We start from the raw sequence: 230,686 nt of genomic DNA on the forward strand, positions 1-230,686 counted from the left end.
GCCGACGAATGACGCAGGCATTCCCTCACCGCTCTCCGACTCGGCGCGTTTCTTGATCAGGGCAATGACGTCCGTTGCGAATTGATCGGCCATTCTGTTTCCTGTCTTTCTTTCCCGCGTTTCGACCCGGACCCGCGGCTCAGTTCCTGAGGCGCGCCGCGTCGCGAAAGCCATCACGCTTGTGCGACTGACAAAGCCCAATGCTCATAAAGCCGGATCAGGTCCGGCCGGTGTGTGGCGTAGGTGCAGTATGACGATGTGAGCCGCTACACCGTGCGCGTCGTAGCCGATTGCGCGGGCTTCCGGTCTCGCGCCGGCCCAACTGCGGCCGCTTTCGAATGGCTTTGCGTGGAAGGTTCCCAGTCTGTCCATAGGCTCGGAAGAAGTCGGACAGTTGACATGGCCGGTCAGTTGCAACTCCCTTTCCCAGCACTCCACTGCCCGGTAGAGCGCATGAAAGTTCTCCTTTCGGGCAGTTCTTAAGACGCTCGCCACGCCATGAGGCAGTGGGGCATCGGTGTGCGTCAGGTGCTTCTGCCCATGCAGGATTCCACAACATTGATGAAATCGTTTGTTTCGATGAAAGGCATCCACACTTTGGATAGTTGACCACGCGTTTCAAAGATCGTGAACTACATCTCGTCGTTGTGCTCGACGCACTTCCGACAAGTAACCTCACGGGCGCGGCATGCAGGATCCGAGCCCAGCCGGTCATGAGTGCGGCCTTGCCGGGTCGGGCGATAGGCAGTCATGCCCTTCCTGCGGGTCAAGCACTCCGAAAAAACATTTCCCCCATAAATGCTAGATCTTCCGCTGCCTTTTCGCGTCACAGGCCGTCAAACGTCCGGCCGTTCACAACAGTGATCCGGCAAGTGTTTGGCTGCGCGAGACGATGCTGCAGGGAGTCGTCCTGCATGGCACTTCGCTATGATGCTGCGGTGCCGTCTAACGGCGCCTCGTGTTTGAACACACTGAACGGCCACCGCGATCAAAATCGATGGTTCGAGGACCGTTGATCATCACCCCGCCAGCCTCGATCTTGTTTGCCGCCACGAGAGCGACACAGAGACTGCTGGTGAAGATGCCCGCCTGCCCGCTATGTTCGGGATGGTTGACCATCCCGGATGGACCCATCGAGGGTGTCAAGGCGAGCATGAGCACAGGCGCGAACAGTTCACGGGCAGGCGCGACGGTGGCCGCAAAGCAACGTCGCGCCAGCATGCGATCTCAGCAGGATCGGCACCATCCTGTCAGGGAGCAATGCGAGTGGCTGGCTTAGCCGCTGCGACGCTGCCCGGCATCGATGACGAGGACCTGGCGCCGTGCGAGGAGCAAGAGTAGACGGATAGTATGCGCGGGAGTGGCGACCGACCACCTTGTTTCTAAGGCAGACTGAAAGCGGCTCTTACCGGGCGGCTACGCTGTTTCAGAGACTGGGGCGTCGTGCACATCCAGCCGATACTCTTTGTTGCGGATTGCGAACCGATTGCATTGCCGCAGTTACTGGCATCATGTTAACGCGTCGGACGGCGACATTGGCGAGCACGGTTTTGTGGCCGCAGTTGACAAAGCCCATAAGTTCTAGATGCTGCGTGCTAGAATAGATGTTTGAAATCGCAGGGAGTTTCTGATGTCCAACCTTAAGGAAACTGAGGCAACCCAGGCAGCAGGCGAGGTGCCCGTGAAGGAACAGACACCCGATACAAAGGCGCCGAAGACGCGGAAGCGGACCGCGCAGCGCGCAGGTGCTATACGAACCAGAGCCGCCAGCTCGGCTCTTCAGGCGTCTTCATCTAAAGCGATCGCTTCGCCTACAGTCCGGGCAGCGCGGAGAAATTACTCTGAGAACGAGCGTGCCCAGAAGCTCGGCGAGATCGAGAAGCAGATCGGACGGGGAGAGAGTATCAAGGCAGCCGTTCAGAACGCTGGAATATCGGAACAGACGTACTATCACTGGAAAAGGGCTGCTGGGCAGACAACACAGAGCGATGAGCTCAAGGATCTTGTGAAGCTTGAAGAAGAGAACGCCCGTCTGAAGAAGCTCCTCGCTGACCGGCTCCGGAAAGAAAACGCCGAGCTCAGGAAAAAGCTCGGGCTTGCTTGAGCCCTTTGCCGCCATAGGCAAAAAGCCCGAGGGGCGGCTGACCTGAGCTCCAAGGTGACCTTCCTTTCTTCCTGTGACACAGCGAACAGCGTCGCGCCCAGCAGCCGATACTGGCGCAACGAGCTGTTTCGACCTGAGACCGGGCAGCCGGCAACTGAAGACGTTCTTGACGAACGCGCCCAGCCGCTCCCGCCGCCAGTGGTGATCGAGCTGGACGTCGCCGGCAAGGTGCGGCTGCGGATTCCACTGACCACGCCGCCAACACTGGCAGCGGCGATGGTGAAGGCGCGGGGCGTTTCATGATCCCGGTCCCGAGCCAGGTGCGGATCTGGTTGGCGGTGGGCCGGACCGATATGCGTCGCGGAATGCAGCGTCTCGCTCTGCAGGTTCAGGAGACATTGGGCCGGGATCCGCATTTATGCGTCGGGCGAGATTATGTGGCGGAGCCGCCCTGACCCCTTCGGACCGGCCAAACCCAGCTTGCCTCCGCCACATAAACATTCAGATGGAGTTCAGCAGTTGCAGAACGGAGTCATTTGGTCGGAAACGCACGCCGTGATCGCCGGTGACGCCCGCCTTCTCGAGTCCATTGCGCATCATCTCTACATCCGCTGTGGCATAGCGGTGGGTCGTGGCGACCCGTGCATGCCCGAGCCAGGCTTGGATCGTCAAAAGGTCCACGCCGGACTGGAGAAGCTTCATGGCGAGGGAGTGCCGGAAGATGTGCGGCGATATGGGCTTGTCGGCCAAAGCCGGTCTGGTAGGCCCGGCGCTCGTTGCGGGCGCCGAGGAATATCGGTCGCGGCTCGTGATGGGCGATCCCGCGCTCGCTCAACAAGGATGTCAGCGCCCGCAGCCGGGTCCTTAGCAATGGGGACGACGCGGTCTCTACGCCCTTTGCCGCGCAGCAGCACTTGTGGGTGCGGCCGCTCCAACTGAAGGTCGTTTGCGTTGACGCCGGTGGCTTCGGAGGCCGGGCGCCGGTTCGTGCCAAGAAAGAGCAGAAAGGCTCGGTCGCGCCGACCACGGGGCGTCTTTGGATCTGGCGCCGCGATGAGGGTGTCCACTTCGGCCGTGGTGAGGTGGTACGTCACGTCAATGTGCGTCCGTTTAATGGGAATCGTCAGCACGCGTTGGGCGACGCCGAAGGATGCCGGGTCGGCGGCAGCGACGTGGCGGAAGAAAGATCGGATCGCGGCCAAGCGGGCGTTGCGCGTGGTGACGGAATTGTTCCGCTTCTCCTCGAGTTCGTCGAGAAAAGCGAGAACGAGATCTCGATCAGCTCTTCGAGCGCCAACGCCCCCGGCTTCTTCCGCAATCGGGCGGCGGCAAAGAGGATCAGCATGCGCAAGGCATCGCGATAGCTGGCCACGGTCGCGGGAGTCGCATTGCGCTGCTTCGTCAGGCGCCGGCGGAAATAGGACTCCAGGAGCGGCGCTAGGAGTAGGTGTTAACTCATGCTGCTCCTTGAGCGCGCCGCCATCGAGTGCCACCTCGGCTTGATCAATCAGATCAACGAGGCGTTGACGGTGGTCGAGGCGGATATCGCGGTGGTGCCCACTAGGATCCGACAATCCGTCGCCTGATGACGTTGCCTCCGTCACCGTGGGTGCGAACGTTGCCGCGGCAATCGGCAACATTCGGCGCTTCAGCGATCCACAGAGGCTTGTCGCCTACCTTGGCTTCTTCCGAGCGTGCGGCAGTCGGTGAGGGACCGGCCTATCATGGCCGCATCACGAAGCACGTCTCCTGAATCGAAACCTCTATCCGATCGACGAACGCCTCAAGTCTCGCAGGCGAGCAAGGCCGGGCGGGTCCGGGCGGGTCCAGATGTAGTAGGTATCCTAATCATCGCCGAGCGTGTTTAGCTTGGGTCGCGCAGAAAGGTGGATGGCGTGAGCGCGCTGAGATGGATCGCCATTTGGACTAAACGACGGGACGGCTGACTGGTATGCGCGTTCAATTGATCTGGCGCCTTAAATGCAGGAAGGCTTCGCGGCCGGTACGAGGCGCATCCCTCCTCCGAAGCAGCACGCCCAAGTATCATCACAAGCCCCGAGCGCTCGCGTTCGGCGATGTCCAATTTCCGACAATGTCGGAATACAGTCAGATCTGCTGGATTGACTTTAAATGGTTTTCTCATTTGGCACAGCGCATGCTGGTTATCCGCAAACACGTGACCGACCAACAAGAAGTCGCATGATCACCTCACCAAAACATACAGCCGCGGAACAATCACTTGGCCCGAACTTGCTTATCGCCCTCCCCGTCACCACAACCGGAGCCATCCATGTCTGACGGGCTGCCCAGGATACCTACTGCGACCGCGCTTGCCCGGTGACGACCGCTCCGGCTCCGCCCGTTACCGACGAGGCAAAGTGACGGATTTCCTGCTTTTCAACGACATGGAGGTGGTTGTCATTCCCGCTGGGGGACAGACTCGGCCTGTTCAAGGCATTGCGCGAAGGCGGCAAGATGACGGCCACCCGTGCGCGAACTCAAGGAGCGCAGCCTGTATCGTGTATCAGGCAAATAGGCCGTGGGTCAGTGACCTTGACACAGGGGACATGCGCAAGGTCCTGAAGTTTGATGTAGCGATAGAAGGGTGCCAATGACAACAATAGCTTACAGGAACGGAACCATGGCTGGCGACGGCCGAGCCTTGGGTTTTGACTCAGTATCCGTCGGTGAGAAAACGAAGGTGTTTCGCTTATGCGACGGCACACTCATCGGCGTTTCCTCTTCGTCCTTGGGTATTCCAAAGGCCGTTCGAGACTGGGTTGAGAAGGGCATGGATGTTTCTGATATTCCTGTGCCGCGCAACGACGACAATTTTGAATTTGAGGCGCTGATAGTGCGCAAAAATGGGGAAGCCGTATTGTTGGACGGCAATTGGCTGCCAAGTGATCCCGTGAAAGGTGAATATTATGCCATCGGGAGCGGCAAGCAGTATGCTTTGGCCGCGCTGGTTTTGGGCAAGTCAGCTAAGGAAAGCGTCGAAGTTGCCGCGAAACTCGACGTTTGGACTGGTGGCACAGTCACTGCCATAACTCACTAAACCCGCCTTTCGGCGGGAGTGTGACAGTGCGAGCGTGGAAGTAGGGCGCCACCCCGGGGCACGTCGAGCCCTGTCATCTGCTTGCGTTGTTGGACATGTGAGCTGGTCCATAAGCGCGCGAAAGCGTCCAGTTGTGGCCAAAAGCACGATTTGCGACAGAACCGGCCCGCTTCTATGAGTATGGGCCGCTTTTTGCGGCCAGCGTGCTTGCCATCCTGCCGCCAGTGGCCGTCGCCTTCTTCTTCCAAGGTTACCTCGTCATGAAGTAGAGCACCACGATCTTGTCGGAGAAATCGGAAAGGCGGACGGCCCTTCCGTCCGCGTCGGCCAGTTCGAAAGGCGGCGCGGCCTGCTCGTCGATCGCCTGGAAGAACCTCTCCGCGCTGTCCCTCATCTTGTCGAGATCGGCGCCCGGATGGTGGGCCAGCGCGGAGGTCGCGAGGATCAGCGCCAGAAATTGAATCGCAAGCGACGGTTTCGCTTTCATGGACAATGCATTCCGGTTGGGGGCGTTCGAGGGCTCCGCGGCTAGGATTGGTCTCACTGTGTCTGCTCCCGCTCCCGGCGGCTCATCTGCCTGATAGGCGCGTTCCCGCTCGGGCCATGTGCTTTTGATGAAGGCCAGAACGGCCCGGATCTCCTCGTCGGTGAGGACATTCCCGAAGCCCGGCATGTCGCTCTGGTAGCCGCCGCCGACGACCGCGGCCGGTCCCGGCGCCGGCATGCGTCCCGAAGGCAGCGGGCTTTCCAATCGCGCTGACCTTCGCCTGGCTAAAACCGTCTTGCCTAGCGCTATCGCCGCGGCCGGGGCGCCGCCACCGGCCATCCGGTTGGCGAGCCAAGGCAATGTCCAGACCAATCCGAGGCCTGCCGCGGCCACGCATCGATAAGAGGACCGACGCCCTTCTCCTTTGCCGCCGCTGGAGAACAGGTACTTGATCAGCGCGGCCGTCCCGAGGACGAGCACGACGACGACAAGCAGCCACACCAGGCCCATGCCGAACATCATCATGCCGCTCATGCATTCCATCATCGAAGCCTCCTATTCCGTGGCGTAGACGCCGCCGGTCCCGTCAGACTTCCGGATTTCGAGAATCTCGAAGGGCGCTTCCTTCGTGCCACTCATGCCGGGGGAGCCCATCGGCATGCCGGGCAGCGTCATGCCCTTTGATGTCGGGCCGCTCGGTCAAGAGCTTGTTGACCGTGCCGACCGGCACATGGCCGCTCACCACATAGCCGTCGATGAACGAGAGAAGGCAGCCATCGGCTTCCGGCGGAATGCCCTCTTCGCGGCTCATGGCGAAAAGGTCGTGCGTCGGCCTTGACGGTGACAGCGAAGCCGTTTCCTGCAAATAGCCGGCATAACCTTCGCAGCAGCCGCATTGCGGGTTCTTGTAGAGCGTGACGTCCTTTCGCCGGCGAACGCCGGAGCGGCGCCTGACAGGATCGAGGCGAGGACAAGAGCTATCAGGGTATTGGACATTTTTGCTTCTCCTTCGGCTTGTGGACTGGTCAGGCGACCGGCCGCCTGGTGTTCGAGAACGTGGCAGTGGAACATCCAATTGCCGGGATTGTCGGCGACGAAGGCGATCTCGACCTTCTCGCGCGGCGAAACCAGCGCCGTGTCCTGCCATTCGCGACGTGGGGTGGGCTGGCCGTTGCGGGAAATCACCCGGAAGGAATGGCCGTGCAGATGGATCGGATCATGCCACGCGGTTGCGTTGGTCGTGGCGATGACGTGGCTCTTATTCCGCAAGAGCGTCAGCCCCGGCTTCATGTCGTGATTGGCCTCGTCGGCGGCGACGCCGTTGATGAACCAGGCGGTGCCGGAATTCATCGTCCTGCATCATGCGCCCGGACCCATGCTTTCACCCATGTCCTGCGCCACCATCTCGCCCATCATGCCGCCGGTGAAGACGACTTCGTTGCGGGACGCTGTATCGAGGTCCGGCTCCGGCAGCGGAATGGTCGGCAGGGTCAGCGGCCAATCAGGCACACGTGCCCTAAGCGGAGTGTCGGAATAAACAAGATCGACGAGCTCATATTCCAGCCCCTCGTAGAACTGGTCGAAGATCGAAAGCCGGCTGCCCGGCTTGCCCGTCATGTCGAGGATCAGATCGGTGCGCATTGCGGGACCCAGCACCACCCGCCTCCGGCGCGTGTGGCGTCACCGGCTGGCCGTCGAGCGCGATGACGGCCGGCCTGAAAACCCGTGAAGTCGGGACTGAAGATGCGTGCATTGGCGGCGTTGATCAGCCGCAGCCGGATGCGCTCGCCCTTTCTGACCGCAAAGGTATCCGGCACGCGGCCATTGATGGTAACCGTGTTGCCGACGCGGCCATTGTGGTGAATGTCGTGCCGGTTGCCGAAATCCTCGCTGATTGCGCCAGATTTCGTCAGCCCTCAGTCACCGAGCATCCAGGTCACCTCGCGATCGGCCCGCACCGCCTTCGGTTCCTCGATGATCAGCGGACCATAAAGTCCGCGCCCGACCTGTTCGAAGCTCCGCTGGTGCGGGTGATACCAGCAGATGCCGACGTCGACGGCGTCGAACTCGTAGACGAAGCGCTCGCCCGCTCCAATCGGCTTCTGCGTGAGGTGAGGCACGCCATCCATGGCATGTGGCACACGCACGCGATGCCAGTGCACGGTCGTTTTCTCGGCAAGGCCGTTCTCTACCTCGACCCGCACGCGCTCGCCCTGACGGACCCGGATTTCCGGGCCTGGAACGGGCCTTCGGCGCGCAATCGAGCCCGGTTCACCCGGCCCAATGGCGTCCACTTTGGGGGCGCATGCACTGCAGACCCGCTGGACCTGATCCGGGAGAGAATGGGCGCGGCGATTGGAATAGCTATGAAAGCGCATCGGACCGTGGAACTGCGCGCGCAGACTTTCGGAGGAAGGCTCGCTTTTAAGCGTTATCGTGCAACTCTGACCGTTCTTCGCCTTGGCGGGTGCCGCGGAAGAATCCCGGGTTCTGCGAGCGCTCCGAGAACACCTGCGGTCGATCCTGTACCACAATTTCGCGAAGCTCGATGCTCTCTACAAACGATGTCTTGGATTCTCACGCCCTTATTTCAGCACTTCGCTCGCTTGCCCGACTCGGCCGCGGTCAGCCTTCACCGCCAATTTTATTGGCGCAGCGACGTTCCTATCGGGTCAGGCGAGGCTTCTTGAACCTGCCGCTCTCTCGTTGCCCTGGCACGATTAATCGTCCTCTCAGTCTCGTCATTGGCGGAGTCGCTCCTGAGGCGCGCGCCGGCGAGTTCGAGGAGCGCGTGGCTATCTCCTCGGTCCAGCCGGATTCCGCTGCGCGCTCAGCCAATTCCTGGAAGGCCGATTCCAAGGCGAGCTGGCATTGAAGGCCGCGGTCCGGATGGTCGACTGGGCAGCTTGGTTCCACGATCGCAATGCTTGATCGCTTCATTGCAGGCCATGGGCTCTCGCCCTCTCCTTTTGCCACACGAGGCGCCAGCTCACGTGTTGTTGTTGGCGTGCGCCCCGGCAACCGCTTTCACCAGCCGCTCCGGCGATCCCGCGCGCTCCAGCTCCGCAAAGAATGATGCGGCGTGACGCTACCCAGCCGGTGCTTCTCGGCCAATTTGCACACATAGGGATAGTCGACCATGAAATCGGATCGAGGCGAGGCGTTGGACGTTTCAGTCTTGGTCTGAATGCCGCCGCCCACGAGCCGATCGGCCTTCTCGATGATTTGGCGCACCCTCGTTGTCGACAAGCCATGTTCCTGAGCCAGGTCGGCGAAACTCTTGCCCTTCAGAAAGCCGTCGACCAGGGCTATGTTCCTATCGACGGTCGGCTAAATCCCAGCAGGCGCGCAGTTTTCCAGCATCATTCCGTTTGTTCATCCGCTTGTCCGCGCCCCCTGCAAATCCTACCGGGCCAAATCGGTGCTTGGAAGACCCACTCATGTCATGGCCTCGGGAAAGTACCAGGCCGACGGTCATGTGAATACGAAAGATGCTGGCGATCACCATGATCGTTGGTGACCGCTGACCTCCCGAATGTCGGCTTCGACGGCACACCGGGAGCTCTCGGCAATGTTGAATAATTCCGTTTGAAGATGGTTGACTTCGTCGTCGAGGCTCGATCCATCAGGATCGGTATCGACGATTCTATATTTGAGGAACCCAAATTCGTTTGACTCGCGCAATTCGCTGTACGGCGTATCATCGCAAGCGCGGGATTGCGACATCCTGCGAAGTGCCCACGTTGCTGGAATCGATTTTGCGGAAGTAAAAAGGCCCCGGCGCTGGGTCGGCGCGCAGGGCCTTCAGGCATGTACGAGCTACCAGCATGTCCAGTTATGATCGTGCGCTATCATAATGAACAAACGGTGAATGATCGCTATCCGAGGTGCAGGGCGGGCGAGATGGTGGGGCGGTGGGGGACCTGTACCGCTGCAGCGGGGCCACGAGCAGCGACTCGAGCCATGCGCCACGCTGCAGGACCTCGATTTCGGGCCAAGCCTCGAGCCCGCAACTCGCCTTGCTTCTCGGAAATCATAAGGCTTTGTGGGGCGGTTAAGCAGCGCGATATGGCCGCGGCGATACGAAGTTTTCATCTTTACCCTGTTCAGACGGTCAGGCTGCCTTCGCCGCCGGCTTGGCTGCCTTGACACGGGTTATACTGCGGCGACCGTCGACGCCGATCGGAACGTCACCGTCAACCGTAGCGCGACGCACAACCCGGTGCTGGTCGCCATAGTCGTTGACCGCATAATGCTGGGTAGCACGGTTGTCCCAGATAGCGACGTCGCTTACTTGCCAGCGCCACCGCACGGTATTTTCCGGGGCAGTGACGTAGGACTGGAACACCTCGTAGAGTTTGGCGGAATCGCTCTTGGAAAGGCCGACGAGGCGCTGCACGAAATTGCCGAGCAGCAGCGACTTCTCCCCGGTTTCGGGATGGACGCGCACGACCGGATGCTCGGTCTCGTAGATCGTCGATGTGAAGACTTCCTCGAAGTGCCTCTTCTCTTCGGCTGTGGCGCGCGGGCGCACGGCTGCGTAGTCGTAGGCATTGCTATGAATAGCCCACAGATTGTCCGCCAATATTTTGAGCGGCGCCGGCAGATTCTCGTACGCGGCGTGCGTGTTGGACCAGATCGTGTCGCCCCCCGCCGCCGGAATGACGACGCCACGTAGGACCGAGAATTTCGGATAGGCATCGACGAAAGTCACATCGGTATGCCACTGGTCTGCCCTGCCACCGCCACGGCCGGAATCGAGATTGAGGATTGAGGCCGTGCCGGCTGCCGGCCCCTGCGTGGGATGAGGTACAAGGTTACCCAGACGCCGCGCGAACAATTCCTGCTCCGCATCGTCGAGGTGCTCCTGGCCGCGGAAGAAGATCACCTTGTGTTTTAGAAGAAGCTGGTTGATGGCTGCTATCGCTGCGTCCGAAAGGTCTCCGCCAAGGCGAACGCCTCTGATTTCAGCTCCGACACGGCTGGTCAGCGGTACAACGTCGGAGTCAAGAATGGTCCGGTTGACAAGGACTGGATTGCTCATGGGTTCTCCTGTTTGATCTTGAAAGGGATAGCAAGTCACATCCGGCCAGCGGATGTCCGCGCTGCGTTGAAAAGTCTCATCGCTAGTCGACAGAGCTATCGAACAGGATAATTGACGTAAACTATAGAAAGAATGTTCTAATTTAAACTGGCTCGACGAAAGAGCAGTCTCCGTTGCTCCGGTCTCGGTGTTGAGTTCTCTAAGGCTGCGCCACACCTTGGTCCCCACGCCGGCATATGATCTCATTGTGCAGCCCCGTGCTCGCACGCCCCGTACTGGCGAAACTAATTGCAAGCTGCTGCAACACGCCCCCCTGGCGGCCTGCACCGAAACGACGACAGGGGTGCATCTGATTAGCCGTGAACCCAGGTCTCAAAAACCATCCGGCGTGACGAGCGGACGCACCGCACGTGTGACACCCGCCTTGTGGGGCAGGGTTGCCTTTCTCAATCCCGGCGTTGGTCGACGTCCCAATGAGCAGCAAGCTATTATCGGCCGCCGAATCTTAGTGGCTTCGTCGAGAGCCTCAATCAACCAAGCGGCGAAAGCCTCGCTAGAGTCTCGCCCGCCTGTCGCTATGAAGCAGTTGCAGGCAGCGCTGCTTCAGGCGCATGAACTCGCCCGATGCAATGATTTCCGTTGCCCTGGGTCTTTCGAAGGGCACTGTTTCGATTCCCTTCTTCTTCGGCGCGCGGCTTGATGCCGACATACGGTTTCTTGACCTGCCGCCTGAACGGCTGCCGAAGCGGGTGCCCCGCCAGCGACCCCGACAATCCACTGTTCCGCAACTGCTGAAGAGCCGACTGCGCTCGCATCCCGATGCTGCGCAACGGCACTATGCCGACATTCTGGAGACCGCAGCCGCATGAGCCTCGAGATGTTCCGCCGACCGTCGACAAAGGCGTCCTCTCGCCTGCGTCCGCCATTTGCGTCAGTGCTCGATCTGATTGGGGAGACGCCGGTCGTCGAACTGAAGAGCTTCGATACCGGCAGGTGTCGTCTCTTCGTCAAGCTCGAAAGCCAGAATCCCGGCGGATCGATCAAGGATCGCATTGCGTTGTCGATGATCGTTAATGCCGAACAGCGTGGCCAGCTCGCGCGGGGCGGTACAATCATCGAAGCGACCGCTGGCAACACAGGGCTCGGCCTGACCTTCTGGCGGCACGAAGCGCGTGATCGCGTGTCCAAAAGCTGACAGCGTCAGACAAATGTCAGGTTCATTACAACCAACATCTGGGCACTGTCGAGGTTTTTCGAAGCAATGGGCGCTAACTGCGCGCTGAGCGCGTTGGCATGGTTTTTGAGACTGAGTGACTGTGACTGCACTCAATGGGGCAAGACGAGCGATCCGCTCCTCCCTGAACCCGTGTGCCGTCTCTGAGAGGAAACCAGCTCGTGCAGAAACCTTTGGAAATAGCTTTGGACCGCAACGTGGTATTGCAGATGGAGTCCCCGGCTCCTTCGATTAAAGTCGAGAACTGGCTGCGTGGCGAGCCCCTCACCAGCTTTGAGCCCGGCAAAGTGTGCATAGTCGAATTTTGGGCAACTTGGTGCGGCCCATGTGTGGACGGGATGCCCCATCTGATCCAGCTGCAGGAGAAATACAAGGACAACGGCGTTGAGATCGTCGGAGTCGCGGCTTCTGAAGACGCTCCAACGGCCGACGAGGCCCGAAGCACGTTGGACGCTTGGTTGACCGAAAAATTCCCGAATCTGAACTATCGGATCGCATTCGACTCCACAGGCGAAATGGACAAGCTTTGGATGGAGCCCAGCTTTTCTTACGGGGTCCCGACCTCGTTCGTGGTCGACCGAGACGGCCACATCGCCTTTATCGGTCATCCGACGCAACTCGATGAGGTTTTGCCGAAGGTGCTTAACGGCAGCTGGCGCATCAGCGATCAGGCAAAATCCGCCGATACGGAGCGGATTGCGGAAGGCGAAACCATAGCGCGCGAACAAGCGCTGACCAAGCCCATATACGACAAACTTCGGCCGGCAATGGAGGCCGAGGATTGGAAGACGGCGCTCTCGGCGATTGAAGAAGGCCTCGCATTGATACCGGACAAACTCAACTTCCGCGTGAGTCATGTCAATCTGTTGCTTCACAGAATGCGCGACATGCAGGCCGGCTTGCCCGTAATGCGCCAATTCGTTCGCGACGCGATCGACAGAAAGTCCGAGGGATGGATGTATTGGGCGCTATACCAACTCTTCGCGCCGGGCTTTGATTATTCCGGCTTTCCGTCTGCTGAGCGCTTCGCGATGGGCGAAGAGCTGTCCAAACACATCGTGGCACTGCCGCAAGGCGGCGGCTCTAAGTTCCTGTCTTATCCGGTGGTCGCTCAGTACTATCATGAGAGCGGCAACAAAGATCGCGCCATCGAGTTGGTCGAGCAGACACTGAAAGCGCTGGAGGGTCCGGAGCCTATCTCGGACGACCTGAAACAGCACCTTCTACCCGAGTTGCTGCAGGCTCTGGCCAACTACAAGGGTGAGAAGGTTTGTTACGGCGCTCTCTGTGTGGCTCCGCAAGAGGATTCTCCCAAAAGGTGAAAGGGGCGGCCAAGGAGGAAACCAAAGAGGGGCGAATGGCTTACTGGCCAATTCGTCCATTTCCCTGACGTGGATGTACAAATAGGTCGGCCCAGGCGTCCAGCCCAGCCTCGCCGTTACCGCAAACACGTGACCGAGCAAGGAGAAGACGTGCCTGATCAACTCACCAAAACATACTGCCGCTAAGGGTCTCCCGGACCCGTCAAAGATGGCACTGGAGTAAGGCTGGCAACATGAAGAAGGTTACTCAGCCAGCTCGGCGCTGCCCACCGATCCACCTGCGCCCACAGGCGGGGAAGACGGGGGACGCAGCCGACCGCCTGTCTCTGCGCCAGGCAAGAACGGAGGACAGGACGATGACGGAAGTGACGCCATCTGCGACGAACGGCCCGGCCGCGCAGACGAAAGCGCCAGCCGTCAAAAATCCGTCCATCGCCACTGGCCTGACCAGGATCGGGCGGACCCCTACCGGGTTCGCCCACGGCCTCTACGATCCGCGCAACGAGCACGATGCCTGCGGCGTCGGCTTCATCGTCAATATGAAGGGCGTGAAGTCGCATCAAATCGTCACGGACGGCCTGGCGGTGCTCGAAAATCTGACGCATCGCGGCGCCGTCGGCGCCGACCCGCTGATGGGCGACGGCGCGGGCGTGCTGGTGCAGCTTCCCGACCGCTTCTTCCGCGAGGAGATGGCCAGCCAGGGCGTCGAACTGCCCAACCCCGGCCATTACGCCGTCGGCCATGTGTTCATGCCGCGCGATCCTGAGCTTCAGGCGCATATCGAAGGCATCATCGCCGAGGTCGCGCAGCTCGAAGGCCAGCCGCTGCTCGGCTTTCGCGACGTGCCGGTCGACAATTCATCGCTGTCAAAGGCGCCTGATATCGCTGCTTCCGAACCGGTCCAGCGGCAGGTATTTCTGGGTCGCGGCGCCGAGATCGAGAGCGACGACGATTACGAACGGCGGCTCTACATCCTGCGCAAGGTCATTTCCGGTCGTATCCACGAAGAGACCAAGGGCGTCGACAATGGCTTCTACGTCGTGTCGATGTCATCGCGGACCATCGTCTACAAGGGCATGTTCCTGGCCTATCAGGTCGGCGCCTATTACAAGGATCTGACCGATCCGCGTTTCGAGACGGCGCTGATCCTCGTCCACCAGCGTTTCTCGACCAACACCTTCCCGTCGTGGAAGCTGGCGCATCCCTATCGCATGGTCGCCCACAATGGCGAGATCAACACGCTGCGCGGCAACGTCAACTGGATGGCGGCGCGGCAGGCCTCGGTCGATTCCGAACTGTTCGGCAACGACATCTCCAAGCTGTGGCCGATCTCCTATGAGGGGCAGTCGGACACCGCCTGTTTCGACAATGCGCTCGAATTCCTGACGCAGGGCGGCTACTCGCTCGCTCACGCAATGATGATGCTGATCCCTGAGGCCTGGGCCGGCAACAAGCTGATGGATCAAGATCGCAAGGCCTTTTATGAATACCACGCCGCCCTGATGGAGCCGTGGGACGGGCCGGCGGCGGTGGCCTTCACCGACGGCCGCCAGATCGGCGCCACGCTCGACCGCAACGGGCTGCGCCCGGCGCGCTACATCGTCACCGACGACGATCGCGTCATCATGGCCTCGGAAGCCGGCGTGCTGCCGGTGCCGGAGGAAAGGATCGTCAAGAAGTGGCGGCTGCAGCCCGGCCGCATGCTGCTGATCGACCTGGAGAAGGCTCGCATCGTTTCCGACGAGGAGATCAAGTCGGAGATCGCGACCAGGCATCCCTACAAGAGCTGGCTCGCCAACACCCAACTCATCCTCGAAGACCTGAAGCCGGTCGAGCCGCGGGCGCTGCGCAGGGACGTCAGCCTGCTCGATCGCCAGCAGGCGTTCGGCTTTACCCAGGAAGACACCAAGCTGTTGATGTCGCCGATGGCGACCACCGGCCAGGAAGCGGTCGGCTCGATGGGCACCGACACGCCGATTTCGGCGATGTCGGACAGATCGAAGCTGCTCTACACCTATTTCAAGCAGAATTTCGCCCAGGTCACCAACCCGCCGATCGACCCGATCCGCGAGGAACTGGTGATGAGCCTGGTGTCGTTCATCGGGCCGAGGCCTAACATCTTCGACCTCGTCGGCAATTCGCGTCGCAAGCGGCTCGAAGTGCGCCAGCCGATCCTGACCAATGGCGATCTTGAGAAGATCCGCTCCATCGGTCATACCGAGGACCGTTTCGATACCAAGACGATCGACATCACCTATGCTTCGAACGAAGGCGCGGCCGGCATGCAAGGCGCCATCGACCGGCTGTGCGAGCGCGCCGAGGCGGCGGTCGCCGGCGGCTACAACATCATCATCCTGTCCGACCGTCAGCTCGGGCCGGACCGCATCGCCATCCCGGCATTGCTGGCGACGGCGGCAGTCCACCATCATTTGATCCGCAAGGGATTGCGCACGTCGGTGGGGCTGGTCGTCGAGTCCGGCGAACCGCGCGAGGTGCATCATTTCTGCTGCCTTGCGGGCTATGGCGCCGAGGCGATCAATCCCTATCTCGCCTTCGACACGCTGCTCGACATGCACAAGCGCGGCGAGCTGCCGGCCGAAGTCGACGCCAATGAGGTCGTCTCCCGCTACATCAAGTCGATCGGCAAGGGCATTCTCAAGGTGATGTCGAAGATGGGCATCTCGACCTACCAGTCCTATTGCGGCGCGCAGATCTTCGACGCCATCGGGCTGAAGACCGATTTCGTGCAAAAATATTTCACCGGCACCGCGACGCTGATCGAAGGCGTCGGGCTGGAAGAGATCGCGGCCGAGACGGTCAGCCGCCACGCCGACGGCTTCGGCAACGACCCGGTGCTGCGCAACAGCCTCGAGGTCGGCGGCGAATACATGTTCCGCATGCGCGGCGAAGCGCATATCTGGTCGCCCGATGCGGTGGCCACCCTGCAGCACGCCGTGCGCCAGGGATCGTGGCAGACGTTCAAGGACTATTCCGCTCAGATCGACAGCGAGACGGCGCGGGCGCAGAGCATTCGCGGCCTGTTCAAGATCAGGCTGGCCGAAGAAACCGGGCGCAACAAGGTCGCGCTCGACGAGGTCATGTCGGCTGCCGATATCGTCAAGCGGTTCTCGACCGGGGCGATGTCCTTCGGCTCGATCTCCAGGGAAGCGCACACCACGCTGGCCCGCGCCATGAACACGATCGGCGGCAAGTCTAACACCGGCGAGGGCGGCGAAGAGGCCGACCGTTACCTGCCGCTGCCGGACGGCGGCAAGAACCCCGAGCGTTCGGCGATCAAGCAGGTCGCTTCCGGGCGTTTCGGCGTGACGGCGGAGTATCTGGTGAACTCCGATGTGATGCAGATCAAGGTCGCGCAAGGCGCGAAGCCCGGCGAGGGCGGGCAGCTGCCCGGTCACAAGGTCGATGCCACCATTGCCAAGGTCAGGCATTCGACGCCGGGCGTCGGCCTGATCTCGCCGCCGCCGCATCATGACATCTACTCGATCGAGGATCTGGCGCAGCTCATCTACGACCTCAAGAACGTCAATCCGGCGGCTGATGTCTCGGTCAAGCTGGTCTCGGAAGTCGGTGTCGGCACGGTTGCGGCCGGCGTCGCCAAGGCGCGCGCCGATCACATCACCATTTCCGGCTATGACGGCGGCACCGGCGCATCGCCGCTGACCTCGCTCAAGCACGCCGGCAGCCCGTGGGAAATGGGCCTTGCCGAGACGCACCAGACGCTGGTGCTCAACGGCCTCAGGTCGCGCGTCGCGCTGCAGGTCGATGGCGGCCTGCGCACCGGCCGCGACGTCATCATCGGCGCGCTGCTTGGCGCCGACGAATTCGGCTTCTCAACCGCGCCGCTGATCGCGGCCGGCTGCATCATGATGCGCAAGTGCCATCTCAATACCTGCCCGGTCGGCGTCGCGACGCAGGACCCGGTGTTGCGCAAGCGCTTCAAGGGCACGCCGGAACATGTCATCAACTTCTTCTTCTATGTGGCGGAAGAGGTCCGGGCGCTGCTCGCCGAGATGGGCTACACCCACCTCGACCAGATCATCGGCGACACCGAACTCCTGGAGAAGCGGGCGCTGATCCAGCACTGGAAGGCGCGCGGGCTCGATTTCAGCAAGATGTTCTTCAAGCCGGATGCCCCGCATGAGGCGGTGCACTGGACCGAGCGGCAGAAGCATCCGATCGACGACGTGCTCGACCGCAAGCTGATCGAGTTGGCCAAGCCGGCGCTCGAAGCCAGGCAGCCGGTCAGCATCGAGCTGCCGATCCGCAATGTCGACCGTTCGACCGGCGCCATGCTGTCGGGCGAAGTGGCAAAGCGCTTCAGGCACAAGGGCCTGCGCGAGGACACGATCTCGGTCAAGCTCACCGGCACCGCCGGCCAGTCCTTCGGCGCCTTCCTAGCGCGTGGGGTTTCGTTCGAGCTGGTCGGTGCCGCCAACGACTACGTCGGCAAGGGCCTGTCGGGCGGACGCATCGTCATCCGCCCGCCTGAGAACACGAAGATCGTCGCAGCCGAGTCGATCATCGTCGGCAACACGGTGCTCTACGGCGCGACCGAGGGCGAGGCCTATTTCTGCGGCGTCGCCGGCGAGCGTTTTGCGGTTCGCAATTCGGGCGTCGCCGCCGTCGTCGAAGGTGTTGGCGACCATGGCTGCGAGTACATGACTGGCGGCATTGTCGTCGTCATCGGGCAGACCGGCCGCAACTTCGCCGCCGGCATGTCGGGCGGCGTCGCCTATGTGCTCGACGAGGTGGGTGATTTCGCCGAGCGCTGCAACATGGCGATGGTCGAACTGGAACCCGTTCCCGAAGAAGACGATCTGATGGAGAAACTGCTCCATCATGGCGGCGACCTCGACCACAAAGGCCGGGTCGACGTGTCCGGCGACATGACCAGCCATGATGAGGAGCGGCTCTATCAGCTGATCTCGAACCACGTCCATTACACGGGTTCGGTGCGCGGCCGCGAAATCCTCGACAACTGGGCGACTTTCCGGCCGAAATTCCGGAAGATCATGCCGGTCGAATACCGCCGCGCGCTGATCGAAATGGAACGCATGCGCATGGGCGTTGCGGCGGAATAGGCTTTGGGAGTTGCCGGGAAGCAAAGCTTCCCGGTCGATGCCTTCATCAACAATCCTGGCCTCGGACTGAAGGTTGCCATGGCTGCCTTATGAGGTTAACGGGTGCGACGTCGAGCGCGCCATCTGGACAGCAGGGACTGGACTATGGGCAAGGTAACAGGGTTTCTCGAGATCGACCGGCAGGTGCACAAGTACCAGCCGGCTTCCGACCGCATCCGGCATTTTCGCGAGTTCACGCTGCCGATGTCGGACAAGGAGGTCGAGAAACAGGCCGCGCGCTGCATGGATTGCGGCATTCCATACTGTCACGGGCCGACCGGCTGCCCGGTCCACAACCAGATCCCGGACTGGAACGACCTCGTCTACAATGGCGACTGGGACAATGCGATCCGCAACCTGCATTCGACCAATAATTTCCCGGAATTCACCGGCCGCATCTGTCCGGCGCCTTGCGAGGAAGCCTGCACGCTGAACCTCGAGGACATTCCGGTCGCCATCAAGACGATCGAGCAAGCAATCGCCGACAAGGCCTATGAAACCGGTCATATCCGGCCCTATCCGCCGGAAAGGAAAACCGGCAGGCGCGTCGCAATCATTGGCTCGGGGCCGGCCGGCATGGCGGCCGCCCAGCAGCTTGGCCGCGCCGGTCACGACGTTCACGTCTATGAGCGCGAGAGCCGGCCGGGCGGGCTGATGCGCTACGGCATCCCCGACTTCAAGATCGAGAAGCACTATATCGACCGGCGCATCGAGCAGATGCAAGGCGAGGGCGTGAGCTTCCATTGCGGGATCAATGTCGGCGTCGACAAGCCGGTGGCGGAGCTGCTCGCCGAATATGATGCGGTGCTCTATTGCGGCGGTTCGGAAACGCCGCGCCCGGCCAACATTCCCGGCGACGATCTCGATGGCGTGCATGACGCGATGCCTTACCTGGTGCAGCAGAACAAGCGCATCGGCGGCGAGCCGATCCAGTCGGTGGCGTGGCCGTCGCCGCCGATCGTCGCCGGCGGCCAGCATGTCGTCGTCGTCGGCGGCGGCGACACCGCGTCCGACTGCGTCGGCACCGCCTTCCGCCAAGGCGCCGTTCGTGTCACCCAGCTCGACATCCGGCCGCAGCCGCCGGAAAAGGAAGACAAGCTTTCGGTCTGGCCCTACTGGGCGACGAAGATGCGCACCTCGTCCTCGCAGGCGGAAGGCGCCGAACGCGAGTTCCAGGTGGCGACGCTCGAATTCATCGGCGAGGACGGCGCGCTGACCGGCGTCAAATGCTGCGAGGTCGATGAAAAGCGCAAGCCGATCGCCGGCACGGAATTCGTTATCCGCGCGGATCTCGCCTTCATCGCTATCGGCTTTGCTGGGCCGGCCGCGGTCGGGCCAGTGTCGGAACTGGCTGGCCAGATGAAGATCGCCATCGACAGCCGCCGCTCGAACAACGTCGAGGCCAATGATCGCGACTACAAGACCAGCGTCGAAAAGCTCTATGCAGCGGGCGATGTGCGCCGCGGTCAATCGCTGGTCGTCTGGGCGATCCGCGAGGGCCGTCAGGCAGCGCGTTCGATCGACGAGGCGCTGATGGGATCGAGCGTGCTGCCGCGCTGAGACCGTTTGGAAACGCTACTCCCGCGGCCATCTGAGGGCGCTTTGCCCTTCAGGTGTCCCGGGGGCAGGTTTACGGACGATCGCCGTGGTCGTTTCGGTTGTGGCCGCGGCCGCAGGCTGCCGCCTTGGCGGCCAAGAAAAATCGTCGGCGCGGCCGGGCGAAGCAGCGGGCGCCTTGCCCTCGACGACGAATTTTTCACCGGGCCCGGCTTGGCCGGCGCTGCGGCACCGAGGAGTTCCGAACCGCCGTCGAGTGCCGGTGATTTCGAGTCGGCGTCGGTAGCCGGGGCGGCGGCCTCAGTCTTTTCGTTCGAGGGTGGACTACGCTACTGGCCCAGTACCGGCAAGCATCGAAGGACCTTTACAATCATAAAGGTACGTCACCGGTCTCGCGGCTCACCTATGACGATCTAGACGCGCATTCGAGTGAAGTCTTCTTCAACGCGATCCACAATCCGACTGGCATTTTCGTAAAGGCCTCCTCGGTGCCGGCGGCATCAGGGAGGGTTTTCTCATGACGAGGACTTCTTACGGAAATGGGGGGCTACTCAAACACATTCAGTGATCAGCGCGGGGGCGGCGTCAGCTATTTCACCGCCGATCTTGGATATAATTTCTTGAACGCGCCGCGCTACCGCATCGGTGCTTTTGTTGGCAACAATTTCTGGCACGAGAGCTACGACGCTTTCGGTTGCACGCAGCAGGCGACCAACTGGAGGACCTGTGTGCCAACCGTCCCGACCTACGTCAACCTCATCAGCCAGGACAACGATTGGCATTCGCTGCGACTCGGCTTGGCCGGGCAGACGCAACTCACCGCGCGACTCAGCCTTTCTGGTGACGTGGCGTTCCTCTTCACGCGGCTCGACGGCAAAGATCAGCACCACATGCGCCCCAAGATCAAGCTAATTCCCGAAGACGGCGATGGGCATGGCGTCCAGCTCGAGGCGGTGTTGAACTACAAGGTCACGGATTTGTTCAACATCGGCGTCGGCGCCCGCTACTGGGCCGTGGCGAATAACGGCACGGCTCATTTCGAAGAGGCAATGGGCGGTCGTGGTTCCCCGCAGGCCGACGATTGGAAGGCAAAGCGCTACGGCGTGTTCGTGCAGGCCAGCATCAAGTTCAACTGAGAGAGCAAGAACCGGGGAGAGCGGCGATGCCACTCCAGCTCATTACGATCATTGGATCAACAGAAGGAAGTTTTCCGAAGAGTTCTGCAGGCGTGCGCAAAGTCGCCAGACAAAGTTCTCTGGTCCATAGTGTACGTGCCGTCACGCCCGTTCTCGACATGGTTGAATGATACGTCCCGCGCGATAGATCAAAGTCGTTCTTCATTGGTTTTCCGGAAATCGCGGGAGCACAGCGTGCAGTGACCCTCGGCTGCTGGTTTTCTGTCAACGCGCAGATGAGGGAGAATGAGCGTACAGCAAAAATCATCAGTGCTGTCGCTTTCGCCAAAGCCCGCCGCAGCTAAACGGGGCCCCACGTCCGGTAGCGCCCCTGCCGGTCACCTCACGGATGCCGAGTTCGGCACCAGCCCGAGCGCAGCACGCTGGCTAATTTTCAGCTCGGCCGCGACCAGACCTGCCGACACCAGCGGCCGCGCCAGCACCAGCTCGATCAGCGCCGGCAGGCTCGAGTTTTTGCGCCGGTTCCTGAGCCGGCGCTCCATCTGGCTTTTGGCCAGCGCCTGGATGATTGCAAGGCTGAAACAGTCGATGGAACGCCCCTCCAGCGAAGCCGAACCGGACGAGGCGCGCGCGCCAGGTCCTTCGGCTGCCATCGGCACGCTGGGTTTAAGTGCTTGGGGTGACACGGCGTGATCTCCGCCGTTGGCGGGAACAGGCGGTAGAACAGCTGGATGTTCTCAAATGCATGCGGGATTGCCCAGATCTGGCCGCCCTCCCCCGTTGCGATCTGACCGGCTTCCATCTTCCAGGTAAGCGCCGCACGCAGGCTCGGGAAGGAGTCGTTGTAGTCGTATCCAGCATCGGGTAAAAACGGGTAACCGGCACTTAAAGGCGTTGTAGTGTCGCCACCAGAAATACTGCTCCGTGGTGCTGGCCTTTGCGTGGGGGCGCAACACGGCAACTACCCGCTCAAAACGGTTGGTCCTCTACCTCTTATTCACCGTCGCTTTCCTCGCGGCCTAACCCGGCCGGAATATCCGTTGCCAGAAAAAGGCCTCGCGGCCGGTTCGAGGCGCATCCCTCCTCCGAAGCAGCACGCTCAAGTATCGTCACAAGCCCCGAGCGCTTCGCGTTCGGCGATGTCCAAATTCCGACAATGTCGGATACAGTCAGATCTACTGGATTGCGTTTGAATGGTTTTCTCATTTGGCACAGTACATGCGGGTCATCCGCAAAACACGTGACCGACCAACAAGAATTCGCATGATCACCTTACCACAACATACAGCCGCCTCGGAACAATCACTTGGCCCCTGATCGCCCGCCCCGGCACCACAACCGGAGTCATCGATGTTCTGACGGGCTGCCCTAGGATACCTGCTGCGACAGGGCTTGCCCTGGTGACGACCACTCCGGCTCCGCCGGTTACCGACGAGGGCAACGTGACGGATTTCCTGCTTTTCAACGGCATGGAGGTGGCTGTCATTCCCGACCACCGAAGCGAGCGACAAATTCTATCTCAACGCCGAGCAAGAGCTGGTGTTCGCCGATGAAGACAGCCCGGCCTTCATGGCAGGCGCATTCGAGTTCCTGTCCGCGCTGTGGCTCGATGAAGAAAAGGTGAGGCAGGCATTCCGTCCGGCAATGGCGTCGGGTGGCACGATCATAGCGCGTGTCTGTTTCGCGGTACGGAACGGTTCTTCCGTCCAGGCTACAATGCCAATCTGATCGACTCCTGGCTGCCGGCCTTGGAGGGCGTCGTCGAGAAGCTCGAACGCGGCGTGGACGTCGCGGATGTTGGATGCGGTCATGGTGCATCGACCGTGCTCATGGCACAGGCCTTCCCCAATTTCGCGCTTCGTCGGCTTCGACTATCATGCCCCTTCGATTGAGCGCGCCCGCAAGGCGGCCGAGGTAGCCGGCGTCGGCGTCAACACGCGGTTCGACGTCGCCGCCGCCAAGAGCTATCCCGGAACCTACGACCTCGTCACATTCTTCGATTGCCTTCACGACATGGGCGACCCGACGGGCGCCGCCACCCATGTCCACGGATCGCTCAAGCCGGATGGCACGTGGATGATCGTCGAGCCGTTCGCGCATGATCATCTGGCGGCGAACCTCAATCCCGTCGGACGCGTTTACTATGCCGCTTCCACGTTCGTGTGCACGCCCGCGTCCGTGTCGCAGGAAGTCGGGCTCGCGCTTGGAGCCCAGGCCGGTGAGGCGAGGCTGCGCAAGGTGGTGACCGGTGGCGGCTTCAAGCGATTGCGTCGCGCCGCGGAGACACCGTTCAACATGGTGCTGGAGGCCCGCCCTTAGCGTGGCCGTCGCCAGAAATTGCAGCTCATCGCATTTGATGAAGATCACCGCCAAAATCCGGACGCATCGGGCTTTTCAAGGCGTCTGGGTTCACGCAGAGGTCGCTGCCGAGCCGCCTTCTCTAAACCACTGAAGTCGATGTCCGGCGGCAGATTCTTTCCCTCTCTGCGGCCACAAGGCGAGCAGCCTCGCTGTAGGCGTCTTCCCGCCCAGTGCTTTCTCGACCCGCCGCGGTGGGCTGATCGTCTCGGATCGTCATCAAAGCGGTGGACGCCGGTGCGAAGTCTGGGCATGGAGATCGGCACCTCCGAGGTCGAGCGGATCTGCTAAAAGCGCCAGGAGCGGCACGCGACCAGTGGCCTATTTACGACACGATGGGCTTCCACCTTCGCAATACGCTCGGTGAGTGTCATCTGGATAGCCTCATCGTGTTTGCAGCTTCACGACGCCTTACGACGCAACGCCGTTTGGTATCCAAGCCATTGGTGGATTTCAGCGGCTATACGCTCGGCATGCGCGGTGACTTCGGGAATTCCCATCAATTCGCCAACGCTGCCGCGCGCCAGCGGCCCGCTGACGAAAATGCTGTCGGTCGGTCGGCCGGAAGTGCTGACCGCACGGCCTTGGCTGTCGGTCGCCAGGCCAAGGCCAATCGGGTCTAGCCGGACCAGTCCCATTCGCCCGAGATCGGCAATTGCTGTGTTGGTCCGGAAAATATCGGCATGCGCCGGCCCGGTCGTGACGACCACCCTGTCGAACGTCTCGGTTGTCTGAGTGGGTTGGCGCCTTGGCCGCAGCGTGACCCGAATGCGCCCGTCGACCTGCTCGGCGCCGACGATCGATGCGGCGCGATAGGCGAGCATGCCTTCGGCAACGCGGCGATCGAGCACGTCCGCGACCTGTGGCGCGATGCGGAAGCGATGCACATCCCACAGCGTGCGCAAATGGCGCACGAGGCGGCGTTGCTCGTCGAGCGGCAGGGCCTGCCAGATGATTTGTCCCTGACGTCGGACGGCATCGAGGACCGGGTGCCAGTCTTCGCCCCGACGCTTGGCATCTAGGATCGTGGCCCGGATGCGTCTGAGCATCACTGTTGCGCTGCGTGAAGGCAGACTGATGAAATCACCAATCGGGTCGCCCGGGAGCACCGCGTGGCTGCGCGAACGATAACCATGACGTGACAGCGCGACGATGCGGCTACGATGCCCATTGCGGTCCAGCGTGGCAATGATATCCGCCGACGTCAATCCAGTGCCGACTACGAGCACTTGGTCGTCGCGGCCGATCGCTTGCAGCCCTCCGAGATCATAGGGATTGGCCACCAGCCGGGCAGCAGCAGCCACAGACCGCAGGGCCGATGGCAAGGCCGGTGGCGGATGCGTCGCCGCAATCACTAGGGCGTCGGCTGCGAGCGTCCTTCCATCAGCGAGAATCAGGATGTAGCCCTGGCCACTAAGCTCGACTGACGCGACGGCGGACCTGACATGACGGATCACTTTGCCGAACAGAAAGGGTTGGAGATAAGATTCCACGTAGCGCCCGAAAACGCGTCGTTGTGGGTAGAGTGCTCCATTTGCGGCAATAGCCTCGGCATCGTCGAGAATCGCGCCGGTCTGCTCCAGCCAATCGGCAAAGTGGCTGTCCTGGCCGGAGATCAGCGTCATTCTCGACGCCGGCACATTGATGCGGTGTGAAGGATCGGCCGTCGAGTAGGCCAGACCATAGCCGAGCCCCTCTCTGGGCTCGACGACCACGATATCGGCAGCACCGGCGGGCAGCAGCCGCGCAAGATGAAACGCGGTCGCCGCACCGGAAAAGCCGCCACCGATGATGGCTACGACCGGTCCCCTGCCCAAGTCTCTGGCGCTCAAGACTGACTCGCGCGCAGTGCCGAAGGCCGATGGTCGCCGGCCACCGTTTCGCCGAACGGTCCCATGTTCACTGCCGTCGGGCGCGTCGAGATTTCATGATCGAGCGGCAACAACGGCAACACCAGTTCGCCAAACCGATAGGCCTCCTCCAGATGCGGATAGCCGGACAGGATAAAGCTATCGATGCCAATGCGCCGGTATTCGTCGATCCGTTCCGCAACTGTCGCCGCATCGCCGACCAGGGCGGTGCCGGCGCCGCCGCGCACCAGGCCAACGCCAGCCCACAGGTTCGGACTGATTTCGAGCTTGTCGCGGCGGCCGCCATGAAGCCGGCTCATGCGCGACTGGCCGACGGAATCCATGCGCGCGAAAACCTTCTGCGCCTCGGTTATCGTGTTGTCGTCCAGGCGGCTGATCAGGCGGTCGGCATCGGCCCAGGCCTCATAATTGGTCTCGCGGACGATGACATGCAGCCGGATGCCGAAGGTCACCTGGCGCCCGGCTTTCTCGGCAAGACCGCGCACATAGGCAATCTTTGCCGCGACGTCCGCCGGCGGTTCGCCCCAGGTCAAATATTTGTCGATCTGTTCGGCGGCGACCGCGTTAGCGGCATCGGACGAGCCGCCGAAATAGAGCGGCGGATGTGGCGTCTGCACGGGCGGAAACAGTAGGCGACCGTCCTCGATACGGAAGTGCTTGCCTGCGAACGCTACGGTCTCGCCGCGAAGCACCGCCTTGTAGATGTCGAGGAATTCCCGCGTCACCTCATAGCGCTCGTCATGGCTGAGGAAGATGCCGTCGCCCTTGTTCTCGACCGGATCCCCGCCGGTGACGACGTTGATGAGCAGCCGTCCGCTGGAAATGCGGTCGAGCGTCGAGGTCTGCGCGCGGCTAGCGTCGGCGATTGCAGGCCCGGCCGGACGGCGACAAGGAAGCGAAGCCGCTGCGTCAGCGGTGCCAGCGCCGACGCCACGACCCAGCTATCTTCGCAACTGCGTCCTGTCGGCAGCAGCGCGCCATAGTAGCCGATGGCATCGGCGGCTTTCGCGACTTGGGTGAGATAGGGCAAGTCGACCGCCCTGCCCCCCCTCTGAGGTGCCGAGATAGCGGCTGTCGCCATGAGTCGGCAGAAACCACAGGACCTTGATCCTGTCGGGAGTGGCAATGCTCATGAATGGTCCTCTGTGATTTGGAGGCGCTTCGCTCAGCTCCAGGCATGGAGCGGCGGATTTACGTCGTTGAGGTAGTAGTTGCCGAGGATCGCGTATTTCCAGCGCACCGGATCGTGCAGCGTGTGGGTGCGGGCGTTGCGCCAGTGCCGGTCGAGATTGTGCTCGGCCAGCGTCGAGCGTGTGCCGGCGAGCTCGAACAGCTTGTTCGTGGCAATGATGGCGATCTCTGTCGTGAGGATCTTGGATTCGGCAACCGCGATCTGCGCTTCCGCGACGGTCTTCTCGTTCGGGTCGGCCACGGCGCGATCTACCGCAAGCCCGGCCCTTTCCAGAACCGCCTCTGCCGCGTTGGCCCGCAGGCGAAGGTCGCCAATCGCCTGGATCGTATAAGGATCCTGCCAGGCATGATCGACGCCGCTGTCGATCCAGGCGCGCGACTTGGTGCGCACGAAGCCGACAGTCTCGTCGATCGCCGCCTTGGCGATGCCGAGATCGACCGCGGCCTGGATGATCTGGAAGATGGCGCCGTCGGCCGTCGGCCTGTCATAGCCCTTGTAGCCGGGGACAAGATGCGTTTTGGGCACCTTGACATTGTCGAGCAGGACCGTGCCGGACAAAGTCGTCTTCTGTCCGAAGCTCGACCAGTCGTCGATCACCGTCAGTCCGGGCGCGCCGCGATCGGCGATGGCATACCAGGCGCGCCCCTCGTCATCGAGCGCCACGATCGGAACCAGATGGGCAAGCAGAGCACCGCTCGAATAGAATTTCTGGCCGTTGACCACGACATGGTCGCCGGCGTCGACGAACTTTGTCTCGAAGTCGGCCGCGCGCTTGGAGCCGAACTCGGAGAACGCGTTGCCGAAGCGCGTGCCGGACAGCACCTCAGCGAAAAGCAGCTTCTTCTGCGCCTCGTCGGAGACGGTGCGGATAGCGGCGACGACGCCAAGATGGTTCTGCGGAATCTGGCCGAGCGACGGATCGGCCGCCGAGATGATGGTGATCACCTTCGACAGGGTCACATAGGAGAGCTCCGGCCCGCCATAGGCTTTCGGCACGTTGATCGACCACAGGCCGCTCTGCGAAAACGCATCGAGCTCTTCCTTCGGCCAGATGCGTTCACGATCCCGCTTGGAGGCATCCCTGGCGAATTCGGCGGCGAGTTTTTCGGCGACAGCGATTGCCTCGGCATCGGCCTTGATCACATGCGCCTTGGCAGAGGGTCGTTCGACCGGCGGGACGGCACTGCGGCTATCCGACGCCTGCCTGGATTGGATGGTCATGCTGCTGTCTCCTTGGGAAAATGTTGCGGTGGAAGCGGCGCGCCGCCGAGGTAGTAGGTTTTGATATCGGTGCGCTGGCGCAAGTCGGCAGCCGATCCTTCCAGCACGCTGACGCCGTTCTCGAGCACGGTGGCGCGGTCGGCGTATTTCAGCGCGACCGCCGAATTCTGTTCGGCAACGAGGATCGAAAGGCCTTCGTCGCGGTTGAGCCGTTTCAGGGCGCTGAAGATCTCGTCGACGATCAGCGGTGCCAGCCCCATCGACGGCTCGTCCAGAACAAAGAGTTTCGGCCGCGACATCAGACCCCGGCCGATAGCCGTCATCTGCTGCTCGCCCCCGGAAGTGAGGCCGGACCGGGTTCGCCGCTTCTCGGCGAGCCTTGGGAAAAGTGAATAGACACGATCCAGGTCCGCCTTGACGCCCGTGCGAGAGGACGAGCGTCCGAGCGCGCCGGTGAAGAGGTTCTCTTCGACCGTCAGCGAGCGGAAGCAATGCCGGCCCTCGAGGACTTGGACAAGGCCGCTGCGGACTAGGTGCGAGGGGCTTGCCCTTGAAACATCCTCGCCACCGAAGGTGATCCGACCGGCGGTAATGGCGCCGCGCTCGGCCGGGAGGAGATTGGATACGGCGCGCAGCAGTGTCGTCTTGCCGGCACCGTTGGAGCCGAGCAGCGCGACGATCTCGCCCCTGCCAACCAACAAGTCGACGCCGTGTAGGGCGGCGATGGCGCCGTTGTAGACAGCCTCCACGCTGCTAACTGACAGTATCGGGTATTCCGGGATGGACATCGATGACTCCGCTCGGGAAGGTGGATGGCGCGGCCGGCCAGATTTGTCGGCCGCACCATACCAAATTCAGTTGCTGACCACCGCGTCGGCGTCCTCGGCCGTGCGGATCTTGATGCCCTTTTCCTTGGCATACGCCTCGGACGACTTCTCGATGATCGGACGCAGCAGCTTCCAGTCGGGAGCGATCCAGTCGGAGACGACATTCCACTTCTTGCCGTCCCATTGCTGGAAGGTCACGTAGCCGTCACCCTCGTGATTGTCCCAGGAGACGTTGATCGAGTGGAACAGGTCCTTGGCGCCGAGTGCCTCGACGCGCGCCGGATCGAGCTTGAGATGCTCGAAGCCCCAACGCACTTCGTCGCCGGTCAGCGTGCGGTTGCCGAACTTGGCCTGTGCGATGCGGACCGCCTCGACATTGAGGATGCCATTGACGATGCCGAGATTGTGGTAGACCGAGCCGATGCGGCTTTTGTCCTCGAGATTGCCTTTGCCGTCGCCGTAGACCGTTTTGACGATCTCCTGGACCACCGGATACCGCTCACCCGAGGCCTGGGTGGTGATGGCCGTATAGCCCTTGGCGGCATCGCCGGCGGGGATGACATCCTCTTCGGAATTCGACCAGACATTGCCTATGATGTGATCGGCCGGGAAGCCTGTCTTCTGCGCGGTCTTCAAGGCGACGGGGTTCATCACGCCCCAGCCGCGCAGCACGACATAGTCAGGATGCTCGCGCCGGATGGTCAGCCACTGCGCCTGCTGCTCGTTGCCGGGATGCGGCACCTCGATCTGCGACAGCTCGAAGCCGTATTTCTGCGACAGCAGCTCATAGATCGGGATCGTCTCCTTCCCATAGGGCGAGCCGTGATAGAGCACGACGATGTTCTTGCCCTTGAGCTTGTCGAGGCCTCCTTCCTTGGACGCGATGTAGTTCACGATGCCGGAGGTCTCGCTGTAAGGATTGAGCAGCAGCGGGAAGACGTAAGGGAACACCCGCCCGTCGGTCGTGTCTGTGCGGCCGTGGTTGATGGTGATCAGCGGCACCTTGTCGTCGGTGATGCGATCGATCATGGCATAGGCGATGCCGACCGAGAGTGGATTCCAGGCAGCGATGCCGGGATTGCTCTTCAACCGTTCATACACCTCGACGCCCTTCTCGACCTCATATTGCGTCTCGCCTTCGCTCCAGGCCAGCTTGGCGCCATTGACGCCGCCGTCGCGGATGTTGATCAGGTTGAGATAGTCGATGAAGCCACCGAAAAAGCCGGTTCCGCCGGCCGCATACGGACCGACACGGTAGCTCTGCAGGGGAAAGTATTGTTCTTCGGCGTGAACCGCCGTCGCGCCGAGCACGAAGGCCGTGGCGATCGCCGCTTTTCTTAGGTGACTGAAGAAGGTCATTGCTTACGTCTCCTGATGGGTTGGTCCGAGCGGAGGAGGAAGTTGAGCGGCAATCAGCTGGACCTTGAGCCGATCCGTCGTTTGAGGCGGTCGAAGAGGGCCGACAGCCCGCTCGGTTCCGCGATGAGGAAGATGATGATAATGGCGCCGAGCACGATGCGCTGGCTCATGTCGAGAACGCCCGAATCGAACAGGCCGCCGAACAGGAATGCGCCGAGCCGGGACAGAAAGAGCGGGAGGACAACGATGAACGCCGCACCCAAAACGCGCCACGGATCGAGGCCAGCCCGCCGATGATGATGATGAACAGGATCTGGAATGAGCGGTCGAGATTGAAGCCTGCCGGCTCGACGGTGCGCAGATAGGTGAAGGCCCACAGCACGCCGGCGATACCGATGATGAACGACGAGATGGCGAACGCCAGAAGCTTGGTTCGCAGCACCGGCACACCGATGACGCGTGCGGCGGTTTCGTTGTCCCGCACGGCGATGAAGTTGCGACCGGTCGCGCTGTTGACCAAGCGCCAGACGAGGGCCGTCAGCACCATGACCGTGGTGACCGAAAGCAAATAGCGGCCGGTCGCGCTGTCGAGCGAAAGACCGGCGACGGCCAGGTGCGGCGCCGAGATCACCCCGGACGGGTTGTCGTTGGAGAACCAGCCGAACTTGGTCAGCGCCCATTGCACGAAGAACTGGGCGGCGAGCGTCGAGACGGCGAGGTAGAAGCCGCGCAGCCTGAGACTGGGCAGGCCGAACACGACGCCGAAGCCGGCGGCGGAAATTCCGGCCAGGATCATGGTCACCGCCAGCGGCAGGCCTTCGACCCTGAGGTTGAAATTGTAGGCGCCGAACGCGCCCACCGCCATGAAGGCGGAAGAGCCAAGCGAGAGCTGGCCGCAATAGCCGGTCAGCAAATTGAGGCCGACCGCCGCCAGGCTGAGCGCCAGGAATGGCAGCAGGATCGCCTCGACCAGATAGCCCGAAGCATAGGCAGGGACCACGCCGTAGGCGACGACGAACAGGGCGGTCGCCAACGCCAGCTTCTGAACGAGTTTCGCCCAGTCGACTGGAAGCCTTGCGGCGTCGAGAGCTTGCACGGCCATGGTTCAGACCCTTTCGACGGTTTTCTGGCCAAACAGGCCGGAGGGGCGCACCAAAAGCACAACCAGCGCCAGCGCATAGGCGAACCAGCCCTCGATGCCGCCGCCGACGAACGGGCCGAGATAGACCTCGGCCAGCTTCTCGCTGGCGCCGATGATGAGGCCGCCAACGATGGCGCCGAGGATGGAATCGAAGCCGCCAAGCACCAGCACCGGCAGCGCCTTCAGCACGATCAGCGACAGCGAGAACCGGACGCCGAGACGCGCGCCCCACAACAGTCCGGCGACCAGCGCGACGAAGCCGGCCGCCGTCCACACGGTGCCCCAGATGCGAGGCAGCCGCAGCCCGACGGCGAGGGCCGCGAACTGATCGTCGGCGACGGCGCGAAACGCAAGGCCGATCCGCGTCCAATAGAAGAAGGCGCTGAGGCCTGCGACCATGGCGGCGGCGATCGCCGCCGCCAGCAGGTCGAAGGATGAGATCAGTATGCCGCCGACCTCGAAGGGGGTGTCGTCGATGCCGAGGTCGAGCCCGTGCACCTGCGTGCCCCAGATAAGCTGGGCGGCACCTTCGATGATGTAGGAGAGCCCCAGCGTCGCCATGAACAGCGTCATCGGCGAGCGGTTGACCAGTGGCCTGAGCACGGTCCGCTCGATGGTGAAGCCGAGCGCGACCATGACCGCGAAGGTGATGAGCAGCGAAAGCGCGAAGGGGATGCCGCGTTCGACGAGGCTGACAAAGGTGAGCGCTGCGAACAGCACCATCGACCCCTGCGCGAAGTTCAGCACGCCCGACGTCTTGTAGATCAGCACGAAACCTATGGCGACAAGCGAATACATGACGCCAGAGAGCAGGCCGCCGACCAGCACTTCGATGACGAAGAGGAAATCATAGTAGCTCATCAGATGTCCTCGCCATTCTCGCCCTCGGCGGTGCCGATATAGGCCCGGATCACTGCCGGATCGGCCCTGACCTCGGCCGGCGTCCCGTCTGCGATCTTGCGGCCGTAGTCGAGCACGGCGACGCGGTCGGAGAGGCCCATGACGACGCCGATGTCGTGCTCGATCAGGATGATGGTGACGCCGTGCCGGTCGCGCGCGGCGCGCACGAAGCCGGCCATCTCGGCCTTCTCGGTCGCCGTCATGCCGGCCATCGGCTCGTCGAGCAGCAGCAGCTTCGGCTCGGCGACCAGCGCGCGCGCCAGCTCGACCCGCTTCTGCAGGCCGTAAGGCAAGGTGGCGACGAGGCGGTCGGCGACGCTTTCGAGATGCAGGAAGGCGACTATCTGATCGGTCTTTTCGGCGATTCCCGCATCTTCGCTCCGGGCGCGTGGCAGACCTGCAATATGTTCGACGAAACTGGCGCGCCTGGTGTGGACGCGGCCGCACGCGATGTTGTTGCGCACGGACAGACCGCCGAATAGCGCCAGGTTCTGGAAGGTTCGCGCAACGCCGAGCCGTGCTAGACGGCTCGCCGGCACCCGGGAGAAGGACTGCCCGCCGATCGCAATCCTGCCGCGGTCGGCGTGATAGAGGCCGCTGATGATGTTGATCAGTGAGGACTTGCCGGCGCCGTTGGGGCCGATCACCGCGCGGATCTCGCCGACTTCCACTTCGAGATCAACATCGCTCAGCGCCTTGACCCCGCCAAAGGAAATGCCGATCCCGCTCAGCGCGAGAACCACATCCGGCCGTGACGACAGGCGTGCCAGACGCCTGTCGCCGACGGGGTTAGCCACCGCGAGGATGGCGGAAATTTCGGACGCGCGCTCGTATGCGGCCGCTCCCAGCGAAGCACCAATCATGAAACATTCCTGCTTTTGAAGGCGTGTCGGCTGCGGCCCCGTGGGCCGCGCCCGTCCTATTCCGCGGCGACAAGCTCCCTGTCGCGAGCTGCTTCCAGTTCGCGCACCAGAGGAATGACGCGCTTGCCGAAGAACTCGACCTCTTCCTGGAAATGCAGGAAGCCGAGCAGGATCAGGTCGGCACCGGCGTCCTTCAGTTTCAGGATGCGTTCGGCGATCTGTTCCGGCGTGCCGATGAGATTGCTGCGGAAGCCGTCATTGTACTGAACGAGATCCTCGAGGGACGACTTCGCCCAATTGCCTTCGCCTTCCGGCGAGGCCTTGCCGGCATTCTTGACCTGATCGGCAAAGCCCTGCACCGCCTCCGGATTCGCCTTGGCGATGATCTCGTCGAGCACGGCGCGCGCTTCCTGCTCGCTCTCGCGGGCGATGGCGAAAGCGTTGACGCCGATCCTAACCTTGTGGCCGTTGGCTTTCGCCTTGGTGCGGATGTCGTCGACCTGCTTCCGGATCTCCTCCGGGGTATTGCCGTTGGTGAAATACCAATCGGAGACACGAGACGCCATGTCGCGAGCGGCTCGCGACGAGCCGCCCTGGAATATCTCGGGCAAGGGCTCGATCGGCTTCGGCTTCATGGAATAGTTGGTGAAGCGGTAGAAATCGCCCTTCAGCGTGAAGCTGTCTTCCGTCCAGATGCCGCGCAACGCTCGGATAAATTCCTCCGACCGGCGATAGCGCTCGTCATGATCGAGCCAGAGTTCGCCAATCGCGGCGAACTCGCCTCGGAACCAGCCGCTGACGACATTGACGGAGACGCGGCCATTGGTCAGGTGGTTGATGGTAGCGATCTGCTTGGCCGCCAGCGCAGGGTTCCACGGACCGGGCAGGATCGCTGCGATGACCTTCAGCGTTGTGGTCGCGGCAAGCAAGGCATGGCTGAACGAGACTGATTCGTGCTGGTTGTCGGCCCCATAGCCGGCTGTGAAACGGATCTGGCTCAGCGCATAGTCGAACCCGTTGGCCTCGGCAATCTGGGCGAGCTTGCGGTTGTAGTCGATATCCCAACCCGTCCGCTGCTCGATGTTGGAGATGACCAGGCCGCCGGAGACGTTCGGGACCCAGTAGGCGAATTTGATGGCGTCGGAATGCGAACTCATGTCGTCGTTTCCCCTGTTGATTGGCTCAGCCGACGCGGGTGGCGACGGCGGCATTTGCGTGACTTGAGTTGAGCAAGGAGACCGCGTCGGTAGCGGCCCTTGCAATACGCTCGATGATGGCTGCGCCGACGATTTCGCCATCGACGAAATCGTCGGGCGTGCCGTAGACGCCCGTAGGGACGGTGACAGAGCCAAAAAAGCCGAACAATGGCCGGAGCTGATGTTCGAGCACCAGGCCATGGTATGGGCTCCCGCCGGTCGCCGCGAGAAGCACGGTCTTGCCCGTCAACGCGCGATAGTCGACCAGGTCGAACAGGTGCTTGAGAGCGCCAGTGTAGGAAGCCCTATAGACAGGCGTTCCGACCACGAGCAAATCGGCCTTCTCGACACGCTGGATAATCGCTTCTCCAGATGCGCCAAGTGCGCCGCGGGATAGTCCGGCGAAAAGCGACGGTGCTGCCTCCGTGATCTCAATCAGACCGGTGTCGGCAAGCAGGCGCAACGCGACCGCCTTGACCAGCGCATTGACGACCGCCGTGGTGCGGGACGGGTTGCTTACACCGCCGGATATTCCAAGAACCGATAATCGTGCCAAGTCATCTATCTCCCACACATGCGCCATAGGCCACCACCGAAACCAAACGATATTCTACGAAATCTGTAGACATAAGGTACTTTGTTCTGATGTTTTCACGTCAATGGGAAAAACGGCGCTGCTAGGAGCGGCACGCCCACCGCATTCGATCTCAAATGGGATTAACTTGGCAGGGGCCGTAGGCGTCACCCGCGAGTTCGACTTTGGTGAAAACAGGCTCCGCCGGCGCGATATGAGGAATGTCGTCCAGCCGTTTGTGACAGCGCTCTCCACCGATGCCACGCAATCAAATGAGCGCGTGTATTATGACGGCTAGGCGTGCGAGAAACGTCCTCAGGCATTGCCCTACGAAGGAGCCGATATTAGCGCCGAGATTTCAAGGCTGGTCAGGGACGATTGAGAGTTTTGAGCACCGGCAGCACGAAGGCGGCAATCGCAGCGTCATGCCTTCGGAACCATCGGTAGCTGCTCAATACGTTCTGTTGTGCTCCTGCCTGTATATGTGTTGCGTAATTCCCCTGAATGGCAACGGATTACCTGCGTCTGGTTATTCATTCTTCACCACTCACCCGCCCTTGATGATCTTTCGAAGCCGGGCGGGATCGGACAAAATCGCGAGGTCCTTCAACGGATTGCCGTAGACGGCGATGAGATCTGCGTGAGCGCCAGGCGCGATGGTGCCGATGAGGCCTTCCATGTTGAGCACGCGGGCAGCATCCACCGTCGCGGATCGGATCACGTCCCGAGGCTTGAGAACGCGGCCGCGCAGAAGAAATTCCTCTGATTGGTGCCTATGCATCTGGCCAAGCAGATCGGAGCCGTAGCCCATGGTCACGCCAGCGCTTTGAAGCGTTTCGAGCGCCGACAAGCCGGCATCGAGAACGAAGCTCACCTTTTCAAGGGATTCGGCGGACATGCCGTATCTGGCTCCGTCCCGAGCGACGACAGCAAAGGTGATGTTCGTCGGGACGACGAACGCGCCTGCCTCGCGAACCCGGTTGGCGGTTGTCGCTTTGATGAGGTTTCCATGCTCGATTCGGATGGTCGACGTTTCATCCCAGATTTACTTTCGCGCCTCACGCCGGCACTCGCGCACATAGTCCGCCGGGTTATGTCGCCAAGCGCCGAGCGGATTTGCGGCAAGGGGAAGTCCGGGCACTCCTCGCACCCTCGTCCTCGCGCAACACCGCACGTAACAGAAACGATAGCACGCATTCTCACAATTAACGACGGCTGTTCGGCAGTGGGCTTCGTCGCGAGCGAGGACGAGAGTGTCGGGTCTACAACCAAATGTCGGAGGTCGGACCCAAATGTCGGAGGTCGGACACGCAAGGCCCTTACCACGTAGGTGATTGAAAGCTTTATTGACGAGGCGCTCCAATGGCCGGCCCGCAATGCGGGAGATATTGTTAGAGGCGTCTCGAATGACTTCTCCGCGGGACCCGAAGGGCGTCTCAGGCATCCTTTGGCACGATTAGTGCAACGGATGATCCGCAAACGTTGCCGATACAATGTGAGGGGAGCGTCACCCAGATTTTTGTGTTGACCGTCCACTCACTCTTCACCCAGTGGCTGCCGCGCAGGCGCTTGCGGACGCCGGTCAGCCCGATAGCTCATCGATCCAGATCAGCGGAGAACAATACACAGAATGGGAACGAGATCAGCATGAACTCGAATTTTAGTCGTTTGGCCCAAGCCACCGCTATGAACTTGCTCTGGACGTCGGCGAACGAAGGCATGTGGATGCCGGCCCAGATTACGGAACTTGGCGCGGCCATGCGCGCGAATGGACTCCAGCTTGATCCCGCGCAGCTCAGCCGTCTAGACACTGCCCCGCTCAACGCGATCGTATCACTGGGCGGATGTTCAGCTTCCTTCGTCAGTCCGCAAGGACTGGTTGCGACCAACCGTCACTGCGTGCTGGAATCGATCCAGTACAACAGCAAGGAGAGTCAAGACTATCTCACCAAGGGATTTCTAGCGAAAAGCCTTGGTGAAGAATTACCCGCGGTGCCCGGCAGCCGCATCTATGTGATCGAGGATATCCGTGATGTGACCGCCGACATGCTCAAGGGCGTATCGGACAAGCTGAACGGCTTTGCCCGCTATGAGCGGCTCGACAGGAACCGGAAGGCGCTGATCGCCGCATGTGAAGAACAGCCCAATCGCCGCTGCGACGTGGAGTCCTATTATGGCGGCGCCTCCTACTATCTCCAGCAGAAGCTCGAAATTCAGGACGTGCGCCTAGTCTATGCGCCCGCGCTCGGCATCGGTAACTTCGGCGGCGAAACGGACAATTGGACGTGGCCGCGCCACACAGGCGACTTCGGTTTTTACCGCGCTTATGTCGCTCCTGATGGTTCCTCCCGGCCTTATGCGCGCGACAACGTGCCCTACCGGCCGAAGAGCTGGCTGCGCATTGCCTCTAAAGGCGTGCAAGACGGCGATTTCGTCATGGTCGTCGGCTTTCCCGGAGAAACCAATCGGTTCCGCACGGCGGATGAAGTACGGTTCAATTTCGCGCGGTACGAACCGCTGTTGCAGCATTTGCTGTCGGATTATGCGGCCCAGATAAACCAAACCACGGCAGGCAATCGAGAAGCGCAGATCCGCTACGCCTCCATCCTGCAAGGCGTGGAAAACTACAAGAAGAAGTTGGCGGGCGATCTCGCCGGGGCCAATGCGATCGGGCTCGACGTGCGCAAGGCGATCGAGGAGAAAGCTTATCTCGACTGGGTCGCCGACGATCCCGCGCGGCAGGCGCGCTATGGCGCAGCGATCGGCGAACTGGGCGCCATGGTGGACGAGAATAGCCAGGCCTCGCTCGAGGGGCTGCGCCAGGCGCTGCTGAACCGCGCGCAAATGCTCTCATCCGCGCGCACTCTGTATCGCTGGGCCAAGGAGCACGAGAAGCTCGATGAAGACCGCGAACGCGGCTTTCAGGATCGTGACCGTAACCAGACCGTGGATCAACTGACGCAGATCGAACGCGGTTACCTGCCCGACATCGATCGCAAGCTATTTGAGGCCGCGCTCGATGAATATCGCCGGCTAGACGCAAAGGACCGCGATACTGCGTTCGAAACGGCTCTGGACCAAATCGGCCTTGACCGACTTTATGCAGAAACCAAACTCGCCGACACGGCCACGCGGCTCGGCTGGCTCGACAAGCGGGCTGCTGCCTTCGAGGCGTCGGACGATCCTTTCATCAAGCTGGCGGTCGCGCTCTATCCCGGCGACATAGCTGCGGAGCGCGCGGCGAAGGACCGCGCTGGCCGAGCGCAGGCGGCGCGCGCGACTTATATGCAGGGCCTGCGCGCCTACTGGCAGGCGATTGGCCGGCCGGTGTATCCCGACGCGAATGGATCGCTGCGCATCACCTGGGGCAAGGTGTCGGGGCGAACACGCGACGGGCAGATCTGGACGCCATTCACCACGGCTGAGGGACTTCTGGCCAAGCACACTGGCAAGGGCGAGTTTGATGCGCCCGCCGCCGCCGTCGCTGCGATCCGGGCCAAGAATTATGGCCCCTATGTCGCGCCGGAGCTGGGCACTTTGCCGGTCGACTTCATGTCCACGGTCGACATTACCAATGGCAATAGCGGCTCGGCCACGCTGAATGGGCGCGGCGAGTTCGTCGGTCTCGCCTTTGATGGCACGCTCGATGGAGTGATCTCCGATTGGGCATATGCCGCAGACCGCAGTCGAAGCATCCATGTCGACAGTCGCTTCATGCTTTGGACCATGGACAAGATTGACGGCGCTGCCTGGTTGCTCAAGGAGATGGGAGTGCTGCCGGCGTCGCGTTCATGAGCGGGGTAGTCTGGCGGTAGGCGGCCTGTCGGCGTCATACCTCCACAAATCCCCCTTGGAATTTTAGACAAATCCCGTGTGGAAGCGCCGCCTCAGCCGGTCTTGCAGCGCCTGCCCGGTCGGCGACGAGGTCGTCGCAGCGACCCGGCGCCGCTGCCCGGCCATCAATTGTCCAATCGGCGCCCACGTGCCAACACAAACACGCCGCAGTCATAAGCATTCGGCTGTCGGGTCATGGGGGCTGCCTCGAAGGTGCCGTTCAGCACCCTTGCGAGCTGGTTTGCAGGCTCGTCGTTGTGGCCCTGTCCGGGAGGAGTCGTGGTGATAGGCGACCCGCTCCGGGTTGCGGCCATCAACGAGCAGCAGCGAGCAATGGGTGCTGTCGCTGGTACGATTGCCATTGCTCACTGGCACGAATAGGAAGTCGGCTGGGCCGACAGCTCGATTATAGATGACCTGCAATGTCTCTTGCGCGTTCTGCGACCCTGCGTAACGCATTTGATCCACCTCGCGACCCAAGTTCCATGTTCCAGTCTGCCAATTATGCGACTTTAGAAGTACAAACCATGAACGCTGTGGCCGCGTGGTTATTGAGTTCCAATCGCTATTTAGTCTGCTTGCATGTTCCGAAATGACCGCGTTGGGCCCGCAAGCTGACAGGCGGCTTTGCGGACCACTGGGTAGAAAGGAGTCATCCGCCACGACGTTGCGCACAGCCCGGAGGTGCAACTCCAACGCATGATGCGTATCTTATAGCGAGTTTAGGTCTATATGGAACTCAAACGCACCTCCGGTCTGCAGATCACCACGTCGTATTCAGCGCGTGCGCATTTTCGAGAAGTCGGCACCGACGACTAGCAGGTTCTCATGTTCCATCTTGGCCCCTCCGGCATCATCCTTATTGATACTGCTTGGCACCATGACTTCGAACCTGACCGACGTCACAAGGTCATCGCTCACACTCGACACCCACGCTCAACCGGAATCGTCAATATGCAGCAACATTTCTGCATCGACATCAGCTGATACGTCATCAGCAATAGTCATCGATCGAGTCGCCAAGGTCCTCTCCAGCTAGTTCGCAGAAGTGCTTCAGAGCGCCCTTGAGACTGAAGAAGGTGAATTCGCTTCGGTGATGGAAAAGGCCATCATGGATTGAAATGTGGGCCACTGCCCAATTCTTTATGGCGTCGCCGGCAAAATGAGTGAGTACGATCAGGTCATCGTCCTTGAGATTCCGGTCGACGACGAGGCTCGTGGAGAGCTGGTTGCGCGCGAAGATACTTCCGAAAGAGAGGCGCGATTCATAAAGAAGAAGGGCGTCGTCGGTGAATTCGTCCGGGCACGCCGGAAATTCGGTTGGAACCTTCCAGCGGACCTGGACCGCAAGAGGGGTCAGAGATGGGTAGAGTGTTTCTGCCTGGTTAAGCATTCTTCAATCCTCGCGGCGTGAGTGCCTCAATGATCAGCCTTGCCGAGAAACGACACTTGGTAAAGACTTGCGACCGCAAAGATCGGGTGGCCGTGTCACTAAATGCATATAGCCCTAGCGACTGCTATACCTGATTGAGTGTTGCGCGCCCGCCACGCTCGGACTGAGCGATTTGACGGCGATGCTTGCACCGTCAACAACGTGATTCGAGACAGCATGAGACATGGCTGCATGAGTGGCCCAAGGGTCACCGCCTAACCCGTAACATCCTGAAATCCGTTGCGGCCTGCTTGGTGGCGAAGCCGTACGTCCACCACCCTTGCCATCGACGTCCAGACGGATCCCCTGGATCGGCAGCTTTCAGGAAATGGCTTGGGCAATTCGAGCGGCTGGAATGAGGCGCAAAGCCGCCGTTCACCTCTCCTTCGAGTCAGCGCTCCGACCGGCCAAAATCGTCGAGGCCTCCAACAAGGTGAAATGGGTATTTCACACTGACGCGCAACCCGGGGTGATGAAGGTATGCCAAAACCCACCGAGCCTGATTGGCGATCCAGCGTTAGCCGTCTCAACCTGAAATCGCGGCAACGTTTGCCGACGACTGATCCAATGCCAACCGCTCCATTTCCGGGCGACTGTGTTCACGGGCGGCAAGAATCTGGGCTCTTGTCTGCTTGAGTTGCTCAAGACCGAGAACCAAGGCGCCCTGCAGCCGCTTGCGGTCGCCGAGAATATCCTGGTCAATCTGCGCGATATCGCGTGGATCGATCGCGCGTGAGGGATCGAAGACAAAGCGGGCTTCGACGGACCTTCGCCAATTTAACAACTTCTGCGCCGTTTTGGGTTCGAATCCGGACACGCTGTAGAGCTTGTTCCTCTCGACATCGAGCGCTGTTTCGACGCCATACGACTCCAGGACCTGTTTCTTTCCCGGTCCGATGCTCTCGATCTTTGCCGATGAGATTTCAAAGTTGTCCAGGAACCGGTGCAGTTGCGCCTGACGGCGGTTGCGCTCGAGCTCCGAGATCCTGGCTACCGTTTGGAAGGTAAGATGTCCCATTCGCGCCTGAGCCCGGCGAGCACCGTTTTTTGCCTGTCGAAGGCATCCGGCCCGGCTCTCTGCATCCACGTGGTTTGCGCGTTTTTCCACTGGGTGGCGGCCTCGCCGGCGATGCGCCGGTATTCCGCAGCCTCACTGTCCCTGTTCAAGAAACCTCTCAACCCCAGAAAAACCCCCAAGGCAATGCCCAGCACCCAGATCTGCGCCATCATCAAGCCAGCGACGCCGACTACTGCGGCCGCTACTCCTGCCCGGAAGTTGGTGCGGCGCGCGTGCCCCTTGAGCTTCAAGGCGTTGGGATCTGGTGTCACATTCTTCTCGGGGACGGTCGGCACCGGCCCGGGATGCGGGATGGCGTCCACCTGCGCTGGAATCCGGCGATATCGAAAAGCGTCGCCCCGCTGGCGGGAACAACGGTTGAGAACAGCGGGACGCCAGTGGCGCCTTCCATTTTGCACCAAGGGCACGGCGATGAGCCAAGTGACCAGTGGCTGGAATTGGCGGAGCACTGCTTGAGGTTCGCTTCAAGTTCGGCCAAGGCAGCCACCCAGTCCCGGGCCACGGGCCTGCCAGCCGACGTTCCTTTTTGCGAGAAGGCATCCTCAAACATTTTTGCAAGTCGTGGGCCGACGGTGGAACGCGCCCCGAAACCCGAAGCTTCTTGCAGGCCGAGAAGGAACTGGACGGCAAGGGCTGGCTTCCCGCAGCGTTGCGGGCGACGGTCAAAGTAGAAAGCGAAAGTATGGCAATCGCCGCCGACTAAGCACGGTTCGCATTCAAGGTCAGGGCAGCGATGCCCCGACCTTGAATGCGTCCGGAATGTCTTTCGAGCCGGTATCGAACCCGCCAAGGCCAGGCGAGCGTGCCCCTGGCCCGCCCCTCGCGCTCCCCCTCCCGTCTGAGGCAGAGCGCAAAGCATCTACTATCTAGGTGGACGACGTTTACTCCATTTCCGCCCACGGCGCATCTTTCGCGCTCTGCATGTCAGCCGGAACGGCCAGATCCTGGAAGCAGACGGCGGCACTGCACGCCACTCAGCGGTCAGTGGATCTCGCCAACCGCCTTTCCAGGCTGTTCGGCATCGACCCAACCCATCACCGCGTCAAGATCGACGCCCTTGCGAGTCGACCACTCAACCAAATTGGCGGGCCGGTAGCTTGACGAGTGGCGATACCGCTCGAAGACCGAGCCATCAATCGTCTCATTGACATTGATGTACGTCGCATCCGGGTCCCGGCCGGGAGGGGATGCAATGGGCCGAAGATGCCTCTTGCTGAGGATGGCGTAGGAGCCGCGCATGAACTCCCGGTAAGAGTCTGAAATCGGAGCGTCGAGGGCCCCGTCGTCCACCTCGATGTCGCTCCTGAACGCGAGACCGTGGGACCGGGCCTTTTCGATGATCCAGCTGAGAGGAGCCTGTGCAAGCAGATCATTCGGGTATCCGCCGCCCACATTACCGTGGGCGCCAGCAAACCAACGCTGCTCGACACTGCTGTAGGGACGCGGCGGTGCGATCACCGCCTGGGGATCGGTAGGGATTCTCTTCGTCCATAACGTCGGCATGAAGCTGTTGCGATGCTCATCGAGGGCAAGGGCGTGAAACGCATTCTCGATTGGCACCCTCAAGCCCGTGTCCAGAAATCGGAAACTGGTCCGACTGATGCCTTCCCAGCTGAACGCGGGAATGCCGAGCGCGCCGACAGTGTCCCAGACGGCCACCAGCTTGATCGGCACGCGGCGGGAGTATTTCAGCATCCAGCGTTCTTCCAGGGCAGAGGCCTTCAGCGGGCCTGCGACCAAGTCGTCATGAAGCTTCCACACGGTCAGCGCGTCGCGTCGGCGGTACCGGGCGAACAACTGGTTGACGCTTAACGGGGCACCCGGCCTCAACAGGCCACACTTGGTGATAAAGCCTGTCAGAGAACGCGCAGTGAAGGCGCCACGGCTGAAGCCGAACACGAAGATGTCGTCACCATCGTTGTAGTTTTCGACCAGCCACTCATAGGCATCAAGGATATTCCTGAGCAGCCCCTTCCCAAAGGCTCCGCCAATGACTCCGTTCACCCCGATATCATAGTAGGCGAGCTGGGCTGGGTTTCCGGTGTCTTTCGTTGAACACAGGGCGCGCAAGCGCCAGACATTGGTGTTGTCCGACACGGAATTCCAGGTTCCATCAAGGAAAACCGCCAGCCGCTTCTTACCCGGTCCCGCTGCCGATAATGATTCCATTTCGCTTCCTTGAAAAGGAAGACAGACCACGACATATGGCGGCTGTCCAGCGGTCCTAAGTCAGCGCCCTCCGGAGATTCTGTCCGGTTGCTAAGAAGGTGGGGTAACGCGGCCACAGATGGTGACAAAGGCTGAACTGCCCCAAGCGGCACGAGGCGCGAACAAGATCGAGTAGTCGCGGCTGCTGGTCGTGGGCCGGCCGATGGTGATCATGGACACGCCGACGTAGCTCCCGGTCTTGAAGCGGCCGATGAATTCGACAGGCATCGCCTATGTAGCGGAAGCACCCGTCGCGCCGGTCGAGCTTGAACCTCAGTGTCGGGTTCGGTTGCGTTGGTTCTTCCTGGGCCCTTGCCGGAGCAGATATGAGAATGGCGGCGCCGACAGCCCAGAGCAGCGGCCATTTGGAGGCACTATGGCGCATCACTTGGTCTCGGGGTCGGGCTCACCAAAGGTCTTCACGAAGATGGCCTTGCCAGTGCCTGAAATTTGCTTCTGGATGTCCCAGTCGAGCTTGCTGTCCCTGATGTAGAGACTGAGGGTACAAATCTCGCCGCGGCAGGCACTTGGCGTTGAGGACTGCTTGTCCTGGATAGAATATGAGGCGATATATCCAACGATAACGTCCTTGCAGTCCGTGTCGGGTAAGCGGCAAGGCGGCGCGTTTGACACTTTGCTACTTAAGGAGTTCCGGTGCATAGGATTTGACGCGTGCCATCGTGAGGGCCCGACCATGTCGCACCAAAACCTCATGCTCTTCGGCCTCCAATCTCTTTAAATCTGTTGCCACCAGCGAGGCGAAAGCGGCGTCGCCAGGCCGTTCCTCGCCTACCCGGCTGTCGATTGAAAACCAGATGGGTTTCGGGCCCTTTTTCGCGTCGTACGACAATTGCAGACGAGCAAATTGAAGACCTCTTACCTGCTCCATCATGATGTTGATCGCCTCCTTGAGCACGATTGTCCCGGACTCCGTCGGATGAGGGGACACGGCGAACGGCTTGCCGCCATCACTTACAAAACACACATCGACGGGATTGCGCCGCGCTCGCATCAACGGGTTCACGCCCAGATTATCGTAAATGCCTCCATCGCTCAGCGTCGCGTATTCGCTCAGGGAATTGGGATAGATGTCGGCATTGAGCCGTAGCGGGGGAAACACGGGCGGGAAAGCCGAGGATGCTGCCACGGCCAAGCTGATTGGTAGTTACTCGCATTCGCGGTGCCGCTCTCGTGCTCCCCCATCGTTTCTCCAGCGTCTTCTCCGGGCGCCAATGCCTTGCCTGCAACAAAGAAAAACATGTTGCCGGTGGCCAGGTTGGTGGCGTTGAGATAGATTCGTGGACCATCTCTGAGAGCGGATAGCCGTGCACCCGCGAACAGATCCCGATCGTAGCTTGCGCCAAGCTTCTCCAGGCGTGTTTCGAAGGGGTCCAGGATACCTCCGATGATCGAAGAGACGGCGATCGACTTTGTCAGCAGATAGTCCGAAAGGCCCTTCAGCACATCCTGTTTGCCCCAATTCAGCGCCAAGTAGGCGCCTGCCACGCTCCCGCCGCTCACGCAGCTGATGAGATCAAGCTTGTCGAGTAAGTCGAGTTCCTGGAGAGCCGTAAACGTCCCTACATGGAACGCGGCAGCACGAAACCCGCCCCCCGAGAGCGCAATTCCAAGTTTCTTGGTTTCGCCGTTGATTAGAACGACCATCGTATACCCCCCATTGAGAATTCCCCGCCGACCCGAGCAGCTGGCATCATGAAAGGTCGAACGTCATCTCAACAAAAAGATCGCTGTGTTCGATCTTGACCGGCCGCTTTGCTGACGTCGGGTTGTTTCGGAAAGCTCGTTTTTCGACGGTTGGATTACCGTCGCCCTGAACGATGCGTCCCTTGGTCTTTTCCTGCAACGCCTTGTAAAGCTCCTCGAACGGCATCCTCCACCCGCTTCCAGGTTCCGCTCGACCCTTACCTTGAATGGCCGCGACCGCCTCTACGACCGGTATCGCGGCTACTAGTCGTGGGTCGACCATGCGCTCCAGACCGAGCGCTTTGACCGTGGCATTATGACTCCCATGGTGTCCGACCTTGTAAAAGGTTGTCCGGCGCAACAGGTCCTCTGCGGTGACAGGTTTGCCCGAGGACATAGTCTTCGCGGCGGGAGGATAGGTCTGGTCATTCCAAGACAGCCAATTCCCCACCTGGGCGTCTCCGGGAAACAGCAATACCTGGCCATCGGGGAGTTCAAACGCCAGTGCCAGGCTGGTGTTGTTTGTATCCGAATCCATCTTCAGGGCCAAAGCTTCGATGGAGCCTGTCCAGTCGCTGTCAATCCTACGCCACTTTTCGGCCGGAGCGTCATACAGTTTGCGGACCCCCGACTTGGTCGCCTTCTTGCGACGGGTTTTCTCTTTCAGGGGTCTTTGGTAAACGGCCGAGAAAGGCAGGACTGTGTCGGTTCGATTGGCAAGAAGCGAGAGCTGGGCATTTACTGTGCTTTCCGCCGCCGCGGCGGCGTCCAGACGCGTCAGATATACCTCCTTCGCCTGTCCCTTGGATGGGGTGTCTTTTCGCAGCAAAACTTCATCTCGAGGCGGGCCAAGAACAAAGGCCTTGATATTGAACTCGTCGAGGTCAATGACCTGTCCAGGCTCAAGAAAAGATGTTGAATCGGCACCAGCTTTATCCTTCAGCATTTGCATGATTTCGGCCGTCCCGAAGACGCCCGATGCACCTAGCCCGTTTATGGCGACTGGCCCGGCGAAAGCGGCAAGCGCCGCTGCCGTTCGCAAGCCGGGATGCGCATCGCCTTGCGCCAGCGTGGCCGCCGCCGCCAAAGCCTGCTTTCCCTTCGAAAATCGTGCCCTTAGGACCTGAGCCTGCGGATCTTTCAGGTTTTCGGTCCAAGCCATCCAAAGCCGGCCGATGGAAACCGCACCGTCAAGGAATGCGCCTTTTTCGAACGCAAACCCGGACAGATGGTCGTAGTGCTCGTGGGTTATGACCAGCAGGTCGATCCGGTTGCCGACGGTCTTCAGGACGTCTTTCGCGATCGCTGAAATGCGGGCCGGGCCTGCCTCAACTTCGGACAGGCGCTTTTTACCGATCCGGTTCACGACCTTCGGGTCAAGTTTGGCGATCAGATCGGCTCCAGCGGCAACGTTCTGGAGGACCCCACAATCTATAAGTATGGATCGCTCCAACTCCGCGCCGCCGTCGTCCAACGTGGTGCGAATGAGGAAGCAATCGCCCAAGATGCCGCGATACATCCTGATCCTCAAGAGCTTCAATATCCCCACACCTAACCTCCCCGGTGCACCAGAGCGAACGGTTCGTCCAACGCAGTGCCGGTCGATCCCCCTTGCAGTCCATAACCGAACGCAGTCGAGCCGAAGCGGTAACCCGCAAGGAAATCGCGTTGTTGCTCCAGCCGGGCATCGTCACTAATTCGCTTTCGGACTGCGTAACGCAGGTGACCCTCCCGAAGGTCGAAGATGAGTGTGGCACCACCGCGGAACACAAAGTCCGCGCCCGACGGGTTATCGCCGTGCTTGTCTTGAAGCTCCTGTTCGTTCTGATCGTAGAAGCCGCGCCGCTGCTGTACAATTTCAATGATAAGTTGGCGGAGATCCTGGCCGTCGGGTCCTGTTCGCCGGGAGGTTCTTACAGAATGAATTTCCACGGGCGGAGCAAATCCCTTCGGGTCCCCTGGCCGGCTCAGTATCGTCTCGCGGTCGTCATACGAGATCAAACCTCGTCGGAAGACTACTCCGCACACCTCTTGCCATGGCTTATCCTCGGTGGTCCGAAAGCTCTCCGATCCCAGGATCCACCAATGCACGCTCTCCGCGTTCTCCTCAGCGGCCTTGATTGCCGTCGTCCGATCGAATTTTGGCTCCAAATCCAGGTCCAAATCGTCATAATCGGCCGCCAGATGATGGACCGGCGCCTCCCACAACAAACTGTCGACAGCCAAAGAGAGACAGCCCTCCGGGATGATACCGCGCCGCCGAAACCCTTCTATGATGGCGAGCCGATAATTAAGCACGTCATCGGGCACCAAGTCATAGTCCGCCGTTATGATTGCCCGGAGAAAATCGCCAAAGCGGACGTCTACTGGCGGCAGGTAGTCGAGGGCGCGGATGCACATTCGCATCACGTGTTCCGCCGCCTTGCTCGCCTCCCGGGTTAATCGTTTGACCAGGTCTGGATGGAGGTTCTGGTCGGGACCAATGCCGGGTCTGATGCCGGCGATTCTGAGCAGATCAGCGGTGCGGTTCTCATAGATCGACAGAAAAGCATCGAAAACGGCCGCCACCAGGACCGCGCCGCGTTCGTGAGGCTCCGTCATGTCGTCGCGCAAGATCACGGGCGCAGCGCCACTGTGATCGTCAATCGCCTCGCGAAGGGCTCCGTCCCGGCCGGTAGCCTCGCCGAACTGCCGGGCGAGGCCGCTGAGGAGGGAGCGGTTGTCGAGGCTACCGCCGTCTTTCGCAATCTGGGCGCTGACTGCTTCCTCAAGCGAAAAATGTGAGAACAGAGCGACGATATCGGCAAAGGCTTCGTGGAACGCCAAGCTGTCTACGCTGGTCGGTTCAGCAAACCGCCGGTGAAGTCCATCCAGGATAGCATGCGTGACCTCGTGAACGATGATGTCATGCGAAAGCGCGGTAAACACCCATTTGGCGCCGGCGCTGTGCGCGGACGTCTGAAAATAGCCGAACAGGAGGGCCTTCTTTTCCCGGCTGTAATAAGCATTGGGCTCGCGAAGGGCATGGGGATAGATACGCAATTTATAGACCGGCTCGTATTTTCGCCCGTTGGGAACGCGACGCGGAGCCCAGAAGACTCTCCTGCCAAGCGCCCGTTCGAAAGTTCGAATAGTCTTCATTGCAACGGCGAACACCATCTGCTGGTGAAAGCGGGGATCGCCTTCCGAGGGGGCCAAGCCGTCCTGAGCCAGGAGGTAGGGGTGATTGAGGTCCACCGGCTCATAAAATTGGCCGCTGACCGGATCGATATCAATAACTTCAAGGTAGTCATTGATGGGGCCGGGCTGAATTTCTTCCTCCCAGCTCTGCTCCCAAGGTATTTTAATTGTTGCAACATTAACGCCTGCAGTCGCAGCCGACGTAGAAGCCTGCGGGTCGAAGGCATAGACCCGCAACCGGCGAACAGGCGGAGCCGTATATTGCCCCGACATGGCATTTCCCCCATCCCTAGTATTTCAAACACTACCGATTGAAATACTTACCGAGATTACACCCTCACTCTATTAGAAACATGCTCGAAACATCGGGTCAATGGCCGGCGCGCTTACAGGCATAAAAAACGGAAAATGTTCTTGCCGTATCGGAATAACCGGAGCACTCGATCACCAGACCCTGCCGGTTTACTTTCTGAAGAACGGTCGCTTTCGGGTCGTCATCACCGGGCTAGCGCGTCGCCGCCCGTCCGCACACTTCTTCTAAACCGTTCGCACTCCTGGGCTGACCTGTAGCATCCCATCTGAACGCTTGTTCAGGACGTTCAAGCCGCTTTATCAATCCCCGAAACCGCAGGCATCGTCTTCCCTAGCTGCTCCGTCGGCGGGTGACGCAGCAAGGCCGTTGATTGCTGGATCAAGGCAAGCCTGGCCACCGGGAGACGACGTAGGGGGGTCATGGCTGAGTTATCGAGTCCGTCGACATCTCAACTGTCAGAAGATGAGCGCGCCAGGATCTCAGACAATCAGCGGCGCGCCAGGCGTGAAAGGGGAAAATGGGGCGATGGCTCAGATCTTATAGTCGGTTTGATCGCCAGTATCCTGATTTTTGGATGCCTCTTTATGTTCGCCAAGAACTACGATGCGAGTAGGCCTGAACTGTTTTACCCATGTCTCCTCAGCGGCACCCTCGGGGCATCCCTTGGATGGGCAGCCGGAATATTCATATCACCTTACGGGGATGGTGAACGCGAAGCGTTTGCCAGCTTAGGAAAGCTCGTTTACGGATTTCTGAGCGGATACGCGTTCAGCAAAATCGATCCTCTGGTCATCGCCCTCCTGAAGCCGGAAGCGGCCGCGACTTCCAGCCCTGCCCTCATCTATGCGACAGTTGCGCTGGTGGCGTTTCTCACAAGCCTTGCACTCACCTACATAAGCCGCTCGTATTGGCGTTAAATGGCGATCCCTCCCGGCGTCACATTTTCCGAGGTGGGCGACATAGCGTTCGTTCATCAACATGATTGGTTGAGCCGGCTGATTGTTATCGGGCAGAAAGCGCTTGGAAGGCACGGGGCCCGATTCTCCCATGTTATGGTCTGTGTCGGTTCCGGGATTTGGGCCGATGCAACGCCAGAAAGCGGCGTGATGATTGCCGCCGAGTCAGCTATTTTCGACAGCTTAGCTCCCGGAGAGTTCCGCATCCTACGTCGACCCTCCATACTTCCGAGAGCGAGGCCAAAGCCGTCATTCAAGAACGCGTTGGACGCCCTCCAGCACGAAATCAGCAAGCAAAGTGCTTGGTTTTATGACTTCTTCTATTTTTGCTATCAGCGATATGACTACCTGCTGGGTTTTTCGCAATACGCGGCAAGTCGAACGTCATTTTGCTCAGATTTGGTCGAGAAGATCTATGCTCGCCGTGCCCCCGGATTGTTACAGGCCGGACGGCGCAACCGCATCTTCCCACAGGACTTATTTGCGATGGCTACAGACGCGAAATTTGATGACATAACTCAAGCGTTTTCCGAAGGCCGCCGGACATTCCCCTCTACCACGGACAAAGAGCGGGTTAAGCACATGCTGAACGTCATGGAATTTCGCCTGGGTGCGGCTTTGGACAACATCGCGGCGCTCGAACAGGGTGAAAGAATAAGGGTCGTTACCAGCAAAATGCCTGGAGGGGATCGTTTACCCCAGACCCCAATCGGTGAATCATTTGGCCCCGCCGAGCAACTCACCTGGAGTACAAAAGCGGCTGCAGTTGCGGCCCGAAAAAGGGTGCAAAAGCTAAAATTAAGGTGGTGAAGCTAAATCCATGGAGCACAAATGGCCCCATGCAGATTAGCCTACCTTGGCATCACGACACGGGCGACGGCATCGCCGACACGGATTCATTGACGCCGTGACGGAAGAAGACAAACCCAGTGTAACGGTCACCCTCAACGGCGACGGCGTGATCGCGCCGGCGCTTCAGGCCATCCGCTTGGCGACTGAAATGGTGGCCGTATGCACGTCAGCGATCGAGGCTACAGATCTCAACGATCTACCTCGGGACGGGTTTTCCGGGCTGAGCTTCGTGCCTCACGCCGATCAAGCCAAGGCCAAGCTAGCTTATCGCGCGTGGATATTGGGGAAGGCGTTTCAGGAACTGGCCAGGGGGCTGAGGGCTACGCTCGAGCAAGCCTACATCTACACGCTTGGTTTGAGGGAAGGACGCAAGGTCGAGACCTGGGGCGAGTTCGAGGACATTTATCTCGCGGCGGAAAAGAAGGCGTCGAGTCTCAATTTTCCAGATTTGCTGCTGGCCGTGCAGGCGCAATTGGCGACGAAGCTCGATTTCTTTGAGGAGTACCGCTCGCTTCAGAGGGCTCGGAACTGTCTGGAACATCGCAATGGCGTTGTAGGTCATATTGACTGCGACGAAGGCGCGGGGGCCCTTAGCCTGAAGTTGCCCCGTTTGAAATGTTCTACCGTCAGCGACGGGGAAGAGATCGAGGTTCACAAGAACCAGTACTTTGAAAAGGGCGCGACGATCAAAATCAAAAGAGACTTGCGTATTCGTGTCTTCGCCTTGGGGGAAACGGTCTCTTTCACCGCGGAGGAATTCAGCGAGATCGCCATGGCGCTTCGCTTGTTCGTCGCCGACATTGCGCCGAAGCTGCCGATTTAGACCACCGGAATGGCGGTGGGTTGTCGGAGTGCATGCCTGCGAGATGGGCCATTCGAACTGGCACTGTGTTCTCCGGATTCCTATATCTAACCGGCGCTATCCCATGGGGACCATGACTGATGAGTGACGATTCTCCCGACTCTCCCAAGCCCATCAAGCTTGAGGACCTTAAGGTAAGCACCGGCAGTGGTGCCAAGCCATTGAGCGAGATTGCAAAAACACTTGCAGGTATTGGGTCACACGTAAATCCTGCTAAAAACTTGGCCATCCGCCTGCAGGAACAGCAAGACAAGTTCAGTGATTTGCTCCGGCCCTCGAAGGAGGCGGAGGCGCTTCGGAAGCGCTTTGAATCGCTCACACAGCCGTCGCCTGCAATGAGGTCCATACTGGATCAGGTGGAAGGCCAAAGGCGACTGCTCGATTCAATCTCGAAGCCGGATGCCGGGGGGCTATTGACCGAGCGAGCTATTTCGGCCCCTAGAATGCCGGATTTCCAGATGCCCAGAAACCCCATTCTGGACACGAATGCGCAGCTGGCAGAAATCGAACGGAAGTTTGAAAGCATGCTGGATGTCATGACAAACGCCGCGCGGATCGGCAACGATATTCAAGCCCAGGCAACGACCTTTATAGGAAAGTTCGAAGAGGCCTCCAGCCAGACCGACAGTTCAGCCAAAAAAGCAATTCTTGTCGGCGTATTTGCGCTCGTGATCGCCACGCTGAGTCCCTTCGCCCCGATGGTCGTTGATTACTTTTCGCCAAATCGCACCGTTCCGGCGATCGAGGCTCTCACGCGGGAGGTGGTTTCTGCCGATCGGGCGGCTAGCGCTGACAACCAGAAACTAATTGAGGCGCTCAAGGAGCGCGACGATCAGGCGACCGGAAGAATTGTCGAGGAAGTTCGCCGCAGGCAGGACGAAACGAATGCCATTCTGCGGGAGCTCATTGAGACCCTGAAAGATCGCAATGTGCCTGCCAACCCCTGAGAACCGGGCTCTGGCGCAAGAGTAGCTCTATGCGAACAGCTCACGGTCTCGGATCTTGAACGGGTCTGTATAGTCCTCAGCCCACCATGGGTCTTCACCGGCCGTAGGCGCCTTTTGCAAGGACGATGTCTTTTTGGCCTCTGCAGCGTCTTCCTGGGTGACGCGGAAATGGTAGTCGTCGAAGATGCGTATCCCTTCGACCATATACGATGTCGCAATTTTTTGGTCGCGGATGAGGAGCAGGTTCTCTCCGTTCTGAAGGTCAGCGGGCTTGCTGAAGTTGTAAGAACCGGTCCACACGCGGGCGTCAGGTGTGTTGAAATCGATTACCAGAAACTTGTGGTGCAGATTTGGCCCGATGCCGGTGTAAGGTTCGACCTTAAACGGCGTCGGCACGTGTTTGTTGAGGCGAGCGAAATAGACGGGTGCAGTGTTGCCATTGGGCTTATGAACGGTGACACCGGTGTTGTTGTCGGAAATGCCGTAGGTGAAACCGGGCTGTTGGTAGCCGCTTCCACGGCGTCGGTTACAGCACCGCCTGTGATGCTCAGGAAAGCCAGGGAATAGAGGAGGCAGGCCTGGGCCTTTTCGACATCCTGGCCGATTTCCGCAAGGCGGGCACGGGCTGTGTCATGGGGAGAAAAGGTGATGCTGGCATCAATGCCCGCCAAGCCGAGCGGATGCCAGTCGGGTGAGGGACCGTTGGCGAACCCATCCTTTTTCCAATAGGCCTCGAACGCAGCCTTGAGGGGGGCGACGGCTTGAGCGCCCGTTAACAGCAAGGCGTTGTTCGATTGAACATAGAGCCCGCGCCAGCTGAAGTTTGTCGAACCGCAGACGGCGCGCGGGACGGCCGCATCCACGATAATCATCTTATTATGTTGGAGACCTCCCATCCGTTCCCGCTTGACGTTGTCCTCGCCAGCGGAAGCCTTGAGCAGTGTCTCGGACTGGGTCTCACCACTTGTCTTGAGCCCATGCTTATCGCTGTCGTCGATGATCATCCTGAGGCGCGGACCGAGCGCGAACAGGCGGTCCATGATTTCGCTTTCGCTCATGTCGTAGGCGACCATGCTGACCGTTGCGGCAGGATCGGCTACTGCTGCATCCAAAAGCGCAAAGATCTCTTTTCGGGCCTCCAGTCCCATCCATTCGTAGGCATCGTCCGCGTCCGGATGCGTCGGCTTGAACGTGGTGCCCTGAGCGACGCGGGCGGGCAGCAATGTTTTGAGCGGCCCGCGAGCCTGATATTTGTCCACGAAAGCCTGGGAAGCCACATACCCCCTGGTGGCGCTGCCGTCTGACGTTTCCATGCTAGGGCACACATGCGACGGTGAAGCTTGCGCCTCAAACGTGGCCTGTGCGCAGCTGGAGCTTCACCGACCTGGCCCTCGACCGAGCAACGTGAAGCGCGACTTGCGTTCTCGGGTCCCGCTACCATATGTAAAAAGACATACCTGCCATGCATCGCCGCCTGCGGCGTTTTGGTCCGATTGGCCTGTTGACAACTTGCCAAATAATCGTACCCTCAGTGCAACGCGCTGCACGAACGTATTTACTTCATTTTAACGCTGTGCCATAAAAAAGGCAGACGGTGATTCCACCGCCTGCCTTCTGTTTGTGCGTACCTGCGGACGTGGCGCCGTAAGACTGCCCAGACCACAGGTCCGTACCGTTGCAAGTCGGTTCTAGTGCCCCAAGGCTCCATTGACAAGCCACAGGCTAGTTGCCGGCGGCGCGCGCACACGGAAATGATCCGTTGCGTGCCCGTTCCGGCCAACCATAGGAACCGACACAGATGCCTGCAAAACTGACCTTTTCCCCGTGGGCAACGGGGACATGGCGCTGATCAACCTCGACAACAAGCGAAATCGGGCTTGTAGTAGATGATTGCGGCCGCGGCGGCGATGGTCAGCAGATTGAGCACGATGCCATAGGGCTTCAGCGCCAGGAGATTGCGGTAATAGCCGTAGGCGATGTTCTCGTTGAAAAGAATCCGAAATTTCTCGGTGTCGCGGGTGTTCTCGCGCAGCCAGTTGTAGCACTGCACATAGAACGCAGCCGCTTCGTCGGGGTCCTCGACTTCCATGTCGCGCGTCGGCGCCGGCTGCTCGAGCTGCTTGGCGAGGAATTTGCGGTAGCGGTCCTTGGTCCGCTCGTCGAGTGTCTTATCCAGGTGGTTCAGTTCGCGATTTTCCGGTCTCCCGCCGGTCGTCGCGAACAGCTGTCTCTCCTTCCTCTTGCCCAGGCGGCGGGCCACATTCGAGGCAGCGAAGAACAGGACCATGACGGCGAGACCGATGATGGCCTCGGGGAGGCTCGGCTGAACCCAGTTGAAGGCCAGCACAATCAGGACAATGACCGGGGCAATCGCCAGAGCTGCCGGCGCGAGGCGCGCCTTGATGGAGTAGGCGTCGAGGTAATCGTTCATGGCGCGTCCTGATGCATGATGGCATGGTACGTGGCTGGAGTGGCAATGAGAAAGGATGGCCGGCGGCGCTCGCTCCACGGCGACCTGCTTGGCCGTCTTGCGGTCGGTGGGCGAGGGACCTTGTTCGGCGAGGTGGCTGTGCCAGGTACCCACATCAAGCAGCGAGCGGCCGCTTTCCTCGAAACGGGCATCGATCCGATTCTTCATGCCCTTCGTTCCAAGCACGAACAGCGTCGGCGTCCTCACGCTGTCTTCTGGCGCCTCGATCAGGTCGACCACCGTGACAGTCTTCATGAGAGAACTGCAGGAGCCGATCAGAAGGCCTCCCGTCTCGACATTGGGAAACCGCGCGGTCTCTTCGCGGATCATGCCGGCGACGTGCGACGACAGACGCAAAGTCCATTCGCTGCCCTCGACCGGGATTTCCAGGAATTTTGACACGGAGAGGCGGCGCCAACTTGTCGATGGGCTATCGGGCTCTGCCACCCCCACGACCAGTTCTCCGCCATCGGCATTGGCGCCGGCGAGGCGCATGAGTTCCTCGGTGGCCATGGCGGTCATCGCCGAAAGGCGCGCGTCGGTCATCGGCATAGTCATGGAGCCGCAGCCTTCCCCGATCTGAATTTGCGTCAGCCCGAACTCGGGATCGAACAACAATGTCCGTTCATAAGGCGTCACGGTCGCGGACAGCACCGCCTGCAGGTCGGCGAGGCTCGGATTGCGGTTGCTTCCCTTATGAAATACGAAACCGCCACGGCCGCGCCCGAAAAGGGCGATCTCCGCCATGCGTGCCGGCAGCTCGGCAGGGCTCACCATTGACAGGGCATCGCGCACCAGGCTCGATGCGGTCGTGTTGAGCAGCGTGCCGGTCCCGGGCGGCGAAATCAGCAGGCGATTGTCCGCACGCTTCAGGCCCCTAACCACGTCAATCAGATGGGCTTCCGGTTTCTGCCCGAGCAGGGCCAGCTCGTCAGACAGTTCAAACGCCTTCGGCCACGGCAGGGGTGGCCGCACGAGGGCGTGCCGGGCCATGTTGTGGGGCCGCAGCTCGTTGCTGTCGGAGACGGCCAAGATCTGGGCGCCGGCACGGGCCAGATGCAGAGCGGTTTTCGATCCGACGCTGCCGCAGCCAACCAGGCTGAATGGCGGATAAGAGGGAGCTGCCGACACGGCGCGGAGAAGCGCGGGCGTCGTGCGACCCAGTTGCTCCATGGCAACGGCGGCTCTCGCGTTGGGCCCTTCGAACAGCGAGGCCCGCTTCTGCGGAGCCGTGATTTCAATCAAGAAGCAACTCGATCGTCGACGCCCGCCCGATCAGCCGAAAAGGTCGCCGCACGCCAAACAAAACGGCGATCGGGAAGGTCGCGTCATCGGTTTTGCCCGCCCAGCGCCGCTGGAGCCTGTCGAGGAATTTCGCAAACTCAACGCCGCAGCCGAAGGCCTCAGCGCGTTGTGCCAAGTCGTCAAGGTTCGCTACCGTCTCAGGCAGCACCGCACTTGTGATGGCGCCATTTGGCGGCCAGATCAGCACCGTCGCGGTGATGCCGCTGTAGCGTCCTTCGCTTTCGGCCTCAAAGGGGAAAGCAGACATGTTGCCGACGGCAGCGGCAAATTCATTGTGCGCCGAGAGGGTGTAGGACCTTTTGCCAGCGAGATCCTTGCCCTTCATGAATTTGGTAGCAAGCCATACCGAGCCGGACTTGTCGGTGATCTGGCTTCGGGCGAAGTCCGCATCGATAATAAGCCGGTCCGGCAGGCCTTGGCGCATCACGGGTTCCCAGCCATGATCCGGATCCATCAAGGTGCCAATTGCTGCGCGACCGAGCCAAACGCCCATCTGGTTGACGATGGCCCCGATGCCGAGTTCGATCAGGCCGTGCTGATTGAAATATTCGTCCTGGTTGCCATCCACAAGACAGGGGGTTGGACACACGTTTTCCGAGCCGGGCGTCAGATGGTGCAGGTTGCGCGGAAAGCCCTTGCGCAGGGTGAAGGTGGGGCACCGCCACGGGTAGTCAGCGCCAAGCAGGACCTCAACGCGTTCGACCGGCAGGACGCCGTTAGGGGCGGTGCCCTTGGCGTGCCAGTGCGTTGGCATCTCCACGGCCAGATCAAGGAACAGGGTCGCCACGTCGTCACCGACGGCGATCAGGCCACAGCGCTGGCATTGCGGAATCTCTGTTGCGACACGCAGAAAGTGTTCCGCGTGCCGCTTCATGTCTGCCGAGGCCATGGCTCAGCCGTGGGATCTGGGCGTCGTCGTCACTCCGGTCACGCCGGCGATCGAGGCGGCCTTTTTCGGGGTCAGCGCCAGCTGCTTGGATGTGCCGACGCCGGTGATGTTGAACTCGACCGGCCCGTCGTGCTCATCGGCATACTCGGTCGTGCAGATGAAGCGTTCGGCCGAGGTGATCGAGACATATTCCCGCTTGGCCCGCTCATGAGGCGGGTTGTCGTCGTCCTTTTTGATGGGCTTGCAGGAGGCGACGATGATGGCGCCGTCACGGGTCTGGGAGAGTGCGTTCCTGGCGTCCTCGGACACCTTGACCTTCTCGCCCATCTCGGACCAGCGGTCGTGGCTCAGGGTGCGCCAGGAGCAGTGGTGCGGCGTCTCCATGACATCGTAGCTGAGCCAGTCCTTGTTACTGTCCTTGTGGCGCTGCCACAGCCGGTCCCAGATGGAGACGTCCGCGTCGCCACCGGTCAGGAAGCGGCAGCGGTCGGCCACGCCGTCGCCGGCGATGGAGAACCGCACGATCGCCGAGGAGTTGTTCTTCTCGAGGACTTCGATCAGCTCCTTGTCGTCTTCGTCGACGTACATCGGCGCCAGCAGGCGGCCTTCGAACTGGCCCGTGTTCACGCGGTCAGCTGCGGTCAGCAGGCCGTCCTGCTTGACCGGGATGTCCGTGAGATCATCGGTCTTGCCGTCTTTATCCTCACCGAGGATCAGGATGCGGTCGCCTGAACCGGTGCCGGTCAGGCCCTTCTCTTTGAACAGCGCGACCCGGCGCCGCGCTTCGGTGGCCCACGCCTTGGCCTCGTCGCAGAGCTTGTGCTGCTTGCTGGCGCGCCGGAACACGATCGGCGACGACCACATTTCGCGGATCAGGATGAGGTTCTCGTCACCCTCCGGGAAATCCTCGGGCGGGCCGAGGTGGAAATGCGTCGTGAGCCCGGTCACGTGGTCGGAATCCGGGTGCGAGAGCAGGAAGGCGTCGACGTAGAGCCGGCCCTTGTCGTCGCGGGAGAGGCGCCTCTTGAGATCCTGGGCAACGTCGTAGGTGTCGTCCTCGGGATCGTCGGCGGCGGCGCGGATGTTGATGTCGACGAGGATCGTTTGCCGAGCTAACCCATGGAAAGCTTGCGGCCCTCGGCATCCTCGCCGCCGTGCATGCGGGCTACCTGATCTTCGGCGTCACCAAGCGAGCCACGCTTGACGCCTCGAAGGCATATGCCCGCCAACTCACCCTCAGCTGCGAGACGCTGATGGTGCAGATGAAATCGGCCTGAGCTGCAACGTTCCCTGTGGCGCGCACGAGTGTCGCCAAGCTGTACAGGTTCAGGTTTTTGAGCCAAGCTGGTGCGGAAATTGAAAGCCTGCCCGTGACCGACCGCGAAATCCACCTTTACCTCGATGACAGCGGCAGCCGTGAGCCAGACCGAGAGCCCAGAGAGAAGCGCCGGGACGAAATGGATTATTTCGCCCTCGGCGGCATCCTCATCAACGAGGAAGACGTCGATGAGCTCTATGCCCGCCACAAGGCCTTCTGCCAGAAGCACGGCATCACCTACCCGCTCCACTCCTGGGCGATCCGGGGCGGCCGTGGCGACTTCGGCTGGCTGAAGAAGCCGGAGTCCGCTTTTGAATTCCTGGGAGACTTGCAGGGGATGCTGCTTGGGCTGCCCGTGATCGGCATCGCCGCGGTCATCGACCGACCGGGCTATGTTGCCCGCTACCGCGACCGGTACCGGGACCAGCTCTGGTTCATGTGCAAGACCGCCTACTGCATCCTGATCGAGCGCGCCGCCAAATATGCCCGCAGCCAGGACCGCAAGCTGCGCGTGTTCTTCGAGCGCGCCGGCAAAGCCGAGGACCGCGACCTGGTGGCCTACACGCGGATCCTGAAGACGCAGGGGATGCCGTTCGACGGCGCCAACTCCGCCAGCTACGGGTCGTTAACTGCCGAGGAGTTCAGGGACATCGTGCGCGGGGAGCCCCGCGGCAGAACCAAAGCCACGCCGATGTTGCAGATCGCCGATCTCTACCTCTATCCGATGGCCAAGGGCGGCTATGACCCGTCCTACCGGCCCTACAGGGCCCTGATGGACCACAAGCGTCTCATCGACGCGCACCTGCAGCCCGAGGACCTGGCATCCTGCGGCATCAAATACAGCTGCTTTGAACGGATAAAAAACAAAGACCCGGACTAGCCGGGCCTTCGTTTTGAAAAGTTCGGCTGGCGCCTGGCGCCAACCCCGGAGCGATGCTCACGCCCAAAGTATGGGTATTGACGCTCTCTTTGTCAACACCCCGGGTGAACCTCTGGTCGGGGGGTCCCTATCTTATCACTTGCATATAGCACGGTTCGTCTGATCGGCACTTCATATTATCAAGTCCTCTTCTTTGGGTGCAGCGCGGTTCCCCGGCCCCTGAATCCAGGGACATAGGCCGGGGGAACCTTGAAACACCCTCCCCCTGAATGCAGAACCGTCCCCAATGCCCTTGCGTCATCACGGGAAACCACCATATCTAGGCGCAGTTCATCACAGGGAGCCTCAGATGGCCCAGCCAGAAACCGCCAAGGCAGACGTCGGCAAGCTACGCACCAACGAGAAGAAGTGGACCAAGGCACTCATGGCCACGGGCTGGAGCGCTTTCCCCAACATCATCATCGAGAAGCAGCAGGCTCTCGGCCTCGATGCGCTCGACATGAACATCATCATCCACCTGGTCCAGTACTGGTGGCTGCCCGACAACCTTCCCCACCCCTCGGTCGAAACCATCGCCAAGGCGATCGGGGTGACGCCCCGCACCATTCAGAAACGCATTGCCGCCCTCGAGGCCCTTAAACTTCTTGGCCGGGAGGAACGGCGCAACACGCCCAATGGCAGCATGACGAACCGCTATCATTTCGATGGCCTGATCGAGGCCGCCAAGCCGTTTGCGCTGGAAAAGGCCGCCGAGATCAAGAAGGCGGCCGAGGAGAGATCGAACCGGTTGAAGCGTAAGAAGCCGCAGCTGGTCGTGGACAACGATGCATAGGCAGATCGTGGCGTAGCTCAGAGGATAGAGCGCCTCGCTTTCGACCTGGGTGGTGCGTGACACCGCTATCTAGGGGCGAGGAGGTCCCAGGTTCAAGTCCTGCCGTCACGTCCAAGGCCCACCGGGAGTCGTGCCATGCACGGAGAATCTCAATCGAACGGCGTCATATCGGTCGGGGGCACTTCGACTTGAGACTCCAGAACACCAAAATCAACTGGACTGCATGATCCCAGAATCGGAAGGCGCCACCCCGTTCGGTATTTTCCTGCTCGCCGACTCCTTTTTGCAGGCCGCGAAGGCCGTTGATGCCGGTCGCCGCGGTCTGACGTCGGGACCGACCAGGTTGCTTTGCTACCATGCGTGCGAACTCTTCCTGAAATGCTACCTCCGCAGCGCGGGCCGAGACATTGAGGCTTTGCGGGCCTTGGGGCACAATCTGCACGAGATGGCTGTGGCCGCTCAAGGTTCAGGCCTGGTCCTGCCTGCCAGAACTGTCAGCCAAGCCAAAACTCTGGCCGACAAGAACGATTATGTGCGTGTGCGCTATATGGTGGTTGAAAAGCCCGGAGACATCCGACCGGAAGTTCTGCTGGCGATGACTGAAAGCATCCGAGAGAGCGTCAGGCTGGCGCTCGGCATGGATCCGCTCGGCAACCCACACCCTTAAGCGCGCCGCCCCAGCGAACTATTCTTTTCGTCAGGCCCCGCTTTTTTCGGTGTCTCGCCCACGAAGACGCCCGGTCGGTCCATGCGAAGGAGTACGGCGCAAGGGAATACGCCGATTGGCGCCTCCGGACTGACGAATTCCAGGCCGACCTGCACCGCCGTGGCGTGCCGTCAGGCCGATCGCCTGGTAGCCCGGCGTTTGTCCGCTTCCGTAGGCAATCTCTGCTACAGTTCTCCCATGTCCCTGTTCTCCCATCTCGATCCGTATCTGCTCAACCCAGCCAACGATCCACTGGTGTTCGACGCCACGCTGGCAGGCCACGGGAGCTACACGACGGAACATTTCGTCTTGCGCCTCAGTCCCCGCGCCCATGAGCTTGTCGACGCGCTCACCCAGCGCGACACCGAGGGTCATGACGCAGCCGAACTGTACCAAGCCTACTCGACCTATCTGCACGAAACCGTGCATTGGTGGCAGCACATGGGGTCCACTGCGGGACTCATCCTCAGCCTGGCGTACCCGGCGCAAATCTATGGCAGCATGACGTCTCTTCAGACCTTTGCGCGGGGCGCCGGCGTCGCCAAACCTGTAAAGGCTTGGGCGCACAGGGCGATGCTCGACGGTCGGACGCACTCTGATCCGGTGCTCGCCGCCGCCAATATTGCCGTCAACAACGCGCTCGACATCAAGTTCTACAAGCAACTTGCCTGGTCGCCGAAGTCGATCCTCTCGCTGGAGCAAACGCCCTATTTTCAGAGCGTCGGGCACAGCTACCTCAAAACCTATGGTGAGATCGTCCACGCGATCAACGGGTCCTGTGACTTCGCGGAAGGGCAATTTCCCGACCCCGGTCGCTGGGATGCACAATTCCTCAAACTTCAACTCAGCCGGATTGAAGGCTTCCATCGCGGTGCGCGCCCACCTTACGCCGACATCGGCATCCAGCAGATATTCGAAGGCCAGGCCCGCTTTTGCCAAATTCAGTATTTGGCATCGTCAGGCGGTCCCGAGCTGCTTCAGACGTATCGCGAGCAAGGCTACTTTGCGCCCGTCTATGTCGACTCGTTTGAACTGTTCCTGGTGCTTACTGGGACAGAATGGCCCGAACGGTATGACAGCCCGATCGTCGGCCTGTTTCTGCTGATCTGCGATCTGGCAATCAACCCGACGAGGGGGTTTCCGCTCGACATCGAGTTCTTCGAGGACTTTATCCGCGACGTTGATCCTGGCGCGCGCTTCACAAGACTTTGCCTGGCCGCAGCCGAAACCCCCGAGCTCGCCCAGGCGGTGCAAAATTTCTCCGCTCAGGAGTATGAGCACGTCGCGGCGCGACTGAGCGAGCGATGCGGATACGATGATCCGCGGACGGGACTTGCTGCCGTGGTCGGGCTGCTCGGCGACAAGGGCCCTGTCGATGCCCTGATGGAGGAGCATCGTACGTTCAACTATGCCGGTGTGAACATGCCTGTCCGGGTCCTGGTCTCGCACTTCATCGCTTTTTGCCGAGACAAGCAGCGCAGTCCCGAATTTTTCTGTTGGCCGGGCATCTGGATGGCGGGAGACAACTTCAACCCTGAGGCCGGATCGCTGTTCGTCACCCATCTGTCCCTCTTCCAGGACAGAGGTGACACCGAGCAGATCTTTCCTCGCGCCGTGCGCGGCCGGAGCCCCGAAAACATCAAGAAACTGGTCAACACCTTCTTTGGCGGAATGCTCGTGTTCGATCTCGCCCTGCAATGGGTCCTCGAGCCGGGACCTTTCCGCTACGATTTCAAATGGCTTACCGGGAAATCCGAAAATGCTGCACTGATCGCCTTGGCGAGCGACAGTTCGCGCAGTACTACGGCCCGGATCCTGACACCTGCACTCTGATCGACTCGCCTGTTCCCTGAGGGTCCCGACGAGCGCCTAGCCACATGCCGGAGGTGCAGGCACCGGCCGGCATGCCAGCCGTGGGGGGTGTGACGCGCCCCCGTCCTGACCCAAGTAACGACATGCGAGATGGCGATGCTTGCCTTTCACCGTGTCTTACGTACAATGTCCGTACGATATGGATTCGGTACGGACTTGATTGGAGGTAGAAATGGTGAAAACCGAGCGATTCGAGCTCAGGCTCGATGAAAGCACGATTGACCGGATCGATGCTTGGCGGGGAGAGCAGCGTGACCTCCCTTCGCGGGCAGAGGCCATCCGCACCTTGGTGTATACTGGGCTTGAGGCTGGTCGGCGCAAGGCCTTCCGGCCGACCAGCTCTGAAAAACTGATCATGTGGATGCTAGCCGAAGTCCTGCGCCAGCATAAAGGCTACGAGGACATGAAGTCAGTCGAGTTGATTCAGAGCGCCATCTACGGAGGCCATTTCTGGGGCCTGGAATGGGAAATGTCGGGCATCTTTCACGATGAGGTCGACGACCCCGAGGCGCTCGACTTCGTGGTCGACACGATGGCGATGTGGCGAGCCATTGAATGGGGATATGAGAAGCTCAGTCCCGAAGACAGGCAGCGCGTCGAGGACCAGGTGAAGTACTGGGGGAAAAACCCCAAGTTTGACGGCTTCGACGGGAACGAAGAGGGACGCTACATGTCGATGGCCAAATTCATGGTCGAAAAGCTCGGGCGCTTTGAGGAGTTCAGGGACAGATCCCTGAACGCTCACGCCAACACGGTGTCGACTTATCGCGAGATGCTGCAGAAATATGCCGAAATCGAGGCCCGCCGCGGTTCGCCGGCATACAGGCGTGCCGGCCAGTTGCTCAACGCCGACGAGCTCATCGAGCTCCTCAAGCTCCGGTAGCGAATGGTGCAGAGTCGCTGGCCACGATAAGCTCGGGTCGGCGTGGAATCGTCAGTTTGCGGACCGTTCCAAAACTGCCTTTAGATTATTCAAAATGGCGCGCCGCATCTCCTCGGCGCCCAGGCCCACAACGTCGCCAAGCATGCGAACGGCCTCGTCCACGCCGCCCGGCGTGACGGGGGAACCATCTACCTCCACGAAGGGACCATCCGTCTCCGTGAGCAGCCGGTCGAGCGGCAAGGTCCCGAGGAGAGCCACTGACCGCTCGGACCTGAACATGGCCTGGTTGACGGAAAAATAGCACCCGAGAGCCGCAGCCCGCCGCGCGTCTGCGACCGATCCGCTGAACCAGTGCAGCACCACCTTGCCACTGCCCTTGGGAAGCAGCTCCTCGATGTGGTCGAGAACCTTCGACGCCGTGCGGACGCTATGCACGGAGAGGATCTTGTCCCCCGCCCTCTGGCAGGAGGTTAGAATACGCCTGAAGACGTCGACTTGACGATCGATCGAGCGGTAGTGTGCGGGGCTCGCATCGAGACCGACTTCGCCGACATACCTCGTCTCGGGCAACAGCGCCTCGAACAGGGGCAGTTCGGTCCAGCGCTGCTCGGCAAGATGCGGGTGAATGCCGAGCCCAATGCGCACAAACTCGGCGCCCTTTGCAAGGTTCATGTTCTGCCTGAACGCCTTCGGCGTCGTCGTCACCGCGAGCGTCGCCACCTTAGCCTCTTCGCAGGCTCTTATAGCCGCGGCCGGATCTGGATACAGGTCCAGGTGACAGTGGAAATCGACGAGGCGTGGTGCAGACATGCTCAGCTAGGCTTCGCCCTGACGGGTTCGAGGAAATGGGCCACTTCCTGCATCCCTCGCACGAAGACGTCAACATAGTCGTCAATCTCGGACGGCTCGTCGGTCAGCGGACCGGGGATGCGCGCGAGGGCCTTTGCGGCCCGCGGATTCCGCCGTAACCGCTCCGCCATCAGCTGAAACGACCTCACATGTTCGCCCTCGGCCTCGAGCGTATCGAGACGACGCGCCGCCAAATCCTTCACCACATAGGGTGTCGTATCCGACTCGTTCGCGTCCAGGCCGGCTGCCAGGGATGCTCTGCGGATCAGACAGGGGACGCACGTTCCGCAGTGCTGCGGTGGCAGGCCTCTGTAGCGGGCTTTCGCCGGCGAGGAACACGACATCGACGAGGGAATGGCCCGTCGCAACAGCGCCGGATCCTCGCAATCCCTGACCATCTGACCCTTGGTCACGTGGCGATAGGGGTTTTCCAGACGCCGGGCGATGCCAAGCCCCCGCATCAACTCGTTGAAGCGCGCCATGTAGAATGGGTGAGTGGTGCGGGTGCTGAGCGAACCGAGGCGGAGCGGGTCGAGGGGTACGTTGAGGCCGATCAGGCCGTTCTCGGGCACGCGGACCGGGGCGTCAGACGTCAGCCCCGAAGCCGCCAAAATGGCCAACGCGAAAAACAGGAAGGATCTCCCCCTCTGGCTGTTTTCCACCTCGCCGGTGTCGACATGGTTGCGGTCGAAGCCGAGGCGCGCCCGCAGGGACAACGGCTCGTTTGTTTTGTAATTCTTGCGCAGCAAGTCCAGCAGCAACGTCTGCGCCTTGCTCGTCTCCGAATCCCAGTAATGGCTCACCAGAAGCGGCTTCCCGCCCCCGGCCAGGAAATCCAACGCCCCGACGAGACTGTCCAGACCGCCGGAGAACAGACACACTTCGTCCGGCTCGGCGAGGCCCAGCGACGGCCGCGCCGTTGCGATCGTCGCAAAGGGTGCGGGCCGTGCCCTGAACACGATACGCCAATGGTCGCCCGTCAAGAACCTGAGAGTGCGGGCGAGCAACGCTCCCTGCGCCGCCCACAAGTCAGGCTCACGCACCGGCACCACTAGGTCCAGCTCCCGGGTCCAGCCGTCCTGTGCATTCGCGGAGCGCGAGACGCGGGTGTCGGCCGCGTTGACCATGGCGGCGACGATGACGAGGTCGATCGCGGTTTCCGTCCGCCGGAGACCGAGGTCGGCCAACGTCTGCAGCGCGTTGCCGATGCCGTAATCGAGCCGCTTGTTCGCGGCCACGAACTGGACCGTCACCGGCGTCGCGTCCGGCTGGACGACCGGCACGGCCCCGTTATCCGCCGCACCCAGGCGGCCGACAAACACGAAACGTCTCATGCGCTATCCCCCAGGATGCGGATCAGTTCGAAGGACTGCTCGTAGATGGCCTGGACGAAGGCCTCGACGCCCGCGTAGGGAACTGACGCCAGCGTGCCGCCCGCAGCCGCGAAGCGATCGCGGACGGTGCCCTGGATGAAGTCGTGCAGCGTCCTCTGAATGATCTCGACCGCGGCAACGTCGGTCGGGAGCCGTATGGACCTGCCCCCGATCTCGTTGAACAGCTTGGTCTCGATCGAGCGTGCGAGCGCACCGGTGAACACGGCGTCCAGCACGTCGGGCGTGGCGCCATCGAAAGGCAGATCTCCCGCCGCGCCGAGCTCGCCCACGGTCTCGAGCATCGCGTTCCTCGCAATGGCCTCATCAATCGTCCCGCCGTCAGGGCACAGGAGGTCCGTGAGGGCGAGGAAGACGTCGGCTATCGGGGCGCCGACGAGGCTCTGCAGGTTGAAGAACCGCAGAGCCGCAGCCGGGCCGTTCTGCGCCACCTGACCCAACAGCTGTCCCAGGCCAGTCATCACCCTGCGGGACGGCGCCATGGCACGGGCAGCGTTGCGTGCACCGCCCATGGCTCTGACGTACTTGCCGGCGGCGCGCCTCAGGTCCCTGCCGCCACCCCCGCGCGAGCGGGCCGCACGGGAGAAATCCGAGCGAGCGGAGCCGAGTGGCTTGCCCGCCGCCGGTGACGCCAGCGGGGGCAGCGGCTGTGGCACGGGAACCGGGTTCGGCGGTGTGCCCGACGGGGCAGGAACCGGAGTTGCTCCGGGCTGCCCCGGCGGGGCGGGCACGGGAAGCGGTGTCGGAAGGGGCGGGGCCGACGGGGTCGACGCGGCGACGTCGTCCACCCAGGTTGGGAGCAGCGCCCGGGGGGAACTGGGCTTGGTGCCGGAGGTTCCCATGTTACTTTCTCTTCGACTTCGGGTTCAGCTGCAGCGACGCGACGACGCTCAGTGGCTTGTTCGAGGTCTGCGTTGCCCACTCTCCCACGAGCTCGGCGAACTCTTGCGCCTGCGGACCCTCAACCGCCACACCCCAGCCGCTAACCACCCACCCGCCGATCTTGCTCACCGGCAGTCGTCCGAGGAATGCAACCAGCGGTTCGCGCAGTTCCGGCCGGTCTCCGCAAAGGCGCGCCAGACCCTCGGCCGCCGGCGGCCGTTTGCCGAGATCTTCGGTCTGATCAATCTTCGTCACGAGGCCCTGGAACACCCGGTTGGCATCTTCGGGCGTGAGCGCAGCCACCTCGGCCTTCGTCACCTGCGTGACGCCGAGAGTCGACGTCGCCAGCCGCTCGATCATGGCTTCCACGGGGCCGCCGGCGACACCGATGCCGGCGGACGTCCTGCGGTCGCGGCTGACAAACACGTAGGGCCGCAGGTCGATGCCGTTCAGCGGCGGGGTGATCGCCGCCCAGCGCTTGACCCACTCGATGTTGGGCCAGTCGGCCATGGGATCATCATCGGCGTCCTTGCCACCCTTCGAGGTCACCTTCCGCTCGAGGATCGAGATGGTCTTGGAGCCGTCAGCGGACGCGTCGCGGGCGATCGCGTTGAACAGTTCCGGGGCGAATCGCTCCGCCAACATCAGCTTGGCCAAGACGGATTGCTTGATATCGTCCTGGAAGCCGCGCTCGCTGGCGATCTCGACGCGCAGGGCCATGGTGTTGACGAAGCGTTTGATCTGCCGGGGATTGCCGTGGGCGCCCTCGGTTAGGATCGGCGTAATCTCCGCCGCAAGCTGCAGGGCGGCATCCAGATCGGAGGGTATGGACCCCAGCCTCGCCTTGATTTTGTCTCGGTCGAAGCCGGTGCCCAGCCAGGGCCGCTGCAAGGCCTTGCGCGCCACCTCGAGCAGGCTCTTGAACTCCACCGAACTGTCGCTGACGCCGGAGGCCAGATAGAGCAGCAAGGTGAGATAGACCAAGGTCTCCGACGCGCCAAGTGCCGGCATGCGGAACGGAACCTGGATCAGTTTTTCCAAGTAGTTGCGCGCGTAGCTTGTAGGCCCCGCCGCCGCCGGGAGATCGGGAAAGTGGTTGCGCACGGCATATTCAATCATGCCCTCGTCAGCGGCGATGACGAACGCCGCGTTCGGCACGAACAAGAACAGGCGGATAGCCTCCAGCGTGGCGATCGCCGTCTGCGGGAGGCATCGATCGAGGTCGTCGATCAAGACGATCAGCCGGTCGACCTTGGCGCGCTCCAGCAGCTCCTCGAAGTCTTCGCGAAAGGCGTGCATCCGTTGCGGCGTCGTCTCGGAAGGTGCGGCCTCCTTAAAATGCTCCGCCGCACCGTCCATGACCTTGTTGAACACGTCGCCGGTCAGGTAGGCCTTGGGATCGCTAATCACCTTGCCCGCGATCGAACCAATCCCCTGGATCAGGTCCGGACCGGGGATCCCGGTCGCCATGGTGAACGCCAGGCTGCCTGCGGTGCGGGCGGCCTTCATCCAGTTGACGGCCTTCAGGACGTCCCAGGCCTTGTCCGCCACCTTGGCGATCCCGGACCTCTCCTTGAGGAGGGCTGCGACGATCGTCTCGATCAGCACCGCCTTCGCGTCGTCGTATCCCTCAAACAGCCAGCCGTTGAACCGGACACACAGGGTGTCTGTCTGTCCCTTGAATGCCGACTCAATCATCAGCAGCGTGCTGGATTTGCCCGCTCCCCAGTCGCCGTGCAACCCGATCGTCAACGGTTCCTTCGACTTCTGCCTGATCAGCTTGACGACCGTTTTAGCGACCGTCTCGTAATACAGGTAGTCGATGGCGGTTTCATTATCCGCGATAATCACGAAATCCCCTCCCCCAAACCCTGGGTATCCTTGCCGTTATAACAGAGTTCAGAATTGCAATCTGTCTCTCGCAATAACCCCCAAAGCACTGAGAGACATGCGCAACCCGCTATTTCGGTCGGCTCAGCAATTAGAAGCGCCGTCTCATGATTTGTCTAGGATTTTTCTTGGGATGATTTGCTTATCCAGGGTCCGTCCGGCGGCTTAAATAGCACTCTCGATGGATACAACTTCACACCAGGCAGCGCGCCTGCGAGTGACCCATCATTCACCGCCACCGGCGTTTTTGGCTCTCCAGAACGGCTCGCGCCGATCAGCGGAGCAAAACCCCATCGATGTGGATGTTCCGTACAATCTTGACCCAGCCGGGGTTCATGCGAACACCGCTGCCGAGATGCGAACGTAGGAAATCCGCCACCTCATCCAAACTGGAGAGGTGGGCTGGATGCACGTTAGATCCAAAGTGATGGCAGGCAAAGTAGCCATCAGAACCGGGCTCGGCCCACGCGGTTACCAAACCGCCAATGACACGTTCAATACGAGCTACAGGCATATTTCCCCCCACCATTTTCTAGGCAACGCCCCACGCCCGACAGCGTCTCCTCACGTCATCTCGCGAACCCCGGTCGTAGATCCTGTTGAGGACGCCGCGAACTGCGGCCACCGGCCAGGCAGCGTATTATTCATCAGTGCCGACGCTAAGCATGCTCTTCCTCGTCGTTGTATAATCCTGGCATGATATCACCTGCGAGTAGCTTCTCCTTCGAGAGCAGTCCAGCGTCCTCGAGGGCTTCGAAATCCGGCAGGTCGCGCAGCGTGTCGAGCCCGAACTCCAGCAGGAATTCTTTTGTCGTCACATAGGTGTAGGGCGCGCCCGGCGTTGGGCTGCGCGGACCGGAAGCGATCAGGCCGGCACCGCGCAGATGACCAATAAAATCGCGACTGATCTCGTTGCCGAAGAAAGACGACAGTTCGGCGCGGGTGATCGGCTGGAAGTAGCCGATGCACATCAGCACCAAAACCTCCGACTGCGTAAGGTCGGCCGTCTTCCCACTTCCACCTACAGCAGCACGGATGGCGTCTGCATAGGCAGGCCGGGTCAAATGTTTCCAGCCGCCGGCGACCGAAACCAGATCGTAAGGGCGGCCGCGCAGCTCCTCGCGGATGTCGTCGATGAGAAGATCAATGCTGCAGCTTTTCCCGACGATGCGGGCGAGCATTTCGCGGTCGACCGGCTCGCTAGCGGCGAAGATCGTTGCTTCGACCCGGTGCATCCATTCACGCCAACGCGCTTCCGGCGGCAGATGATCCAGTTCCCGGTCAAACAGCTGGTCAGCTGATCGACGGTCATCTGGCCGGCTCCCTCCTCGCCTACGTGCACTCTCCGCCATTGTCTTCACAGCCCGTAGATGCGGAAGGTAGCGCGGCCGGACAATTCACGCACGGCACCGAGCTCGACCAGCCGGTCGAACAGGCGGCGCAGGCCGCGATCGCTCATGCCGGCGATTTGTTCTGAGGCGACGATCGCGTCGTCAGAGAGCAGCTTTTTCCACGACGACGTCCGCCGCCTTGGCCCTGAGTTTCGGCGCAACCGCAAGCAGCCGGTCCGCCCGGCGCTCAAGTTCGGCGAAAAGATCAATGGCGCGCAGCGCAGCGCGCGCCTGCGCGGCCAGCAGGCTTTTGGCCCAATCGGCTTCCGTTTCGGCGCCGGCAGCCAGAGCGGCAGTCACTGGTCGACGCGCCCGGCACGTACCCACAACTAAGGTCGCTTTGGCGCCCAACAAAGGGATTGCATGTGTCCAGCCTAGCCGCTGCGCGAGCAAGACATCGGCAAGCCAGGCTCCGAGAACGCGCCGGAGGCCGTAACGCTCCGCGGCCGCGAAGGCCCCGACCAGCGTTTCGACCGTGCCGGTGTTGGCGGCAAGCTGTCGCAGATCGTCCGTCAGATCGCTGACCGCCTCATCGTTGAGCGTGAGACCTAGATCTTCCAGCACCGCCGCGACATTTTTCTCCGTTAGCAGATCGTCCGCTGGCCGAGATGCCAGCCGCCGCCAAGCAAGAAAGAAAAGGCCGGCGGGACCGACATTGCCGCCCGGTCTTGTGAGCAATACGGCATCGCGCAAGGCCGCTTCGTCCTCGACGCGCCCTGCCTGCCGTGCCGTGACCGCAGCCGCCGAAAGCGCCAGGCGCTGCCGCCAGGCGCCGGCCCACCGCTCCTGCCGGCGGACCACCGCATCGAGCGCGCCGATGGCGGCGCCGGCCGTGACTGCAATGTCCTCGATGCCTTGTCCCGCAACCGTTTGGGTGTCGAGGGCGGCCCCGCGCAACCCAGGTCGGCACCGTTGCCATCGGTGCGATCGAAGAGGCGCCGCCAAGCACGCCACGGCGAGACAGAGAGGGGTTGGGTCGCAGAATCATCGCAAGCACGATGAGTCATGACGGCGCTTTTAGCAATCTATTTGCGCAGAAAGCGCTGTGCTTGTCGGCATCATAAAACGAATGATAATGTTGCCTTATCAGTCGTTTAACTCTTCACGAGTTCGTCCCTGCTAACAAGTAAGTCTCGACAGGGCACCTTTTTGCGCAGCCGGACGAAATTCCGTTCGGTCATGTCACGAAACGCTCGGCCCGCTCCTCTGCCGGCCGATGGTCAACGAAATCCCCTCCCCTAGCTGCGGTTGATCTCGGGGTCGTAGAAGCTGGCGCTGCTGACGCCCGACTTCAGATTGTCGGGAACGATCAGCCGGGGAACGCCTCCGAAGAAACGAAACATCCGGACATGCGAGCCGATCCAGTCCGGGAGCGTTTGCGTCCAAGTTGCCTCCGCAAAGGTGAAGCTGGATGCGCCGAGCACTGCCACGAAGATCTCTGCCTCGCGGATCTCACCGGTCTTGCGATCAACAATCGGGATCTTCTTGCCGGAATAGTCGACGAAGACCTTGTCGCCGGCCGCATGCTCCTGGCGCATCATCGGCGAAAGCCGCTGCTCGAAACTGCGAAAGAGTTCGCAGAAGCGGCTAATATGTTCGGCATAACACTTCACCTGTTATGTTGCGGCCAAATTTATGTTGCGTCTCCGGGGGATGAGCCAAGGATGTCAGTGATTTCCTTGGCCCAAGCCGCCACATAAGAAGAACGGCGATGGTAGTTCGCTACAGGGCTTTCAGGAATGCCATTAATGACGGCAGAGATCGCTGCCGTGGGGGCTCTTTCAAGCCGCTGACTTCAACCTTGGCCAACGCCTTTGCCTTCATTTCCAGATCAACCTCGGCGTAGATGTGCGTGGTGTCCAACGACACATGGCCGAGCCAGGCGCGGATCGTGTCGATATCGACGCCGGCACGCAGGAGGTGGACGGCTGTCGTGTGACGAATCGTATGGGGCTGACGCGCTTCGTGGCCACGGCCTGACGCGCTTCGTGGCCACGGTCGGCACGGTTTTTCTCGCCATGGCGGCATATTGCGTCACGACGCGGTGTATTCCGAACCGTGTCAAAGGTTCCTTCATCCGCCCCAGAAAGACTGCATCGCTCCTATCCCGATCGGTCACGAGGCGAGCCAGCGATATCGCACGACGACGCGACACTTGAGCGGCTGCTGTTTGGCCGTGCCGGTCGTCCGCCGCAAGACCTAAGCGAACCGAACTTTGCGCTGATCGCCAGGGAGTTGAAGCGCAAGGGGGTGACGCTGACGCTGTTGTGGCAGGAGTATCGCGCCGCCAACCCCGACGGCTACGGCTACACCTGGTTCTGCGAGCACTTCGCCGCTTTCGAGCGCCGGACGAGCGCGACATTCCGCAATCGGCATGCGGCGGGCGCGGTGATGCAGACGGACTATGCCGGGCAGACGGTGCCGGTGATCGATCCGGCGACTGGCATCATTTACCCGGCGCAGATTTTTGTCGCGGTGCTGGGCGCCTCCAATCTGACCTTCGCCTTTGCCAGCTCCAGCCAGAAGCTGCCGGACTGGATCGAGGGCCAGGTGCGAGCGCTCGCCTTCTTCGGCGGCGTCACCAGAGCGATCGTGTGCGACAACCTGAAGGCCGGTGTCGTCAAGGCGCTGTGGTTCGAGCCGACGCTGAACGCGACCTTTGCCGCGATGGCCGAGCACTAGCAGACCACCATCCTGCCGACCCGCAGCCGCAAGCCGCGCGACAAGGCCAAGGTCGAAGGCGCGGTGCTGATCGTCGAGCGCTGGATTCTGGCGCGGCTGAGGAACCGATCCTTCTTCTCGATCGCCGAGCTCAACGCGGCGATCGCCGAACTGCTCGAGGAGCTGAACAACCGGCCGATGCGCCATATCGGCCAAAGCCGCCGCGAACCGTTCGAGGAGATCGAGCGGGCTGCCTTGAAGCCGCTGCCGGCGGCACCGTTCGAATACGCCGAGTGGAAGTCGGCGAAGGTGCATCCTGACTACCATGTCGAGGTCGACAAGACCTTCTATTCGGTGCCGCACCGGCTGATCGGGCGCACCGTCGAGGTGCGGCTCACGCATGGAGTGGTCGAGATCTTCCACGATCACCAGCGTGTCGCCAGCCATGTCCGTCGCTCGCAGCGTTCCGGCCATGTCACCGTCAACGAACACATGCCCAAGGCGCACCAGCGCTACGCCAACACCACGCCGGCCAGCCTGATCAGCAGGGCGGCCAGGATCGGCCCCAACGCCGCCATCCTGGTCGAGCGCATGATGCGCGACCGGCCGCATCCGGAACAGGGATATCGCTCGGCCATGGGCATCCTGTCGCTGGCGCCGCGCTATGGGCCGGAGCGTCTCGATGCCGCCTGCGAGCGGGCGCTGCTGATCAACGCGATCGCCTACTCCTCCGTCACCGCCATCCTCAAAGCCGGCCTCGACCGGGCCAGCTCCGCAGAACCGGCAAAGCCGACACCCCAGACGCCAACATCCGCGGCTCCACCTATTACCGTGAAGGAAAAAGAAAGAATGCTGACGAACCCTACCCTCGACCAGATGCAGGCCCTCGGTCTGGCCGGCATGGCTGCCGCCTGGCGCGAACTGGCCGAACGCAACAACGCCAACGAACTCAGCCGTGACGAGTGGCTCGGCCTGATGCTCGACCGCGAGGTCGCCATGCGGGCCGACAAGCGCGTCCGGAACCGGCTCGCCTCAGCCAGGCTGCGCTTTCCCGAAGCCTGCATCGAGGACATCGACTTTGCCGCGCCGCGCGGACTCGACCGGCGCAGCACCATGGCGCTCGCCCAGGGCAAATAACTCATGAGAACCTGATCGTCACCGGCCAGACCGGAACCGGCAAGTCGTGGCTGGCCTGCGCCTTCGGACGGCAAGCGGCACGGCTCGATCATTCCGTGCTCTATGTGCGCGTGCCGCGCCTGTTCGAGGATTTGGCGCTCGCTCGTCTCGATGGCCGCTTCCCACGCCTCATCGACAAACTCACCCGCGCGCAACTGCTCATCCTCGATGACTTCGGAACTCACAGCCTCACCGACCAACAGCGCTTCCATCTGTTCGAAATCGTCGAGGAACGCTATCGCCGCAAATCCACCCTGATCACCGCCCAGCTCCAGGGCGACGCGGGCCTTCCGTAACGAGACGAGCAGCCGCTCCAGTAGGACTTCATCCAATTCGGATGCTAGGCCCGAAACGCCGGTCGTGCTCAACGATCCGGTCCTGTATCGACACTACGGTTTCATAACGAGCTACAAGGCTCGTGAGGACTTCCTGATGATCGGAGGTCATACGCTGCCCGTTCTGGGCAAGGAGCGGGCATCAAGCTTAAGGCGTTCATAAAGAACGGCCTCATCGAACTCGCCGTCCGAGAACAGTGCCATTACGCTCACGCTCAGGCGCTCCGCCTGCATGCTACTAACGGAGATACCTGCCTCGGCGCAGACACGATCAAAGACCTGCTTCAACAAAGCCAGGTCGCTGGGATAGGCAATGCCACTCATTGAGCTGGTGTTACTGACCATAGCTGTTCCTCCCATTAGGGCGGAAGGGTGGCCGTCGCTCAACGGCGATGCCACATGTAAATCGCCGATGGAAGCAGGCTACTCCGATTCATGCGGAGAGTCTGGGAAAGGGCTGCTAGAGTTCTGCTCACCGAAGTCGCGCCTCCCGAGACAGAACCCAAGCAGCGATCCTTGGTCAATTCCAAGATATCAAGAGTTGGAAACGTACCAAACAGAGGATGGGGATGTTTGGTATTCAGTGAGGCGCTTTCTATGGACACGCTCAAGTGGCTTCTCAGCTGCTGAACTGCGGCATGCACTAAATCGCCACCTGTGTTCCGATCTCGACGACGCGTCCGGTCGGGATCTGGAAATATTCCGTTGCGTCGGCCGCCGTGCGCGCCAGCCCGATGAACAGCTTGTCCTGCCAGACCGGCATGCCGGAATTGGGCGAGGCCTTGAGCGAGCGCCGCGACAGGAAGAAAGAGGTCGTCATGATGTCGAACTTCCAGCCCTGCTTGCGGCAGATCGCCAGCGCGCGCGGGATATTGGGCTGCTCCATATAGCCGAAGGTCAGCGTCACCCGCATGAACAGCTCGTTGATCGTTTCCATCTTGACCCGGTCACTGTCGGGCACGACGGGTTGTTGCGCCGTCACCACCGAGAGGATGACATTCTGTTCGTGCAGCACCTTGTAGTGCTTCAGGCTGTGCATCAACGCGGTCGGCGCGCTGGCGGGATCGCTGGTCAGGAACACGGCCGTACCGGACATCAGCTGCGGTTTCCTCTTCAACAGATTGCCTGCAAGGGAATCGAGCGGAATCTCGTTCCTGCGCGTCTTGTCGAATAGATACCTGGTGCCTCTTATCCAAGTCCACATGGTCATCACGATCACTGCGGCAATGGCAAGCGAGGCCCAGCCGCCTTCGAATACCTTGACGATGTTGGCTGCAAAGAAGCCGGTATCGATGAAGACGAACACCGCCATTAAGGCTATCGCGACGCCGAGCGGCCATTTCCAGATGCGCGTCATGACGACATAAAGCAGTATGTTCGTCACCAGCATGTTGCCTGTCACCGAAATGCCGTAGGCCGAGGCAAGCTTGCTGGATTCGCCAAAGCCGACCACCAGCAGCATCACCACGAGCGCCAGTAGCATGTTGACGCGCGGCATATAGATCTGGCCGGATTGTCTTTCCGACGTATGCAGGATTTCCAGGCGCGGCAGCATGTTGAGCTGCACTGCTTGCCTGGTCAGCGAGAAAGCGCCGGAGATCACCGCCTGGCTGGCGATCACGGTCGCCGCCGTCGCCAGCACCACCATCGGGATAAGCATCCGGCCTTCGTTCATCTCGAAGAAGGGATGACCGACGACACCGCCATTCGCCAGCACGAAGGCGCCTTGCCCGACATAGTTGAGCAACAGGCAAGGAAACACGATGGCCAGCCAGGCAAGCACGATCGGCTTGCGCCCGAAATGGCCGAGGTCGGCATAGAGCGCCTCAGCGCCGGTGACGGCGAGAAAAACCGCACCAACCGTGACGAAGGCGACTTCGGGCGAGTTGATCAGGAATGACACGATATAATGCGGGCTGATTGCCAGCAGGATTTCCGGGTCGTCCATGATGTGGTTGAGGCCGGAAAGGCCGATGGCCAGGAACCACAGCGCGGTAACGGGCCCGAACACCAATCCTACGCCGCCGGTGCCAAACCGCTGTACCGCAAACACGACCGCCAGAATGGCCAGTGTCAGCGGCACCACATAGGGCTGGAAGGTCGGCGTGACGACATTCATACCTTCGACCGCCGACAGCACCGAGATCGCCGGCGTAATGACTGCGTCGCCGAAAAAAAGCGCCGCGCCGACAATGCCGATGCCGAGGATCACCGCCGAGCGCGTCGGGAAACTGTTGCGCGCCAGCGCCATCAGCGACAGCACCCCGCCCTCGCCGCGATTGTCGGCACGGAGCACGAACATGATGTATTTGATGGTGACGGTGATCGTCAGCGACCAGATGATCAGCGAGAGTACGCCGAGGATGTCGCCACGGTTGGCGACGTTGCCACCGGCCGATGCGTGCAACGCCTCTCGGAATGCATAGATCGGGCTGGTGCCGATATCGCCGTAAACCACGCCCAACGCGCCCAGCATCAGCACCTTGGTGCTGTGCTGCTCGACCTCAGAATGGCTCGATTGTTCGACAGGTTCTGCCTCGTTACCAGCATTGGTAAGGGCCATGGACGACACTCCCATAAGCGGGCGGTGCTCTACGCTTGCTGCACTGCAATATCAAGTGCCGTCACGTAATGTCTGCGTCTCGGTATTGCCTATCGCTCGTCGGCTTCGCAGACTCGTCAGCCCCGAAGCGGCTTGGGAATTTTTGCGAGACTACGCTGAAGCTCCGGGAGCAACGATGCCCCGAGCCAGTATCGGATTAGGTCGATGCTCGGGCGCGCGAGCTCAGATGCCGAGAGCTTAAATTAACGCTGTAGCCGTGTAACAGACTGTGTAACAAATGCCGCGAAAAGTTCAATATTTTCAAGGACGTAAGCGTCAAGTCGAAAGACGCTCTCGCCGCCATCTTCAAGTGGTAAGGGCGATCAGATCTCGGGGAAATTGGAGGCAGCAGCGGACCTGCGACTTGCTCAACGCTCCGCTTCTGAGATAAGGTTGGGATGCGATGGCATTGAGCGAATAGAGCGATTTCCGGGAACCGAACCAATCCACAGAAATATTTTGTTGGTATTTTTGTTGGCTATCCCTGCTCTTGTGTGGGCGTCAACTATTTGGAAACAAAGCCAGATTTCCTTCGCTTCGAATCCGCCTCTGGGCACCATTTTTCTCCCACGAGTATCAAGAGCCCCAGGCAACAACCGCCTCTCGTATTGTCTTATGTTGCGCCAGGCGCAACCAACCGCTTTTGGGCGGCTTGCGCCGCGCGCCGATTGGCACGATGCTGCCGCAGGCGAACCGGGGGGCAGACCGGCACGCCGGATCGGTATGGCTGCTGGAAGATCGATGTCGCGAGCTTGCTTCGCCCTTGTTGCCATCGTTGCCTTGATGATGCCGGTGGAGGCAGGCGAGCGCGCGTCTCATCTGCTCGACCAAGCCAGTCTGGCGACTGCCTATGCGCATGAATCGGATACCGTCACGGCCTACACGACCGCCATGGCGCGCTTCCGGTTTCAGCTTGCCGGGCGCTCCGGCGATGCCGACCTTGCAGTGCCACTGGAACCACGCCTGTTGCGGACGGAATTCAGCCAACGGACGTGGCGCTCGGCGGACGGCAGTCTCTTGCAGGGCTTCGCCGGCAAGGGCGGTTTCCGGCTGACCGCGGGGAACTGCCTCGCCCAGATCTGCCTGGCCAGCGAATGCAGCGACGACGGCTGGCCGGTCTATGCCTGCAGCGACGGGCGCAAGCGCAAGATGTCCGTCACCGACTTCGTGACAGCAGTGTTCGACGGCGTCTCCTTCCGGCGACTGAGCGCGCCGCCGGCGGAATGACGTCTTAGCGCGTCGATCATCCAGCCCGACAGGCATTCGGCAAAAACCGGCCCACCTCACCGCAAACGCTGCGGCTTGCGATCCCGCCGCCGCCCGTGGCATCTGTCGCCGTCCATCGGGAAAGAACGCCGGATCATGGCACGACCGCCGCCGCACAGCATCAGACGACCTCCGGGCGCGGGTGTCAGCCTCAGCCGCGCGCTGTCGAAGCTTGGGCTGTGCTCGCGCAAGCAGGCCGAGGTACTGATCGCGGAGGGCCGCGTGCGGGTGGCGGGCAAGGTCGCGCGCGATCCATCGCTGCGCGTCGACCTCGACCGCGACCGTATCGCGGTTGACGGCGAGCAGGTCGTTGCCGAGCGCAAGGTCTATCTGATGATCAACAAGCCGCGCGGGCTGGTCACAACCCGCGACGATCCCGAAGGACGCGGCACGGTCTACGATTGCCTCGAGGGGCTCGACCTGCCCTTCGTGTCGCCCGTCGGGCGGCTGGACAAGGCCAGCGAAGGCCTGCTTTTGATGACCAATGACACGCGCTGGGCGAACGGACTGCTCGATCCGGCCTCGCATATCGACAAGACCTATCACGTGCAGATCGGCACCGCGCCCGACGACGCCATGTTGGCACGGTTTCGCGACGGCGCGACGGTCGACGGCGAACTGCTGACGGCGCGCTCGATCGAGCTGCTGCGCAGCGGCGGCCGCACGGCCTGGCTGGAGGTCGTGCTCGACGAAGGCCGCAACCGCCAGATCCGCCGGCTGCTCGGCGCCTTCGACGTCGAGGTGTTGAGGCTGATCAGGGTGGCGATCGGGCGCCTGCAGCTCGGCGATCTCGCCAAGGGCAAGGCGCGTCATTTGACGGCGGAGGAAGTAGCGATGCTAGTTGGCTAGTGGCTGCGCCCCGAACTTCGTCATCCACGGGCGGAGCGGAGCGAAGCGAACGCGCAGACCCGAGGATCCATGCCGTGACCTCACTCGAAAGGTAGAGGCGGTGCAGAACTGAGATCGTTCTGCACCGTTGCAACGCGTTGAAGTAACGGCATGGATTCTAGGGTCTGCGCTGCGTCGCTTCGCTCCTTGTTCCGCCCTAGAATGACGAAACGACGGGTGTTTCGGCCAACGCCAAGGTATCGATCTTGCCAAGCCAAGCTATTTTTGATTCCACCGGCGGATCACCGGCTCGGTCAGGTCATGCTCGTAGCCGAAGATGCTGAGGCTTGCCGTGTCCAGCACGAAATGCTCGCCGCCGTCAGGCGGCAGTCCGATCCATCGCGCCGCTAGCACGCGCAGGAAATGCGCGCTCGAAAATATGAGCACATTGCCGGCGACAGCGCGAAGCGCGGCGATGATGGCGTCGGCCCTGGCGCCGACATCGCTAGCCTGTTCGCCCCCCGGACAGCCGTCGCGAAACACGTTCCAGCCAGGGCGACCGGCGACGATCTCCTTCGTCGTCACGCCTTCATAGGCGCCGTAGTCCCATTCCTGCAGGTCGAGCTTCCTGATCGCGGCCGCGCCGAAGCCGGCCAAGGTGCAGGTATTGAAGGCGCGTTGCGAAGGGCTCGACCATACGGCCTGGAAGGTGAGGCCCTTGAGCCGATCGGCGAGGCCGCGGGCGGCTTCCTCGCCCTTCGCCGTCAGCGGAATGTCGGTGCGGCCGGTGTGCTTGCCCGAGGCGCTCCATTCGGTTTCGCCATGGCGGATCAGGTAGATCTCGGGAAACGTGCTGCTCATGCCGGCCCCTCGCCGCTTGCGACTGGGCCGGACGAACGGCCCGCGCCACCCTATGCGGCGACCGGCAAAAAGAACAGGCCGCGACCGGTTTTACCGGCCGCGGCCTCTCCAGGCTTGGGAGGCGCCTGACTGGATCAGGCGGGCTGGAGACCCCCGGACAGCGCCAGGTCGGCCTCTTCCGGCAACTGGCCAGCCATGGCGGCGGCGAATTGCGTCTGGTCGAGTTCGCCTTCCCAGCGCGCCACGACGATGGTCGCGACCGCATTGCCGACGAAGTTGGTCAGCGCCCGGCATTCCGACATGAAGCGGTCGACGCCGAGGATCAGCGCCATGCCGGCGACCGGCACCGAAGGCACGACCGAGAGCGTGGCGGCGAGCGTAATGAAACCGGCGCCGGTGATGCCGGCGGCACCCTTGGAGCTCAGCATGGCGACGAGCAGGAGCAGGATCTGGTCGCCGAAGGTGAGCGGCGTGTCGGTCGCCTGGGCGATGAACAGCGCGGCCAGCGTCATGTAGATGTTGGTGCCATCGAGGTTGAAGGAATAGCCGGTCGGGATGACCAGGCCGACCACCGAGCGGTTGCAGCCGGCACGTTCCATCTTGGCCATCAAGCCAGGCAGGGCGGCTTCCGAGGACGAGGTGCCGAGCACCAGCAGCAGCTCTTCCTTGATGTAGCGGATCAGCGCCAGGATCGAGAAGCCGTTGTACCATGCTACCGCGCCGAGCACGACCAGCACGAAGAGCAGCGACGTCAGGTAGAAGGTGCCGATCAGGAAGGCGAGGTTGGCGATCGCGCCGATGCCGTACTTGCCGACGGTGAAGGCCATGGCGCCGAAGGCGCCGATGGGGGCGGCCTTCATCAGGATGGCGACGAGGCGGAAGATCGGCGCGGTGAGCGCCTGCAGGAAGTCGACCACCGGACGGCCGCGATCGCCAACCAGCGCGAGGGCGACACCAAACAGCACCGAGAAGAACAGCACCTGCAGGATATCGCCCTGGGCGAAGGCGCCGGTGATGGTGTCGGGAATGATGTTCATCAGGAAGCCGACGATGGTGGTGTCATGCGCCTTCTCGGTGAAGGTCGACACCTTGCTGGCATCGAGCGTCGCCGGATTGATGTGCATCCCGGCGCCGGGCTGGACGACGTTGGAGACGACGAGACCGACGATCAGCGCCAGCGTCGAGAAGAACAGGAAGTAGATCATCGCCTTGCCGGCGACGCGGCCGACCTTTTGCAGGTCGGAGACGCCGGCGATGCCGGTCGCCACGGTCAGGAAGATCACCGGCGCGATCACCATCTTGACCAGCTTGATGAAGGCATCGCCGAGCGGCTTCAGCGACGCGCCGAGTTCGGGATAGAAGTGGCCAAGCAGGATGCCGGCGGCGATGGCCGCCAGGACCTGCACATAGAGATGCCGATAAAAGGGCATTTTGCCGCGCGGCTCGGCGGCAGCGAATGTTGTCTGCATGACGTCCTCCGTTGCGCCCCGATCGAAAGGCTCGACCTCCCGGGGCATTTGACCTCCAACAGCCTCGCGACTGCCGACTCCATCTTTGCAACCCGCGTGCCAGTTTTCGCCGGCGCGGACTTGCTTTGATTTTGTTAGCTTTTTTCGATCCGCTGGCCGCCCGGTCTGGTGGCGGCGTGCGGCCATCCGCATGGGTCGAATTGTGTTTTGTGCGAAATCATGCACAGATGGGTGATGCTGCAGCGCCCCGCCGCCGGCTCTATCGCCGGCCTTTCTCCAACGCCCGAGCAGCTCGGCAGAAGGGCGCGCCGGGCCTGGCTGCTGTTTGCCGGCGTGGCGCTCGCCATCATCGCCGCGGCACTCTACGGCGCCGGCCTCTATGGCCGCGCGGTCGAGGTCGACGCGCTTGCCGCACAGGGGCGCACCGACGCTAATCTGAAGGTGGCGCTGCTGCGCGCTGTGCTGGAAAACCCGCGCGCGCTGCCGCTGCTCCTGTCCGAGGACCAGCAGGTGCATGACGCGCTGGCCGCGCGCAGCGCTGCCGCGATCGACGTGCTCAACCGCAAGCTCGAAGGGCTGGTGTCCGGCACCAAGGCGTCGGTGCTCTACGTCACCGGCACCAACGGCCTGGCGGTCGCGTCGAGCAACTGGCGCGAGCCGACCAGCTTCGTCGGGAACGACTACGGCTTCCGCGCCTATTTCTCCCGCGCCATGCAGACGGGAACGGCCGAGTATTTCGCGCTCGGCAATGTCAGCAAGCGCCCGGGCCTCTACATCTCGCGCCGCGTCGGCAGCGCCTCGGCGCCGCTCGGCGTCGTCGTCGTCAAGATGGAGTTCGACCAGCTCGAGGCTGACTGGCACGAGGCGAACCGCCCGGCCTATGTCAGCGACGAGCATGGCGTCGTGCTGATCACCAGCGTGCCGTCCTGGCGTTTCATGACGACGGCGCCGCTTGCCGGCGCCACCCTTGCCGAAATCCGCGACAGCCAGCAGTTCGGCGACGCGCCGCTGGTGCCGCTGCCGATCGCGCGGCCGGAAACCTTGAGCGCCGACGTGTCCATAGTGCATGCGATCACGCCGGGCGGCAGCGACGGCGAGTATCTCAGGCTGTCGACGCCGGTCGCCTCGACGCCGTGGCGGCTCGACTATCTCGTTCCGGCCGAGGCGCCGATCGCCGCCGCCCAGCGTGAGATGCGGCTCCTGGCGCTTGGCGTCATCGGGCCGCTCATCGGCCTTGCCGCCTATCTCTTATGGCGCCGGCAATCCGCGCAGATGCGGATCGCCGCCGAACAGGCGACGCGCGCCGAGCTCGAACGTCGAGTCGTCGAGCGCACCGAGGATCTGAGCCGCGCCCGCGACCGTCTGCAGGCGGAGATCACCGACCATCGCAGCACCGAGGCCAAGCTGCAGGTGGTGCAGCAGGAGCTGGTGCAGGCCAATCGGCTGGCCATCCTCGGCCAGGTCGCCGCCGGTGTCGCGCATGAGATCAACCAGCCGGTGGCGACCATCCGCGCCTATGCCGACAATGCGCGCGTCTTCCTCGACCGCAAGCAGACTGCCCCGGCCGAAGAAAACCTCGGCGCAATCGCGGCGCTGACCGAGCGCATCGGCACCATCACAGAAGAGTTGAAAACCTTCGCCCGCAAGGGCCGCACCGCAGCCGAGCCGGTCGAGTTGCGCGGCGTCATCGAGGGCGCGGTGGTGCTGCTCAGGAGCCGTTTCGCCGGCCGGCTCGACGCGCTCGAGATAAAGCTGCCGCCGCCCGCGCTCAAGGTGATGGGAAATCGGGTGCGGTTGGAACAGGTGTTGATCAACCTGTTCCAGAACGCGCTGGAGGCACTGGACGGCCGCGACGGCGCCAGGGTCGAGGTTTCGGTCGAGGAAAGAGACGACGGCGTCGTGCTCAGCGTCTCGGACAACGGCCCGGGCATTCCGCCGGCGATCCTGAAATCGCTGTTCACGCCCTTCAACACCTCGAAGGAAAAAGGGCTTGGGCTAGGCCTCGTCATCTCGAAGGACATCGTCGCCGACTATGGCGGGCGCATCGAGGTCGCCAGCGGCGCGGAAGGCACCCGTTTCACCATCCATCTTGCGAAAGCAGCCTAGCATGGCGACCAACCAGCCCGCCCCGGTCATCCTGATCGACGACGACGCCGATCTCCTGAAGGCGACGCGGCAGACGCTGGAGCTCGCCGGTTTCGCGGTATCGGCGTTTTCGGTGGCGAGGGAGGCTCTGGCGGGGCTCGACGCCGGGTTCGCCGGCGTGGTGGTGTCCGACATCCGCATGCCCGAGATCGACGGATTGCAGCTTTTCGACCGCATCGTGGAGGTAGATCCGGACATTCCAGTCATCCTCGTCACCGGACATGGCGACATCGCCATGGCCGTGAAGGCGATCAAGGACGGCGCCTACGACTTCATCACCAAACCCTTCGCCGCCGACCGGCTGGCCCAGAGTGTGTGGCGGGCAGCGGAAAAGCGCCGACTGGTGATGGAAAACCGCGCCTTGCGCGAGGCGGCCGAGCAGGCGCAGGACAGCCTGCCGCTGATCGGCCAGACACCGGCGATGGAGCGGCTGCGCCGGACGCTGAGGCAGATCGCCGACACCGACGTCGACGTGCTGGTGACCGGCGAGACCGGCTCCGGCAAGGAGGTGGTGGCGAGCCTCCTGCACCGCTGGAGCCGCCGCGCCCAGGGCAATTTCGTGGCGCTGAACTGCGGCACGCTGCCGGAGACCGTGATCGAGAGCGAATTGTTCGGCCATGAGGCCGGCGCCTTTACCGGCGCGCAGAAGAAGCGCATTGGCCGCATCGAGCATTCGAGCGGCGGCACGCTGTTCCTCGACGAGATCGAGAGCATGCCGCCCTCGACCCAGGTGCAGATGCTGAGGGTGCTGGAAATGCGCGAGGTAACGCCGCTCGGCACCAACGAAATTCGGCCTGTCGACCTGCGCGTCGTCGCCGCCGCCAAGGTCGATCTCGGTGATCCAGCCCAGCGCGGCGCCTTCCGTGAGGACCTCTATTACCGGCTGAACGTGGTGACGCTGTCGATCCCGCCGCTGCGCGAGCGCCGCGACGACGTGGCCCTTTTGTTCGGCTATTTCGCCGAGCGCGCCGCCGCTCGTTTCCGACGCCCGATGCCGGCCGTGCCTGCGGCCGTGCACCGGCATTTGAGGGAGCATGATTGGCCCGGCAATGTGCGCGAGCTCACCCATTTCGCCGAACGCTTCGTACTGGGGCTTGAAGATGCCGGCCACGCCGAAGCCCCTGCCCCGGCCGAATCGGATGCGGCCATGGCGCTGCCCGAACGTCTCGAGCGCTACGAGGCCGAGATCATCCGCGAGACACTTGGCCGCAATGACGGCGATGTCCGGCGCACGATCGAGGCGCTGGGGATCCCGCGCAAGACCTTCTACGACAAGCTGCAGCGGCACGGCATCGTGCGCAGCGATTTTTCCAGATAATTCAAGCGCGTGGAACGGAAGCCATGCCGCAATCGTTGAATGGCGCCCGCAAACCGTGGCACGTCGGCACCAGAAGATGTTGAAGATCGCGGCGGATGCCCCCGGCAAGGCGCGTTCGGGTTGCGCTCGGCGGATGTTGATGGTTTGTTGCCGGGCAGCGGAGATTGAGTGATGCGAGAACCCGTCGGTCATGACGAATATGGGTCGACCAGCCCCTTCGATCCGGACGAGCTGTCGAACTTGAACGCGATCGGCCCGGCCATGGGGAGCGGCAACGATTTCGAGAAATACGCCGTCGCGGTCATCATCGTGTTCGGCGCGCTGATCATTGGCGGGCTGATGGCCGCCTCGATGACGTTCGGCCACCGCAACGGCTTCCTGTTCGCGCTTGGCGGCGCGACATCCGCCTGGATATCGGGCAACGCGCTGCTGCTCGACCGTCCCCGCCTCTATGCCCTGTTCGTCGGCATCGCCGCCCTTATGCTCTTGGCTTCCACGCTGACGCTGGTCATCTGACCCAGGCCTAGACCAGTCCTAGAGCGTTTCATGGAAACGGCGGAACCGCTTTATCTTTTTGGTTTGACGCAATTCCGGACGGAAGGCTACGGCGAAGTCGCCGAGCCTGACCGTTCACACTTTTCCTGAAATTGCTCTAGTACCCAAGCGCCTCGCCCGCCGCGGCGCGGCTGTCGATGGCGCCGTTGTAGCGGGCGCCGCCGCCCTTCTCGATTTCGCCCAGGCTCTTGCCGCCGACCAGGATGCCGGCTGCCTGGCCCCAGGTCTTGTCGGCGAGTTCGAGATGGTAGCCCATGCCGGCAAGCAGCCTCTCGGTATCCGGCGACAGGCCGAACGGCTCGACATAGACGGTATCCGGCAGCCATTGGTGATGGATGCGCGGGGCGTCGATCGCCTCCTGGATGTTCATGCCATGGTCGATGACGTTGACGATCGCCTCCAGCGTGATGGTGATGATGCGCGAGCCGCCGGGGCTGCCGATGACCATGAACGGCTTGCCGTCCTTGGTGACCACGGTCGGGCTCATCGAGGATAGCGGCGTCTTCTTCGGCTCGATCGCGTTGGCCTCGCCCTGGACCAGCCCGTAGAGATTGGGCACGCCCGGCTTCTGGGTGAAATCGTCCATCTCGTTGTTGAGCAGGATGCCGGTGCCGTCGGCAACGACGCCGGCACCGAAGGAGCCGTTCAGCGTATAGGTCACCGCGACGGCATTGCCATCCTTGTCGATGATCGAATAGTGGGTGGTCTCCTTCGACTCGCCGAAGCCTTTCGGCATCAGGTCCTTCGACACGCCCGCGCGGAACGGATCGATCTTGTCACGAATGTCCTTGGCGTAACCCTTGTCGAGCAGCTTCTCGACCGGATTGTCGACGAAATCCGGGTCGCCGAGCGCCGAATTGCGGTCGACATAGGCGTAGCGCATGGCTTCGACCATGACATGCACCGTTCCGGCCGACCCCGCGCCGAGATAGGACAGCGGATAGAGCTCGAGCACGTTGAGAATTTCGCAGATGATGACGCCGCCCGAGCTCGGCGGCGGCGAAGAGATGATCTCGTAGCCGCGATAGGAGCAGGTCACCGGCTTCAGCTCGCGCACGGCATATTGCTCGAAATCGCCCTTGGCGAGGATGCCGCCCTTGGCCCCGCTTGCCTTGACGATCGCGTCGGCGATGGCGCCCTTGTAGAAAGCGTCCGGCCCCTTCTCGGAAATGGCTGACAGAGAGGCGGCGAGGTCCGGCTGGGCGAGCTTCTCGCCGATGCCGTAGGGCTTGCCGTCCTTTTTCAGGAAGATGGCGGCCGCCGCCGGATCCTTGGCCAGCCGTTCGGCGCCGCCGGCGAAGGAGGCGGCGTCGCCCTGGTTGAGGACGAAACCGTCCCTGGCATAGGCAATCGCCGGCGCCATCAGGTCCTGCCTGGTGAGCGTGCCATATTTCTCGCGCGCCATCTCGAAACCGGCAACGGAGCCCGGCACGCCGACGGCGAGATAGCCGTCGAGGCTGGCGCCCTTCACCGGCTTGCCGTCCTTGTCGAGATACATGGTCTTGGTCGCGGCGAGCGGCGCGCGCTCGCGGAAATCGAGGAAGGTCGAACGGCCGTCCTTGAGGCGAATGGTCATGAAGCCGCCGCCGCCGATGTTGCCGGCGTTGGGATAGACGACGGCCAACGCGTAGCCGACGGCGACCGCGGCATCGACAGCGTTGCCGCCCTTCTTCAGCACATCGACACCGACTTCCGAAGCGAGATGCTGGGCCGTCACCACCATGCCGTGCTCGCCCTTGGCTGGGGCCGGCGAGGCGGCGAAGACGGCGGCGGATGGCGTGAGGGTGAGGGTAAGCGAAAGGCTGACGGCGATCAGCGTCCGACGGGTGAGTTGCATGGCGGGGACTCCGGGGCGTGGGGGACGCCTAGGAAAGACCCTTGGAGCGCGATAGTCCAATAACAATTGAATAATCGAAACGGCCCGCTGGGCCGGCCTCCGCTGCGGTCTTTGTCCGAAGGATAGGAAATGGCCGAGGCCAGCGCTGCCCCTCATCGCCCTGCCGGGCACTTCTCCTCGTATAGTGACGGGGAGAAGGGGCGCTCTCGTCGGTGGCTTCGCCAATCGCCAAGCTGGCAGAGCAGACGCCGAGGTCGCAGCCAGCTCTCTTCTCCCCGTTCACGGAGTGAAGGTGCCGGCAGGCGGATGAGGGGCAGCGCCGACAGTGACGATTATCGAAAAACTGCCTGGAGCAATCGCCGACTTGGCCTCAAACAATCCCACCACCGCCGCCGGCGACAGCCGGCCGTTCGGCCGCGACCTTCGCCCGGTAGCCGGCGGCGCGATAGGCGACGACCGGATCGATGGCGCCGCCGGTCCTCAGCCGCGCCATGGCCAGGATCGGCTCGACGTCGATGCGGTAGGCGCATTTCAGCGTCTGCGTCGCCATCAGTGCGTCGTTCTCTTCCTGGAAACCCTGCAGCGCCCTGCGGTCGACCAGCAGCGCCTGCGCATAGGCGCGCTGCACCTCGACCGCCGACAGCATCAGGCTTTCGATCGGGTCGGTGACGTTATGGCTCTGGTCGAGCATGTGCGCGGGATTGAAGCCCTCGGCTCCGGACAGCTCGGCGTCGACCAGCTCGTTGAAGACCAGGAACAGCCGGTAGGGGTCGATCGAGCCGGCATCGAGGTCGTCGTCGCCATATTTGGAATCGTTGAAGTGAAAGCCGCCGAGCTTCCTGAACTGGATCAGCCGCGACACGATCATCTCGATGTTGACGTTCGGTGCGTGATGGCCGAGGTCGACCAGGCAGTAAGCCTTGTCGCCGAGTTCTTTCGCGATGAGGTAGTTGGTGCCCCAGTCCTGCACGACCGTCGAATAGAAGGCCGGTTCGTACATCTTGTGCTCGGTGAACAGCCGCCAGTCGTCCGGCAGCCCGGCATAGATGTCGCGCATGGCGTCGAGGTAGCGCTCGAAGGCCCTGGCGAAATTGACCTGGCCGGGAAAGTTCGAGCCGTCGCCGATCCACACCGTCAGCGCCTTCGAGCCAAGCGTCTTGCCGATCTCGATGCATTCGAGATTGTGCTCGACCGCCTGCCGGCGCGTGCCGGCATCGGCATGCGACAGCGACCCGAACTTGTAGGAAAGCTCCTGGTCCTTCGCGTCGGAGAAGGTGTTGGAGTTCATGGCATCGAAGCCAAGGCCAAAGCGCGACGCGGCTTGCATCAGCCGGTTCGGATCGGCCTTGTCCCACGGGATGTGCAGCGAGACGGTGGGTGTCGCCTGCGTCAGTTGCCTGATGACGGCGCAGTCCTCGATCTTGTCGAAGATGTCGCGCGGTTCGCCGGCACCGGGAAAGCGGGCGAATCGGGTGCCGCCGGTGCCGACGCCCCAGGACGGGATCGCCACGGCGAATTTTTCGACCTTGTCGCGGATGGCGTCGATGGCGATGCCGCGCCGGTCGAGCCGCTCTCCGAGCGAGGCGTAGTCGCGCTCGAGGTCGGGTTTGCGCGCGGCGTTGTGCCTGGCGACGAAGTCGGCGGAAATTATGGCTTCAGACAATGCGTTTCCTCCCAAGAATGCGTTCGGCCGGCGCTGCCCCTCATCCGCCTGCCGGCACCTTCTCCCCGTATAGTGACGGGGAGAAGGGAAGCGCTCCAGCGCTGGCGAGCCCCCTCTCCCCGTCCTTACGGGGAGAGGGTAGGGGTGAGGGGCAGCGCCGTCATTGACAATTTACCGCGTGAAGCTATGCGCGTTGCCGGCGTCGACGTTGACGATGTTGCCGGTCGACTTGGCCGACATGTCGGAGGCGAAGAAGTAGATCGCCTCAGCAATGTCCTCCGGGAAGACCGAGCGCTTCAGCATCGAGCGCGAGCGGTAGTGTTCTTCCAGGTCGTCGGTCGACATCTTGTAGGCGGCGGCGCGCTGTTCCTTCCACTCGCCGGACCAGATCTTGGAGCCGCGCAGCACGGCGTCGGGATTGACGACGTTGACCCTGATCTGCGCCTCAGCGCCCTCAAGCGCCAGGCAGCGCGCGAGATGGATCTCGGCCGCCTTGGCGGTGCAATAGGCGGCGGCGTTGGGTGAAGCGGCAAGCCCGTTCTTGGAGGCGACGAAGACGACGTTGCCGCCGATCTTCTGCGCGCGGAACAGCCGGAAGGCCTCGCGAGAAACGAGGAAATAGCCGGTGGACAATATGTCCATATTCTTGTTCCACAGCGCCAGTGTCGTCTCCTCGATCGGCGCCGAGGAAGCGAGACCGGCATTCGAGACAAGAATGTCGACACCGCCGAACTCGACCGAAGTTTCGGCGAAGCCCGCGACGACCTGATCCTCCGAGGTGACGTTGATCACCACCGGCCGGACGAAATCCTTGCCATAGGCTTTCGACAGTTCGTCATTGGCGCTGGCGAGCGCAGCCTCGTCGATGTCGGCCAGCACCACGCAGGCGCCTTCGCGCAGCAGCCGGTTGGCGGTGGCGCGGCCGATGCCACCGGCGCCGCCGGTGACAAGCGCGATCTGGCCGGCCAGCGCCTTCGGCTTCGGCAGACGCTGCAGCTTGGCTTCCTCGAGCTGCCAGTATTCGATGTCGAAGGCCTCCTGCGCCGGCAGGCCGACATAGGACGAAACGGTCGAGGCGCCGCGCATGACGTTGATGGCGTTGACGTAGAATTCGCCGGAGATACGCGCCGTCGCCTTGTCGCCGGCGAAGGTGAACATGCCGACGCCCGGCATCAGATAGACAACGGCATTGGGATCGCGGATGGCGGGCGAGTCCGCATGCTTGCAGCTGTCGTAGTAGGCCTGGTAGCCGACGCGATATTCGGCGATGTCGTCGGCGAGACGCGCAATGACGGCGTCGACGTCGGGTTTCGCCGGGTCGAATTCAATCACCAGCGGCCGGATCTTGGTGCGCAGGAAATGGTCGGGGCATGAGGTGCCCAGTGCTGCCAGCGGCCGCAGATCCCTCGAATTGACGAACTCGAGCACGGCGGGCTGGTCGTCGAAATGGCCGAGCTTGTGGCTCTTCTCCGAGATCAGGCCGCGTATCCTCGGCATCAGCTTCGCGGCAATCGCGCGCCGCGCAGGCGCATCGAGCGACTTCACCACTTCGCCGCCGAAGATAGCCACGCCCTCGGACCGACGCTCGAACCACTCGATCGCCTGGTTGATCACCGAGATCGTCGTTTCGTAGCACTCCTTCGGCGTGTCGCCCCAGCTGAACAGGCCGTGGCTTTCGAGGATGACGCCTTTTGCCTCGGGGTTTTCCAGGCAGAATTTCTCCAGCCACAGGCCGAGCTCGAAGCCCGGCCGTTTCCAGGGCAGCCAGCCGATCGCATCGCCAAAGATCTCCTTCGTCAGCGCCTTGGAATCCTTCGCCGCGGCAATGGCGATGATGGCGTCGGGATGCATATGGTCGACGCAAGGCTTCGGCACGAAGGCATGCAGCGGCGTGTCGATCGAGGCCGCGCGCGGATTGAGGTTGAAGGTGCAGTGCGGCAGGTAGCCGACCATCTCGTCCTCATGCGCGAGGCCGCGATAGAGACCTTTCAGCGCGCGCAATTTGTCCATGTAGAGCGTGGCGAAACCGTCGAGCTTGATCGAGGCGCTGTCGCCGCCCGAGCCTTTGACCCACAGCACCTCGACCTCCTCGCCGGTCAGCGGGTCCTTCTGCCAGACCTTGGACGAGGTGTTGCCGCCGCCATAGTTGGTGACGCGCTTGTCGGAGCCGAGCGTGTTGGAGCGATAGACCAGCAGCTCCGGGTCGCTCAATCCCTTGGCCTTCGCATCATCCCACAGATTGGCGAGGCGCGAGCCGGAGCGCTTGTCGAGCATAGGTATCCTCCCTTGGGACGCAAAAAGGTGTGGTCCTTTTCGCGGGGAATGTCTACGCAAGGCGCCGTCTTGTCAATCATAAACGATCAATATCGATCATATTGCACTGCACAATGAAATTATATGATCGGAAATGATTGACACTGCTCGTTTTGAGTGCCTAGATGCTCGGGCAGGGAGGAACCATGCACGAAAAAGAGCGCCACAGGATCATTCTGTCCGCCGTCCAGGAAAAGCCTGTGGTGACGGTGCAGGAGATGGTCGACCTGACGGACTCCTCCGAGGCGACGATCCGGCGCGACATCGCGGCGCTGCATGTGCAGAAGCGCCTGCGCCGGGTGCGCGGCGGCGCCGAGGCGATCTCGCCGCCGCAGTTCATCGGCCTCGCCGGCCGCCCCTTCTCGGTCAACGAGACGCTGAACGCCGCGCAGAAGCGCGCGATCGCCCGGGAAGCGGTGAACCTGTGCAAGGACGGCGAACCGATCATCATCAATGGCGGCACCACCACTTTCCAGATGGTGCATTTCCTGACCGGCCGCCGCATGCCGATCTTCACCAATTCCTTCCCGATCGCCGAGCACCTGCTCAAGCATTCCAAGAACACGGTGATGCTGTCCGGCGGCACCATCTACCGCGAGCAGAACATCATCCTGTCGCCGTTCGACAATGACGTGACGCGCAACTTCTACGCGCGCCGCATGTTCATGGGCGCCCAAGGGCTGGGGCCGCTCGGCCTGATGGAAGGCGACCCGCTCTTGATCCAGGCCGAGCAGAAGCTGATCGACCAGGCCGACGAGTTGGTGGTGTTGGTCGATTCCTCGAAATTCCGCATGCGCTCCAGCCTGATCCTGTGCGGACTGACGCGCATCGCCACCGTGATCACCGACGACGGCATCGAGGACCGCGAGGCCAAGATGCTCGAAACCGCCGGGGTAACGCTGATCGTCGCCCGCAAGGCGGCACAGGAAGAATCTTCACTGCAGGCCTGAGCGGCCCGCAGCGGCGATGGAAATGCAACGCTCAAGGGAGGATATTCGATGAGCTTTTTGAAGAAACTGCTGGTTACGGCGGCCTTTTCCGCCGCCATGTTCGTGAATCCCGCCTATGCAGAGAACGTCAAGATCGCGCTGGTGGTGAAATCGCTCGGCAACGGCTTCTTCGACGCCGCCAACAAGGGCGCCGAGGAAGCGGCCAAGGAACTGGGCGATGTCGAGGTGATCTACACGGGCCCGACCAAGGCGACCGCCGAGGCGCAGATCGAGGTGATCAACTCGCTGATCGCGCAGAAGGTCAATGCGATCGCGGTTTCGGCCAATGACGCCGACGCGCTGGTGCCGGTGCTGAAGAAGGCGATGGAACGCGGCATCACCGTGATCTCGTGGGACTCCGGCGTTGCCAAGGAAGGCCGGCAGTTGCACCTCAACCCGTCGGACACCGGCCTGATCGGCGAGACCATCATCAAGCTCGCCGCCGACTACCTGCCGGAAGGCGGCGACGTCGCCATCCTCTCCGCATCGTCGACCGCGACCAATCAGAATGCCTGGATCGAGGCGGCGAAGAAGGTGCTGCCGGAGAAGTTCCCGAAGATCAAGCTGGTCGCCACCGTCTATGGCGATGACGACTCGGCCAAGAGCACCGACGAAGCCAAGGGCCTGCTGAAGTCCTATCCGAACCTCAAGGCGATCATCGCGCCGACCACCGTCGGCGTCGTCGCCGCCGCACAGGTCGTCACCGACGCGAACCTGATCGGCAAGGTCAACGTCACTGGCCTGGCGCTGCCGTCCGAGTTCAAGAAGTTCATCGACAACGGCGCCAGCCAGGCGGTCGCGCTGTGGAACCCGATCGACCTCGGCTACTCGGCGATCTACCTCGCCCATGACCTGGCAGTGAAGAAGGAAGAGGCCAAGCCCGGCGCCACGCTGTCGATCGGCCGCGTCGGCAAGGTGACGCTCGACGACACCAACTCGGCTGCGATGGCTCCGCCCTTCCAGTTCGACAAGACCAACATCGAGAAGTTCTCCAAGATCTATTGATCCTGGTCGACTTCAAGCTCGTGCGGCGGGACAATTGTCCCGCCGCATCTTCAAACGGACCTTCTCTCAGGGCCTGATACGGATATGGACACGACAGCCCAGCACAAAGTGGAGACGGAACGGCCGCTTTCGGGCCCGGCCCAGCCGGCCACCCCGCGCCTGACGCTCTCCGGCATTTCGAAGAGTTTCCCCGGTGTCCGCGCGCTGCACAATGTCAGCCTGTCGCTCTATCCGGGCCAGGTGACGGCGCTGATCGGCGAGAACGGCGCCGGCAAGTCGACGCTGGTCAAGATCATGACCGGCATCTACCAGCCCGACGCCGGCGAAATCAGCATCGACGGCGAGGCGACGACGCTGCACAGCGCGCATGCCGCCTTCGGCCACGGCATCACCGCCATCCATCAGGAAACGGTGCTGTTCGACGATCTTTCGGTCGCCGAGAACATCTTCCTCGGCCACGCGCCGCGCACCCGTTTCGGCACCATCGACTGGCGCACAATGCGCAAGAATGCACGCGAGGTGCTGGAGACGATGCGCGCCGGCCATATCGACGCCGACGCAAGGCTGAAGGACCTCGGCATCGCCAACAAGCATCTGGTCGCGGTGGCGCGCGCCATGTCGATCGATGCGCGCATCGTCATCATGGACGAGCCGACCGCCGCGCTCTCGATGAAGGAGATCGAGGAGCTTTTCCTGTTGATCGAATTCCTGAAGAGCGAAGGCAAGGCGGTGCTGTTCATCAGCCACAAGTTCGATGAGATCTATCGCATCGCCGACCGCTACACGGTCTTCCGCGACGGCGAGATGGTCGGCGAGGGCCTGCTCAAGGATGCCGGCCAGAACGAGATCGTGCGCATGATGGTCGGCCGCAACGTCGACCACATCTTCCCGCAGCGCGAGCCGAAGATCGGCGCGCCGGTGCTTTCCGTATCCGGCCTGTCGCATCCGACCGAGTTCGACGATATCGGCTTCGAGCTGCGCAAGGGCGAGATCCTCGGCTTCTACGGCTTGGTCGGCGCCGGGCGCAGCGAGGTGATGCAGGCGATATCGGGCATCACCCGCACCAGCCGCGGCACGATCACGCTGGACGGCAAGCCGATCGCGCCGAAATCCGCCGCCGACTCCATCGAGGCTGGCATCGTCTACGTGCCGGAGGAGCGCGGCAAGCAGGGCGTGGTGATCGGGATGCCGATCTTCCAGAACGTTTCGCTACCCTCGCTCATGCACACCTCGAAATCCGGCGTGCTCAGGCTGGCGGAAGAGTTCGCGCTCGCCCGCTCCTACACCGAACGGCTGGATCTCAGAGCCTCATCGCTCAGCCAGGATGTCGGCACGCTTTCGGGCGGCAACCAGCAGAAGGTGGTCATCGCCAAATGGCTGGCGACGGCGCCCAAGGTGATCATCCTCGACGAGCCGACCAAGGGCATCGACATCGGGTCCAAGGCCGCAGTGCACGGCTTCATGGCCGAGCTCGTCGCGCAAGGCCTGTCGGTGATCATGGTGTCCTCCGAACTGCCGGAGATCCTCGGCATGTCGGACCGTGTCGTCGTCATGCGCGAAGGCCGCATCGCGGCCGTCCACGACAACAAGGGGCTCGATGCCGAAACGCTGGTTAGAACCGCAGCGGGGATCGCGGCATGAAGAATTTGCGCAAATACCGCGAGATCTGGCTGCTTGCGGCAATCGCGGTGCTGATCGGCCTGATCTCGACCCGCTTCCCGGGTTTCGCCGACCCGGCCAATCTGCGCCAGGTGTTCAACGATACTTCGATCCTGATGATCCTGGCGCTCGGCCAGATGGTGGTGATCCTGACGCGCTCGATCGACCTGTCGATGGCGTCGAACCTCTGCTTCACCGGCATGGTGGTGGCGATGCTCAACGCCGCGCATCCGGCGATCCCGATCCCGGTGCTGATCGTCATCGCGCTTCTCGTCGGACTGGTGCTCGGCGCCATCAACGGCTTGCTGGTGTGGCGGCTGAACATCCCCTCGATCGTGGTGACATTGGGCACGCTCACCATCTATCGCGGCGCGACGTTCGTGGTGTCCGGCGGCGCCTGGGTCAATGCCGACCAGATGAGTCCGGACTTCATCAACTTCCAGCGCGCCGCCTTCCTCGGCCTGCCGGTGCTTTCGTGGATCGCGCTTTTGGTGATCGCGCTGTTCTTCGTGGTGATGACGCGAGCGCAGATCGGCCGCTCGATCTATGCCATCGGCGTCAACCCGACCGCCTCGGTCTATGCCGGCATCGATGTCGGCCGGACAAAATTCATCGTCTTCTGCATTTCCGGCATGATCGGCGGGCTCGCCGGCTATCTGTGGATCTCGCGCTATGTGATCGCATCGGTCGAGGTCGCCAACGGCTATGAGCTCAACATCATCGCCGCCTGCGTCATCGGCGGCATCTCGATCGCCGGCGGCATCGGCTCGGTCGGCGGGGCGGTGCTCGGCGCGCTGTTTCTCGGCATCATTTCCAACGCGCTGCCGGTCATCAACATCTCGCCCTTCTGGCAGATGGCGATATCGGGCAGCGCCATCATCCTGGCCGTGGTGCTGAATGCGCGCGGTGAGCGCCGGCAGGGCCGCATCATCCTCAGAAAGGCGGAAGCGGCATGACCGACGCCCCTCACCCGCGCCACATCCCCGACCGGCTCGACAAGCCGCTCTCGTCCGCGATCTTTTCCTGGGAGGCGCTGCTCGTCGTCATCGCGGTTCTCATCTTCACGGTCAACAGCTTCGCCTCGCCCTATTTCCTCGACCCGTGGTCGCTGTCGGACCTGACTTTCAACTTCACCGAAAAGGCGCTGATCGCGCTCGCCATGGCGCTGTTGATCATTTCCGGCGAGATCGACCTATCGGTCGCGGCGATCGTGGCGCTCGCCTCGACGATGATGGGGATGGCCGTGCAGGCCGGCGCCGGAACGCCGGTGCTGGTGGCCATCGGCATCGTTGTCGGGCTCGGCTGCGGCGCCTTCAACGGGCTGCTCGTCACGCGGCTCGGCCTGCCTTCCATTGTCGTCACCATCGGCACGATGAGCCTGTTCCGCGGCATCGCCTTCATCATCCTCGGCGACCAGGCCTACAAGGGCTATCCGGAGAGCTTCGCCTTCTTCGGCCAGGGCTATGTCTGGTGGGTTTTCTCGTTCGAACTGTCGCTGTTCCTCGTCGCCGCGCTCATCTACTGGTTCGTGCTGCATCGCACGAGCTTCGGCCGCCGCGTCTTTGCCATCGGCAACAATCCGGTCGCCTGCCAGTTCTCCGGCGTGCGCGTCGACCGCATCAAGTTCATCCTGTTCTGCCTGACGGGGCTGATGTCCGGCATCGCCTCGGTGCTGATTACCTCGCGGCTCGGCTCGACAAGGCCGTCGATCGCGCAAGGCTATGAGCTGGAAGCGATCACCATGGTGGTGCTGGGCGGCGTCTCGATCCTCGGCGGCGCCGGCAGCATCCTGGGCGTCGTGCTCGCCGCCTTCATCATGGGGCTGGTGACTTTTGGGCTCGGGCTGCTCAACGTGCCGGGCATCGTCATGTCGATCTTCATCGGCCTCTTGCTGATCATCGTCATTGCGCTGCCCATCGTCTGGCGGCGCCTGCGCGAGGGAAGCTTCGCCTGATGGAAAAATACGCCTTCAAGATGAAGCTCAATCCCGGCATGAAGGCCGAGTACAAGCGCCGCCACGACGAAATCTGGCCTGAGCTGGTGGCGCTTTTGAAGCAAGCCGGTGTCTCCGACTACTCGATCCATCTCGACGAGGAAACCAACATTTTGTTCGGCGTGCTCTGGCGCAGCGATAGCCACGGCATGGCCGAGCTACCCAGCCATCCGGTGATGCAGCGCTGGTGGGCGCACATGGCCGATGTGATGGAAACCAGGGCCGACAACGAGCCGGTGGCGGTGCCGCTGGAAACCGTGTTCCATATGGCATGATTGGCCCGCATTTCTCACACGCTGCCTGCCGGGTTCTCCAACCGACCCTCGATCGAGTGTGAGAAATGCGGGTAAGCCACGTCGCCGTCATCGATATCGGCAAGACCAACGCCAAGGTGGCGCTTGTCGATCTCGCGACCCTGCGCGAGACGGCACTGCGCCGCAGCGCCAACGCGCCCCTCACTGACGGCCCCTACCCGCAGCACGACATCGAGCGCCTGTGGACGTTCATCCTCGATAGCCTCGCCGAACTGCACCGCGAGCAGCGCATCGACGCCATCTCGATCACCACCCATGGCGCGACGGCGGTGCTGGTCGACGCCGACGGCGGCCTGGCGCTGCCGGTGCTCGACTATGAATTTTCGGGACCAGACGAATTCGCCGAGGACTATGACCTCATCCGTCCGCCCTTTGTCGAGACAGGCACGCCGCGCCTGCCGGCCGGCCTGAACATCGGCGCGCAGCTCTTCTGGCAGCAGAGGCGCTTTCCAGCGGAATTTGCCAAGGCGGCCGCAATTGTGATGTACCCGCAGTATTGGGCGCTTCGGCTAACCGGCGTCGCGGTCAACGAGGTGACATCGCTCGGCTGCCACACCGATCTGTGGAACCCGTGGACGTCCGACTACTCGTCGCTGGTCGACAAGATGGGCTGGCGTCGGCTGATGGCGCCGGTGCGGCCGGCGAAGGACCGGCTCGGCCCGATCCTGCCCGCGCTCGCCCGATTGACCGGTCTCGACCCGCAGACACCGGTGTACTGCGGGCTGCACGATTCCAACGCCTCGCTGCTGCCGCATCTCTTGTCCGACCGGCCACCCTTCTCCGTCGTCTCGACCGGCACCTGGGTGGTTTCGATGGCGGTCGGCGGCGGCAGGGTCGAGCTCGATCCGGCCCGAGACACGCTGGTCAACGTCAACGCGCTCGGCGATCCGGTGCCTTCGGCTCGCTTCATGGGCGGGCGCGAGTTCTCGCTGCTGACCGACGGTCAGCCGCAGGACTGGAACGAGGACGACGTCGCCGCCGTGCTGGCGCGCAGGACGCTGCTTCTGCCCTCGACCCAGCAGGGATCGGGGCCGTTTCCGCACCGCCAGCCGCAATGGCTCAATGCCGACGGAACGAGCGGCGGCGAGCGCTTCGTCGCCATCTCCTTCTATCTGGCGCTGATGACCGCGACCTGTCTTGGGCTCATCGGCGGCGACGGGCCGACAACCGTGGAAGGACCCTTTGCCCGCAACCGCCTCTTTACCGGCATGCTGGCGGCGGCGACGGGGCGCACGGTCATCGCCTCCGAGGCCGCCACCGGCACCAGCATCGGCGCAGCACTTCTGGCATCCAAAGAGACGCCCGCGCACAGCAAGGTCGAGACAATAGAACCGCAAACTGATCCCATCTGGGCGGCCTATTTCAGCGCATGGCGCGGGGCGGTCGAAGCGCGGATCTGATCAGGTCACGAATGATAAGAAGAAGTACGAAGAATACAATATCGCCATATTAATGGCGTAAAAAGCATGCCGGATCGGAAAATACACTTTACTTACTGACGAAAATGTTAAAAATATGATTGAAACCAAACAGAAGTATATAATTAGCGGAGTTAATAAGAAATCCAACTGAAAGCCACTGGATTGCGAAAATAGATCTATGCCATACTTAATGGACAAATACGATTCACATTCCGAACCTCCATCCCCATAGCTAATACCCATTCCAACATAATTTCCACAATTGTTGGCTTTTTCAAAAATGCAAGCAGACGACCCTGATAAAAATGCCATTGCAGCAAACAAGATGGAATTAACCCTGCCAACGTCCCCAATTAATCTCATCCACGCATCCAACTGGATTCAAAATTTCTGGGTTGAGGTTAAGTTCCGCGCCGATCGCAAGTCAATTTAGCTATAGAATCCGCTTGCCGAAGGCCGACATGACGAAGCTGACGGCATCGGTGGCGATCCTGGGTTCGAGATCGGCGGTGAAGCCAGAGACGCTCATCGACAAGAGCCCGCCCGAGAGTGCCACCGCCTCCATCGCCTGATGCGTTTCGCGCACGGTGATGCCGCCGGAGCCTGCCGCCCAGCCGGCGAATTCGGTGACCTCGGGCGCATAGGCGACGTGGAACCCTTGCGTGCCGGAGGAGGCGATGTGGATCGCCTCGCGCATCACTTCCCCCATGCCCATGGCGTCGATGTCGGTCATGGTGAAGGCGGAGACGCGTGAATCCGCCAGCACCCGCGCCTCGGCGGGATCGGCGTGGCGCAAGCCGACGATGACGATGTTTTCCGGCGAAAGCTGCGGCTGCAACGCGCCCGGCTTGTGATCCAGGCCCAACGTGCGGGCGAGCACCGAAGCCTCCGGCAGGTCGATGCCTTCGATCTCCTCCGGCATCAGCGCGGCGATGGAATCGATCCAGATCAGGCCAAATGAGTGTGTCGCCCGCGCGGTCGCGGCAAGTGCCGTGTGGGCAATGCGGCGGTCGGCGCCGGCGGTCAGCCGGATCAGGCCCGAAGGCGGCCGTTCCGCGTCGGCCAATTCGACGACATCGAAGTTCATCGCCTCAAGCCGCGCCCCGGTCGCCTCTCGGGCGAGGATCCCCGCCGCCGACGGCTCGGCCGAGATCGACACCATCTTGCGGCCGGAATAGTCCTCGACGTCGTGCATCGGGGCCTTCTCGACATATTCGGAGGTCATGGCGAGAAGCATGGCGCCGTAGTTCATGCGGAAGGCGAGGCGGCCGCCGACGACGGGAGGTGGATCGGCGTCCTGCACGTCGAGCAAAAGATGATCGCTGGAGGCGCCGAGCACGCGCACGCCCTTGGCGATCGGCATCAGGCCTTCGACCAGCACGTCCTCGCGGCCGATATTGGCGATGGCGCGCAGCCTGTCGCCCTCGTCGGGAAAGACCGGCTGGTTGCCGAACGCGTCGTAGCCGGACTGGCCGATCGGCCGCGATGGCTTCTTCTTGACCTCGATGATGTCGGCGGTGAGCCGGCAGGCATCGAGCTCCAGCGCTTCCCAGGGCGGATCGCGAAAAGTTTCCAGCCCGCCCTGCAGGATCGCTTCGCCGACCCTCAGATTGTTGATGCCGGCGGGCAGCCTGCCTTCGAGCAGCAGCGGCAGCGAGGACGAGGCGCCGCCCGAGATCCAATCGAGGCTTTTGCCCGACAGACGCTCGATCTTGTAGGCATGGGCGACGAGCTGACCGAGATTCTCCTCGGTCGGCAAGATGGCGCCGAAGCAGCCGAGATTGGTGCCGATGCCGGCGATGCGCACGCCCTTCATCTCCAGGATCTGCTCGACGGTCGGCACAAGGTCGTTCGGCCAGATGCCTTCCCGCAGGTCGCCGAGGTCGACCATCAGCATGATGTCGTGGACGCGGCCCATGCGTTCGGCGATGCGGGCGATCTCGCGAATGATCGAAAGTTCCGACTGCAGGCTGATGTCGACGGTCCGCACCACCTCCTCGACGCGGGCGATGGGCGGGCTGCGCAAGAGCATGATCGGCGCATTGATGCCGCTGTCGCGCAACCGGCGAATGTTCTCGAAGCGTGACTCCGCGATGCCGGCAACGCCGCCGCGCAGCATGGCGCGCGCCACCTGCGGCATGCCGCACATGCCCTTGGTAACGCCGAAGACCTTGATGCCGGATTGCGCGCAGCGCTCGACGACGGTGCGCGCATTGCGCTCGATGCGGCCGAGATCGATGGCGACTTGCGGTCCCGACATCTCTAGTTCCTGTAGACCAGCCCCTGCGGATCGATCTCCGGCTTGCGGCCGGCGACGATGTCGGCGAGGAATTTTCCCGAACCGCAGGCCATCGTCCAGCCGACATGGCCGTGGCCGGTGTCGAGATAGAGATTTGTGTAGCGCGCCAGGCCGATGACCGGCACGGAGTTCGGCATCATTGGCCTGAGGCCCGCCCAAAGCTCCGCCTTCTTCTCGTCGAAGGCGCCCGGAAACAGATCCTTGCCGGTCCTGAACATGGCGGCGAAGTCGCGCGGGCGGAAGCTGCGGTCGAAGCCGGTGAACTCGGCGGTCGAGGCAAGCCGCAGCCGGTTGCCGAGCCGCGAGTAGCCGATCAGCTGGTCCTCGTCGGCGCCGCCCATGGTCGGCCCCTTGCTCTCGTCCTCGAGCGGGATGGTCGCGGTGTAGCCCTTCACCGGATAGACCGGCAGGTCGATGCCGTAGCGGCGGCCGAGCAGGCCGCTTTCCGGCCCCATGGCGATGACCACCGCGTCGCCGGCGACCGGGCCGGCAGAAGTCATCACCGCGCGCACGCGGTCGCCCTCGATGTCGAGGCCCTCGACGGTCGTGCCGAAAAGGAATTTGACGCCGAGCTTTTCAGCCAAATAAGCGGCGAGCTTTTCCACGAACTGCCTGGAATCGCCGGTCTGGTCGATCGGCGAATAGACGCCGCCAGCGATCTTGTCCCTCGCGCCGGCGAGGCCGGGTTCCAGCTCGATCAGCCGGTCACGGCCGACGATCTCGATCGGCAGGCCATGTTCGGCCAGGTAGCGGTAGTTGTCGGTGCCGGTGTCGAGACTGTGCTGCGAGCGGAAGAAATAGAGGATGCCCTTCTTGCGCTCATCATAGTGGATGCCAGTCGCTTCGGAGAGCGAATTGATGCAGTCGCGCGAATAGAGCGCCAGGCGCAACTTGACCTGGCTGTTGGCGCGCAAGCGCGCCACCGTGCACTGGCGCAGGAAGCGCAGGCTCCAGGCGAGGAAATAGGGATCGAAGCGCAGCCGGACCTTGATGCCGAGATCGTGGTTCCAGAGCGCGCGCAGGAAGGTCTTCAGCGCGGCCGGCGAGGCCCAGGCGGTGGCGTCGCCCGGCGAGACAAGGCCGGCATTCGACTGGCTGGTGCCGCGCGCCGCCGTCTGGTGGCGCTCGATCACCGTCACCTCATGGCCGTCACTCGCCAGGTAATAGGCGGCCGCCGTGCCAACGACGCCGGCCCCGAGTACCAAAACCTTCATGCCGCCCCCCAGACAAATATGCGGAGCGCCTCCACGCCTCCGATGCCTTCAATAGCGCGTCTCGGGGTGCGGGACGAGCCCTTGTGATTGCAGAGGGCCGCGCCGCCCCTCATCCGCCTGCCGGCACCTTCTCCCCGTATAGTGACGGGGAGAAGGTGGCTTGCCGCGGCGCCGGCGCCTTCCCTGCAGCGTTGGCGATTGGCGAAATCATTAGTGACAGCGCCCCTCTCCCCGTCACTATACGGGGAGAGGATGCCGGCAGGCAGGTGAGGGGCAGCGCTGGCGGACCGAAATGTAATTCGGCCCTGGCAAAAGCACCCCTATCCCCTCGCCGAATTCTTCCCCGTCAAAATCTGTTCCCAGGCCAGCGCGTCGGCAACGATCCGATCGAGATCGTCGCGCTGCGGCGTCCAACCAAGCTCAGCGCGGGCAAGCTCGGAATTGGCGACAATGGCGGCGGCGTCCCCCGGGCGGCGATCGCCCATCTTGACCTCGAAGTCACGGCCGAAGGCGCGGCGCACGCTGTCGATCACTTGCAGCACCGAGTAACCGTGGCTGTAGCCGCAATTGGCGACAAGGCTCTCTCCGCCGGCGCGCAGCCGCTGCAGCGCCAGCCGGTGTGCCGCCGCCAGGTCGCTGACATGGATGTAATCGCGGATACAGGTGCCGTCCGGCGTCGGATAATCGGTGCCGAACACCTGCATGAAGGGGCGCTTGCCGAGCGCGGTCTCGCAGGCGACCTTGATCAGATGCGTGGCGCCGGGCGTCGACTGTCCGGTACGGCCCTTGGGGTCTGCGCCGGCGACGTTGAAATAGCGCAGCGCCGTGTAGCGGATATCATGCGCCTTCGCCGCGTCGCGCAACATCCATTCGCTCATCAGCTTGGACAGGCCATAGGGAGAAACCGGCGCCAGCCGCGCATCCTCGCGCACCGGCTCCAGCCCGGCGCCGCCATAGACGGCGGCGGTGGAGGAGAAGATGAAATGCGGCACGCCCTCGCGCACCGCGGTCTCGATCAGCGTGCGCGTCTTGGAAGTGTTGTTCTCGTAATAGCCGAGGGGGTCGGCGACCGATTGGGGCACCACGATCGAGCCGGCGAAATGGATAATGGCGTCGACCTTGTAGTCCCTGATGATCTGGCCGACCAGTTCACGATCGCCGACATCGCCAACGACGAGCTTGGCCTCCGGCGCCACCGCCCATTCGAAACCGGTCGAAAGGCGGTCGAGAACGACGACGCTCTCGCCCGCGTCCAGGAGCTCCCAGACCATATGGCTGCCGATATAACCGGCACCGCCCGTCACCAAAACCGCCATCCGTATCCTCGCTGATCAAGATTTATTGGAAACTGTCTCAGGGCCGCCTTACTGGAAAGCGCGCCGCAAGGCGAATAAAACTCCAGTGTCAAATGCGTAACAGTCGCCGGAGCCCAAGGCATCGTACTGAAACAAAGTTGATCCACATCAAGGGAATAGGCCACGATCCGTGGTCGTTAGAAACAGGCTCGGGGCGTGGCATTTTGACCGGAAGCGGCCGGTGGACGCCGAATGGGGCAATGACTATGATCCGGCGCAAAATTGGGAAGGCGACATGAACTACCAGCGGTTCTTCGAGGAAGCGATCGACCAGCTCCACGCGGAGCGGCGCTACCGCGTCTTCGCCGACCTCGAACGCATCGTCGGCAAGTTCCCGCGCGCCATTTGGCGTTCCAACGGCCGCGCCCAGGAGATCACCGTCTGGTGCTCCAACGACTATCTCGGCATGGGCCAGCATCCGGACGTCATCGCCGCCTTCCAGAAGGCGGCCGGCAAGATGGGCTCGGGCGCCGGCGGCACCCGCAACATCTCCGGCACCAGCAACCCGCTGGTCGAGCTCGAACTTGAGCTGGCGGACCTGCACGACAAGGAAGCTGCGCTGGTCTTCACCTCCGGCTTCGTTTCCAACGAGGCCTCGATCTCGACCATCGCGCGGCTGCTGCCGAACTGCCTGATCATCTCGGATGAGCTCAACCACGCCTCAATGATCGAGGGCGTGCGCCGTTCGGGCGCCGAAAAGAAGATCTTCCGCCACAATGACATCGCGCATCTCGAAAGCCTGCTGCAGGCGGCAGGGCGCGAGCGCGCCAAGCTGATCGTGTTCGAGAGCGTCTATTCGATGGATGGCGACATCGCCCCGATCAAACAGATCGTCGACCTCGCCGAGCGCTACAACGCCATGACCTATATCGACGAGGTCCATGCCGTCGGCATGTACGGTGCGCGCGGCGGCGGCATCACCGAGCGCGAGGGGCTGGCCGACCGCATCGACATCATCGAGGGCACGCTGGCCAAGGCCTTCGGCACGCTCGGCGGCTATATCACCGGCACCAGCGCGGTGATCGACGCCGTGCGCTCTTACGCGCCGGGCTTCATCTTCACCACGGCGCTGCCGCCGGCTGTCGCCGCCGCCGCCACCACCTCGATCCGGCATCTCAAGCGCTCGCAGGCCGAGCGCGAGGCACAGCAGCGCCAGGCGTCACGGACCAAGGAAGTGCTCGCCGCCGGCGGCCTGCCGGTGATGGAATCGCCCACCCACATCGTGCCGGTGCTGGTCGGCGATCCCGAGCTCTGCAAGATGGCCAGCGACCGCCTGCTCGGCGTGCACGGCATCTATATCCAGCCGATCAACTACCCGACGGTGCCGCGCGGCACCGAGCGGCTGCGCATCACGCCGACGCCGTTCCATTCGGACGCGCTGATCGCCGAATTGCAGGACGCATTGGTCGAGACCTGGGACGCGCTCGGCATCCCCTACGCCTCGACAGGACGGCCGGCCGTCGCCAAGACCGACCGGATCATTCCCCTGCTGGTGCCGAAGTCGGGCGGGTGACCTGCTGGTGGTTTGTGGGCGGTGATGGGTAACAGGTCCTGCCAATCATAGAACGCTGGCGCTGCCCCTCATTGTCCTGCCGGACATTTCTCCCCGTGAAGAACGGGGAGAAATGCGCTGGCGTTGATGGTTTCGCCACTTGGCGCGTCGCAGAAAAGAGCAGCGAGGTTGCGGCCCTCCCTTCTCCCCGTCCTTCACGGGGAGAAGGTGCCGGCAGGCGGATGAGGGGCGGCACCGCCCTTTGAAAGTAAGCCGTTCAGGCAAGAACTTGCCTGACCCACAATCCAGCCTTTGCTCAAATCGTCGTCATCCATTTCGCCAGGCGACGCGCCGCTTCCTCGAGCTGGTCGAGGCGGCGGTGGAAGCATAGCCTGAGGAAGGCTTCGCCGCCCGGCCCGAAGGCGGTGCCAGGCGCCAGGCCGACATTGGCATGGTCGACGATGTCGAAGGCGGCGGTGCGGGAATCGGTGATGCCGTCGACAGTGAAGAACAGGTAGAAGGCGCCCTGCGGCACGGTGAAGCGCGCCTTGCCGGTCGCGCCCAGAATGCCGCAGACCAAGTCGCGCGCCGCGTGCGCACGCTCGACCTGTTCGACGATGAAGGCATCCCCCTCGTCGAGGGCGGCGACGGCGCCGCGCTGCATGAATTGGGCGACACCCGAGGTCGAATACTGGATCAGGTTCTCGAACACCTGCTGCAAGGCGGGATGGGTCTTGATCCAGCCGACGCGCCAGCCTGTCATCGCCCAGTTCTTGGAGAAGCTGTTGACGAACAGGATGCGGTCTTCTGCCGTCGCGATGTCGAGGAAGGACGGGGCGCGGCCGCTTCCATAGTGGAAATGCGAGTAGATCTCGTCGGCGATGATCCAGACGCCACTTTGGCGGGCAAGGTCGAGGATCGCCTGCAGCGTTTCCCTGTCGGCGGTCCAGCCGGTCGGGTTGGACGGCGTGTTGACGAACAGCGCCTTGGTGCGCGGCGTGATCGCCGCGGCGATCTTGTCGACGTCGCAGGACCAGCCATTGCCGGACGGATCGAGCGTGACCGCGACCGGAACGGCGCCCGCCACACCGGCCGCGGCGGCGAAATTCGGCCAGGCCGGCGACAGATAGATCACCTCGTCGCCCTGGCCGGCGAGCGCGTCGATCGCCAGCTGGATGGCGTGCATGCCCGACGCGGTTACGATGAATTCCTCATCGGCGAAGCTCTTGGCGAAATGCCGGCCATAGTAGCGGGCAAGCGCCTGCCTGAGCTCCGGAATGCCCTTCTGCCATGTGTAGAAGGTCTCGCCGGCGGCGAGCCCACGGGCGGCGGCATCGCTGATGAAGGAAGGCGTCGGCAGGTCGCCCTCGCCGGCCCAAAGCCGGATCATGCCGTCGCGCAGCCGGCCATGGTTGATCACGGCGACGATGCCGCTTTCGGGCGCAGCGCGCGCTTCGGCGCGCAAGGTCTGGATCAGGGTCATGCAAAAATCCGCTTGGTTTGCCGACAGCTAGCGTGTTTTACGACGGCCGCAAACAGAAAACCCCGGCCGCGAACGGCCGGGGTTTTGGTCCAGAAATCCGCTGCGCGCTATTTCCTGGCGAGAAGATCGCGAATTTCGGTAAGCAGCGCGATATCGGCGGGCGGCGGCGCCGCAGGTGCCGCGGGCTTCTCGCGCTCGAGCCGCTTGCGCATGCCGTTCACGGCCTTGACCATCAGGAAGATGATGAAGGCAAGGATGAGGAAGTTCAGTACCGCGGTGATGAAGCTGCCATACGCAAAAACGGCGCCCTCCTTCTTGGCGTCGGCCAGCGCGGGCGAATGGACGTTCGAGGACAGTCCGAAGAAGTAGTTGTTGAAGTCCAGCCCGCCGAAGATCGCACCGACGATCGGCATGATGACGTCGTCGACCAGCGAAGTGACGATCTTGCCGAAGGCGGCGCCGATGATGACACCGACGGCCAAGTCCATGACATTGCCCTTGGAAATGAATTCCTGGAATTCTTTCAGCATTCGACCCTCCTTGCCGTGGCCACGCTGCCGTCCCCAGCTTCCACTCGGCGCCGGCCCTCGCTTAGCATAACAAAAACCCCCGGTTGCAAAACGGGAAAAAGAGCCAGGGCACCGCTTTCTGCTGGCCGCCCGCGGCCATTGCCCTCCGCCGCTATGCGCCGAAAGCCGCGATGGACTCGACCTCGAAGCTGTGATTGCGTCTGGCATGGGCCGACGCGAGACCGGCCAGGGAGGAGGTTCGAACCGTGCAGGGCTGGTTCATCGTCATCATCGCGATCGCCTATGTGACGCTGCTCTTTGCCATAGCGAGCATCGGCGACCGGCGCGCTGCGGCGGCCGGTCTCGGCCGGGCGCGACCCTTCATCTATGCGCTCAGCCTTGCCATCTACTGCACCTCCTGGACCTTCTTCGGCTCGGTCGGCCTGTCCTCCGAGCGCGGCCTTGAATTCCTCGGCATCTACACCGGCCCGGTGCTTGTGTTCGTGTTCGGCTTTCCGCTGCTCAACCGCATAGTCAGGTTGGCAAAGACCGAGAAGATCACTTCCGTCGCCGACTTTCTCGGCGCCCGCTACGGCAAGAGTTTTACCGTCGCGGCGATCGCCACGCTGATCGCGACCATCGGCGCCGTGCCCTACATCGCGCTGCAATTGAAGGCGATCTCCGGCTCGGTCAGCCTGATGGTCGAGCATTACACCGGCTCGCCGCCCTCTTTCGATCCTTTTGTGAGCGACATCTCGCTGGTGGTGGCGATGCTGCTGGCGCTGTTCGCGGTGCTGTTCGGCACCCGCCATGCCGACGCCACGGAGCATCAGGACGGGCTGGTGCTGGCGGTTGCGGTGGAAACCGTGGTCAAGCTCGCCGCCTTCCTCGCCATAGGCCTGATGGTGACGTTCCTGATCTTCGGCGGTCCCGGCGACATGTTCGACAAGCTTGCCGACAATGCACAGGCGCGTCAGGCGATGGGCTATGGCACCTCGCTGGCCACCTGGCTGGTGCTGACCTGCCTCAGCGGCTTTGCCATCCTGATGCTGCCGCGCCAGTTCTACGTCACCATCGTCGAGAACCGCAGCGAGGCGGAACTGCGCACCGCGACTTGGGTGTTCCCGCTTTACCTGGTGGCGATCAACCTGTTCGTGCTGCCGATCGCCTTCGCCGGCCTGGCGCTGGTGGGCGACAGGACCAGCAGCGACCTCTACGTCTTGTCGCTGCCCCTGTTCAGCGGCCATGATCTGCTGGCCATGGCCGCCTTCATCGGCGGCCTTTCGGCGGCGACCGCGATGGTCATCGTCGAGAGCGTGGCGCTGTCGATCATGATCTCCAACGACCTCGTCATTCCGCTGTTCGTGCGCCGCCTGCTCAGGACCTCGACCTCGGAAAACGAGGACTGGTCCACGCTGATCCTCAATGTGCGGCGCGGCGCGATCTTCATCATGTTGTTCATCGCCTTCCTCTATTATCGCGAAAGCACCAACAGCGCGCGGCTGTCCTCGATCGGCCTGATGTCGTTCGCGGCCATCGCGCAGTTCGCGCCGGCCCTTATCGGCGGGCTGATCTGGCGCGGCGCCAACGGCAGGGGGGCCGCGCTCGGCATGGTCGCCGGCATTCTGGTGTGGGCTTACACGCTGCTCCTGCCTTCGCTGGTGGGTTCCGACGCCGACATCATCGTCCACGGCCTGTTCGGTTTCGAAGCGCTTCGGCCGCAGGCGCTGTTCGGTACCGTCGCCGAGCCGCTGAACCATGGCGTGCTGTGGAGCCTGTCGATCAACGCGCTGTTCTTCGTGCTCGGCTCGCTCTCCCGCGCGTCGGTGCCGCTGGAGCGCATCCAGGCGGCGATCTTCGTCCCGCGTGAGGCCGTCCCGATGCCGAGCCTGCGCCGCTTCCGCACCGCCGTGACCGTCAACGACCTCAAGGACACGATCTCCCGCTATCTCGGCGTCGAGCGGACCGAGCGTTCCTTCCAGTCGTTCGAGAAGAACAACAGTGTGACGCTGCATGGCAACGAGCAGGCCAGCATGGATGTCATTCGTTTCTCGGAACAGCTTTTGGCGAGCGCCGTCGGCTCGTCCTCGGCGCGGCTGATCCTGTCGCTGCTGTTTCGCCGCAACGACCGCGATTCCAAGGACGCCTTCCGCCTGCTCGACGACGCCACCGAGGCGCTGCAGCACAATCGCGACCTGCTGCAGATCGCGCTCGACCAGATGGAGCAAGGTATCACCGTCTTCGACCGGGATTTCCGCCTCATCTGCTGGAACCGCCAGTACCGGGCGCTGTTCGGCCTGCCCGACGAAATGGGCCAGGTCGGCGTCTCGCTCGACCGGATCCTGCGCCACCTCGCCGAGCGCGGCGATATCGCGGCCGACCAGCGCGTGGCGATGCTCAACCGCCTGACCAGTTTTGCCGGCCCCTGGCAGATGGAGCTGAAGACCAGCGGCCGCATCCTGGAACTGCGCTCCAACCCGATGCCGGACGGCGGCATCGTCGCCACCTATGCCGACATTTCCGGCCGCGTCGAACAGGACCTGGCGCTGAAGCGCGCCAATGAATCGCTTGAGCAGCGGGTGAAGACCCGCACCATCGAACTGACCCGCGTCAACGAGGAGCTGGCGCAGGCGCAGATGCTGGCCGAGGAGGCCAATCTCGGCAAGACGCGCTTCCTCGCCGCCGCCGGCCACGACATCCTGCAGCCGCTCAACGCCGCCCGGCTCTACTGCTCGTCGCTGATCGAGAAGGCCGGCAAGGGTCCCGCCGGCAAGGCCGCGGTCAACATCGAATCCTCGCTGGAGTCGGTCGAGACCATTTTGGGCGCCGTGCTCGACATTTCCCGCCTCGACGCAGGCGCCATGAAGCCCGACGACACCGCCTTCAGCCTCGACGGGCTGCTGCGCCAGATCGGCACCGACTTCCAGCCGATGGCCGCCGAAAAGAAGCTCGAACTCACCATCATGCCGTCGTCGCTCACCGTGGTGACGGACCGCAACCTGTTGCGCCGCCTGATCCAGAACCTGGTGTCGAACGCGATCAAATACACCCGCCATGGCCGCATCCTGGTCGGCGTCAGGCGGCGGGGGTCGCTGGCCGAGATCCAGGTGATCGATACCGGCATCGGCATTGCCGGCGACAAGCTGAACACGGTGTTCCACGAATTCACCCGGCTGGACGAAGGCGCGCGCGAGGCCGAGGGGCTTGGCCTTGGCCTTTCGATCGTCGACCGTATCGCCAGGGTGCTGAGGCTGGAGATCCGCATCTTCTCCAATCCCGGCAAGGGCACGCGCTTTTCGGTCATCCTGCCGGTGGCCGCGGTCGCGGCGCCCCGGCGCGAGATCGAGAAGGCGCCGGCGCGCGCGGCCTCCTCGCTTGCCGGCCTCAAGGTGCTGTGCATCGACAACGATGCCCGCATCCTCGACGGCATGCGGCTCTTGCTCGAGGGTTGGGGATGCAGCGTCGAGACGGCCGCTGGCTCAGAGAATTTGGCGGCATCCGTTGGCCGCAAGCCCGATATCGTGCTGGCCGATTACCACCTCGACGGCGGCACCGGGCTCGACGTGATCGCGACGCTGCGAGCGCTTCACGGCCAGGACTTGCCGGCCGTGCTGGTCACGGCCGACCGATCGGGCGAAGTGCGCGCATCGGCAGGCCGGCTCGACGTGCCGGTGATCAACAAGCCGCTGAAGCCGGCCGTGCTGCGCTCGATGATGGCGCGGATCAGGCCGCTGGCTTCGGCGGCGGAATAGCCGCGCCTGCTTACAACACAGGCCGAGCCTGTCTCAGCGGTATCCAAGGCTTGCGATGTAGGCGCAGAACATGTCGGCCATGGCATCGGCGTAGGCTTCGATCTCCGCGTCGGTGCGCGGGCTTGCCGAAAAATCCTTTCCCGCCGCGCTCAACGTCATCGTGATCAGATCGCCGGCCAGGTCCTGGGTTGCTTGCGGGGTTCCGGGCAGAACTTCGCGCAGGAAGGCCTGGACGGTGCGCTCACCCGAGGCCCTTGCCTCGTGCGCCTCGGGCGCGTCGCGGTAGAGTGGGGCGGCGTCATTGAGTGCCACGCGCACGGCAGCTTCCTCGCACTCCGAGCGGATAAAGGCATGGACCAGAGTGCGCATCCGCTCCAGCGGCGGCCGCTTGTCGTCCTCCAATATGGTGCGCAGCAAACCGCCCGTCTGCCGCCATTCATCGCTCTGCAGCCTGAACAGCAGCGCGGCCTTGTTGGGGAAATATTGGTAAAGCGAGCCGACGCTCACGCCGGCCCTTTCTGCCACGCGCGTGGTGGTGAAGCGCTGGGCGCCCTCACTCGCCAGAACCTGAACAGCAGCCTCCAGGATCGCCGAAACAAGTTCCGTCGCGCGAGCCTGCTTGGGCTGCTTTCGCGAGGAAATAGAATGGCTTGAGCGTTCGGTCATGGCGCGGCCGGGTAATGCGAATTGGAAACCTGAAGGATTATTCGTATTTTCAGCACAACACAAGAACACAGCCATTTTCGATTGGAGACTTCGATGATCACGCTCACAAACGCCCCGCTTGCACCCCTGCTCGCCCGCCTGTTCAAGGAAGCCGAGACCGCAACCAGCCCGGCAATGGCCGGCATCTCGCACGACGAGCGGGAACGCCTGCTGCGCAGCAAGACCGAGTATGTCGATCTCTACGGGCGGCTGAGGGATTTGTGGCTCGCTGTTTCGCCGGAAACCGGCACGCTGCTTTATATGCTGGCACGCAGCAGCGGCGCGCGCGTCATCATCGAGTTCGGCACCTCGTTCGGCATCTCGACGCTCTATCTTGCCGCGGCGCTCAGGGACAATGGCGGCGGCCGCCTGATCACCACCGAGTTCGAGCCGTCCAAGGTGGTCCGCGCCAAGGCCAATCTGACGGAAGGCGGCCTCATCGACCTGGTGGAAATCCGCGAGGGCGATGCGTTGCAGACGCTGAGCGCCGACCTGCCCGACGCGATAGACCTTCTATTGCTGGATGGCGCCAAGGCGCTCTATCCGGAAATCTTGAGCCTGGTCGAGAGTCGGTTGAAACCGGGCGCGCTGGTCATCGCCGACAATGCCGACCTCTCTCCCGAATATCTGGAGCGCGTGCGCTCGCCGGCATCGGGCTACATCTCCACCCCCTTCGGCGACGATGTCGAGCTGTCCGTGCGGCTCAGTTGAACAAGCCTCGCTACAAGCAGCTGATGCTGCTTCGACGGCAGGCGCCCGCCAATCAGCTCGCGGGCTGCAGCGGGTCGCCGCCGATCCGGGAAAGCTGGATCACCGCCTGGGTGCGGCTGTCGACGCCGAGCTTCTGCAGGATGGCCGAGACATGCGCCTTGATCGTCGCCTCGGAGACGCCGAGCTCATAGGCGATCTGCTTGTTGAGCAGGCCTTCGGCCAGCATGCCGAGCACACGCGTCTGCTGCGGCGTCAACGCCTGCAGGCGCTTGATCAGGTCAGAAATCTCGGGATCGCGCTCGACGCCGAGATCGATGCCGACGGGCGCGGCGATATCGCCGGCCAGCACCGCCTGCACGGCACGGCGGATTTCCTCCATGCTGGCCGATTTGGAGATGAAGCCGGAGGCGCCGAGGTCGAGTGCGCGGCGGATCGTCACCGGATCGTCATGCGCCGAGACCACGATCAGCGGCACGGCCGGATGAACGCCGCGCAGCGAGATCAGGCCGGACAGGCCGCTGGCGCCCGGCATCGACAGGTCGAGCAGCACCAGATCGATGTCTTCATTGGCCACGACCAGCGCCTTGGCGCTTTCGAAATCCCCAGCCTCGTGGATAGCGGCGACGTCACCGACGCCGACAAGCGCCGCTTTCAGCGCGCCGCGAAAAAGCGGATGATCGTCGGCGATGACGAAGGTGTAACCCGACGGCAAATAGTCCTCCCCAATCCCATGCTTGTCTGTTTTTACGGGATCTGGCCGATTATGCGGCGATATTGGCCGTTTTCAAGCGGCAAAGGCCGCGCGCGGGTTTTTCCCACGGCGGTTCAGTTTTGACGGAAACTCATTTGCGTTGGCGCAGCCAAGGTCGCGATCCGAGTTTTCCTGGACATTGCTCGGCCGCCCGGCCAGGCCGCGTACGGTCAGCCATCGCTCCTCCGGCAAGCCCGCGAGTCGCATCTGTCCGATCCAGCGGTCGAGGCTTCCGGGGGCGGTCCATATCTTCTCCCACTCCCTGCGCTCCTTACTGATGGATTCGTCGGGAGTGTTCTGGAGGAAAACCGCAAGCGCTTCCTTTGCCTCTCGCTTGTTTCCCAGACAAGCGTGGATGCCCGCAAGCATTCGGTGTGCGCCGCTCGGGATTCTGGACATTTTCCGCATCGCCGCCAGCGCGGCCCCGCAATCGTTCTTTTCCCAGAGCGCCCAGCCCATCTGCCAGTTGAAATCGTCCGGGTAGAAGGGATCGATGCCCATGGCCTGCTTGATCCGATCGATCGCTTCGTCTGTATGGCCAACATAGAGCAGCAGATCCGTGCTGCGGACCAGGATATCCGAATTGCTGGGGTTCAGGGCGATTGCCTGATCGTACCGGGCAAGGGCCTGCTCGACCTCGCCGGCTTCGGTATGGATGCTGGCTCGGATATTATGCGCTTCAGCGTCATCAGGGGCGAGCAGGATGGCCTTGTCGGCGTATTCGGCCGCGCGCTTCAACGCCTCGTCACGGTCCTGTTCGTTCCAGCCGAACATCGCATCGTTGCGATAGGACCAGGCCAGCCCGATATAGCCGAACTGCGAGTTCGGATCCTCTTCGATCGCCTTGAGGTTCAGTTGCCGATACAGTTCGTTCCTCGCGGCCGAGAAATCCTCTCGGATCTTGGCAATCCCCATCAGGTGATAGTGCAGCGCGCTGACCTTGGCGGCACCGCTCTGTGGCAGGGGGCGCTCGATCCTCCGTCCGACCCGATCCGCAAGCGTGCGGATGATCTTCTCCTGGACGACGAAAAGATCGCCAATCTCCCCGTTGTAGGTGTTGGCCCAGACAAGCGATCCGTCATGCGCATCCAACAACTGGGCGGCCACTTTCAGCCGGTCTCCGATCTTCTGCTGGCTCCCTTCCAGCAGGTAGTCGACGCCGAGTTCATCGCCAATCTGCCTGGTGTCGGTGGGCTTCCCTCGGTACCTGAAACTCGAGTTCCGGGCGATGACGGCATAGGTCTTGCTCCGCGCAAGTTCGGTGATGATCCCCTCGGCGACGGCATCGCTGAGATATCCCTTGTCCGCTCCGGCACCGAAGTCGTCGAAGGGAAGGATCGCAATTCTCGGCATGTCGCTCGATCGAACCGGAGCGGCTCGCCATGCTTCCGCGCCGTAGTATGCGCCGATCGCCGCCGCGACGAGAACGATCGCAGCATGGATGACCCCGCGTCGCGAAAGACGTGTCTTGGCTCGCTCCTTGACGGCCGCGGCGTCTAGGTCGGTTGCATCCGACGGATGGGCATTCAGCCGGTAGCCTCTCCTGGGGAGGGTTTCCACGATCGCATGCGCGTCGTCCGCCAATGCGCGGCGGATATCGGCAATGCATTGGATAAGGCTGTCGTCGGTCACGAAGGTATCGGGCCAAATCGCCTGCATCAGCGCATCCTTGGACACGATCTCGCCCGGTCGCGCCGCGAGCACGGAGAGCACCTCGGCGGACTGGCTGCGGAGATCGACCGCTTTGCCTTCGACCGTTCGGAGTTCGCTGTTTCTGGTCAGGAAAACAAACCGCCAAACGTGATCGTTTCGGCAAGTTTCGGGTCAATTTCAGGGGCCTTTCGGGACATTTCACCCACCTGGCGCGCTTCCTAACCCTAGCCCATTCGACCGTCGCTTCCAAGCGATCCCAGCAGCACCGGATGGGACGGAGAGCGACATGGATCGCACCAAGCTCATCATCGCGCTCGCTCTTCTTTTGGCAGCGCAAACGGCTGCAAAAGCGGATTCCCGCATCGCGAAATTCTGCAGCCCTGACCATGTCAGGGAGATTAGGAGATAGCGATGGAACGGTTTCTTTTAATTACCCTTCTGTTAAATTTTGACGGCACTGTAGTAGTCGGCAATCATGAAAATGGTTTCCCGCCCAAGGTGTTAGTTTCAGAGGACGAGTGCAAATACCTGAAACGCCAATATGAATTTTCCACTCCTCCTGTTGGTCTTAAATATCTTTCAACCGCTTACATTTGTGAGAGGAAATATATGGCAATCGCTTCTGTGTACGAAGCTAAGTGACGTCGCAAGCCCGGCGGTTAATACATCGCCAGCCGCAAGGAGTATGTCTATGAAGGCGACCCCGGCGTCATGCGGACTACGAGCGACGAGTTCTATCTCTGCACCCGACCGGCCGCTCCACGGTATGGACACGACCAAGCGCTATTGTTGATGCAGGAACGTATCGTGAAGTAGCTCTTCGTCCCAGTCGTTCGTCGCGACACACGCGAACCATCCTGAGATGCCCAACCCTAGCGCCGGATCCAGATTTCAGGTCGAACCGACCTGCATGCTTCCATTCTCACCCGTGCGCCCTCGGGCTGATGACGCCAGCCTTGAGAGGCGCCACGCGTAGGGGCCATTCAGTCGAAGGTCTGCAAATCATCCTTTTGCGGACACAAGGCGCGTCGCTGAAACGGATTCAGGCGAAGCGCTTTGGAGTTCAGGTCTTTTGCTGGTTGAGCCTGGCGCCGTCGTCGCCGCTCTCCTTGTCCATGTCCTTGACGATGTCCTTGAACGTCCGGAAGAACTGCTCCATGTAGCCCATCGTCTTGTTGAAATCCTCTTCGCTCGGCAGTTGCGATTCGAGCCGGGCGGAAAGCGAGTTCTCAAGCTTGGCGACACGCTCGTCCAACGCCTTGACCGAGGCCTGCAACTTGTCGATCTCGTCCTGGTAGGCGGCGCGTTCGTCGGCGGCCGTCTTGCAGACGAGCTGGCCTGAGCGCTCCTCGCAGATCGACATGGCGCCGGTCTGGGTGTCCATGCGGACATAGCCGTTGGCCGACTTTTCCAGCCGGTAGCGGTCGGTTTCCTCGGAAAAGGCCGACGCGGCGACCAGCGAGAAAAGTGCCGCGGGGATCAGTATATGCTGCGGACGCATGTTGTCCTCCATGAGCCAGTAGGCGCACTCTACCATAGGTTTGCGCCGGAAGTGGGGAAGAGTGGTTCCTTGCCTCGACGCAGGCTCCCGCCGGAAAAGCCGTGCAACATCTTTCCGGACCTTGCCTGCACCCTTTCCCGCGCGGTTCGTTCGGACTATAGCGCAGCCATGTCTCAGTTTATCTACAAGATCGCGCCCGAAGCGCTCTGGCGCGAGGCCGAGAGCAGCGGCCGCTTCACCGGCGCGCCAATCGACATCGCCGACGGCTTCATCCATTTCTCGACCGCCGATCAGGTGCGGGAGACGGCGGCGAAGCATTTTGCCGGCCAGACCGGCCTGCTGCTTGTCGCCATCGACGGCGCGCGCCTCGGCCAAGCGCTGAAATACGAGGTGTCGCGCGGCGGCGCGCTGTTCCCGCATCTCTATGCGCCGCTCGATCTCTCGGCAGTGCTTTGGGTCCGCCCCTTGCCGCTCGGTGCCGACGGCCGGCACGAGTTTCCCGCGCTGGAGGCCGAATGAGCGTGCTCGACCGGATCGGCCAAAAGGTTCTGTTCACGCTCGATCCGGAAACGGCGCATGGCCTGTCGATCGCCGCGTTGAGATGTGGCCTGCCGGTCACCTCGCGCCCGCCGCGCGACGAGCGGCTGAAGCTGCGCGTCGCAGGCCTCGATTTCCCGAACCCGCTCGGCATGGCGGCGGGCTACGACAAGAATGCCGAAGTGCCGGACCCGCTGCTTAACCTCGGCTTCGGCTTCGCCGAGGTCGGCACCGTCACGCCGCTGGCGCAGACGGGCAATCCGAAGCCGCGCATCTTCCGGCTGACGGCCGACGAAGCGGTGATCAACCGGCTGGGCTTCAACAATGAGGGCCACGAGGCGGCCGAGAAGCGCCTTGCAGCCCGCAAGGGTCGCCCTGGCATCGTCGGCGTCAACATCGGCGCCAACAAGGACAGCGCCGACCGCATCGGTGACTATGAGCGCGGCGTCGCCCGCTTCGCGCCCCATGCCACATATCTCACGGTCAACATCTCCTCGCCGAACACGCCGGGCCTGCGCAACATGCAGGCGCGCGAGCAGCTCGGCGAGCTTCTGTCGCGCGTGATGGCGGCGCGGGCGTCGGCTGCGGCAACGCCGCCGGTCTTCCTCAAGATCGCGCCGGATCTGGTCGAAGCGGAACTGGAAGACATCGCCGCCGAGGTCACCGAGAAGCGGATCGACGGCGTCATCGTCTCGAACACCACGCTGGCGCGGGCGGGACTGCGGAGCGCGACCGTCGCCGGCGAGGCCGGCGGGCTGTCCGGCAAGCCGCTGTTCGAGCGCTCGACCGCTGTCCTTGCACGCATGCGCAAGCTCGTCGGTCCCGAGATGGCGATCATCGGCGTCGGGGGCGTCGATTCCACGGAGACAGCGCTGGAAAAGATCCGCGCCGGCGCCGATCTGGTGCAGCTCTATACCGGCATGATCTATGCCGGGCCTTCACTGCCGGGGCGCATCGTTGCCGGCATGGCGCGGTTTGTGGAGCGCGAAGGACTGAGTTCGCTGCGCGAGTTGCGCGACAGCCGCCTGGATCATTGGGCCGTCAAGGCTTATTAGAAGGCCATGGCGCTACCCGTGCGCCCACACCTTTATGTCATCTCTCATCGCGTTGCCCTTCCGCGTTCAGGCTGCCGGATTCATCCATACGATCTCCCAAACATAGCCATCTGGGTCTTCAATGTGGCGGTTATACATGAAGCCAGGATCCTGTGCCGGGTTGGGATCGGCGCGACCGCCCGCCGCAACCGCGCTGGTCAGCGTTGCATCGACGGCGGCGCGGTCGTCGACCGTGAGGGCGATCATTGCCTGACTGTCACGCCGCGCGTCGCCGATAGGGCGCTTGGTGAATTCGCGATAGTGGTCATGGCTCAGCAGCATCACCCCGATCGCGTCCGAGAACATGAGCGAGGTAGATTTCTCGCCCGAAAACTGCGGGTTTACGGTGCCACCTAGAGCCACGTAGAACGCCGTCGACGCCGCCAGGTCACGCACAGGCAGGTTCACGAAAATCATTCTGGACATAGCTTTCTCCATCGCCGCGCCCTGCGCTATTGTCTTGATGTAAAGTTAGTAGATGCAATGTATCTCTATGTCAAGATACATTTTGTTGAGAGAATATTCGAATGGGTCGTGCCGAGGCCGCGGCTAAGCAATGGGCTCGCGAGCGCCCCGACCTTCCAGTGTTGCCTGAAATGGTAGGTCGTCTGCTCGATGCCGCCGCGCGCGATCACCTGAAGCCCGCTGCTTTCGTCAGGCCTGAATGTAGGTGAGTTTGATGTGCTGACGCCGCTCAGGCGCTCCGGCGAACCCTATATGCTTTCGCCAACGCAGCTTTACGAATCGGCGATGATCTCGGCGGGCGGCATGACCAACCGCCTGGATCGACCGGAGTGCGCCGGGCTGGTTGAACGACGCCCCGATCCAAAGGACCGGCGCGGCAAGCAAATTGCCATAACGACCGGTGGCAAGCGTGCGATAGACGATTTGATTGGTCCAATGGTGGCCGCTAGAAGAGCAATTGATCTCCGTGCTGACGCCGTCGGAGCAGGAGACTCTCAACGTCCTGCTCAAGAAATTGCTCACCGGCCTCTAGGTACGTTGTCCTCGCCAGCAGTCAGCTCTCCCGGCGTCAACGGATCCTAATCCCGAGCGGCGGCACTACCTAAAACGCAGTCCGCGCCCGCACCCGCAGAACCATAAGCAGGCTCACGCCGCGCACCAGCAGGAAGACATGCAGCGACGCCCAGAGCCCGCTGTTGCCGAAGGTTGGCGCCAGGGTGAGCAGCGCGGCGCTGAAGGCAAGGAACGACAACAGCATCATATTGCGCATGTCGCGCGACCAGGTGGCGCCGATGAAGACGCCGTCCATCTGGAACGCCAGCACGCCGCTGAGCGCGGTGAACGCCGCCCAGGGCAGATAGGTATCGGCAACCGAGCGGACCTCGGGCGATGTCGTGATCAGGCCGACCAGATCGACACCGGCCAGCAGCAGCACGACGGTGGCGACGCCCGACAGGCCGAAACCCCAGAAAAGGGTGAGCCGCACCGCTTGCCGGAAGGGCGTTTCGGCGCCCGCGCCGATGGCGCGGCCGGCGAGCTGCTCGGCGGCGGTGGCGAAGCCGTCGAGGAAGTAGCCGGCGATAAGGAAGAAGTTCATCAGCACCGCGTTGGCAGCCAGCGTCACCGTGCCGAACTGCGCGCCCTGGCGGGTGAACAGCGCGAAGGCGGCGAGCAGCGAGAAGGAGCGGATCATGATGTCGCGGTTGAGCGACAGCATGCGCCGGTAGGCCGGCAGGTCGAGGATGCGCTGGCGCGAGGGGCGCTCCAACCTCCGGAAACGACGCAGGACGATGGCGAGGCCGAGCAGCATGGCAAGGAACTCGCCGGTGACGGTCGCCCAGGCAACACCGGCCACGCCCCAGCCGAGCTTCAGGCCGAGCAGGAAGCAAAGCGCGATGTTGATGCCGTTCAACACCGCCTGCAGCATCAGGCCAAGCCCGCCCTCGCCGCGCCCGAGCACGTAGCCGAGGGTGGCGTAGTTGATCAGCGAGAAGGGCGCGGCGAGCAGCCTGATATGGACATAAACAGCCATCGCTTCGCTGACGCGCGGTTCGGCGCCCATGAACTTTTGCCCGCCAATGGCGATCACCGGCGCAAGGGCGGCGAGCACGATGCCGGCGACGATGGCGATCAGCACGGCGCGCCAGAGCACCGCCTGCTCTTCCAGTGCGTCGCCGCGCCCGAACGCCTGGGCGACGAGGCCGGTGGTGCCGGAGCGCAGGAAATTGAAGGTGGTGAAGACGACATCGAAGGCAAGCGCGCCCGCCGCCAGGCCGCCGAGCAGGGCGGCGTCGCCGAACTGGCCGACCACCGCCGTATCGACGATGCCGAGCAGCGGCGTCGTCAGATAGGCGAGCGTCATCGGCACGGCGATAGCAAGCACCGAGCGGTTGGTTACGGCGAAAGACCGGCCGCCGGCCGATGTCGATAGCTGATCCAGGACCTGGTCCTCGTGGCGGCTTGATCGGACGACCGATGTGCCCCAGTTTGCCGGTGCCGCGCAATCACGATCCGGCGTCGGCCAACCGAATCCCGGAGCTGGCATGCCGCTGCAGATCGTCCATCACCCCGGCTATGACGCCGGTTTCGCCGTCAACCACCGCTTCCCGATGAGCAAGTATCCGCTGCTGATGCAGGCGCTGGAAGCGCGCGGACTGGCGAGCCGCGACGCGCTCACCATGCCCGAGCCGGCGCCGGCATCGTGGCTGAAGCTGGCGCACACGGCCGACTATGTCGACCAGGTCCTGGCCTGCCAGGTGCCGGAAAGGATCGAGCGCGAGATCGGCTTTCCGGTCGGTCCGCGGGTTTCGCTCAGGGCACAGCTTGCCGCCGGCGGCACGGTGCTGGCGGCGCGGCTGGCGCTGAGGCATGGCATCGCCTGCAACGCCGCCGGCGGCAGCCACCATGCGCGGCGCGCGCAGGGCGCCGGCTTCTGCACCTTCAACGACGTCGCCGTCGCCTCGATGGTGCTGCTCGCCGAGGGTGCCGCGAGAAACATCCTGATCGTCGATCTCGACGTGCATCAGGGCGACGGCACGGCCGATATCCTGAAGGATGAACCTCCCGCGTTCACCTTTTCCATGCATGGCGAGCGCAACTATCCGGTGCGCAAGATCGCTTCCGATCTCGACGTCGCGCTGCCCGACGGCACCGGCGACGCGGCCTATCTCGACAGGCTCGGCGGCATCCTGCCGGACCTGTCGGCGAGAGCGCGCTGGGACATCGTCTTCTACAATGCCGGCGTCGACGTCCACGCCGAGGACAGGCTGGGCCGGCTGTCGCTCAGCGATGACGGCCTGCGAGCCCGCGATACGATGGTGATCCGCCATTTTCGACGGCTTGGCATTCCGGTCTGCGGTGTCATCGGCGGCGGCTATTCGACGGACGTGCCGGCGCTTGCCGCGCGCCACGCCATCCTGTTCGAGGTGGCGTCAGGCTTCGCCTGAAGGCGTCGTTGCTTGAGCATGATCTATTCCGAAAACGGTTTCCACTTTTCGGGATCATGCTTCACTTCCTGTAGCTGGCTATCCTGAGCAGGATGAAGACCGGCACGACGATCGCCGCGCCCAAGAGGATGTAGCCGAGGAAACGGTCGATGGCATGGAAGCCGAGATTCCACAGGTCGAGGAAAAACTGGCGGATGCCGTAGTAGACGTCCATCGGCGACCAGCCGAAGGCGTGCATCACAAGGCCGACGAGGAACGAGACCACAAGCAGCTTGATCAGCACCCGGAGCGGTGAGTCACCGAGAAAGCGCGTCAGTGCGGACAAGTTCCGTCTCCACGTTTCGGCCGCCCCGATTCGGGGAGTCGATCCCAGAAATACGCACTTGCCCGCCCGGCATCAAGCCGGCCGGATGCCGGCAACGGCCACGCTCACCAAAACCGCCAGCGCAAGATGCGGGCCCATGGCGGCCGTCCGCGATAGACTTCCCGGTAGCGCCAGAGCCGGTTGTAGCGGTTGCCGCCGCCGATGCCGAGCTCCGACACCGGCCCGCCACCCCGCTTGCGTTTGATCGCCACCAGTTCCTTGCCGTGCCGAAGGCAATGGCTCGGCTTCTGCCCCGGTTCGCCTGGCGGCAGCGTCAACTTGACCGCTTCTCCGACGACGAGGTCCTCCGGATCGCAGGTCATGGCGATGGCCTTGCCGAACAGCGTCGGGCCGGTCGGGCACAGGGCGGTCGGGCCGTAATATTCGCGTTTGACATTGGCGCAGACCAGCTCGATGGCCTTGGCCATGGCCCTGTGGCGCATGGGGGCGGCGACCACGCCGAGGCTGGTGTCCCATGGCGTCGAGCTCAGGAAGTCGCGAAACACCGACAGGCGGCCCTGGTCGCGCGGAACGCCGCGCAGGAATTCATAGGAAAGGTCGGCGTAGACGCCGCCCCGTTCGTAGAGCAGGCAGTATTTGGCGAGGTCTGCCTTGTAGGTGTAGGGACGCAGGGTGCGGAAAGCCGACAGCACCTCGGCGTCGAAATGCGCCGCGATGAACTCACTCAATTCCGCTTCCCCGAACAGGACATGCTCCTCGCCCGGATGGGCGGCCTTGAACGAGCGGATGTTCTCGCTGACCCGTTCGGGAAGGTCAGCGCTCCGATCGTCGGTTATGAGAATGCTGAATAGCGGCATGAGCTCTCGATCGTCAGCGCGGGATGAACGCCGTCAGTTTCTCCCAGTCGCGCCACTGGTGCGGCCAGCTTTGCAAATAGGGCAGATGCCGATCTGCAAACTCCTGCGCGGCGCCTTGGATCATATCGGCCTTGTCCCGATGGCGGGCGAGATCGATTGGCCGCTCGACGACCACGTGCAGTTGGCCGGTGCTGTCGTCGCGCCCGACAAAGACCGGCAACAGCGGAGCGCCGGCGATCTTGGCCAGCCGGGGCGCACCGCTGGCCACTTCGATGCCCGATTCGCCTATTCGCGCCGTGACCAGCACTTCGCCCTCCCAGGCTCCGGCGGTTATTGAAACGAACTTGTTGGCGCGAAGCAACCGACGGGCCTCGTTCATGCTGGCAGCTGGGTCGGCGCGGTCGATGACGACGCGGCCGGCGGCGTATCTCAGCTCCGCGCCAATCCTGATCGGGTTCAGGAAGCGGATGCCGAAACGCGACTTGGTGAAGCCATGCTCTGGCCGGCTGACGTGAAACACCTCGAACCCGGCCCTGGCGAAGGCGATCTTCGCCGCCAGCGCATTGAAGCTGAAATGCGCGATCCACAGCACCGCGCCATGGCCTGCATTTTGCGCGGCTTCGAGATGCTCGATGCCTTGCAGCGCAATGGCCGGGTTCCACCCACCGAGCCGCTCGCGCATGATCTGTATGTGATGCTCGTGGCGCGTCGCGCGGACGCGGCGCAGATCGTCATCGCCGGCCAGTCCGAACGAACGAAGGGTCTGCAGGACCCCGCTGTCCTGTGCGACGAACGATGCGCTCCCGAGCCGCTCCATGGACCGGCAAACCGCTTGCCATCCCCGCTCAGGAACAAGACAGGAAACAATCGCGAAGGCAGGAAGCTGCAGCAGGAATTGGAAATCTTCCGGCGCAAATATCTTCCTGGTCCCGGAGGCCCGTTTTCTCTTGCGTATGCTGAATTCCAAGCCGGGTCCCCACCCTCGCGCCGTGCTTGCGATGGCAGGTGAACAGCCGCCGATTCGCAAAGCGCACGCGCTTCTAGCACGCGCGGCGCCGGCGTCAAAAGCGCTGTTGTCGTCAGGGCGCGGCTTTGGCGATTGCCCGATGCCCGGCCCTCATGGTAACGAGGGCGCGCGCGGGTATGATGTAATGGTAGCCTGTCAGCTTCCCAAGCTGAACGCGCGGGTTCGATTCCCGCTACCCGCTCCAGCAAAAATCAATCAGCTTGCATGAAACTTGCCATATCCCGCGGCGGGCCGCTGGCTGTTTGCCAGCACCCCGCACAGGGGCAGGTGCTTTGCCACCTCGTCGGCCTCCATCCGCACTATGGTGTGCGACAGGCCGCCGTGTTCCTCGATCCATTGCCGGACCCAGTCGGGATATTGCGAGATCAGATAGTTGGCGGCGGCCGCGTTCTGCCGGCCGCCGACGCCGTATGGCAGATGGAAGCCGAAGGAGGCACGCGGGCTCACGCAAAGCTGCTCGACGGGCAGCGACAGATAGAGCGTGCAGGCGCTGTCGCACGCCCCTTCAAAGCTCACCTGCTCGTCGGCGGCGCGCAATTCGGCGACGTGCAGCGCGAAGCTTATGATCTGGCCACCGGGATTGTCGCCGACTGTCTCGGCCTTCGCGGGCAACGCCGCCAGGATGGCGGCGAAGAGCCCAACCGCCATGGTCTTCAACGTCCATCCAGGCTTTACGGGCGGCAGATCGGTTTTCATCCTGTGTTCTCGTTCTCGCGTTTGTCTCGCGGGCGTCTACGCTAGATCAGGATGGTTAACATTAGGCATCGCTCATCAATCTTCCGATCGGTGTGTTACACTCGCGCGAGCACGGTTCCCCGAGAGGGGCGCTCTACGGCGAGGGAGGCGCCAGGAAGCGCGCGACGAATTGTTCGGCCGGCAGGTCGAAGGCCGCCTTCTCCCGCATCAGCCTTTCGGTCGGCCAGTCCCACCAGCGGATTTTCTGCATGGCGGCGATCGTCGGGTCCGGGAACCGGTATTTGATGATCCTTGCCGGATTGCCGCCGACGATGGCGTAGGGCGGAACGTCCCTGGCCACCACGCTGCGGGCGGCAATCACGGCGCCGTCGCCGATGGTGACGCCGGACAGGACGATGGCGTCGGTGCCGATCCAGACATCATGGCCGAGCTTGATCGGGCCGTTCGTGCGCAGATATTCGAAGGTCGACCTGGTCTTGAAAAGCTGGTGCTGAAGCGCGTAGTTCGCCGCCGTGTCCGTCGGGTGGTTGGCCTGGCAGAAGAAGCGGACGCCGGGAGCGATCGCGCAGAACGAGCCGATTTCGACCGGCGACTGTTCGGTGCAATTGAAGAACGAATGCCCGTCCAGGCTCTTGGAGTGGCGGCCGATCCTGGCATGCGCCGGAATTGCGTTTGGATCGGCCTTCAGGCCGAGCAGGATTCGCAGTTTCTTGAAAGCCATCGCTGGAGAGCCCCCACCCCGACGCAACGTTGGAATCCGGGCCCGCGACTTGTAAAGGGTGGATTTTGGGTTTTGAACATGCGCGAGGGAGGATGGCGCCGTCGGCTGCCGGGGCGGGTCAGCCCAGCGCCGTAGGGACTGCGCCAGCGGCCGTCATCCCACTTCGCGCAGGATGAAATCGTGCAGCATCTTGGCTGCCGGCGACAGCACGCGGTTCTTCGCCGTGATCAGGCTGTAGGGCCGGACCTCGATGTCGAACTCGGTCTGGACGACGTCGATGGCGCCGGCCAGCCCTTCGGGATTCTGGATGAATTTCGCTACCTGGATCGACACCGGCGCGATGGCGTCGGACTGCGCCACCATGACCAGAGTGAGCAGCAGCGAGCTGGTGTTGAGGATGCGGTCCGGGAGCGCGATGTTGCGGTTCAGGAAATTGCTTTCCATCGCCTGGCGCAGCGGCGAACCGCCGGACTGGAAGACCCAGTCGTAGGCGGCGGTCTCCTCGAGCCGCACCGCCTTGCCCTTGCTCAGCGGGTGGCCGCGACGCACGATCAGGCAGGCCTTCTCGACGCCGATGACGCGCGATTCGAACAGGCGCGGATTGAGGTCGTCGGGAATGCGCGCGATGATGAAGTCGTGGCGCGACGCGATCAACTCGCGTGCCAGCACATTCGAGGTCTCGACCTGCATGGTGATCTCGATGCGCGGATAGAGGCGGCGGATTTCGCGAATCGCCGGCACCGCCAGCTCGATCGCCGGCGCCGTCACCGCGCCCAGGAACACCGACCCGCCCTTGCCTGCCTTGAGCTCGGAGATCTCGCGGTCGGCCTCGCGCATCTCGAGCAGGATCGAGCGCGCGCGCCTGGCCAGCGCCTTGCCGTAAGGCGTCAGCGTGATGCCGCGCGGCAGCCGCTCGCAGAGCTTGACGTCGAGCACCGCCTCCATCTCCGAAATCATGCGCGAGGCGGCCGGCTGTGAGATGTTCATCACCTGGGCGGCGGCGCTTACCCGGCCGTGATCGTCAAGCGCTGCGATCATGCGCATGTGGCGCAGGCTGAGCCCGCTGCGCAGAAGCGTTTCGCCGTCGCCCGGAAGTTCGTCGTAAGTGCCTGATACGCCATCAGGATTGCGCAGTGCCGCCATGCTTTGTCTCCGCTCCCGCGACGCCTTCGTCGACTTTCGCTATATACCAGTTTCGGTATAGCAACCATCAAAGATCGCATTTGACAGTTATGTCAAAGGGACACACCCTTCGCACGTCCCGTGGCATGACGGTCGATGACGAGGGAGATCGTGTCGATCGAAATCAGCGTCGCGGGGCCGATTGGGAGGATACCGGAGATCGATAGACGACAGCAGCGCAGCTTGCGCTTCTGCTCGCCTGCGCGGCCCGCGAAGCCCCGAGGTGTCGCGTCCATCAACCAGGGAGAGTTACTGTGAAAATCATCAAGACACTGGCCGCCGTGGCGGCCCTTGGCATCGCGGCCATGACGCTGCCGGCGCATGCCGGCGAAGGCCTTGTCGGCGTGCTGATGCCGACCAAGACCTCGCAGCGCTGGATCAATGACGGCGACGCCGTCAAGTCGCAGCTCGAGGCTCTCGGCTACACCGTCGACCTGCAGTACGCGCAGGACGACATTCCGAACCAGCTCAGCCAGCTGGAAAACGAAATCACCAAGGGCCCGAAGGCGCTGATCATCGCCTCGATCGACGGCACCACCATGGCCGACGCGCTGCAGAAGGCCAACGACGCCGGCGTCGTCGTCGTCGCCTATGACCGCCTGATCAAGAAGACCGCCAACGTCGACTACTACACCACCTTCGACAATTTCGGCGTCGGCGTGATACAGGCTAATTCCCTGGTCAAGGGTCTCAAGGAGCGCTTCCCGAACACCAAGCCGTGGAACGTCGAGCTGTTCGGCGGCTCGCCGGACGACAACAACGCCTTCTTCTTCTACAACGGCGCCATCTCCGTCCTGCAGCCGCTGATCGACGACGGCTCGATCAAGATCAAGTCCGGCCAGACCGGCATGGACAAGGTCGGCACGCTGCGCTGGCTCGCCGCCACCGCCCAGGCGCGCATGGACAACCTGCTCTCGGCCAACTACTCGGACGGCAGCCGCGTCGATGGCGTTCTGTCGCCCTATGACGGCCTGTCGCGCGGCATCACCGCCTCGCTGCGCGCCGTCGGCTACGGCACCGACGCTCAGCCCTGGCCGATCGTGACTGGCCAGGACGCCGAGACCGCCTCGGTCAAGCTGATTATCTCGGGCGAGCAGTACTCGACCGTGTTCAAGGACACCCGCGAACTGGCCAAGGCCACCGTGCAGCTGGTCGACAAGGTGCTCTCCGGCGGCAAGCCGGACGGCCTCGACGAAAAGACCTACAACAACGACGTCAAGGTCGTTCCCTCGATCCTGCTGACGCCGCATGACGTCGACAAGTCGAACTACCAGGCGCAGGTCGTCGATTCCGGCTACATCAAGGCCGACGAACTGAAGTAATTTCGGTTGCAAAGACAGGGGTCCTGCGCAACGCAGGGCCCCTTTTCGTTAACCAGCGGGACCGGTATTGTTTTTGCCGACCTGGTAGGAGTTTATTTCCCGATGACCTCGACGATTTTGGAGATGCGCGACATCACCAAGACGTTCCCCGGCGTGAAGGCGCTGTCGAACGTCAACCTCAGCGTCGAGGAAGGAGAGATCCACGCCATCGTCGGCGAGAACGGCGCCGGCAAATCGACCTTGATGAAGGTGCTGTCGGGGGTCTATCCGTCCGGCACCTATGAGGGCGACATCGTCTTTCGCGGCCAGGAATGCCACTTCAAGGGCATCCATGACAGCGAGCACATCGGCATCGTCATCATCCACCAGGAGCTCGCCCTGGTGCCGATGCTCTCGATCGCGGAGAACATCTTCCTCGGCAACGAGCACGCGACCTATGGCGTCATCGACTGGAACGCCAACGAGAAGCGCACCAAGGCGCTGCTCGACAAGGTCGGCCTCAAGGAAGACCCCAAGACGCTCATCACAAATATCGGCGTCGGCAAGCAGCAGCTGGTCGAGATCGCCAAGGCGCTGAGCAAAGAAGTGAAGTTGCTGATCCTCGACGAACCGACGGCTTCGCTCAGCGAAAAGGACAGCCAGGCGCTGCTCGACCTTCTGCTCGAGTTCAAGCGCCAGGGCATGACCTCGATCCTGATCTCTCACAAGCTGAACGAGGTGAACCGGGTCGCCGACAAGGTCACGGTGATCCGCGACGGACGCACCATCGAGACCTTGCCCAGGAAAGACATCAGCGAAGACCGCATCATCACCTCGATGGTCGGCCGCTCGCTCGACGACCGCTATCCGCCGCGCGAGCCGCAGATCGGCGAGGTCGTCTTCGAGGTCAAGGACTGGTCGGTCTACCATCCGATCCACGCCGAGCGGCAGGTGATCAAGAACGTCAACCTCAATGTGCGCAAGGGCGAAGTGGTCGGCATCGCGGGGCTGATGGGCGCCGGCCGCACCGAATTCGCGATGAGCCTGTTCGGGCGCTCCTATGGCCGGCACATCACCGGCGAGGTTTTGCTCGAAGGCAAGCCGATCGACATTTCGTCGGTGAGCAAGGCGGTGGAGAACCGCATCGCCTATGTCACCGAGGACCGCAAGACCTACGGTCTCAACCTGATCGACCATATCAAGCACAATGTGACTTTGGCCAATCTGGGCGGCGTCTCGAGCCGCGGCGTCATCGACGACATGCGCGAAATGAGCGTCGCCAACGACTATCGCAAGAAGACCAATATCCGCGCGTCCAGCGTCTATCAGCTGACCGGCAATCTTTCGGGCGGCAACCAGCAGAAGGTGGTGCTGTCGAAATGGCTGTTCGCGGACCCGGAACTGCTGATCCTCGACGAGCCGACGCGCGGCATCGACGTCGGCGCCAAGTACGAAATCTATACGATCATCGCCCGTCTCGCCGCCGAGGGTAAGGCGATCATCGTCATCTCGTCGGAAATGCCGGAGCTGCTCGGCATCACCGACCGCATCTATGTCATGAACGAAGGGCGAATGGTCGGCGAAATGGCGGCAAGCGACGCCAGCCAGGAAAAGATCATGCGAGCCATCGTTCGCGGAGAAGGAAAAAAAGCATCATGAGCACAGAAAGCGCTCCCGCGCCGCAGAGCGGCGCAGCCGAAGACGTCAAGCAGGGTCCGCGCATCGCCGTCTCGGCGCTGACGACGAACCTGCGCGAATACGGCCTGATCATCGCGCTGATCGTCATTATGCTGTTCTTCCAGTACACGACGTCGGGAACGCTGTTCAAACCGGTCAATCTCTCGAACCTTGTGCAGCAGAACTCGTTCATCATCGTGATGGCGCTGGGCATGCTCTTGGTCATCGTGTCCGGCCACATCGACCTCAGCGTGGGTTCGGTGGCGGGCTTCATCGGCGCGCTGGCGGCGATGATGATGGTCATCTGGCCGCTCGGCCCGCTCAGCAATCCGCTGGTGGTGTCAATCGTCTGCCTGATCGTCGGCGGCGCCATAGGCGCAGCACAAGGCTACTGGATCGCCTATCACCGGATACCGAGCTTCATCGTGACGCTGGCGGGCATGCTGATCTTCCGCGGCATCTGCCAGGCGCTGCTGGGCGGCGGCTCCTCGGTCGGCCCGCTTCCCGACAGCTTCAAGGCGCTGAGCTCGGGCTTCATTCCCGACGTGATCGGTCCGCTGACGCTAATCCCGCCGACGGTGAATGCCGCCGGCAAGACCATCCTCGGCAGCGGCCTTACGCTGCACATGACGACGATCGTGCTCGGACTGATCGCGGTGCTGGCCTATGCCTATTTCGGGCTGCGAGCCCGCCGCAAGCGTGAGCGTCACGGCTATGAGGCCGAACCCTTCCCGCTCTTCGTCATCAAGACCCTGGTCGGCAGCGCACTGGCGCTGTTCCTGGTCGTCCAGTTCGCGAGCTACAGGGGCCTGCCGGTGGTGCTTCTGGTGATGGGCGTGCTGATCTCGCTGTTCGTCTTCGTCACCAAGCGCATGACCATCGGCCGCCGCATCTATGCGATGGGCGGCAACGCCAAGGCGGCGCAGCTCTCGGGCATCAACACCGAGCGGCTGACGCTGCTGGTGTTCATCAACATGGGCGTGCTGTCGGCGCTCGGCGGCCTGATCATCGCGGCGCGCCTCGGCCAGGCGGTGCCCGCCGCCGGCCTCGGCAGCGAGCTTGACGTCATCGCGGCCGTCTTCATCGGCGGCGCCTCAGCGATGGGTGGCGTCGGGCAGGTCATCGGCGCCGTAGTCGGCGGCTTCATCATGGGCGTCATGAACAACGGCATGTCGATCATGGGCGTCAATGTCGACTGGCAGCAGGTGGTCAAGGGCCTGGTGCTGCTCGGCGCCGTGATCTTCGACGTCTACAACAAGAACAAGGCCTGACAGGAAGAAATTCCGGGAAAAGCGCATAGCGGTTTTCCCTCGGGATTGCGCAGAGACAAAATATTGGGAGCGGGTCGGCAGCTCAAAGCCGAACCGCTCCAGGCGAGGAAGGCAGGAGGCATACGGGTCTAGATCGCGATGCTGCCGGCAACCCGCCGGCGCCAAGAAGTCCCTGAGGACCGGGGCTCGCGAGCGCAATCCGGACGAGCAGTTTCAACCGTGGCGCGGAACCGTTCCGGGCCGCGACGGTCAAGGTCTGCCGATCGGCGGCCGGGCCAAGGCAAAAGAGAGAGGGTTCATCATGCTGATCTCCCAGATCCTCGACGACGCCGAGACGATCCGCGTCGTCGCCCGCAACGGCGGCAAGACCCGGATCATCAACGGCGCCCGCAGCGTCTATTCGCTGGCGATGGAGGCGGCGCGCACCGGCACCGGCCTCGTGGCGCTGATCGAGCGCAAGGGTCTTGGCGAAACCATCGACCTCGACGCCGCCTACAAGAAAGGCCGGGTGGTGTCGCCGATCAATCATCCGGATCCGGCGCATCTGCATCTCACGGGCACCGGCCTGACGCATCTCGGCTCCGCCGCGACCCGCGATTCCATGCACAAGAAGCTGAGCAGCGACGGCGAGGAGCAGCTCACCGATTCCATGAAGATGTTCCGCATGGGACTGGAAGGCGGCAAGCCGGCGAAAGGCCAGGTCGGCGTGCAGCCGGAATGGTTCTACAAGGGCAACGGCACGATGGCGGTGGCGCCGGGCGCCGCGCTGATGTCGCCCGCCTTCGCGCAGGACGCCGGCGAGGAGCCGGAGATCGCCGGCATCTACGTCATCGGCGACGACGGGGCGCCGTTCCGCGTCGGCTTCACTTTGTCGAACGAATTCTCCGACCACGTCACCGAGCGCGTGAACTACCTGTTCCTCGCGCACTCCAAGCTGCGCAACGCCTCGTTCGGACCGGAGATCCTGATCGGCGACCTGCCGGCGGACATCAGGGGCTCATCGCGCATCTGGCGCGACGGCAAGCTGCTCTGGGAAAAGCCGTTCCTGTCGGGCGAGGCGAACATGTCGCACACCATCGCCAATCTCGAGCATCACCACTTCAAATACTCGGCCTTCCGCCAGCCGGGCGACGTGCATGTGCACATGTTCGGCACCGCGACGCTCTCCTTCGCCGACGGCGTCAAGACCGAGGCGGGCGATACTTTCGAGATCGAGGCGAGCGATTTCGGCCTGCCGCTGCGCAACCCGCTGGAAATCGAAAAGCCGGTCAAGGTGGCGGTGAAGGCGCTTTGAGGTGAAAGCGTGATCTCCCCCCCTCGTGGGGGAGATGGCCGGCAGGCCAGTGGTGGCGCTGTCCCGCCAGCGTTCGCAATCCAACCGGCGCTGCCTGCGGACTGTCTTCTTGGCTACAGGAGCGGTTGGCGATCCCTCGCGCCCCCTCTGCCCTGCCGGGCATCTCCCCCACAAGGGGGGAGATTGGCAGTTTCAGCCGCTCAATAGATATCGAAGTCGAAATACTTGGCCTGGATCTTCTTGTAGGTGCCGTCGGCGACGATGGCGTCGATCGCCGCGTTGAGCTTGTCGCGCAGCGCAGTGTCCTCGAGGCGCACGGCGATGCCGGCTTCCGTCTCGGTGCCCTTGACGTCACCGACCAGCTTGCAGCAGCCGTCGCTCGACTTCTTCAGCCAGTCCACCAGCACGAACTTGTCCGAGATGACGGCATCGAGCCTACCGTTCTGGAGATCGGTGATCGCCTCTTCCTGGGTCGGATAGAGCTTGGCTTCGGCGCCGGCCTTGCCGTAGACGTCCTGGGCGAAGTCGGCCTGCGTGGTCGAGGCCTGGGCGCCCACCGTCTTGCCGGCAAGCGCCGCCGGGTCGGTCGAGGTCAGTTCGCTGTCCTTGGGCGCGACCAGCGCAAGCGGCGTCGTATAGTATTTGTGGGTGAAGGCGACCTGCTTCTTGCGTTCCTCGGTGATGCTCATCGAGGCGATGATGGCGTCGAACTTCTTGGCCTGGAGGGCCGGAATGATGCCGTCCCAGTCCTGGGTGACGATCTCGCATTCGACCTTCATCTGCGCGCACAGCGCATTGGCGATGTCGATGTCGAAGCCCTCGACCTTTCCGTCCGGCGTGATGGTGTTGAACGGCGGATATGCGCCCTCGGTGCCGATCTTGATCTTTTCCGCCGCGACGACCGAGCCGGCGCCGAGCGTCAGCATGGCGGCAGCGGCTGCCGATAGGATCCATCTGGATATCTGCATTTTCGTCTCCCTCTGTCAGGTTCTGGACCGGTGGCGCCAGCCAAGCATGGCGCGCGGGACCGGGCAAGCGGAGTCTGACGCGGGCGACGGGTCAGCGCGCGGCGCGGAAATGCTTGGAGAGCTTCAAGCCCTGCGCCTGGTAGTTGGAGCCAAGGTCGGTGCCGTAAAGCGCCTGCGGCCGCTTCAGCATGTGCTCGTAGACCAGCCGCCCGACGATCTGGCCGTGATCGAGGATGAACGGCACCTCGTGGCTGCGCACTTCGAGCACCGCCCGGCTGCCGGTGCCGCCGGCCGCCGAATGGCCGAAGCCCGGATCGAAGAAGCCGGCATAGTGGACGCGGAATTCGCCGACCAGCGGATCGAAGGGCGTCATCTCGGCTGCGTAGAGCGGCGGCACATGCACCGCCTCGCGGCTGACCAGGATGTAGAACTCGTCGGGATCGAGCACCAGCTCGCCGGCGCCGCTCTTGTAGAGCGGCTCCCAGTAGTCGACGACGTCCTGCGCGGCGCGCTTGTCGACATCGACGAGGCCGGTGTGATGCTTGCCGCGATAGCCGACCAGCCCGTCCTTGTCGCCATCGAGATCGATCGACAGCGCGATGCCGCCGCCGGAAATGTTGGGCGGCTCGGTGGCAACCAGCATTTCGGCATGGTGGAGATCGCGCAACTCGCTTTCCGACAGCAGCGCATTGCCGGTGCGGAAGCGAATCTGCGACAGGCGCGAGCCGGCGCGCACGACGATCGGGAAGGTGCGCGGGCTGACTTCGAGATAGAGCGGGCCATGATAGCCGGCGGCGATCTTGTCGAACTCGTGGCCGCGATCGGTCATCACCCGGGTGAAGATGTCCAGCCGCCCGGTCGAGCTCTTCGGATTGGCCGAAGCGGACACGTTCGAGGGCAATGCCAGGCCTTCCAGCAGCGGCACGATGTAGACGCAGCCCGTCTCCAGCACAGCACCGTCGACGAGATTGATCTCGTGCAGCTTCAGCCGGCCGAGCTTGTCGGCCACCAGATGATCGGGGCCGGGCAGGAAGGAGGCGCGCACGCGGAACGCCTTGTCGCCCAGCCTGAGGTCGAGGCTGGCCGGCTGGATCTGGTCGGCATCGAGCACGCGCGGCGACTTCAGCGCGCCGGACTGGAACAGCGCGGAAATGTCCTGATCGGGAAGAATGCCTGTCTGCCGCAAGGCTCCGCTCCAAGGCCGCTGGTACAAACCTCTTAATGAAGCCGGCAATTGACGCAAGCGCGGCGCGGGTCTAAAGGGTCGTTATCCCGTGGTGATTTGGCCGGTCGGCTTGCAGCCACGTTAAACAAGTCGCTAAAGGACCGTCGGGCCGCAAGGCCGTATGGACCGGTTGCGACTTTTCGCGGCCGGTTTTTTTGTATCTGGAAGTAGAGCGATGACCAAGAAGCGTGACTGGAAGCCTCAGACGGCACTCGTGCATGGCGGAACGCTGCGTTCCGGCTTCGGCGAGACATCAGAAGCGATGTATCTCACCCAGGGCTATGTCTACGAGACGGCGCAGGCCGCCGAAGCCCGCTTCAAGGGCGAGGAGCCGGGCTTCATCTACTCGCGCTACGCCAATCCCACGGTCGACATGTTCGAAAAGCGCATGTGCGCCCTGGAAGGCGCCGAGGACGCGCGCGCCACAGCCTCCGGCATGGCGGCGGTGAGCGCCGCGCTGCTGTGCAGCGCCAGGGCGGGTGACCATATCGTGGCGGCGCGCGCGCTGTTCGGCTCCTGTCGCTGGGTGGTCGAAACGCTGGCGCCGAAATACGGCATCGAGGCGACGCTGGTCGACGGCACCGATATCGCCAACTGGGAAAAGGCGGTGCGGCCGAACACCAAGCTGTTCTTCCTGGAAAGCCCGACCAACCCGACGCTGGAAGTGGTCGACATCGCCGCTGTCGCCGCGCTCGCCAATTCGATCGGCGCCAGACTGATCGTCGACAACGTCTTCGCCACGCCGCTGCAGCAGAAGCCGTTGCAGCTCGGCGCCCACATCGTCGTCTATTCGGCGACCAAGCACATAGACGGACAGGGGCGCTGCCTCGGCGGCATCATCCTGTCGGACAAGAAGTGGATCGACGAGAACCTGCACGACTATTTCCGCCACACCGGGCCGAGCCTGTCGCCGTTCAATGCCTGGACGCTGCTCAAGGGCCTGGAGACGCTGCCGTTGCGCGTGCGCCAGCAGACGGAGAGCGCCGGCAAGATCGCCGACTTCCTCGCCGAACGGCCGGAGATCGCCCGCGTCATCTATCCGGGCCGCGCCGACCATCCGCAGGCCGAGATCGTCAGGAAGCAGATGTCGGGCGGCTCGACGCTGATCTGCCTCGACGTCAAGGGCGGCAAGCAGGCGGCCTTCGCCTTCCAGAACGCCCTCGACATCGTGCTGATCTCCAACAATCTCGGCGACGCCAAGAGCCTGATCACCCATCCGGCGACGACCACGCACAAGAACCTCAGCGACGAGGCGCGCGCCGAGCTCGGCATCGGCCCGGGCACGCTCAGGCTCTCCGTCGGCCTGGAGGATACGGACGACCTGCTCGCCGATGTCGAGCAGGCGCTGAAGGCGGCGAAATAGGGGACCTGGGCGAAGGCCCGGTCAGGCGCTCGAGGGCGTCTCTTCCAGTTCGGCCACCTTGGTGCCGATGGTCATGGCGTTGCCGCGCCAGTCGACGGCGCCGCCCAGCCAGCCGCGCGCCCATATCGCCGGCAGCATCGCGTCGCGCACGATCATCGCCGCGACCGTGCGTGGCGACAGGTGCCAGCCGTTGGCCCATGCGAGCGCGCATTCCGGCAGGTAGGCGAGTGCCAGCACGCAAAGCGTTGTGGCCGGCAGGCTGATGCCCAATTGGGCCGCCGCTACCAGTGCCAGGACAAGCGGCACCGCCGCACCGGTCAGGATCTCGGGCGCGAAGAACAGCGGGAAGGTGACGCGGCGCAGCCGCGCCCAGCGCGCCTGGCGCGACCAGATCTCGCCAAGCCTGCGCTCGCCGAGCGGCTGCTCGAAGGGCGAGGCGACGAGATGGACGCGAAGGCCAATGCCGTTGACCAGCTTGGTCGCCGCAGCGTCCTCGGCGATCTCGGCGGCAAGGGCGCGGATGCCGCCATTGGCGTCGAGCATTGGCTTGTTCCACAGCATGCTCTTGCCCTGGGCGAAGCCGAGGCCAAGCGCCTCGCCGGCATATTGCCAGCGCGCCTGCAGCGTGTTGAGGAAGGCGCATTCGACCTCGGCCCAGAAGCCGTCCGGCCGTGAGCCGACCGGCGTCGAGCAGACCAAGCCGGTATCGGACCTCCACGCGGCCATCAGCTTATGGATATAGTCGCGCGGCATCAGCACGTTGGAATCGGCAAGGATCACCCAGTGGTGGCGCGTCGCCTCCCAGCCCTTGACGCAATTGTTCAGCTTCGGATTGGCGCTGACGCGGTCGTCGCCGACCAGCAGCCGGGCCGGCACCTTGGGAAACCGGGCAATTGCCCTGTTTATCAGCTTGACCACCGGATCGTCGGCATGGGCGACGCAGAAGATCAGCTCGTAGCGCGGCCAGTCGAGCGTGAAGGCGCGCTGCAGCGTTTCCGCGGTAAACGGCTCGATGCCGCGCGAGGGGATGACGATCGACACCGGCGGCGTCCTGCCCACGGGCGCGGCCATGCCGCGCGGCGGCTTCAGCCGGCGCGCAGCAAGCAGGATGCTGGCGAGATTTGAGAGAAGCAGAGCTATGGAAAGCAGGGCGGCGGCCATGGCGATCAGTTCCATCGAGATCTGGTCACTCCGGAAAAGCCGGCCAGGAGATGGCCATCTTGAACAGGTCGACAGAGCGCTTGAGTCGCCCAGCACGGTCCGTGCACACCATCATTGTCGTGTGTCACTTAAATGACATTGTTTGCCGGCACGTGCGCATAAGGCGGAAGGGACAGGCGTCACGCATCGTTGACCCGACAGCGGAGTGCGCCGAAAGTTCCCGAATTGTTGGGGTAGCTCATGTATCGCGCCGTCACGCGCAACATCGAAGTTCAGGTGAGGCCGTTCTATCTGGAGGATCGCTCCGATCCTTCAGAGAACCGCTATGTCTGGGGCTACCAGGTGACAATCGACAACCGCTCGGACGAATTCGTGCAGCTGCTCTCGCGCTACTGGCACATCACCGACGGCAGCGGCCGGGTGGAGGAGGTGCGCGGTGCAGGCGTCGTCGGCGACCAGCCCGAACTCAATCCCGGCGACAGCTACCAGTACACCTCGGGCTGCCCGCTTTCGACGCCTTCGGGCATCATGGTCGGCCACTATACGATGCGCAACAAGCGCGGCGAGACGTTCAATGTCGCCATCCCCGCCTTCTCGCTCGACCTGCCGGGCACGCGGCGGACGGTGAACTAGTGGCCGCGTACGCTTGGCCGCCACTGCCCCAACCGCACGCCAGGCAGCGGCTTGATGCACAGAATTGAAACAGGGTTGTTTCTGGGCCGGCTGCCGTTCGCAAGAGTTGGACAAGGACCGGAAAGCCTTCTCATCATCAACGGCGGTCAGGGGTTCATGATGAAACCCCGGCCATCAAGACTGGAGAAGGATGCCAGACGGCTCATCCGTATCCTTCCACCCAACACGAGCTTCGTGCTGATTGGCTACGATCCCGCTCCAAAAGCCGATCCTTCGCTCGAGGGCATGGCCAGAGACATCGCGGAGATCATCGACGCCGACTTCAAGAAGCCAGCGAGCCTGATGGGTATTTCCTATGGCGGCGTTGTCGCAACGCAGGTGGCCGCGCGGTACCCGGACCTTGTAGGCAAGCTGATCCTGCTGGCGAGCGCGCATGGCTTTTCGGCCGATGGAAAGAGGCGGCTCAGGAAACAGATGCAATTCGCACAGGCCGGACAATTTCGCGCTTTGCTGAAGGAATTCGCAACGGTGTTCCGGCGGCCCTGGCTGAACCTTCTTTTGCGTCTTCGACTGAGGTTCGAAGCACGCAGCCTGGTTGCGCGGATGGGGGCGCCGAGCACGATCGTCCGCTATCTCGAAGCAATGCTCGACGACGATGTGACGGAAGAAGACCTCCGCAACATCTCGGCGAGGACTTTGATCCTCGGCGGTGAAAGGGACCAGTTCTTCGGCGGGATGATGGAAGCTACCGCGAGCGCGATCAGCGGCGCGAAGCTCATGGTGCTCGGGGACGAAACCCACATGGCTCCCGTCGAACGAGCCTCGGATGTCCGCAGGCACCTCGAGGAATTCATTTGACGCCGAGATAGGCGCGGCGCCTAGAGCGCGTCGCGCTGAAATAGATCAGGCGACGCGCTTGGTCTGGAAAGTGACCCTATTGAGCCGCGGCGAACTCTGCCGGGTCGAAGTCGTACTGCGTCGAGCAGAACTCGCAGGCGACATGGATGCCGCCCTCCTCGGTGCTGTCCTTGATCTCCTGGGCGGAGAAGCCGGCGAGGATGCCGCGGATCTTCTCGCGCGAGCACGAGCACTGGTCGGCAACCGGCACGCCGCCGAAGACGCGCACGCCGTGTTCGTGGAACAGCCGGTAGAGAAGGCGTTCGGCACCGACAGTCGGATCGATCAGCTCGGTCGGCTCGATGGTGCCGAGCAGCGCGAGCAATTCCTGCCAGGAATTGTCGGCCGGCTCATGGACCGCTTCGCGCGGATCGCCGTCGCCGCCGGAAATGTCCGGCACGCGCATGCGTTCCGGCGCCTTCGGCAGGAACTGCGCCAGAAGGCCGCCGGCGCGCCATTGCTCGCGGGCGCCACCGGGACCGGGCGTCACCAGCTTGGCCACCGACAGCCTGATGTCGGTCGGGATCTGCTCCGACTGGCGGAAATAGGTGCGCGCGGCCTCCTCCAGTGAGGAGCCGTCGAGCTGGACGATGCCCTGATAGCGCTGCGTGTGAACGCCCTGATCGATGGTCAGCGCCAGCACGCCGTTGCCGAGCAGCGTCTGCTGCGAGACCTCGCCGGCGGCGGCCAGCGCCTGCAACCGGTCGGCATCGAAGCGCGCATAGCCGCGCAGCGCATGCGGGGTTGAGAAATCTGCCACCAGCATGTCGACCGGCCCGTCGGTGCGGGTCTGCAGGATGAACTTGCCCTCGAACTTGAGCGAGGTGCCGAGCAAAACCGTCAGCACGCAGGCTTCCGCCAGCAGGCGCGCGACCGGCTCGGGATAGTCGTGGCGGGCAAGAATGGCGTCGAGCATCGGCCCGAGCTGCACGGTGCGGCCGCGCACGTCGAGCGGCGCGACCTCGAAGGGCACGACGTGATCGTCGCCGGCGTAGCCGAATTCGCCGAGTTGCGGGTGATGTTCAGTCACTTGACGGGTTTCCAACATGACAAAGCTCCGGGGCGCGGCCATGCCACCCTTTGGGGTGCATGCGTCCAAACGCGCTCGATTTGCGTGATGCGCCGCAGATAGGCATCACACCTCCGGAGATCAAGCTCCCAGACACCAGGCCAAAACCGCCTTCTGGGCGTGCAGGCGGTTCTCGGCCTCGTCGAACACCACCGAATGCGGCCCGTCGATGACCTCGTCGGTCACCTCCTCGCCGCGATGCGCCGGCAGGCAGTGCATGAACAGCGCGTCCGGCTTTGCCTTCGCCATCAGCGCCGCATTGACCTGATAGGGCAGGAAGACGTTGTGGCCGCGCGCGCGATGTTCCTGGCCCATCGACACCCAGCAATCGGTGACGACGCAATCGGCCTGATGGACGGCCTCCTCGGCCGAGCGGGTGAAGTTGAGCTTGCCGCCATTGGCCTTCGACCAGCCGATGTGCTTCTCGTCCGGCTCGCTGCCTTCCGGCACCGCGACGTTGAGGTTGAAGCGGAAACGCGCCGAGGCCTCGAGCAGCGAATGCAGCACATTGTTGCCGTCGCCTGTCCAGGCGAAGGTCTTGCCGGCCACCGGACCGCGATGCTCCTCGAAGGTCATGATGTCGGCCATCAGCTGGCAGGGATGGGTGTCGTCGGTCAGCCCGTTGATGACCGGAACGGTGGCGTTCTCGGTCAGCTCCAGCAGCCGCTCATGCGAGGTGGTGCGGATCATGATGGCGTCGACATAGCGCGACAGCACCTTGGCGGTGTCGGCGATGGTCTCGGAGCGGCCGAGCTGCATCTCGGTGCCGGTCAGCATGATGGTCTCGCCGCCGAGCTGGCGCATGCCGACGTCGAAGGACACGCGCGTGCGGGTCGAGGGCTTGTCGAAGATCATCGCCAGCACCTTGCCCTCGAGCGGCTTGGTGCGCTCGCCGGCCTTGAGCCTGGCCTTTCGCAGCACCGCGTCGTCCAGCATGACGCGCAGATCGCCTTCGGAAACGGCGGACAGGTCGGTAAAATGGCGAACGGACATCGGCAATGGTTCCGGAACTACTTCGCGGCGGCCGAGGCGATGGCATCCGCCAGGCCCTGGGCGCCGGCGCGGATGCGGTCGAGCGCTTCGCCGATCTCGGCATCGGTGACGGTGAGGGGCGGCAGCAGGCGAATGACGTTGTCGCCGGCCGGAACTGCGAGCAGATGCTGGTCTCGCAGCGCCATGTTGACCTTGGTATTGGGCATCACGCATTTGAGGCCGAGCATCAGGCCGGTTCCCCTGATGCCTTCGAGGACCTCGGGGAACTCGTCGGCGACGCCGGCCAATCCCTGCTTCAGGAGCAGTGCCTTGCGCTGGACATCCTCGAGGAAGCCTTCCTCCAGCACCACGTCGAGCACCGCGTTGCCGACCGCCATCGCCAGCGGATTGCCGCCGAAGGTGGTGCCGTGCACGCCGGCGGTCATGCCGACCGCAGCCTCGTCGGTGGCGAGGCACGCGCCCAACGGGAAGCCGGCGCCGATGCCCTTGGCGATCGCCATCAGGTCCGGGGTGACGCCGGACCATTCATGCGCAAACAGCTTGCCGGTGCGGCCGATGCCGCACTGGACCTCGTCGAAGATCAGAAGCAGGCCATGCTGGTCGCAAAGCTGCCGCAGCCGCTTCAGCGACTGCGTCGGCACCGGGCGGATACCGCCCTCGCCCTGCACCGGCTCGATCAGGATGGCGGCCGTCTCCGGCGTGATCGCCTTCTCGGCCGCGTCGATGTCGTCGAAGCCGACCTGGTCGAAGCCTTCGACCTTGGGGCCGAAGCCTTCCAGATATTTATACTGGCCGCCGGCGGCGATCGTCGCCAGCGTGCGGCCGTGGAAGGCGCCTTCGAAGGTGACGATTCGGTAACGCTCGGGATGGCCCTTGACGAAATGGTAGCGCCGCGCCGTCTTGATGGCGCATTCCAGCGCCTCGGCGCCCGAATTGGTGAAGAACACCTTGTCGGCAAAGGTCGCCTCGACGAGCCGCTCGCCGAGCCGGCGCTGCTCCGGAATCTCGTAGAGGTTGGAGACATGCCAGAGCTTCGCCGCCTGCTCGGTCAGCGCGGCAACCAGATGCGGATGGCTGTGGCCAAGTGAATTGACGGCGATGCCGCCGGCGAAATCGAGATATCGCTCGCCCTTGTCGGTGACCAGCCAGGTCCCCTCCCCGCGGTCGAAGGCCAGGGGTGCGCGAGCAAAGGTCTCGTAAAGCGCCGAACCGCTCATTATATGCGTCTCCGGAACCGGAAAATCAAAAAAGCCGCCAAAGCGGCGGCCTTTGCGGCTTATCGTGTTTTTCGGCCATGAAGTCAACGAAAACGTCGCGCATAGGCGCGTGGCACGCCCCCGACGGGATGCCGGTTCATAAGCAGCCGGCAAGTTGGGGAAAACCGGAAAAACCGATTCGTGTTGCCCTGGGGACTCTTGTCACCGAGTCAGCGCATGAGGTATTTGTAGTCGAGAAATAACTAGATTTCGTGCGGCGGACCTAATCACCCGATATATGTGGTGTTGTCTGCCCGGCGGGAGCCGGGACGGGAAGGGATTCCGATCGCCGCACGCCTCAGCAGGAGCGCGGTCTCATGAACTGGACTGACGAGCGGGTAGAACTTCTCAGGAAACTGTGGTCGGAAGGGCTGAGCGCCAGCCAGATTGCCGCACAGCTTGGGGGCGTCAGCCGCAACGCGGTCATCGGCAAGGTGCATCGCCTGAAGCTTTCGGGCCGCGGTCGCGCCACGGCAAGCCCGGCACGCCAGAAGAAGACCGTGCAGGGATCGTCCATCCAGAAATCGGTATCGCGGGCGGCGACCGCCACGCGCCACGTCACCACCTCGATCGGCGCGACCGCGCTGCAGGCGCAGTTCGACGCCGAGCCGGTGGCGCGGCACTATATCCGCCCGGTGGAAAACGTGGTCGTGCCGATCTCCCGGCACCTGCAGCTGGTCGAGCTGACCGAGCGCACCTGCAAATGGCCGAATGGCGACCCGCTGTCGGAAGACTTCAACTTCTGCGGCAACGACGCCGCCGAGACCGGCCCGTACTGCAAATACCACTCCCGCGTCGCGTTCCAGCCGGCGGCGGAGCGGCGCAGAAGCCGCTGAGCGAATAGCGAATAGCGAATAGCGAATAGCGAATAGCGAATAGCGAATAGGAACGGCTTGGCTTCCGTGACAGGGAGCAAGCCGTTTTCGGTGTTCTCTATTCGCTACTTCCTTTTCGCTGTTCGCTCTCCCTTCACAGCCATCCATTCTTCCTGAACCGCCAGTACAGGAACGAGCAGATCAGCGCGATCGCAACCAGCACGGTCGGGTAGCCATACTCCATATGCAGTTCCGGCATGTCGTTGAAATTCATGCCGTAGATGCCGGCGAAGGCCGTCGGCACCGCCAGGATGGCGGCCCAGGAGGCGAGTTTTTTCGAGATCGCCGTTTCCTGGCTCTGGCCGACCAGAAGACTGGCTTCGAACGCGAAAGCCAGCACCTCGCGCAGGCTGTCGATCTTTTCCTGGACCGTGCGGATGTGGTCGGTCACATCGCGGAACAGCGGGTGCATCGAAGCATTGATCTGCGGCAGGTCGGCGCTGGTCAGCCGGCGGCAGACCTCGACCAGCGGCAGAGCCGCATTGCGCAGCCGCAGGAGATCGCGGCGCAGCATATAGAGCCGCTCGATGTCGGAGCCGGTCATCGGCCTCAGCAGGACCTTGTCCTCGATCGCCTCGACCTCGTCCTCGATCTGCTCCAGCACCGGCATGTAGTTGTCGACGATGAAGTCAAGAATGGCATAGAGGACGAAGTCCTCGCCTTTGGCGAGCGAATGCGGGCAGGTTTCCCAGTGCTGACGGACCGCGGCATAGGATGTCGAGGGTCCATGCCTGACGCTGACGATGTAGCCGGCGCCGACGAACAGATGCGTCTCGCCGAAGGTGACGCGGCCGTCGATGAGCTGGGCGGTGCGCGCGACGATGAACAGGGCATCGCCATATTGCTCGATCTTCGGCCGCTGATGCGGATGCTCGGCATCCTCGATCGCCAGATCATGCAGATGGAACTGCGCCTGGACGCGCAGCAGAAGATTGCGGTCCGGCTCCAGAAGTCCGATCCAGACGACATGGTCCGGCTTCTTGGCCCAGTCGCCGGCCTCCTCGATCGGTATGTCCGCGACGCGGCGGCCGGCCGTATAGACGCTTGAGGCGATAATGCCGGACGTCGGCGCAGGGGCCGGCGTGAGGTTCCGAACGTTTTCCATGGCAACCTCCTGAGGCACGGCCACTGATCAGGATTCAGGAACGTTCGCGGGAGCTTAGCCTAAAATAGCGCGGTGTTCGAGAGGCGGCCGTTCACTTCACCGGCGGCGTGCCGGGAAGCACGATCTTGTCCGTCTTGTCGCCCTTCGGCCGCTCAGCCGGCATCTGGTCGCCGGTGACGATGTAGTAGATGGTCTCGGCGATGTTGGTGGCGTGGTCGCCGATGCGTTCGATGTTCTTGGCGCAGAACAAAAGATGCGTGCAGGGCGTGATGTTGCGCGGATCTTCCATCATGTAGGTCAAAAGCTCGCGAAACAGCGAGGTGTACATGGCGTCGATCTGGTCGTCGCGGTCACGCACGAAGCCGATCTTCTCCACCGAGCGCGAGGCATAGACGTCGAGCACTTCCTTGAGCTGCGTCAAGGCGAGGTCGGCGAGCGCTTCGAGGCCGCGGAACAGGCTGGTCGGCTGGCGCCCGTCGATGACGGCGGCGACGCGCTTGGCGACGTTCTTGCCGAGGTCGCCGACGCGCTCGAGGTCGGCCGAAATGCGGATCGCGCCGACGATCTCGCGCAGGTCCGTTGCCATCGGCTGGCGCTTGGCGATGATGACGATCGCCTTGTCGTCGATCTCGCGCTGCCCCTCATCGAGGACCACATCGTCCCGGATGACCTTCTGGGCGAGGCCGGGATCGGCATTGACCAAGGCGGTGATCGCCTGCTCGACCATGCGCTCGGCATGTCCACCCATCGCAGCGATCCGCTTCGACAGGTATTTCAGCTCTTCGTCATAGGCGCTGACGATGTGCACGGACTGCATGGACGAAATGCCTTCCCCATGGTCTTGCGACCGAGTCGTTTCCTCGAATCCTGCGCTGATACGCTAGCCGGATGACAGAAAAAAGAAATGGCCGGTTAGTAGATAGTACGACCTCAGGCGGACGGCAAATGGACCGAGAACGCCGCGCCCTTGCCGACTTCCGACTTGATCGACAGCCTGGCGTTGTGGCGCGTCAATATGTGCTTGACGATCGACAGGCCGAGACCGGTGCCCTTCTGGGTGCGGCTGCTCTCGACATCGACCCGGTAGAACCGCTCGGTGATGCGCGGGATGTGCTCTTCGGGAATGCCTGGGCCGTAATCCCTGATGGTGACGTCGATCCCCGGTTCGGGGCCCGTCCCGTCGCGCTCGATCGACACCGTGACGCGCCCGCCCGACTGGCCATACTTGCAGGCGTTCTCCAGGAGGTTCTCGAAGACCTGGAAAAGCTCGTCGCGGTCGCCCGGCACGTCGAGCGGGCCATCGACGAAATCGCGCTCGATGGCGACGCCGTTCTCGCGCGCGAGCGGCGCCAGCGAGTCGATGACGCTGTCGATGGTCTGGCGCAGATCGACCTCGGTTCCCGGCTTCAGATAGGGCTTCATCTCCAGCCGCGACAGCGACAGGAGATCGTCGATCAGGCGTGCCATGCGGCCGGTTTGGTTCTGCATGATCTGCAGGAACTGGTCGCGCGCGGCGGGATCACCGCGGGCGGGACCGCGCAGCGTCTCGATGAAGCCCGAGATCGAGGCAAGCGGCGTGCGCAGCTCATGGCTGGCGTTGGCGATGAAATCGGCCCGCATCCTGTCGATCCGGCGCGCCTCGCTCTGGTCCTTGAACACCAGCACATAGAGGTCGGTGGCATGACCGACAGAGGAGGCGCTGACGCGGTAGGCGCGCTCGACCGGCAGCTTTTCGGTGTAGTCGACAATTTCGGACGCGACCGTGCCCGACAGGACGCTGTCCAGCAAGGCCTGCATTTCCGGGGCGCGGAACTTCAGCGACAGCGACATGCCCGGCGCGAGGCCGCCGAAGGCGGCGAAAGCGGCGGCGTTGGCATGGACGATGGTGGCGGTGCGGTCGAAGATGATCAGGGGATCGGCGACGGCGGCGGCGAGATACTCGCCGGAAAGGCGCTGCAGCCCGGCCGCTTCCATGGCCGCGGCGTCCTCGATCGATTGACGGGCGCCGCCCGACGGCAGCAGCGCCGCCGCCAGCAGCAGGACAATCGCCGCCAGCACCACATAGGCCGAAGCGCCGGCAAGACCATGAACGGCGAGGACGGCGACGATGCCGGCGGCGAGCAGCCAGCGGTTCGCCCACAGCCGCGCGGCCGCCGGTTGAACCGTGCCTTTGTGCTCCGCGTTCAGCTCAGCCATTCGCGCGCTCGCGCCCCATGCCTTCACCCCCTGTCGCCGGTCGCGAAACTTCCGCTCGACCGGCCTGGAGTGCTACAGCGTCATTTGCGCATCCAAACGGGGGCGCGGCGCCGTTGAGGCTCCCAATAGCATGAGTCCGCAAGCTGGAAAGGTTCGTCTCGATGAAAAAAGCCAAGGAAAGCCCCGCCCCGGCACCGGCACCGGCACCGGCACCGACACAGGGCCCGCTGAAAATCAGGATTGGCGGCAAGGAGCGGGAGTTCGACATCGAGAACCCGGTGCTTCCCGACTGGATCGAGGACAACAAGCTGACCGCCGGCGGCTATCCTTACGACAAGAAGATGAAGAGCGAGGAGTATGACGAGACGCTCGAGCAGTTGCAGATCGAGCTGGTCAAGGCGCAGGCCTGGCTGCAGGCGAGCGGCAAGCGGGTGATGGCGCTGTTCGAGGGCCGCGACGCGGCCGGCAAGGGCGGCACGATCTTCGTGCTGCGCCAGTACATGAACCCGCGCACCGCGCGCAATGTGGCGCTGACCAAGCCGACGCCGACCGAGATCGGACAGTGGTATTACCAGCGCTATGTCGCCCACTTCCCGACGTCGGGCGAATTCGTGACCTTCGACCGCTCCTGGTACAATCGCGGCGGCGTCGAGCCGGTGATGGGCTTCTGCACGCCCGAGCAGCACGCGAAATTCCTCGACGAGACACCGCATTTCGAGCGGATGATCTGCAACGAAGGCATCCATTTTTTCAAATTCTGGCTGAACATCGGCCGGGAAACCCAGCTCGAACGCTTCCACGACCGCCGCTGGAGCCCGCTGAAGAACTGGAAGTTCTCGCCGATCGACGTCGCCGGCATCAACAAATGGGACGACTACACGAAGGCGCGCGACCTCATGGTCGAACGCACGCACAAGGAGTTCGCGCCCTGGATCGTCGTGCGGGCCAACGACAAGCGACGGGCGCGGCTGGCTGTGATCAGGCGCATCCTGTCGTCGCTGCCCTATGACGGGCGCGACCTCGAAATCGTCGGCAAGGAAGACAAGAAGATCATCGGCGAAGGGCCATCATTCCTGGAGAAGTAGGCCCCGTTTCGCCGACGATACAGGGGCTGGCGGGCCCTATGCCGCCAGCCTGGCAATGCGCTGCAGCCGCTTCAGGGTCGTATCGTCCTGCAGCGCCTGCTGGAACAGCGATATCTCCTGGTCGATGCGGTCGCAGAGCGCGCCGGTGTCGCCCTTGAGCAGGCCGCGCGTCTGCAGGAGTGCCGCGACCGGCTTCTTGGCAAGCTGCCTCGCCCTGAGAAGGGCCGCTTCCTCGGCGCTGCCGTCGGCCACGATCTCGCCGACCAGGCCGAGCGCCTTGGCATCCTCGGCATGCAGCGTGTCGCCCAGGCAGAAGAAGCGGAAGGCGCCGGCATAGCCGAGCTTCTGCGGCGCCAGGATGCTGGTTGCCGCGTCAGGCACCAGGCCGAAATCGACGAACGGCACCCGGAACGTGCTTGCGCGCGAGGCGATCACCATGTCGCAGTGGAACAGGATGGTGCAGCCGACACCGACGGCATCGCCGTCAACACAGGCAAGGACGGGTTTTGGAAAGGTCGCCAGCGTGCGGAACATGTCGGTGACGGCGGCGATCAGCTCTCGATGCTTGGTGGCGTCGAGGAACTCGGAAAAGTCGCCGCCAAGGCAGAAACAGCCTGCCAGGCCGCGCAGCACGACGACACGCACATCATCGTTCACGGCGGCTTCGTGGAAGGTCCTGGCCAGGCTGGCATAGGCGCGTCTGTCCAGCACCGGCCGGCCGTCGTGCGAGGAGACAGTGACGACCAGCGTGTGGCCGCGTAATTCTGGTTGCGGGTGGATACTCATAACAAAACTCCAATTACGATGCCTGCCGCAGGCCGAGCCTGTCGGGATATCCTCTGGCCAGCACAGGGGCGAAATGGTTGCGGCGCGCGCGGACCACGTCCAACGTGTGTTCGGTGAAGGTGAGCAGCGTGGCGACGACCTGCTGGTTGCCGTAGGTGCGCTGGTAACCGAGGGGTGTCGCCAGGAAGTGCAGCTGCAGCGCGCGCAGCACCCACATCGGCTCGAACTCGATGATGACCTGGTTGATGTTGCGCTTGAGGCCCCATTCGACGAAGCCGGCGATCAGCTCCGTGCCGACCGTCGACACGCCGCGCTTGCCGTCCCGGAAGCCTGGCGCCACCGCGTAGCGGGTCAGTTCCCAGACACCCGGTCCCGAGGGCGGCGTGCCTTCATAGAGGTCCTGCAGCACGTCGGTCAGCAGATGTGCCCGTGTCGTCGGCAGCATCCGCTGATAGCCGGCAAGCTCGCCATTGCGGATGACGAGTTGATGCACCGCTTCGTCGTGGTCGAACTGGTCGATCTCGAGGCCGTCGGGACGCTTGAGGTCGGTCCAGCCCATCTCCTCGACGAAGATCCTGTAGCGCAACCGATGGACGGCTTCCCAAAGGTCGGGACGCTCCATCAATTCCTGGGTTGTTAGGGAAAAAAGCATTAGCCGTCTCCTGGTTTGAATAGGAAGATACGGCCGGGCTTTCCCGAAAAAATTACGCGATCGCGTAGGCAAGAATTTCTAGGCCAGCTCGGCCGACCTAGCTAATATAGCCGCGCCTAATCGCTTCGGCGACGGCTTGCACCCTGTTGACGGCACCGAGTTTGCTTTTGGCGTTAAGAAGGTGTTTCTCGGAAGTGTGTTCCGAAATGCCTAGAATTTGAGATATTTCCCATTCGGACTTGCCGACGGCAGCCCATTGCAGGCATTCGCGCTCGCGCGGCGTCAATTCGATGTGATCGATGGTCTTGGCGGCCATCGTATGGAGCTGCATGGCGCGGCCGATCGCATAGGTCGACGCCAGCGACACCATCCCGAACTCCGCTTCCGACAGCTCGACCGCCTCGCCGCCGAGCGACACCATGACGATCTGGCCGTCGAGCGTGATCAGCGGGAATGCCAGGCCGTCGCGCAGCTTGAACTCCCTGGCGTCGCCCATCACCTCGCCGCTGCTCTTGTCGATGCGGATGCTTTCCGAGGCCTCACGCCACTGGAACGGCGCCTGAAGCTGCTTCATGTGGCTGACGACGGGATCGTGGTGACGTAGTTGCGCGCCACATAGCGCTCCAGCCATTCGCCCGGCCAGTCGCAGAGCAGCACGTGGTCCTTCTGCTGGCCGCGCGGCGTGCCCGGATGCGGCACGGTTCCGGCCATCAGCGCCGTCAGGCCGAAATTCGACGTGACGCCAAGCAGCCTTTCGCAGACCGCGGCCGCCGTGTTGGCGTGCTGCAGCTGATCGATGTATTCCAGTGTGCGATCAAAATGACCCATCGCAACATCTACCCCATGTTGCCTTCCGCATCAGAGATCGATGGTAGATGCCTGACCCGCGCTTCGCCATCAACCCCGGATTGCAAAGCTGCACCGCTTTAGCGACCGGGTGATTGACCCCCTTTCAGCCGGCGCCGCGGAGCGTATTTGCAAACTACCTAAACCATACGCTTAAATTCGCAGGTTGAAATCAAAAACCATTGTGCCGGCGCTATTTTCGTACGAAAAGCCCAAGGACATGACTGGGCGGAGCCTTCTTGTGACATTGCGACGGATGGTCATCGCCCTGTCGATGCTGGCGGCGGCGCAGTTTTTTGCCGGCGTTACATTTGCCGCCGAGCCGCAGGTGCCGGTGCTGTGGGACGCCAAGGAGCGGTTGCCGAAGCCCGACCTCTCGGCGTTGCCGCGCCTCAGGTTCCTTACCACCACCGACTTTCCGCCGTTCAACTTCCTCGACAGCGCGGGCAAGCTGTCCGGTTTCCATGTCGACCTGGCGCGCGCGATCTGCGCCGAGCTCGGCATCGCCGAGAAGTGCCAAATCCAGGCGCTGCCCTGGGGCGAGCTCGACGAGGCGCTGCAGAAGGGCGAAGGCGAGGCGATCATCGCCGGCATCGCCGCGACGCCGGAGACGCGGACGAAATACGCCTTCTCGCGCTCCTATCTGCAGTTCCCGGCGCGCTTCATCATGCCGAAGGCGAAAGCCTTCGCGGAGCCGATCCTCGACAAGTTGCGCAGCAAGCGGGTCGGCGTCATCGCCGGCTCGGCGCATGAGAAAATGCTGCGCGAGTATTTCGGCACCGTTCAGGTCGTGCCCTTCGACGCGCCGGAAGCGCTCTATGGCGACCTCAAGTCCGGCAAGATCGACGCCGCCTTCGGCGACGGCATGCGCTTTGCCTTCTGGCTGGGCGGCACCGATGCGGCCGGCTGCTGCCGCTTCGCCGGCGGACCCTATCTGGCCCCGGAATATCTGGGCTCGGGCATGGCGATCGCCACCCGTGCCGGTGATCCGGCGCTGGCGGCGGCCATGGACTACGCGCTGCAGGAGATCTCGGTGAAGGGCACCTTCGCCGAATTCTACCTCCGCTATTTCCCGGTCAGCTTCTTCTGAGGACCGCAGCACGGCCAGGGCTTGTTGAGGTTGAGCTCAGGCCGCGCCGAAAGTGGTGGCTTCCGAGAACCGGAGCGGAGCGTACTTGAGTACCTGAGCACCGGAAGCGCTGGAGACCGCCATTCGCAGGCCGGCCTCACCTGAATATCGACCAAACCTAAGTCAGCGTGCGCAGACGCGCCTTCGCCGCGCGGGCGATCGCGGCGACGGTCAGCGTGTCGAGATCGAGCTTGAGACGGATCAACTGCAGCACCCGCACTTCTTCCATGCGCATTTCGAGATCGACGGCGGCGACCTCGAAAGCGGCGGCATAAGCGGTGTCGCGCAGCCGTTCGGGCAGCGCCCCTTCGACAAGTTCGAGCACGCCTTCCAGTCCGTCCTCGGCGTTCAACGCCTTCTGGCAGGCCTGAGCGACGGCAACCAGCCTGTCCTGGTTGAAATCCACGAACACCGGCCATGAGCGGACGACGTCGCCGATGCGCGCAAGCTCGACATCGGTCATGTCGCGGTCGGAAGCCGAAGTGATGACCATCAGGTAGATCAGGGCTTCGTGTGGCGTCAAAGGCATTCAAAACTCCTTGATAATGCGCCCCGAAGGTAGGGTCGCCAGGTGGACGCCGCAAGGAAAACCGCCGCAAATCGTTGACGCTCCGGCCTGTCGCGCCTAGAGGACCGGGTGAAAATCTTACCTCCGCCGGCAAGCCGGCCGATAGCTGGAACTTTTGACATGACGGGATCAAACACCATCGATCTCAATCCCGAGATGCTTGCGGCCGCCGCCGAGAGCAAGGCCTGGCCGTTCGAGGAAGCCAAGAAGATCATCGCGCGCTACAAGAACGCCGCGTTTCCGGACACCGTCCTGTTCGAGACCGGTTACGGCCCGTCGGGCCTGCCGCATATCGGCACGTTCGGCGAGGTGGCACGCACCTCCATGGTGCGTCACGCCTTCCGCGTGCTGACGGAAGACAAGGTCAAGACCAAGCTGCTCTGCTTCTCCGACGACATGGACGGCATGCGCAGGATCCCCGACAACGTGCCGGACCGCGCGGCGTTGGAGCCGTATCTGCACATGCCGCTGTCGTCGGTTCCGAATCCGTTCGGCGGCGACTATGCGAGCTTTGCCGACCACAACAACGCGATGCTGTGCCGCTTCCTCGACACGTTCGGCTTCGACTACGAGTTCGCCAGCGCGACGCAGTACTACAAGGCGGGCCGCTTTGACGAGGTGCTGCTGCGCGCCGCCGAGCGCTACGACGAGATCATGGCCGTCATGCTGCCGACGCTCGGCGAAGAGCGCCAGGCGACCTACAGCCCGTTCCTGCCGATCTCGCCGAAGAGCGGCCGCGTGCTCTACGTGCCGATGAAGCATGTCGACGCCAAGGCCGGCACCATCACCTTCGACGATGACGGCACCGAGACCACGCTCTCGATCAAGGGCGGCAAGGTGAAGCTTCAGTGGAAGCCGGATTTCGGCATGCGCTGGGCGGCGCTCGGCGTCGATTTCGAGATGTTCGGCAAGGACCATCAGACCAACGCGGTGATCTACGACCGCATCTGCAACATCCTTGGCGGACGCGCGCCGGAGCATTTCGTCTACGAGCTGTTCCTCGACGAGAACGGCCAGAAGATCTCGAAGTCGAAGGGCAACGGGCTGACCATCGACGAGTGGCTGACCTATGCGCCGACCGAGAGCCTCGGGCTCTACATGTACCAGCGGCCACGGCAGGCCAAGAAGCTCTATTTCGACGTCATTCCGAGGGCCGTGGACGAGTACTACACCTTCCTCGGCGCCTATCCGCGGCAGGACTGGAAGGAACGGCTCGGCAATCCGGTCTGGCACATGCATGACGGCAACCCGCCGGCCATCGACCTGCCGGTGCCGTTCGCGCTGCTGCTCAATCTGGTCAGCGCCTCCAATGCGCATGACAAGGCGGTGCTGTGGGGCTTCATTTCGCGCCACGCACCTGGCGTGACGCCGGCGACGCATCCCGAGCTCGACCGGCTGACAGGCTACGCGATCCGCTATTTCGACGATTTCGTGAAGCCGACCAAGGTTTTCCGCGCCGCCGACGACGTGGAGCGCGACGCGCTGGCGAAGCTTTCGGACGCGCTCGGCGCGCTGCCGCAGGGCGCCGACGGCGAAGCGATCCAGAACGCGGCGCTCAACGTGGCGCGGCGGATCGAGCGTTATCAGGACCATTCCAAGCAGAGCCCAGAAGGCGGGCCCGGCGTTTCGGTCGCCTTCTTCCAGATGATCTACCAGGTGCTGATCGGACAGGAGCGCGGTCCGCGCTTCGGCTCCTTCGCCGCCCTCTACGGCATCGCCGAGACGCGGGCGCTCATTGAGCGGGCGCTGGCTGGTCAGCTAGCGGCGTAAGGATCCCATCCTCTTCCTGCAGGATCGAACTCGGCGCGGAGGGCGCCGGGGGCAGGGCGGCAGGGAGTGAGGGCACGCCCGAAAGATCCGGAGCCGCGCCGAAGATGCCTTTCCTGGCGGTGCGCGCTTTCTCGCCCGCCTCGACATATGGCCCGCCTGCGGCGGCACGCGCCCAGCCGTTTTGCACCAGCCATTGGCCGACATCCTGATTGCCGACGCGGCATTCGGCGGAAATGGTGTCGCGGCCGCCCTCGGGCGGCACCGTGCAGACCACCGTGCGGCCGCGCAGGAAAGCGCGGAACGCCGTCCTGGCGCGGATGCCGCAGGCCCAGGATTTGCCCTCGTCGCCACAGGTCTCGTCCTGGCTGACGACCTCGACGCCCGAGACGGCGACGGCGTAGCCTTTCGCCTCGATCAGGCCGGCGGCGGCGGCAACGGGCTGGAACAGCTTGGTCCCGTTCCAGTCGTCCGGCATCTTCAACTTGGGCGGCTTAAGCGGGCCGGCGAGCGCGAGATCGCTGAGCGGCGCGCGGGGCTCGACCCGCTCGAGCTCTTCGGCGGAAAGCTGCGGCGGCGCCACGACATCGGGATCGATCGCCCTGGAATGGGCGGGAGTCCTCACCGGCTGCGGTGCCGGAATGGCTGCCGTGGCCGGTGCTTCGGGCTGCATGTCGGCGCCCTGCCCGGCGATCGCGCCGGCGGCCGGATCGATGCGGTCAATCGTGACGACGCTTTCGTTGCCCTGCAGCGTGCGGCCTCCGGCGGCGACGAGCGCCGCCATCGCCGGCACCGCCAGAACCGCCACGGCAAGGTGAGGCAGCCGCACCTACTGGCTGGCCCAGACGATGCGCGCCACCCATTCGACGTCGCGCATCGGAATATCGCGGTCGGGATGATCGGGATTGAGGGAGACCAGCAGGATCGACTTCGCGGTCTGGCGGTCGAGCACCTTGGCCATCACCTCGCCCGCGGCGGTCTTCACGACGACGCGGTCGCCCTTGCGAGTGGCCGCTCCCGGCTCGACGATCAGCACGTCGCCGTTGCGGTAGAGCGGCAGCATGGAATCGCCCTGCACTTTCAGCGCATAGGAGGTCGCGGTCGCTCGCGCCGGCAATTCCACCAGATCCCAGCCCTGCCCCGCCGGATAGCCGGCATCGTCGAAGAAGCCGCCGGCGCCGGCCTGGGCAAAGCCGAGCAGCGGCACCGAAGACCTGCGTGGCTGCGAAGCGGTCCCACCGAGGCCTTCGACCAGCCCGGTGAACTCCTCCAGCGAGGCGCCGGTGGCCTCGATGATCTTGGCCAGCGATTCGGTCGAGGGCCAGCGTGGCCGCCCGTCCGAGGACAGGCGCTTCGACTTGTTGAAGGCGGTGGAGTCGAGACCGGCGCGCCTTGCCAGACCTGACGCCGACAGCGAATAACGCTCGGCGAGTGCGTCGATGGCAGCCCAGACACGGTCGTGCGAGAGCAATCGAGCTCTCCTTCAAAACAGGAAAAAATGCCTCTTCCTGTCTACCGCGCAACCGCCCCAATGTCCACCGAGGAAGCGCGGGATCGCCAACGATCAGGCCTTTTTGGCAAGTTCCCGCAAATTCCGGTGCGACGCCATGAATGCCTGCTCGGCCTCGGTCGGTGGGCGCGGCTGAGCAGAACGGCCAAGCGCGGCGACAACCTCGGCGATGTCGAGAAAGCGGCGATTGCGGCGGTCGTAGACGCCGCCGGTGGTCATGATCAGCGCGGCCGTATCGCCGCTGTCGAGGACGAAGCGGTGCCTGCCGATCACCGAGGTTCCCTCCCAGGTCTCGATCGAGGATATGACCTCGAAGCGCCGCCACAGCCGGATCTCGCGCACATAGGCCACCTGCAGCCCGCCGATCATCGGCGCCCAGCCGTTTTTGCGCGCCAGCGCGATCAGGCCGGCGCGCAGGAAGATGTCGATGCGGCCGAGGTCGGCGAGCATCATGTAGCGGGCATTGTTGAGATGCAGGTTGAAATCGATGTCGGTCGGCAGGCAGCGGAAGGCAAGCCGGCTGTCGCCGCCGATAAGGTAAGGGCCACGGCTTCGCGCCGTGGCCATCATGCGCGCCATGCGCGCCCAGACATACATCCGCGTCGGCCGTCAGGCTGCCTGCTTGACCTCGCCCTTCTGATAAGGGTCGAAGCGCTGGTAGAAGGTCTCGCCCTTTTCGGCCATGTCGAGGAGCAGCTTGGGCGCCTTGAACTCGGCGCCGTACTTCTTCTGCAGGCCCTTGGCGATCTTGACGAACTGCTGCGCACCGATGCCGTCGATGTAGGACAGTGCGCCGCCGGTGAAGGGGGCGAAGCCGAAGGCGAGGATGGAGCCGACATCGGCCTCGCGCGGATCGGTGACGATACCCTCTTCCATCACCCGCGCCGCTTCCAGTGCGATGGTGACCAGCAGGCGCTGCTTCAGCTCCTCATAGTCGATCTTCTCCGGCTTGAGCTGCGGGTAGAGATCCTTGAGGCCCGGCCACAGCTTCTTCTTCGCCGGCTTGGCCGGATAGTCGTAGAAGCCCTTGCCGTTCTTGCGGCCGAAGCGGCCATGCGTGTCGACCATGGTGTTGATAAGCGCCATCTGCTTCGGATCGACCGCCTTCTCGCCGATATCCCTGATCGTCTGCTTCATGATCTTCTGGGCAAGGTCGATTGCCGTCTCGTCGGTCAGCGCCAGCGGACCGACCGGCATGCCGGCCGCCTTGGCGGCGTTCTCGATCATCGGTGCCGGGACACCCTCGATCAGCATCTTGTAGGCTTCCGACATGTAGCGCAGGACGCAGCGGTTGACGTAGAAGCCGCGCGTGTCGTTGACGACGATCGGCGTCTTCTTGATGGCCCGCACGAAATCGATGGCGGTCGCCAGCGCCTTGTCGCCGGTCTTCTTGCCGAGGATGATCTCGACCAACATCATCTTGTCGACCGGCGAGAAGAAGTGGATGCCGACAAAATTCTTCGGTCGCGCCGAATTCTTCGCCAGCGAGGTGATCGGGATGGTCGAGGTGTTGGAGGCGAAGATCGCCGACGACTTCAGCACCGCTTCCGCCTTTTCGGTGGCGCCCTTCTTGACGGCGGAATCCTCGAACACGGCCTCGACCACCAGATCGCAGCCGGCGAGGTCGGCATAGTCGGCCGTCGGCGTGATCAGCGACAGCAACTTGTCCTTCTCTTCGGGCTTGCCGCGGCCCTTCTTGACCTGATCAGAAATCAGGCTGTCGGAATGCGCCTTGCCCTTTTCTGCCGACTCCATGTCGCGGTCGAGCAGCACGACGGGAATGCCGGCCTTGGCCGTGACATAGGCGATGCCGGCGCCCATGAAGCCGGCGCCGAGGATGCCGATCTTCTTGAACTTGGTGTCCGGCACGCCGGTCGGGCGACGCGCGCCCTTGTTCAGTTCCTGCAGCGACACGAACAGCGAGCGGATCATCGCCGCCGCTTCCCTGGTCTGCATGATCTCGGTGAAATAGCGCTGCTCGATCCTGAGCGCGGTGTCGAACGGCACCAGCAGGCCCTCATAGACGCATTTCAGGATCGCCGCGGCGGCCGGATAGTTGCCGAAGGTCTCGCGGCGCAGGATGGCGATGGCCGGCGGCCAGAGATTGGCGCCCGCCGCCGAATAGACCGGGCCGCCGGGCAGCTTGAAGCCCTTCTCGTCCCAGGGCGCCACCGGCTTCAGGCCGTTCTTGATCATCGCCTTGGCGGTCTCGACCAGCTTCGAAGGCTCGGCGATCTCGTGGACCAGGCCCATTGCCTTGGCCTTCTGCGGCGTGAGAGTCTGGCCGGTGGTCAGCATCTGCAGCGCCTGCTGCGGATCGGTCAGCCGCGGCACGCGCTGGGTGCCGCCGGCACCCGGGAAGATGCCGATCTTCACTTCCGGAAGCGCCATCTTCACCTTGTCGGAATCGGCAGCGACGCGGCCGTGGCAGGCGAGCGACATCTCGAAGGCGCCGCCCATGCAGGTGCCGTTGATCGCCGACACCCACGGCTTGCCGGAAGTCTCGATCTTGCGGAACAGGCCGGTCATGACGCCGGCATTGTCGAACAGGGCTTTGGTCGCCTTGCCCAAATCTTTCGCCTTGTCGGCGGCGAAGGCGCCCAGCATCTTCTGCAGCAAGGTGATGTCGGCACCGCCGGAGAATGTATCCTTGCCGGAGGTGATGACCGCGCCCTTGATGGCCGCGTCGCCGGCGACATGGTCGACGATGGCGTTAAGCTCCCGCATCACCTCTTCGGTGAAGACGTTCATCGATCGATCCGGCATGTTCCAGGTGACCAGCGCAATGCCGTCGGCGTCGATGTCGAGGGTGAAATTGGTGTAGCTCATCTTCTCTCTCCCCGTCAGACGCGTTCGATGATGGTGGCGGTGCCCATGCCGGCGCCGATGCAGAGCGTGACCAAGGCGGTGTTCAGGTCACGCCGCTCGAGCTCGTCGAGCACGGTGCCGAAGATCATGGCGCCGGTGGCACCGAGCGGATGGCCCATGGCGATCGCGCCGCCGTTGACATTGATCTTGTCGTGCGGGATCTCGAAGGCCTGCATGTAGCGCAGCACCACCGAGGCGAAGGCCTCGTTGAGCTCGAACAGGTCGATGTCCGACAGCTTCATCTTGGCGCGCTGCAAGAGCTTTTCGGTGACGTCGACCGGGCCGGTCAGCATCAGCACCGGCTCGGAGCCGATGTTGGCGAAGGCGCGGATGCGGGCGCGCGGCTTGATGCCCATCGCCTTGCCGGCCTTCTTGGAGCCGAGCAGGACGGCAGCGGCGCCATCGACGATGCCGGACGAGTTGCCGGCATGGTGGACGTGGTTGACCTCCTCGACTTCCGGGTGCTTTTGCACGGCAACCGCATCGAAGCCGCCCATTTCGCCAGGCATGACGAAGGACGGGTTGAGCGAGGCCAGCGATTGCATGTCGGTCGCCGGTCGCATGTGCTCGTCATGGTCGAGGATGGTCAGCCCATTCTGGTCCTTGATCGGGATCACCGAATTCTGGAAGCGGCCCTCGGACCAGGACTTGGCGGCGCGCTTCTGGCTCTCGACGGCATAGGCATCGACATCGTCGCGGCTGAAGCCATACTTGGTGGCGATCAGGTCGGCCGAAATGCCCTGGGGCACGAACCAGCCGGGCAGGCCGACGGACGGATCCATGAACCAGGCGCCGCCTGACATGCCCATGCCGACGCGCGACATCGATTCGACGCCGCCGGCGATGACGATGTCGTCGGCACCCTGCGCGATCTTGGCGGCGCCGAAATTGATGGCGTCGAGACCGGAAGCGCAAAAGCGCGAGATCTGCATGCCGGGCGCCTTGGTGTCGTAGCCGGCCTCGAAGGCGGCGGCGCGCGGAATTACCGAGCCCGCCTCGCCGACCGGGTCGACGCAGCCGAAGATGATGTCGTCCACAGTGCCGGTGTCGAGGCCGTTGCGGTCGCGCAGCGCCTCGAGCGTTTTGGCGGCGAGCCGCACCGCCGGCACCTCGTGCAGCGAGCCATCCTTCTTGCCCCTGCCGCGCGGCGTGCGCACGGCGTCATAGACGTAAGCTTCGGCCATTTTCCTGCTCCTTGGGTTTGCCGCTCGGCGCGCTCAGAGCGAGCGCCCGATCAGCAATTTCATGATCTCGTTGGTGCCGCCGTAGATGCGCTGGACGCGCGCGTCGCGGTACATGCGGGCGATCGGGTATTCATTCATGTAGCCATAGCCGCCGTGCAATTGAAGGCACTCGTCGACCACCTTGCCCTGCAGGTCGCTAAGCCAGTATTTGGCCATCGAGGCGGTGACCGGATCGAGGCCGCCATCGATGTGGCGGGCGACGCAGTCATTGTAGAAGACGCGGCCGATCGTGGCCTCGGTCTTCAGCTCGGCCAGCTTGAACTGGGTGTTCTGGAAATCGATGACCGCCTTGCCGAAGGCCTTGCGCTCCTTGACGTAGTCGATGGTCAAGGCGAGCGCGCGTTCGATCATGGCGATCGCGCCGGTACCGATCTGCAGCCGCTCCTGCGGCAATTGCTGCATCAGCTGGACAAAACCCTTGCCTTCCTCGTGGCCGAGCAGGTTCGAGGTCGGCACGCGCACGTCGTTGAAAAACAGTTCGGAGGTATCGTTGGCCTTCAGGCCGATCTTATCGAGGTTGCGGCCGCGCTGAAAACCTTCGACCTGGTCGGTCTCGACGACGATGAGCGAGGTGCCCTTGGCGCCCTTTTCCGGATCGGTCTTGGTGACGACGATGATCAGGTTGGCGAGCTGGCCGTTGGTGATGAAGGTCTTGGAGCCGCTGATCTTGTAGTGGTTGCCGTCCTTCTCGGCGCGCGTCTTGACGCCCTGCAGGTCGGAGCCGGCGCCGGGCTCGGTCATGGCGATGGCGCCGATCAGTTCGCCGGTCGCGAGCTTGGGCAGCCATTTCTTCTTCTGCTCCTCGGAGCCGTAATGGAGGATGTAGGGGGCGACGATCGAATTGTGCAGGCCGATGCCGAAACCGTCGACGCCGACATGGCCGATCGCCTCGATGATGGCGCTCTCATGCGCGAAGGTACCGCCGGAGCCGCCATACTCCTCCGGCATCGAGGCGCAGAGCAGGCCGGCCGCGCCTGCCTTCAGCCAGCTCTCGCGGTCGACCATCTCGTTCTTCTCGAACTCGTCGTAGCGCGGCGCGATCTCTTCCGACATGAAGCGCGACGCCATGTCGTAGAGCATGCCGACCTCGTCCGCCGCCCAGGCGGGTTTTGGCAAGCCAAGAATTTCGGCTGGATTTGTCGCCACGATTTCCTCCGCGTTCCGACAGTTGTGGGCCGGCCTTGCCGGCCCGCCGAACCTAGAACGCTTCCGCCGGCAGCGCCATTAGCGTGTCCGCGCCACTGGAAATGCGGGCAAGCCGCGTCGCCGTCTCCGGCATGATCCGCTCCATGAAGAAGCGCGCGGTCACCAGCTTGTTGTCGTAGAAGGACGCGGCGCCATTGGCGCGTTCCGCCAGCTTGACGCCCGCGGCCCTGGCCATCTGCGCCCACATATAGCCCAGCGCCACCAGGCCGAAGAGATGCATATAGTCGGTCGAGGCGGCGCCCGCATTGTCAGGCTTGGCCATGGCGTTCTGCACCAGCCACATGGTCGCCGCCTGCAGGTCGTTGAGACCCTTCTTCAGCGCCTTGGTGAAGGGCGCCAGCTTCTCGTCGGCGCGGTTCTCCTCGCAGAACTCGGCGACCTCCTTGAAGAAGGCCTGCACCGCGCGGCCGCCATTCTGCGCCAGCTTGCGGCCGACGAGGTCGAGCGCCTGGATGCCGTTGGCGCCCTCGTAGATCATGGCGATGCGGGCATCGCGCACGAACTGGCTCATGCCATGCTCTTCGATGTAGCCATGGCCGCCGAAGACCTGCTGCGCCATCACGGCGTGGTCGAAGCCCTTGTCGGTGAGCACGCCCTTGACCACCGGCGTCAGCAGGCCGGTGTAGTCGTCAGCCGCCTGGCGGTCCTTGTCGTCGCCGGCGCGGTGCGCGACGTCCGACTTGATCGCCGTCCACAGCGCCAGCGCGCGGCCGGCCTCGTTGAAAGCCTTCATGGTCATCAGCGAGCGGCGGATGTCGGGATGGACGATGATCGGGTCGGCCTTCTTGTCCGGCGCCTTGGCTCCGGACAGCGAACGGCCCTGCAGCCGGTCCTTGGCGTAGGAGACGGCGTTCTGGTAGGCGATCTCCGACAGGGAAAGCCCCTGCAGGCCGACGCCGAGCCGGGCCTCGTTCATCATCGTGAACATGGCCTTCAGCCCGCCATTGGCCTCGCCGAGCAGCGTGCCTTCGGCCTCGTCATAGTTCATGACACAGGTCGAATTGCCGTGGATGCCCATCTTTTCCTCGATCGAGCCGCAGGAGACGGTATTCCTCTGACCGGGATTGCCCGAGGCATCGAGCTTCAGCTTCGGCACGATGAACAGCGAAATGCCCTTCACGCCTTCCGGCGCCCCTTCGATGCGGGCCAGCACCAGGTGGACGATATTGTCCGACATGTCGTGCTCGCCGGCGGAGATGAAGATCTTCTGGCCGGAGATCCTGTAGGTGCCGTCGGCGTTCGGCACCGCCTTGGAGCGCAGCAGGCCGAGATCGGTGCCGCAATGCGGCTCGGTGAGATTCATGGTGCCGGTCCAGGCGCCCTCGACCAGCTTCGGCAGCCAGGTCGCCCTCTGCTCGTCGGTGCCGTGGGTGATGATGGCGGCGATGGCCCCTTGCGTCAGGCCCGGATACATCATCAGCGCCATGTTGGCAGAGACCATATATTCGGAGACCGCCGTGTGGACCGTGTAGGGCAGGCCCTGGCCGCCGAACTCGGCCGGCGCGGCGAGCCCCATCCAGCCACCCTCGCGATACTGGTCAAAAGCCTCCCTGAAGCCCTTGGGCGTCGTCACCGAGCCGTCGCCATGGCGCACGCAGCCTTCCATGTCGCCGACACGGTTCAGCGGATGCATGACGTTCTCGGCAAGCTTGGCGCCTTCGGCAAGGATCGCCTCGAGTACATCGGGCGTCGCGTCGGAGAAGCCGGGAAGGTTGGAATAGCGCTGATAGCCCAGCACGTCGTTGAGCACGAACAGCGTGTCCTGGATCGGCGCCCTGTAGATCGTCATGCCTTCCTCCACCCTTGCGGTCTGGCCCTGCCAGCAAGTTCTCGATCAAAGCGCAGATCGGAGGCTGAGCCAATGTCGACGCCCCGATAGCAAATATTGACGTTTGCGTAAACGTCAATCTTGTCGCAGCCGGAAAATTTTCGATGCGTGGCCGCAAAAGATAAAGAGCCGCGCAACCCAGGTCGCGCGGCTCTCATTCGTCATCTGCTTGGCCGGAAAGCGGCGAAGCGATTAACCGGCGGCGCTCGCCTGCGGCGCGCGATCCATCAGCATCTGGCGCACCGCCGTCATCGACGTGCTCAATTCGTTGATGGCGTCGTCGATCAGCGCCCGCTGCTTCTGCAAGCGGGCGAGCTGCTTCTCGGACTTGTCGAGCGCCAGCCGCAACTGCTTGGTGTTGGAGCCGGTCGGATCGTAGAGATCCATCATCTGCTTGACGTCGCGCAACGAGAACCCGACCTTGCGGCCGAGCAGGATCAGCTTCAGCCGTGCCCTGTCGCGGCGCGTGTAGAGACGGGTCGAACCGTCGCGCTTCGGGTTGAGCAGGCCCTTGTCCTCGTAGAAACGCAGCGTGCGCAACGTCACGCCGTATTTCTTGGCCATCTCGCCGATGCGGACAAGATCCTCGCCGGTTTCAGTCGATATGTCATTGGTGTTGGCCGCGGCTTCGCCGGCCGAAACAAGTTTCATGGTCACTGGCTTTCCCCGTCTGGTGGCGCCGCGGTCCCGGACCTTGCGTCGCCTGAGTGGAAGCGGGGGCGTGCTTCCAGTCGTGGTTTCAACAAAAAAATCGCAAAAGGCGGGATCTGCGCACCTCTTACGTTTACGTCAATTCTATACCGATTGCCGGCTCATGACGCAAGGGCGTTCTAGGCTAAGAACGTTATGCCGCACCCATTGGCGGGCGATCCTGAAATCCGGTACGGTTTTTGAGGAGGCGCTCCGGGAACGGAAAGGCATATGCAAGTTCTTAAGCTTGGTTAACGCGTTGTTTACCACGTTGGGTGAAATGTGCGCATGTCGGTCACCCGTGGTTATCCTGTAGCGAATTTTTCACGGTTTTCGAAGCGCGGGCGAAAGCCCGGGAGGCTTGGCCTCCGCCGCAGCAGAACCGCGCGGTCGCCTTCGTCCCGGCGGGACTTTGGGGAATCCGGCCAGCAGCCGGCCATTCTGAACACGGGCGCATCGATGAACAGCAAGCGGTCCTATCTCGATACTCTCAATGCCGGCAGGCAGCGCAGGCCGCACACCACGCTCGAGCAGCTGAACCGCTCGCTGGAAACGCTGGAGCAGCGGCTGGAGCGGACGCGCGAAGACACGGCCGAGCGCCTCGACCCTCGCCGCCAGCCAGAACCGCACTACGCCAGCGCCCAGCCCTTTGGCCAACAGCCGCGCTGGTATGACGACCCGCAGCCGGCACCGCGGCCAAAAGCGCCGGCGCCGGCGGCGCCCGCCTTCGAACAGAACTACCAGGCGATCGCCCGCGACATCGACCGCGTGCGCGGCCAGGAGGACAGCGTCGCCGTGGTCGGCAAGATCGCCGGCGAGCTACGCGGCCTGCGCGAGGAATTGCGTCACCAGATGACCGCCGGGCTGAAGCGCGAATTCGACGCGCTGCGCCAGGACATCGAGCGCGCCTTCCAGGCAAATGGCCAGGCAGGCAAGGGCAGCGCCGAGCTCGGCCTCGAATTCGAGCGGCTGTCCGGCGCCATCCAGACGCTGGCCGAGAAGAGCGACGACCGGAGCGTCAACCTGCTCAGGCTCGAGCTGGAGCAGGTCAAGGGCGCGCTGGACACGCTGGCGCGCGAGGAAAGCGTGCGCGCGGTCGACCGCCGCTGGGACGATTTCGACCGCCGCTGGAGCGCCTTCGAGGATCGCGTCGACGCCGACCAGCGCCAGCGCTCGGACAATCCGGGCCTGTCGGCGCTGACCGACCGGCTCGAGCAGATCAGCACTGCCGTCAACAACCTGCCGGAATCGCTGTCGCTGCGCTCGCTGGAAGAAAAGGTGCGCACGCTTGCCGGCGCCGTCGACCAGTTCGCCAGCCAGCAGGGCAATCGCGCCAGCGACACGTTCGGCATGATCGACGAGCGGCTGGACGAGATCTCGCGCGCCATCGTCGCCTCGACCGTCGCCGCGCAGGCCAATGCCTTCGACCCCGAACCCTTCGAGCGCATCGAGAAGCGGATCGCCTCGCTGGCGCAGCAGATCGAGGAAGTCACCCAAGCTCAGCCGGGCCGGGAGGTGATGGATCGGCTCAATCTCCTGTCGAGCCGCGTCGATGAGCTGGCCGCCCGCGCCAACCTGCCCGAGCAGGCGATGGACCGGCTCGGCAAGCAGATCGCGATGATCGCCGACAAGATCGACCACGCGCCGGCCATGCCCGACGCCGACTATATCTTCCAGGGACTGGAGCAACGCTTCGACGCGCTTTCGGGGATGATGGAACGCCGGCAGGGCGACGCGATCGAGCAGGGCAACATGCTGTTTCGCGATCTCGAACGGCGGCTGGACGAAGTTGCCGACAGGCTCGACCAGCGCATGCCGCAGGCCGACAGCGCCGGCATCATGGACGCCATCGATGCCCGCTTCACCGCGCTCGCCAAGCGCCTGGAGACGCGCACGCCAGACCCCGCCAGCGAATTGGCGATCCGGGGCCTGGAAAGCCGGCTCGAAGACATCTCCAGCCGGCTGGAAACATCCGCCGCGCAGGTCGCCGGTATCGACCCGGCGCTGATCCGCAGCCTGGAGGCGCAAGTTTCCGGGCTTTCGGCGCATCTCACCAAGCCGGGCACGCCGCTGCCGGAATTCGAGGACATCAGCCCGCGCCTCAACGAGATCGAGAAGTCGCTGGCCGGAACGCGCGATTCGATCCTCAGCGCGGCCCGCGAGGCGGCCGAGAGTGCTGTGCGTTCGATGGCCGACACCAGCGCCAACACGGCGGCGGTCAGTGGCCTCGCGCAGGACCTGAAGACGCTCGAAGCTTTGACGCGCCGTTCCGACGAACGCAATTCGCGCACTTTCGAGGCCATCCACGACACGCTGCTCAAGATCGTCGACCGGCTGGGCTCGCTGGAGACCAGCGAGCCGGTGGAAGCCGTCAGCGAGCTCATCGATCCGCAGCCGATGGGCAAGCGCGCAGGACGCGGTTCCAAGATCGCGGTGCAGGATGCGCCGTCGATGGATATCGACCAGCCGCTGCCACTGGCCGGAGATATCGCGGATCTCGACACCCGCGCCGCCGCGATCCTGCGCAACGAACCGGTTGCGCGCGAAGAGCCGGCGACACGTTCGCCGGCTGAAGCGGCCGCCGCCGCCGCCATGGCGGCGCTCGGTTCGGACACGATCGCCGAGAAGGGCGAGAAGGCCGGCAAGAAGTCGATGTTCGGCGGACTGGCGCGCGCCTTCAGGGGCAAGAAGCAGGCGGAGACGCCGCCGCTTGCCGGTTCGGCGCCCGACGTCGACGCCCCGAGCGTCGACCTCGACGAACCGCTCGATCCGAAATTCGCCAACCGCCCGCTGGAACCCGGTTCCGGCGCACCCGATCTCACCGCCATCATGAAGCGCGTGCGCGATGAGCGGGGTCCGCCGGTCAAGCGCAACGAGAGCGATGCGGCAAAGTCGGACTTCATTGCCGCGGCAAGGCGCGCAGCGCAAGCCGCCGCCGCCGAGGCCGACGCGCTGAAGCGCCAGTCGACGATGGGCGGCCCGGTCAAGGCGCTCAGGATCGGCGACCTGCTCAAGGCGCGGCGCAAGCCGATCCTGATGGCAGCGGCCGCGATCATGCTGGCGCTTGCCGGGCTGCAGCTTGGCAAGGCCTTCTTCTCCGATCCCGCGCCGGTCGCCAGCAACGACGCCGCGCCGATCGTTGCCGCACAGCCGGTGGAGACCGCTTCGCTCAATGCCGCGGCCGAACCGAAGACCAACGCCGCGCCGAAGATGGAGACCGCCGCCGAGGACGCGCCGGCGCGCGCCGTGCGGCAAGCGGAACCGGTGAAGGATGCGGCGCCGGCGCAGACCGCCGCCGCGTTGCCGATGGACGCAAATACGGTGATGGATGCCGCGCCCGCCGCCGCTGAACCGGCGCCGGCGCCGATGGTTTCGGCTGCGCCTGCCGCGACCACGGCACCAGCACCGGATGTCACCGCCTCGGCGCCTGCGATGCCGGCTACGGATGCCGACGCCGACACCGCGCCGATGACCACGGCGCCGGCCGCCACGCCGACGACCCCCGACACCACGGGCGCTGTTCCGCCCGCCAGCAGCGCGCCCCAGGCGGCCGCGAAGATCGACATTCCGGCCGACGCCGGTCCGCCGGCCCTGCGCGACGCTGCCGCCGGCGGCGATGCCAAGGCGCTGTTCGAGGTTGGCTCGCGCTATGCCGAATCGCGCGGCGTCAAGGAGGACATGAAGGCCGCGGCCAAGTGGTACGAGAAGTCCGCCGAGCTCGGCTTCGCGCCGGCCGAATACCGCATCGGCAATTTCTACGAGAAGGGGATCGGCGTCACCCGCGACATCAAGAAGGCCAAGACCTTCTACCAGCTTGCCGCCGAACAGGGCAACGCCAGCGCCATGCACAATCTCGCCGTGCTGTTCGCCATGGCGGCAGATGGCGTGACCGACAATGAATCGGCGGCGCACTGGTTCCAGGCGGCGGCCGACCTCGGCGTCAAGGACAGCCAGTTCAACCTCGGCATCCTGGCGGCCAAGGGCGTCGGCATGAAGCAGAACCTGGAGGAATCCTACAAATGGTTCGCGCTCGTCGCCAGGACCGGCGACAAGGATGCTGCGTCCAAGCGCGACGAGATCGCCAATGCGCTGCGTCCGGAGCAGTTGGAGCGGGCGCGCGCCGCCACGGAATTGTGGAAGCCGAAGCCGATCGACCAGGCGGCCAACTCGGCCGACATCCCCGAATCCTGGCAGGACGGCACGCCGCAGACGACCGCCAGCATAGACATGAAGAAGGCGGTCAAGAATATCCAGCTGATCCTCAACAAGAACGGCTATGAGGCCGGCGGCGCCGACGGCGTGATGGGCGACAAGACCAAGACCGCGATCATGGCCTTCCAGACCGACAACAAGTTGAAACCGACCGGCGAGGTCGACGAACAACTGGTCAAGGCGCTGCTGGCGCGCAAATAACGGCAGATGCGTCGCTTCCGCGATGCCTTGCCACACATTTGCCTGTTAACTGATTGAGATGCTTTTTTGTTTCGACGCGGCGGCGGGGTTTGCTCCCGCCGCCGCGTCGGCGCAAGAAAAAATTGGCTTTTCGGTGCGAGACTGCACGCTGCGGCTGCATCGCCGACAGGCAAACTGATCGAGACTGACGGGTGGGCATCTATCTCCCGATCGCGGAAATTTCCGTCAACGTCTTCGTGCTGCTGGCCATGGGGGCGGCGGTGGGTTTCCTGTCGGGCATGTTCGGGGTGGGCGGTGGCTTCCTCATCACGCCGCTGCTGATCTTCTACAACATCCCGCCGGCGATCGCCGTCGCCACCGGCGCCAACCAGGTCATCGCCTCCTCCTTCTCCGGCGCGCTGTCGCACATGAAGCGCGGCACGCTCGACTTCAAGCTCGGCGGTGTGCTGCTCGCGGGCGGCATCGTCGGCTCGACCGGGGGCGTCTATGTCTTTGCCGTGCTGCGCCGGCTCGGCCAGCTCGATCTCTTCATCTCGCTGCTCTACGTCGCGCTGCTCGGCACCGTCGGCGGGCTGATGCTGGTCGAGAGCGTCAATGCGCTGCGCGCCACCCGCAGCGGCGCCGCGCCCGTGCTGAAGAAATCCGGCCAGCACAACTGGATTCACCGGCTGCCGCTGAAGATGCGCTTCCGCGCCTCGAAGCTGTTCGTCAGCGTCATCCCGGTGCTCGGGCTCGGCGCCGGCATCGGCTTCCTGTCGTCGATCATGGGCGTCGGCGGCGGCTTCATCATGGTGCCGGCGCTGATCTATCTCTTGAAAGTGCCGACCAACGTCGTCATCGGCACCTCGCTGTTCCAGATCATCTTCACCTCGGCCTACACCACCCTGGTGCACGCCACCACCAACCAGACGGTCGACGTGATGCTCGCCTTCCTGCTGATGGCGGGCGGTGTCGCCGGCGCGCAATATGGCGCCAAGGCCGGCCAGAAGCTGCGCGGCGAGCAGCTCAGGGCATTGCTGGCAATGCTGGTTCTCGCCGTTGCCATCCGCCTGGCGATCGATCTCTTCGTCACCCCGCCCAATCTCTATTCGCTCTCCGCAGCAGGCCTGAACTGATGGCGGGGTGGAAGGGGTTCACGGCCGTTGCCTTGCTTCTGCTCGTCGCGGCCGCGTCGCCGACGGCGGCGCAGACCCCGCCGGTCGAAGGCATCCAGATCGGCCTGTCGACCGACGCCGTCTCGATCACCGCCGGGTTTTCCGGCGCCGACCTCACCATCTTCGGGTCGCTGGAAAACCCCGATCCGCTGGTTGCGCGCCAGGGGCGCTACGACGTCATCGTCGTGCTCGAGGGCCCGCCGCGACCGGTGGTGGTGCGGCGCAAGGACCGGGTGCTCGGCGTCTGGATCAATCTGGAGTCGGAGACGTTCGAGAACGTGCCGGTGTCCTATTCGGTGGCCACGACGCGGCCGCTGCAGGACATAACCGAACCGAATAGCTACAAGCAGCTGTCGCTCGGCTCGGCCAACCTCTACATGAAGCCCGCCGACGAGACCGACAGCCCGGCGACGATCGAGGAGTTCACCGCCGCGCTGCGCGATCGCAAGAAGGCGACCGGGCTCTACAGCGAAAATGTCGGCGGCGTGCAGTTCCTGTCGCAGAACCTGTTCCGCGCCACGGTCAGGCTGGCGCCCGACGTTCCGGTCGGCACCCACAAGGCGCGCGCCTTCCTGTTCAAGAGCGGCATGTTCATCAAGGAAAGCTCGGCCCAGCTCGAAATCCGCAAATCCGGTTTCGAGCAGTCGATTTTCCGCGTCGCGCATGATTATTCCTTCCTCTACGGCGTGTTCGCCGTGTCGCTCGCCATGCTCACCGGCTGGCTCGGGCGGCTCGTCTTCCGCAAGGATTGAGCTCGCCGAGGGAAAGAGGCTTTCCCTTTTTTCGATGATGCGATAAACCGCCGCCTCCCAAGGCAAACACGCACATTCAATTCGGCAGAACGGTCCGGCCATCCGGACGTCCGCGCCTTTGCCGGCGCCGGCGATCCGCTGCGGCGAAACCAATGACAGGAGGCTGCTATGCAATCAGCATTCGGCGGCATCGATTTCGGCACGTCCAATTCCACCGTGGGCGTGATCCGGAACGGGCAGGCGCGACTGGTGGCGCTGGAAGGTGAACAGCCTACATTGCCAAGCGCCGTCTTCTTCAACTTCGAGGACGGCCATACCTATTTCGGCCGCCGCGCCATCAGCGACTACACCGACAGCATCGAGGGACGGCTGATGCGCTCCCTGAAGAGCGTGCTCGGCAGTTCGCTCGCTCACGAGAAGACCCGCATCAAGGCACGCCTGATCGGCTTCACCGACATCATCGGTTTCTTCATCGCCCATCTGAAGCAGCGGCTGGAAGAGGATGCAGGCTCTTCGGTCGAGACGATCGTGCTCGGCCGCCCCGTGCAGTTCTTCGACGATGACGCCGAGGCCGATGCGAGAGCGCAGGGCGAGCTTGAAAAGGCGGCGCGGGCGCAAGGGTTCAGGCACATCGCCTTCCAGTTCGAGCCGATCGCGGCGGCGCTCGACTACGAACAGAAGGTTGCCCGAGAGGAACTGGCGCTGATCGTCGACATGGGCGGCGGCACGTCCGACTTCTCGGTGGTCCGGGTCTCGCCCGAACGCGCGCGCTCGACCGATCGCAAGGGCGACATCCTGGCCAACCGCGGCATCCATATCGGCGGTACCGATTTCGACCGGCTGCTCAGCATCGCCCATGTCATGCCCGAGCTCGGCTATCTGACGCCGACCAAGGACGGCAAGCGCAACCTGCCGGCGAGCTATTTCATCGATCTGGCGACCTGGCAGCGCATCAATCTCGTCTATACCGCGAAGGCGATGACAGACCTGAGGCAGATCCGCTTCGAGGCCGAGCGCGCCGATCTCGTCGGCCGATTCATCCATATCGTCGAGCACCGCTACGGACACGCGATCGCAGGCCTGGTCGAAAGGGCCAAGATCGCGCTGACGGATCAGTCCTCAGCCGAGGTGAGGGTCTCGCTGCCCGGCGCACGCTTCGCGCCCGAGATCACGCGCGGCGGACTGGAGGCGACGATCGGGGACGACATCGAGCGGGTGACCGCGACGGTCCGGCAGACGATCGCCGACGCCGGTGTCGACGCCTCCGCCATAACCGCCGTGTTCCTGACCGGCGGCTCGACCGCGATCCCGCTCGCCAAACGCCAGATCCTTTCGCTGGTGCCGCAGGCCTCCGTCATCGAGGGCGACATGTTCGGCTCGGTCGGGCTCGGGCTGGCGCTGGATGCGCAGCGGAAATTCGCCTGAGACGCTTCTTCCCGATCAGCCCCTGCTCAGCGGCGGCAAGTCCGCCTTTCCACCCAGATGCGCCCGCAGCGCCATCTGGGCGAGGCTCGGCTGGCGGTCGCGGTGGGTAATGATGGCGAAGTCGCGCTTCGGCAGGTCGATCGGCACCGACCGCAAGCTGCCTTCGGCCACGGCGCGGCCGACGACGAGTTCCGAGATGATGGTGGCGCCGGCGCCCGCCTCGACCGCCTGGCGGATCGCCTCGTTGCTCGGCAGGACGAGGAATATCCTGAGATCGGCGAACGGCACCGCCTCGCGGCGCGCGAGGTCTTCCAGCGCCTCGCGCGTGCCGGAGCCGCCTTCCCTGATGATCCAGCGCAGCTCCCTGATATCGGGGTGGCCGCGCCCATGTTCGGCGATTTTCGGGTGCGTGGAGGCGACGACCAGCAGCAGCCGATCCACATCGACCTTGGCGCGCCGCAGGATGTCGGATTCGGTGCGCCCCTCGACCAGGCCGAAATCCGCCGTGCCGTCGAGCACATGGGTCTCGACCTGGCTGGTGTTGCCGATGCTGACATTCAGCCTGACGGCAGGATAGGCCTCGTGGAAGGCAGCCAGCCGTCGTGGCAGCCAGTAGCTGGCGATGGTCTGGCTGGCAGCGATCGACAGGCTGCCGGTGACCGTCTGAGAGACATGCTCCAGCACATTGCTGGCGGCGGCAGCGCGCTCCAGCACCGCCTTGGCCTCGGGCAGGAACCTGCGCCCGGTCTGCGCCAGCTCGATGTTGCGGCCGACGCGGTCGAACAGCCGCACCCCATGCTGCTGCTCGAGCGCGCGAATGGCAGCCGAGGCGGCCGACTGCGAGATACCCAGAAGCTCGGCCGCCTTGGTCATGTGGCCGCGCTCGGCGACGGCGACGAAGATGCGCAACTGTTCAAGGGTCATGTGCAATTAAGAAGCAAAATCGATCGGAATTACAAGAGCAACTTGTTAGACAGATCGATTGCTTTGTTCTAAGTTTTCACTGGATGTTGGAAAAAATTGGCGGCCGCGCCGCAAGAGTTGGAAATGATGGGGCGCTTCAAATCGCTGTTCGCGCACTGGACCCGTGGCCTGAAGCGGCGGCTCGCCAGCGATCGCTACCACCCTGAACAGCACTATATGCGCGGTCCCGGGCCGAAGACGAAAGCCAAGATCGCGAGCCGCCAGAGCATCCGGGAACAATGAGCCACGGCGCGCCGCGCGGCGCAAATTCCGCCCCGTCGCAGCGGCCGCTGGCCGACACGCGCGCGCCCGACGAGGGCGACGGCGTCGACACTTCGCCAGGCGTCTCCGACCGGATCGCCAAGACCACCTGCTATATGTGCGCCTGCCGCTGCGGCATCGACGTCCATATCAAGGACGGCAAGGTCCGCTATATCAACGGCAACAAGGACCATCCGGTCAATCGCGGCGTGATCTGCGGCAAAGGCAGCGCCGGCATCATGCAGCACTACAGTCCGGCGCGGCTGAAGAAGCCGCTGTTGCGCAGCGGCCCGCGCGGCTCGGGCGAATTCCGTCAGATCGAATGGGAGGAAGCCTTCTCGATCGCGACCGAGCGGCTCTCGGCGATACGCCGGAGCGATCCCAAGAAGCTCGCCTTCTTCACCGGACGCGACCAGTCGCAATCCCTGACCGGCTGGTGGGCAAGCCAGTTCGGCACGCCGAACTTCGCCGCCCATGGCGGCTTCTGCTCGGTCAACATGGCGGCCGGCGGCCTCTACACGATCGGCGGCTCGTTCTGGGAGTTCGGCGAGCCCGACTGGGACAACACGAAATACTTCATGCTCTTCGGCGTCGCCGAAGACCACGATTCCAACCCGATCAAGATCGGCCTCGGCAAGCTCAAGGCGCGCGGCGCCAAGGTCGTCTCGATCAATCCGTGCCGCACCGGCTACAATGCGATCGCCGACGACTGGATCGGCATCAGGCCGGGCACCGACGGCCTGTTCGTGCTGGCGCTGGTCCACGAGTTGCTCAAGGCCGGCCGCGTCGATCTCGACTATCTGCTGCGCTACACCAACGCCCATGTGCTCGTCATCCAGGAGCCGGGAACCTCCGATGACGGGCTCTTCGTTCGCGACGCCGCCGGCCATCCGCTCGCCTGGGACAGGGTTGCGAAGACACCGGTCCGGGCTGCCGACCCCAACGCGAAACCGGCGCTGACCGGCAGCCATACGGTCAACGGCCGCCGCTGCGTTCCGGTGTTCCAGCTCCTTGCCGACCGCTATCTCAACGACAGCTATTCGCCCGACGCGGTCGCCGGCCGCTGCGGCGTCAGCGCCGACACGATCCGCCGGATCGCGGCGGAGCTGGCGCATGTCGCCTTCGAGCAGGCGATCGAACTACCGGTGGCCTGGACCGACTGGGCCGGGCGCAGGCACGAGACGATCAAGGGGCGGCCGATCTCCATGCACGCCATGCGCGGCATCTCGGCCCATTCCAACGGTTTTCACACCTGCCGCGCCATCCATCTGCTGCAGGTGCTGCTCGGCACCGTGGACGTGCCGGGCGGCTTCCGCTTCAAGCCGCCCTATCCGCGCCCGGCGCCGCCGGGGCCGAAGCCGGCGGGCAAGGACGTCCGCCCGATGACCCCGCTGGAAGGCATGCCGCTCGGCTTCGTCTGCGGGCCGGACGACCTGCTGGTCGACGGGGCCGGCACGCCGACACGCATCGACAAGGCCTATTCCTGGGAGGCGCCTTTAGCCGCGCACGGCCTGATGCACTCGGTCATCCGCAATGCCTGGGCGGGTGATCCCTACCCGATCGACACGCTATTGATGTACATGTCGAACATGGCTTGGAATTCCTCGATGAACACGGTCGAGACGATTCGCATGCTCACCGACAAGGATGCGTCGGGCGACTACAAGATCCCCTTCATCATCTATTCCGACGCCTACTACTCGGAGACCGTGCCGTTCGCCGACCTGGTGCTGCCGGACACCACCTATCTCGAGCGGCATGACTGCATCAGCCTGCTCGACCGGCCGATCAGCCATGCCGACGGGCCAGGCGATGCGATCCGCCATCCCGTCGTCGAGCCGGATCGCGACGTCAGGCCGTTCCAGTCGGTGATGATCGAGCTCGGCGCGCGGCTCGGCCTGCCCGGTTTCGTCAACGCCGACGGCTCGCCCAAGTACCGCGACTATGCCGACTACATCGTCAACCACGAGCGCACGCCCGGCATCGGTCCGCTCGCCGGCTGGCGCGGAAAGGACGGAAGCTCGATCGGCAGAGGCGAAGCCAATCCCGATCAATTGCAGCGCTACATCGACAATGGCGGCTTCTGGCACCACGATTTTTCCGCCGACCAGCGTTATTACAAGATGGGCAACCGCGCCTATCTCGACTTCGCGGCTGAGATGGGCTTCATCGCCAAGGCCGAGCCAATCGTCTTCCAACTCTATTCCGAGCCGATGCAGCGCTTCCGGCTGGCCGCGCGCGGCCATGGGAACGTGCAGCCGCCGGAGGCGGAACGCGGCCGCATCGAAGCCTACATGGACCCGCTGCCGTTCTGGTACGCGCCATTCGAGGAAGACGCCGTCGACCTCGAACAATATCCGCTGCATGCGCTGACGCAGAGGCCGATGCACATGTACCATTCCTGGGGCTCGCAGAATGCGTGGCTGAGGCAGATCACCAGCCAGAACCGGCTGTTCGTGCATGCAAAGACCGCTGCCGATCTGGGCCTTGTCGACGACGACTGGGTATGGATCGAGAGCGTCAACGGCCGGGTGAAGGGACAGATCAAGCTGGTCGACGGCGTCAACCCCGACACGGTGTGGACCTGGAACGCCATCGGCAAGCGGCGCGGCAGCTGGGGACTGAAGGACGATGCGGCGGAGAGCAATCGCGGCTTCCTGCTCAACCACATCATCGGCGACCAGACCGCGGCCGATGCCAACGGCAAGCGCTATTCGAACTCCGATCCTGTGACCGGACAGGCGGCATGGTTCGACGTCCGGGTGCGGATCGTCAAATGCGCGGCGGAGGAAGCGGGCTTCACCGAGCCGCAGTTCGAGCGCTTCCGGGAGCCGCCGCGCTTCCAGCCCTCGCCTGACATGCTTCAGTTCGGCGCCGAATTCCGCATGAAGAGGGAAGCCGCCGAATGACCTGCCTTCCCGCGCAAACCGACAAGAAGCTCGGCCTGGTGATCGACCTCGACACCTGCGTCGGCTGTCAGGCCTGCGTCACCGCCTGCAAGGAATGGAACACCGGCGGCCATATGGCGCCGCTGACCGATATCGATCCCTATGGCGGACATGTCGACGGCGTCTGGTTCAACCGCGTGCACGCTTATGAGCACACGACCGAGATGGGCGGGCGCACGGTCAACTTCCCGCGTTCCTGCCTGCATTGCGAGCAGCCCGCCTGCGTCACCGTCTGCCCGACGGGCGCCTCCTACAAGCGGACGTCGGACGGCATCGTGCTGGTCGACGAGGACAAATGCATCGGCTGCAAACTGTGCAGCTGGGCCTGCCCCTACGGCGCGCGCGAGTTCGACACGCAGGTCGGCGTGATGAAGAAATGCACGCTCTGCGTCGACCGCATCTACAACGACAATCTGGCCGAGGAAGACCGCGTGCCGGCCTGCGTGGCGGCCTGCCCGACCAGCGCCCGCCATTTCGGCGATCTCGGCGATCCGGCGTCAGCCGTATCGCAGCTGGTGACGGCGCGCGGCGGCGTAGACCTGATGCAAGAACTCGGCTACCGCCCGACCAACAAGTATCTGCCGCCGCGCGCCCATACGGAACGCGCCGCCAAGGTGCCAGCGCCGGCGCTGGAGCCGGTGCGGGCCGAAGGCGGCTTCCTCGGCTGGATCGACCGCATGCTTTCGAACTAGCATCCCGGCCATGCATCCCGCTTTCTCCGTCGTCTTCTTCACCACTGCCACAGGCGCCGGCTACGGCCTGCTGGCGCTGCTTGGCGTGCTTGGCGGGCTGGGCTTTGTCGAACCCGACTTCTGGCTCGGGCTCGTCGGCATCGGACTGGCGCTCGGCCTGATCGCGGCCGGCCTTCTGTCGTCGACCGGCCATCTCGGGCGGCCTGAACGAGCCTGGCGCGCCTTCTCGCAATGGCGCAGTTCCTGGCTGTCGCGCGAGGGCGTTGCGTCGGTGGCAACCTTCATCCCGGCCGGACTGTTCGGCATCGGCTGGGTGTTCTCGGGCCGCAGCGGCGGCTGGGTGGCAATCGCCGGGGTGCTGGCGGCCCTCGGTGCGGTCGCCACGGTCTGCACCACCGGCATGATCTATGCCTCGCTGAAGCCGATCGCGCAGTGGCATAGCCGCTTCACCCTGCCCGGCTATCTGATCTTCTCGGCGATGACCGGCGGCGTGCTTTTCAACGCGCTGCTGCAGGGTTTCGGTGGCGGATCGAGAGCCGTGCTGGCGTTCGCGCTGGTCCTAACCTTGCTCGGCTGGGGCTGGAAGCTGGCGACGTGGCGGCACAACGACGAACTGGAAATCCCGACCACGGCCAACACCGCGACCGGCCTTGCCGGCGGCACGGTGCGCTCGCTCGAGTGGCCGCATACCGAGGAAAACTACCTGCTCAAGGAGATGGGATTCCGCATCGCGCGCAAGCACAGCGCGAAGCTGCGGCGGATCACGCAGGTGCTGGCCTTCGCCGCGCCGGTTTTCTTGCTTGCTGTCGCCTTCGCACTACCGCGGCCCTTCGCGGCTATTGCGTCGGCGCTCGCGGCTATCTCCCAGCTCGCCGGCATGCTGGTCGAGCGCTGGCTGTTCTTCGCCGAGGCGAAGCACACGGTCACCCTCTATTACGGCCGGTAGGCGTCCTCTCCGTCATGCGGCCCGTGCCCGTGACGCCGCCGGCAAGTCCTTCAGCAAGATCTCGATCGCGGCATCGACGACGGCTGTCCGTCGGTCGTGTGCGTAAAGACCGTATTGGACTGTGAGCGTCTCGGGAACGCCAGCCGATGTCTTCAGCACCCGCATCGAAGCAGTGCGCACCGATTCGGGCGGAAGCAGCCCGACGCCCAGCCCATTCTCGATCGCTGCCTGCAAGCCGGTGACGCTCTGGCACGACAAGCCGATCCTGTGCTCCCTGCCGGCGGCAAGCAGCGCCTCGATCATGCGCCTGCGCCAAGGGCAGGTCGCGCCAAAGGCGACGAGATCGAGCGGCCGCTCCGCATCCAGCTCGTAGTCCTGTGCGCAGACCCACTGCAGTTCGACGTTCCACGTCGTCAGGGCATCGGCCGCGACGACGGACGTCGGGGCGATCATGACGTCCAGCGCATCCTCACTCCAAAGCCGTCCCAGCGCGACGCTGTGCTCGACCGTCGCGTCAATGCTGATTTCGGGATAGGTGCGATGAAGCCGCCCGAGCGCTGCCGACAGCGCCGCCGTCGTGACCTCCTCGGCGAGGCCGATACGCACCCCGCCGCCTATGCCGGCCTGCTGCAGGCGCGCCACCGCCTCGTCGCCCAGAGCCAGGATGCGGGTCGCGTATCCCAGAAAAAGTTCCCCCTCCGCGGTTGGCACGACGCCGCGGCCGGTGCGTTGAAACAGGTGCCGTTGCAGCAATCCTTCGAGCCGCCGCATCTGCATGCTCAGCGACGATTGGGTTCTGCCGGTCTGCGCCGCGACCCTGCTCAGGCTGCCCTGCCGGCAGACCGCCACATAGGTGCGAAGAAGGTCGATGCCAATCTGGTCAGATATCATGATCCTTGAACTCTGATGTCATGGATATCAGCCTACAATGATATCGCGCCACGCGCTATCTCCCTGCCACGAGACAGCGCAAGGAAGAAATCCATGAAAGCGATCCGCGTCCACCGCCATGGCGGCCCAGATGTGCTTGCCTATGAAGATGTCGACATCGGCCAGCCCGGAACCGGCGAGGTCCGCGTGCGCAATCGGGCGGTCGGCCTCAACTTCGTCGACATCTATTTCCGCACCGGCGAATATGCGCCGCCCGCTTTGCCATTCACGCCGGGCAATGAAGGCGCCGGCGAGATCGTCGCCGTCGGCGAAGGGGTGAGCGGCTTTGCGCCCGGCGATCGTGTCGCCTATGTCGAGACGCTGGGCGCCTATGCCGAGGAACGCATCGTGCCGGCGCATTTTGTCGTGCACCTGCCCGACGCCATCGACTTCGAGACCAGCGCGGCGATGATGCTGAAGGGGCTGACGGCGCAATATCTGCTGCGCCGCACGTTTCGCGTCGAGGCGGGCCACACCGTCCTCGTGCAGGCCGCGGCGGGCGGCGTCGGCCTCATCCTGACGCAATGGGCGAAGCATCTCGGCGCCACCGTCATCGGCACGGTCGGTTCGCCAGAGAAGGCCGAGCTCGCGCGCGCCAATGGCTGCGACCATGTCATCGACTATGGCAGGGAAGACCTTGCCGCGCGGGTGAGGGAGATCACTGGTGGCCAAGGCTGTCACGTCGTCTACGACGGCGTCGGCAAGGCGACCTTTCCGGCCTCGCTCGATTGCCTGCGGCCCCTTGGCACCTTTGTCAGCTTCGGCACGGCGTCAGGATCGATCCCGCCATTCGACATCATGCTGCTGATGCAGAAGGGCTCGCTGTTCGCCACCTGGCCGCTGTTGTTCCATCACCTCGCCAGGCGCGAGGACGTCGTCGCCATGAGCGAAGAACTCTTCAGCGTCGTGCTGAGCGGTGCCGTGAAAATCCCCGTGCACGCCCGGATGCCGCTCGCCGAAGTGGCCGAAGCGCATCGCCGGCTCGAAGCGCGGCAGACGACCGGCGCAACCGTGATGCTTCCTTAATGCAATCTTCAGCTCAGCCCGGCCGCAGCATCGAGCCGGCAATAGCGAAGATGCGCTCGGCGCCGAGCATATAGGCCATCAGTGTCTCGCGACGGAACAGGCCGGCATAGGCGCGGTCGAGCACGTTGAGCGAGCCGGTATAGGCGCCAAAGGCCGGCATGATCATGCGGCCGCCGTCGGCGGCGAAGCAGCGCCGCCGCACGGAGCGCCCTTGCTGGACGATCCGGGCGCAAGGATGGAGGTGGCCTGATATCTCGCCCTCCACGCGCAGCTTGGACGGCTCGTGCCTGAAGAGCAGAGACCCGATGGCAAGCTCGCGCACGGTCTCGCCGGGCAGGTCGGCCGGCGCGTCCGGATCGTGGTTGCCGGCGATCCAGAACCAGTCGCGGCCGGCGATCAGGCTTTCCAGTCGCTCGCGAAAGCTTTCATGCATACGCGCCGCGCCGCCGCCGTCGTGGAAAGAATCGCCAAGGCTGATGACGATCGCCGGCTGGTAATCGGCGATCACCGCCTGCAGCCTGAGCAGCGTCGCACCGGTATCGTAGGGCGGGATCAGCGCGCCGCGCCTGGCGAAGGAGGAGCCCTTCTCCAGGTGCAGATCCGACACCGCGAGCAGCCGCAGATCGGGGAAATAGAGCACGCCGCGCGGATCGCAGACCGCGCGTTCGCCGGCGATGCCGACAAGATCGGCCTCGGCGATCAGCGATGCGCGTGTCAGCGAATAATTCATGCCTCGCTCATTCCCGGCCCCATGGCCTCCTCGACCAGCGTCGCCGCATCCATCAGCAGTGTTTCGTCCGCTTCGCCATGCACCGGCATCTTGCCGATCTCAAGCATGATCGGCACGGCAAGCGGCGATATCTGCTCGAGATTCTTATGCACGATTCGACCCTTGATGCGCGAGAGCATCTCGGCAAGCCGGCTGACATCGAGCAAACCGGTCGCCGCATCGGCACGCGTCGCCTGCAGCAGGATATGGTCGGGCTCGTGGCTGCGCAGCACGTCATAGACGAGATCGGTCGATACGGTGACCTGACGGCCGCTCTTCTCCTTGCCCGGGTGGCGTTTCTCGATCAGTCCCGAGATCAGCGCACAATTGCGGAAGGTGCGTTTCAGCAGCCAACTGTCGGCGAACCACGCCTCGAGATCGTCACCCAGCATGTCCTGGTCGAAGAGGGTGGGCAAGGAAGGTGTTTTCGCCCTGAACATCATGCCCATGTCGGCCAGCGACCATATGGCAAGCGCATAGTCGGTGGCGACGAAGCCGAGCGGCCTGGCGCCCGCCCTGTCGAGCCGGCGGGTGAGCAACATGCCGAGCGTCTGGTGCGCCAGCCTGCCCTCGAACGGATAGGCGACCAGATAGTGGCGGTTGCCGCGCGGAAAAGTTTCTATCAGGAGATCATCGCGTTTGGGCAGCACCGACTTGTCGGCCTGGAAACGCAGCCAGTCGGCGACCTGCTCCGGCAGCTTCTTCCAACGCCGCGGATCGTCCAGCATGGCGCGCACCTGCTCGGCGAGATAGGTCGAAAGCGGAAACTTGCCGCCGCCATAGTAGGGCACCTTGGCATCGCTGCCGGGCGCGTTCGACACGAAGCATTCATTCTCGCGAATGCCTTCGAAGCGCAGCACCTTCCCGGCAAACATGAAGGTATCGCCATGAGTCAGCGTCTCCAGGAACGCCTCCTCGATCTTGCCGAGGACCCGGCCGCCGCGCGAAGCCGACCCTTTGCTGCCGGCCTGCACGTAGCGCACGTTGAGGGCCGGCACCTCGATGATGGTGCCGACGTTCAGCCGGTACTGCTGGGCGACGCGAGGATTGGATACGCGCCACATCCCGTCCTTGTTCAGGCGGATGCGGGCGTAGCGCTCGTAGTTCTTCAAGGCGTAGCCACCGGTGGCGACGAAATCTATCACCCGGTCGAATGTCGGCCGGTCGAGGCTGGCATAAGGCGCCGCCGATCTGACCTCCTCGAACAGCGCGTCGGCGTGGAATGGCGCGCCACAGGCGCAACCCAGGACATGCTGGGCCAGCACGTCGAGCCCGCCATCGACCAGCGGCGGCGTGTCCTGCGCGCCAAGATAGTTGGCGTCGAGGGCGGCCCGGCACTCCAGCACCTCGAAGCGGTTGGCGGGGATCAGGATCGCCTTCGACGGTTCGTCCATGCGATGGTTGGCGCGGCCGATCCGCTGCGCCAGCCGGCTTGCCCCCTTCGGCGCGCCGACATGAACGACCAGATCGACATCGCCCCAGTCGATGCCGAGATCGAGCGTCGAGGTGGCGACGATGGCGCGCAGCGCATTCTCGCCCATCGCCTTCTCGACGCGGCGGCGCTGCGCGACATCCAGCGAACCGTGATGCAGCGCGATCGGCAGCGTGTCCTCATTGACCCGCCATAGTTCCTGGAACAGCAGTTCGGCCTGGCTACGGGTGTTGACGAACAGCAAGGTCGTCTTGTGGCGCTTGATCTCGCGATAGATCTCCGGCGTGGCGTAACGGGCGGAATGTCCCGCCCACGGCACGTGCTCTTCCGAATCGAGGATGGAGATTTCCGGCTTGGCGCCGCCGGTGACGACGATCAGTTCGGCCATGTCATCAGGTGGATTCTGGCTGACCAGCCAGCGCCGCAACTCGTCCGGTTCGGCCACCGTTGCCGACAATCCGATCGTCTGCAGTCCGGGCACAAAGTTGCGCAGCCTTGCCAGGCCGAGCGCCAGGAGATGGCCGCGCTTCGAAGTCACCAGCGAATGCAGCTCGTCGAGCACGACATAGCGCAGATCCTCGAAGAAGCGCCTGGCGTCGCCGGCCGCGATCAGCAGCGCCAATTGCTCGGGCGTCGTGAGCAGGATGTCGGGCGGCGCCAGCTTCTGCCGCTGGCGTTTGTGTGAGGGCGTGTCGCCGGTGCGGGTCTCGATGGTGACCGGCAGGCCGATCTCCTCCACCGGCTTGCCGAGATTGCGCTCGATGTCGACGGCGAGCGCCTTGAGCGGCGAGATGTAGAGCGTGTGGATGCCGCGATGCGCCTGGCCGGGTTTCCGCCTGGGACGGTTGGCGAGCTCGGTGAGCGAGGGCATGAAGCCGGCCAGCGTCTTGCCGGCGCCGGTCGGCGCGATCAGCAGCACCGACTGGCCGGCCTGAGCCCGCGCCAAAAGCTCGAGCTGATGGGCACGCGGCGCCCAGCCCTTTTCAGCGAACCATCTGACGAATGGTTCGGGCAGGACCACTGCGGCATTCTGTTCGGCGAGGCGCGGCTGCTCTGTCACCCGCCAGAGGTAGCGCGACGGCGCGCGAACGCCAAGGAAAATCGGAACAAAAGGGGATCATCCTTCCTCGCCCGGTTTACGGGGGGAGGATGCCGGCAGGCAGGTGAGGGGCCGCGCCGGCGATCAGAGGTTGGCCGTCAGCGCGAACAATCAGGGGTTCGCGCCGCCCCTCACCCGCCCTTCGGGCACCTTCTCCCCGTGAACGGGGAGAAGGAAAGATCACGGTCGCCGGAACCCCGTCGGCCCGCCATAGAGATAGCCGATGCGGGCGACGGCGTCCTTCAGTCCCTCGCGCGAGACCAGCATGGTGTGGCCGTTGGCATGGATCATTGTGTCGGCATCGGTCATGATCGCGACATGGCCTTTCCAGAAGACTAGGTCGCCGCGCCGCATGCCGGTGAAGTCCGGGCCCGGATCGAGCGGCTTGCCGATCGAGGCCGCCTGCATATCGGAATCGCGCAGCACGTCCCTGCCGGCCATGCGCATCGCCAACTGCACGAGGCCGGAACAATCGATGCCGAAGCCCGAGACCCCGCCCCAGAGATAGGGCGTGCCGAGAAAACTTTCCGCCACCGAAACATAGTCGGCCGCAGTCTCGCCGGCAGGCTGCAGATGGGCCGCGATGAGCGCCTGGCCCGACGACAAGAGAGCATAGTGCGTGCCGCGCGTTTCGGCGGCGCCGGTCACCGTCACCGCCGATCCCATCGACAATTGGCCGCTCACTGGAAAGCGCAGGTCCGGCCCCGGATAGAGGAAGGTGCGCGGTACCGAAACGATATGGGTCGGCGCCTGCTCGCGTGAACCGAGCACCGTGTCGGCGACATAGCCGACATAGCCGTCACGCTCGGCCTGGATCCAGGCCCAGCCTGCGCTGTCCTCGAAAACGAGCACGTCGTCGCCGAACAGGGCCTGCGTGTTGACGCCGGCATCCGGGAGCGGCGCCTTGCGCAGGTCGGCGACGGACACCGAAATCCGCGCCGGCCGGCCGGCGACGAAACGATCGGCTGAGACCTCTCCCTTCAGCCTGGCATCGGCGAGATCGGAACGGAAGGCGTGAAGGCGGGCATCCCTGGCGGTCAAATCGAGCACTCGGTCAGATGGACAATCGGTCAGATGGGCAGTTCATGGGCCCTGGCGATGATACCATCGCCGAAACGCTCGACAAAGAGCGCGCCCTCGACCGTGCGCCGGATCAGGACGTTGCGCTTGTCGAGCTCGTCGCGGTGGCGCGACACCAGCTTCAGCGCCCCCATCGTGTCGAGCGCTCGGGTGATGACCGGCTTGGTGACGTTGAGCCGGGCGGCCAGCCCACGCACCGTATGCGGCGGCGGGTCGAGATAGATGGTGAACAGGATCGCCGTCTGGCGCATGGTGAGATCGGGCGAGCCGTCGCGCACCTGCGACAGCATCACCTGCTGCCACAGTCTGAGGGCCTGGCTCGGGCGCATCGAGATCGACATCGCGCCAGCATGCCGGCAAATTGTTTCGGTTCCGTTTCAGTGGCGGCATCTTGCCGGCCGTCCCGGATGCGTCACGCAAATCGCTTGGAGATGATCCGCTCCAGCGCCCGGATGCCTTGCGCCTCGCCGCCGGTGATGCCGTATGGGCGATCGGACGGGTTCCAGGCGAAGATGTCGAAATGCGCCCAGCGCGGCGTCTTCTCGACGAAGCGCTTGAGGAACAGCGCCGCCGTGATCGAACCGGCGAAGCCGTCGGTGGTGACGTTGTTGATGTCGGCGATCTTCGACGACAGCTTTGCATCGTAAGGCCGCCACAGCGGCATGCGCCACAGAGGATCCTCCACGGCGACGGCGGCCGCCGACAGCTCGGACGCCAGCGTATCGTCGCCGGTGTAGAAAGGCGGCAGGTCCGGGCCGAGCGCGACGCGAGCGGCACCCGTCAACGTCGCCATGTCGATCAGCAGCTCGGGCTGCTCGTCGTCGGCGAGCGCCAGCGCGTCGGCCAGCACCAGCCGCCCTTCGGCATCGGTGTTACCGATCTCGACGGTGATGCCCTTGCGGCTCGTCAGCACGTCGCCCGGCCGGAAGGCGTTGCCGGCAATCGAATTCTCGACCGCCGGGATCAAGACGCGCAGCCGCACGTTGAGCCTGGCAGCCATGATCATCGACGCCAGCCCAAGCACGTTGGCCGCGCCGCCCATGTCCTTCTTCATCAACAGCATGCCCGACGAGGGCTTGATGTCGAGGCCGCCGGTGTCGAAGCACACGCCCTTGCCGACCAGCGTCACCTTCGGCGCATCCGGCGAGCCCCAGAGCAGGTCGATCAGCCGCGGCGCGCCGGATGAGGCGCGGCCGACGGCATGGATCATCGGGAAATTCTGCTTCAAGAGATCGTCACCCTTGATCACCGACACCTCGGCGTCCTGCGCCGAGGCCAGCGTCCGCGCCGCCCTTTCCAGCTCGTCCGGCCCCATGTCGCTGGTCGGCGTGTTGACCAGATCACGGGTCAGGAAAACGCCATCGGCGATGCGGCGGACATGCGCGGCATCGGCACCCGCCGGCAGCACGAAGCGCAGCGCCTTGCCAGGCTTCTTGCCGTAGCGGGTGAAGGCATAGCCGCCAAGCACCAGCCCGGTCGCGGCCAGATCCGGCCAGGCCGGCTCGGTGGCGAAATGCCAGTCGCCTTCGGGCAACGCCCTCGCCAGGGCGCCAACGGCAAGCGTGCCCTCGCCGTCGCCAAGGCCGAACAAGGCGCCGGCGAGCGCGCCGTCTTCGCCGGGCAGGGTCAGCGTCCTGCCGGCCTCGCCGGCAAAGCCGTTGGCCCTGGCCCAGGCAATCGCGGCCGGCGCGAGGCCGGCGGCCTCGAGGCCGCCGCCGGTGACCAGATGAACCGGCAGCGCGGCCGTGGATTTCGTCTCGACGAGTTCGACTGGCATTCGATGGTCTCCGGCTAAGGACGCTTGGTCATTGTTCACTGGCAGAAGCGTCAGAAAAATCCAACGAGAATTCGGGCGACGGCGCCGGCCAGCGTATCGTCCGTTCGACACGCGCAAGGGTGGGCCTGCCCTAACAGCAGGGACAATGGGAGCTTCAGGGGCCTTTCTTAACTGTCCGTTAGGGTTAACAGAATATTTCTTCGGGAGGGAAGACGGCCACGCAAGGCCGCAGATGGATGGAGGCCGCAGGCCGATGCTGATCAACGGTTTGATGAACACCACGGGCAAGCGGCTGATCACCACGGTCTTCATGGCAGCACTCGCGGCAAGTGTCGCTGGCTGCGGGACCAGCAAGTTCACCACCGGCTCGATCACGCGCTCCAACAGCAAGCCGCTGGAGACCATGTCGGCGACCGAGTTGCACAGCGCAACGACCAGGCTTGGCGAATCCTATGCCAAGAACCCCACCGACAAACGGATCGCCACCAATTACGCGGCGGCGCTGCAGATGGACGGCGATGCCGACCAGTCCCTTGCCGTCATGCGCAAGCTGGCGATCGCGCTGCCCAAGGACCGCGACGTGCTCGCCGCCTACGGCAAGGCGCTCGCCGCCAACGGGCAGTTCGAGCCGGCGCTGGACGCCGTGCGCCGCGCGCAGACGCCGGAATATCCGGACTGGCGGCTGGTGTCGGCGGAGGCCGCGATCCTAGACCAGCTCGGCCAGCGGGACGAGGCGCGCCAGGACTATCGCAAGGCGCTCGACCTCAAGCCGAACGAACCCTCGATCCTGTCCAATCTCGGCATGTCCTATGTGCTGGAAGGCGATTTGCGCACGGCCGAGACCTACATGCGCTCAGCGGCCCAGCAGCCCAACGCCGACAGCCGCGTGCGCCAGAACCTGGCGCTGGTCGTCGGCCTGCAAGGCCGCTTCGACGAGGCCGAGAAGATCGCCTCACAGGAACTCTCACCCGACCAGGCGCAAGCCAATGTCGCCTATCTGCGCCAGATGCTCGCCCAGCAGAACGCCTGGAGCCAGTTGAAGGACCAGGACAAGGACAAGGCCGCGACCAACTGACGGCATCGCCGGCGCGTCAGCCGATTCTTCAAGGTCATCGGCAGTGACTCAGTTCCAGATTTGAGCTTTGGCTTTCAGCGAGATCGGATCGGTTTCGATGAGACGGAGAGACTTCACCATACCGGCGGTCTCGGCCTTGTATTTGAGAAAATGCGGCGTGGTCAGGTGCATTTCATAAGCCGCCTGATCGGCATAGCCCTCAATGACGCGGACGAGATGCGGGCTTTCCCTGACCGAAACCGCGAACAGAAAAAGCACCCCGGGCTCCAGCCTCACGGAGGCTTCAGTCTCTTCAGCGATAAGGGCGGCGTAGGCGTCGAGGCAGTCGGCGTCGATCTCCAGCTCCGCTATCCTCACAATCATTGGCTGTCCCGTTTGCTTCGGCGCGCGCAGCCGGCGTCTCGGCTGCCTTCTTCTCGATCAGCGCGACAATATCACTGATCTCCCAAAGCCTGTCAGTCACGCCAGCGGCCATTGCCGGCGTCAAGCGCAGCTTTTTCGTCAGCGTCCGGGCTGCCTTACTGGCTGCTGGTGTTGTGCTGATCGCCGAAGATGCCGCGCTGGCTGACCTGGATGCCGGCCGGTCCCAGGATGATGGCGAACAGCACCGGCAGGAAGAAAAGGATCATCGGCACGGTGAGCTTGGGCGGCAGGGCGGCTGCCTTCTTCTCGGCCGCATTCATGCGCATGTCACGGCTTTCCGAGGCCAGCACGCGTAGCGCATGCGCGACCGGCGTGCCGTAACGTTCGGCCTGGACCAGCGCCTGCGTCACCGACTTGACCGATTCCAGGCCGGTGCGGCTGGCGAGATTCTCGTAAGCCACCTTGCGCTCCTGCAGGTAGGAGAGCTCGGCGTTGGTAAGCACGAATTCTTCCGCGAGCGCCACCGACTGCCCGCCGATCTCGTCGGCGACCTTGCGCAGCGCCGCCTCGACCGACATGCCCGACTCGACGCAGATCAGCATCAGGTCGAGCGCGTCGGGCCAGGCCAGCTGGATCGACTGCTTGCGCTTGGTGGCGCGGTTGTTGACGTAAAGGATCGGCGCGTAGAAGCCGCCATAGGCAACCACGACACAGACGAACAGCTTGATGAAGGGCGGCTGCAGGGGCAGGCCGCCGAGCACGAAAAGGTAGACGGCCGCCAGGGCGAAACCGACAAAGGGCAGAACCAGGCGGAAGAAGAGAAAGCGCGTCAGCGGATTCTGGCCGCGAAAACCCGCCACCTTGAGCTTCTGCAGCGTTCCCTCATCGGCCAGCGCGCGCCTGAGATCCAGCCGCTCGACGATGTTGCGCATGCCGATCGACTGTTCCTCGCGCAGGCCCTTGCGGCGGCGATCGGCTTCGTTGGCCAGCCGAACGCGTTGCTTGGCGCGCAACTCCTCGCGCTCGAGCGCCACCGATTTCATGCGCGACTTGAGCTGGTTGCCGCCGAGCGCGGGCAACAGCGTGAAGACCGTCGCGAACACCGCGATGCCGACCAGCAAGGCGATCAGGAAGGCGGGATCGGTAAGCGATTTGACGACCTGGTCCGTCATGGACGCCCCCTAGACTTCGAAGTTCATCATCTTGCGCATCACCAGGATGCCAATCGACATCCAGACCAGGGAACAGCCGATGATCAGGTTGCCTGTGCTGGTGGTGAACAGCGGCATGATGTAGTTCGGGCTCGACAGATAGACGAGGAAGGCAACGACGAAAGGCAGGGCGCCGATGATGACGGCCGAAGCTTTCGCCTCCATCGACAGCGCCTGCACCTTGGCCTTCATCTTCTTGCGGTCGCGCAGCACGCGAGAGAGATTGCCCAGCGCCTCGGAGAGGTTGCCGCCGGCCTGCGACTGTATCTGGATGACGATGCCGAAGAAGCCAGCCTCCGCGCACGGCATGGTTTCGGACATGCGCATGGTGGCATCGGGGATCGACATGCCCATCTGCTGCGAATCGATGATGCGGCGGAACTCGGTCCTGACCGGCTCCGGAGATTCGTTGGCGATCAGACGGATGGCGTCGTTGAGGGGCAGGCCCGACTTGACGGCGCGCACGATGATGTCGAGGGCGTTGGGAAACTCGTTGAGGAATGCCTTGACCCGGCGGGTCCGGCGGAACGAGACGAACCAGCGCGGCAGGCCGAGGCCGCCAGCCAGCAATGCGCCAGGCAGCACCAGCAAGGGCGCGGTGGCCAGATAGGCGAGCACAGTGAGCACGATGCCGCAGATCGCCGAGTAGATGTAGAAGCGTTCGATGGAAACCTGCATGCCGGCCTGGCGGATCTGCACCTTCAGCGGTGGCTTCTTGACGATGCGATCGTTGGATCGCTGCTTCTCGTCGAGCTGCTTCAGCGAATCCTGGAGGGATTTTCGCCGCTTCACCGCCTCGGCGGCGCGGTCGCGCGAGGCCTTGACGACGGACCGGTCGGTTTCGGCGGTCTTGATGGTCTCAAGCCGCTTGCCGACCTGCTTCTCGTTGCTGATGCGGTTGAACAGGAAAGCATAGGCCACCGCCCCGGCGCTGAAGCCGGCCAGCACGACAAACGCCAATACGGTGCTGTCAATTCCGAACATCGACCAGAGCCCCTACGCCTCCAGATACCTCAGCCAGCGTTTTTCTCCATGGCCTCGAGCGCGGTCGCGAGGCGCTGCTCCTCGCCATAATAGCGGGCACGATCCCAGAAATGCGGGCGGCCGATGCCGGTCGATACGTGCTCGCCGATCAGCCTGCCGCTCGCGTCCTCACCCTTGATGTTGTAGAGGATGAGGTCCTGGGTGATGATGACGTCACCCTCCATGCCGATCACCTCGGTGATGTGGGTGATACGCCGCGATCCGTCGCGCAGGCGGGCCGCCTGGATGATCACGTCGACGGAGCCGACGACGATTTCGCGCACGGTCTTTTGCGGCAGCGAGTAGCCGCCCATCGCGATCATCGATTCGATACGGTTCAGGCACTCGCGCGGGCTGTTGGAGTGGATCGTTCCCATCGAGCCGTCGTGGCCGGTGTTCATCGCCTGCAGCAAGTCGAACACTTCCGGTCCGCGCACTTCGCCGACGATGATCCGCTCGGGCCGCATGCGCAGGCAGTTCTTGACCAGGTCGCGCATGGTGACCTCGCCCTCGCCTTCAAGATTCGGCGGACGGGTTTCGAGGCGAACCACGTGCGGCTGCTGCAGCTGCAGTTCCGCCGAGTCCTCGCAGGTGATGACCCGCTCCTCGCGATCGATGTAGTTGGTCAGGCAGTTGAGCAGCGTCGTCTTGCCCGAGCCGGTGCCGCCCGAGATGACGACATTGCAGCGGACGCGGCCGATGATCTTGAGGACCTCGGCGCCCTGCGGCGAGATCGCGCCGAACTTGACCAGCTGGTCGAGCGTCAGCTTGTCCTTCTTGAACTTGCGGATGGTGAGCGCGGTGCCGTCGATGGAGAGCGGCGGCGCGATGACGTTGACACGCGAACCGTCGGGAAGGCGGGCGTCGCAGATCGGGCTCGATTCGTCGACACGGCGACCAACCTGGCTGACGATGCGCTGGCAGATGTTGAGGAGCTGCTGATTGTCGCGGAAGCGGATGCTGGTCTGTTCGACCTTGCCGTTGACTTCGATGTAGACGTTCTTGGAGCCGTTGACCATGATGTCGGCGATGTCGTCGCGGGCAAGCAGAGGCTCCAGCGGACCGTAGCCGAGCACGTCGTTGCAGATGTCCTCGAGCAGTTGTTCCTGCTCGGCGATCGACATCGCGAAATTCTTGATCGCGATGATGTCGTTGACGATGTCGCGGATTTCCTCGCGCGCGCTTTCGGGATCGAGCTTGGCGAGCTGCGACAGGTCGATCGTGTCGATGAGAGCGGAAAAGACCTGGCTCTTGGTGTCGTAGTAGGTCTCGCTGCGCTCGCGCTGGACCTTCTTCGGCTCCGGCGCCAGCGGCGGCGGCTCGACCGGGCGACGGGCGGGCTGGGCGGCCAACTCTCCCGACTGCGCCGGCGCGGCGGGGCGCGCTAGAACAGCCGTGTCCGCGGATCCAGGCGCAACGGGGCCCGGTGCCGGCTGGCGGAATTCCGGCTTGGACCGGTTGCCGTCGTCAGAGCCTCTCTTACCAAACATGATCGACTACCAATTCCGCCCAGAGCAGGATGCCGAAACGTGTGAAGCGGCTTTCGGACGACATCATGCTCTACTTTCTTCGATTTAGAGGCGGATTCAGATTTCAGGTCCATTCGACCTGAAATCATCCGCCTCTGGGTGCGTCACTTCTTGTTGCGCGAGAGCTTGCCGAGAAGCGAGCCGAGGCCCGCCTTCTTCTTGATCTTGATTTCGCTTCGTCCGGTCAGCACATGCGCGATCTCGTCGATGATGCCGACGATCGGGCTCTTGGCGTCCATCTCGCCCAGCATGCGGCCGTTGTTGGCGGCGTTGCCGAACAGCAGCGGTTCGAATTGGATGACCGCCATCGGCGTGATGCCGAGCGGTTCGGAAAAGTCCGTCGGTCCGATCTCGGGACGCTTCGGAACGCCTGCCTGATTGATGACAAGCCTTGGCGGCGGATCGTTCGGGCGCAGCCGTTTCAGCATGTCCACCATGTTCTTGGTGTTGCGCAGATTGGCCAGTTCCGGCGTCGCGGTGATGACCACCTCATCCGCCTTGACGAGGATGCTCTTGCTCCAGCCTGACCAGATATGCGGCACGTCGAGGACCAGCAGCGGCGCGCTGCGCTGGGCGGTGTCGATGAGCTGCGAGAAGGCATCGGGATCGAAGTCGTAGACCCGTTCGAGCGTTGACGGAGCGGCGAGCAGCGACAAATGCTCGGCGCATTGCGCAAGCAGCCGGTCGAGATAGACCTCGTCGACACGCTCAGGCGAAAACACCGCCTCGGCGATGCCTTGCGCCGGATCCTGATCGAAATTGATGTTGGCGGTTCCGAAAGCAAGATCGAGATCGGCGACGACCACCTCGGACTTGAACAGCGACGACATCGCCCAGGCGACATTGTGCGCGATGGTCGAGGAACCGACGCCGCCCTTGGCGCCGATGAAGGCGATCGAGCGGCCGATCGGTTCGGCCTCCGGATCGACGAAGATCGACGAGACCACGCTGACGATGTCGGTCATCGACACCGGCGCGATGACATATTCGGAAATGCCGGAGCGGATGAGCTCGCGATAGAGGCCGACATCGTTGTAGTGGCCGATCACCACGACCTTCGAGGACGGATCGCAATATTCGGAAAGCTGGGCGAGCTGCTCCAGCAGCTGCTTCGGCTCGCTGCGCGATTCCAGCAGGATCAGGTTCGGCGTCGGCGCCGACTGGTAGAACTCGATCGCCGTGGCGATGCCGCCCATATGGACCTTCAGGTGGGCCTTCGCCATGCGCCGGTCGTCGCCGGCGAGGCGGACCGGACTGGCGACGCCCTCGGTCTCGCAAAATGCCTGGATCGAGATGCGCGGCACCGGCCGCAATGCCTGCATCGCGGCGATGTCCTGTTGCGATGTATCGCCGCCATCCACAGGCGCGTCATAGGCAAGATTGCTCATTGTCATGCTCTCTTCCTGACTTGCGCCACTCAGTAGGTCACTTCCGAGTTGCCGAGGAATTCGTTCGAAATGCCTCTCGAGCGGTAAAGGTCGATCACCGCGCCGCGATTTTCGGCGTCGATGTCGGACTGCTTGCGCGGCCCGAGCAGATCGTTGGGATTGGCCATCTGGGCGGCAAGGTTGTTCTGGTACGAGCAGCCGAAATCGGCGTAGTGCTTGTTTTCCGAATTCTGCAGCAGGTCTTCCGGCCAGCGGCCGCATCTGTCCGTCTGCGCCCTCACCGCCACGAAGGCGACGCGCACCGGCGCCGAAGCTTCCGGAACCGCCGACTGATACGACGTCATGACGATGCGGTCGCGCTTGACGCCAGAGGCGGCGGCGACCCGCGCGAAATCGCGACCGGCCACCAAGGCCGCCACCTCGTTGGCCGAGCCTCTCGGGATCGCGATGGTCAGCGACGGGGCCGCACTCTTGTCATAGCCGTCGAGGAAGCCGAGCAGCGTGTCGCGCTGGGCGCCGGTCATGCCGCGATCGCCGGCGCCGACGGGAAGATCGATCTTCTGGTTCTTTTCCGCGATGACGATCGGATGGGTGGTGCGATAGTCGTCGGGGATGGCGCCGACCGTGACGCTGTCGCGTTTCCAACCGGCGCAGCCGGCGAGCGATGCGGCGAGCAGGACGGCCAGGACCGGGGCTACGGAGCGGCGGATCCGCTCGCGACCGGACCTTGCCGGCGCCGCGGTGGTGTTCGATGTCGACTGAAACATGTCCGCTTCCCCGCTCACTTGTAGATGAACCCGACAACGCCGTGATAGCGGCCGGCGGGTCTGTCGGTCTGCATGGTGCCGTAGACGCGATTGACGCGGCCAAGGAACATGCCTGCGCCGTCGCTCGGGGCGTTGAAATTGTCGTCCGGCTTGGCAAGTTCGTTGCGTGCGACCGGCTTGGCCAGATAGGGCGTGATGATGATGACGAGCTCGCTCTCGTTGCGGACGAAGTCGCGGCTGCGGAAGAGCGTGCCGAGCACCGGGATCTTGGTCAGGCCGGGCAAGCCGTTGACGGCCTGCCTGACGTCGTCGCGGACGAGGCCGGCGATCATCATCGACCCGCCGGACGGCAGTTCCACCGTCGTATCCGCCAGGCGCTTGCGCAGCGACAGCGCATTCATGCCCTGGCTCCTTCCGCCGGCCGACAGCGACACCGATCCCTCCGTGGTCGGCTCCGATACGGAGGTCCTGACCTTCAGGCTGATGCGGCCGGGCGACAGCACCACCGGCTGGAATTCCAGGCCGATGCCGTATTCGATCTTCTCGATCGAATAGGTTCTGTTGCCCGTCTGGTTGTCGGTCGAAACGTTGGCGCTGACGCTGTTGACCATGTTGTACTCGCCGCCGACCTTGAAGGTCGCCTTCTCGCCGGACACGGCGGTCAGCGTCGGCTCGGCCAGGGTCTTCATGACGCCGGCCTGTTCCATGGCGTTGATGTAGGCCTGGATCGCCGAGGTGCCGACGTTGAAGCCCGAGTTCGAGATCGGCTTGCCGAGGCCGCTGAACGTATCGCCCAGCGCGCCCCAGGAAATGCCGTTGCTGCCGCCGCTGCCGACCATGTTGACGCCGAGCTGCTTCATCACCGAGCGGCTGACCTCGGCCACGGTCACCTTCAGCGTCACCTGGTCGTCGCCGATGATCTGCAGCAGGTTGACGATCTTCGAGACGCGGCGTTCCTGGTCGGGGTTGTTGATGTCGACGCCGCCATTGGCCGATCCGCCGGCGGCGGTCTGCGAATACTGGCCGGTCGTGGCTTCACCGCCGGACACGAAGATGGTCGCCAGGTCGACGGCGCGCTTGGCGTCGAGAGGCGTGTCCACGGTTCCGGTCAGAACGACGTTGTCGTTCAGCAGTTCGACCTTGATCTCGGACGTCGGCAGGAAGCGCTTGAGGTAGTCCTCCAGCCCGGCGACGTCGCGTTCGACCGCCAGATCGAGGCTGACGATCTGCTCGCCATTGGGGCCGAAGACAAAAATGTTGGTCTCGCCCACGGCCTTGCCGAACAGATAGATGCGCCGCGCGGTGCGGGTGACCGCATCGGCGACCGCGGGATTGGCGACCAGGATGTCATAGGCATCGCTCGGCAGGTCGATGACCACCGACTTGTTGAGACCGAGCTTGACGCGTTGTGTGGCGGTGGACGCCGACACCTGGGCGTTCCGGTTCGCGGCCTTCGCCTCGACCATGCCGGGCGCGTTGGTGCCGAGCAGGAACAGGCCGATCGCCGCTGCCGCCATGAAGGGCAGTTTACCCTTTAGCCTCATTTCCTTGCTCCCACTTCGGAAACTTCGCCCGACTTGATCATCCGCACCGTGCCGCGCCGGCCGTTGCCGGAAACGAGATAGTCGGCCTCGCCCAGATTCTTTTCGTGAGCGTCCGTGATCGGACGCAGCGCCAGGGTCAGGCGATCGGCCATCTGCTGCGCGACCGTGATGATTTCGGCCTGCTGCGGCGACAGCTCAAGCGTGGCGGTCTGACCGACCCTGGTCTTCTTGCCTTCCTCATCCTCCTGGATGGTCTGGTCGATCGCCAGGACGCGGATGTTCTTCAGGATGGTCTCGGTGGTGAACCCGCTGCCGCCTGCTCCGGTGTCGGAACGGCGGGTCATGATCACGTCGACGAAATCATTGGGGAGGATGAAGCCGCCGGCCGATGTGTCGGCCGATATCGCGGTGGCGACGGCGCGCATGCCGCTGGGCAGGATCGACGACATGAAGCTCTGGCCCTCGCCGATCAGCTTGGAGCGCCTGAGCGGCTCGCCCGTGTACATCGCCACGCGGGCAACGGAGCCCTTCAGCTTGTCCACGGCATCGGGCTCCGCGGCGCGGGTGATGAAATTCGCGTTGATGCCGTCGGCCGGCCACGACTCCCAGCTGATGTTGTTCTCCAGCGGGCTGCCCATGGCGACATCGCCGGACAGGACGAGCACGTCCTGCAGCGCGATGGCCGGCGCCTGGGGGCTATCGACGACGACCCGGGGCGGCGGAACCGCCACCATGTTCTTCGCGACATAACCCGCGCCGCCCGCCGCGGCCACCGCCACGCTCAGTATTATAAGTCGGGATGCTGGCATCTGTCCGAACCCTCGCCTATGGCAAACCACCTAGCCAGGGCGGACTTTGCAGCCGCAATCGTCAAAACAAGGTTAATGCAATGCTTACGATCGTGATTAATTTAAGGTTTACATAAATTAGAACGAACCGCCCTCCGGGATGCGAAAAGGGCGGCCAAGCCGCCCAGTCCAAAACCGGATAACTCGTACGCGCGATGGCAAGAGGGCTAGGCGGCCAGCCTTTCCAGCGCCCATACCATCAGCGGAGAATCCGGAAAGACGATCAGACCGCCGATGCCCAGCGCGATGCCGTAGGGAACGCCGGTCGTCTGGTCGGCGAAATGGCGCAGGAAGGGATTGTGCCCGGTAAAGTCCGCCAGTGCCGATTTCCGGTAAGCAAGGATGGCGACCGTCAGCAGCCCGCCGATGAAGGTCGAAATCACCAGGTATTCGACAAGATGGATGTTGAAGCCCATCCACAGCGCGGTGGCGGCCAGCAACTTGGCATCGCCGCCGCCCATGCCGCCGAGCGCGAACAGGCCAAAGGTCACGGCCAGCACCAGGAAGCCCGCCGCGAAATGCCAGCCATAGGCGGCCCAATCCATCCCCGTCAGCGGCGCCACCAAGGCAAAGACCACCACCAGCAGCACCGACACGCGATTGGCGATCGTCATCGACAGCATGTCGGAGATCGCGGCAAACAGCATGCAGAACGGAAAGACGACGAAGATGAGGGCTTCAAGCATGGGCGCGGTGCCTGCGGTCGAGTTCTAGCCAGTGCAGCCTAGGCATGTTCGATTAACGATTGATGAGGCGGGCCAGTCAAAATCGCCCGGCTTGATGAAAACGTGAATGACGAAAAAAGGGCCGCCAGAAGAGGCGGCCCTTTCGCTTGAAGAAGCTAATTCGCTTCAGGTATCAGGAACCTTCAACCTTGTTGGCGATGGCGTCGAACTTGTTGTTCAGCGCATTGCCGAGGGCGCCGGCGCCGACCATGATGGCGAGCGCGATGAGAGCGGCGATCAAGCCATATTCGATGGCGGTCGCACCGGACTCGTTCTTCACAAAACGTGCAATGAGGTTAGACATTCGAGAGCTCCTACTCCACGTGTTACAGCACTTCCGTCAACTTCTCTTGCCGGTTGATCGGATGCTGCCAATCTAGGGAGAAGGCCTTTCGATCGGCTTAATAAACAGCCTTACCGATTCCTTTCCGGTCTCGAACCCGTTGCTTGGTTAACCGTCAGCTAAAGTACCGGCGGGCCGCCTTGCCGCCCGCAAAGCAGCGGCAGAGGCGGATTCCCGGCGACTGTCGCAGGGAGGGCCATCGCCCGCCGTGACAGGCAATCCAACCCCGACCTTAATCGCCCTGACCAGGGGCTTAACCGTTGGTTCACCAATCTCGTTCATGTTCCGTTGAACAGTTTGCCGCCTTGGAGCGTCCAGATGACCGGGTTGAGATCGTCGTTTCCAGTTGCCGTGCTTGTCGCCGCCGCTGCCTTCGTCCTGCCGGCCAAGGCTGGGCCCGGCATCGAAGTCACCATGAACCAGGCCAAGATCGTCAAGCTGTCCCGTTCGGCCGACACCATCGTCATCGGCAATCCGGCGATTGCAGACGCCTCCGTGCAGGATGCCTCGACCATCGTGCTGACCGGCAAGGGATTCGGCGTCACCAATCTGGTCGTCCTCGACCAGGACGGCAGCCCGATCATCGACGAACAGGTCACCGTCGTGCGGCAGGATGCATCCTCGGTCAGAATCTACAGGCGCTCCGAAATCCAGACCATGTCCTGCACCCCGTATTGCGAAAGCTCCTACAAGAGCGACAGCGAGAAGGCCTCGGAAGCCGAGATGAGCGCCGGCCACTGAGCTGCCGGCCTTTTCGGCGACTACGGTTAGCGGCCGGCTAACGGCGCTTCGACGAATTTAACGGTCATCCAAACCGGGCTTCAATGGGTTTTCGTTAATGTCCCGGCCGACATCACAAGGATCGGCAGGGAGAGGGCATGAACAGGAAGCGAGCGCCCGAAGACGACAATCGCGGCAACGGGTGGACACGGCTCCGCGCCCGCTTTCTTGGTGATCGGCGCGGCAGCACGGCGATGGAATTCGCGATGCTTGCCTTGCCTTTCGCCCTCCTCGTCTTCGCCATCCTCGAAAGCTGCATTTCATTTGCCGGCCAGGAAGTGATGGCCAACATCACCGACGACATCGCCCGCAAGTTGCGCACCGGCCAGCTGAGGCCGGCCGACGTGAGCGGCACCAAGTTGCAGGACATGATCTGCGCCAAGCTGGAAATCATCGTCGCCAACAAGTGCCCGGGACTATCCGTGGACTTGCGCGAATATGCGACCTTCGCGGACGCCGCTACGGCGAGCTACAAGATCGTGAACAACCAGATCGTGCTGACTCAAGGCGCGAACTCGACGGCTTTCGGCGTGTCGCCCGGGCTGGCGGAAACGAAGAACATGTTGCGCGTCTTCTACAAATGGCCGGTCATGACCGACTTCATGTCCAAGTCGATGACCAATATGACCGACGGCACCGCGCTGCACTTCGCGTCCGTGACGTGGCAGAACGAGCCGTTCGACAACTGAGATTGCGGGCATGCTTCGGCAAAACGGGGGTAAGGGCATGTATCGTGCGGGGGCACATCGGGGAATTTTGGCGGCCTGGACGAGAGCGAAAGGCTTTCTCGCCGATCGCCGCGGCATCGCGGCGATCGAGTTTGCCTTCATCGTGCCGCTGCTGCTCGTCATGTATTTCGTGACCATGGAGGCCTCGCAGGCCATCGAGACCAGCAAGAAAGTCAGCCGCATCGGCAGCATGGTGGCGGACCTCGTCACCCAGCAGAACACCATCACCAAGGCCGATCTCGATGCGATCATGAAGATCGGCAACTCGACCCTGAAGCCCTACAACCGGTCGGATCCCAAGATCGTCATCACGGCGATAGAGGTCACCACCGATACAACGCCTAAGGTGCAGGTCGTCTGGTCGCGCAAGCTGCTCAACGGGGCCACCAGCCCCGATGCCGCGAAGACCAGCACCACCACGATTCCCACCGCGCTCAACGTCAAGGGCACCTTCCTCATCCGCGTCGAGAGCGACCTCGCCTATGAGCCGATCATCACCTGGGCGGCGGACAGCAAGGAGCGGCTTGGACTGACCTCGGCTTTCAGCCACATTTCGATGAGCGAGACCTACTATCTGCGGCCGCGCCGGAGCACGACGATCCCCTGCGGCGACTGCTGAGAAATTCCCTGCAGCTTGGGGCGTGACCGCTTTGCCTGGAGTTATTGCCCGCCCTCTTTGCCCGACACCATGCGCACGATCGCAGCCGCCATCGCATAGTCCTTTTGCGAGGCGACGGTGAAGCCGCCCGAATGCGTCGTCTCCAGAAGATCGTAGACTTCCGGCGTCATCGATTTCAGGTTGGTGAGAAACACGGTGAGCCGGCGCTTGGCCTCGGGATCGAGATCGCTGCGCACGGCATGCGGGCCGTATCTGAGCAGGCCTGACGTCCACACGATCCGCAGCGCCGCCTTCGAAACACCCGCCGCCTCAAGCCGCGCCATCGTGCCGTTCGGATCGGCCGGCTGGTCGCCCGTGTCGGCCGGCTGGCCTGCCGGAAGGGCCGGCGGACTGTCGGCCGCGGCCGGATTGCCATCCGCCAGCGCCGTTTCCCAGCCGAACAAAGCATCGGCCTCCCCGTCGACCAGCATTGCCTCGGCGGCTGCGGCCGTGCCGGCATGCAGCAGATAGGGTGAATCCTCGCTGATCCCGACGCCTGTCGCCGTCAGGCCGGCGAGCGGCAAAAGCGAGCCGCCGACGCTGTCGGCAGGCGCCATGGCGATGCGATGGCCCGGCATGGCCGCGAGATCCGACACCTTGCCGTCGCGCGTCACAAGGAGCGAGCGGATGCCGGCGGCGCCATCGGTATCGACCGGCGCCACCAGCGGCTCGACGCAGCCGCAACGCTCGGACGCCGTCGCATAGGCGACGGCCGAATAGACGGCATACTGGATGCGTCCCTCCACCTGCGCCTCGATCAGCGCCCGGTAGTCGCGGGCGACGACAAACTCGACCTTCATGCCGAGTGCCTTGGTGTAGGCGTCGGTGAGCAGCGCCAGGCCGGGAACGGTGTTGCCGGCTCCAGGTTCGGCGACGATGCCGACGCGGAATGTGCCGATGTCGTCGCGCCAATCGGCGCTGGCCGTATCCGGCCAGGACGCGGCCAGCAATGCCAAAGCAGCCATGCAGGCAGGCCTTGCCGAAAATCCGCCGCGCCTTCCCATCCCTGCCCCGCCCGTACCGGCATCCCGTCTCGCCCGACTATCGCGCCGAGCGGTTGCCGTTTGGTTTCCGAATTGCCAATGGCGATGCGGAACCCTATGTCTGGAGCCGCAGACAGGCAACAATGACCCCTTTGATGGCGCGCGCTTTCCTCTTTGTCCTCGACTCGTTCGGCATCGGCGGCGCCGCCGACGCCGAACGCTATGGCGATGCCGGCGCCGACACGTTCGGTCACATCGCGCTCGCCTGCGCCGAGGGGCGCGCGGATCGCGAGGGCCTGCGCAAGGGACCGCTCGCCCTGCCCAACATGGTCTCGCTTGGGCTGGCGGGCGCGGCGGAAACCGCGACGGGGTTCCGCTTCGGCAATGGCGGCACGGCGCCGATCGCGGCGGCTTTCCATGGCGCGGCGCAAGAAGTGTCGAGCGGCAAGGACACGCCGTCCGGCCACTGGGAGATAGCCGGCCTGCCGGTGCGTTTCGACTGGGGCTATTTCCCGCAGACGGTGCCCGCCTTTCCGGCCGAACTGACCGAGGCGATGATCAGCGAGGGAAAGGTGCCCGGCATTCTGGGCGATTGCCACGCGGGAGGAATCGAGATCATCGAGCGGTTCGGCGAGGAGCATATCCGGACCGGCAAGCCGATCTGCTACACCTCGGTCGATTCCGTGCTGCAGATCGCCGCCCACGAAACGCATTTCGGCCTCGAACGGCTCTACGAATTCTGCAAGACGGTGCGCAGGCTGGCCGATCCGCTGAACATCGGCCGGGTAATCGCGCGGCCTTTTGTCGGGGAAACCGTCGCCACCTTCGAGCGGACATATAACCGCCGCGACTATGCCGTGCCGCCACCCGAACCGACGCTGCTCGACCGGCTGACGGGGCGCGGCAGCAAGGTCATCGCGGTCGGCAAGATCGGCGACATCTTCGCGCATCGCGGCATCTCGGAGGTGCGCAAGGCAGCCGGCAACATGGCGATGTTCGACAAGGCGCTCGGCGCGATGGACGATGCCGGCGACGGCGACCTGGTGTTTGCCAATTTCGTCGATTTCGACACCGAGTTCGGCCACCGGCGCGATGTCGCCGGCTATGCCGCGGCGCTGGAGGCGTTCGATCGGCGCCTGCCCGAAGCGCTGGCGAAACTGCGGCAAGGCGACCTGCTCATCCTCACCGCCGACCATGGCAACGATCCGACCTGGCGCGGCACCGACCATACGCGCGAACGCATCCCGGTGATCGGCACCGGACCGGGGCTGGCAGGCGGCGACATCGGCCTCAGGCCAACCTTCGCCGATATCGGCGAGACCGTCGCCGAGCATCTCGGGCTGGCGCCCGGCCGTCACGGCACCTCCTTTCTTGGAGCAATCGGCGGTCATGCCCGAACTGCCTGAGGTCGAAACCGTCCGGCGCGGGCTGCAGCCGGTCCTGGAAGGCGCTCGCCTGGTCAGGGTCGAGGCGCGCCGGCCCGATCTCAGGTTTCCATTTCCCGCGCGTTTCTCCGAACGGCTGACCGGCAAGACCATCACCGCGCTCGGCCGTCGCGCCAAATACCTGACCATGCAGTTGGATGGCGGCCCGGTGCTGATCTGCCATCTCGGCATGTCGGGCTCGTTCCGCATCGAAGCCGCCGATGGCAACGAGACGCCAGGCACCTTTCATCACGAGCGGTCGAAGAGCTCCACGCACGACCATGTCGTTTTCGATGTCGAGACGGCCGCGGGCGCCCGCTCGCGCGTGATCTTCAATGATCCGCGCCGTTTCGGCTTCATGCTGTTTGCCGAAGGTGTGCCCGATACCCATCCGATGCTGACCGGCCTGGGCGTCGAGCCGACAGGCAATGCGCTGGACGGCGCCCTGCTCGCCTCGCTGCTCAAGGGCCGCAGATCGCCGTTGAAGGCAGCGCTTCTCGACCAGCGGCTGATCGCCGGGCTCGGCAATATCTATGTGTCCGAAGCGTTGTGGCGCGCCGGCCTGTCGCCGCTGCGCGAAGCAGGCACCATCGCCAAGGCCGGCAAGAAGGCCAGCGAGCAGGCCGAACGGCTGGCCGAGGCGATCCGGTCGGTCATCGCCGATGCGATCGCCGCCGGCGGATCGTCGCTGCGCGACTATGTGCAGACCGATGGGTCGCTCGGCTATTTCCAGCATTCCTTCGCCGTCTACGACCGCGAAGGCGAGCCATGCCCGAAGCCTGGCTGCGGCGGCCACATCGAGCGTATCGTGCAGAGCGGCCGCTCGACCTTCTATTGCCGGACCTGTCAGCGGTGAGCTAGACCGATCTCCTCAATCGGAACGAGGAGGCGATGCCATGACCTATGAAACCATCATCGTGGAGACGCGCGGCAAGGTCGGGCTGATCACGCTGAACCGGCCGAAGGCGCTCAATGCGCTGAACACCGAGGTCATGAGAGAAGCGGTCGAGGCGGTGAACGGGTTCGGCGCCGACCCCGGCATCGGCGCGATCGTCATCACCGGTTCCGAGAAGGCCTTCGCCGCGGGCGCCGACATCAAGCAGATGCAGTCGATCGCCTTCGTCGATGCCTACACGCAGGACTTCTTCGTCGGCTGGGAGGAGCTTACGCGCGTGCGAAAGCCGATCATCGCGGCGGTCGCGGGTTACGCCCTTGGCGGCGGCTGCGAACTGGCAATGATGTGCGATTTCATCATCGCCGCGGACACCGCAAGGTTCGGCCAGCCCGAGATCACGCTCGGCGTGATGCCCGGCATGGGCGGATCGCAGCGGCTGACCCGGTTCGTCGGCAAGTCGAAGGCCATGGATATGTGCCTGACGGGGCGGATGATGGATGCGGCGGAGGCAGAGCGCTGCGGGCTGGTCTCGCGAGTCGTGCCCGCCGGCGACCTCGTCGAGGAGGCGCTGAAGGCCGCGGCAAAGATAGCGGAATTCTCGCTGCCCTCGGTGATGATGACGAAAGAGGCCGTCAACCGGGCCTATGAGACGACGCTTGCGGAGGGTTTGCGGTTCGAGCGGCGGCTGTTCCATTCGCTGTTTGCGCTGGACGACCAGAAGGAAGGCATGGCGGCCTTCGCCGAGAAGCGGAAGCCCAATTTCACCAATCGATAAGATGGCCGGGCGCCAGCCTCAAAAAGAAGGCAAAGCGGCGTTGACGCGCCGGAAAAGCTGAACTATAAGCCGCACCAACCGAGGCGGCCTGTGGCTGCCCGTTTGTTTTTTGCGCCCTGCGATACTGCTGGCGCCCACCAGATCAGAAGAGAGGCATCATGGCCAATACCTCCTCGGCCAAAAAGGCAACGCGCAAGATCGCCCGCCGCGCCGCGATCAACAAGAACCGCCGCTCGCGCGTCCGCACCTATGTGCGCCAGGTCGAAGAGGCGCTGGCCTCGGGCGACAAGGCCGCGGCACTCGCCGCCTTCAAGGCCGCCGAGCCGGAATTGATGCGCGCCGCGACCAAGGGCGTGATCCACAAGAACACGGCATCGCGCAAGGTTTCGCGGCTGGCGCACCGGGTCAAGGTACTGACCGCCTGATACGCCTACCCTAGACTAGCGTTCTTCGAACCCGGCGGATGACGCCGGGTTTTTTCGTTTGCCGGCAAGTACTTAAAAAGAACGCCCGGAGATCGCATCCGGGCTGGATTTCAAAATCCAGATTGTTTTGCCGGCATATACATGCGCACTGATATTCCGTTATGTCGAAAGCGGGTGCGCACCCAGATTCAGCTGTCAGAAATTATCCATACATTTCAGTCACTTGCAGACGGTGATCCACAGCTTGTTCACATCGAGTTCGAGCTGCGGGGGACAAGTAGCTGTCAAGCGAATTATTTCAGAAAATTTCCTGCCGGGTGGCCTTTTTCATATTCGCCGGAAAAGGGTTTGAATCACAATGGCTTTGTCAAAATATGCCGTTGCGGCACCTGTTGCAGACCCGCCTCCGCTAACCAGATTCGTTAAAAATCCGTTAGTCGTGGCCTTGCCCTATCCACAGCGATTTCGGTAATGTCCATCCATCGAAGGGACGGGCTCTTGGCCCCCAAACCCAGCCTGAATTGGCCACCACAAAATGGCAGAATTCATGACGTGGAGCAATTCCGCGAACGGGTTTGATTTGTCTTTTCGATGCGGGTAGGGGACTGGCGTAATTTTTACATGGCAGGTCGATGGCGCGCCGGCGTTTTCGCCGGGCGGTAGAGCTTTGCCTTGTTCAGAAAAACGACCCGGCTTGCAAGGGCCGGGACCGGTCCCTTGTGTAGAACGAGGCGGCATTCACCACCAGCGGCGGTGGCAGTGTCGCAGCGAAGATACGGTCGCCGGAAACATGGATGCAGGAGGCGCATCCCCGGCGGAAAACAGGTACAAACAGGCAAGGAACGCGGTCATGCAGAGCGGCATCGAAAGGGAGCTAACGAGCGAACTCCCATTTCAAGCAACTTTTGTCGGAGGGGGCGACATGGTGGCATCCAGCGACGCGGAACAGAAGTTCGAGCGGGTCAAGACCCAGCTGAAGGCGCGCTTGGGAGCCGAGGTCTATTCTAGCTGGTTCGGCCGGATGAAGGTCGCCGAGGCGTCCCGGGGCATTGTCCGCATCTCGGTGCCCACGGCCTTCCTGCGGTCGTGGATCAACGGCCACTATCTCGATCTGATCGCCGAACTGTGGAAGCACGAGGATCCCGAGGTCCTGAAGATCGAGATCGTGGTGCGCACCGCCACGCGCCAGACGCGCAATGGCGTCGAGCCGGAAGTGGCGCCGGCACGCAAGATGACCAGGCAGACGCAAACGGCGCTCGCGGCAGGCACCGCCGGATCAGGCAGGGTGGAGCGGGCACCGGCGCCGCGCCAGGGCGCGCCCGCCGAAACGGAGTTCCGGCACAATGTGCTGGGGTCGCCGCTCGATCCGCGCTACACGTTCAATTCCTTCATCGAAGGCCCGTCGAACCGGGTGGCTTTCGCCGCGGCAAAGGCGGTGGCGGAATCGCAGTCGAGTGCGGTGCGCTTCAACCCGCTGTTCCTTCATGCCACGGTCGGTCTCGGCAAGACGCATCTTCTGCAGGCGATCGCGGCGGAATCGCTGATGCACAACCCGAAATCGCGCGTCGTCTATCTGACGGCCGAGTATTTCATGTGGCGCTTCGCTACCGCGATCCGCGACAACAACGCGCTGACGCTCAAGGAGCAGCTACGCGACATCGACCTGCTGATCATCGACGATATGCAGTTCCTGCAGGGCAAGTCGATCCAGCATGAATTCTGCCATCTCATCAACATGCTGCTCGACAGCGCCAAGCAGGTGGTGGTCGCCGCCGACCGGCCGCCGTCGGAGCTGGAATCGCTGGAGCCGCGCGTCCGCTCGCGCCTCAATGGCGGCGTGGCGCTGGAAATGTCGGCGCCGGACTTCGCCATGCGGCTCGGCATGCTGAAGCTGCGTCTTGCGACGGCCAAGGTCGACGACACCTCGCTCGATATTTCGGAGGAGATCCTCAACCATGTCGCGCGCACGGTGACGGGCAGCGGGCGCGAGCTGGAGGGCGCCTTCAACCAGCTCCTGTTCAGGCAGTCCTTCGAGCCGCAGATCAGCATCGACCGCATCGATGAGATCCTCGGCCACATCTATCGCTCGGGCGAGCCGAAGCGGGTGCGCATCGAGGACATCCAGCGCATCGTGGCGCGTCACTACAATGTGTCGAAGACCGAGCTTCTGTCCAACCGGCGCACGCGCACCATCGTCAAACCGCGGCAGGTCGCCATGTACCTGTCGAAGGTGATGACGCCGCGTTCGCTGCCGGAGATCGGACGGCGGTTCGGCGGCCGCGATCATACGACGGTGCTGCACGCGGTGCGCAAGATCGAGGACCTTTCGGGCGCGGACAACACGCTGGCGCAGGAACTGGAACTCTTGCGAAGGCTGATCAACGACCAGGCTTGAGCGCCCGGGAAAAGCCGGATCGGGGACTTCGCCGGCTTTATCCCCAGAAAGCCCGCGCAACCGGTCCTAACCGGTGGCGCGGGCTTGCGTTTGCAGGCTTTTTCCTGTCAGCTTAAGCAGATTCTGAGCCTGTTCAGACCTTTCGCGGGGCGCCGCTCGCCGGAGACCCGCTCATCCATTCAAGCGAGCCTGTTTCGTCATGCGTGTTATCCTGGAACGGTCAAATCTCCTGAAGTCGCTCAACCATGTCCACCGCGTGGTCGAGCGGCGCAACACCATACCGATCCTGTCCAACGTGCTGCTCAGCGCCGAGGGCGCCAGCCTCGAGATGAAGGCGACCGACCTCGATCTGGAAGTGACCGAAGCGACGCCCGCCAAGGTCGAGCGCGGCGGAGCGACGACCGTTCCGGCGCATCTGCTCTACGACATCGTGCGCAAGCTCGCCGACGGGGCGGAGGTGATGCTGAAGACCGACGAGGACGGCAATGCGATGACCGTCACCTCGGGCCGTTCGAGCTTCCGTCTGCAGTGCCTGCCGCAGTCCGATTTCCCGGAGCTTTCGGCCGGTTCCTTCTCGCACATCTTCCGGCTCGATTCGCTTGACCTGAAAGGCCTGATCGAAAAGACGCAATTTGCCATCTCCACCGAGGAGACGCGCTACTACCTCAACGGCATCTACCTGCACACGCATGAAGCCGGCGGCAAGCTGAAGCTGCGCTCGGTGGCGACCGACGGCCACCGCCTGGCGCGCGCCGAGATCGACGCGCCGGCAGGGTCCGAAGGCATGCCGGGCATCATCATCCCGCGCAAGACGGTGAGCGAGCTGCAGAAGCTGGTCGACGACCCGGATGTGGCCGTGACCACCGAACTTTCCGACACCAAGATCCGCTTCACCATCGGCAGCGTGGTTCTGACCTCGAAGCTGATCGACGGCACCTTCCCGGACTATCAACGCGTCATTCCGACCGGCAACGACAAGAAGCTGATCATCGACCGGCAGAGCTTCGCCGCGGCCGTCGACCGCGTCTCGACCATTTCGTCGGAGCGCGGCCGGGCGGTGAAACTGTCGATCGCCGAGGGCCAGCTGACGCTGGCCGTCAACAATCCGGATTCCGGCAGCGCCACCGAGGAACTGGCCGCCGACTATTCGGCCGATCCGATCGAGATCGGCTTCAACGCCAAGTACCTGCTCGACGTCGCCGCGCAGCTCACCGGCACGGAGGCTAAATTCATGCTCGCCGACGCCGGCTCGCCGACGCTGATCCACGACATGGCCGACGAGACCGCGCTCTACGTGCTGATGCCGATGCGGGTCTAGAGCATGATGCCAAAGAGTGTGATGCGGTTTTCGGATGACATCATGCTCTATCTCTTTGATTTGGAGCCGGATGCAGATTTCAGGTCGATTCGACCTGAAATCATCCGGCTCTAGGCCGCCAACGAGGCGATTTTGCTGCCGTGACCGCAGGTGCAACACAGCTCCAGCAGCAAACGCATATAAGTAAGCTTACACTTACGAATTTCCGCAACTATGCGGCGCTATCCATCGGCCTGTCGCCCGGGGCGGTGGTGCTGTCCGGCGACAATGGCGCCGGCAAGACCAATCTGCTGGAAGCGATCTCGCTGCTGACGCCCGGGCGCGGACTGCGCCGCGCGCCCTATGCCGACCTGGCGCGTGAAGGCGGCGATGGCGGTTTTGCGCTGCACGCCCGCATCGAAGGGCCGGAAGGCCAGGCCGAGATCGGCACCGGCATTGCGGGCGGCGACAGCGGCGAGAGCGGCAGACGGGTGCGGATCAATGGCGCCGCGGCGCGGTCGTCCGAGGATATGCTGGAGTGGCTGCGTGTCGTCTGGCTGACGCCGGCGATGGACGGCCTGTTCCCCGGGCCGGCGGCCGACCGCCGGCGCTTCCTCGACCGGCTGGTGCTGGCGATCGATCCCGGCCACGGCCAGCGCGCGCTCGACTACGAGAAGGCGATGCGCGGACGTAATCGCCTGCTTACGGAAGGATCTCGCGACGGCAGCTGGTTCAATGCCATCGAGACGCAGATGGCCGAGACCGGCGTGGCGATCGCGGCGGCCCGCGCCGAGCTGGCGCGCCTGCTTGCCGCGATGATCGAGAGGCTGCCGTCCAGCGGACCGTTTCCGCAAGCCGACATCAGCCTCGACGGCGATTTGGAAAACGCGCTCGGCAGCGCGCCGGCGGTCGATGTCGAGGAGCGGTTTCGCCGCGCGCTGGCCGATGGCCGCGACCGCGACCGCGCCGCCGGCCGCACGCTGGACGGCCCGCATCGCTCCGATCTCGTAGTGCGGCACAGGCCCAAGGCAATGCCGGCCGAGCTTTGCTCGACCGGCGAGCAGAAGGCGCTCCTGGTCGGCATCGTGGTCTCGCATGCAAGGCTGACCGGCGAGATGTCGGGGATGACGCCGATCCTGCTGCTCGACGAAATCGCGGCGCATCTCGACGCCGGCCGGCGCGCCGCCCTGTTCTCGATCCTGGAGGAGCTGAACTGCCAGGCGTTCATGACCGGAACCGACGCGGCGCTGTTTTCCAGCCTCGAAGGCCGCGCGCAGTTCCTGACGGTCGACCACGGCAACGTTGGGCCAACGGAAGACCCCTGACAAGGTTTTTGCGCCACGATAAGGTCTGGCCATGACCACGCTTACCGACGAAGAACTCGAGCGCTACGCGCGCCACATCGTGCTGCCGGAGATCGGCGGCGCCGGCCAACAGAAACTGAAGCGGGCGCGGGTGCTGGTGATCGGCGCCGGCGGGCTCGGCGCCCCGGTGCTCGAATATCTCGCCGCCGCCGGCGTCGGCACGCTCGGCATCGCCGACGACGACACGGTCTCGCTGTCCAACCTGCAGAGGCAGGTGATCCACGGCACGGACGCGATCGGCATTGCCAAAACCGACAGCGCGTCCGCGGCGATCATGCGCATCAACCCCAATGTGGCGGTCGAGCCGCATCAGCTCAGGCTGACGGCGGAGAATGCCCCTGCCCTCGTCGCACGATACGACATCGTGGTCGACGGCTCCGACAATTTCGAGACGCGTTATGCGGTGGCCGATGCCTGCGCCGCGGAAGCCAAGCCCCTGGTGCACGCCGCCGTCGGCCGCTTCGACGGCTCGCTGACGGTTCTGAAACCGTTCGAGACCGGCGCCGACGGCAAGCCTAACCCCGGCTACCGCGACCTTTTCCCGGAAGCACCGCCGGAGGGACTGGTGCCGTCCTGCGCCGTCGCCGGCGTGGTCGGCGCGCTGACCGGTGTGATCGGAACGCTGCAGGCGATGGAGGCGATCAAGCTGATCACCGGCATCGGCGAGCCGCTGGTCGGCCGGCTTTTGCTTTACGACGCGCTCAGCGCGCGCTTCGACACGATCCGCTACAAGAGAGCCTGATCGCATGGACCGGCCGACAGGCGTCTTCGTCATGCAAATTCCACCCGATTTCGGGCAATGGGACGAGTTGCATTCGCTGATCATGCGCGCCTTTGCCTATATGGACGGCGTCATCGATCCGCCGTCCTCGGCGCATCTGCTGACCGCCGCAAAGCTCAAGGAAAAGGCAAAGCAGGAGACGGGTTTCCTGGCTCTGCAGGGTGCGAGGATCGTCGGCTGCATTTTCATGCTGGAAAGGCAGGACGATTTCTACATCGGCAAGCTCGCGGTCGAGCCGGACTTTCAGGGGCAAGGCATCGGCAGGCTGCTGATGCGGGCCGCCGAGGATATTGCTGTGAGCCGTGGCAAGGGCGCCATCGAACTGCAGACCCGCATCGAGCTCTCCGCAAATCACAGCGCCTTCGCCCGGCTGGGCTTTGGCGAGACCGAACGCACGGCGCATGAAGGCTACGATCGGCCGACGTCGATCACCATGCGCAAGGTGCTGCCATGAGCCTCGCCCTCAGCGCGGAAGAACAGGCGATCGCCGCCGGCAAGGACGGCGCCGCGATGGCGATGCGCATCGTCGCCGAAAGCGCCCGGCTGCTCGGCGCGCCGCGACTGATCCCGATTGCCTCGACGCATATCGACGGGGCGCTCTATCACGGCGATTCCGGCACGCTGTTCGCCGAGAGGCTGGTCGAGGGCGGCGCGCGCGTCGCCGTGCGCTCGACGCTCAATGTCGGCGCGCTCGACCTGATGGGCTGCGCGCGCATCCGCCTCGAGGAGCCGGCGCGCGGCATGGCGCGGCGGATGATGGAGGCCTATCGCAAGCTTGGCTGCGAGCAGAGCTGGACCTGCGCGCCTTACCAGGCCGGGCACAGGCCAGCGCTGGGCAGCGACGTCGCCTGGGGCGAATCGAACGCGGTGGTGTTCTGCAATTCGGTGCTGGGCGCGCGCACCAACCGCTATGGCGATTTCCTCGACATCGCCTGCGCCATTACCGGCCGAGCCCCGGACTACGGCCTGCATCGCCTCGAGAACAGGCGGGCGCGGCTGGTGTTCGATGTCTCCGGCCTCTCGCCTTCCTTCCTCGCATCGGAAATCGCCTGGCCGGTGCTTGGCAGCCTCTATGGTCGCGAGGTCGGCAACGCCGTCGGCGTCGTCACCGGCGTAGCCAAGCACCCCGGCGAGGATGCGCTCAAGGCATTCGGCGCCGCCGCGGCCTCGTCCGGCGCGGTCGGCCTGTTCCACATTGCCGGCGTGACGCCGGAAGCGCCCGATGCGAACACCATTCTCGCCGGCGCGACGCCGGAGACGGTGATCCGCGTCACGTCTGAAATGGCCGCGAAGGCCCGTGCCGGGCTGTCGACGGCGGCGGCATCGAAAACGATCGATGCGGTTGCAATCGGCAGCCCGCATCTGTCGCTCCCGGAATTCGACGCGCTGGAGCGGCTGATCGCCGGCCGCCGGCTCAGCGTGCCGATCTATGCCTGCACCGGCCGCCATGCGCTGTCCGGACTCGAGCAAAGCGGCCGGCGCAAGGCGCTCGAGGCAAGCGGGGTGATCATCGTTGCCGACACCTGCGTGGTGGTGACGCCGATCATGCCGGAGCTCAGCAACGGGGTGCTGATGACGAATTCGGGCAAGTTCGCGCACTACGCGCCGGGCAACACCGGCTACTCCGTGCTCTACGCCTCGCTGGCCGACTGCGTCGAAAGCGCCGTTCTTGGTAAGCCACGCTTTACGGATATCGCAGCATGAACGCCCGAGCCGAGATCCTGGTGCCCGGCAAGGGCGGCGAAGGCGAGGCGCTGGTGCTGACGGCGCCGATCAGCTTCTGGGGCGGCGTCGACCCGAAGAGCGGCCGCATCGCCGATGTCCGTCACCCACAGCATGGCGAGACGATTTCCGGCCGCGTGCTGTTCCTGCCGGGCACGATCGGCTCATCCTCGGCTTCGGCCGTGCTGATGGAGCTTGTCCACAACGGCCGGGCGCCGGCCGCACTGGTGCTGCACGAGCCGGACGCAATCCTCCTGCTTGGGCTGATCGTCGCCAGGGAAATGGGCTGGCAGACGCCGATGGCGGTCCAGCTCGCTCGAAACGTGTTCGAGACCTATTGCGGGCGCATTGTGAAAGTCGCTGCCGACGGCACCCTCGCCGTCTGAGCGCTCCGCAACCAGCTACGTCCTGAGCGGCAGCACGCGGTCCGGCGGGCGGTGGCCGTCGAAGAAGGCGCGGATGTTGATGATCACCTTCTCGCCCATGTCGATGCGGCCTTCGAGCGTCGCCGAGCCCATATGCGGCAGGAGCACCACCTTGCCCTTGGCGGCGAGCTTCAGCAGCTTGCTGTTCAGCGCCGGCTCGTGTTCGTAGACGTCGAGGCCGGCGCCGGCGATCTTGCCGTCATGGATCAGCTTGATCAGCGATTCCTCGTCGATGATGTCGCCGCGCGCGGTGTTGACGATGTAGGCCGACGGCTGCATCAGCGCCAGCCGCCGCGCCGAAAGCAGATGGAACGTCGCCGGCGTCGACGGGCAGTTGACCGAGATGATGTCCATGCGGGCCAGCATCTGGTCGAGGCTTTCCCAGTAGGTCGCTTCCAGCTCGTCCTCGACCGCCGGCAGCACGCGGTGGCGGTTGTGGTAGTGGATCGACAGGCCGAAGGCCTTGGCGCGCCTGGCAACCGCGGTGCCGATGCGGCCCATGCCGACGATGCCGAGCCGCTTGCCCCAGATACGGCGACCGAGCATCCAGGTCGGCGACCAGCCGGCCCATTTCTTGTCGCCGGTGAGCACGTTGGCGCCTTCCGCCAGCCTGCGCGGCACGGCCAGCATCAGCGCCATGGTCATGTCGGCCGTGTCCTCGGTCAGCACGTTCGGCGTGTTGGTGACGGTGATGCCCTTCTTCGCCGCCGCCGCGACGTCGATCTTGTCGACGCCGTTGCCGAAATTGGCGATCAGCTTGAGATTGTCGCCGGCCTGGGCGATCAGTGCCGCATCGATATGATCGGTGATCGTCGGCACCAGCACATCGGCTTCCTTGACCGCGGCGACCAGCTCCGGCTGCGTCATCGGCCGGTCCTCGACATTCAGCCGCGCGTCGAACAGCTCGCGCATGCGGGTTTCGACCGGGTCGGGCAGCTTGCGCGTGATGACGACGAGGGGCCGTTTTTTGCCTGCCATTTTATCCCCGAAGCTTCCTCGAAACCGATCTCGTTGAGACCTCTTTAACCAAGACAGGCGAAACTTGTAGCCAATCGCGGTATCCGCCCACTCCTGTAACAAGCGGTGCTGCCGAAGACAAAGAAAAAGGGGCGCCGGGGCCGACGGGCAGGCGCCGAAAGGAAACAAAGTGTCTGGTTTCGCGACGCTCCGCCTGGCTTTCAGCGCAGCAGTCCTCGGCGCTCTTCTTTACTCTCCGCAGCAAGTGTCGGCACAGGGCGCCGCCGCTCCCGGGCAGACGATCACGCTCGGACCGAGCGGCCTGCCGCTGCCGCGCTTCGTCAGCCTGAAATCGGGTCGCGTCAATTCGCGCGTCGGCCCCGGCGCCAACTATTCGGTCGACTGGATGTACATGAAGGCCGGCCTGCCGATGGAAATCATCCAGGAGTTCGACACCTGGCGGCGCGTGCGCGACGCCGACGGCTCGGAGGGCTGGATCAACCAGTCGCTGCTGTCGGGACGCCGCACGGCGATCGTCGCGCCCTGGCAGCGCGGCAAGGGCGGCCGAATCAACCTGCTCGACGACAAGGACAAGGACGCCGGCGTGGTGGCCATCGTCGAACCCGGCGTCATGGGCGCGATCAAGGCCTGCGACGGGCAATGGTGCGAGATGACCTTCGAGGGCCATACCGGCTGGCTGCCGCAGTCGGTCGTCTGGGGCGCCTATCCGGGCGAACGGGTCAAGAACTGATCCGGCCTGACACTAATCCGGCGTGACAGGCGCTTGGAGTTCGCGGCGTCCGATACGGCCGAGGTGGGTATCCTGAAAACCGCTGGGCAGCTTCAGGCCGTAGCCGAGCGCGCGGTCGATGGCGATGTGGGCGATCCAGATCAGCGCGACCGCTGTGGTCATCGAGCTGCCGAGGACGTGGCCGGCCAGCGCCAGGACGAGCGGGACAATCAGCATGTGCAGGGCGTTATAGGCGACGGCGCCGACACGCGGTCCCGCCAGGTACCCCAGCATCGACAGATCCGGCGCGAGGATGAGCAGCGCGAACAGCCACCAGGAAGCGCCAGTCATCGCATAGAGGACGACGGAAGCCGCCGCGGCGACCCACCATTCCAGCTTTACCGCGAGATCGAGAGGCCGCATCGCAAACGGATCAGTCGCGGCGCTTCGGGCGCAGCCTGACCACGATATCGACATTGGCGATTTCCATGCCCTGCGGAGGCTCCGGCAGGTTGGAGACAGTCACCGGGCCGCTGGCGATATCGAAGATCCTGTTCTCGCCTTCGATGTAGAAATGATGGTGGTCGGAGGTGTTGGTGTCGAAATAGGTCTTCGATCCCTCGACGGCGAGAATGCGCAGCAGACCCGCCTGGGTGAACTGGTGAAGGGCGTTGTAGACGGTGGCCAGCGACACCGGCACGCCGGCGGCGATCGCCTCCTCGTGCAGTTCCTCGGCCGAAAGATGGCGGTCGCCCTTGGCAAAAAGCAGATCGGCCAGCGCAACGCGCTGACGTGTCGGCCTCAGGCCGGCCTCGCGAACCCGCTTGTCCACAGCGACATTGTCCTTCCGGCTGCCCTGATCCATCTATCCCGTCGAAGCTCGCCCTTTCGGCCCAAAAACACGTCCAGAGTGGCGAAAAAACGTCCTCGGCCGAAACTGGACACGTTCCGACATATATTCTGTCGGCCGAATGCGATCAATAGAGCAAGACGCTTGTGCGCAGGCGCGCATTGACCCGGGCAGACGGGCAGGTTAAGCGCAAACGCCGGTTTCCGGCCTTGGAAAGATTGTGTTAGGAAGCCAACGACAAGGGCGCCCCACCGCCCGGGACGATCACGGGGACGAAATTCATGGCGGGTTCGAAGTCCAGCTACGAGTATGAAGAACTGCTTGCCTGCGCCCGCGGCGAGCTGTTCGGACCGGGCAACGCGCAGTTGCCCTACCCGCCGATGCTGATGTTCGACCGCATCACCGAGATCAGCGAGACCGGCGGCGCCTTCGACAAGGGCTTCATCCGCGCCGAGTTCGACATCAAGCCGGACCTTTGGTTCTTCGCCTGCCATTTCATCGGCAACCCGATCATGCCGGGCTGCCTCGGTCTCGACGCCATGTGGCAGCTGACCGGGTTCTATCTCGGCTGGCTCGGCGAGCCGGGCAAGGGCATGGCGCTGTCGACCGGCGAGGTGAAGTTCAAGGGCATGGTGACGCCGTCGGTCAAGAAGGTGGAATACGGCATCGACTTCAAGCGCGTGATGCGCGGGCGTCTGGTGCTCGGTATCGCCGATGGCTGGCTGAAGGCGGATGGCGAACCCATATACGCGGCGACGGATCTGAAAGTGGGTCTGTCCAAGCAATCGGCGGCGGCTTGACCGGCGCCACCACCGCGCCATGCACCCTTTGCATGCGGGACCGCATGGCGCTTTGATTTTGCGTATGATCGTTTGCGAATTCCGATCACGGTTTTCGACATCATGCGCCGGAAGGAGTTGCGAATGAGACGGGTCGTAGTGACGGGCCTCGGCATCGTGTCGTCGATCGGCAACAACGCCAACGAGGTGCAGGCCTCGCTGCACGATGCCAAATCAGGCATCAGCTTTTCCAATTCCTTCGCCGAACACGGTTTCCGCTGCCAGGTCTGGGGCGCGCCGACGCTCGATCCGTCGGCCATGATCGACCGGCGCGCCATGCGCTTCCTGTCGCAGGGCGCGGCGTGGAACCACGTCGCCATGGACCAGGCGATTGCGGACGCCGGGCTTGGCGAGAGCGACATCACCAACGAACGCACCGGCATCGTCATGGGCTCGGGCGGCCCCTCCACCCGGACCATCGTCGAGGCGGCCGAAACCACGCTCAAGAACGGCAGCCCCAAGCGCATCGGCCCGTTCGCGGTGCCGAAGGCGATGTCGTCGACCGCATCGGCGACGCTTGCCACCTGGTTCAAGATCCACGGCGTCAACTACTCGATCTCGTCGGCCTGCTCGACCTCCGCGCATTGCATCGGCAACGCCTATGAGCTCATCCAGTGGGGCAAGCAGGACGTGATGTTCGCCGGCGGCCACGAGGATCTCGACTGGACGATGTCGGACCTGTTCGACGCCATGGGCGCGATGTCGTCGAAGTACAACGACAAGGCATCCACCGCTTCGCGCGCCTATGACGTCAACCGCGACGGCTTCGTCATCGCCGGCGGCGCCGGCGTGCTCATCCTGGAGGAGTTGGAGCACGCCAAGGCGCGCGGCGCCAAGATCTATGCCGAGATCGTCGGCTACGGCGCGACCTCGGACGGCTACGACATGGTGGCGCCCTCGGGCGAAGGAGCGGTGCGCTGCATGCGGCAGGCGCTCGCCACGGTGTCTACGCCGGTCGACTACATCAACACGCACGGCACCTCGACGCCGGTCGGCGATTCCAAGGAGATGGGCGCCATCCGCGAGGTGTTCGGCGACAAGATGCCGTTCATCACCTCGACCAAGTCGCTGACCGGCCATTCGCTGGGCGCGGCCGGCGTCCAGGAATCGATCTACTCGATCCTGATGATGCAAGGTGGCTTCATCGGCGAGAGCGCGCATATCGAGGAGCTCGACCCGGAATTCGCAGGCATGCCGATCGTGCGCAAGCGCATCGACAACGCCAGGATCGACACCGTTTTGTCGAATTCCTTCGGTTTCGGTGGCACCAACGCAACGCTGATTTTCCAGCGCTATTCCGCATAAGGATCGCCAGTCATGGACGGACTGATGAAGGGCAAGCGCGGGCTTGTCATGGGTGTCGCCAACGATCATTCGATCGCCTGGGGCATCGCCAGGAAATTGTCCGAACACGGCGCCGAACTCGCCTTCACCTATCAGGGCGACGCTTTCGGGCGCAGGGTCAAGCCGCTTGCCGACAAGCTCGGCGCATCGCTGGTGGTGCCTTGCGACGTCGAGGACAGCGCCTCGGTCAGCGCCACGTTCGAGACCCTCGGCAAGGCCTGGGGTGGGCTGGATTTCGTCGTCCATGCCATCGGCTTTTCCGACAAGAACGAGCTCAAGGGCCTCTACGCCGACACCAGCCGGGACAATTTCGTCCGCACCATGGTGATCTCCTGCTATTCCTTCACCGAGGTGGCCCGTAACGCCGCGCCGCTGATGACGGATGGCGGCTCGATGATCACGCTGACCTATGCCGGCTCGGTGCGGGTCATGCCGAACTACAACGTCATGGGTGTCGCCAAGGCCGGACTGGAAGCCAGCGTGCGCTATCTCGCCAATGACTACGGCCCGCGCGGCATCCGGGTGAACGGGATTTCGGCGGGGCCGGTGCGCACGCTCGCCGGCGCCGGGATTTCCGACGCCCGCCACATGTTCTCCTACCAGCAGCGCAACTCGCCGCTGCGCCGCACGGTGACCATCGACGAGGTCGGCGGCTCGGCGCTCTATCTGCTGTCCGATCTCTCCTCCGGCGTCACCGGCGAGATCCACTATGTCGATTCCGGCTATCACATCGTTTCCATGCCGACGCTCGACGAATTGAAGCAGACCGACGGCGCCCGGGAATAATCCCGCGGGAAATACTCGGCTTCCGGTAAAATTGGATGCATTGGCGGAAACTCATTTTAAGGAGATTTCCGCTAGAACGTCCCGCAACTTAGGGACTCTGCATGTCTGCTGCTGCCAGCAACCCGAAGCGAACGCCGTTGTTCCGGCTGCTCACCATAGCAAGCTCGGGCATGGGCAGCTTTATCCTCGGCATCTGGGGGCTGAAATTCGGTTTCGGCGACGGTCTTGCCGGCATGCCGGCGGAAACGATGGCCGGCATCATCGATGCGCTTTGCGCGCTGGCGGCGGCGGGTGCCGCCCTTTCCTTCTTCGCCGGTGTCGATGAATCGGAGCAGTATGTCTTCAACGAGACCAATTTCGACAAGCTGACGGGCCTGCTGGCGCGTCCGGCGATGGTCGGCAAGATCGCCGAGGCGGCATCGGCGACGATCCGCACCGGCGAGCCGGTGTTCCTGATCGACATCGACATCGACCGCTTCAAGCACATCAACGACGCCATCGGCTACAGCTATGGCGACGAGCTGATCCGCGCCTTCGCCGAGCGGCTCAGGGACCGCATGCCGGAGGGCGCGGTGCTCGGGCGCATCGGCGCCGGCGAGTTCGCGGTGCTGCTGGCGGACCGCGAGCTGAAGGGCTCGGTCGAGCAGACGATCGAGAAGCTCATCGACGAGATGATGGAGCCCTATCAGCTCAATTCACATCAGCAGTCGGTCAGCCTGTCGGTCGGCATCGTGGCGATGCCCAAGGACGGCGTCGACCCGGTCCTGGTGCTGCGCCGTTCCAATCTGGCGCTGCAGAATGCGCGCGCCGGCGGCGTCGGCAACTGGTCGGTCTTCCATAGCGACATGGGCCGGGTCGCCGACTATCGGCAATGGATCGAATCCGAACTGCATACCGCGTTCGAGCGCGGCGATTTCGACCTCCACTACCAGCCGCAGCTCGACCTTCCGAGCGGCCGCATCATCGGCTACGAGGCGCTTATCCGCTGGAAGCACCCGGAACGCGGCATGATCCCGCCGATCGAGTTCATACCGATCGCCGAAGAGACGGGCATGATCAACCCGATCGGCGAATGGGTGCTGCGCAAGGCCTGCAGCGACGCCCAGTACCTGCCCGAGGACTGCTTCGTCGCCGTCAACATCTCGCCGGTGCAGTTCATGACCAAGGATTTCGTCGGCCTGGTGCGCGAAACGATGGTCGCCACCGGCATCAAGCCGTCACGGCTCGAGCTGGAAGTCACCGAAACCGCAATGATGCAGGACCGCGACCGCGCCGCCGTCATCCTGCAGCAGCTTGCCGAGATGGGCATCTCGGTGGCCGTCGACGATTTCGGCACCGGCTATTCCAATCTCAGCTACCTTATCGATTTCTCGTTCGGCAAGCTCAAGATCGACCGTTCCTTCGTCAGCCGCATCGACACCGATTCCAACTCGGGCGCGGTGGTCTCGACCATCGTCGGGCTGTCGCGCGCGCTCGGCGTCGGCATCATCGCCGAAGGCGTCGAGACCGAAAACCAGGCGACGCTGCTCAGGGCCGCCGGGTGCGAGGTGGTGCAAGGCTACCTGTTCGGCCGGCCGGCGCCGCTCAAAGTCGGGATGGGCGAAGCGCGCTTCGAAAAGCGCGAGGCGCGTATCGTCAGCATGCATTAAGGCGCCCGTTATCGGCGCGCCGACAGCACCTTGAACGTGCCGTCGCGGGCGATCTCGGCATGGCTTGAGAAGGCCGCCGCCAGCACCGCTTCGTAAGGCAACTGGCGGTTCGCCACCATGAGCAAGCGTCCGCCGGGTTTCATCGCCTTCGCTGCCGCCCGGATCATGCCGGCGCCGATCTCCGGCTCCGCCGCCCGGCCGCGGTGGAAAGGCGGGTTCATGAGGATGGCGTCGTAGCGCCGCTCGACCGGCTCGCCGAGCAGATCGGTCCAGAAGAAACGCGGCTCGACCGACGTGCTGGCCACATTGGCCTTCGCCGCCTCCAGCGCCTCGAAATCCGCCTCGAAAAGATCGAGCCCGGTGAGCCCCGGGAAGCGCGACGCCGCCTCGGCCGCCACATAGCCCCAACCGGCGCAGAAATCGGCAACGGCGCCCTTGATGTCGCCCGGCAGGCTACCCACCAGCAGTTTCGAGCCGGCATCGAGCCGATCGAAGGAGAACATGCCTGGCGTGGTGTGGAAACGGCCTTCGACCACAACCGCCGGATTAGCCGAGCGCAGCACGGCCGCCGCGCCGACGTCCGCGGGCCGGCGGAACCAGAAGGCGACGCCGTGATGCTTCGGCAAATGGCCGTCGAGCGGCACAAGCTCGTCGACACGCTTGCGCAGGCTAGCGATACCATCCTCCTTGCCGCCCGCAACCAGGATCAGCCCACCCGACGCCACGCGTTCGATCGCTTCGGCGACCCGCAGCTCGTTCTGGCCGCGGTGACGGCCGGCGAGCACGAGCGCGGCATCGAAGCCGGCGCCGTCCGCTCGCGGCGTGACGTGAAAACCCGCCGCCTGCAGCGCGCGAAAATGCGGGCGAAAACCCTGCACGAGATGGAGCTCGGCTGCGAAGCCCCCGGGCAAGCGGAAACCGGGCTCGGCGCCGAGGAAAAGCACGCGCTCGCCCTCTTTCGGCAAGTCGAGGGCCTCAGCCTCATACGGATGGAACAGCGTCTTCAGCGGCTCTGCCGACATTTCCTTACCCCGCGGGAAACACGCCCCCTAAACGAAAACGGGCGCGACATAAGCCGCGCCCGCCTCAACTATCTGGTCGGCCCGATCAGGCAGCGTCTTCCTCGCCGCCTTCGGCCTTCTTCTCGCGCACGATTTCCTTGCCGGTGGCCTGGTCGACGACCTTCATCGACAGGCGGACCTTGCCGCGCTCGTCGAAGCCCATCAGCTTGACCCAGACCTTGTCGCCTTCCTTGACGACGTCTGAGGTCTTGGCGACGCGCTCGTTGGCCAACTGCGAAATGTGGACGAGGCCGTCGCGCGGACCGAAGAAGTTGACGAAGGCGCCGAAGTCGGCGGTCTTGACGACCGTGCCTTCATAGATCTCGCCGACTTCCGGCTCGGCAACGATGGTGTGGATCCACTTCTTCGCCGCCTCGATCTCCTTGGCGTTGGCCGAAGCGATCTTGATCGTGCCGTCGTCCTCGATGTTGATCTTGGCGCCGGTCTTCTCGACGATCTCGCGGATGACCTTGCCGCCGGAACCGATGACGTCGCGGATCTTGTCGGTCGGGATGTGCATGACTTCGATGCGCGGTGCGAACTCACCGAGTTCGGGGCGAGCGCCGGTCAGAGCATGCGCCATCTCGCCGAGGATATGCTGGCGGCCATCCTTGGCCTGGTCCAGCGCGATCTGCATGATCTCCTCGGTGATGCCCTCGATCTTGATGTCCATCTGCAGCGAGGTGATGCCGTTGGCTGTGCCGGCGACCTTGAAGTCCATGTCGCCGAGATGATCTTCGTCGCCCAGGATGTCGGAGAGCACCGCGAAGCGCTCGCCTTCCTTGATCAGGCCCATGGCGATGCCGGCAACCGGCTTGGCCAGCGGCACGCCGGCATCCATCAGCGCCAGCGAGGTGCCGCAGACGGTCGCCATCGAGGACGAACCGTTGGACTCGGTGATCTCCGAGACGACGCGCAGCGTGTAGGGGAACTGGTCGGCGGAGGGCAGCATCGGCCGGATGGCGCGCCAGGCAAGCTTGCCGTGGCCGATCTCGCGGCGGCCCGGCGAGCCCATGCGGCCGGTCTCGCCGACCGAGTAGGGCGGGAAGTTGTAGTGGAGGAGGAACTTCTCCTTGTACATGCCGGTCAGCGAGTCGACATACTGCTCATCCTCGCCGGTGCCGAGCGTGGCGACGACCAGCGCCTGGGTCTCGCCGCGGGTGAACAGCGCCGAACCGTGGGTGCGCGGCAGGACGCCGACTTCGGAGACGATCTTGCGGACCGTCTTCAGGTCGCGGCCATCGATACGCGAGCCGGTGTCGAGGATGTTCCAGCGCACAACCTTGGCCTGGAGTTCCTTGAACACGGAGCCGATCTGCTCGGACGTGTACCTGGCTTCCTCGCCTTCGGCCGGCGCGAACGCCGCCTTCACCTTCGCCTTGACGGCGTCGACGGCGGCATAGCGGGCCTGCTTGTCGGTGATCTTGTAGGCATCGCGAAGCTCGTCGCCGACGATCTTCAGCATTTCGCGTTCGAGCGCGGAATAGTCCGGGGCGGTGAAGTCGCGCGGATCCTTGGCGGCGACCTCGGCCAGCTTGATGATCGCCTCGATCACCGGCTGGAAGCCCTTGTGGCCGAACATGACGGCGCCGAGCATCAGCTCTTCGGAGAGTTCCTTGGCCTCGGATTCGACCATCAGCACGGCATCGGTGGTGCCGGCGACGACGAGGTCGAGCTTGGATTCCTGCATCTCGTCGATATGCGGGTTAAGCACGTACTCGCCGTTGATGTAGCCGACGCGGGCGCCACCGATCGGGCCCATGAAGGGGACCCCGGACAACGTCAGCGCGGCCGAGGTGGCAACGATCGACAGGATGTCCGGATCGTTCTCGAGGTCGTGCTGGACGACGGTGACGACGATCTGGGTGTCGTTCTTGTAGCCATCGGCGAAGAGCGGGCGGATCGGGCGGTCGATCAGGCGGGAAACCAGCGTTTCCTTCTCGCTCGGACGGCCTTCGCGCTTGAAATAGCCGCCCGGGATCTTGCCGGCGGCGTAGGTCTTTTCCTGGTAATTGACGGTCAGCGGGAAGAAATCGAGGCCGGGCTTCGGCTCCTTCATCGAAACGACGGTGGCGAGGACCTTGGTCTCGCCGTAGGTGGCGAGCACCGCGCCGTCAGCCTGGCGCGCGATCTTGCCGGTTTCCAGAACGAGCGGACGGCCGCCCCACTCGATTTCCACTTTGTGGTGATTGAACATGTCTTGTCCTTCATATGCGGAAAGGGTCGCGCGGCTTGTCGTGCGCGGATGCCCTTTCCCCTGGCTTCTTTTCTCGGGCAGCCACGGGCAAGACAACGGGACGCTCGCATCAATCCCGGCACGCTGGCCGCACGAGCATCCTGCAATCCTGCCCCATGACCGTCCATGGGCGGTTCCAAGCAGCCCTTTGCTGGCTCGAAACCGGGTCTGGCCGATCGATCCGACCGGCCTTGCGCATGACCTGAAAGCCGCGGCTCTCAGAACGGCCCTGCGCAAATGCCAACTTCGCGAAGCGTCCGTTTGCGTATCCGATCGATGCGCGGCGCTTCATCCTGTCACTGGTGCACTGGAGCGATCCGATGCACCAAATGCGCGACCGGCGGGCTCTCCCGAGGAAAGCCCGCCGGTCAATTCGTCAACGGCGCAGACCGAGCTTCTCGATCAGCGTCTGATAGCGCGCGTCGTCCTTGCGCTTGAGATAATCAAGCAGGCTGCGGCGCTGTGAGACGAGAGCGAGCAGACCACGGCGGGAATGGTTATCCTTCTTGTGGTCCTTGAAGTGGTCGGTCAGGTTCTTGATGCGCTCGGAAAGGATGGCCACCTGAACTTCCGGAGACCCGGTATCGCCCTTGGCGGTTGCGAATTCACCCATCAATTCTTTTTTGCGCTCGGCAGTAATCGACATCGTGTTTTTCCTTATCTGTTTGAGGAAACGGGTCGCCCTCAGCCGGGATGTCGTCCAGCAGGGGCCGGTGCAAGCAACGCGACACGGCGCGAAGCTGCGGCGCATATAGGGCAATTCCCCGGAAAACGCCAGCCCAAATCACAAGCCGGCTTGTCGCAGGCCTTTTCCCTGAAAACTGAAGATTTGCGTTCGACTACAACCACTTCTTCCACTTGAAGAAAGCAATCAGCCCGGCGGCAACGAGGGCCATGAACAGCAGCGCCGTGGGGTAGCCGTAATAGGCCTTCAGCTCCGGCATGTTCCATGGCGAGGTATCGGGGTCGAAGTTCATGCCCCAGACGCCGACCAGGAAGGTCAGCGGCATGAAGATCACCGAGACGATGGTCAGATAGGAGATGACGTCGTTGGTGCGCGCCTGGCTCAGCGACAGGTGCATCTCGATCAGCCCGGTCAGCATGTCGCGCTGGGTTTCGACCAATTCGATCAGGCGCAGCGAATGATCGAGCGTGTCGTTGAAAAAGACCTTGGTCTCGGCCTTCACGTAGGGCACGTCGTTGCGGATCAGCGTCGCCAGCGCATCGCGCATCGGCCAAAGCACACCCTTCAGCACATTGGCGTCGCGCCGCAACTCGTGCAGTTGCCGCATCTGCTGCTTGTGCGGCGCGCGCAGCATCTCGTCCTCGATGCCGTCGACCAGTTCGCTGGCGGCCTCGATCGGCGGGAAATAGCTGTCGACGATGGCGTCGATCAACGCATAGGCGAGATAGTCGGCGCCGCGCGCGCGCAGCCGGTTCGGCACCGAGCTGGCGATGCGCTTGCGAACCGGATTGAACGGATCGCCCTCGCGCTCCTGGAAGGTGACGACGAAGTTGCTGCCGAAGAAGACCGCGATCTGCTCGTAGCGATGGGCCGTGACATCGTCGATCATGCGCATAACGACAAAGGCATGGTCCTCGAAGAAGTCCACCTTCGGCCGCTGGCCAGTGTTGACGACATCTTCGAGCGCCAGCGGATGCAGGCTGAAGATGCGGCCGATCTCCTCGATCAGCGGGATGTTGGCGAGGCCGGTGCAATCCAGCCAGACGACGGGCCACTGGTCGCAATGGGCATTGAGATCATCGATGCTGGCGTTCTCGATGGTCTCGAATTTGTCGGGCGAGATCAGCGTCAGCCGGAGCTCGCTGCGCCGTGCCGCCGGATCGGCGATCAGTGTGCCCGGCGAGGCGCCGACCGGTGGCCGGCGCGTCTTCATTGGCCCGCGCTTCGTTGCCGTCTCAGTCTTCGCCATATCCCCCTGCCCCCAATGCCGAACCGAAACTAGCCGAGCGCCGTCATCCGGCAAAGACCCGCTTGGGCTTGAACATGCCCTGCTCGATGGCGCCGATGGCGACCAGCCTGCCGCGCACCGTGGCGCAGGCTTCCTCGGCCTCGACCGGAGCGTCGCGGCCGCGGATGATGACCGGATTGCCGAGCCGGATCCTGGTCGCCGCGTCGTCGCTGACGGTGACCTGCGGCAGGCATTCGAGCGCTGCCGCGGTGTCGACCAGCAGCGCGTCGATGGCATCGAAGTCGACCGGCGCGTCGGATGCGTCGTCATCCCCCGCCACCTCGCCGCGTTCGCCGAAACGGGCGGCTTCGAGTTCGGCGACGGTGACGAAGTCCTCCGGCGTGAACGGCTCGACCTCGACACGGCGCAGCTCCGCGATATGGCCGAAGCAGCCGAGGTCGCGGCCCATGTCGCGGGCGAGCGAACGCACATAGGTGCCCTTGCCGCATTCGACCTCGAAAACGGTGCGGCCGGCGTCGTGCTCGACAATATCGAGGCGGCCGATCTCGATCTCGCGCGCGGGGATGTCGACCGTCTCGCCCTCGCGGGCGAGGTCATAGGCGCGCTCGCCGGCGATCTTGATGGCCGAGAACTGCGGCGGCGTCTGCATGATGACGCCGGTGTATTTCGGCAGCAGCGCCTTCACCTCGGCCTCGGCCGGACGCCGCTCCGAGCTGTTGGTCACCGGGCCCTCGAGATCATCAGTCGAGCGCTCCTCGCCCCAGGCGACGGTAAAGCGATAGACCTTGGCGCCGTCCTGCACGTAGGGCACGGTCTTGGTCGCTTCGCCGAGCGCGATCGGCAGCATTCCCGACGCCAGCGGGTCGAGCGTGCCGGCATGGCCGGCCTTCTCGGCCTGGAACAGCCATTTGATCTTGGAGACGGCCTCGGTCGAACCCATGCCGACCGGCTTGTCCAGAACCACCCAGCCGGAAACCGGCCTGCCCTTCTTCTTGCCGCGACGGCCCACTATTCGCTGTCCTTCTTGTCGTCTTTGTCTTTGTCGTCGTCGTGGCTGAGATCCCGCGCCACTTCCGGCGACTTCAGCAAATCGTTGATGCGGGCGAAATTGTCGAAGGACGTGTCCAGCCGGAAGCGAAACTCCGGCATGTACTTCATCTGCCTCAGCGCGCCCGAGACACGGCCGCGGATGAATTTCGCATGCTTGTTAAGCGCTTCGACCACTGCATTGTCGTCGCTGGCGCCGAGCGGCGAGACGAAAGCGGTGGCGATCTTCAGATCGGGCGACATGCGGACCTCGGAAACCGAGATCACGCTGTTCTCGACCAGCGGATCGATAATCTCGCCGCGCTGCAAGGTTTCGGACAGCGCGTGGCGCACCTGCTCACCGACACGCAGCATGCGCTGGGACGGGCCTGACGTGGTTGAACGGGACATTTTCCTCGGTCCTGAAATCGTGATGCGCGGGATGGGACCGCGCCGCATGTCTCATGTGGTGTGGGCGGCGGCCTTGCGACCACCGCCCGGACTTCTCGATGCGATGCTCGAACTCAGAGCGTGCGGGTTACCATCTCGATGCGGAAGCACTCGATGACGTCGCCGACGCGCATGTCCTCGTAGTTCTGGAAGGCCATGCCGCACTCCTGGCCGCCCGGCACTTCCGAAACCTCGTCCTTGAAGCGCTTCAGTGTCTTCAGCGTGCCTTCGTGGATGACGACGTTGTCGCGGATCAGGCGCACGCCGGCGCCGCGTTCGACCTTGCCTTCGGTGACACGGCAGCCGGCGATCTTGCCGACCTTGGTGATGTCGAAGATCTCGAGGATCTCGGCATTGCCGATGAAGGTCTCGCGACGCTCCGGCGAGAGCATGCCGGAGAGAGCCGCCTTCACGTCATCGACGAGATTGTAGATGATCGAGTAGTAGCGGATCTCGATGCCGGCGGCCGCGGCGGCGGCACGTGCCTGCGTATTGGCGCGGACATTGAAGCCGATGATCGCGGCACCGGAGGTCTCCGCCAGCGACACGTCGCTTTCGGTGATGCCGCCGGCTCCGGCATGGACGATGCGCGCGCGCACTTCGTCGTTGCCGAGCTTCTCGAGTGCGGCGCTGATCGCCTCGATCGAGCCCTGCACGTCGCCCTTGATGACCAGCGGGAACTCCTTCAGCCCGCTCGTCTGCAACTGCGACATCATCTGCTCCAGCGAGCCGCGCTGGCCGGCATGCTTGGCCACCGCCTTCTCGCGCGCCAGGCGCTGACGGTATTCGGTGATTTCGCGGGCGCGGGCCTCGTTGTTGACGACGGCGAAGCGATCGCCGGCCTGCGGGGTGCCCTGCAGGCCCAGCACCTCCACCGGCATCGCCGGCGGCGCTTCCTTGACGTGCTCGCCACGATCGTTGACCAGCGCGCGCACCCGGCCCCACTCGTTGCCGGCGACGAGGATGTCGCCCGGCATCAGCGTGCCGGTCTGCACCAGCACGGTGGCGACGGGGCCGCGGCCCTTGTCGAGCTGCGCCTCGATGACGACGCCCTCGGCGGTGCGGTCCGGATTGGCTTTCAGGTCGAGGATTTCGGCCTGCAGCAGGATCGCTTCGAGCAGCTTGTCGAGATTGGTGCCCTTGGTCGCCGACACTTCGACGTCCAGCACCTCGCCGCCCATGGACTCGACGAAAACCTCATGGCGCAGCAGTTCGGAACGCACCTTTTGCGGGTCGGCGTCACGCTTGTCGATCTTGTTGATGGCCACGATGATCGGCACGCCGGCCGCCTTGGCATGGCTGATCGATTCGATCGTCTGCGGCATCACGCTGTCGTCGGCCGCAACCACCAGCACGGCGATGTCGGTCGCCTGGGCGCCACGGGCGCGCATCGCCGTGAAGGCGGCGTGGCCGGGCGTGTCGATGAAGGTGATCTTCTGACCGTTCTTCTCGACCTGGTAGGCGCCGATGTGCTGGGTGATGCCGCCGGCTTCGCCGGAGACGACATTGGCGTTGCGGATGGCGTCGAGCAGCGAGGTCTTGCCGTGGTCGACATGGCCCATGATCGTGACCACGGGCGGACGCGCCACCAGGTCTTCGGCACGGTCGGCGATGTTGAACAGGCCTTCCTCGATGTCGGACTCGGCGACGCGGCGCACCGTGTGGCCGAATTCGGTGGCCACCAGTTCGGCGGTGTCGGCGTCGATGACGTCGCCCGGCTTCATGATCTGGCCCTGCTTCATGAAGAACTTGACCACGTCGACGGCGCGCTCGGACATGCGCTGCGCCAGTTCCTGGATGGTGATGGTTTCGGGCAGGATCACTTCGCGCATGACCTTCTCGCGCGGCTCGTTATGCATCGCGCGCTTGAACTTCTCTTGACGGCGGCGCATCGACGACAGCGAGCGAGCGCGCGCATCCTCGTCGGACAGCGCCGAATTCAGCGTCAGCTTGCCGCGGCGGCGATCTTCCTCGCCCTTGGTCGGCTTGGCTGGACGCGCCACTTCGGGCGTAACCAGGCGGCGCACGGGGGCGCCTGCGCCACTGGTGCGCTTCGGCTTGACCTCTTCCTCATCGTCCGGCGTCGCCAGCTCGGCGGCCTGCGGGGCACGGCGGCGCGCCTCTTCCTCGGCGCGGCGCCGGGATTCGGCCTCGGTCTGCAGTCGCGCTTCTTCCTCGGCCTGGCGGCGCGCGGATTCCTCACGCTCGCGACGGCGGCGCTCCTCGTCATCGGCGCGGCGCTTGGCATCTTCCTGGGCACGCTGGCGATCTTCGATCTCGCGCGCCTTGGAGCCTTCGAGCGCCCTGCGGCGGGCTTCCATCTCGCCGCGCGACAATTCGTTGAGCACCATGCCGCCACGCTCGGCTGGAGGCGGCGGCGGTGGCGCCTTCGGCGCTTCCTGGACAGCGGGCGCTGCCGCGGCGGCGGGCTTCGGCGCGAAGACGGACACGGGAGCGGCCGCCGGCTCCGGCTTGTCGCCGTGCAGCGAGAACTTGCGCTTCTTGGTCTCGACGACGACCGCCTTGGTGCGGCCGTGCGAGAAGTTCTGGCGCACAGTGCCCTGTTCCATGCCGGGGCGCTTCAGCGTCAAGGTCTTCTTCGGCGTAACGCTCAACGTCTTGTCGTCGCCCGATTTCGTATCGCTCATTCCATATCCTCTGCGGCATCATCTTCGTCAGCAACGTCCGCAAGCATTGCCAGATCGTCCGGGGTACCGCCCCGATACCGGTCGAGCGCAACCATGCGCTTCTCAACCGCCCTTCCCGCGTCTTGCGCGAGGACGGCAGCATGTATCACATTTGTACCCCCCAATGCCAAGCTCAACTCGGCCTCGGGGAAAAGTTTGTAGGCAGGGATGGCGGGGCCGCCGAGATGAACGGTCGCCCGCCGCGCCTGGCTGATCTTGCGAACGCCGTCATCCGATGCTTCGGTCGCATGAAGCACCAGCAAAGCCTGACCGTCGCGCACCGCGTTCTCGACCTTGGCAGCGCCGAGAACGACCGCGCCGGCCTTGCGGGCGAGGCCCAGCATACCCAACGCGGATCGGGAAAGCAGCCCGTCGACCATGCCGCCGAGATCGGCGGGAACGTTCACCTGCGCCTTGAAGGCGCGGGCAAACAGGTTTTTCGCCGCTGCCTTGTCGACATGTAGGCGTTCGGCGCTGACCCAGCAACCGCGGCCGGGCAGATTTCTCTTGAGGTCCGGGACGACGGCCGAATCCGGGCCGACGACGAAACGGATCAATTCATCCGGTTCGGCCTGCTTGCGGGTGACGATGCAGGTGCGATCGTTCATCTCGTCCGGGGGCGGGTTCTGTGCGATGCGGTTTCACCTCACGCACCGACGGCTTCGTCAGCCGGCGCTTCCTGCGCGGCAAGCTCGTCCTCGGTGATCCAGCCGGCCTTGAGGCGGGCTGCCAGCACCATCTGCTCGGCATCGGCGCGCGACACGCCGTGGCTGGCGAGCACGCCCGGATAGACCTTGGTCTCGCCGTCCTTGCGTTCCTTCCAGCCGGTCAGGTCGTCCGCGGCATAGCCGGCGAAATCCTCAATGGTCTTCACGCCGTCCTCGCCGAGCGTCACCATCATGGCGGTGGTGATGCCGGGAATCTCGCGCAGTTCGTCCTCGACGCCGAGCGCCTTGCGCTTGTCGTCATGCTCGGCCTCGATCTTCTCCAGATATTCACGGGCGCGCGTCTGGATCTCCGAAGCGGTATCCTCGTCGAAGCCATCGATGGAGGCGATTTCGCCGGCATCGACATAGGCGACTTCCTCGACGCTGGTGAAACCTTCGGAGGCCAGCACCTGGCCGACCATCTCGTCGACGTCGAGGGCTTCCATGAACAACGCCGAACGCTCGACGAATTCCTTCTGGCGGCGCTCGCTCTCTTCCTGCTCGGTCAGGATATCGATGTCCCAGCCAGTGAGCTGCGAGGCAAGGCGGACGTTCTGGCCGCGACGGCCGATGGCCAGCGACAGCTGGTCGTCCGGCACCACGACCTCGATGCGCTCGGCATCCTCGTCGAGCACCACCTTGGCGACCTCGGCCGGCTGCAGCGCGTTGACGATGAAGGACGCGGCCGACGGCGACCACGGAATGATGTCGATCTTCTCGCCCTGCAATTCGCCGACCACCGCCTGGACGCGGCTGCCGCGCATGCCGACGCAGGCGCCGACCGGATCGATCGAGCTATCGCGCGAGATGACGGCGATCTTGGCGCGCGAGCCCGGATCGCGGGCCACCGACTTGATCTCGATGATGCCGTCGTAGATTTCCGGCACTTCCATGGTGAAGAGCTTCGCCATGAACTGCGGATGGGTGCGCGACAGGAAGATCTGCGGGCCGCGCTGCTCGCGGCGCACGTCGTAGACATAGGCGCGGACGCGGTCGCCATATTTGTAGTTTTCGCGCGGAATCAGCTCGTCGCGACGGATGATCGCTTCGCCGCGGCCGAGATCGACGATGACGTTGCCGTATTCGACGCGCTTGACGGTGCCGTTGACGATCTCGCCGATACGGTCCTTGTATTCGTCATACTGGCGGTCACGCTCGGCCTCGCGCACCTTCTGGACGATGACCTGCTTGGCCGACTGGGCGGCGATGCGGCCGAAATCCATCGGCGGCAGTTGTTCGGCGATGAAGTCGCCGAGCTGGGCGTCGGGGTTGCGCTCGCGGGCCGAGGAAATGGCGATCTGCGTGGCGTAGTCCTCGACCTTCTCGACCACTTCCATCAGCCGCTGCAGCTTCATCTCGCCGGTGTTGGCGTTGATGTCGGCGCGGATGTTGGTCTCCTGGCCATAGCGCGAGCGCGCAGCCTTCTGGATCGCATCGGCCATGGCGGCGATGACGATCGACTTGTCGATCGACTTTTCACGCGCGACCGCGTCGGCGATCTGCAGCAGTTCCAGTCTGTTGGCGCTTACAACCATTGTCTTTCTCCCGAGCCTGTTGCCGGACCTGTCGCCGGGCGGCTCAAATCAATTGTCCTGTTCGGTTTCGTTTTCCGTATCCGCGGCAGCGTCTTCCGCTTCGCCGCGACGCTTCTTGGCTTCCTTGCGCGCCCTGTTGTCCTTCGACAGGGCGTCGCGGATGAGATCGTCGGTCAGCACCAGCCGGGCATCGGCGATCACATCGTAAGGCACGCGCACCGTCGGCTCCTCGCCATAGGCAGCCTTGTCGCGGGCGATCAGCACGCCATCATCGTCGCTCTCGGCGATCTTGCCCTTGAAGCGCTTGCGGTCGCCGACCAGAACCGAGGTCTCCATCTTGACCAGATGGCCGGTCCAGGTGGTGAAATCCGACTTGCGCACCAGCGGCCGGTCGATGCCGGGCGAAGACACTTCGAGATGATACGCCTTTTCGATCGGATCTTCGACATCGAGTGCGGGCGAGACGGCGCGGCTGACTTCCTCGCAATCCTCGACGGTCATGGTGCCGTCCTCGCGTTCGGCCATGATCTGCAGCGTCAGCCCGTTCTGGCCCGACAGATGCACCCGCACCAGGCGGAAGCCGATGCCGCGCAGCACCGGCTGCACGATCAGCGCTATGCGCGCATCGATCCCGCTTTCGCGGATGATACGGTCGTCGGCGTCGATTGCCGCTGCGCTCATCAGGTCCCTGTCGCTCTTTTCGTGGCTGGCCGGCAGGTAATAAAAAAGAGCGGGACCGGGTGGACCCACTCTTCGTCATACCGACCAAGAATTTGAGGCTGATATAAACGATCCCGCTCGGCGTTTCAAGCCTGCCGTGAGGGGCGTGGCAAACGCGGCGCTCTTGCTGCGTACCACCGGCAGATGGGGACCGGCACAGGCAGCCTTGCGCCCGGCGCATGGCGTCCATGCGGCAACGCCTCTGTGATCCCGGGCGCGCCGTGCCTATCTATGTTGCATCGCACAACAAGAGAAATTGCGCGCGGTGGCGCGCGAAAGGTTGAAAATCATGGGTAGCCGCAAGCTGTTTTCCGCCATCGGCGACATCTTCACCACCTTCGGCAGCGCCGTTGCCGCGTCGCGGTCCGTCGAAGCCGGCCGCAGGCCGCGCGCCAACGATCTGCGCAAGCTCGGCATCGACCCGGCCGCCTTCGACAGGATGGGCCGCTTCTGAAGGATCGGGTGCTTCTGATGCTGCCCGCCTGGCGCGGTCAACCGTATCGCGCCGGGCCTATGTCCTGACGAAAGTCAGATAGGCGGGCCGCCGGCCCTCACGCAGCGCCTTGGCCTCATAGCGCGTGCCCGGCCAGCCATCATAGGGCCGATGCCAGTCTGCCGCTTCCTGCGCCTGCCATGCAAAGGCGCCGTGCGCCCGGCAATGCAAAAGCGTCCAGTTCACATAAGTGTCGATGTCGGAGGCGAAGCGGAATTTTCCGCCCGGCTTCAGCACATGGGCGAAACGGTCGAGATTGACCGGACCGACGAAGCGTCGCTTCCAGTGCTTCTTCTTCGGCCAGGGATCGGGATAGAGCAGGTCGATGCCGTCGAGCGAAGCCGACGGCAGCCAGTCGACCAGCCGCGTGGCGTCGTCGTCATGAACCCTGAGATTGGCCAGCGGCTTTTCCCGTACCGCCATCATCAGCTTGGCCATGCCGTTGACGAAGGGCTCGACGCCGATGAAGCCGGTCTGCGGAGCCGCCGTCGCGCGATGCAGCAGGTGCTCGCCGCCGCCGAAACCGATCTCGAGCTGGACGGCGGAAACGTCGGCGGCAAACAGCGTCCGCAATTCGGCCGGCGGCGCGGCCGCCAGATCAAGCCTGTAGGTCTGAAACCCGCTTTCCAGCGCCGCGGCCTGCTGCGGACGGATGGTCTTGCCGCGCCGGCGACCGAAAAAAGCTTCGGTCGCGCGGCTCGGTCTGTCTTTTGGATCCATGGACAGGTCTGCAGTCGCCGTCAGGCGGCGACCGCATCCTTCAGCGCCTTGGCGAGATCGGTCTTCTCCCAGGAGAAGGAACCGTCGCGGCCGGCCTTGCGGCCGAAATGGCCGTAGGACGAGGTTTTTGCGTAGATCGGCCGGTTGAGGTCGAGGTGACGGCGGATGCCGGATGGCGACAGGTCCATGACCGAGCGCAGCGCATCCTCCAGCCTCGCCTCGTCGACCTTGCCGGTGCCGTGCAGGTCGACATAGACCGACAGCGGCTGCGCGACGCCGATGGCGTAGGACAACTGGATGGTGCAGCGGTCGGCGAGCTTGGCTGCGACGACGTTCTTGGCGAGGTAGCGCGCCGCATAGGCTGCCGAGCGGTCGACCTTGGTGGTGTCCTTGCCGGAGAAGGCGCCGCCGCCATGCGGCGCGGCCCCACCATAGGTGTCGACGATGATCTTGCGCCCGGTGAGGCCGGCGTCACCATCCGGACCGCCGATGACGAACTTGCCGGTCGGATTGATATACCAGTTGCAGTCCTCGGCGATCTTGAGATCGCCCAGCGCCTCGCGGATATAGGGCTCGACGACCTTGCGGACCTTCTTGGAATCCCAGGTCGCATCGAGATGCTGGGTCGACAGCACGATCTGCGTCGCTTCCGCGGCCTTGCCGTCGACATAGCGCACGGTGACCTGGCTTTTGGCGTCCGGCCCGAGCTTGCCGGCATCGCCGTCGCCTTCGTGGCGCGCGGCGGCCAGGAGTTCGAGTATCTTGTGGCTGTAGTAGATCGGCGCCGGCATCAGGTCCGGCGTCTCGCGGCAGGCGTAGCCGAACATGATGCCCTGGTCGCCGGCACCTTCCTCGCCCTGGCGGTCGGCGGCGCTGTCGACGCCCTGGCCGATGTCGGGCGACTGGCCGTGCAGCAGAACATCGATCTTCGCCGTCTTCCAGTGGAAGCCGGCCTGCTCGTAGCCGATCTCGCGGATCGCCTTGCGGGCAACCGACTTGAACTTTGCCGGATTGACGACCGGATGACCGGCGGCGTCCTTGAGGATGTTGCCGGCCTTGTCTTTCTTCAGCAGCGTCTCTGGAACCCGGACCTCGCCGGCGATGACGACGCGATTGGTCGTCGCCAGGGTCTCGCAGGCGACACGGACTTTCCACGGGTCCATGCCGGTCTTCTTGGCCTCGCGATAGACCAGATCGACGATTTCGTCGGAGATACGGTCGCAAACCTTATCGGGATGGCCCTCGGCAACGGATTCCGAGGTGAAGAAGTAGTTCAGCCGCGTCACGGGTGTCCCCTCTTGAAGAAAGATCGGCAGGTTGCCGATTTTTGGCGCGCCACGTGTTAGCGGTGCCGGGCGCCGCTCGTCAAGCGCTGCCGCGGTTCCGGCATGAATGTGAGCACAGTTTGTCTTGTGCCACCACCAGCGGGGCGCCGCCGGTGGCACAAGTCCCCTGGATCAGTCGGCGTCGTCGGTAGAAAGCGATTTCACCAGATCGATGATCCTGCGACGCACCTTGACGTCGGCAATCTTGACGAAGGCGCGGTTGAGCTGAAGCCCTTCCGGACTGCCGCAGAACTCGACGGCGAATGCCATCGACGGGTCTTCGGCGAATCCTCGGTTGCCCACGGCCTCCTGACCCGGGGCATCCTCGAAAAAGAAGGCTACGGGCACGCTGAGGATGGACGCTATGGCCTGCAAACGGCTGGCGCCGACCCGGTTCGTGCCTTTCTCGTACTTCTGGATCTGTTGAAACGTGATGCCGAGATTCTCACCCAGCTTCTCCTGGCTCATTCCAAGCATATTGCGCCGAAGCCTGATGCGACTTCCGACATGGATGTCGATCGGATTCGGTTTTTTCTTATTTTCTTCTGTCATTTTCTCCTCGCCGAATTTTTCCGGCTTTTTCTATTTTTTCTTGCCCAAACGAAGCCGGAGCCAACTGCCCACCTAACAGAACCTCCAACCGACTTCGAGAAATTTCAGGCGCTTACAGTATGAGTTTCTAATGTGTCGGCTGTCAATTCACCCGTAGCCGTAGCCTTACATTCGATAGGAGTGCTCCCAGCGCGAACAGGAACATGATCATCAATCCGTTAATTCGCCGCTGGCCGGCGGAAATGAGGGCGCGCCCAGAAATCGGCACATGCGCATCGATTGCGCCGCGCGCAT

Annotated in this window: 209 protein-coding genes, 2 tRNA genes, 9 pseudogenes and 1 riboswitch (1 of these 221 cut by a window edge); of the genes and pseudogenes, 93 read left to right on the forward strand and 127 right to left on the reverse strand. The window is 63.5% G+C overall.

Annotated elements, in window-relative coordinates:
• Positions 1-204: 204 nt before the first annotated feature.
• Both EN857_RS00005 and EN857_RS00010 read right to left on the reverse strand, forming a co-directional pair.
• Positions 205-372 carry a hypothetical protein gene (locus tag EN857_RS00005; protein WP_236372582.1) on the reverse strand — a complete coding sequence of 56 codons (168 nt, stop codon included), beginning with the start codon at positions 370-372 and terminating at the stop codon, positions 205-207.
• A 573-nt stretch (positions 373-945) separates the two neighbouring features.
• The gene (locus EN857_RS00010) at positions 946-1,221 is read right to left on the reverse strand and encodes a hypothetical protein (RefSeq protein ID WP_091600633.1); all 276 of its coding nucleotides are present in this window, start codon (positions 1,219-1,221) and stop codon (positions 946-948) included.
• Positions 1,222-1,630: 409 nt separating this feature from the next.
• Here EN857_RS00010 and EN857_RS00015 point away from each other — a divergent pair, with 409 nt between their 5' ends.
• Genes EN857_RS00015 through tnpB form a run of 3 tightly spaced genes read left to right on the forward strand, consistent with a single transcriptional unit; the run spans position 1,631 to position 2,559 of the window.
• The gene (locus EN857_RS00015) at positions 1,631-2,104 is read left to right on the forward strand and encodes a transposase (RefSeq protein WP_091600632.1); all 474 of its coding nucleotides are present in this window, start codon (positions 1,631-1,633) and stop codon (positions 2,102-2,104) included.
• Between the two features lie 54 nt (positions 2,105-2,158).
• Entirely contained in the window at positions 2,159-2,407 is a 249-nt protein-coding gene (locus tag EN857_RS35370; protein ID WP_236473611.1) for a transposase, read from the forward strand.
• Positions 2,404-2,559, forward strand: a complete 156-nt coding sequence (tnpB, locus tag EN857_RS36095; RefSeq protein ID WP_084831567.1) for an IS66 family insertion sequence element accessory protein TnpB — start codon at positions 2,404-2,406, stop codon at positions 2,557-2,559. Before EN857_RS35370 ends, tnpB begins: the two co-directional genes overlap by 4 nt.
• A gap of 46 nt (positions 2,560-2,605) precedes the next feature.
• Here the strand turns inward: tnpB and EN857_RS35380 are convergent, their stop codons facing one another.
• Positions 2,606-2,854: a tyrosine-type recombinase/integrase gene (locus tag EN857_RS35380; RefSeq protein ID WP_236372574.1), complete on the reverse strand. Its 249-nt coding sequence runs from the start codon at positions 2,852-2,854 to the stop codon at positions 2,606-2,608.
• Between the two features lie 164 nt (positions 2,855-3,018).
• Between EN857_RS35380 and EN857_RS35385 the strand changes: the two genes are divergently transcribed.
• The 3 genes from EN857_RS35385 (at position 3,019) to EN857_RS00035 (ending at position 5,162) form a co-directional block, all read left to right on the forward strand.
• Complete coding sequence (locus EN857_RS35385; RefSeq protein WP_236473612.1) at positions 3,019-3,468, forward strand: hypothetical protein; 450 nt, start codon at positions 3,019-3,021, stop codon at positions 3,466-3,468.
• A gap of 93 nt (positions 3,469-3,561) precedes the next feature.
• Positions 3,562-3,690, forward strand: coding sequence for a hypothetical protein (locus EN857_RS36100; RefSeq protein ID WP_259980032.1), 129 nt, complete (start codon positions 3,562-3,564; stop codon positions 3,688-3,690).
• A 1,055-nt stretch (positions 3,691-4,745) separates the two neighbouring features.
• Positions 4,746-5,162: a hypothetical protein gene (locus EN857_RS00035; protein WP_063169404.1), complete on the forward strand. Its 417-nt coding sequence runs from the start codon at positions 4,746-4,748 to the stop codon at positions 5,160-5,162.
• A gap of 250 nt (positions 5,163-5,412) precedes the next feature.
• Here the strand turns inward: EN857_RS00035 and EN857_RS36265 are convergent, their stop codons facing one another.
• The 5 genes from EN857_RS36265 to EN857_RS35410 form a co-directional block, all read right to left on the reverse strand.
• Positions 5,413-6,195 carry a redoxin domain-containing protein gene (locus tag EN857_RS36265; RefSeq protein ID WP_244529185.1) on the reverse strand — a complete coding sequence of 261 codons (783 nt, stop codon included), beginning with the start codon at positions 6,193-6,195 and terminating at the stop codon, positions 5,413-5,415.
• A gap of 40 nt (positions 6,196-6,235) precedes the next feature.
• Entirely contained in the window at positions 6,236-6,460 is a 225-nt protein-coding gene (locus tag EN857_RS35395; protein WP_236372580.1) for a DUF411 domain-containing protein, read from the reverse strand.
• Complete coding sequence (locus tag EN857_RS35400) at positions 6,457-6,939, reverse strand: multicopper oxidase domain-containing protein (RefSeq protein WP_245494809.1); 483 nt, start codon at positions 6,937-6,939, stop codon at positions 6,457-6,459. Before EN857_RS35400 ends, EN857_RS35395 begins: the two co-directional genes overlap by 4 nt.
• A gap of 69 nt (positions 6,940-7,008) precedes the next feature.
• Positions 7,009-7,305 (reverse strand): hypothetical protein, encoded by a 297-nt coding sequence (locus EN857_RS35405; protein WP_236473614.1) that lies wholly within the window; start codon positions 7,303-7,305, stop codon positions 7,009-7,011.
• Positions 7,306-7,565: 260 nt separating this feature from the next.
• Positions 7,566-7,853, reverse strand: a complete 288-nt coding sequence (locus tag EN857_RS35410) for a multicopper oxidase domain-containing protein (RefSeq protein WP_236473615.1) — start codon at positions 7,851-7,853, stop codon at positions 7,566-7,568.
• Positions 7,854-8,335: 482 nt separating this feature from the next.
• On the opposite strand from EN857_RS35410, the gene EN857_RS34555 reads away from it, so the two are divergent.
• Entirely contained in the window at positions 8,336-8,524 is a 189-nt protein-coding gene (locus EN857_RS34555) for a hypothetical protein (protein ID WP_158302651.1), read from the forward strand.
• Positions 8,525-8,676: 152 nt separating this feature from the next.
• Here EN857_RS34555 and EN857_RS00070 read toward each other — a convergent pair whose 3' ends face one another.
• Complete coding sequence (locus EN857_RS00070) at positions 8,677-8,883, reverse strand: hypothetical protein (RefSeq protein ID WP_091600627.1); 207 nt, start codon at positions 8,881-8,883, stop codon at positions 8,677-8,679.
• Positions 8,884-9,763: 880 nt separating this feature from the next.
• Positions 9,764-10,693: a TauD/TfdA family dioxygenase gene (locus tag EN857_RS00075; protein ID WP_091600626.1), complete on the reverse strand. Its 930-nt coding sequence runs from the start codon at positions 10,691-10,693 to the stop codon at positions 9,764-9,766.
• A gap of 611 nt (positions 10,694-11,304) precedes the next feature.
• On the opposite strand from EN857_RS00075, the gene EN857_RS00080 reads away from it, so the two are divergent.
• The 5 genes and pseudogenes from EN857_RS00080 to EN857_RS00100 all read left to right on the forward strand — a co-directional run bounded on the left by EN857_RS00080 (position 11,305) and on the right by EN857_RS00100 (position 19,950).
• The gene (locus EN857_RS00080; protein ID WP_091600625.1) at positions 11,305-11,562 is read left to right on the forward strand and encodes a hypothetical protein; all 258 of its coding nucleotides are present in this window, start codon (positions 11,305-11,307) and stop codon (positions 11,560-11,562) included.
• 8 nt (positions 11,563-11,570) lie between these two features.
• Positions 11,571-11,843, forward strand: a pseudogene (locus EN857_RS00085) (pyridoxal-phosphate dependent enzyme); the annotation flags it as partial.
• Positions 11,844-12,136: 293 nt separating this feature from the next.
• Complete coding sequence (locus tag EN857_RS00090; RefSeq protein ID WP_126095612.1) at positions 12,137-13,249, forward strand: TlpA disulfide reductase family protein; 1,113 nt, start codon at positions 12,137-12,139, stop codon at positions 13,247-13,249.
• Between the two features lie 356 nt (positions 13,250-13,605).
• The gene (gltB, locus tag EN857_RS00095) at positions 13,606-18,351 is read left to right on the forward strand and encodes a glutamate synthase large subunit (RefSeq protein ID WP_135857459.1); all 4,746 of its coding nucleotides are present in this window, start codon (positions 13,606-13,608) and stop codon (positions 18,349-18,351) included.
• 144 nt (positions 18,352-18,495) lie between these two features.
• Positions 18,496-19,950 carry a glutamate synthase subunit beta gene (locus tag EN857_RS00100; RefSeq protein WP_023798073.1) on the forward strand — a complete coding sequence of 485 codons (1,455 nt, stop codon included), beginning with the start codon at positions 18,496-18,498 and terminating at the stop codon, positions 19,948-19,950.
• Positions 19,951-19,965: 15 nt separating this feature from the next.
• On the opposite strand, the pseudogene EN857_RS35415 reads toward EN857_RS00100, so the two are convergent.
• Positions 19,966-20,210 (reverse strand): annotated as a pseudogene (locus tag EN857_RS35415) (hypothetical protein); the annotation flags it as partial.
• 276 nt (positions 20,211-20,486) lie between these two features.
• Between EN857_RS35415 and EN857_RS00110 the strand changes: the two are divergent.
• Positions 20,487-21,083 carry an omptin family outer membrane protease gene (locus EN857_RS00110; RefSeq protein ID WP_091600473.1) on the forward strand — a complete coding sequence of 199 codons (597 nt, stop codon included), beginning with the start codon at positions 20,487-20,489 and terminating at the stop codon, positions 21,081-21,083.
• 377 nt (positions 21,084-21,460) lie between these two features.
• On the opposite strand, the gene EN857_RS00115 is transcribed toward EN857_RS00110, so the two are convergent.
• Entirely contained in the window at positions 21,461-21,769 is a 309-nt protein-coding gene (locus tag EN857_RS00115) for a helix-turn-helix domain-containing protein (protein ID WP_236473435.1), read from the reverse strand.
• 811 nt (positions 21,770-22,580) lie between these two features.
• On the opposite strand from EN857_RS00115, the pseudogene EN857_RS00125 reads away from it, so the two are divergent.
• Positions 22,581-23,402: pseudogene (locus tag EN857_RS00125) on the forward strand (class I SAM-dependent methyltransferase); the annotation flags it as partial.
• 440 nt (positions 23,403-23,842) lie between these two features.
• Here the strand turns inward: EN857_RS00125 and EN857_RS00130 are convergent.
• The 11 genes and pseudogenes from EN857_RS00130 to EN857_RS00180 all read right to left on the reverse strand — a co-directional run bounded on the left by EN857_RS00130 (position 23,843) and on the right by EN857_RS00180 (position 35,630).
• Positions 23,843-25,273, reverse strand: coding sequence for an FAD/NAD(P)-binding protein (locus tag EN857_RS00130; RefSeq protein WP_091600474.1), 1,431 nt, complete (start codon positions 25,271-25,273; stop codon positions 23,843-23,845).
• Positions 25,270-26,445, reverse strand: a pseudogene (gene ssuD, locus EN857_RS00135) (FMNH2-dependent alkanesulfonate monooxygenase). Before ssuD ends, EN857_RS00130 begins: the two are co-directional and overlap by 4 nt.
• 32 nt (positions 26,446-26,477) lie before the next feature.
• Entirely contained in the window at positions 26,478-27,725 is a 1,248-nt protein-coding gene (locus EN857_RS00140) for an SfnB family sulfur acquisition oxidoreductase (protein ID WP_095517101.1), read from the reverse strand.
• On the reverse strand, positions 27,722-28,513 hold the full coding sequence (locus EN857_RS00145) for an ABC transporter ATP-binding protein (RefSeq protein WP_091600476.1): 792 nt from the start codon (positions 28,511-28,513) through the stop codon (positions 27,722-27,724). Before EN857_RS00145 ends, EN857_RS00140 begins: the two co-directional genes overlap by 4 nt.
• Positions 28,514-28,579: 66 nt before the next feature.
• Positions 28,580-29,911 carry an ABC transporter substrate-binding protein gene (locus tag EN857_RS00150; protein ID WP_091600477.1) on the reverse strand — a complete coding sequence of 444 codons (1,332 nt, stop codon included), beginning with the start codon at positions 29,909-29,911 and terminating at the stop codon, positions 28,580-28,582.
• 53 nt (positions 29,912-29,964) lie between these two features.
• Positions 29,965-31,013, reverse strand: a pseudogene (locus EN857_RS00155) (branched-chain amino acid ABC transporter permease).
• A gap of 3 nt (positions 31,014-31,016) precedes the next feature.
• Complete coding sequence (locus tag EN857_RS00160) at positions 31,017-31,913, reverse strand: branched-chain amino acid ABC transporter permease (RefSeq protein ID WP_127318264.1); 897 nt, start codon at positions 31,911-31,913, stop codon at positions 31,017-31,019.
• The gene (locus EN857_RS00165; RefSeq protein WP_091600479.1) at positions 31,913-32,815 is read right to left on the reverse strand and encodes an ABC transporter ATP-binding protein; all 903 of its coding nucleotides are present in this window, start codon (positions 32,813-32,815) and stop codon (positions 31,913-31,915) included. Before EN857_RS00165 ends, EN857_RS00160 begins: the two co-directional genes overlap by 1 nt.
• A 56-nt stretch (positions 32,816-32,871) precedes the next feature.
• Entirely contained in the window at positions 32,872-33,972 is a 1,101-nt protein-coding gene (gene sfnG, locus EN857_RS00170) for a dimethylsulfone monooxygenase SfnG (protein WP_091600500.1), read from the reverse strand.
• Positions 33,973-33,997: 25 nt separating this feature from the next.
• Positions 33,998-34,594 carry an FMN reductase gene (msuE, locus tag EN857_RS00175; RefSeq protein WP_091600480.1) on the reverse strand — a complete coding sequence of 199 codons (597 nt, stop codon included), beginning with the start codon at positions 34,592-34,594 and terminating at the stop codon, positions 33,998-34,000.
• A gap of 538 nt (positions 34,595-35,132) precedes the next feature.
• On the reverse strand, positions 35,133-35,630 hold the full coding sequence (locus tag EN857_RS00180) for an amidohydrolase family protein (RefSeq protein ID WP_342028483.1): 498 nt from the start codon (positions 35,628-35,630) through the stop codon (positions 35,133-35,135).
• A 602-nt stretch (positions 35,631-36,232) separates the two neighbouring features.
• Between EN857_RS00180 and EN857_RS00185 the strand changes: the two genes are divergently transcribed.
• Entirely contained in the window at positions 36,233-38,380 is a 2,148-nt protein-coding gene (locus EN857_RS00185) for a S46 family peptidase (protein ID WP_091600481.1), read from the forward strand.
• Between the two features lie 1,033 nt (positions 38,381-39,413).
• On the opposite strand, the gene EN857_RS00190 is transcribed toward EN857_RS00185, so the two are convergent.
• The 3 genes from EN857_RS00190 to EN857_RS00200 all read right to left on the reverse strand — a co-directional run bounded on the left by EN857_RS00190 (position 39,414) and on the right by EN857_RS00200 (position 41,231).
• Positions 39,414-39,812 carry a hypothetical protein gene (locus tag EN857_RS00190; RefSeq protein ID WP_091600482.1) on the reverse strand — a complete coding sequence of 133 codons (399 nt, stop codon included), beginning with the start codon at positions 39,810-39,812 and terminating at the stop codon, positions 39,414-39,416.
• Between the two features lie 565 nt (positions 39,813-40,377).
• Positions 40,378-40,869, reverse strand: coding sequence for a hypothetical protein (locus EN857_RS00195; RefSeq protein ID WP_091600483.1), 492 nt, complete (start codon positions 40,867-40,869; stop codon positions 40,378-40,380).
• Positions 40,842-41,231: a hypothetical protein gene (locus EN857_RS00200; protein WP_091600484.1), complete on the reverse strand. Its 390-nt coding sequence runs from the start codon at positions 41,229-41,231 to the stop codon at positions 40,842-40,844. The genes EN857_RS00195 and EN857_RS00200 overlap by 28 nt, the downstream gene beginning before the upstream one ends.
• A gap of 125 nt (positions 41,232-41,356) precedes the next feature.
• On the opposite strand from EN857_RS00200, the gene EN857_RS00205 reads away from it, so the two are divergent.
• Positions 41,357-41,632, forward strand: coding sequence for a hypothetical protein (locus tag EN857_RS00205; protein WP_091600485.1), 276 nt, complete (start codon positions 41,357-41,359; stop codon positions 41,630-41,632).
• Positions 41,633-41,910: 278 nt separating this feature from the next.
• Here the strand turns inward: EN857_RS00205 and EN857_RS00210 are convergent, their stop codons facing one another.
• The 5 genes from EN857_RS00210 to EN857_RS00230 all read right to left on the reverse strand — a co-directional run bounded on the left by EN857_RS00210 (position 41,911) and on the right by EN857_RS00230 (position 48,294).
• Complete coding sequence (locus tag EN857_RS00210; RefSeq protein WP_091600486.1) at positions 41,911-43,098, reverse strand: DUF2235 domain-containing protein; 1,188 nt, start codon at positions 43,096-43,098, stop codon at positions 41,911-41,913.
• Positions 43,099-43,774: 676 nt separating this feature from the next.
• On the reverse strand, positions 43,775-44,257 hold the full coding sequence (locus EN857_RS35420; protein WP_245521657.1) for a hypothetical protein: 483 nt from the start codon (positions 44,255-44,257) through the stop codon (positions 43,775-43,777).
• On the reverse strand, positions 44,209-44,802 hold the full coding sequence (locus tag EN857_RS35425; RefSeq protein ID WP_245511239.1) for a patatin-like phospholipase family protein: 594 nt from the start codon (positions 44,800-44,802) through the stop codon (positions 44,209-44,211). The genes EN857_RS35420 and EN857_RS35425 overlap by 49 nt, the downstream gene beginning before the upstream one ends.
• Before the next feature lie 46 nt (positions 44,803-44,848).
• The gene (locus EN857_RS00225; RefSeq protein ID WP_135857464.1) at positions 44,849-46,360 is read right to left on the reverse strand and encodes a hypothetical protein; all 1,512 of its coding nucleotides are present in this window, start codon (positions 46,358-46,360) and stop codon (positions 44,849-44,851) included.
• A gap of 32 nt (positions 46,361-46,392) precedes the next feature.
• Positions 46,393-48,294: a hypothetical protein gene (locus EN857_RS00230; RefSeq protein ID WP_091600490.1), complete on the reverse strand. Its 1,902-nt coding sequence runs from the start codon at positions 48,292-48,294 to the stop codon at positions 46,393-46,395.
• A 624-nt stretch (positions 48,295-48,918) separates the two neighbouring features.
• Between EN857_RS00230 and EN857_RS00235 the strand changes: the two genes are divergently transcribed.
• The 4 genes from EN857_RS00235 (at position 48,919) to EN857_RS00250 (ending at position 51,951) form a co-directional block, all read left to right on the forward strand.
• On the forward strand, positions 48,919-49,251 hold the full coding sequence (locus tag EN857_RS00235) for a hypothetical protein (protein WP_091600491.1): 333 nt from the start codon (positions 48,919-48,921) through the stop codon (positions 49,249-49,251).
• Positions 49,252-50,100, forward strand: coding sequence for a hypothetical protein (locus tag EN857_RS00240; protein WP_091600492.1), 849 nt, complete (start codon positions 49,252-49,254; stop codon positions 50,098-50,100).
• A 97-nt stretch (positions 50,101-50,197) separates the two neighbouring features.
• Positions 50,198-50,965 (forward strand): hypothetical protein, encoded by a 768-nt coding sequence (locus EN857_RS00245; protein WP_091600493.1) that lies wholly within the window; start codon positions 50,198-50,200, stop codon positions 50,963-50,965.
• Positions 50,966-51,084: 119 nt separating this feature from the next.
• The gene (locus EN857_RS00250) at positions 51,085-51,951 is read left to right on the forward strand and encodes a hypothetical protein (protein WP_091600494.1); all 867 of its coding nucleotides are present in this window, start codon (positions 51,085-51,087) and stop codon (positions 51,949-51,951) included.
• Between the two features lie 27 nt (positions 51,952-51,978).
• On the opposite strand, the gene EN857_RS00255 is transcribed toward EN857_RS00250, so the two are convergent.
• The 5 genes from EN857_RS00255 to EN857_RS00275 all read right to left on the reverse strand — a co-directional run bounded on the left by EN857_RS00255 (position 51,979) and on the right by EN857_RS00275 (position 57,563).
• The gene (locus EN857_RS00255) at positions 51,979-52,347 is read right to left on the reverse strand and encodes a phospholipase D-like domain-containing protein (RefSeq protein WP_164748213.1); all 369 of its coding nucleotides are present in this window, start codon (positions 52,345-52,347) and stop codon (positions 51,979-51,981) included.
• Positions 52,278-53,264, reverse strand: coding sequence for a phospholipase D-like domain-containing protein (locus tag EN857_RS00260; RefSeq protein WP_091600496.1), 987 nt, complete (start codon positions 53,262-53,264; stop codon positions 52,278-52,280). The genes EN857_RS00255 and EN857_RS00260 overlap by 70 nt, the downstream gene beginning before the upstream one ends.
• Positions 53,265-53,800: 536 nt before the next feature.
• The gene (locus EN857_RS00265; RefSeq protein ID WP_091600497.1) at positions 53,801-55,666 is read right to left on the reverse strand and encodes a Mov34/MPN/PAD-1 family protein; all 1,866 of its coding nucleotides are present in this window, start codon (positions 55,664-55,666) and stop codon (positions 53,801-53,803) included.
• Positions 55,659-56,615, reverse strand: coding sequence for a hypothetical protein (locus EN857_RS00270; RefSeq protein ID WP_091600498.1), 957 nt, complete (start codon positions 56,613-56,615; stop codon positions 55,659-55,661). Before EN857_RS00270 ends, EN857_RS00265 begins: the two co-directional genes overlap by 8 nt.
• Positions 56,616-56,618: 3 nt before the next feature.
• Positions 56,619-57,563 (reverse strand): hypothetical protein, encoded by a 945-nt coding sequence (locus EN857_RS00275; RefSeq protein WP_189347894.1) that lies wholly within the window; start codon positions 57,561-57,563, stop codon positions 56,619-56,621.
• Here EN857_RS00275 and EN857_RS34565 point away from each other — a divergent pair.
• The 8 genes from EN857_RS34565 to EN857_RS00305 all read left to right on the forward strand — a co-directional run bounded on the left by EN857_RS34565 (position 57,543) and on the right by EN857_RS00305 (position 63,106).
• The gene (locus EN857_RS34565; protein ID WP_189521625.1) at positions 57,543-57,731 is read left to right on the forward strand and encodes a hypothetical protein; all 189 of its coding nucleotides are present in this window, start codon (positions 57,543-57,545) and stop codon (positions 57,729-57,731) included. The two genes, EN857_RS00275 and EN857_RS34565, sit on opposite strands and share 21 nt — an antisense overlap.
• A 38-nt stretch (positions 57,732-57,769) precedes the next feature.
• Positions 57,770-57,892, forward strand: a complete 123-nt coding sequence (locus EN857_RS36115) for a hypothetical protein (RefSeq protein ID WP_268931439.1) — start codon at positions 57,770-57,772, stop codon at positions 57,890-57,892.
• Positions 57,893-57,985: 93 nt separating this feature from the next.
• Positions 57,986-58,813, forward strand: a complete 828-nt coding sequence (locus tag EN857_RS00280) for a DUF3800 domain-containing protein (protein ID WP_091600501.1) — start codon at positions 57,986-57,988, stop codon at positions 58,811-58,813.
• A 349-nt stretch (positions 58,814-59,162) separates the two neighbouring features.
• Positions 59,163-59,645, forward strand: coding sequence for a helix-turn-helix domain-containing protein (locus EN857_RS00285; protein WP_091600499.1), 483 nt, complete (start codon positions 59,163-59,165; stop codon positions 59,643-59,645).
• A 6-nt stretch (positions 59,646-59,651) separates the two neighbouring features.
• Positions 59,652-59,759: transfer RNA gene (locus EN857_RS00290), tRNA-OTHER, on the forward strand.
• 109 nt (positions 59,760-59,868) lie between these two features.
• Positions 59,869-60,312: a hypothetical protein gene (locus tag EN857_RS00295; RefSeq protein WP_091600259.1), complete on the forward strand. Its 444-nt coding sequence runs from the start codon at positions 59,869-59,871 to the stop codon at positions 60,310-60,312.
• A gap of 237 nt (positions 60,313-60,549) precedes the next feature.
• Positions 60,550-62,184 (forward strand): hypothetical protein, encoded by a 1,635-nt coding sequence (locus EN857_RS00300; RefSeq protein WP_091600258.1) that lies wholly within the window; start codon positions 60,550-60,552, stop codon positions 62,182-62,184.
• 211 nt (positions 62,185-62,395) lie between these two features.
• Entirely contained in the window at positions 62,396-63,106 is a 711-nt protein-coding gene (locus EN857_RS00305) for a YfbU family protein (RefSeq protein ID WP_091600257.1), read from the forward strand.
• Between the two features lie 51 nt (positions 63,107-63,157).
• Here EN857_RS00305 and qatD read toward each other — a convergent pair whose 3' ends face one another.
• The 10 genes and pseudogenes from qatD to EN857_RS35435 form a co-directional block, all read right to left on the reverse strand.
• Positions 63,158-63,916, reverse strand: coding sequence for a Qat anti-phage system TatD family nuclease QatD (gene qatD, locus EN857_RS00310; RefSeq protein WP_091600256.1), 759 nt, complete (start codon positions 63,914-63,916; stop codon positions 63,158-63,160).
• A 2-nt stretch (positions 63,917-63,918) separates the two neighbouring features.
• Positions 63,919-65,289 (reverse strand): Qat anti-phage system QueC-like protein QatC, encoded by a 1,371-nt coding sequence (gene qatC, locus EN857_RS00315; protein WP_091600255.1) that lies wholly within the window; start codon positions 65,287-65,289, stop codon positions 63,919-63,921.
• Positions 65,286-65,858, reverse strand: a complete 573-nt coding sequence (gene qatB, locus EN857_RS00320) for a Qat anti-phage system associated protein QatB (RefSeq protein ID WP_126089958.1) — start codon at positions 65,856-65,858, stop codon at positions 65,286-65,288. Before qatB ends, qatC begins: the two co-directional genes overlap by 4 nt.
• A gap of 331 nt (positions 65,859-66,189) precedes the next feature.
• Complete coding sequence (qatA, locus tag EN857_RS00325; RefSeq protein ID WP_091600253.1) at positions 66,190-68,079, reverse strand: Qat anti-phage system ATPase QatA; 1,890 nt, start codon at positions 68,077-68,079, stop codon at positions 66,190-66,192.
• Positions 68,080-68,777: 698 nt separating this feature from the next.
• A complete protein-coding gene (locus EN857_RS00330; protein WP_091600266.1) occupies positions 68,778-69,470 on the reverse strand; it encodes an SMC-Scp complex subunit ScpB in 693 nt (230 codons plus the stop codon).
• Positions 69,471-69,475: 5 nt separating this feature from the next.
• Positions 69,476-69,577, reverse strand: a complete 102-nt coding sequence (locus EN857_RS36270) for a DUF1403 family protein (protein ID WP_329608780.1) — start codon at positions 69,575-69,577, stop codon at positions 69,476-69,478.
• A 34-nt stretch (positions 69,578-69,611) separates the two neighbouring features.
• Complete coding sequence (locus tag EN857_RS00335) at positions 69,612-70,406, reverse strand: DUF1403 family protein (protein WP_329608779.1); 795 nt, start codon at positions 70,404-70,406, stop codon at positions 69,612-69,614.
• Between the two features lie 344 nt (positions 70,407-70,750).
• A pseudogene (locus EN857_RS00340) lies at positions 70,751-71,098 on the reverse strand (IS21 family transposase); the annotation flags it as partial.
• A 133-nt stretch (positions 71,099-71,231) separates the two neighbouring features.
• Positions 71,232-71,372, reverse strand: coding sequence for a hypothetical protein (locus EN857_RS35430; protein WP_236473399.1), 141 nt, complete (start codon positions 71,370-71,372; stop codon positions 71,232-71,234).
• 27 nt (positions 71,373-71,399) lie between these two features.
• Positions 71,400-71,537: pseudogene (locus tag EN857_RS35435) on the reverse strand (hypothetical protein); the annotation flags it as partial.
• A gap of 114 nt (positions 71,538-71,651) precedes the next feature.
• Here EN857_RS35435 and istA point away from each other — a divergent pair.
• A pseudogene (gene istA, locus EN857_RS00350) lies at positions 71,652-73,003 on the forward strand (IS21 family transposase); the annotation flags it as partial.
• Positions 73,004-73,019: 16 nt separating this feature from the next.
• Positions 73,020-73,615 (forward strand): annotated as a pseudogene (locus EN857_RS00355) (ATP-binding protein); the annotation flags it as partial.
• A gap of 174 nt (positions 73,616-73,789) precedes the next feature.
• On the opposite strand, the gene EN857_RS00360 reads toward EN857_RS00355, so the two are convergent.
• Positions 73,790-74,026, reverse strand: coding sequence for a hypothetical protein (locus EN857_RS00360; protein WP_091600251.1), 237 nt, complete (start codon positions 74,024-74,026; stop codon positions 73,790-73,792).
• 298 nt (positions 74,027-74,324) lie between these two features.
• Complete coding sequence (locus tag EN857_RS00365) at positions 74,325-76,244, reverse strand: potassium transporter Kup (protein WP_091600265.1); 1,920 nt, start codon at positions 76,242-76,244, stop codon at positions 74,325-74,327.
• Between the two features lie 780 nt (positions 76,245-77,024).
• Between EN857_RS00365 and EN857_RS00370 the strand changes: the two genes are divergently transcribed.
• On the forward strand, positions 77,025-77,510 hold the full coding sequence (locus EN857_RS00370) for a hypothetical protein (protein WP_135860504.1): 486 nt from the start codon (positions 77,025-77,027) through the stop codon (positions 77,508-77,510).
• Between the two features lie 135 nt (positions 77,511-77,645).
• Positions 77,646-78,398 (forward strand): pseudouridine synthase, encoded by a 753-nt coding sequence (locus tag EN857_RS00375; RefSeq protein ID WP_127311537.1) that lies wholly within the window; start codon positions 77,646-77,648, stop codon positions 78,396-78,398.
• 258 nt (positions 78,399-78,656) lie between these two features.
• Here EN857_RS00375 and EN857_RS00380 read toward each other — a convergent pair whose 3' ends face one another.
• The gene (locus EN857_RS00380; RefSeq protein WP_127311538.1) at positions 78,657-79,238 is read right to left on the reverse strand and encodes a histidine phosphatase family protein; all 582 of its coding nucleotides are present in this window, start codon (positions 79,236-79,238) and stop codon (positions 78,657-78,659) included.
• Positions 79,239-79,372: 134 nt separating this feature from the next.
• A complete protein-coding gene (locus tag EN857_RS00385; protein ID WP_135857467.1) occupies positions 79,373-80,707 on the reverse strand; it encodes a dicarboxylate/amino acid:cation symporter in 1,335 nt (444 codons plus the stop codon).
• A 234-nt stretch (positions 80,708-80,941) separates the two neighbouring features.
• Here EN857_RS00385 and EN857_RS00390 point away from each other — a divergent pair, with 234 nt between their 5' ends.
• From EN857_RS00390 to EN857_RS00400, 3 genes are all read left to right on the forward strand, one after another.
• A complete protein-coding gene (locus tag EN857_RS00390; protein ID WP_135857945.1) occupies positions 80,942-82,813 on the forward strand; it encodes a sensor histidine kinase in 1,872 nt (623 codons plus the stop codon).
• A gap of 1 nt (position 82,814) precedes the next feature.
• The gene (locus EN857_RS00395; protein WP_135857469.1) at positions 82,815-84,170 is read left to right on the forward strand and encodes a sigma-54 dependent transcriptional regulator; all 1,356 of its coding nucleotides are present in this window, start codon (positions 82,815-82,817) and stop codon (positions 84,168-84,170) included.
• A 171-nt stretch (positions 84,171-84,341) separates the two neighbouring features.
• Positions 84,342-84,686, forward strand: coding sequence for a hypothetical protein (locus tag EN857_RS00400; protein ID WP_127310107.1), 345 nt, complete (start codon positions 84,342-84,344; stop codon positions 84,684-84,686).
• 136 nt (positions 84,687-84,822) lie between these two features.
• On the opposite strand, the gene ggt is transcribed toward EN857_RS00400, so the two are convergent.
• The 3 genes from ggt to EN857_RS00415 form a co-directional block, all read right to left on the reverse strand.
• On the reverse strand, positions 84,823-86,562 hold the full coding sequence (gene ggt / locus EN857_RS00405; RefSeq protein ID WP_135857472.1) for a gamma-glutamyltransferase: 1,740 nt from the start codon (positions 86,560-86,562) through the stop codon (positions 84,823-84,825).
• 370 nt (positions 86,563-86,932) lie between these two features.
• On the reverse strand, positions 86,933-88,225 hold the full coding sequence (rhaI, locus tag EN857_RS00410; RefSeq protein WP_135857475.1) for an L-rhamnose catabolism isomerase: 1,293 nt from the start codon (positions 88,223-88,225) through the stop codon (positions 86,933-86,935).
• A gap of 171 nt (positions 88,226-88,396) precedes the next feature.
• Positions 88,397-90,499 carry a bifunctional rhamnulose-1-phosphate aldolase/short-chain dehydrogenase gene (locus EN857_RS00415; protein WP_135857477.1) on the reverse strand — a complete coding sequence of 701 codons (2,103 nt, stop codon included), beginning with the start codon at positions 90,497-90,499 and terminating at the stop codon, positions 88,397-88,399.
• A gap of 185 nt (positions 90,500-90,684) precedes the next feature.
• Here EN857_RS00415 and EN857_RS00420 point away from each other — a divergent pair, with 185 nt between their 5' ends.
• The 7 genes from EN857_RS00420 to EN857_RS00450 all read left to right on the forward strand — a co-directional run bounded on the left by EN857_RS00420 (position 90,685) and on the right by EN857_RS00450 (position 97,898).
• Positions 90,685-91,488 (forward strand): DeoR/GlpR family DNA-binding transcription regulator, encoded by an 804-nt coding sequence (locus tag EN857_RS00420; protein ID WP_127282435.1) that lies wholly within the window; start codon positions 90,685-90,687, stop codon positions 91,486-91,488.
• A 48-nt stretch (positions 91,489-91,536) separates the two neighbouring features.
• A complete protein-coding gene (gene rhaS, locus EN857_RS00425) occupies positions 91,537-92,532 on the forward strand; it encodes a rhamnose ABC transporter substrate-binding protein (RefSeq protein ID WP_135857479.1) in 996 nt (331 codons plus the stop codon).
• Positions 92,533-92,616: 84 nt separating this feature from the next.
• Entirely contained in the window at positions 92,617-94,173 is a 1,557-nt protein-coding gene (locus EN857_RS00430) for a sugar ABC transporter ATP-binding protein (RefSeq protein WP_127282433.1), read from the forward strand.
• On the forward strand, positions 94,170-95,147 hold the full coding sequence (locus tag EN857_RS00435) for an ABC transporter permease (RefSeq protein ID WP_135857481.1): 978 nt from the start codon (positions 94,170-94,172) through the stop codon (positions 95,145-95,147). The genes EN857_RS00430 and EN857_RS00435 overlap by 4 nt, the downstream gene beginning before the upstream one ends.
• A complete protein-coding gene (locus EN857_RS00440) occupies positions 95,144-96,145 on the forward strand; it encodes an ABC transporter permease (RefSeq protein WP_135857483.1) in 1,002 nt (333 codons plus the stop codon). Before EN857_RS00435 ends, EN857_RS00440 begins: the two co-directional genes overlap by 4 nt.
• Positions 96,145-96,459, forward strand: a complete 315-nt coding sequence (gene rhaM / locus EN857_RS00445) for an L-rhamnose mutarotase (protein ID WP_187331374.1) — start codon at positions 96,145-96,147, stop codon at positions 96,457-96,459. Before EN857_RS00440 ends, rhaM begins: the two co-directional genes overlap by 1 nt.
• A 65-nt stretch (positions 96,460-96,524) precedes the next feature.
• Positions 96,525-97,898 (forward strand): FGGY-family carbohydrate kinase, encoded by a 1,374-nt coding sequence (locus tag EN857_RS00450; RefSeq protein WP_135857485.1) that lies wholly within the window; start codon positions 96,525-96,527, stop codon positions 97,896-97,898.
• A 454-nt stretch (positions 97,899-98,352) separates the two neighbouring features.
• Here the strand turns inward: EN857_RS00450 and EN857_RS00455 are convergent, their stop codons facing one another.
• The 3 genes from EN857_RS00455 to galE form a co-directional block, all read right to left on the reverse strand.
• Positions 98,353-100,179, reverse strand: a complete 1,827-nt coding sequence (locus tag EN857_RS00455; protein ID WP_135857487.1) for an alanine racemase — start codon at positions 100,177-100,179, stop codon at positions 98,353-98,355.
• 2 nt (positions 100,180-100,181) lie between these two features.
• Entirely contained in the window at positions 100,182-101,432 is a 1,251-nt protein-coding gene (locus tag EN857_RS00460) for a D-amino acid dehydrogenase (protein ID WP_135857489.1), read from the reverse strand.
• A gap of 320 nt (positions 101,433-101,752) precedes the next feature.
• Positions 101,753-102,748: a UDP-glucose 4-epimerase GalE gene (galE, locus tag EN857_RS00470; RefSeq protein ID WP_135857490.1), complete on the reverse strand. Its 996-nt coding sequence runs from the start codon at positions 102,746-102,748 to the stop codon at positions 101,753-101,755.
• 274 nt (positions 102,749-103,022) lie between these two features.
• On the opposite strand from galE, the gene hemA reads away from it, so the two are divergent.
• Positions 103,023-104,300, forward strand: coding sequence for a 5-aminolevulinate synthase (gene hemA, locus EN857_RS00475; protein WP_135857947.1), 1,278 nt, complete (start codon positions 103,023-103,025; stop codon positions 104,298-104,300).
• Between the two features lie 295 nt (positions 104,301-104,595).
• Here the strand turns inward: hemA and EN857_RS00480 are convergent, their stop codons facing one another.
• On the reverse strand, positions 104,596-105,762 hold the full coding sequence (locus EN857_RS00480) for a pyridoxal phosphate-dependent aminotransferase (RefSeq protein WP_135857492.1): 1,167 nt from the start codon (positions 105,760-105,762) through the stop codon (positions 104,596-104,598).
• Between the two features lie 107 nt (positions 105,763-105,869).
• Complete coding sequence (mscL, locus tag EN857_RS00485; protein WP_127282424.1) at positions 105,870-106,292, reverse strand: large conductance mechanosensitive channel protein MscL; 423 nt, start codon at positions 106,290-106,292, stop codon at positions 105,870-105,872.
• A 245-nt stretch (positions 106,293-106,537) separates the two neighbouring features.
• On the opposite strand from mscL, the gene EN857_RS00490 reads away from it, so the two are divergent.
• The gene (locus tag EN857_RS00490; protein ID WP_135857495.1) at positions 106,538-110,023 is read left to right on the forward strand and encodes a PAS domain-containing hybrid sensor histidine kinase/response regulator; all 3,486 of its coding nucleotides are present in this window, start codon (positions 106,538-106,540) and stop codon (positions 110,021-110,023) included.
• A 33-nt stretch (positions 110,024-110,056) separates the two neighbouring features.
• Here the strand turns inward: EN857_RS00490 and EN857_RS00495 are convergent, their stop codons facing one another.
• A complete protein-coding gene (locus EN857_RS00495; protein WP_127282443.1) occupies positions 110,057-110,689 on the reverse strand; it encodes a TetR family transcriptional regulator in 633 nt (210 codons plus the stop codon).
• Between the two features lie 93 nt (positions 110,690-110,782).
• On the opposite strand from EN857_RS00495, the gene EN857_RS00500 reads away from it, so the two are divergent.
• The gene (locus EN857_RS00500; protein WP_127282422.1) at positions 110,783-111,439 is read left to right on the forward strand and encodes an O-methyltransferase; all 657 of its coding nucleotides are present in this window, start codon (positions 110,783-110,785) and stop codon (positions 111,437-111,439) included.
• Between the two features lie 52 nt (positions 111,440-111,491).
• Here the strand turns inward: EN857_RS00500 and EN857_RS00505 are convergent, their stop codons facing one another.
• Together EN857_RS00505 and EN857_RS00510 are read right to left on the reverse strand one after the other, a co-directional pair.
• Positions 111,492-112,151, reverse strand: a complete 660-nt coding sequence (locus EN857_RS00505) for a response regulator transcription factor (protein WP_127393032.1) — start codon at positions 112,149-112,151, stop codon at positions 111,492-111,494.
• Between the two features lie 72 nt (positions 112,152-112,223).
• Positions 112,224-113,972: a winged helix-turn-helix domain-containing protein gene (locus EN857_RS00510; protein WP_135857497.1), complete on the reverse strand. Its 1,749-nt coding sequence runs from the start codon at positions 113,970-113,972 to the stop codon at positions 112,224-112,226.
• A gap of 157 nt (positions 113,973-114,129) precedes the next feature.
• Here EN857_RS00510 and EN857_RS36120 point away from each other — a divergent pair, with 157 nt between their 5' ends.
• Both EN857_RS36120 and EN857_RS00515 read left to right on the forward strand, forming a co-directional pair.
• The gene (locus EN857_RS36120; protein WP_281035916.1) at positions 114,130-114,252 is read left to right on the forward strand and encodes a hypothetical protein; all 123 of its coding nucleotides are present in this window, start codon (positions 114,130-114,132) and stop codon (positions 114,250-114,252) included.
• A 2-nt stretch (positions 114,253-114,254) separates the two neighbouring features.
• On the forward strand, positions 114,255-114,485 hold the full coding sequence (locus EN857_RS00515) for a hypothetical protein (RefSeq protein ID WP_135857499.1): 231 nt from the start codon (positions 114,255-114,257) through the stop codon (positions 114,483-114,485).
• Between the two features lie 421 nt (positions 114,486-114,906).
• Here the strand turns inward: EN857_RS00515 and EN857_RS00520 are convergent, their stop codons facing one another.
• On the reverse strand, positions 114,907-115,344 hold the full coding sequence (locus EN857_RS00520; RefSeq protein WP_127282418.1) for a hypothetical protein: 438 nt from the start codon (positions 115,342-115,344) through the stop codon (positions 114,907-114,909).
• 168 nt (positions 115,345-115,512) lie between these two features.
• On the opposite strand from EN857_RS00520, the gene EN857_RS00525 reads away from it, so the two are divergent.
• Positions 115,513-115,863, forward strand: coding sequence for a DUF952 domain-containing protein (locus tag EN857_RS00525; protein ID WP_127311761.1), 351 nt, complete (start codon positions 115,513-115,515; stop codon positions 115,861-115,863).
• Positions 115,860-116,936 carry a quinone-dependent dihydroorotate dehydrogenase gene (locus EN857_RS00530; protein ID WP_135857501.1) on the forward strand — a complete coding sequence of 359 codons (1,077 nt, stop codon included), beginning with the start codon at positions 115,860-115,862 and terminating at the stop codon, positions 116,934-116,936. The genes EN857_RS00525 and EN857_RS00530 overlap by 4 nt, the downstream gene beginning before the upstream one ends.
• Before the next feature lie 66 nt (positions 116,937-117,002).
• Here the strand turns inward: EN857_RS00530 and EN857_RS00535 are convergent, their stop codons facing one another.
• Positions 117,003-117,401, reverse strand: a complete 399-nt coding sequence (locus EN857_RS00535; protein ID WP_135857504.1) for a VOC family protein — start codon at positions 117,399-117,401, stop codon at positions 117,003-117,005.
• Positions 117,402-117,656: 255 nt separating this feature from the next.
• Between EN857_RS00535 and EN857_RS00540 the strand changes: the two genes are divergently transcribed.
• Positions 117,657-118,022, forward strand: coding sequence for a MarR family transcriptional regulator (locus EN857_RS00540; RefSeq protein ID WP_348630756.1), 366 nt, complete (start codon positions 117,657-117,659; stop codon positions 118,020-118,022).
• Positions 118,023-118,041: 19 nt separating this feature from the next.
• Here EN857_RS00540 and EN857_RS00545 read toward each other — a convergent pair whose 3' ends face one another.
• Positions 118,042-119,379 (reverse strand): MATE family efflux transporter, encoded by a 1,338-nt coding sequence (locus tag EN857_RS00545; RefSeq protein WP_245511259.1) that lies wholly within the window; start codon positions 119,377-119,379, stop codon positions 118,042-118,044.
• A 103-nt stretch (positions 119,380-119,482) separates the two neighbouring features.
• Between EN857_RS00545 and EN857_RS00550 the strand changes: the two genes are divergently transcribed.
• Positions 119,483-120,385 carry a histone deacetylase gene (locus tag EN857_RS00550; RefSeq protein ID WP_135857509.1) on the forward strand — a complete coding sequence of 301 codons (903 nt, stop codon included), beginning with the start codon at positions 119,483-119,485 and terminating at the stop codon, positions 120,383-120,385.
• Positions 120,386-120,446: 61 nt separating this feature from the next.
• On the opposite strand, the gene EN857_RS00555 is transcribed toward EN857_RS00550, so the two are convergent.
• The 3 genes from EN857_RS00555 to EN857_RS00565 form a co-directional block, all read right to left on the reverse strand.
• On the reverse strand, positions 120,447-120,710 hold the full coding sequence (locus EN857_RS00555; RefSeq protein ID WP_127286066.1) for a DUF6460 domain-containing protein: 264 nt from the start codon (positions 120,708-120,710) through the stop codon (positions 120,447-120,449).
• A 104-nt stretch (positions 120,711-120,814) separates the two neighbouring features.
• The gene (locus EN857_RS00560) at positions 120,815-121,567 is read right to left on the reverse strand and encodes a glycosyltransferase (RefSeq protein ID WP_135857511.1); all 753 of its coding nucleotides are present in this window, start codon (positions 121,565-121,567) and stop codon (positions 120,815-120,817) included.
• Between the two features lie 13 nt (positions 121,568-121,580).
• Positions 121,581-122,594: a hypothetical protein gene (locus EN857_RS00565; protein ID WP_135857513.1), complete on the reverse strand. Its 1,014-nt coding sequence runs from the start codon at positions 122,592-122,594 to the stop codon at positions 121,581-121,583.
• 110 nt (positions 122,595-122,704) lie between these two features.
• Between EN857_RS00565 and EN857_RS00570 the strand changes: the two genes are divergently transcribed.
• Positions 122,705-122,778 (forward strand) — tRNA-Gly (locus tag EN857_RS00570).
• Positions 122,779-122,789: 11 nt separating this feature from the next.
• Here EN857_RS00570 and EN857_RS00575 read toward each other — a convergent pair.
• From EN857_RS00575 to EN857_RS00585, 3 genes are all read right to left on the reverse strand, one after another.
• Positions 122,790-123,290, reverse strand: a complete 501-nt coding sequence (locus EN857_RS00575; protein ID WP_127286063.1) for a hypothetical protein — start codon at positions 123,288-123,290, stop codon at positions 122,790-122,792.
• A gap of 133 nt (positions 123,291-123,423) precedes the next feature.
• Positions 123,424-124,011, reverse strand: a complete 588-nt coding sequence (locus tag EN857_RS00580; RefSeq protein WP_135857517.1) for a CatB-related O-acetyltransferase — start codon at positions 124,009-124,011, stop codon at positions 123,424-123,426.
• A 153-nt stretch (positions 124,012-124,164) separates the two neighbouring features.
• Positions 124,165-125,154, reverse strand: coding sequence for a LysR family transcriptional regulator (locus EN857_RS00585; protein ID WP_128272426.1), 990 nt, complete (start codon positions 125,152-125,154; stop codon positions 124,165-124,167).
• Positions 125,155-125,447: 293 nt separating this feature from the next.
• On the opposite strand from EN857_RS00585, the gene chvE reads away from it, so the two are divergent.
• The 4 genes from chvE (at position 125,448) to araD1 (ending at position 130,736) form a co-directional block, all read left to right on the forward strand.
• Positions 125,448-126,515 carry a multiple monosaccharide ABC transporter substrate-binding protein gene (chvE, locus tag EN857_RS00590; RefSeq protein ID WP_127286060.1) on the forward strand — a complete coding sequence of 356 codons (1,068 nt, stop codon included), beginning with the start codon at positions 125,448-125,450 and terminating at the stop codon, positions 126,513-126,515.
• Positions 126,516-126,617: 102 nt separating this feature from the next.
• Positions 126,618-128,153 carry a multiple monosaccharide ABC transporter ATP-binding protein gene (mmsA, locus tag EN857_RS00595; protein ID WP_127286059.1) on the forward strand — a complete coding sequence of 512 codons (1,536 nt, stop codon included), beginning with the start codon at positions 126,618-126,620 and terminating at the stop codon, positions 128,151-128,153.
• Positions 128,150-129,442 carry a multiple monosaccharide ABC transporter permease gene (gene mmsB / locus EN857_RS00600; protein WP_127309987.1) on the forward strand — a complete coding sequence of 431 codons (1,293 nt, stop codon included), beginning with the start codon at positions 128,150-128,152 and terminating at the stop codon, positions 129,440-129,442. Before mmsA ends, mmsB begins: the two co-directional genes overlap by 4 nt.
• Before the next feature lie 301 nt (positions 129,443-129,743).
• Positions 129,744-130,736 (forward strand): AraD1 family protein, encoded by a 993-nt coding sequence (gene araD1 / locus EN857_RS00605; RefSeq protein WP_135857519.1) that lies wholly within the window; start codon positions 129,744-129,746, stop codon positions 130,734-130,736.
• Positions 130,737-130,936: 200 nt separating this feature from the next.
• On the opposite strand, the gene EN857_RS00610 is transcribed toward araD1, so the two are convergent.
• Entirely contained in the window at positions 130,937-131,704 is a 768-nt protein-coding gene (locus EN857_RS00610) for an ABC transporter substrate-binding protein (RefSeq protein ID WP_135857520.1), read from the reverse strand.
• Between the two features lie 91 nt (positions 131,705-131,795).
• The gene (locus tag EN857_RS00615) at positions 131,796-132,890 is read right to left on the reverse strand and encodes a 2'-deoxycytidine 5'-triphosphate deaminase (protein WP_135857521.1); all 1,095 of its coding nucleotides are present in this window, start codon (positions 132,888-132,890) and stop codon (positions 131,796-131,798) included.
• Positions 132,891-132,968: 78 nt separating this feature from the next.
• Positions 132,969-133,046: riboswitch (SAM riboswitch) on the forward strand.
• 58 nt (positions 133,047-133,104) lie between these two features.
• On the opposite strand from EN857_RS00615, the gene EN857_RS00620 reads away from it, so the two are divergent.
• A complete protein-coding gene (locus EN857_RS00620) occupies positions 133,105-134,292 on the forward strand; it encodes an O-succinylhomoserine sulfhydrylase (RefSeq protein WP_135857522.1) in 1,188 nt (395 codons plus the stop codon).
• A gap of 21 nt (positions 134,293-134,313) precedes the next feature.
• Here EN857_RS00620 and EN857_RS00625 read toward each other — a convergent pair whose 3' ends face one another.
• Positions 134,314-135,468, reverse strand: a complete 1,155-nt coding sequence (locus EN857_RS00625; RefSeq protein WP_135857524.1) for a ceramide glucosyltransferase — start codon at positions 135,466-135,468, stop codon at positions 134,314-134,316.
• Between the two features lie 225 nt (positions 135,469-135,693).
• Between EN857_RS00625 and apaG the strand changes: the two genes are divergently transcribed.
• Positions 135,694-136,086 carry a Co2+/Mg2+ efflux protein ApaG gene (gene apaG / locus EN857_RS00630; protein ID WP_127285232.1) on the forward strand — a complete coding sequence of 131 codons (393 nt, stop codon included), beginning with the start codon at positions 135,694-135,696 and terminating at the stop codon, positions 136,084-136,086.
• Between the two features lie 54 nt (positions 136,087-136,140).
• Positions 136,141-136,944 carry an alpha/beta hydrolase gene (locus tag EN857_RS00635; RefSeq protein WP_135857526.1) on the forward strand — a complete coding sequence of 268 codons (804 nt, stop codon included), beginning with the start codon at positions 136,141-136,143 and terminating at the stop codon, positions 136,942-136,944.
• A 76-nt stretch (positions 136,945-137,020) separates the two neighbouring features.
• Here the strand turns inward: EN857_RS00635 and EN857_RS00640 are convergent, their stop codons facing one another.
• The 3 genes from EN857_RS00640 to EN857_RS00650 form a co-directional block, all read right to left on the reverse strand.
• A complete protein-coding gene (locus EN857_RS00640; protein ID WP_127285234.1) occupies positions 137,021-138,055 on the reverse strand; it encodes an Hsp33 family molecular chaperone in 1,035 nt (344 codons plus the stop codon).
• Between the two features lie 78 nt (positions 138,056-138,133).
• The gene (argF, locus tag EN857_RS00645) at positions 138,134-139,045 is read right to left on the reverse strand and encodes an ornithine carbamoyltransferase (RefSeq protein WP_135857527.1); all 912 of its coding nucleotides are present in this window, start codon (positions 139,043-139,045) and stop codon (positions 138,134-138,136) included.
• Between the two features lie 17 nt (positions 139,046-139,062).
• Positions 139,063-140,262, reverse strand: a complete 1,200-nt coding sequence (locus tag EN857_RS00650; protein WP_135857528.1) for an aspartate aminotransferase family protein — start codon at positions 140,260-140,262, stop codon at positions 139,063-139,065.
• A 356-nt stretch (positions 140,263-140,618) separates the two neighbouring features.
• Here EN857_RS00650 and EN857_RS00655 point away from each other — a divergent pair, with 356 nt between their 5' ends.
• Positions 140,619-141,137, forward strand: coding sequence for a GcrA family cell cycle regulator (locus tag EN857_RS00655; protein ID WP_126056595.1), 519 nt, complete (start codon positions 140,619-140,621; stop codon positions 141,135-141,137).
• A gap of 133 nt (positions 141,138-141,270) precedes the next feature.
• On the opposite strand, the gene EN857_RS00660 is transcribed toward EN857_RS00655, so the two are convergent.
• From EN857_RS00660 to EN857_RS00670, 3 genes are all read right to left on the reverse strand, one after another.
• Complete coding sequence (locus EN857_RS00660; RefSeq protein WP_127285237.1) at positions 141,271-142,281, reverse strand: magnesium and cobalt transport protein CorA; 1,011 nt, start codon at positions 142,279-142,281, stop codon at positions 141,271-141,273.
• Between the two features lie 91 nt (positions 142,282-142,372).
• Complete coding sequence (gene phoU / locus EN857_RS00665) at positions 142,373-143,098, reverse strand: phosphate signaling complex protein PhoU (protein WP_135857530.1); 726 nt, start codon at positions 143,096-143,098, stop codon at positions 142,373-142,375.
• 113 nt (positions 143,099-143,211) lie between these two features.
• Entirely contained in the window at positions 143,212-144,477 is a 1,266-nt protein-coding gene (locus tag EN857_RS00670) for an ATP-binding protein (protein ID WP_135857532.1), read from the reverse strand.
• Positions 144,478-144,638: 161 nt separating this feature from the next.
• On the opposite strand from EN857_RS00670, the gene ppk2 reads away from it, so the two are divergent.
• Positions 144,639-145,562: a polyphosphate kinase 2 gene (gene ppk2 / locus EN857_RS00675; protein ID WP_127311952.1), complete on the forward strand. Its 924-nt coding sequence runs from the start codon at positions 144,639-144,641 to the stop codon at positions 145,560-145,562.
• A 36-nt stretch (positions 145,563-145,598) separates the two neighbouring features.
• On the opposite strand, the gene EN857_RS00680 is transcribed toward ppk2, so the two are convergent.
• From EN857_RS00680 to EN857_RS35440, 4 genes are all read right to left on the reverse strand, one after another.
• Entirely contained in the window at positions 145,599-146,348 is a 750-nt protein-coding gene (locus EN857_RS00680) for an enoyl-CoA hydratase-related protein (RefSeq protein ID WP_127286298.1), read from the reverse strand.
• A gap of 13 nt (positions 146,349-146,361) precedes the next feature.
• Positions 146,362-147,000 (reverse strand): acyl-homoserine-lactone synthase, encoded by a 639-nt coding sequence (locus EN857_RS00685; protein WP_135857534.1) that lies wholly within the window; start codon positions 146,998-147,000, stop codon positions 146,362-146,364.
• A gap of 97 nt (positions 147,001-147,097) precedes the next feature.
• Positions 147,098-147,574, reverse strand: coding sequence for a LuxR C-terminal-related transcriptional regulator (locus EN857_RS00690; protein WP_245511243.1), 477 nt, complete (start codon positions 147,572-147,574; stop codon positions 147,098-147,100).
• A complete protein-coding gene (locus tag EN857_RS35440; protein WP_245511244.1) occupies positions 147,571-147,828 on the reverse strand; it encodes an autoinducer binding domain-containing protein in 258 nt (85 codons plus the stop codon). The genes EN857_RS00690 and EN857_RS35440 overlap by 4 nt, the downstream gene beginning before the upstream one ends.
• A 274-nt stretch (positions 147,829-148,102) precedes the next feature.
• On the opposite strand from EN857_RS35440, the gene EN857_RS00695 reads away from it, so the two are divergent.
• Positions 148,103-148,936, forward strand: a complete 834-nt coding sequence (locus EN857_RS00695) for a transporter substrate-binding domain-containing protein (protein ID WP_245511260.1) — start codon at positions 148,103-148,105, stop codon at positions 148,934-148,936.
• 157 nt (positions 148,937-149,093) lie between these two features.
• Here EN857_RS00695 and EN857_RS00700 read toward each other — a convergent pair whose 3' ends face one another.
• A complete protein-coding gene (locus tag EN857_RS00700; protein WP_127222598.1) occupies positions 149,094-149,504 on the reverse strand; it encodes a tellurite resistance TerB family protein in 411 nt (136 codons plus the stop codon).
• A gap of 159 nt (positions 149,505-149,663) precedes the next feature.
• Between EN857_RS00700 and EN857_RS00705 the strand changes: the two genes are divergently transcribed.
• Positions 149,664-151,313, forward strand: a complete 1,650-nt coding sequence (locus tag EN857_RS00705) for a lysine--tRNA ligase (RefSeq protein WP_135857536.1) — start codon at positions 149,664-149,666, stop codon at positions 151,311-151,313.
• On the opposite strand, the gene EN857_RS00710 is transcribed toward EN857_RS00705, so the two are convergent.
• The 8 genes from EN857_RS00710 to EN857_RS00745 form a co-directional block, all read right to left on the reverse strand.
• Positions 151,276-152,139, reverse strand: coding sequence for a thermonuclease family protein (locus tag EN857_RS00710; protein WP_245511245.1), 864 nt, complete (start codon positions 152,137-152,139; stop codon positions 151,276-151,278). The two genes, EN857_RS00705 and EN857_RS00710, sit on opposite strands and share 38 nt — an antisense overlap.
• Complete coding sequence (locus EN857_RS00715) at positions 152,140-152,781, reverse strand: helix-turn-helix transcriptional regulator (RefSeq protein ID WP_127285343.1); 642 nt, start codon at positions 152,779-152,781, stop codon at positions 152,140-152,142.
• A 93-nt stretch (positions 152,782-152,874) separates the two neighbouring features.
• Positions 152,875-153,417, reverse strand: a complete 543-nt coding sequence (locus EN857_RS00720; RefSeq protein ID WP_135857538.1) for a thioesterase family protein — start codon at positions 153,415-153,417, stop codon at positions 152,875-152,877.
• Between the two features lie 12 nt (positions 153,418-153,429).
• A complete protein-coding gene (locus EN857_RS00725) occupies positions 153,430-155,649 on the reverse strand; it encodes a 3-hydroxyacyl-CoA dehydrogenase NAD-binding domain-containing protein (protein ID WP_135857540.1) in 2,220 nt (739 codons plus the stop codon).
• Between the two features lie 14 nt (positions 155,650-155,663).
• Positions 155,664-156,872: an acetyl-CoA C-acetyltransferase gene (locus EN857_RS00730; protein WP_127393389.1), complete on the reverse strand. Its 1,209-nt coding sequence runs from the start codon at positions 156,870-156,872 to the stop codon at positions 155,664-155,666.
• A gap of 33 nt (positions 156,873-156,905) precedes the next feature.
• Positions 156,906-158,078 carry an acyl-CoA dehydrogenase family protein gene (locus EN857_RS00735; RefSeq protein ID WP_128275837.1) on the reverse strand — a complete coding sequence of 391 codons (1,173 nt, stop codon included), beginning with the start codon at positions 158,076-158,078 and terminating at the stop codon, positions 156,906-156,908.
• A gap of 52 nt (positions 158,079-158,130) precedes the next feature.
• Positions 158,131-159,927 carry an acyl-CoA dehydrogenase gene (locus EN857_RS00740; RefSeq protein WP_128275836.1) on the reverse strand — a complete coding sequence of 599 codons (1,797 nt, stop codon included), beginning with the start codon at positions 159,925-159,927 and terminating at the stop codon, positions 158,131-158,133.
• Positions 159,928-160,158: 231 nt separating this feature from the next.
• Entirely contained in the window at positions 160,159-160,617 is a 459-nt protein-coding gene (locus EN857_RS00745; RefSeq protein WP_127285335.1) for a MerR family DNA-binding transcriptional regulator, read from the reverse strand.
• Positions 160,618-161,115: 498 nt separating this feature from the next.
• On the opposite strand from EN857_RS00745, the gene EN857_RS00750 reads away from it, so the two are divergent.
• The 4 genes from EN857_RS00750 (at position 161,116) to EN857_RS00765 (ending at position 168,400) form a co-directional block, all read left to right on the forward strand.
• Complete coding sequence (locus EN857_RS00750) at positions 161,116-165,069, forward strand: peptidoglycan-binding protein (protein ID WP_135857542.1); 3,954 nt, start codon at positions 161,116-161,118, stop codon at positions 165,067-165,069.
• A 191-nt stretch (positions 165,070-165,260) separates the two neighbouring features.
• Positions 165,261-166,184 (forward strand): sulfite exporter TauE/SafE family protein, encoded by a 924-nt coding sequence (locus EN857_RS00755; RefSeq protein ID WP_135857545.1) that lies wholly within the window; start codon positions 165,261-165,263, stop codon positions 166,182-166,184.
• Positions 166,184-166,975: a TIGR02186 family protein gene (locus EN857_RS00760; RefSeq protein ID WP_135857547.1), complete on the forward strand. Its 792-nt coding sequence runs from the start codon at positions 166,184-166,186 to the stop codon at positions 166,973-166,975. The genes EN857_RS00755 and EN857_RS00760 overlap by 1 nt, the downstream gene beginning before the upstream one ends.
• Before the next feature lie 168 nt (positions 166,976-167,143).
• Positions 167,144-168,400 (forward strand): Hsp70 family protein, encoded by a 1,257-nt coding sequence (locus EN857_RS00765; protein WP_135857549.1) that lies wholly within the window; start codon positions 167,144-167,146, stop codon positions 168,398-168,400.
• 15 nt (positions 168,401-168,415) lie between these two features.
• Here EN857_RS00765 and EN857_RS00770 read toward each other — a convergent pair whose 3' ends face one another.
• Positions 168,416-169,324 carry a LysR substrate-binding domain-containing protein gene (locus EN857_RS00770; protein ID WP_127309931.1) on the reverse strand — a complete coding sequence of 303 codons (909 nt, stop codon included), beginning with the start codon at positions 169,322-169,324 and terminating at the stop codon, positions 168,416-168,418.
• Between the two features lie 96 nt (positions 169,325-169,420).
• Here EN857_RS00770 and EN857_RS00775 point away from each other — a divergent pair, with 96 nt between their 5' ends.
• The 4 genes from EN857_RS00775 to EN857_RS00790 are packed head-to-tail and all read left to right on the forward strand — an operon-like array spanning position 169,421 to position 174,210.
• Positions 169,421-169,606, forward strand: a complete 186-nt coding sequence (locus EN857_RS00775; RefSeq protein WP_127285692.1) for a hypothetical protein — start codon at positions 169,421-169,423, stop codon at positions 169,604-169,606.
• Positions 169,603-172,533: a molybdopterin oxidoreductase family protein gene (locus EN857_RS00780; RefSeq protein WP_135857551.1), complete on the forward strand. Its 2,931-nt coding sequence runs from the start codon at positions 169,603-169,605 to the stop codon at positions 172,531-172,533. The genes EN857_RS00775 and EN857_RS00780 overlap by 4 nt, the downstream gene beginning before the upstream one ends.
• On the forward strand, positions 172,530-173,264 hold the full coding sequence (locus EN857_RS00785; protein ID WP_135857553.1) for a 4Fe-4S dicluster domain-containing protein: 735 nt from the start codon (positions 172,530-172,532) through the stop codon (positions 173,262-173,264). The genes EN857_RS00780 and EN857_RS00785 overlap by 4 nt, the downstream gene beginning before the upstream one ends.
• A 10-nt stretch (positions 173,265-173,274) precedes the next feature.
• Entirely contained in the window at positions 173,275-174,210 is a 936-nt protein-coding gene (locus EN857_RS00790) for a DmsC/YnfH family molybdoenzyme membrane anchor subunit (RefSeq protein WP_135857555.1), read from the forward strand.
• 12 nt (positions 174,211-174,222) lie between these two features.
• Here the strand turns inward: EN857_RS00790 and EN857_RS00795 are convergent, their stop codons facing one another.
• Entirely contained in the window at positions 174,223-175,101 is an 879-nt protein-coding gene (locus EN857_RS00795; RefSeq protein WP_135857557.1) for a LysR substrate-binding domain-containing protein, read from the reverse strand.
• Positions 175,102-175,194: 93 nt separating this feature from the next.
• Between EN857_RS00795 and EN857_RS00800 the strand changes: the two genes are divergently transcribed.
• Positions 175,195-176,166 carry a quinone oxidoreductase gene (locus EN857_RS00800; protein WP_135857559.1) on the forward strand — a complete coding sequence of 324 codons (972 nt, stop codon included), beginning with the start codon at positions 175,195-175,197 and terminating at the stop codon, positions 176,164-176,166.
• Positions 176,167-176,179: 13 nt separating this feature from the next.
• Here EN857_RS00800 and pdeM read toward each other — a convergent pair whose 3' ends face one another.
• The 5 genes from pdeM to EN857_RS00825 form a co-directional block, all read right to left on the reverse strand.
• On the reverse strand, positions 176,180-176,896 hold the full coding sequence (gene pdeM / locus EN857_RS00805; protein WP_135857561.1) for a ligase-associated DNA damage response endonuclease PdeM: 717 nt from the start codon (positions 176,894-176,896) through the stop codon (positions 176,180-176,182).
• Entirely contained in the window at positions 176,893-179,427 is a 2,535-nt protein-coding gene (locus tag EN857_RS00810; RefSeq protein ID WP_135857563.1) for a ligase-associated DNA damage response DEXH box helicase, read from the reverse strand. The genes pdeM and EN857_RS00810 overlap by 4 nt, the downstream gene beginning before the upstream one ends.
• 219 nt (positions 179,428-179,646) lie before the next feature.
• Positions 179,647-180,507, reverse strand: a complete 861-nt coding sequence (locus EN857_RS00815; RefSeq protein ID WP_189521627.1) for an NlpC/P60 family protein — start codon at positions 180,505-180,507, stop codon at positions 179,647-179,649.
• Positions 180,508-180,536: 29 nt separating this feature from the next.
• The gene (locus tag EN857_RS00820; RefSeq protein ID WP_127285600.1) at positions 180,537-180,887 is read right to left on the reverse strand and encodes a MarR family winged helix-turn-helix transcriptional regulator; all 351 of its coding nucleotides are present in this window, start codon (positions 180,885-180,887) and stop codon (positions 180,537-180,539) included.
• 71 nt (positions 180,888-180,958) lie between these two features.
• On the reverse strand, positions 180,959-182,323 hold the full coding sequence (locus EN857_RS00825) for a leucyl aminopeptidase family protein (protein WP_135857567.1): 1,365 nt from the start codon (positions 182,321-182,323) through the stop codon (positions 180,959-180,961).
• A 253-nt stretch (positions 182,324-182,576) separates the two neighbouring features.
• Between EN857_RS00825 and EN857_RS00830 the strand changes: the two genes are divergently transcribed.
• Positions 182,577-183,398: a tetratricopeptide repeat protein gene (locus EN857_RS00830; protein WP_127285598.1), complete on the forward strand. Its 822-nt coding sequence runs from the start codon at positions 182,577-182,579 to the stop codon at positions 183,396-183,398.
• A gap of 48 nt (positions 183,399-183,446) precedes the next feature.
• On the opposite strand, the gene EN857_RS00835 is transcribed toward EN857_RS00830, so the two are convergent.
• The 10 genes from EN857_RS00835 to EN857_RS00880 all read right to left on the reverse strand — a co-directional run bounded on the left by EN857_RS00835 (position 183,447) and on the right by EN857_RS00880 (position 193,100).
• Complete coding sequence (locus EN857_RS00835) at positions 183,447-183,761, reverse strand: putative quinol monooxygenase (RefSeq protein ID WP_128272648.1); 315 nt, start codon at positions 183,759-183,761, stop codon at positions 183,447-183,449.
• A 155-nt stretch (positions 183,762-183,916) separates the two neighbouring features.
• A complete protein-coding gene (locus EN857_RS00840) occupies positions 183,917-184,933 on the reverse strand; it encodes a type II secretion system F family protein (RefSeq protein WP_127285596.1) in 1,017 nt (338 codons plus the stop codon).
• Positions 184,934-184,942: 9 nt separating this feature from the next.
• Entirely contained in the window at positions 184,943-185,956 is a 1,014-nt protein-coding gene (locus EN857_RS00845) for a type II secretion system F family protein (protein ID WP_127285595.1), read from the reverse strand.
• Positions 185,957-185,985: 29 nt separating this feature from the next.
• The gene (locus tag EN857_RS00850; protein ID WP_128272645.1) at positions 185,986-187,485 is read right to left on the reverse strand and encodes a CpaF family protein; all 1,500 of its coding nucleotides are present in this window, start codon (positions 187,483-187,485) and stop codon (positions 185,986-185,988) included.
• Positions 187,486-187,628: 143 nt separating this feature from the next.
• Positions 187,629-188,912 carry a CpaE family protein gene (locus EN857_RS00855; protein WP_189379817.1) on the reverse strand — a complete coding sequence of 428 codons (1,284 nt, stop codon included), beginning with the start codon at positions 188,910-188,912 and terminating at the stop codon, positions 187,629-187,631.
• 29 nt (positions 188,913-188,941) lie between these two features.
• Positions 188,942-189,679, reverse strand: coding sequence for a CpaD family pilus assembly protein (locus EN857_RS00860; protein ID WP_135857569.1), 738 nt, complete (start codon positions 189,677-189,679; stop codon positions 188,942-188,944).
• Between the two features lie 14 nt (positions 189,680-189,693).
• Entirely contained in the window at positions 189,694-191,223 is a 1,530-nt protein-coding gene (locus tag EN857_RS00865) for a type II and III secretion system protein family protein (RefSeq protein WP_135857571.1), read from the reverse strand.
• A complete protein-coding gene (cpaB, locus tag EN857_RS00870) occupies positions 191,220-192,032 on the reverse strand; it encodes a Flp pilus assembly protein CpaB (RefSeq protein ID WP_135857573.1) in 813 nt (270 codons plus the stop codon). Before cpaB ends, EN857_RS00865 begins: the two co-directional genes overlap by 4 nt.
• 206 nt (positions 192,033-192,238) lie before the next feature.
• Positions 192,239-192,757 carry a prepilin peptidase gene (locus EN857_RS00875; RefSeq protein WP_127285905.1) on the reverse strand — a complete coding sequence of 173 codons (519 nt, stop codon included), beginning with the start codon at positions 192,755-192,757 and terminating at the stop codon, positions 192,239-192,241.
• Between the two features lie 172 nt (positions 192,758-192,929).
• On the reverse strand, positions 192,930-193,100 hold the full coding sequence (locus EN857_RS00880) for a Flp family type IVb pilin (RefSeq protein WP_127285906.1): 171 nt from the start codon (positions 193,098-193,100) through the stop codon (positions 192,930-192,932).
• 357 nt (positions 193,101-193,457) lie between these two features.
• Here EN857_RS00880 and EN857_RS00885 point away from each other — a divergent pair, with 357 nt between their 5' ends.
• The 3 genes from EN857_RS00885 (at position 193,458) to EN857_RS00895 (ending at position 195,266) form a co-directional block, all read left to right on the forward strand.
• The gene (locus EN857_RS00885; protein ID WP_127285907.1) at positions 193,458-193,880 is read left to right on the forward strand and encodes a pilus assembly protein N-terminal domain-containing protein; all 423 of its coding nucleotides are present in this window, start codon (positions 193,458-193,460) and stop codon (positions 193,878-193,880) included.
• Positions 193,881-194,017: 137 nt separating this feature from the next.
• Positions 194,018-194,608, forward strand: a complete 591-nt coding sequence (locus EN857_RS00890; protein WP_127285908.1) for a TadE/TadG family type IV pilus assembly protein — start codon at positions 194,018-194,020, stop codon at positions 194,606-194,608.
• A 37-nt stretch (positions 194,609-194,645) separates the two neighbouring features.
• Complete coding sequence (locus EN857_RS00895; RefSeq protein ID WP_135857575.1) at positions 194,646-195,266, forward strand: TadE/TadG family type IV pilus assembly protein; 621 nt, start codon at positions 194,646-194,648, stop codon at positions 195,264-195,266.
• Between the two features lie 41 nt (positions 195,267-195,307).
• Here EN857_RS00895 and EN857_RS00900 read toward each other — a convergent pair whose 3' ends face one another.
• Entirely contained in the window at positions 195,308-196,270 is a 963-nt protein-coding gene (locus EN857_RS00900; RefSeq protein ID WP_135857577.1) for a PhnD/SsuA/transferrin family substrate-binding protein, read from the reverse strand.
• A gap of 173 nt (positions 196,271-196,443) precedes the next feature.
• On the opposite strand from EN857_RS00900, the gene EN857_RS00905 reads away from it, so the two are divergent.
• The 11 genes from EN857_RS00905 (at position 196,444) to EN857_RS00955 (ending at position 207,752) form a co-directional block, all read left to right on the forward strand.
• Positions 196,444-197,694 (forward strand): phosphopentomutase, encoded by a 1,251-nt coding sequence (locus tag EN857_RS00905; RefSeq protein WP_135857954.1) that lies wholly within the window; start codon positions 196,444-196,446, stop codon positions 197,692-197,694.
• Positions 197,678-198,568, forward strand: a complete 891-nt coding sequence (gene mutM, locus EN857_RS00910; protein WP_135857580.1) for a bifunctional DNA-formamidopyrimidine glycosylase/DNA-(apurinic or apyrimidinic site) lyase — start codon at positions 197,678-197,680, stop codon at positions 198,566-198,568. The genes EN857_RS00905 and mutM overlap by 17 nt, the downstream gene beginning before the upstream one ends.
• 40 nt (positions 198,569-198,608) lie before the next feature.
• Positions 198,609-199,382 carry an enoyl-CoA hydratase gene (locus tag EN857_RS00915; protein ID WP_127285913.1) on the forward strand — a complete coding sequence of 258 codons (774 nt, stop codon included), beginning with the start codon at positions 198,609-198,611 and terminating at the stop codon, positions 199,380-199,382.
• Positions 199,383-199,540: 158 nt separating this feature from the next.
• Complete coding sequence (gene rpsT / locus EN857_RS00920) at positions 199,541-199,807, forward strand: 30S ribosomal protein S20 (RefSeq protein WP_127285914.1); 267 nt, start codon at positions 199,541-199,543, stop codon at positions 199,805-199,807.
• Between the two features lie 922 nt (positions 199,808-200,729).
• Positions 200,730-202,202, forward strand: a complete 1,473-nt coding sequence (dnaA, locus tag EN857_RS00925; RefSeq protein WP_245493350.1) for a chromosomal replication initiator protein DnaA — start codon at positions 200,730-200,732, stop codon at positions 202,200-202,202.
• Between the two features lie 199 nt (positions 202,203-202,401).
• Complete coding sequence (gene dnaN, locus EN857_RS00930) at positions 202,402-203,520, forward strand: DNA polymerase III subunit beta (RefSeq protein WP_127287223.1); 1,119 nt, start codon at positions 202,402-202,404, stop codon at positions 203,518-203,520.
• Between the two features lie 140 nt (positions 203,521-203,660).
• Entirely contained in the window at positions 203,661-204,824 is a 1,164-nt protein-coding gene (recF, locus tag EN857_RS00935; protein WP_135857583.1) for a DNA replication/repair protein RecF, read from the forward strand.
• A 31-nt stretch (positions 204,825-204,855) separates the two neighbouring features.
• On the forward strand, positions 204,856-205,605 hold the full coding sequence (locus EN857_RS00940; RefSeq protein ID WP_135857585.1) for a molybdopterin-synthase adenylyltransferase MoeB: 750 nt from the start codon (positions 204,856-204,858) through the stop codon (positions 205,603-205,605).
• Between the two features lie 4 nt (positions 205,606-205,609).
• Complete coding sequence (locus EN857_RS00945; protein WP_135857587.1) at positions 205,610-206,098, forward strand: GNAT family N-acetyltransferase; 489 nt, start codon at positions 205,610-205,612, stop codon at positions 206,096-206,098.
• Positions 206,095-207,348: an aconitase X catalytic domain-containing protein gene (locus EN857_RS00950; protein WP_135857589.1), complete on the forward strand. Its 1,254-nt coding sequence runs from the start codon at positions 206,095-206,097 to the stop codon at positions 207,346-207,348. The genes EN857_RS00945 and EN857_RS00950 overlap by 4 nt, the downstream gene beginning before the upstream one ends.
• Positions 207,345-207,752, forward strand: a complete 408-nt coding sequence (locus EN857_RS00955) for a DUF126 domain-containing protein (protein ID WP_135857592.1) — start codon at positions 207,345-207,347, stop codon at positions 207,750-207,752. The genes EN857_RS00950 and EN857_RS00955 overlap by 4 nt, the downstream gene beginning before the upstream one ends.
• Before the next feature lie 15 nt (positions 207,753-207,767).
• On the opposite strand, the gene EN857_RS00960 is transcribed toward EN857_RS00955, so the two are convergent.
• On the reverse strand, positions 207,768-208,769 hold the full coding sequence (locus EN857_RS00960) for a D-glycerate dehydrogenase (protein ID WP_127286510.1): 1,002 nt from the start codon (positions 208,767-208,769) through the stop codon (positions 207,768-207,770).
• A 169-nt stretch (positions 208,770-208,938) separates the two neighbouring features.
• Between EN857_RS00960 and EN857_RS00965 the strand changes: the two genes are divergently transcribed.
• Positions 208,939-209,499, forward strand: coding sequence for an SH3 domain-containing protein (locus EN857_RS00965; RefSeq protein ID WP_127286511.1), 561 nt, complete (start codon positions 208,939-208,941; stop codon positions 209,497-209,499).
• Between the two features lie 12 nt (positions 209,500-209,511).
• Here EN857_RS00965 and EN857_RS00970 read toward each other — a convergent pair whose 3' ends face one another.
• Both EN857_RS00970 and irrA read right to left on the reverse strand, forming a co-directional pair.
• Complete coding sequence (locus EN857_RS00970) at positions 209,512-209,901, reverse strand: DUF4260 domain-containing protein (RefSeq protein WP_135857593.1); 390 nt, start codon at positions 209,899-209,901, stop codon at positions 209,512-209,514.
• 10 nt (positions 209,902-209,911) lie between these two features.
• Positions 209,912-210,343, reverse strand: a complete 432-nt coding sequence (gene irrA, locus EN857_RS00975; RefSeq protein WP_127390836.1) for an iron response transcriptional regulator IrrA — start codon at positions 210,341-210,343, stop codon at positions 209,912-209,914.
• A gap of 266 nt (positions 210,344-210,609) precedes the next feature.
• Between irrA and fabA the strand changes: the two genes are divergently transcribed.
• The 4 genes from fabA (at position 210,610) to EN857_RS00995 (ending at position 214,946) form a co-directional block, all read left to right on the forward strand.
• Positions 210,610-211,128 (forward strand): 3-hydroxyacyl-[acyl-carrier-protein] dehydratase FabA, encoded by a 519-nt coding sequence (gene fabA, locus EN857_RS00980; RefSeq protein WP_127390837.1) that lies wholly within the window; start codon positions 210,610-210,612, stop codon positions 211,126-211,128.
• A gap of 123 nt (positions 211,129-211,251) precedes the next feature.
• Positions 211,252-212,472: a beta-ketoacyl-ACP synthase I gene (gene fabB, locus EN857_RS00985; protein WP_127312204.1), complete on the forward strand. Its 1,221-nt coding sequence runs from the start codon at positions 211,252-211,254 to the stop codon at positions 212,470-212,472.
• 12 nt (positions 212,473-212,484) lie between these two features.
• On the forward strand, positions 212,485-213,297 hold the full coding sequence (gene fabI, locus EN857_RS00990) for an enoyl-ACP reductase FabI (RefSeq protein WP_135857598.1): 813 nt from the start codon (positions 212,485-212,487) through the stop codon (positions 213,295-213,297).
• A 101-nt stretch (positions 213,298-213,398) separates the two neighbouring features.
• Entirely contained in the window at positions 213,399-214,946 is a 1,548-nt protein-coding gene (locus EN857_RS00995) for a bifunctional diguanylate cyclase/phosphodiesterase (RefSeq protein ID WP_135857600.1), read from the forward strand.
• An 8-nt stretch (positions 214,947-214,954) separates the two neighbouring features.
• Here EN857_RS00995 and EN857_RS01000 read toward each other — a convergent pair whose 3' ends face one another.
• The 10 genes from EN857_RS01000 to rimP form a co-directional block, all read right to left on the reverse strand.
• Positions 214,955-215,968, reverse strand: a complete 1,014-nt coding sequence (locus EN857_RS01000; protein ID WP_135857602.1) for a class I SAM-dependent methyltransferase — start codon at positions 215,966-215,968, stop codon at positions 214,955-214,957.
• Positions 215,969-216,053: 85 nt separating this feature from the next.
• A complete protein-coding gene (gene pnp, locus EN857_RS01005; protein WP_135857604.1) occupies positions 216,054-218,204 on the reverse strand; it encodes a polyribonucleotide nucleotidyltransferase in 2,151 nt (716 codons plus the stop codon).
• A gap of 415 nt (positions 218,205-218,619) precedes the next feature.
• Complete coding sequence (gene rpsO, locus EN857_RS01010) at positions 218,620-218,994, reverse strand: 30S ribosomal protein S15 (RefSeq protein WP_281035917.1); 375 nt, start codon at positions 218,992-218,994, stop codon at positions 218,620-218,622.
• A gap of 88 nt (positions 218,995-219,082) precedes the next feature.
• Positions 219,083-220,177, reverse strand: a complete 1,095-nt coding sequence (gene corA, locus EN857_RS01015) for a magnesium/cobalt transporter CorA (RefSeq protein ID WP_135857607.1) — start codon at positions 220,175-220,177, stop codon at positions 219,083-219,085.
• 43 nt (positions 220,178-220,220) lie between these two features.
• Positions 220,221-221,186, reverse strand: a complete 966-nt coding sequence (gene truB, locus EN857_RS01020) for a tRNA pseudouridine(55) synthase TruB (protein ID WP_127282765.1) — start codon at positions 221,184-221,186, stop codon at positions 220,221-220,223.
• A complete protein-coding gene (gene rbfA / locus EN857_RS01025; RefSeq protein WP_127390841.1) occupies positions 221,186-221,614 on the reverse strand; it encodes a 30S ribosome-binding factor RbfA in 429 nt (142 codons plus the stop codon). Before rbfA ends, truB begins: the two co-directional genes overlap by 1 nt.
• A 113-nt stretch (positions 221,615-221,727) precedes the next feature.
• Complete coding sequence (gene infB, locus EN857_RS01030; protein ID WP_127282763.1) at positions 221,728-224,301, reverse strand: translation initiation factor IF-2; 2,574 nt, start codon at positions 224,299-224,301, stop codon at positions 221,728-221,730.
• Positions 224,298-224,948, reverse strand: coding sequence for an RNA-binding protein (locus EN857_RS01035; RefSeq protein WP_127390842.1), 651 nt, complete (start codon positions 224,946-224,948; stop codon positions 224,298-224,300). Before EN857_RS01035 ends, infB begins: the two co-directional genes overlap by 4 nt.
• 38 nt (positions 224,949-224,986) lie before the next feature.
• Positions 224,987-226,582 carry a transcription termination factor NusA gene (nusA, locus tag EN857_RS01040; RefSeq protein WP_127282761.1) on the reverse strand — a complete coding sequence of 532 codons (1,596 nt, stop codon included), beginning with the start codon at positions 226,580-226,582 and terminating at the stop codon, positions 224,987-224,989.
• Positions 226,583-226,630: 48 nt separating this feature from the next.
• Positions 226,631-227,263, reverse strand: coding sequence for a ribosome maturation factor RimP (gene rimP, locus EN857_RS01045; RefSeq protein ID WP_135857610.1), 633 nt, complete (start codon positions 227,261-227,263; stop codon positions 226,631-226,633).
• 328 nt (positions 227,264-227,591) lie between these two features.
• On the opposite strand from rimP, the gene EN857_RS01050 reads away from it, so the two are divergent.
• Positions 227,592-227,756, forward strand: a complete 165-nt coding sequence (locus EN857_RS01050; protein ID WP_135857612.1) for a hypothetical protein — start codon at positions 227,592-227,594, stop codon at positions 227,754-227,756.
• 57 nt (positions 227,757-227,813) lie between these two features.
• Here EN857_RS01050 and EN857_RS01055 read toward each other — a convergent pair whose 3' ends face one another.
• The 4 genes from EN857_RS01055 to lnt all read right to left on the reverse strand — a co-directional run.
• Complete coding sequence (locus EN857_RS01055; RefSeq protein ID WP_135857614.1) at positions 227,814-228,515, reverse strand: tRNA (guanosine(46)-N(7))-methyltransferase TrmB; 702 nt, start codon at positions 228,513-228,515, stop codon at positions 227,814-227,816.
• Between the two features lie 20 nt (positions 228,516-228,535).
• The gene (gene metK, locus EN857_RS01060) at positions 228,536-229,801 is read right to left on the reverse strand and encodes a methionine adenosyltransferase (RefSeq protein ID WP_127390845.1); all 1,266 of its coding nucleotides are present in this window, start codon (positions 229,799-229,801) and stop codon (positions 228,536-228,538) included.
• A gap of 171 nt (positions 229,802-229,972) precedes the next feature.
• Complete coding sequence (locus EN857_RS01065; RefSeq protein ID WP_127282756.1) at positions 229,973-230,392, reverse strand: helix-turn-helix domain-containing protein; 420 nt, start codon at positions 230,390-230,392, stop codon at positions 229,973-229,975.
• A gap of 142 nt (positions 230,393-230,534) precedes the next feature.
• Positions 230,535-230,686, reverse strand: partial view of an apolipoprotein N-acyltransferase gene (lnt, locus tag EN857_RS01070; RefSeq protein ID WP_135857616.1) — the 3' portion only. Its footprint extends 1,441 nt past the window's final position; only the last 152 of its 1,593 coding nucleotides appear in the window; its start codon lies beyond the right edge, outside the window; the stop codon is at positions 230,535-230,537.

Source organism: Mesorhizobium sp. M4B.F.Ca.ET.214.01.1.1 (assembly GCF_004791545.1).
In the GTDB taxonomy this organism is placed as follows: Bacteria; Pseudomonadota; Alphaproteobacteria; order Rhizobiales; family Rhizobiaceae; genus Mesorhizobium; species Mesorhizobium abyssinicae.

Coding starts and splice junctions, on each gene's coding strand:
- EN857_RS00005 (WP_236372582.1), bottom strand. CDS start 372: ATGGACAGACTGGGAACCTTCCACGCAAAGCCATTCGAAAGCGGCCGC.
- EN857_RS00010 (WP_091600633.1), bottom strand. CDS start 1,221: ATGCTGGCGCGACGTTGCTTTGCGGCCACCGTCGCGCCTGCCCGTGAA.
- EN857_RS00015 (WP_091600632.1), top strand. CDS start 1,631: ATGTCCAACCTTAAGGAAACTGAGGCAACCCAGGCAGCAGGCGAGGTG.
- tnpB (WP_084831567.1), top strand. CDS start 2,404: ATGATCCCGGTCCCGAGCCAGGTGCGGATCTGGTTGGCGGTGGGCCGG.
- EN857_RS36100 (WP_259980032.1), top strand. CDS start 3,562: ATGCTGCTCCTTGAGCGCGCCGCCATCGAGTGCCACCTCGGCTTGATC.
- EN857_RS00035 (WP_063169404.1), top strand. CDS start 4,746: ATGGCTGGCGACGGCCGAGCCTTGGGTTTTGACTCAGTATCCGTCGGT.
- EN857_RS36265 (WP_244529185.1), bottom strand. CDS start 6,195: ATGATGGAATGCATGAGCGGCATGATGATGTTCGGCATGGGCCTGGTG.
- EN857_RS35395 (WP_236372580.1), bottom strand. CDS start 6,460: ATGAGCCGCGAAGAGGGCATTCCGCCGGAAGCCGATGGCTGCCTTCTC.
- EN857_RS35400 (WP_245494809.1), bottom strand. CDS start 6,939: ATGAAGCCGGGGCTGACGCTCTTGCGGAATAAGAGCCACGTCATCGCC.
- EN857_RS00075 (WP_091600626.1), bottom strand. CDS start 10,693: ATGAGCAATCCAGTCCTTGTCAACCGGACCATTCTTGACTCCGACGTT.
- EN857_RS00080 (WP_091600625.1), top strand. CDS start 11,305: ATGAACTCGCCCGATGCAATGATTTCCGTTGCCCTGGGTCTTTCGAAG.
- EN857_RS00090 (WP_126095612.1), top strand. CDS start 12,137: ATGGAGTCCCCGGCTCCTTCGATTAAAGTCGAGAACTGGCTGCGTGGC.
- gltB (WP_135857459.1), top strand. CDS start 13,606: ATGACGGAAGTGACGCCATCTGCGACGAACGGCCCGGCCGCGCAGACG.
- EN857_RS00100 (WP_023798073.1), top strand. CDS start 18,496: ATGGGCAAGGTAACAGGGTTTCTCGAGATCGACCGGCAGGTGCACAAG.
- EN857_RS00110 (WP_091600473.1), top strand. CDS start 20,487: ATGGGGGGCTACTCAAACACATTCAGTGATCAGCGCGGGGGCGGCGTC.
- EN857_RS00140 (WP_095517101.1), bottom strand. CDS start 27,725: ATGACCATCCAATCCAGGCAGGCGTCGGATAGCCGCAGTGCCGTCCCG.
- EN857_RS00145 (WP_091600476.1), bottom strand. CDS start 28,513: ATGTCCATCCCGGAATACCCGATACTGTCAGTTAGCAGCGTGGAGGCT.
- EN857_RS00150 (WP_091600477.1), bottom strand. CDS start 29,911: ATGACCTTCTTCAGTCACCTAAGAAAAGCGGCGATCGCCACGGCCTTC.
- EN857_RS00160 (WP_127318264.1), bottom strand. CDS start 31,913: ATGAGCTACTATGATTTCCTCTTCGTCATCGAAGTGCTGGTCGGCGGC.
- EN857_RS00165 (WP_091600479.1), bottom strand. CDS start 32,815: ATGATTGGTGCTTCGCTGGGAGCGGCCGCATACGAGCGCGCGTCCGAA.
- sfnG (WP_091600500.1), bottom strand. CDS start 33,972: ATGAGTTCGCATTCCGACGCCATCAAATTCGCCTACTGGGTCCCGAAC.
- msuE (WP_091600480.1), bottom strand. CDS start 34,594: ATGGCGCATGTGTGGGAGATAGATGACTTGGCACGATTATCGGTTCTT.
- EN857_RS00185 (WP_091600481.1), top strand. CDS start 36,233: ATGAACTCGAATTTTAGTCGTTTGGCCCAAGCCACCGCTATGAACTTG.
- EN857_RS00190 (WP_091600482.1), bottom strand. CDS start 39,812: ATGCTTAACCAGGCAGAAACACTCTACCCATCTCTGACCCCTCTTGCG.
- EN857_RS00195 (WP_091600483.1), bottom strand. CDS start 40,869: ATGGGACATCTTACCTTCCAAACGGTAGCCAGGATCTCGGAGCTCGAG.
- EN857_RS00210 (WP_091600486.1), bottom strand. CDS start 43,098: ATGGAATCATTATCGGCAGCGGGACCGGGTAAGAAGCGGCTGGCGGTT.
- EN857_RS35425 (WP_245511239.1), bottom strand. CDS start 44,802: ATGGTCGTTCTAATCAACGGCGAAACCAAGAAACTTGGAATTGCGCTC.
- EN857_RS00225 (WP_135857464.1), bottom strand. CDS start 46,360: ATGTATCGCGGCATCTTGGGCGATTGCTTCCTCATTCGCACCACGTTG.
- EN857_RS00230 (WP_091600490.1), bottom strand. CDS start 48,294: ATGTCGGGGCAATATACGGCTCCGCCTGTTCGCCGGTTGCGGGTCTAT.
- EN857_RS00235 (WP_091600491.1), top strand. CDS start 48,919: ATGTTCGCCAAGAACTACGATGCGAGTAGGCCTGAACTGTTTTACCCA.
- EN857_RS00240 (WP_091600492.1), top strand. CDS start 49,252: ATGGCGATCCCTCCCGGCGTCACATTTTCCGAGGTGGGCGACATAGCG.
- EN857_RS00250 (WP_091600494.1), top strand. CDS start 51,085: ATGAGTGACGATTCTCCCGACTCTCCCAAGCCCATCAAGCTTGAGGAC.
- EN857_RS00260 (WP_091600496.1), bottom strand. CDS start 53,264: ATGGAAACGTCAGACGGCAGCGCCACCAGGGGGTATGTGGCTTCCCAG.
- EN857_RS00270 (WP_091600498.1), bottom strand. CDS start 56,615: ATGGCCTCGGCAGACATGAAGCGGCACGCGGAACACTTTCTGCGTGTC.
- EN857_RS34565 (WP_189521625.1), top strand. CDS start 57,543: ATGCGTCGTGAGCCCGGTCACGTGGTCGGAATCCGGGTGCGAGAGCAG.
- EN857_RS00285 (WP_091600499.1), top strand. CDS start 59,163: ATGGCCCAGCCAGAAACCGCCAAGGCAGACGTCGGCAAGCTACGCACC.
- EN857_RS00295 (WP_091600259.1), top strand. CDS start 59,869: ATGATCCCAGAATCGGAAGGCGCCACCCCGTTCGGTATTTTCCTGCTC.
- EN857_RS00300 (WP_091600258.1), top strand. CDS start 60,550: ATGTCCCTGTTCTCCCATCTCGATCCGTATCTGCTCAACCCAGCCAAC.
- EN857_RS00305 (WP_091600257.1), top strand. CDS start 62,396: ATGGTGAAAACCGAGCGATTCGAGCTCAGGCTCGATGAAAGCACGATT.
- qatD (WP_091600256.1), bottom strand. CDS start 63,916: ATGTCTGCACCACGCCTCGTCGATTTCCACTGTCACCTGGACCTGTAT.
- qatC (WP_091600255.1), bottom strand. CDS start 65,289: ATGAGACGTTTCGTGTTTGTCGGCCGCCTGGGTGCGGCGGATAACGGG.
- qatB (WP_126089958.1), bottom strand. CDS start 65,858: ATGGGCGGTGCACGCAACGCTGCCCGTGCCATGGCGCCGTCCCGCAGG.
- EN857_RS00330 (WP_091600266.1), bottom strand. CDS start 69,470: ATGGCGGAGAGTGCACGTAGGCGAGGAGGGAGCCGGCCAGATGACCGT.
- EN857_RS36270 (WP_329608780.1), bottom strand. CDS start 69,577: ATGAGCGATCGCGGCCTGCGCCGCCTGTTCGACCGGCTGGTCGAGCTC.
- EN857_RS00360 (WP_091600251.1), bottom strand. CDS start 74,026: ATGGTCAGTAACACCAGCTCAATGAGTGGCATTGCCTATCCCAGCGAC.
- EN857_RS00365 (WP_091600265.1), bottom strand. CDS start 76,244: ATGGCCCTTACCAATGCTGGTAACGAGGCAGAACCTGTCGAACAATCG.
- EN857_RS00370 (WP_135860504.1), top strand. CDS start 77,025: ATGTCGCGAGCTTGCTTCGCCCTTGTTGCCATCGTTGCCTTGATGATG.
- EN857_RS00375 (WP_127311537.1), top strand. CDS start 77,646: ATGGCACGACCGCCGCCGCACAGCATCAGACGACCTCCGGGCGCGGGT.
- EN857_RS00380 (WP_127311538.1), bottom strand. CDS start 79,238: ATGAGCAGCACGTTTCCCGAGATCTACCTGATCCGCCATGGCGAAACC.
- EN857_RS00385 (WP_135857467.1), bottom strand. CDS start 80,707: ATGCAGACAACATTCGCTGCCGCCGAGCCGCGCGGCAAAATGCCCTTT.
- EN857_RS00390 (WP_135857945.1), top strand. CDS start 80,942: ATGCTGCAGCGCCCCGCCGCCGGCTCTATCGCCGGCCTTTCTCCAACG.
- EN857_RS00395 (WP_135857469.1), top strand. CDS start 82,815: ATGGCGACCAACCAGCCCGCCCCGGTCATCCTGATCGACGACGACGCC.
- EN857_RS00400 (WP_127310107.1), top strand. CDS start 84,342: ATGCGAGAACCCGTCGGTCATGACGAATATGGGTCGACCAGCCCCTTC.
- ggt (WP_135857472.1), bottom strand. CDS start 86,562: ATGCAACTCACCCGTCGGACGCTGATCGCCGTCAGCCTTTCGCTTACC.
- EN857_RS00415 (WP_135857477.1), bottom strand. CDS start 90,499: ATGCTCGACAAGCGCTCCGGCTCGCGCCTCGCCAATCTGTGGGATGAT.
- EN857_RS00420 (WP_127282435.1), top strand. CDS start 90,685: ATGCACGAAAAAGAGCGCCACAGGATCATTCTGTCCGCCGTCCAGGAA.
- rhaS (WP_135857479.1), top strand. CDS start 91,537: ATGAGCTTTTTGAAGAAACTGCTGGTTACGGCGGCCTTTTCCGCCGCC.
- EN857_RS00430 (WP_127282433.1), top strand. CDS start 92,617: ATGGACACGACAGCCCAGCACAAAGTGGAGACGGAACGGCCGCTTTCG.
- EN857_RS00435 (WP_135857481.1), top strand. CDS start 94,170: ATGAAGAATTTGCGCAAATACCGCGAGATCTGGCTGCTTGCGGCAATC.
- EN857_RS00440 (WP_135857483.1), top strand. CDS start 95,144: ATGACCGACGCCCCTCACCCGCGCCACATCCCCGACCGGCTCGACAAG.
- rhaM (WP_187331374.1), top strand. CDS start 96,145: ATGGAAAAATACGCCTTCAAGATGAAGCTCAATCCCGGCATGAAGGCC.
- EN857_RS00450 (WP_135857485.1), top strand. CDS start 96,525: ATGCGGGTAAGCCACGTCGCCGTCATCGATATCGGCAAGACCAACGCC.
- EN857_RS00455 (WP_135857487.1), bottom strand. CDS start 100,179: ATGTCGGGACCGCAAGTCGCCATCGATCTCGGCCGCATCGAGCGCAAT.
- EN857_RS00460 (WP_135857489.1), bottom strand. CDS start 101,432: ATGAAGGTTTTGGTACTCGGGGCCGGCGTCGTTGGCACGGCGGCCGCC.
- galE (WP_135857490.1), bottom strand. CDS start 102,748: ATGGCGGTTTTGGTGACGGGCGGTGCCGGTTATATCGGCAGCCATATG.
- hemA (WP_135857947.1), top strand. CDS start 103,023: ATGAACTACCAGCGGTTCTTCGAGGAAGCGATCGACCAGCTCCACGCG.
- EN857_RS00480 (WP_135857492.1), bottom strand. CDS start 105,762: ATGACCCTGATCCAGACCTTGCGCGCCGAAGCGCGCGCTGCGCCCGAA.
- mscL (WP_127282424.1), bottom strand. CDS start 106,292: ATGCTGAAAGAATTCCAGGAATTCATTTCCAAGGGCAATGTCATGGAC.
- EN857_RS00495 (WP_127282443.1), bottom strand. CDS start 110,689: ATGACCGAACGCTCAAGCCATTCTATTTCCTCGCGAAAGCAGCCCAAG.
- EN857_RS00500 (WP_127282422.1), top strand. CDS start 110,783: ATGATCACGCTCACAAACGCCCCGCTTGCACCCCTGCTCGCCCGCCTG.
- EN857_RS36120 (WP_281035916.1), top strand. CDS start 114,130: ATGGATCGCACCAAGCTCATCATCGCGCTCGCTCTTCTTTTGGCAGCG.
- EN857_RS00515 (WP_135857499.1), top strand. CDS start 114,255: ATGGAACGGTTTCTTTTAATTACCCTTCTGTTAAATTTTGACGGCACT.
- EN857_RS00520 (WP_127282418.1), bottom strand. CDS start 115,344: ATGCGTCCGCAGCATATACTGATCCCCGCGGCACTTTTCTCGCTGGTC.
- EN857_RS00525 (WP_127311761.1), top strand. CDS start 115,513: ATGTCTCAGTTTATCTACAAGATCGCGCCCGAAGCGCTCTGGCGCGAG.
- EN857_RS00530 (WP_135857501.1), top strand. CDS start 115,860: ATGAGCGTGCTCGACCGGATCGGCCAAAAGGTTCTGTTCACGCTCGAT.
- EN857_RS00535 (WP_135857504.1), bottom strand. CDS start 117,401: ATGTCCAGAATGATTTTCGTGAACCTGCCTGTGCGTGACCTGGCGGCG.
- EN857_RS00550 (WP_135857509.1), top strand. CDS start 119,483: ATGCCGCTGCAGATCGTCCATCACCCCGGCTATGACGCCGGTTTCGCC.
- EN857_RS00560 (WP_135857511.1), bottom strand. CDS start 121,567: ATGCCGCTATTCAGCATTCTCATAACCGACGATCGGAGCGCTGACCTT.
- EN857_RS00575 (WP_127286063.1), bottom strand. CDS start 123,290: ATGAAAACCGATCTGCCGCCCGTAAAGCCTGGATGGACGTTGAAGACC.
- EN857_RS00580 (WP_135857517.1), bottom strand. CDS start 124,011: ATGGCTTTCAAGAAACTGCGAATCCTGCTCGGCCTGAAGGCCGATCCA.
- EN857_RS00585 (WP_128272426.1), bottom strand. CDS start 125,154: ATGGCGGCACTGCGCAATCCTGATGGCGTATCAGGCACTTACGACGAA.
- mmsA (WP_127286059.1), top strand. CDS start 126,618: ATGACCTCGACGATTTTGGAGATGCGCGACATCACCAAGACGTTCCCC.
- mmsB (WP_127309987.1), top strand. CDS start 128,150: ATGAGCACAGAAAGCGCTCCCGCGCCGCAGAGCGGCGCAGCCGAAGAC.
- araD1 (WP_135857519.1), top strand. CDS start 129,744: ATGCTGATCTCCCAGATCCTCGACGACGCCGAGACGATCCGCGTCGTC.
- EN857_RS00610 (WP_135857520.1), bottom strand. CDS start 131,704: ATGCAGATATCCAGATGGATCCTATCGGCAGCCGCTGCCGCCATGCTG.
- EN857_RS00620 (WP_135857522.1), top strand. CDS start 133,105: ATGACCAAGAAGCGTGACTGGAAGCCTCAGACGGCACTCGTGCATGGC.
- EN857_RS00625 (WP_135857524.1), bottom strand. CDS start 135,468: ATGGAACTGATCGCCATGGCCGCCGCCCTGCTTTCCATAGCTCTGCTT.
- apaG (WP_127285232.1), top strand. CDS start 135,694: ATGTATCGCGCCGTCACGCGCAACATCGAAGTTCAGGTGAGGCCGTTC.
- EN857_RS00635 (WP_135857526.1), top strand. CDS start 136,141: ATGCACAGAATTGAAACAGGGTTGTTTCTGGGCCGGCTGCCGTTCGCA.
- EN857_RS00640 (WP_127285234.1), bottom strand. CDS start 138,055: ATGGCCGCGCCCCGGAGCTTTGTCATGTTGGAAACCCGTCAAGTGACT.
- argF (WP_135857527.1), bottom strand. CDS start 139,045: ATGTCCGTTCGCCATTTTACCGACCTGTCCGCCGTTTCCGAAGGCGAT.
- EN857_RS00650 (WP_135857528.1), bottom strand. CDS start 140,262: ATGAGCGGTTCGGCGCTTTACGAGACCTTTGCTCGCGCACCCCTGGCC.
- EN857_RS00655 (WP_126056595.1), top strand. CDS start 140,619: ATGAACTGGACTGACGAGCGGGTAGAACTTCTCAGGAAACTGTGGTCG.
- EN857_RS00660 (WP_127285237.1), bottom strand. CDS start 142,281: ATGGAAAACGTTCGGAACCTCACGCCGGCCCCTGCGCCGACGTCCGGC.
- phoU (WP_135857530.1), bottom strand. CDS start 143,098: ATGCAGTCCGTGCACATCGTCAGCGCCTATGACGAAGAGCTGAAATAC.
- EN857_RS00670 (WP_135857532.1), bottom strand. CDS start 144,477: ATGGCTGAGCTGAACGCGGAGCACAAAGGCACGGTTCAACCGGCGGCC.
- ppk2 (WP_127311952.1), top strand. CDS start 144,639: ATGAAAAAAGCCAAGGAAAGCCCCGCCCCGGCACCGGCACCGGCACCG.
- EN857_RS00680 (WP_127286298.1), bottom strand. CDS start 146,348: ATGAGTATCCACCCGCAACCAGAATTACGCGGCCACACGCTGGTCGTC.
- EN857_RS00685 (WP_135857534.1), bottom strand. CDS start 147,000: ATGCTTTTTTCCCTAACAACCCAGGAATTGATGGAGCGTCCCGACCTT.
- EN857_RS00690 (WP_245511243.1), bottom strand. CDS start 147,574: ATGAAGCAGCTTCAGGCGCCGTTCCAGTGGCGTGAGGCCTCGGAAAGC.
- EN857_RS35440 (WP_245511244.1), bottom strand. CDS start 147,828: ATGGGTCATTTTGATCGCACACTGGAATACATCGATCAGCTGCAGCAC.
- EN857_RS00695 (WP_245511260.1), top strand. CDS start 148,103: ATGGTCATCGCCCTGTCGATGCTGGCGGCGGCGCAGTTTTTTGCCGGC.
- EN857_RS00700 (WP_127222598.1), bottom strand. CDS start 149,504: ATGCCTTTGACGCCACACGAAGCCCTGATCTACCTGATGGTCATCACT.
- EN857_RS00705 (WP_135857536.1), top strand. CDS start 149,664: ATGACGGGATCAAACACCATCGATCTCAATCCCGAGATGCTTGCGGCC.
- EN857_RS00720 (WP_135857538.1), bottom strand. CDS start 153,417: ATGTATGTCTGGGCGCGCATGGCGCGCATGATGGCCACGGCGCGAAGC.
- EN857_RS00725 (WP_135857540.1), bottom strand. CDS start 155,649: ATGAGCTACACCAATTTCACCCTCGACATCGACGCCGACGGCATTGCG.
- EN857_RS00730 (WP_127393389.1), bottom strand. CDS start 156,872: ATGGCCGAAGCTTACGTCTATGACGCCGTGCGCACGCCGCGCGGCAGG.
- EN857_RS00740 (WP_128275836.1), bottom strand. CDS start 159,927: ATGACGATCTACAGGGCGCCGATCCAGGACACGCTGTTCGTGCTCAAC.
- EN857_RS00745 (WP_127285335.1), bottom strand. CDS start 160,617: ATGAAACTTGTTTCGGCCGGCGAAGCCGCGGCCAACACCAATGACATA.
- EN857_RS00750 (WP_135857542.1), top strand. CDS start 161,116: ATGAACAGCAAGCGGTCCTATCTCGATACTCTCAATGCCGGCAGGCAG.
- EN857_RS00760 (WP_135857547.1), top strand. CDS start 166,184: ATGGCGGGGTGGAAGGGGTTCACGGCCGTTGCCTTGCTTCTGCTCGTC.
- EN857_RS00765 (WP_135857549.1), top strand. CDS start 167,144: ATGCAATCAGCATTCGGCGGCATCGATTTCGGCACGTCCAATTCCACC.
- EN857_RS00770 (WP_127309931.1), bottom strand. CDS start 169,324: ATGACCCTTGAACAGTTGCGCATCTTCGTCGCCGTCGCCGAGCGCGGC.
- EN857_RS00780 (WP_135857551.1), top strand. CDS start 169,603: ATGAGCCACGGCGCGCCGCGCGGCGCAAATTCCGCCCCGTCGCAGCGG.
- EN857_RS00785 (WP_135857553.1), top strand. CDS start 172,530: ATGACCTGCCTTCCCGCGCAAACCGACAAGAAGCTCGGCCTGGTGATC.
- EN857_RS00790 (WP_135857555.1), top strand. CDS start 173,275: ATGCATCCCGCTTTCTCCGTCGTCTTCTTCACCACTGCCACAGGCGCC.
- EN857_RS00795 (WP_135857557.1), bottom strand. CDS start 175,101: ATGATATCTGACCAGATTGGCATCGACCTTCTTCGCACCTATGTGGCG.
- EN857_RS00800 (WP_135857559.1), top strand. CDS start 175,195: ATGAAAGCGATCCGCGTCCACCGCCATGGCGGCCCAGATGTGCTTGCC.
- pdeM (WP_135857561.1), bottom strand. CDS start 176,896: ATGAATTATTCGCTGACACGCGCATCGCTGATCGCCGAGGCCGATCTT.
- EN857_RS00820 (WP_127285600.1), bottom strand. CDS start 180,887: ATGTCGATCTCGATGCGCCCGAGCCAGGCCCTCAGACTGTGGCAGCAG.
- EN857_RS00825 (WP_135857567.1), bottom strand. CDS start 182,323: ATGCCAGTCGAACTCGTCGAGACGAAATCCACGGCCGCGCTGCCGGTT.
- EN857_RS00830 (WP_127285598.1), top strand. CDS start 182,577: ATGCTGATCAACGGTTTGATGAACACCACGGGCAAGCGGCTGATCACC.
- EN857_RS00835 (WP_128272648.1), bottom strand. CDS start 183,761: ATGATTGTGAGGATAGCGGAGCTGGAGATCGACGCCGACTGCCTCGAC.
- EN857_RS00840 (WP_127285596.1), bottom strand. CDS start 184,933: ATGACGGACCAGGTCGTCAAATCGCTTACCGATCCCGCCTTCCTGATC.
- EN857_RS00845 (WP_127285595.1), bottom strand. CDS start 185,956: ATGTTCGGAATTGACAGCACCGTATTGGCGTTTGTCGTGCTGGCCGGC.
- EN857_RS00850 (WP_128272645.1), bottom strand. CDS start 187,485: ATGTTTGGTAAGAGAGGCTCTGACGACGGCAACCGGTCCAAGCCGGAA.
- EN857_RS00855 (WP_189379817.1), bottom strand. CDS start 188,912: ATGAGCAATCTTGCCTATGACGCGCCTGTGGATGGCGGCGATACATCG.
- EN857_RS00860 (WP_135857569.1), bottom strand. CDS start 189,679: ATGTTTCAGTCGACATCGAACACCACCGCGGCGCCGGCAAGGTCCGGT.
- EN857_RS00865 (WP_135857571.1), bottom strand. CDS start 191,223: ATGAGGCTAAAGGGTAAACTGCCCTTCATGGCGGCAGCGGCGATCGGC.
- cpaB (WP_135857573.1), bottom strand. CDS start 192,032: ATGCCAGCATCCCGACTTATAATACTGAGCGTGGCGGTGGCCGCGGCG.
- EN857_RS00875 (WP_127285905.1), bottom strand. CDS start 192,757: ATGCTTGAAGCCCTCATCTTCGTCGTCTTTCCGTTCTGCATGCTGTTT.
- EN857_RS00880 (WP_127285906.1), bottom strand. CDS start 193,100: ATGTCTAACCTCATTGCACGTTTTGTGAAGAACGAGTCCGGTGCGACC.
- EN857_RS00885 (WP_127285907.1), top strand. CDS start 193,458: ATGACCGGGTTGAGATCGTCGTTTCCAGTTGCCGTGCTTGTCGCCGCC.
- EN857_RS00890 (WP_127285908.1), top strand. CDS start 194,018: ATGAACAGGAAGCGAGCGCCCGAAGACGACAATCGCGGCAACGGGTGG.
- EN857_RS00895 (WP_135857575.1), top strand. CDS start 194,646: ATGTATCGTGCGGGGGCACATCGGGGAATTTTGGCGGCCTGGACGAGA.
- EN857_RS00900 (WP_135857577.1), bottom strand. CDS start 196,270: ATGGCTGCTTTGGCATTGCTGGCCGCGTCCTGGCCGGATACGGCCAGC.
- EN857_RS00905 (WP_135857954.1), top strand. CDS start 196,444: ATGGCGCGCGCTTTCCTCTTTGTCCTCGACTCGTTCGGCATCGGCGGC.
- mutM (WP_135857580.1), top strand. CDS start 197,678: ATGCCCGAACTGCCTGAGGTCGAAACCGTCCGGCGCGGGCTGCAGCCG.
- EN857_RS00915 (WP_127285913.1), top strand. CDS start 198,609: ATGACCTATGAAACCATCATCGTGGAGACGCGCGGCAAGGTCGGGCTG.
- rpsT (WP_127285914.1), top strand. CDS start 199,541: ATGGCCAATACCTCCTCGGCCAAAAAGGCAACGCGCAAGATCGCCCGC.
- dnaA (WP_245493350.1), top strand. CDS start 200,730: ATGGTGGCATCCAGCGACGCGGAACAGAAGTTCGAGCGGGTCAAGACC.
- dnaN (WP_127287223.1), top strand. CDS start 202,402: ATGCGTGTTATCCTGGAACGGTCAAATCTCCTGAAGTCGCTCAACCAT.
- EN857_RS00940 (WP_135857585.1), top strand. CDS start 204,856: ATGACCACGCTTACCGACGAAGAACTCGAGCGCTACGCGCGCCACATC.
- EN857_RS00945 (WP_135857587.1), top strand. CDS start 205,610: ATGGACCGGCCGACAGGCGTCTTCGTCATGCAAATTCCACCCGATTTC.
- EN857_RS00950 (WP_135857589.1), top strand. CDS start 206,095: ATGAGCCTCGCCCTCAGCGCGGAAGAACAGGCGATCGCCGCCGGCAAG.
- EN857_RS00955 (WP_135857592.1), top strand. CDS start 207,345: ATGAACGCCCGAGCCGAGATCCTGGTGCCCGGCAAGGGCGGCGAAGGC.
- EN857_RS00960 (WP_127286510.1), bottom strand. CDS start 208,769: ATGGCAGGCAAAAAACGGCCCCTCGTCGTCATCACGCGCAAGCTGCCC.
- EN857_RS00970 (WP_135857593.1), bottom strand. CDS start 209,901: ATGCGGCCTCTCGATCTCGCGGTAAAGCTGGAATGGTGGGTCGCCGCG.
- irrA (WP_127390836.1), bottom strand. CDS start 210,343: ATGGATCAGGGCAGCCGGAAGGACAATGTCGCTGTGGACAAGCGGGTT.
- fabA (WP_127390837.1), top strand. CDS start 210,610: ATGGCGGGTTCGAAGTCCAGCTACGAGTATGAAGAACTGCTTGCCTGC.
- fabB (WP_127312204.1), top strand. CDS start 211,252: ATGAGACGGGTCGTAGTGACGGGCCTCGGCATCGTGTCGTCGATCGGC.
- fabI (WP_135857598.1), top strand. CDS start 212,485: ATGGACGGACTGATGAAGGGCAAGCGCGGGCTTGTCATGGGTGTCGCC.
- EN857_RS00995 (WP_135857600.1), top strand. CDS start 213,399: ATGTCTGCTGCTGCCAGCAACCCGAAGCGAACGCCGTTGTTCCGGCTG.
- EN857_RS01000 (WP_135857602.1), bottom strand. CDS start 215,968: ATGTCGGCAGAGCCGCTGAAGACGCTGTTCCATCCGTATGAGGCTGAG.
- pnp (WP_135857604.1), bottom strand. CDS start 218,204: ATGTTCAATCACCACAAAGTGGAAATCGAGTGGGGCGGCCGTCCGCTC.
- rpsO (WP_281035917.1), bottom strand. CDS start 218,994: ATGCGCCGCAGCTTCGCGCCGTGTCGCGTTGCTTGCACCGGCCCCTGC.
- corA (WP_135857607.1), bottom strand. CDS start 220,177: ATGGCGAAGACTGAGACGGCAACGAAGCGCGGGCCAATGAAGACGCGC.
- rbfA (WP_127390841.1), bottom strand. CDS start 221,614: ATGTCCCGTTCAACCACGTCAGGCCCGTCCCAGCGCATGCTGCGTGTC.
- infB (WP_127282763.1), bottom strand. CDS start 224,301: ATGAGCGATACGAAATCGGGCGACGACAAGACGTTGAGCGTTACGCCG.
- EN857_RS01035 (WP_127390842.1), bottom strand. CDS start 224,948: ATGAACGATCGCACCTGCATCGTCACCCGCAAGCAGGCCGAACCGGAT.
- nusA (WP_127282761.1), bottom strand. CDS start 226,582: ATGGTTGTAAGCGCCAACAGACTGGAACTGCTGCAGATCGCCGACGCG.
- rimP (WP_135857610.1), bottom strand. CDS start 227,263: ATGAGCGCAGCGGCAATCGACGCCGACGACCGTATCATCCGCGAAAGC.
- EN857_RS01050 (WP_135857612.1), top strand. CDS start 227,592: ATGGGTAGCCGCAAGCTGTTTTCCGCCATCGGCGACATCTTCACCACC.
- EN857_RS01055 (WP_135857614.1), bottom strand. CDS start 228,515: ATGGATCCAAAAGACAGACCGAGCCGCGCGACCGAAGCTTTTTTCGGT.
- EN857_RS01065 (WP_127282756.1), bottom strand. CDS start 230,392: ATGACAGAAGAAAATAAGAAAAAACCGAATCCGATCGACATCCATGTC.